This window comes from Halogeometricum rufum (assembly GCF_900112175.1).
In the GTDB taxonomy this organism is placed as follows: domain Archaea; phylum Halobacteriota; class Halobacteria; order Halobacteriales; family Haloferacaceae; genus Halogeometricum; species Halogeometricum rufum.
Genome location: NZ_FOYT01000001.1, coordinates 275,715 through 500,582 on the forward strand (window position 1 = coordinate 275,715; position 224,868 = coordinate 500,582).

Below are 224,868 nucleotides of genomic sequence, written 5' to 3' on the forward strand. Positions count from 1 at the left end.
TCCTCGGGGGCGGCGAGGACGAGGCGGCAGGAGCCGAACTCCAGGTCCACCAGTTCCTCGAGTTCGTGGCCCGACTCGCGCACCTGGTCGAGACCGGTGATGCCGACGGCGGCGGCGCCGTCGCGGACGTACTCGGGGATGTCGGCCGCGCGGGCGAACAGCACCGTCACGTCGGGGTCGACCGTGTCGGCGTACAGTTTGCGGTCGGCACCGCTCTCGATGTGGAGGCCGGCGCGTTCGAGGAGTTCGACGCTCGGGTCGTGCAGACGCCCCTTGTTGGGCACGGCGATGCGCATACGCGACTCTCTCGGCGGTGGAACCTACACCTTTCGCTCCCGGCGGGTCGAGGGGTCGGCGCAGACGGCCCCGGTCGGCCGCTCCGCGGAGTCCCTCACTCGGCCACGCGGACGACCTGCTTCCCGATGTTGTCGCCGGAGAACAGGCCGAGGAACGCGTCCGGTGCGTTCTCCAACCCCTCGACGACCGACTCGCGGTGGTCGACCTCTCCGCTCGCGACCCAACTCGCGAGCTGTTCGCTCGCCTCTCCGAATCGGGTCGCGTAGTCGCCGACGAGAAGCCCCTGAACTCGCGCGCGCGGCGCGATGAGAAGCGGCAGCTTTCGAGGCCCCGTCGGGACGCTCTCGTCGTTGTAGTGCGCTATCTGCCCGCAGACGGCCACGCGAGCGTCGAGGTTCAGTTTCGTGAACACCGCGTCCGTAATCGGCCCGCCGACGTTGTCGAAGTAGACGTCGACCCCGTCCGGTGCGACGTCGTCCAGCGCGGCCCCGTAGTCGTCGGTCTCCTGGTAGTTGACCGCGGCGTCGAATCCGAGTTCCTCCGTGAGCCAGCGCGTCTTCTCGTCCGTGCCAGCGAACCCGACGACGCGGCAGCCGTTCAGCTTCGCAATCTGCCCGACGACCGACCCGACTGCGCCCGCGGCCCCGGAGACGACGACGGTGTCGCCGGGCTTCGGGTCGCCGACGTCGAGCAGTCCGAAGTACGCCGTCCGGCCCGGCATCCCGAGGACGCCGAGATACGCTGGCAGGTCCGCGACGTCGGGGTCGACGGGGGCGGTGTCGTCCGCGTCGAGGACGCTGTAGTCGGCCCACGTCCCCTCACCGGTCACGAAGTCGCCCGCGTCGTACCGCTCGCTGTTGCTCTCGACGACTTCGCCGACGATTCCACCTCGCAGTACGTCGCCGACGTCCCACGGTTCCGCGTACGATTCGCTGTCTCGCATCCGGCCGCGCATGTACGGGTCGACGGAGAGATACTCGACGCGGACGAGCAGTTCTCCCGCGCCGGCCTCCGGGACGGCCTCTTCTCTGAGTTCGAAGCAGTCCGCGTCCGGTTCACCCGCTGGTCGCTCCGCGAAGTACCAACTACGGTTCGTATCTTCCACACACTCTCTCGACTCGTCGCGTCAAAGAGGCTTCGGGACCCGGTAGGCGTATCTCCATAATTCGCCCGCCTGAGGTTCCGAATCGTTTGAACTCGGTCTGGGTTCAACGACGTTGTCTCCCCGGCGTCGGAGAGGCTTCCGGGGCGGACGAGTGATGCCTACACGTCCGGACGGCCGCGTGGCGGCCAACAAAAGCCGTTCAGTCCGCGTCCGCGGCCGTCTCCGTCCCTCGGGAACGCTCTCCCTTCGGTTCCGCCGACCCCACCGCGTCGGCGTCGAGACGCGCGAGCACCGCCGCCGTCGCCGCCGGTCGTTCGAGCACCAGCGTCACCCGGTTCCGGATGTCGCGTTGCTTCTGCAGGACGCCCTGCTCCTCTAAGTGGCCGACGTGCCACTCCAGCGTGCTCCGAGCGACGCCGAGTTCCTCGGCGAGGGCGGCGGGGCGCGCCTCCCCGTCGTCGAGCAGTCGCGTGAGGATGGCGCGGGCGGTGTCGCGGTGGTAGAGGGCGACGGTCGCTCGCTCCCACTCGGTGAGTCCGGGCGGGTAGTAGTGCGTCCGGCCGTAGAACTCCTCGCGGACGAGGCGTTCGGCGTCGACGAGGCGACGGACGTGGTGTTGGACCTGACCGGGCGCGAGGTCGAGCGAACGGACGAGGCCGTTGAAGTGGACGCCCGGGTGCGAGTCGACGTACGTTCGAATCTGGGTTCGTGTGTCGGTCATCTATCGCTCCCACCGACGCGCCGATGCGTCGACGTGTTACCCTCCGTTCGGACTTCCGCGGGCGTAAGTTGGCCAGCCGATTCTCGGAATTCGGGAATCGCTCTCTCGGACGTGTCTCGGCCCTGATTTCGGCGAAATTTGAACCGTGTTCACTCGGGTCACGACGCGACTCGCGGTCCGCGCGCACGGTCGAACCCGATGGAGTGATACGCCCGCCGGCGGAACGGGCGTGCATGAACACGCTCTGTCTCGCGGGCGGTCGGGTTCTGCGCCCCGACTGCACCGTGGCCGCCGCCGACGTGGTCGTCGACAGCGACGCCGGCCGCGTCCGAGCGGTCGGCGAGGGTATCGCCGCCGACTACGACGCCGACGAGACGTTGGACGCCGAGGGCTGTCTGGTGACGCCCGGCCTCGTCAACGCCCACACGCACGCCGCCATGACGCTCCTCCGCGGGTACGCCGACGACAAACCGCTCGACTCGTGGCTCCGAGAGGACATCTGGCCCGCCGAGGCGGCCCTCGAACCCGAGGACGTGCGCGCCGGCACCGAACTCGGCATCCTCGAGATGATTCGCTCGGGCACGACGGCGTTCGCGGACATGTACTTCGAGGTGCCCGAGGTAGTCGCGGCAGTCGAGCGGTCGGGCGTGCGCGCCCGCCTCGGCCACGGCGTCGTCACCGTCGCGAAGGACGACGAGGACGCCGCCGCGGACGTGGAAGAGAGCCTCGCCGTCGCCCGCGAGTTCGACGGCGCGGCCGACGACCGCGTCCGCACCGCGTTCATGCCCCACTCGCTCACCACCGTCGGCGAGGCGTTCCTCCGCGAGGCGACGGCCGAGGCCCGCGAGGACGGCATCCCGCTCCACTTCCACGCCAACGAGACGACCGACGAGGTGGACCCCATCGTCGAGGAACGCGACCAGCGACCACTCGCGTACGCCGACGAACTCGGCATGCTCACCGACGAGGACTTCGTCGCCCACGGCGTCCACGTGACCGACGACGAGATTGCGCTCCTCGCGGAACGCGGCACCGGCGTGATTCACTGCCCCGCCTCGAACATGAAACTCGCCTCCGGCATCGCACCCGTCCAGCGCATGCTCGACGCGGGCGTGACCGTCGGCGTCGGCACCGACGGCGCCGCCTCGAACAACGACCTCGACCTGTTCGACGAACTGCGCGACGCCGCGATGCTCGGCAAACTCGGCGCCGAGGACGCCGCCGCCGTCCCCGCCGAAGCCGCGGTCACCGCCGCCACCGCCGGAAGCGCCGACGCCGTCGGCCTGCCCGGCGGCCGCATCGAGGAGGGGGCCGCCGCGGACTTCGCCGTCGTGGACCTCGACGCGCCCCACCTCGCTCCCGCCCACGACGAGGTGAGCCACCTCGCCTACGCCGTCCGCGGGTCCGACGTGCGCCACACCGTCTGCGACGGACAGGTGCTGATGCGGGACCGCGAGGTGCTGACGCTGGACGAGGAACGGGTGGTCGAGACGGCGCGGGAACGGGCGGCGTCGCTGGCCGAACGGGCGGAGTGAGGCTCGGTCCGCGACATCGCTCGACCCGTCGCACGTTCGACCAGTCACGGAACCCGAGTTGCACTCGCCGAAGATATTCTTTAGCTTGTCGATTAGATTAAACAACACTTCGTCTGAATCCAAGCCCGTCGCACGATGACAGACGGTCCCCCTCCCGAGTCGGACTCGGGCACGAACTTCGGTCGACGGACGGTACTACAAGGTCTCGGCGCTGCCGCGGGAACGACGCTCCTCGGTTCGGGCGTCGCCTCGGCGACAGAGAGCGACGACGGCGACGGTCCCCCGTACGAACTGCCGCCGTTGCCGTACGACTACGACGCCCTGGAACCGCACGTCGACGCGCGCATCATGGAACTCCACCACGACAGCCACCACCAGGGGTACGTCGACGGCGCGAACGCGGCCGTCGAGCGACTGGCCGAGATGCGTGCGTCCGGCGACTACGACCGCATCAAACACGTCGAGCGCGACCTGTCGTTCGACCTCTCGGGGCACGTCCTCCACTCGATATTCTGGGAGAACATGTCGCCCGACGGCGGCGGCCGACCGAGGGGGTCGCTCGGAGACCGGATTACGGCCGACTTCGGGTCGTTCGAGCGGATGCGCGAGCAGTTCTCGGCGGCCGCCTCGAGCGTCGAAGGATCGGGTTGGGGAGCGCTCCTCTACGACCACCGGTCGGACTCGCTCCTCGTCACGCAGGTCGAAGACCACAACGACCTCGCGGTGCAGGGCGGCACGCCGATTCTCGTCCTCGACGTCTGGGAGCACGCGTACTACCTCCAGTACGAGAACCGTCGCTCGGAGTACGTCGACGCGTTCTGGAACGTCGTCGACTGGGCCGACGTGAAAGAGCGGTACGAGGCGGCACGAGGGGCGACGCTCCTCGGCGAGAGCTGAATCGGCGAAGTTCGCGTACGTTTTGACGAGGGTTCCCGCAGGGCCGCCTTGCGGCCGGAGGAACCCCGAGTGTGGAAAAAGCTGGTTCGGTAGCGTTTTGCCTCGCCTCTCCGAACCGACGCCCATGAGTGACTACCCCCCCGTGAGCGAGCATCTCGACGACGTCGAGAGCGCTCGCGAAGAGGGACGACGCAAGATGGACTGGGCGCTGCAGCACATGCCCATCCTGAACGAACTGCGCGACCAGTTCGAGGCCGAGAAACCGCTCGACGGGCAGGTCATCGGCATGGCGATGCACGTCGAAGCGAAGACGGCCAACCTCGTGGAACTGCTGGCCCTCGGCGGCGCGGAAGTCGCCATCACCGGCTGTAACCCCCTCTCGACGCACGACGACGTGAGCGCTGCCCTCGACGCCAACGACGCCATCACCTCCTACGCCGTCCGCGGCGTGGACGAGGACGACTACTACGCCGCCATCGAGTCGGTCATCGACCACGAACCGACCGTCACCGTCGACGACGGGATGGACATGGTGTTCGCCATCCACGAGGACCACCCCGAACTCATCGACACCATCGTCGGCGGCGCCGAGGAGACGACGACGGGCGTCCACCGCCTCCGCGCGATGGACGACGACGGCGAACTGAACTACCCCGTCTTCGCCGTCAACGACACGCCGATGAAGCGCCTGTTCGACAACGTCCACGGCACGGGCGAGTCCTCGCTGGCCAACATCGCCATGACGACGAACGTCTCGTTCGCCTCCAAGAACGTCGTCGTCGCGGGCTACGGCTACTGCGGCAAGGGCGTCGCGAAGAAAGCGTCCGGGCAGAACGCCAACGTCGTCGTCACCGAAGTCGAACCCCGCCGCGCCCTCGAAGCCCACATGGAGGGCTACGAGGTGCTCCCGATGAAGGAAGCCGCGAAGAAGGGCGACATCTTCGTGACGACGACGGGCAACCGCGACATCATCACCGAGGAGGACTTCGAGGTGATGAAGGACGGCGCCATCCTCTCGAACGCCGGCCACTTCGACATCGAAATCGACCTCGACGCCCTCTCGGACCTCGCCGTCGAGGAGTACGAGGCGCGCGACGGCGTCCGCGCCTACGAGATGGACGACGGCCGCCGCCTGAACGTCCTCGCGGAGGGTCGCCTCGTCAACCTCGCCTCGCCCATCGCGCTGGGTCACCCCATCGAGGTGATGGACCAGTCGTTCGGCGTGCAGGCCGTCTGCGTCCGCGAACTCGTGGAGAACGGCGACGCCTACGACGCGGGCGTCCACGACGTGCCCGACGAGCTAGACAAGGAAGTCGCCGAGATAAAACTCGCCGCCGAGGGCGTCGAGATAGACGCGCTCACGGACGAACAGCGCGAGTACATGGGTAGCTGGAGTCACGGCACGTAAGCGTCCGCCGACGGGCGGAACGCCTAACCCGGAACCGCTTCATCACGGACGTAGATGAGCTACGAAGAACAGCCGATCGGCGCGTTCCTCGACGCCGTCGCTTCCGAACGGGTGGTCCCCGCGGGCGGGACGTCGGCCGCGGTGGTCGGCGCGACCGGGGCCGCCCTCTGCGAGATGGTGTGCATCCACACGCTGGCGAAGTCGGAGCGGTCGGGCGAGGGGTCGGCGCTGGCGTCCGCCGGCGAGGAACTGGCGGCACTGCGGCGCCAACTGCTGACGCTGGCCGACCGGGACGCCGACGCGGTCGAGGCGTTGCTCTCGGCCGACGACGGCGAGCGCACGACGGCGGCGAAGCGCGCGACCGGGGTCCCCCTCTCGACCGCGGAGGCGTGTCTCGCCGTCGTCGAGTCCGCGGCCGTCGTCGCGGCCGAGGGGACGCCGAACGCCGTCCCGGACGCGGGAACCGGCGTCTTCCTCGCCCACGCCGCCCTGCGAGCGTCGACGTTCACCGTCCGGTGTAACCTCGACGCGATAGACGACCCGTCGGTCGTCGACCGGATGCGACGGCGAGCGACCGAACTGGAGGCGGACGCCGACCGGGCGGTCGACGAGGCGATGGCGGCCGTCCGCGACGCGTCCTGAGCGCCGAGGACGCCCGCGGTCGGTCCGGTCGGTTACTCTATCTCGTCGAACGAGTCGAACACGTCCCAGCAGTCGCAGTCGAGGTCGTCCATCGACTCGACTTCGTCCGGGAGGCTGGAGATGGGCATCCCGCTTCCGACGGCGTCGCACTCGCGGGTGTGCACCGTGAAGTCGTCGCTCGACATCGTGAACATGGATACTGTTCAGAATCCGAACAACAAAAACTTCACTCTCGCCGCCGCGCCGTGCGACCCGTTCCGTCGATCTCGCGTCTCAGACGGCGCTACCGGCCCGTCTCGCGCTGTTCGGCCTGCTGTTCGACGTCGGCCAGCGCCGTCTCCTGTTCGCCCCGGGTCAGTCCGCCGGACTCGACGTGTCGGCCGTCGTACTGCCAGCGCGGAATCGCCTCCCACACGGAGTCTCCCTCGCCGCGGTCGGCGGTGAGGAACGCTCGAAGTCGTTCGACGAAGCGGTGGACCATGTGTGTCCGTAGCGCGCCCCGGAACATAACGCTACGGCCGGCCGCGGTCACTCGTCGTCCGGTCGGTAGGTGAGTTCGACGCGCCCCACGAACCGGTCGCGCCGGACGCGCCAGTTCGAGACGCGCGCGTCGGTCAGCACGTCGACCACGCTGTCGCCCGGCGTCGGCGGCGTCGCGGGCCGAAACGCGCTGCGAAACCCGGGGACGACCGTACTCGACGTGGGCGGCCGGACGCGGAACGTCCACCGACACGTCGCTGGGCCCGTCTCGACGCCCAGTCGGTACGGCGTCCGCCTCGTCTCGTCCGCGCGGACGAACGCCGAGTCGTGCGACGACAGGTCGGCGTCCCCGTCGCCGTCGCTCGGCGTCCAGTCGTGCGCGACGGTCACGCCCGCCGCCTTCCAGTCGGCGTCGAGTCGCGCCGAGACGAGGTGCGGTTCCGAGAACAGGAGGAGCGTGCCGTCGTCACGTTCGTACAGCACCGACCGCGCGACGGTCCGGCCTCTGTCGCCGAAGCCGAGTCGCGTCACGTCGTAGTCGACGGGCGTCGCCGCCGTTCGCCGCGGGTCGATTGTCCCGTCGCGCGGGACGACGGCCGGGAGCGAGTCGCCGCCGAGACAGCCCGCGAGTCCGGTCGCCGCGGCGACGCCGGCACCGGCGAGGAAGTCGCGCCTGGAGGGCATCGACTCCGCTTCTCACCAGCACGTGATAACTGTCCGTGACTCGCCGGCGCGTCCGCGCGCCAGCGACGCCTACAGGTCGGCGCTCGGCGTCGACCCGCCGCGGACGACGTGGCCGTACTTCAGTAGTGCGACGAAGACGGTGCCGCCGACGGCGTTGCCCAGCGTCGAGGTGACGAGGAACTCGCCGAACGTCGCCAGCCCCATCGAGGGGGAGACGAGGACGGCCGCGAGCACTTCGACGATGCCGGCGATGCAGTGCGGCAGGTGGGCGATGCCGATGGTCGTGGCGACGAGCCAGACGAACAGCGTCCGACTGACCGTCTCCTGCGCGGCGGAGACCAGCCACGACAGCAGTCCCATGAGCCACCCCGCGAGGATGGCGGCGGCGAACGTCACCTGCGGCGGATGGCCGACGAGTTGCCCGCCGATGTCCACGAACGCCTTGGGCTCGATGACGCCGAACGACGGACCGACGGTCACGACGATGACGGCGAACGCGACGGCGCCGACGGCGTTTCCGAGGTAGACGATTCCCCAGAGGCGACCGAGTTGCGTGAGCGAGGCGCGCCCGTCGAGGACGGGCAGGACGGCCAGCGCCGTGTGCTCGGTGAACAGTTCCGAGCGCCCGAGGACGACGAAGATGAACCCGACGGAGTAGAGGTTCGCGAGGACGATAGTGGTCGTCACCTCGCTCCAGATGCCCGCCGCGAGCGTCGCCACCGTCGCCATCAGGAGCGGGCCGAACCCGATGTCGAGTCCGGCCGAGAGCGCCGAGAGGAACAGACCGCCGGACGGCCGTTCCAACTCGTTCAGTCCGTCCTCTATCTCCGATTCGAGGATGGCGCTCTTCGGCGTCTGCTCGTCGGTCCGCGCCTTGCCGTTCCCGCCGTCGGTCTCGCTCATCCAGTCGTGTCGTGGGGCGGGGGGTTCATATGCGCTCTTGCCGATTCGACCCCGGCGACTCAGCGGTCCAGAAGCGCGAACACGGCGCCGAGCGTCGCGCCCCACACGAGGTGACCGACGAGACCAACCGCGGAGAGGTTCGGAAGCGGTGCGGGGACGCCGAGCGTGCGGAACCAGAGCGGCATCACGACGCCCGCCGCGACGAACGACAGCACCGCGCCGTACCCCGCGCCGACGAGGGTGACGACGCTCAGGCGGTCGCGGTAGCGCGCGAGGCGCGGCGTCCCGAGGAGGGCCGCGAAGCCGACGCCGAAGACGAGGCTGTGGAACTGGTGGGTCGTCCACCCGACCAGCGGCGTCGAGACGCCGTACAGCGACCCGATGACGGGAATCGCCCCCTGCAGGGACTCCAAGAGGAGTCCCATCGCGACGCCGGCCACGGTGGCCGCGACGCCCACGTCGCGAATCCGTCGCTTCGAGACGCCGGCGTCGACGGCGGGCGACCGACCGTCGGGGGTTCGGTGCCGCCGGAACGTGAGCGACACCGCCGTGCCCTCGCCGTCGACGCCGGCGCCGAGTCCGACCGTCGCCTCCGACTCCTCGGCGAGGAGGCGCACGACGGTGAGTCCGAACCCGGCGCTCGGGTCGTCGTACTCCGGGAGCGACCCGTCGAGCAGGATGCGACGCTGCGGGGCGGGCAGTCCGGGACCGTCGTCGGCGACGGTGACGCGGACCGTGCGCCACGTCGCTTCGACGCGCACGGTCACGCGCGGGGTTCCGGCCGGGTTGTGCTCGACGGCGTTGCGGAGCAGGTGGTCGAACAGGTCGGCGACCCGGTCGGTCGCGCAGACGTCGACGCCCGTCGCGTCGCCCTCGACGGTGAACTCGGCATCGGGGTGGCGTTCGACCGCGGCCGCGACGCGCCCGTCGAGGACGGACTGCACCGCGACGGGACTGGTCCGGTCGGGCCGCGAGAGCGCCGTCACCTCGCCGACGGCGTCGCCGATGCGGTCGGCGCTCCGTTCGATGACGCGCCCCGCGTCCGGCGACTGCCCGTCGTCGGACCCCTCGCCGACGAGGCCGGCGTAGCCGCGGACGACGTTGACGCCGTTCAGGACCTCGTGTCTGAGGATGCGGTTCAGGAGCGTCAGCCGCGCCGTTCGCTCCGTCAGGTCGCGTTCCTGCGCGTGCCGGCGCGACGCCTGCACGCCGGTGAGAGCGCCGCCGACGGCGCCGGTCAGGAGCAGGTCGAACCCGAGTGCCCGCGTGGCCGTACTCGTCTGCGTCCCGGCGAGTTCGGTCCCCAACAGCGAGGCACCGATTGCGACGCCCGTCGCCGCCGTCCCGAGCAGGCACCACCGCGCGACGGTCCACCCGTGCGTGCGCCCCCACCTGCTCACCGCGAGGACGACGCCGAACAGGCTGAGACTCAGGCCGACGACGAGAAACGGCAGTTTCCCGACGAGGAACGGCGCGGACGTCCCGCCGGCCGTCGACGCGGCCGTCGCCGACCGCGTGAGCAAGAACCCGATCCCGGCGACGACGAGGCCGCCGGACGCGACGGCCCCCCGACTTTCCCCGGACATATCAATAATAGAGACCCACGCGTGGTGGGATATGAATCCCCACGGTGTGTGCTGCGGACCCGCACGACCGGCCGACGACCGTCGGTCGGCCAATTTAAGAGCGGCCACGGCCGACAGTCGGCCATGTCCTCGAACCGAAAGGGCGACCGCAGGGAACGCGAACTCGTCAACAGACTCGACGAAGCCGGGTTCGCGGTCATGCGCGCCCCGGCGTCCGGAAGCGCGACGGAACGCGAACTGCCGGACGTCCTCGCGGGCAACGGCGACGTGTTCTACGCCATCGAGGCGAAGGCGAGTTCCGGGCAACCCATCTACCTCCAGGGCGAGGAGGTGGAGGCCCTCATCTACTTCGCGCAGAACTTCGGCGCGAAGTCCCGCATCGCGGTCCGGTTCGACCGGGAGGACTGGTACTTCTTCCACCCCGGCGACCTGTACGTGACCGACGGCGGCAACTACCGCGTGAAGAAGGAGACGGCGCTGGCGGAGGGGGAACCGTTCGACTCGTTCGTCGGCGGCCCGTCGCAGAGTCGACTGACCGACGTCGAGGAGGCGTAGCGCCCCCTGCCGGCCGTTCGCGGCCGCTCCGCCGTTCCTGTCGACCCGTAGTTATTTCCGCCGCTCACGCGTCGGTTCTGCCGTATGGTACACTGCCCTGACTGCGGGTCCTCCCTCGACGCGATAGACGACGTGACGTTCGAGGACGTCGATTCGAGTATCGGGTTCGTCAGAGCCGCCAAGCGCTTCTACAACGTCAGTTGCGCCGAGTGCGGCGTGACGCTCGGAAGCGGCGTCGCCGGCGCCAGAGGCAACGGCGGCGCGGCGGACGCCGGGGGTGCCTGAGATGGTCCACTGCCCGGAGTGCGACGCGACGCTGGCAGAACAGTCCGACGTGGAGTTCGTCGACCTGGGCGCCGAGACGGGCTTCTTCAAGGCGTCCAAGCGATTCTACATCGTCGGCTGCGGCGAGTGCGGTGCCGCCATCGGAAGCGGCGTCGCCGGCGCGCGGTAACAGAGAACCGGCCGACCGCGTCGCCTCCGAACCCCTTCGTTTCCACTGTACGATGACGCGCGTCTGACGCGCCGATGCACCTCGCCGCTCAGACGAGCGACGCCTGCATCGTCTCCGAGCGCTCCGACTCCGTCGCGCCGCGGACCGTCTCGCCGTCGGCGAACGCCGACTCGACCGGTCGGAGGCGCGAGGCCGGGAAGCGGTAGCGCTTCCGCCCCGAGAGGTCGGCGACGCCGCCCGAGAGCGGCACGGAGTCGACGTAGACGGCCTCGAACACCGGTTCGTGGCGGCCGTAGTTCGCGTTCGTCTCGTAGTCGGCGACGACGGTGCCGTCCGCCGTCACCGAGTCGTCGGCGCGTTCGCCCGTCGCGCGGACGACGACGAGGAGGCTCTGCGTCTCCCTGTCGCGCACCAGGTCGCCGGGGGCGCGGTCGTGTCGCGCACAGAGAGCGGGCGCGCGGTCGAACCGCGGGACGAACGTCCGGCGGCCGCAGACGGCGCAGACCCCGGCGCGTTCGCCGGGCGCGGGGACGAGGCGTTCGGTTATCTCGATGGCGACGCGGCGCAGGTGCTTACACTGCGCGCCCCGGATGGCGTTGTCCGGGCAGGTGCAGGTTCCCGTCTCCACGTCGGCGACGTACGTTCCGCCCTCCGTCTCGACGACGTACCGGCCGTCCCGCAGGGGCCGGACGGCCATCGGTTCCTCGCGGGCGCGGCGGGCGCGGCCCGTGTACCCCTCTGCGGGGAGGACCGTCTTCCGCCGTACCGGCCTGACGGTCGGGCTGGAACGTGCTTTCGACGCGGGTGTGTTTCGAGTGTGCGTCATGGGTAATTCGGCCGAGAGAGGTGGCTCTCTCGCTATCTTTCCGTACGCTCCCGACGAACCTAAACCCTCGTTTCGTCTGCAATTCGCGAACGTTCTTCGAAGCGCTTTTAGAACGGCCGCGGGAAGGCGGGAGCATGGCTATCGATGCGGAGATGCGTCAGAAGATACTCGTCTCCGTCGTCTCAGTCGGCTTCTTCATCGCACTCATCGTGGGGGTCGGCGTGGCGTACAACGAATCCGGACTCGCGGGGAACGGCGGGCTGATACTCGTCGGAACCATCGCACTGTTCGTGCTGGTGATGGGCGTCGTCGGCGTCTTGCTCGACCGGTAGGCTCCCCGCAGACTCGCTCCACTCGAAACGACGGTCTCTCACTCTCTTCGGTCCCGTTCGTCGTCGCGGACCCGCGCTACGTCCGGTCGTCCGCCGAGGTGCCCTCGGCGGCGGTCTCTCGCCAGTCGCGCACGTCGCCGGCGTCACGAACGGCACTCGTGTAGTACGACAGCGGGTGGGAGATGGTCTCGCAGCGTTCGTCCCTGTTCACGCAGTCGCCGTACGACTGCATGCTCGCGCAGGAGGGCGGCGCGAACTGCGCCCCGTCGGCGTCGGCGAGGTACTCGACGCGCGTGGCGATTCGCTCTGCCGTCTCGTCTTCGGCGTCCAGAAGCGTCGCCACCTCCGTCGCGTCCATGCCGAGGGCGACGAGGAAGGCGACCACGGAGAACTCGCTGTGCGACGGGAGCGACTCGCCGCCGCGCGCCCGTTGGACGAGCGCTTTCATGCAGGGCGGGAACAGGCCGGGGACGACGGCCTCGACCTCCATCCGGCCGGTCACGTCGTGGTCGTTCAACAGGTCCCGCAGCGACGCCACCTCGTCGTCGAGGGCGTCGGCAATCTCCTCGCCGGCGGCGCTCCCCCGAACCTCGAACGGGAGGCCGTCGGCGACGCGGCGGTGGACCGCCTCCTCCAGCAGGCGGTGGAGTTCGTCGGCCGTCACCCGCACCTCTCCGGTCGCGAGTTCGCGGTTGACGAGGCGCCAGCGCTCGCCCCAGTCGGCCGTCGAGAGCGTCAGGTACGCGCCGACGGCGACCCAGTAGTGCGTCGGGTCGCGCGACCCGCGGCGGCGGCCGTCGTCGGGCCGTTCGGGTCGAACCGCGCCCGAGAGGTCGAACTCGCGAAGCACGTCGTCCAGCGAGACGCTCCGCGCGGCCGTGCTCTGCAGACCGTCGTCGTCGCTCCGGAAGTCGGCGCGGAAGCGGTCGTGCGCCGTCGCGGCCTCCGCGGCGGCGTACTTGTCCACCGCGGCGGGCGTGTCCACGAGGGAGACGAGGATGCGGGCGATGGGGTACGACAGCAGTTCTTCGCGGTCGCTCCACCGCCGGGGCTCCTCGGCGGCGACGGTGCCCTCCATCAGGGCGCGTTCGACCCGCTCTAAGCCGCGTTCGACGGCGGGGGCGTCCTCGACGACCAGCGCCGCCGGGGAGATGTCCGCCTCGCCGACGGCGGCGCGTGCGCCGTCGAAGAACGGGTAGCGGGCGAAGTGCGGGTCCATCGGTCGCATCGTCGTAACCGGTGATACCGAATAAACACGGCGATTGTCGCAGGTGGGCCGTTCGTCCGCCGTGGTCGCGCGGTTCGCCGTCGGCGTGCAGTCCGCCGGTTCGGCCCTCCGCGGCCCCCGCGGCCGGACACCGTACCACCTAAGACGACCCATCTCGTGCACCACCACGTGCCGCAGTTCGACTACCCGTGTCCCGACTGCCGGGCCACCAACAGCCTCCACGACGTGGACTGCCGCTTCGAGGGGACGCCGTGGCCGGCGGTCGAGAAGGCCTACCTCGACGTCGTCGGCCGACTCACGACCGGTCCGGTCGCGGCGGACGACCTGCAGGAGGCGAGCCACGGCGACTGGGACAACCTCCACCGCGCCGCGCTCGAACGACTGAAGCGCGACGGCCGCGTGTCGGAGGCGAACGGGACGCTCAGACTCCTCACCGCCGAGGAGTTCCGCGAGGAGGTGTCCGAACCGACCAGAGAGCCGATGAAGACGCTCTACCGCCACGGGAGCGTGCCGGGCTGTCACGACAACGCCGTCTTCGCCATGGTCGCGTGGTACGAGATGGTCGGGCTCTCGTGGTCGGAGACGCGCGAGAAGGTCGTCTCGTGGCTGGAGGAGTCCGGCGCGTGGGACCGCGGCGGGTTCGAGGAGGCGACGCCCGCGCAACTGGTCGACAGCAAGCGCCACGTGTACGAGGCGGGCTACGGCTGGAAGGAGAAGGCCGAGTCCGCAAAGCGCGTCATCGACCGCCACCGCTGAGACGACGCTCTCCGCACCCTCATCCTTACCTCCCGTTCTACCCTCTCGACGATGTGAGCGTACCAGAGTCCGCTGGCGGTCCCGACCCCGTCCCGACGGCGCCCGAGGAGACGGTGGGCGCACCGCGACGCGCCCTCGCCATCGTCGTCGGCATCGTCTTCGTGGACCTCCTCGGTTTCGGCGTCGTCGTTCCCATCCTGCCGTTCTACGTCCGGAGCTTCGCGGTGACGGACCTGCTCATCGGCCTCCTCGCGGCGTCGTACTCGCTGATGCAGTTCCTGTCGGCGCCGGTGCTCGGCCGCCTCTCGGACGCGGGCGGCCGCCGCCCGGTCCTCATGCTCTCGCTGTTCGGGAGCGCCCTCGCGTGGACCGTCTTCGGCCTCGCCACCGAGGTGGGGGCGCTGTTCGGAACGGCCGCGGCGCTGACCACGCTGTTCGCCTCGCGGATGCTCGCGGGGGCGATGGGAGGCAACATCGCCACCGCGCAGGCCTACATCGCCGACGTGACGCCGGTCGAGGGGCGCGCCGCCGCACTCGGACTCGTCGGTGCGGCGTTCGGCCTCGGCTTCGTCTTCGGTCCGGCCATCGGCGGCATCGCCGCGAGTCCGACGGCCGTCTCGTCCGCCGACGCCGTCTTCCCGGCGTTCGTGCCGGCGACGCGGTTCTCCCTCCCGAGTTTCGTCGCCGCCGGCCTCAGCCTCGTCGCCTTCGTCGCCACGTGGGCGTTCCTCCCCGAACCCGACAGACAGCGCGGGACGGCGGACCGGGTCACTCTCGTGGGGCAGTTCGTCTCGGCCCTGCGCGACCCGGCGCTCCGCGGCCTCGTCGTCGCGTTCTTCCTCGTCTCCGTGGCGTTCTCGGGCGTACAGGTCATGTTCATCCCGTACGCCGCCGACCTGTTCGGGTACGACGAGACGCAGACGGCGCTGCTCATCACCTACATCGGCGTCCTCGGCGTCGTGAACCAGGGCGTCCTCGTCGGCCGCCTCGCCCGTCGCTACCCGGAGCGCCGAATCGCCGTCGTGGGCGCGGCGATACTCGTGGTCGCCCTCGCGACGTTGCCGTTCTCCCCTCAAATCGGCGGGCTCGTACCGCTCGCCGCCGGACCGACGTGGCTCACCGGCCCCGTCGCGGTCCTCCTCGTCGTCCTCGCCTGCCTCTCGCTCGGCAACAGCCTGCTGAACGTCTCGCTCTCGGCGCTGGTCTCCCGCGCCGTCCCCGCCGACAGGCAGGGCACCGCCTTCGGCGTCACGCAGGGTGCGGGCAGTCTCGGCCGGACCGTCGGCCCGCCGTCGATGGCGGCGCTGTACGTCTTCGCCTACTGGTCGCCGTTCGTGGCCGGTGCGCTGTTGGCGCTGCCGGTGGTCGCCGTCCTCGCCCGCCGGCGGTGAGGTCGGCCGCCGGCGACGGACACGGCCGTCGCGGCCGACGCTCAGCAGTCGTCGCTCCGGCGGCGGCCGATTTCGTCGCTCAGTCGTCGCTCAGTCGTCGGCCAGCGGTCGCGGGACGATGCGACCCGTGGCCGCGGCGACGGCCCACCAGAGAGCGACGAACTGTGCGACGACGACGGCGGCGAGGAGGACCGTCGCCTCGGCCGGGTGGACGCCCGTCGCGGCGGCGCCGACGGCACCCAGACCGACGACGGCGAACCCGACGGGGAGCCTCGCCGTCCGGTCGTCGTCGTCCCGGAGGGCGACGCCCGCGACGGCGAACAGGACGACGCCGAACGTGGCCAGCGCCTGCTTCAGCCAACGCACCGCCGTCGAGGGCGGCTCTCTGACCGTGGCGACGACGTACCGGCCGTCCCCCGTGGCCACGACCGCTCGCCCGACTTCGAACGCCGGGTCGGTCGTCCGTTCGACGACCGTGCCGTCGGCCGACTGCGCCGCGTCGAACGTCTGTCGCGCCCGCGCCGGCAGGTCGGCGTACGGGGTGGCGGTCGCCCCGCCGCCGTCCACCGGCTGAACGGTGTGGCGGTAGGCGGGACTCGACGCGTGCGGGAGGACGTAGAGGGGGGAGGTGACGAGGAGGACCGCGGCGACGAGCGAACACGCGAGCGGGAACCGGTCCATACCGTTCCGTGTGTACGTGCTCCCATGAATATTCGGGTGGCTGACATCACGCTCGGCCGCGAGCGGTCGCTACCGGGTCGGTAGAGAGAGAGACGGGGACTGGACGCGGATTGACGACGGCGTCCGGCTTACTCGCTCTGGATGCGCGGCGCGAGCATGTAGGTGACGTTCCCCTGCCCCTCGGCGAGGCGGTAGTGAAGCTTGACGGGGAACTCCTCGCCGAGTTCGACGGTGACCTCGGCGTCCTTCGGGATGGCCTTGTTCATGTCCTTCAGGTAGTCCAGCGAGAACAGCGAGTCGGCCGTCCCCGAGGTGAGGTCGATGAGGTCCGCGGCGTCGAGTTGGAAGTCCACGTCGTCGGTGTCGCCCTGCGCCTGGATGTGGAACGCCTCCTCGGCGTCGTCCACGCGGAGGCGGACGTGGTCGGAGACCATGTCCGCGGCCTTGATACCGCGGTCCAGTTGCGCGCCCTCGAGGACGATTTCGGCGGGGAGGTCGAGGTCCGGGATGTCGGGTTCCTGCCGGATGGAGTCGGGGTCGATGAGCGCGAGCGTCGAGGAGAGGCCGTCGATGCGGATGTTGAGTTTCCGCGTCTCCTCGTCGAGTTCGAGTTCGACGAGTTGGTCGGAGTTCGCCATGCCGACGAAGTCCTCGAGTTTCGAGAGATTGACGCCGATGACGCCGCCGTCGGCCTCGTAGGACTCGAACGCCGCCGCGTCGAGGGTCAGGTCGACCATCCCGACGTTGGCGGGGTCGACCGCTCGAATCGAGAGGTCGTCCTCGTTCAGTCGAATCTTGCACTCGTCGACGAGTACGCTCACCGAATCCAGCGCGTCCCGGAGCGTGGAGGCGCTCACGATGGCCTTGAACATGTGACCGGAGGTACGACAGCGGGCTTAAAAATACCCGTGATTTTCGCGCTCGCTAAGTGTGTTCCCGCACGTCGCGTGAGCGTGCGTGTGCCGGTCTGACTGCGCCGACCACCGGCCTCGCCCGACGCCGAAAGTATTATCTGAACAGTTGCTCATCTAATCAGACATGGAGACAGACACGACCAGACTTCGGCGTCTCGTCGCCGACGAGGCGGGCGAGTGCTGTGAGGACGAGGTGGCGGACCGACTCGCGCGTCTGGAGGCCCTCAGCGAGGGGATTCCGGACACCGTCGACCGCGACGTGGAGATACTGAAGACGCTCGGGAGCGAGACGCGCTACCGAATCGTCCGGCTCCTCGCCGCCGCGGAGGAGGAACTCTGCGTCTGTGAGATCACGCCGGTGTTCGAGGTGAGCGACAGCGCCGTCAGTCACGCGCTCTCGGACCTCACGGACGCGGGTCTGCTCTCGCGTCGGAAGGAGGGGACGTGGCGTTACTACGGCACCACCGACCGGGCCGACCGACTGCTCGCCGCACTGGACGCCACGCGAGGTGCGGACGAATGAGCGACGCCGACGACCGGGCCGCGGGGTCAGATTCGGTCCGCGTCGCGTTCGTCTGCGTCCAGAACGCCGGGCGCAGCCAGATGTCGACCGCGTTCGCCGAACGCGAGCGCGAACGCCGCGGACTCTCCGAGCGGGTGGAGATACTGACCGGCGGCACCCACCCCGCCGACCACGTCCACGACGTGGTCGTCCGCATCATGGGCGAGGAGGGGTTCGACCTCTCGGACCGGGTGCCGCGGGAGGTGTCGACGACCGAGTTGGAGGCCTGCGACTACGTGGCGACGATGGGCTGTTCGACGCTCGAACTCGACACCGCCGCCGGCGTCGACGTGCGCGACTGGGCGCTGGACGACCCCGACGGGGCCGACGACGAACGAGCGCGCGAGATTCGGGACGAAATCGAGGCGAACGTCGTCGAACTGTTCGACGAAGTCGAGGAGCGACTGTCATGAGCGACTCACCGACCGACGAGACCGGACGTATCGACCCCGACGAACAGCGACGCGCCGTCCGGAACCGGTACGCCCGCATCGCGACCGACTCGGACTCGGCGTCGAGCACCGCCGAGTCGAACTCGGACGGCGACTGCTGCGACGACGGCGACGGCTGCTGTGACGCCGACGCCGACGCGACCGACTCGACGGAACTCGGCTACACCGACGAGGACGTCGCCGCCGTCGCCGCGGGCGCGGACCTCGGCCTCGGGTGCGGCAACCCGACGGCCATCGCCTCGCTCGGCGAGGGCGAGACGGTCCTCGACCTGGGGTCGGGCGCGGGCTTCGACTGCTTCCTCGCCGCACAGGAGGTCGGCGAGGACGGCCGCGTCCTCGGCGTGGACATGACGCCGGCGATGGTCGAGAAGGCGCGCGACAACGTCCGGGAGAACGACGCGGAGAACGTCGAGTTCCGCCTCGGCGAGATAGAGCACCTCCCCGTCGCGGACGAGACGGTGGACGTGGTCATCTCCAACTGCGTCGTCAACCTCTCGCCGGACAAACCGCAGGTGTTCCGCGAGGCGTTCCGCGCCCTCCGGCCGGGCGGCCGACTCGCCATCTCCGACGTGGTGATGACGGCGCCCGTGCCCGAGTCGGTCCGCTCGGACCCCGAGTCCGTCGCCGCCTGCGTCGCCGGCGCCTCCACCGTGGACGAACTCGAAGCGATGCTGTCCGACGCGGGGTTCGTCGACGTGGCCATCGCGCCGAAAGAGGAGAGCGCCGAGTTCATCAGCGAGTGGGACGACTCGCTCGACCTGAGCGACTACATCGTCTCCGCGACCATCGAGGGCCGAAAGCCCGACGCCGACGCGTAGTCGGTGCTATCGCTCGGTGCGACCGAGCGGTGCCGCCGAGCGCTCGCATCCGATGTGCATTTCCGGGTCGACCCCGTCGCTTCGTGTATGAACGCGGCTTCGCCGGCGGTTCCCTCGCGGGACGCCTCGCTCAGTTCGACACCCAAGCCATGACCAGAAAAGACCACTACTACAACAAGGCCAAACAGGAGGGCTACCGGACCCGGTCGGCGTACAAGCTCAAGCAGTTGGACGAGGACGCCGGTCTGTTCGGGCCCGGCAACACCGTCGTTGACCTCGGCGCCGCCCCCGGCGGGTGGTTGCAGGTCGCCTCGGAGGCAGTGGGCGACCACGGCAAAGTCGTCGGCGTCGACCTCCAGCGCATCCGCGACCTGGACCTCGACAACGTCGAGACGGTCCGCGGCGACATGACCGACGAGGAGACGAAGGCGAGCCTGCGCGACCGAATCGGGGCCGAGGGAGCGGACGTCGTCATCTCCGACATGGCGCCGAACATGACCGGCGAGTACTCGCTCGACCACGCCCGGTCCATCCACCTCGCCCGGCAGGCGTTCGAAGTCGCCCTGGACCTCCTCCCCGCGGGCGGCGACTTCGCCGTGAAGGTGTTCGACGGGCAGGACCTCGCAGACTTCCGGGCCGACGTGGAGGAGGAGTTCCAGTACGTCCGCTCCATCCGACCCGACGCCTCGCGGAACGAATCCTCCGAGCAGTATCTGGTCGGCAAACACCGCATCACCGCGCCCGTCGCCACCGGTGACGAACTCGACGTGGTCATCGACGACGTGGGGAGCGAGGGCGACGGCATCGCCAAGGTGGACGGCTACACGCTGTTCGTCCCCGGGACCGAGGCGGGCGACGAGGTTCACGTGCGCGTCACCGACCTCAAGCCGAACTTCGGCTTCGCCGAACTGGTCGAACCGTAGCGACGCCACCGCGGTCGGACGCCGTCGCACCGGTCGGTTCGTCCACCGCGGGACTCACTCCTCGATGACCACGTCGACGTGGAGGTTGACGTCGCAGTTCCCTCGGCGACTGCCGTTTCGACACCGCCCCGTGGCGATGATGTCAGAGAGAGTCGTGTACGTCCCGCAGGACGGGCATCGAAGCCCGCGCTCCATGCTGTCTCCCTCGGTCAGACGGACGCGCCGCTCTGCTACCATGCGTGTCGTACGATACCACCCCTCATAAGGTCGTTAGTCAGTTTCGCGACGCGTCGGCGTTCACTCCAGCGCCCACGGGTCACGTTCGTCGCGGCCGCGGCCGCCGCCGAGGGCGGCGACGACGGCGTACACGAACGGCGTGTCGACCACCGCGATGAGCAGTTTCAGGAGGTACTGCCCGACGACGAGTGAGAGGACGACGCTCGGCGGGAACGCCTCGCCGATGCCGAGGAGTCGCGGAGCGACGTAGAACGCGACGGTGACGAAGATGACCGTATCTATCGCCTGACTCGTCGCCGTCGAGGCGACGTTGCGGAGCCACAGGTGGTCGCCGCCGGTCATCTCGCGGATGCGGTGAAATGCGAGTACGTCCCAGTTCTGGCTCACGACGTAGGCGAGGAGGCTGCCGGCGACGACGTTCGTCCCGGAGGCGAGGACGGTGCGGAACTGCCCGGCGAACTCGGGGTTCGCGGCGGGCATGAAGATGGTCCCCCAGACGAGGGCGAGGAGGACGAAGTTCATCGCGAAGCCCACGTTGACCATCACCGTCGCGGCGCGCCGGCCGTACAGTTCCGAGTAACAGTCCGAGGCGAAGAACGTGAGCGCGTACGCCAGCGCCGCCCCGGGCATCAGAACCGTCGCGCCGACGACGGGGAGGCTTCCGAGGGCGTCGGGTACCGGGATGGCGAGCAGTTTCGAGGCGGTGAGTTGCGCCGTCGTCAGCGCGGTGACGAACAGCGCGAGGATGGCCACCTGTCCCGTTCCCACTCGGGTCTCACTCATCGTCGAGTCTGTCGTGCCGGTTGTCTATCTCGTCGAGGAGGTCCAGCGTCTTCCGGATGGAGGCGCGAACCGCGTCGCTCCGGTTGACGAACTTCTTGTCGTCGCCGACGTGTTCGTCGAGGTCCGCGAGTAACTCGTCGGGAATCTCGACGCTAATCTTGGACATGATAGACACTATGCAATCCCGACGGGTATATGTGACTCGGTTCTTCACTCGATAAGCCGACGGGAATATCGAGGCGAGATGACTCCGCATCCGGGCGGCTCTGTCGCCGTCCGGCGCGTTCGCGTCGCGATGCCGGCGCTGGTCCGATACTCGCAGGAGAATACGCCGTCCCTCGGGCGCTCCGCCGCGTCTCGGTCCGATTCAGGCGGCGTCGCGGGCGGGCGCGAGGTTCCGTCGGCCGCCGAGGGTGACGACGAACAGGACGCCGAGGCCGACGCCGTAGGCGGCCATCAGCGGAATCGTGACGAGGAACATCGAGACGATGCCCGCGGGGGTGAACAGGGCGGCGAACGTCAGGATGCCGACGGTCACCTCGCGCCAGCGACCCCGGAGGGTCTGGTAGGTGACGCCCGCACCGTTGAGCAACAGCATCAGGATGGGGATGTCCGCGAGGATGCCGATGCCGCCCGTCGTGAAGAAGATGAGCCAGAAGAAGTCGGTGATGCGGTAGGAGATTATCATGTTCGCCTGCACCGCGTCGTTCACCAGCCACGAGATGACGCCGGGGGCGACGTAGAAGTACCCGAGGACGAACCCGCCGAGCAGTCCGAACACCAGCGACCCGGTCCAGAAGAAGACGGTGCGGCGGCGACGGCGGACGATCTGACGGTCCCGGAGGGCGGGCCACGCGTAGTACGCCACCACCGGGAGCGTGACGAGGACGGCGACGAGCGTCGAGAACTTCACCTGGAACAGCAGCGCCTCCATCGGGTGGAGGGCGACGACGTTCAGCACCTCCTCGGGTGTCACCGCGGCGGGGAGGCGGCCGAGGAACTGCTCGTACACCTCCTTGAAGCCGACGGTGTAGAGCCACGTGAACGTCCCCGCGAGGACGAGCATGAACAGCGCGACGATGCGGAACGCCTTCGACGTGACAGTCTCGAAGATGAACGCGAGGTCCTTGTAGTAGCCGCCGATGTCGTCCTCGTCCGTCTCGCCGTCGGTGAGTTCGTCGAGGAACGTCCCGCCGGCGCGCGTCGCTCTGTCTTCTAGTTCGCCCTGCTGGTCGGCGTCACCGGCGTCGGCGTCGCCGTCAGACGCCTCGCGTTCTTCCTCCGCCTCGTCGAACCGGTCGACGATGGCCTGCGCCTTCTCCTTGTCGCCGTCGTCGAGTGCGTCGCCCGCGATGCCCATCGCCTCCTCCTCGCTCAGGTCGGCGAACACCTCCGGCGGCGCGGCCCGGACGCCCGCCGCGTCGAGTTCGCGCACGTCTATCTTCGAGGGGTCGCCGACGCCGCGTTCGAGCGGTCCGACGGACTCCTCGATGTCCTTGTAGACGGCGTAGCCGAGACCGAGGAGCGCGAACGCGAGGGCACCGAGGACGGACCAGACGACGAGCGCCGTCTCCGGTGCGACGCCGAGGAGGCCCCCGAGTTCGGGGACGAAGTAGCTGCTCCCGACGCGGTCCAGGAGGGAGTTGACGGCCGCCGGCCCGCCGTAGGAGTAGTAGAGGTAGACGGCCGCGGCGCCGAGGGCGGTGCTCCCGGCGACGAGGTTCCACCGCTTCCCGACGGCGGTCCGGAGGTCGATCTGTTCGCTGCTGCGACGGGCCGTGACGACGACCTTCGAGATGTAGAGGCTGATACCGTACAGCGTCAGCACGGGGACGGCCCACAGAATCTGCGTGAACGGGTCCGGCGGCGTGAACATCGCGCCGGCGGCGAAGACGCCGAGCACCGCGTAGCGCCACTGGTCGCGGAACGTCTCGTACGGGACGATTTCGGCGTACGACAGCAGCGTCATGACGAGCGGCAGTTGGCTCGCCAGCCCGAACGAGACTGTCAGGAGGAACATGAACTGCGCCCACTTGACGATGGAGTACGTCGGCGCGAAGCCGATGTTCACCGTGTTCTGGGCGAGGAAGCGGAACGTGATGGGGAAGAAGAAGACGTAGCCGTAGGCGACGCCGAGGCCGAACAGCGTCACCATCCCGACGACGATTAGCGCGAGTTGCCACCGGGGGACCGGCGACGACGGCCACAGGCCGCGCTCTCTGAGGGCGTCGCGGGAGAAGAAGATGAACACCGGCGCGGCGAGGATGAGTCCGGTCACGAGGCCTATCTTCGCCTGCAACAGCACCACGTCGAACGGCGTCTGCGCGATAATCTCGACCTGCTCGTTGACGGCCGCGTTCATGTTCCGTCTGGTGATGGCCTCGAGGAAGTCCCAGATGTACAGACGGAGCGCGTAGAACGTGCCGAGGAAGCCGACGAGGAAGACGATGAACACCTTTTGGAGGTCCTTCTGCGCCGCGCGGAGCATCGCACCGGCGGTCTCGCGACCGTCGTCGATGGCGCGGCGGGTGTCCTCGTCGAGCGCGCTGGACATACCCGAGGAAAGCCATCTCGCGGTTATCAATCTTTTTCACCGCGTCGCCGCGCGCCCATCCGGAAAGGCCTATAAGAAGCGGGCAGAGAATCACTGATGAATGGCCGACGATTCGGAGTCCGACCGTCCGTCATCGGACGCCGACGAGTCCGAGCGCGTCCCCTCGGACGACGCCGAGACGACCGAATCGTCCGACACGCCGACCGAGGACGCGTCTGCGCCGTCGGACGACACCGACAGCGACGCCTCCGCGGTCGACGACGACGCGGACGATGGGGGCGACGCCGATGCGGACGATGGGGGCGACGCCGATGCGGACGATGGGGGCGACGCCGATGCGGACGACACCGACGCGGACGACACCGCCGACGGACCCGCGGACGAAGGCGATAGCGACGCCGGCACCGACGGCGACGATACTGGCGCAGACGGCGACGATACCGGCATAGACGAGGATACCGGCATAGACGAGGATACCGGCACAGACGACGATATTGAGACGGACGGCGACGACGATACCGAGACGACGCCGCCGGAGTCGGAGCCGGACTCGGCCGACGACCGGCCGGACGTCGCCGCCACCGCCGAGGGCCGCCCCGGCGCGGAGACCGACCCGGAGGACGTGGACGACCCCGTAGACGACGTGACGATGGAACGCGAGGGACTCGTCGAACCGCCGGACGAGTCGTCGACCGACGCCGACGCTGACGACGCCAGCGATTCCGACGACTCCGACGCGTCGACCGACGCCGACGACTCCGACGCGGAGGACCTCTGGCCCGAGGACCACGCACCGCCGGAACCGAAGACGGCGGACGAACTCCGGTACGGCGGGGACGAGAACGGCGAGGCCGTCGCCGACACCGACGGCGGCGCGCCCACCGTCACCGGCGGGCCGACACCCGACCTCGGGGACGACGAACTCGACGACGGGATGTTCGGGGACGGCCCGGAGACCGACCAGGAGATGCCGCTGGCCGACCACATCGAGGAGATGGTCAACCGGCTGGCGGTGGTGTTCCTCGTCGGCGGCCTCGTCACGCTGGTTCTGTACCCCGGCGCCGACCTGGCGAATCAGGCGATGAACCTGAACCTCGTCAGTTCGACGGACGTCATCAACTTCCTCTGGAACAAGCACATCCCCGGCGCGCCGGAGATTGCCGAACGTCGCCCGCGCGTCTACGGTCCGCTCGAACTCGTCCTGACGGAACTGAAGGTGGCCGGACTGGCGGGCCTCGTCGTCGGCCTCCCGGTGTTCGTCTACCAGACGTACCTGTTCATGCGCCCCGGTCTGTTCCCGCGGGAGCGACGCTACTACCTCGCCGCGGTGCCGACGAGCCTCGTCCTCGCGTTCGTCGGCATCGCCTTCGCGCACTTCGTCGTCCTCCCGGCCATCTTCGCGTACTTCACGTCCTACACGCAGGGGACGGCGGTCATCGCGTTCGGCCTGAAGGAGACGTTCAACCTCATCCTCATCCTGATGGGCTACAACGCCATCATCTTCCAGATTCCGCTGTTCATCATGCTCGCCATCATGATGAACCTCGTCACCCGCGAGTGGCTGGTGGCCCGCCGGCTCATCTTCTGGGCCTCCTTCCTCGGGCTTGCGTTCTTCGTCAGCCCCGACCCCACTGGGATGGCCCCCATCATCATCGCCGCGACGATGATAACGCTGTTCGAGGGGACGCTGTTCCTCCTGCGGTGGACCGGGAACTGACCCCTCGCAGTCTCACTCGCCTCGGCGACGTAGTCCGGCCGTCGACAGACGACCGATAGCGTTCGGAATCGCACGCCGACGAGTCCCCGACGGCGTCACCGCTCGACCGGAACGGTGGCCGCGACGCCCTCCACGAGCGAGTCGTTCGCGACGAGGAGGACCACCGCGACGGGTGCCAGTCCGAGGACGGCGGCGGCCGCTCCGAGCGTCGCCTCCGAGTACCGCAGGCCGTAGACGAACGGGGCCAGCGGTGCCCAGTGTCTGGGGTCGCCGTCGGTCATGAGGTACGAGAAGAAGAACTCGTTGTACACCTGCACGAACGTGAGGACGCCCGCGGCGGCGACACCCGGCCGGGCGAGGGGGAGGACGACGCGCCTGAGCGCTCCCAGTCTGGTCGCGCCCTCGACGCGCGCCGCGGCCTCCAACTCGTCGGGTATCTGCGCGAAGAACACCGTCAGCACGTAGATTGCCAGCGGGAGCGTCAGCATCGACGTGGGGAGGACGACGGCCCCCGGCGTGTTGTAGAGCGTCGGCGTCGTCAGCGTCACCGGTCCGAGCGGAACCGAGACGCCGGTGAACAGTCGGAACAGCGGCACCAGAAACGCCGCGGGCGGCGTGTACGCGACGACGAGGAAGACGAGGAGCAGGGGCCTGCGGCCGGGGAACGACAGGCGGCCGAACGCGTACCCCGCGAGCGACCCGACGACGAGGACGACGGCGGTGCTGAGCGTGGCGACGACGAGGCCGTTGAGCAGGTGACGGCCGAACGAGGTGAACGCGACGACGGCGACGAAGTTCGATGCGGTCACCGTCTCGGGGAACAGGCCGAGTCCGTCGACGGCCGCCGGCGGCGTCACCGCGAGGACGAGCAGCCAGTAGAGGGGGAAGCCGAACAGGAGGAGGACGAACGCGACGAGGACGGCGAACAGGAGGCGGTAGACGACGCGCGGATGCTCGATGGCGTTGCGGACGCCGCGTCGGAGGACGTTTCGGCTCACGGTCGACGCTCCGCGTGACGGGGATACACGGTTCGTCGTGTCCGCTCAGCCACACAAAAAATGTGCGGGAATCGGCCAGTCACTCCGCCGATAGGTTCGGTGCCGGGTCGGCCCCGGTTTCGGCGGACGCCTCCTCAGCGCGACGCTTCAGCGCCTCGTTCATGGCGACGAAGCCCGCCTCCGTGTCGTCGCCGACGAACCGGAACAGCAGTCCGGCGAGGACGCCCGTGAACGCCTCCGAGTGGACGAAGCGCGTTCCCGCCCCGCCGTCGAGGGGTTCCAGTTCGAACCGGTGGTCGCCGTCGAACAGACCGGGGACGAACAGGTGACCGCGCCAGCGGAACTCGCGGTTCGGGTCCGCGGCGGTCACTCTGGGCCGGAAGCTCATCCCGCGGCCGTTCGGCGGCGTCAGTCGCACGTGCGGGCGCGCCCCGACGTTCGGCTGGCCGGTGATGCGCGCGAACGGGTTCCACGCCCCGTAGTCCTCGAAGTCGGTGAGGACCTCCCACACGCGTTCGGGCGTCGCGTCGATGTCGATGGCCGTCCGAATCTCTCTCATCGAGAGTCAGACGCTGCAGAGGAGCATAACTCTCGCGTGCGACCGGGTCGCAGTTCGCTCGGCGCGCCCGAACTCGGGACCTACTTCGTCGGGTAGTCGGTGGCGAACACGTCCTCGACGACGGGTTCGTCGTCGGCCTCGTCGGCCGCCGGACTGACGCTGCCGGTCTGGTAGCCGTGCAGGTCGAGGGTGACGTGGTCGAAGCCGAGGTCGGACAGTTCCTCGCGGACGGCGGCGACGAAGTCGGGGTTCAGCGCCGTCTCCAACTCCTCGGCGGCGACTTCGATGCGGGCGAGTCCGTCGTGGTCGCGGACGCGGAACTGCGAGAACCCCCACTGGCGGACGACGCGTTCGGCCCTCTCGACGCGCGTCAGGCGTTCCTCGGTCACCTCGATGCCGGTCGGGATGCGCGAGGAGAGACAGGCCATCGACGGCTTGTCGGCGACCGAGAGTCCGTAGTCGTCGGCGATGGCGCGCACCTCCTCCTTGTCGATGTCGTGCGCGAGAAGCGGCGAGAGCACCTCTAGCTCCTCGACGGCGCGCAGTCCGGGCCGGTGGCCCTCGCCGGGGTCGGAGGCGTTCGTCCCGTCGCACACCGTCTCGATGCCGCGGTCGCGGGCGGCGTCGTACATCCGACCGAGGCGCATCGTCCGGCAGTGGTAACACCGGTCGCCGTCGTTCTCGACGAAGTCGGGGTTGTCGAGTTCGGAGAACTCCACGACTTCGTGACGGATGCCGATTTCGTCGGCGACGCGGCGAGCGTCGTCCAACTCCTCGGCGGGGAGCGTCTCTGACTTGGCCGTGCACGCGACGGCGTCGTCGCCGATGGCGTCGTGGGCGAGGGCGGCGACGACGGCGGAGTCGACGCCGCCGGAGAACGCGACGAGCACCCCGTCCCGCTCTCCGAGCGACGCGCGCGCCGCCGCGGCCTTCTCGGTGAGCGTCGGGTCGGTGTCGGCCGGCGTGTCCGCGTCGGGCATGGTTCCCGTTTCCCGCGGAGCGGCAAAAGCGCGTTGTCCCCGGCCCGGGCCGCCGGGTTCGCTCGCACCGCCGCGCCGTCCCGCGTCGGTGCGCCTCCCGCCGCGCCGGCGTCTCGGCCCGCGGCCGCGAGACGCCCCACGACCACGAGACGCGCCGTGGCCACAAGACACAGGAACGCCACGACCGGACCTCGACGGGAGAGGTCCGACGCTCGGCCGCACCCCGCCAGCACGGGCGTCCCGCCGTTCGGCACGCGCCGAGCGCCGTGTCTCCCCGCCGAACGGGGTTCGCGTCCGTGCTGACGGCGGCCCGCGTCGGGACACACGCACCATGACCCGAAGACAGCAGCCGACCGAACCGGACGAATCGCACGACGCGCCCGAGGGACTCGCCGGCGACTCCGCCGCGGCCGGCACCGCTGGCGCGCGAGGTGACCCGCGATGACGGACGCCGACGACTGGGACGAGACGCCGGGGTCGGCGCTCGAACCGTTCCCGAGCGTCCGCGGCACGAGTCGGTTGCTCGGCGTGAACACCGAGGGCCAACCCGTCTACTACGACGAGGAGGCGCACGCCCGACGCGACGCGCCCGCGGACGCCGACGCCGAGGACTGGCGCGACGACCGACCGCTGGACGAGGACGCGACGGTCGGTGACCTCCTCGACGACGTCGAGGAGTCCGTCGGGTGGGACGAACTCACGGACTACGCGAGGGACCACCTCCCCGGGATGGACGCCGACGACGGCGACGACGGGACGGGAGGTGACCGCACGTGAGCGAGGACGGTCTGCAGAAACTCGGCGTCGACGCCGAGGGGACGCCCGTCTACTACGACGCAGAACGACACAGTCGCGTCGACGGCCACGCCGGGTCCGAGAGCGTCGCCCGCGAGGACGGCGTCTCGCTGGAACAGTCCACCTCGGTCGGCCAACTGATTCGAGAGATAGAGGACGACGTCGGCTGGGACGAACTCTCCGACTACGCGCGGGACCACGCCCCCGAGGAGGGTCTCGACACCGAGGCCGACATCGGACGGAAGGGGTCGCCCGACGAGGACGGCGGCGCCGACTGACGCACCCGCCGCCAGCGTCAAAGCCGTCGCGGCCGAACCGGGGAGCGATGCCGACGGACCCTTCCATCGAGTCGGACGCCGAGGCGGCGGAGATAGAGAACCACGACGCCACCGTCGTCGACGTGACGACGATGGACGAGGACCGCACGGACGAGATAGAGGCGGCGGTCGACACCCACCGCGAGGCGATACGCGAGCGACTCGACATCGAGGAGACGCTCGGTCCTCTCGGCGAGAGCGGCGACGCGTGGGACCGCGTGACCGCCGAACTGTCGGCACAGGGCGAGGAGGAACTCAGCGGGAAGCTGGAGGCGCTGAAGAAACGGCTGGAGCGGCCGTACCCGTCGCTCGTGAGCATCAGATTCGAGATCGGGTCGGCGGCCGACGACCCCGACGACACCTCTTTCGAGTTCGTCCCCGGCCAGTACGTGCGAATCAGCTACCAGGACGAGGAACCGCGCGTCTACTCCATCGCCAGTTCCCCCAACCGCGACGGCGTCGAACTCTGCATCCGGCGGGTGCCGGGCGGCGAACTCACGCCGGACCTGTGCGAACGGGTCCAACCGGGCGACGACCTGTTCGTCCGCGGCCCGTACGGCGACGAACTCATGCTCTCGGAACCGTCCGACCGCGACCTGGTGTTCGTGGCGACGGGCACCGGCGTCGCGCCGTTCAAGAGCATGATAGACTACGTCTTCGAGGAGGGGATGGACGAGTGCGACGGCGAGCGCCGGGACGTCTGGCTGTTTCTGGGCTCCTCGTGGGAGGACCACCTCCCCTATCGGGAGGCGTTCCGCGCCCGCGACGACGAACGCGACAACTTCCACTTCGTCCCCACCCTGAGCCGCGAGAACTACCTCACCGACTGGACCGGCGAGACCGACTACGTGCAGTTCTGCCTCCTCAAGTACCTCGACAGCGAGGCGACGGACCTCGACGCCCTCCCCGACGAGTTCGCCGACTACGTGGACGAAGACCCCGTGGGCGACGTCGACGCCCGCATCGACCCCGACGCGATGGAGGTGTACGTCTGCGGCATCGGCGCGATGTGCGACCGGGTGACGAACGTCGTCGAGTCCGTCGGCGTCCGCGAGGAGTACCTCGACGTGGAGAGCTACGGCTAACCGCCCGACCCGTAACGTTTTGTCGGGGCGGGCGATACTCCACGCCGAATGGAGTTCGAGGCTATCCCGGGCGTCGGGGAGAAGACGGCCGAAGCGCTGTCCCAACTCGACGACGCCGAACGGGCGTTGGCCGACGGGGACGTGGCCGCTCTCGCCCGCGCCCCGGGCCTCACGGAGGGGCGCGCGGCCGCCATCGCGCGCGGGGCCATCCGCCGCAGGCACGACGACGACGGCGACTTCCTCGCCACGGACCGCGCCCGCGAGGTGTACCGCGACGTGCTCTCGTTGCTCCGCGAGCGAACCGTCACCGCCTACGCCGAGAAGCGACTGGAGACGTTCTACCCCACGGCCTCGGCGTCGCGCATCGAGGAGGTGCGCGCGTTCGCGGAGGCGGCCGTCGAACGCGACCCGGACCCGGCCGTCCTCGACGCACTCGACGGCGTGGCGTCGTTGGAACCCGCCGCGGGCATCCGCGTCCGCGAGCGCTGTCTCGCGACCGCCGACGCCGAACGCTACGCCGCCGCCAAGGAGGCGTTCCCCGAACTGTCGGTCGAAGTCGTCGAGGACGCCCGCGGCCTCTCGGAACTCGCTCGCTCGTACGCCACCGTCGTCGCCCTCGACGAGGCGTTCGCGGGCGTGGACGTGGAGGGCGACGTGCGCGTGCGCCCCGACGCCGCCGACCACCCCGACGAGATAGTGCCGGAGCGAGTGCTGGCGTTCTTCGCGCAGAACCGCGAGCGAATCCGCGCCGCCGCGGACGTGCACGAGGCCGCCGGACTGGACGCGCCGTGTGACCTCGACCACCTCCGCGACGCCCTCTCGCGACTGGACGACGACGGCACCATCGTCGGCGACGAGGAACTGGACCGCCTGACGAACGCCGTCGACGACGTCGACGCCGCCGTCTCGACGGCCGAATCCGTCGCCAACGACCACCTCCGCGACGCCATCCGCGAACGCGACGTGACCATCGAGGGGACGGACTTCCTCTCGCTGGTCGAACAGGGCGCCCGCGTGGACTCGCTGCTGTCGCGGGAACTCGAAGACCAGTACGCCGACGCCGTCGCCACCGCCCGAGAGCATCTGGTCGAGTCGCTGTCGCTCCGCCCCGAGGAGGCGGACGTCGCCACGCGCGTCTTCTCGGACGACCCGTCGTTCCCCGTCGACTACGACGAGGAACTCCTCTCGCGCCTCCGCGCGGAACTGAAAGCCGGGCGCGACCGACGCGCCGTCCGACTGAAGCGCGAACTGGCCGCGGACCTCTCCGCCCTCCGCGACCCGGTCGGCGAGATGGTCTCGGACGCCCTCGAACTGGACGTGGAACTTGCCGTCTCGCGGTTCGCCCGCGACTTCGACTGCTCGTTCCCGACGTTCGTCGCGGACGGCGGCGCGGCGACGACGGACGGCGGTGCGCGCGACGGCGATGGCGGTGCGCGCGGCGACGGCGCGGGCGGCGGGTTCGCCGTCGAGGCCGGGCGGTCCCCCCTGCTCGACGTGCCGTTCGAGGCGGCCGACCCGGTGGACTACGCCGTCTCGGGCGTCACCCTCCTCTCGGGCGTCAACTCCGGCGGGAAGACGTCGACGCTCGACCTGGTGGCTCTCGTCGTCGTCCTCGCGCAGATGGGCCTGCCCGTCCCCGCAGACCGCGTCGAACTCGAACGCTTCTCGGAACTGCACTACTACGCGAAGTCGCAAGGGACGCTGGACGCGGGGGCGTTCGAGAGCACCCTGCGGGACTTCCGCGAACTCGTCGACGGCGAGTCGAACCGTCTGGTCCTCGTGGACGAACTGGAGAGCATCACCGAACCCGGCGCGTCGGCGAAAATAATCGCCGGCATCCTCGAAGCCCTCGACGACCAGTCGGCGACGGCGGTGTTCGTCTCCCACCTCGCCAGCGAGATACGCGAGGCGGCCGGGTTCGACGTCGCCGTCGACGGCATCGAGGCGGTCGGACTGGCCGACGGCGAACTCGTCGTGAACCGCTCGCCCGTCAAGGACCACCTCGCGCGTTCGACGCCGGAACTCATCGTGGAGAAACTCGCGGGCGAGGACGGGTCGGGGTTCTACGACCGACTGCTGGAGAAGTTCTGAGCGACCCGACGGGGATTTATCACGTTCTCGGTCGGAGCGACGGGTATGGTCCCCGACGCAGACGCCGCCGACGCGAACGCCACGTCAGACGACGCGAACACTGCTTCCGACGACGCGAACACTGCTTCCGACGACGCGAACGTCACTCCCGACAGCGCCGAACCGCCCTTGACCGACGCGACAGTCCTCCCGGACGGCGGCACCGCCGCGGGTGGAGACGACGCCGCCGGACCGACTCCCGAGGCGGACCCGACGTACGACGTGGTGTATCGGGCGACCCGCGACGCGATGTGGGACGTGGTGGGGACGGCGACGCTCATCCTCTTCTACCTCGCTCTCGCGGCCGTCGGGTTCTCCGTCGCCGCGAGCGGACTGCTCGGCGGAATCGGACCGGCGACTATCGGTCTCGGTGCGGTCGGCTTGCTCGTCGGCCTGTTCAGCGCCTACCGGGTGTACGTCCTCGTGACCGAGTGAGGGGCCGCCGGACCCCCATCCGCGACCGCGCTCCCGACGAGTCGGATTTAGTGAACGTGTGGATACGGCGCTTGCAGCCGGTTTCCGGTCCACTTTCACTTTCACTCCGCCGCTGGGGAACGGTTAAGTAGACTGCTATTCGTAATCGAATCGATGAGGGACGACCCCGAGGAGGGGATGCTATCGTGGGACGAGACGGTGTTCCGCGACGAGCACGTCTTCGAGATAGACTACGTTCCGGAGACGTTCAACCACCGCGAGACGCAACTGCAGAGCCTCAAGTACGCTCTCAGACCCGCGGTCCGCGGCTCCCGGCCGCTCAACACCATCGTCCGCGGGCCGCCGGGGACGGGCAAGACGACGGCCGTCCAGAAACTGTACGGCGAACTCGGCGCGCAGTCGGGCGTCCGGACCGTCCGCGTCAACTGTCAGGTGGACTCGACGCGCTACGCCGTCTTCTCCCGCATCTTCGAGCACATCTTCGAGTACGAACCCCCCTCCTCGGGCATCTCGTTCAAGAAGCTGTTCGGCCAGATAACCGACCGCCTCGTCGAGGACGAGGAAGTTCTCGCCGTCGCCCTCGACGACGTGAACTACCTGTTCTACGAGAACGAGGCCTCCGACACCCTCTACTCGCTGCTCCGCGCCCACGAGACGCACTCGGGGGCGCGCATCGGCGTCATCATCGTCTCCTCGGACCTCGCCTTGGACGTCATCGAGGAACTCGACGGCCGCGTGCAGAGCGTCTTCCGCCCCGAGGAGGTGTACTTCCCCGTCTACGGCGTCGACGAGATAGTCAGCATCCTCCGCGGCCGCGCCGACCGAGGGTTCCACGACGGCGTCATCGGCGACCCGGAACTGGACCGGGTGGCCGAACTCACCGCCGAGAGCGGCGACCTGCGCGTCGGCATCGACTTGCTCCGCCGCGCCGGCCTCCACGCCGAGATGCGCGCCAGTCGGACGGTGACGCTCGACGACGTCGAGGCGGCGTACGACAAGTCGAAGTACGTCCATCTCTCGCGGTGTCTCCGCGGCCTCTCGGACTCAGAACGCGCACTGGTGCGCGTCATCGCCGAGTACGACGGCGAACAGGCCGGCACCGTCTACGAGGCGTTCCACGAGGAGACCGACCTCGGCTACACGCGCTACTCGGAGATAATCAACAAACTCGACCAACTCGGCATCATCGACACCGAGTACGCCGAGATAGAGGGTCGCGGTCGCTCCCGGTCGCTCTCCTTGGCCTACGAGGCCGACGCCGTGTTGGACCGCCTCTGAGTCGCCGCGTCGGTGCGGCTTCCGTCCGTCTCCACACCCCGAACCGACCCGAACGTACATTCGCGTTCCCCGCGAGTCCCGTCCATGGCGAGCGAAGACACCGACCGAGTCGCAATCGTGACGGCGGCGGGACGCGGAATCGGGGCGGCGTGCGCGCGACGACTGGCGGCGGACGGCTACGTGCCGGTCCTCCTCTCGAAGTCGGGGGCGGCCGTCGACGTGGCCGAGGAACTCGGCGGGGTGGGCTTCGAGGGGTCCGTCACCGACCCCGAGGACCTCGCGGCACTCGTGACGGCGGCCACCGAGCGATACGGACGCGTCGACGCCGTGGTGAACAACACCGGCCACCCCGCGACGGGTGACCTCCTCGACGTCGACGACGAGGCGTGGCACGAGGGACTGGACCTCGTCCTGTTGAACGCCGTCCGGACGGCCCGCCTCGTCACGCCGGTGATGCGTGAGGGCGACGGCGGCGCGTTCGTGAACGTCTCGACGTTCTCGGCGTACGAACCGAGCGCCGAGTTCCCCGTCTCGTCGGTGCTCCGCGCCGGTCTCGGCGCGTTCACGAAACTGTACGCCGACCGCTACGCCGCGGACGGCATCCGGATGAACGCGGTCCTGCCGGGGTTCGTCGATAGCTACGACGTGGACGCGGAGACGCGGGACCGGATTCCGATGGGTCGCCCCGCGCGGACCGAGGAGATAGCCGACACCGTCGCGTACCTCCTCTCGCCCGCGGCGAGTTACGTCACTGGGCAGAACGTCCGCGTGGACGGGGGGCTGACCCGGAGCGTCTGAGTTCGAGACCGACTCGGCGGACGGGGTGACGCGGGCCGCCTACACGAACTCGATGGGTTGCGTGCCGTTGGTGACGTGCACCTCGAACGACATCGTCTCGACCGACTGTTCGGCGAGGTGCCAGTACGTGTCGGCCACGTCGTCGGGGTCCAGATACGCCGACTCGTCCTCGACGTCTCCCTCCGGCGGGCGGACGCTCCCGTCGATGACGACGTGCGCGACGTGGACGCCCTCGGGGCCGAGTTCGCGCGCCATCGACTGCGCCATCCCGCGCACGCCGAACTTCGCCGCCGAGAAGGCCAGAGACCCCTCGCGCCCGCGGACGGCGGAGGTAGCGCCCGTGAACAGGATGGTGCCGCCGTCGCCGTCGGTCATGTCGGCGGCGGCCTCCTGCGAGCAGACGAACCCGCCGCGGACGCCGACGGCCAACGCGTCGTCGAGTTCGGCCACGGAGAGGTCGCGCAGGCCCTTCCACGCCGCGCCACTCGCGTGGTTGACCAGCGTGTCGACGGGGCCGAGGGCGTCGCGAATCTCCGCGAACGCGTCGCGGACCTCGGCGGGTCGCGTGAGGTCCGTCGGGACGGCGAGTCCCGCCCCCGGCCCCTCGTCCAGTTCGTCGGCGAGCGATTCGACGTACGACGCGGAGCGTGCCAGAAGCGCGACGGCACAGCCCTCCGCGGCGAATCGGCGGGCGATGGACGCTCCGAGTCCGGGTCCGACACCGGCGACGACGACGACGTGTGTCATGGCCGTCACGTGGGCCGCCGGGGGCAAAACGGTGACTGCGACCGACGCGGTGGTGACGAGAGCGACGGCGGCGACGAGAGCGACGGCGGCGACGAGAGCGACGGCGGCGACGAGAGCGACGGTCGGCCACCGGAGAGCGCAAGGTTTGTGCGCCCCTGTCGCGACGCCACGGGTATGAAGACGACGGGCGGCACGGACGACCAGAAGCGCCGTGCGGCCGAACGCGCCGCCGAACTCGTTTCCTCGGGCGCGACGGTCGGCCTCGGCACCGGAAGCACCGCCGCGTTCGCCATCCGCGCTCTCGGCCGGGCCGTCGCCGACGGCGCCGACGTGCGCGGCGTCGCCACCTCGTTCGCCTCGCGCGAACTCGCCCGCGAGGTGGGGATTCCGCTCGTCTCGCTGGACGAGGTGTCGACGGTGGACGTCGCCATCGACGGCGCGGACCAACTCGACGCCGACCTGAACCTGATAAAGGGTGGCGGCGCGGCCCACGCCCGCGAGAAGATAGTCGACGCGATGGCCGACCGGTTCGTCGTCGTCGCCGACCCTTCGAAGGTGACCGAGACGCTCGACCGGACGGTGCCGCTGGAAGTGCTCCCCGACGCCCGCACCGCCGTCGCCGCGCGCGTCGAGACGCTCGGCGGCGAGGCGACGCTTCGGCGGGCCGACCGGAAGGACGGCCCCGTCGTCACCGACAACGGCAACCTCGTCCTCGACTGCGCGTTCGGCGCCGTCGCCGACCCCGCGTCGCTGGCGACGGACCTCTCGGCGACGCCCGGCGTCGTCGAACACGGCCTGTTCGTCGGCGTCGCCGACGAGGCGTACGTCGGCACCGACGACGGCGTGGACGTGCGACGACCCTAATCGCGGAGCGCTCGGAGCGTCGCCACGAGGTCCTCGGCGTCGTCGACGCCGCCGACGAGGGAGAGGGCGAATCTGCGCGTGCGGGACACAGACGACGGTCGGCGTCGCGACTGGTAGACCTGCCGGTGGCGAGTCGTCGCGTCCAAAGAAAATTGGGTTGGGGTAACCGGCTTACAGGTCGCGGGGCTGGACCGTCTTCCGGTCGTTCTCTTCCGCACGGCGGGCGGCGTCTTCGAGCAGTTCCTTCACTTCCTCGTCGAGCGCGTCGTAGAAGTCAGAAGCGACGTTCTTGTCGTTGAGCGCTTCCTTGACGGCTGCCTTGACAATAAGGTCTGCCATACAGACACCCCTTCTAAGGCCTACTTAATAAGATTTCCCAAATCGGCCGCCTCTCCGCCCATATCGGTAGGATATGGCCTTTCGGTGGGGACGGATTTATATAGAGGGAGTTCACATACGTGGGGGCACATCGTTCGTGCCGTTCTCCGGCCCCGAGACGCCCGTGAGTCGCCGTTTCGGCGTCGTCGGCCCAAAGCGATAGGTAGGTGGGGAACCGGCGCGAACGCACGCCCATGCGAGATATTCTAGAGGCCGTCGCGGCGGGCGACCTCGACCCGGCCGTCGCGGAGGCGCGCCTCTCGGGCTACACGACGACCGGCGCCGGACGGTTCGACGCGGCGCGCGAGACGCGACGCGGCGTCCCCGAAGCCATCCTCGCGGAGGGGAAGACGGCGGAGGAGGCGGCGACGCTCGCGGTGGCGGCCGTGCGGTCCACCGGACGCGCCATCCTCACCCGCGCGGCGGACGACCACGTGAGCGCCGTCGTGGACGCCCTCGACGACGCCGTCGCGTTCGACAGAGACGACCGCGCGCGAACGCTCGTCGCGCACGCCCCCGACTTCGACCCGCCGGACCTCTCGGCGACGGTGGGCGTCGCCACCGGCGGCACCTCCGACGCCGAGGCGGCCGGCGAGGCGGCGGTCATCTTAGAAGAGATGGGTGCGACCGTCACCCGCGTCGAGGACGTGGGCGTGGCGCACCTCGGACGCGTCCTCGACCACCTCGACACCCTCCGCGACGCGGACGTACTGATCGTCGCCGCGGGCCGCGAGGGCGCACTCCCGACGGTGGTCGCGGGACTCGTGGACACGCCCGTCATCGGCCTTCCGGTGTCCACGGGGTACGGTCACGGCGGCGCGGGCGAGGCGGCCCTCGCGGGGATGCTCCAGTCGTGTACGGTCATCTCGACGGTCAACGTCGACGCCGGGTTCATCGCGGGCGCGCAGGCCGGTCTCGTCGCACGCGCGGTCAGCGACGCTCGGACCGAAACCGACGAGCCGACCGGCGCGGACGACGCCTGAGGCGGGGTGACGCTCCGGCGCGTCTGCACGACCGCTCGTGACCCCGCGTGCAACACGTACGTCCGGTTTCGAACCACATTTGTGGACGATTCGGTGTCCCTCGCGCACGCGCGCGAAGCCCTATATGGGTGGGATTCGTACACGTGTTACCGGCACATGTGGTGGCTGCCGGATTCAACCATGCCAACTTGCGACCACTGCGGGTCGCACGTGTCTGAACGCTTCGCGCGCGTGTTCACCGACGGTGAAGGGCGACTGCTCGCCTGCACCAACTGCTCGGCGAACGCGGGTATCGCGGAGGTCGCACGACAACGAACCCGCACTGCATGACCACTGAAGCGGACGAAGACCACCACGCGAAGCCGTATCCTTCGAACCGACCGGCGTGAGACCACGCGACCGGTCGTTTCTCCGCGAGACCAGAAACGCTACGTAGCACCCCGAGAACGCTCCGATATTCGATGAGCGACGGATACACCATCCTCCTGACGAACGACGACGGCATCGACGCTCCGGGAATCGCCACGCTCCGCGAGGAACTCACCTCCCTCGGCGACGTGACCGTCGTCGCGCCCGACGGCAACCAGAGCGGCGTCGGCCGCACCCGCAACCACACCGCCGTCGTCCGCGACCACCCGTGGGGGTACGCCCTCGCGGGGACGCCCGCCGACTGCGTCGCCTACGGCCTCCGCGGACTGGACGCGGACTTCGACGTGGTCGTCGCCGGCGTCAACGACGGACCGAACGCCGGCAACTACGTCGTCGGTCGGTCCGGCACCGTCGGCGCGGGCATCGAAGCCGCGTTCCTCGGGACGCCCGCACTCGCCATCTCCGCGTACCACTCGACGGACTTCTTCCTCTCGCCGCCCGAGGAGTACGACTTCGGCCGGCCCGCCCGCGTCGCCGTCGGCTTGGTCGAACGCGCCCTCTCGGCCGGCGTCTACGACGACGTGGACCTGTTGAACGTGAACGCGCCCGTCGACTCGCCGCACCCGCCGGTGATGCTGACCGAACCGCACCACGACTACGGCCAGCAGGTCGAACCCGTCGAGGACGACGAACTCGGGCCGGACGAACGCCGCGTCGAACTCAACGACCGGACGTGGCCCGACGCCGTCGGCTGGGAGAACCCGTTCCCCCTCGCGGAGACGCACCGCGACCGGTACCCCGTCGGCTCGGACCGCCGCGCGATGGTGGACGCCGCCGTCAGCGTCTCACCGTTGACCGTGAGCCACGGCGTCGCCGACAGCGCGCGCCTCGCGGACGTGGTGGAGACGTTCGAGGTGGAGTGAGGCCGCGGCGATGGGCGACCACTACGTCTACGTCCTCCGCTGTGCGGACGATACCCTCTACACCGGGTACACGACGGACGTGGCGCGGCGCGTCGAGGAACACGACGCGGGCGAGGGCGCGAAGTACACCCGCGGCCGGACGCCGGTCGAACTGGTGCACAGGGAGTCGTTCGACTCGCGGTCGGCGGCGATGTCGCGCGAGTACGAGATAAAGCAGTTGTCCCGGCGGGCGAAAGAGCGGTTGGTCGAGGGCTGACGCTCAGTCGTCCGCGCAGGCGGTCCGCGCCGTCTCCGGGTGGAGGCGTCGCGCCTCCTCGACGACGGACTCGGCCAACGAGACGAGGCGGCGGCGCACGTCCTCGTCGGTGAGTTCGTCGCCGTCGTAGACGTTGTACGCGCCGCGGACGCCGACCTGTTCGGGGACGACGCGGCCGTGGACGCCGCGGATGGTGCTCCGCATGTGTTCGAGCGTCGCGCCGTAGGACCCGCCGCCCGCGGTGGCCACCAGTCCGACGGCGGTGTCCTCGAACTCGTCCTTGGAACAGTAGTCGTGGAAGTTTCGCCACGTCGAGGAGTAGGACCCGTGATAGACGGGCGACCCGACGACGACGCCGTCCGCCTCGCGGACGAGTCGCGTCAGCCGCTCGGATTCGCCCTGTTCGTCTCTGTCCGGGTGGTAGAGGGGGAGGTCCACGTCGCCGAGGTCCAGCATCGTCGCCTCGGCGCCGGCGTCGCGGGCGGCGTCGAGCACGATTTCGAGCGACCGCTTGGTGTAACTCCCCTCGCGTCTGCTCCCGCAGACGGCGACGATTCGCGTCATCGTCCGGAGAGGGGGGACCGACGAGCAAAAGCCCGTTGGCTCGCGCCGAGCGGCCGGTTCCGCCGCCCCGTTCGCGGCGTACCTTTTTGACCGACGACGGCGCACGTCCCCGCATGGACGCTATCTCCTTCGGGACCGACGGCTGGCGCGCGACGCTGGACACGTTCACGGACGACCGGGTCCGAATCGTGGGACAGGCCGTCGCCGACTATCTCGCAGACGAGGGGTTCGACGCGCCCGTCTTCGTCGGCTACGACGCGCGGGACACCTCGCTCGGGTTCGCCGAGTCGCTGGCGGAGGTGCTGTCGGGCAACGGCTTCGACGTCCTCCTGCCGGACCGCGACCGACCGACGCCGCTCGTCGCCTACGCCATCGCCGACCGCGGCCTCTCGGGCGCGTTGATGGTGACGGCGTCGCACAACCCGCCGGAGTACAACGGCGTGAAGTTCATCCCCTCGGACGGCGCGCCCGCCCTCCCCGAGGTGACGGAGGCCATCGAGGAACGCCTCGCCGAACCCGACCTGCTCCCCGAGTCCGAACACGGGACCGTCGAGGAGGTGGACATCGTCACGCCGCACTTCGAGCACGCCCGCGAACTGGTGGACGCCGACCTCTCGGGACTCACCGTCGTCTACGACGCCATGCACGGGTCGGGGCGCGGCGTCACCGACGCCCTCCTCGAATCGGCGGGCGCCGAGGTCATCAGCATCCGCGGGGACCGCGACCCCGAGTTCGGCGGGTCGCCGCCGGAACCGAGCGCCGAGAACCTCGAACAGTTGGTCGAACGGGTCCGCGAGGAGGACGCGGACCTCGGCGTCGCCAACGACGGCGACTCCGACCGGGTGGCGTTCGTCACGCCCGAACGCGGCCACCTCGACGAGAACCTGTTCTTCGCCGCCGCGTACGACTACCTCCTCGCCGACGACAGCGGTCCGGCCATCCGCACCGTCTCGACGACGTTCCTCATCGACCGCATCGCCGAGGCGCACGGCGAGGAGGTGTTCGAGACGGCTGTCGGCTTCAAGTGGGTCGCCGACGCGATGAAGGAACACGACGCGCTGATGGGCGGCGAGGAGTCCGGCGGCTTCTCCATCCGCGGGCACGTCCGCGAGAAGGACGGCGTCCTGATGGGACTGCTCGGCGCGGCCGCGGCCGTCGCCGAACCGATGGACGAACGCGTGGACCGACTCCTCGACACCCACGGCGACATCGTCGCCGACAAGATTAGCCTCGACTGCCCCGACGCCGAGAAACAGCGCGTCATCGACGAACTGGACGACGAACTCCCCGAACAGGTCGCGGGACGGGACATCGAGAAAGTCGTCACCCTCGACGGCTTCAAACTCCTGCTGGAAGACGGGTCGTGGCTCCTCGCCCGCCCCTCGGGGACGGAGCCGAAGATGCGCGTCTACGCCGAGGCGTCCAGCGAGGAGGCCGTCCGCGAACTCCTCGACGCGGGCCGCGAACTGGTCGCGCCGCTCATCTGAGGACGCCGCGGAACCGGTCGCCGTCGGTCGGGGGGTCGTCGTCTCGGCCGTCGCCGCCGTTGCCCTCGCCACCACCGCCGCCGTCGACGTTCGCCCCCTCCGTAGCGGGCGCTATCTCGAACCCGAGCGACTCGTAGAACGGCCGGACCTGCCGCCGAAACGTGGCCGTCAGCGGTCCGTTCGTCTCCGTCGCGGCCGCCGCGACCAGTCGCCGGCCGATGCCCCGCGCCCGTCGAGAGCGATGCACCGCTATCTGGGCTATCTCCGTCGCCGCGCCCCGGTCGGCGAGGACGCAGACGCCGACGACGCGGCCGTCAGCCTCGGCGACGAGGACGCCCTCGCGGCCGATTCGGTCGCGGACGCGGTCGGCGTCGACTTCGAGCATCGCGGCGTCGAGCAGTTCGACGGCGCGTCCGTGGTCGTCGGGGCGGGCACGACGTATCTCGGTCACGCCGCCGCCTCACTCGGCGCCGCCCTTGATGAGGCGGAGAATCTTCACCCGGTCGGTCGCGACGGGTTGGTCCTCGGGGACGGGCGACCCGTCGACGAGGACGGACACCTCGTGGGGGCTGAGGTCCACCGCCCGAATCAGGTCGGCGTACGTGTCGTCGTCGCCGACGCTGACCTCGCGGGTGTCCTCGCCGACGACTTCGACGGTGACGTGCATGGCCGCCTCTCCGCCCGCCGCGGGTTTCTCGGTTTCGCTCCGGTCGGCGGCGCAACGCGGGTGCTTTATCACCCGCCGGGACCGTGTGCAGCGTATGAGCGAGGCCGCGGACGCGGAGGACGCCCCCACGGGTCGCGAGATATGGATCGAGAAGTACCGACCGCAGACGCTGGACGACGTGTACGGGCAGGAGGACATCGTCGACAGACTCCGCTCGTACATCGAACAGGACGACCTGCCGCACCTGCTGTTCGCGGGCCCGGCGGGCGTCGGCAAGACCACCTCCGCGACGGCCATCGCCCGCGCCATCTACGGCGACGACTGGCGCGGCAACTTCCTCGAACTCAACGCCTCGGACGAACGCGGCATCGACGTGGTGCGCGACCGAATCAAGAACTTCGCGCGCTCGTCGTTCGGCGGCTTCGACTACCGCGTCATCTTCCTCGACGAGGCGGACTCTCTCACCTCGGACGCGCAGTCGGCCCTGCGCCGGACGATGGAGCAGTTCTCCGACAACACGCGCTTCATCCTCTCGTGTAACTACTCCTCGAAGATAATCGACCCCATCCAGTCGCGGTGTGCGGTGTTCCGCTTCTCGCCCCTCGGCGACGACGCCGTGGCCGAACAGGTGCGCGACATCGCCGCGGCCGAGGACATCGAACTCACCGAGGACGGACTCGACGCCCTCGTCTACGCCGCCGGCGGCGACATGCGCCGCGCCATCAACTCCCTGCAGGCGGCGGCGACGACGGGCGAGGTGGTGGACGAAGAGGCCGTCTACCTCATCACCTCGACGGCCCGCCCCGAGGACATCGAGGCGATGGTCCAGTCGGCCATCGACGGCGACTTCCTCGCCGCCCGGTCGAAACTGGAGACGCTCCTCGTCGACACCGGGATGGCCGGCGGCGACATCATCGACCAACTGCACCGGTCGGTGTGGGACTTCGACCTGGACGAACGCACGACGGTCCGCCTGATGGAGCGCATCGGCGAGGCGGACTACCGCATCACCGAGGGGGCGAACGAGCAGGTGCAACTGGAGGCGTTGCTCGCGTCGTTGGCCGCCGCGACCGACGAGTAACGAGTCGGTTCAGTCGGCTCGGAACTCGAACCGCGCGCCGCCGTCGGCGCTCTCGGTCACCGACACGTCCCAGTCGTGCGCCTCCGCGATGCGCGAGACGATGGTGAGACCGTAGCCGATGCCGTCGCCGCCGGTGGTCTCGCCGGGGTCGAACACCGACTCGCGGCGGTCCTCGTCGATGCCGGGGCCGTCGTCTTCGACGTAGAACCCCCGCTCGCCGTCCAGCGGACCGACGCGAATCGTGACGCCGCCGCTCGTGTCGCCGTGTTCGACGGCGTCGTCGGCCGCCGGCCGACTGCTCGCGGAGCCATGCTCCACGCTGTCACCGGACGACGTCCGGTTGCTCGTGGAACTGTGTTCCACGGTGTCTCCGGGAGGGGAGCGACCGGAGGGACGTCGAGCGCCGTGCTCGACCGAGTTCCGAAACAGGTTCCCGAGCAGTTCGGCCAGACGCTCGTCGTCGGCCTCGACCGTCGCGGTGGCGCTCTCCAGCGTCGCGTCTTCGGTCTCGACGGTGTCCCACGCCCGACGGGCGACCGCCGCCACGTCCACGGGGGTCGTCTCGCCGACGACTTCGCCCTGCCGCGCCAGCGACAGCAGGTCGTCGATGAGCCGTTCCATCTTGTTCAACGCGTCCGCCACCGCTTCGAACGACTCCTCGCGGTCCGTCTCGCGTGCCAGTTCGAGGTGTCCCTGCGCCACCGCGAGGGGGTTCCGCAGGTCGTGGCTCACGATGTTGGCGAACTCCTCCAACCGCTGGTTCTGCCGTCTCAGCTCCGACTCGCGCTCTTTCCGCTCGGTGATGTCGGTGTAGAGCGCGTACCCCACGCCGTCGGCGGCGTCGGGGTCGAGTGGGACGACGTTGAGGATGAACTCGCGCCGGTCGCCGTTCGCGAGTCGCTGCACCTCGCAGCGCCGTCGCTCTCCCGCCGCGACGCTCAACTCCGGGGGGTCCGTCTCGTCGTCGGGGACGATTTCGGCGACGAGGTCCTCGCCGATGACGTCCACGCTGCACCGGCCGAACCGCTCCTCGAAGGCGTGATTGACGCTCTGGACGGACGCGACGCCCGCGCCCTCGTCCACCTGATAGGCGACGGCGGCGTCGGAGACGTGTTCGAACAGGGCGGTCGAGCGGTCGCGTTCCTCGCGGAGGTCCTCCTCGGCGCGGATTCGCTCGGCGGTCACGGCGACGTGCGCCATCAGGAGTTCGGTGAGTTCCGCGTCCGTCTCGTCGAACGCGTGCGGCGTGTACGCGGCGGCCTGAAACACCGCGAAGTCGCCGATTGGGACGCTCAGCCCCGACCGATAGGTGTCCTTCGCCGGTTCGGCGTCGTCGGCCTCGGCCATGTCCGTGACGAGACGCGTCTCCTGCGTTCGGTAGACGGCGGCGGCGACGCCGCCGTCTTCGAGCGACTTGACCTCCGCGCCGTCCTCGGGGAACCCCTCTGACATCGCGGCAGGGACGATGAAGCCGTCGTCGACGACGCCGACGTAGCTCAGGTCGAACGAGAGAATCTCGTCGGTGACCGCGACGGTTCGCTCGAACAGTTCGTCGATGTCGGTGACGGCGGCGAGTTCGACCGTGCCGCGGTGGAGCGCTTCGACGCGACTGCGACTCTCTCGAAGCGCCGCCTCGGACTCGATTCGGGCCGCCGTCTCGGCGACGTAGGAGACGAGCAGTTCCGCGAGGCGGCGGTCCGTCTCGTCGAACGCGTTCACGTCCGTCGAGATGGCCTGAAACACCCCGACGTCGCCGATGGGCACGCTGACGACCGACCGGAACCCCGGGTCGGCGGGGTCGGCCACGTCGCTGTCTCGGACGTCGTCGAGGCGGAACGATTCGCCCGTCCGGTACGTCTCACCGACGAGTCCCCTGTCGTAGTCGATGCGGTCGTCGTCGTCGAAGTCGTCGTCGGTGGCGCGGACGTGGAAGCCGTCGCCGGCGTCGGTGCAGACGACGGAGTTGTCGAACGCGAGGATGCGGTCGGCGATGTCGAGCGTCTGGTCCAACAGTTCGTCGGTCGTCTCGGCCGAGATGAGTCTCGAACTCCCCTCGTAGAGCCGTCTGAGCCTCGTCTCGTGGACCGCCACGCCGTCGGCCCGCGCCGCGAGCCAGCGGAGTTGCGTGCGGAGCGATTCCTCGTCGCCCCGTCGCACGAACGCGTCGAACCGCTCCGGTCGAGGCACCGACGCCGGGTCGCAGTCGGCGTAGCAGACGACCGGCACGTCGCGTTCGAAGTCGCTCGACGGGTCGGTGACGATGGCGACGTCTGCCGGTTCGCCGTCGCCGGCCGGCACGAAGGACGCCGAATCGGACACCAGCGTAAGATGCTCCATTGCCGCCGGGTCGTCCACGGCGAGTCGCAGTTGCTCCAGTCCTCGCACGTCAGTCTGGCTAGGGAACATTCAGGATTCACATAACTGTTGCGGCGCGTTCGTCCGGAACGCGGTGTGATACCTCACGATTTAGTTCAACACCCAGAACCGATAGTTGAGCGCCGTCGCGAACGCCACCCAGGCGAGGTACGGGAGCATGAGTGCCGCGGCCCGCCGGTCGATGCGGCCGAACAGGGCGGTGACGGCGACGATGGCGAGGAGGAGGGGGACGATGACGACGAGGCCGTACAGCGGCGACTGCAGGCCGAAGAACGCCAGGGACCACGCCACGTTGAGGACGAGGTGGCCGAGGAATGCGTACAGGGCGACGCGGGCCCGCGGGTGCGAGGACCGGGAGACGAGGAACGCCGCCGTCCCCATCAGGGCGTACAGCGTCGTCCACACCGGACCGAACACCCAGTTCGGCGGCGCGAACGCCGGTTGGACGAGCGTCTGATACCACGTCCCGATGGCCGACGCCGTCGCCACGCCGCCGACGACGCCCGCAAGTTCGGAGAGCAGTACCCACGCCACCCACTCGACCGCGGGGCGTCGCCGGAGGGACTCGCGTAGTTCCATGCGCGAGAGTAGTCGGGCGACGACGTTAGCGGTGTCGGCGGCGGCCGCGCGTCGGACGCTCGTTTCCCGCCCGCGAGTGCGGAAACGATACCGAAATCGTCGGTCCCCGTCCCGCACACCCGGAACTGTTTTACCCGGCCGTGGGTCAATCTGGGGTAATGAGCGAACTCGAAGAGGAGTACCGCCTCGACTATTTCGAGGAGGAGGGGTTCTACCGGAAACAGTGCCCGGTGACCGACGCGTACTTCTGGACGCGGGACCCCGACCGCGAGACGTGTGGGGAACCGCCGGCGGACGACTACTCGTTCATCGACAACCCCGGTTTCGACGAGGAGTACACCCTCGAAGAGATGCGAGAGGAGTTCCTCTCGTTCTTCGAGGAACACGGCCACGAACGCATCGAACCGTACCCGGTCGCGGCCAACCGCTGGCGTGACGACGTGCTCTTGACGCAGGCGTCTATCTACGACTTCCAACCGCTCGTCACCAGCGGACAGACGCCGCCGCCGGCGAACCCGCTCACCATCTCGCAGCCCTGCATCCGGATGCAGGACATCGACAACGTGGGGAAGACGGGCCGGCACACGATGGCGTTCGAGATGATGGCCCACCACGCGTTCAACGCCCGCGAGGAGGTCGGCGACGAGTACGCCTACTCCGGCGAAGTCTACTGGAAGGACGAGACGGTCGAACTCTGCGACGAGTTCTTCGAGCACATGGGCGCGGACCTCGAAGAGATAACGTACATCGAGGACCCGTGGGTCGGCGGCGGCAACGCCGGTCCCGCCTTCGAGGTACTGTACCGCGGCGCCGAGTTGGCGACGCTCGTCTTCATGTCGATGGAGCAGGACCCCGACGGCGAGTACGAGATGAAGGACGGCAACCGGTACTCGCCGATGGACACCTACATCGTCGACACCGGCTACGGCCTCGAACGCTGGGCGTGGGTGTCGCAGGGGACCGCCACCGTCTACGAGGCGGTGTACCCGGACATGATCGAGTTCCTGAAGGAGAACGCCAACCTCACCCTCACCGACGACGAGGAGGAACTCGTCCACCGCGCCGCGAAACTGTCGGGCTACCTCGACATCGACGAGGTGGACGACGTGTACGAGGCGCGCGTCGACATCGCCGACCAGTTGGGCGTCGACGCCGACGAACTGACGGCCCTGCTCCGCCCCCTCGAAGACATCTACGCCATCGCCGACCACTGCCGGACGCTCGCGTACATGTTCGGCGACGGCATCGTCCCCTCGAACGTCGGGACGGGCTACCTCGCGCGCATGGTCCTCCGTCGGACGAAGCGCCTCGTCGACAACGTGGGCGTCGACGCCCCTCTCGACGAACTCGTGGACATGCAGGCCGAACGCCTCGGCTACGAGAACCGCGACACCATCCGCGACATCGTGCGGACCGAGGAGCGGAAGTACCGCGAGACGCTCGAACGCGGGACGCGGAAGGTCGAGACGCTCGCCGACGACTACGCCGGCCGCGACGAGCCAATCCCGGTCGAGGAACTCATCGAACTGTACGACTCCCACGGCATCCAACCCGACATGGTCGAGGAGATAGCCGAAGAGCGCGGTGCGCGGGTGGACGTGCCGGACGACTTCTACTCGCTGGTCGCCGACCGACACGAGGGCGAAGGGGCCGCCGAGGCGGCCGAGGAACGCGAGGACCGCCTCTCTGACCTGCCCGACACGGAGAAGCTCTACTACGACGACCAGGAGCGGACCGAGTTCGAGGCCGTCGTCCTCGACGTCCTCGAACGCGAGGCGGGCTACGACGTCGTCCTCGACCAGACGATGTTCTACCCCGAGGGCGGCGGGCAACCGGCCGACCACGGGACGCTCTCGACGGACGACACGACGGTGCAGGTGACGGACGTGCAGATACGCGACGGCGTCGTCCTGCACCGGACTGACGAGGACCCCGGCAAGGGCGAGTTCGTCCGCGGGCAACTCGACGTGGAGCGTCGCCGCCGCCTGATGCGGCACCACACGGCGACGCACGTCGTCGGCTACGCGGCCCGACAGGTGCTCGGCGACCACGTGCGACAGGCCGGGGCACAGAAGGGCACCGACCGCGCCCGCTTCGACATCACCCACTACGAGCGAATCACGCGCGAGGAGGTCAAGCGGATAGAGCAGGTGGCCAACGACGTCGTGATGCGGAACGTCCCGGTGAAACAGGAGTGGCCGGACCGCCACGAAGCGGAGGAGCGGTACGGGTTCGACCTCTATCAGGGCGGCATCCCGCCGGGACAGAACATCCGCGTCATCTCCGTCGGCGACGACGTGCAGGCCTGCGGCGGGACGCACGTCAAGCGGACCGGCGACATCGGCGCCATCAAGGTGCTGACGACCGAACCGGTGCAGGACGGCATCGAACGCGTCGTCTTCGCCGCGGGCGACGCGGCCATCGAGGCGACGCAGCGCACCGAAGACGCCCTCTACGACGCGGCCGAGGTGCTCGACGTGAACCCCGAGGACGTGCCGGACACGGCCGAGCGGTTCTTCACCGAGTGGAAGGAACGCGGCAAGACCATCGACCGGCTGAAGTCCGAACTCGCGGAGGCGCGCGCCGCCGCGGAGACGGAGGAGACGGACGTGAACGGCACGCCCGCCGTCGTCCAACGACTCGACGGCGACGCCGACGAACTCCGCGCGACGGCCAACGCCATCGTCGGAGAGGGCAAAGTGGCCGTCCTCGGCTCCGCCGCGGGCGGCAGCGCCCAGTTCGTCGTCGGCGTCCCCGACGGCGTGGGCATCAACGCGGGCGAAGTCGTCGGCCAACTCGCCTCGCGCGTCGGCGGCGGCGGCGGCGGCCCGCCGGACTTCGCGCAGGGCGGCGGTCCGAACGTCGACGCTCTGGACGACGTGCTGGCGGAGGCGCCCGACGTGCTCCGGCAGGTTCTCGACGCCTGAGGCGTCCCCCGGGGGGACGCACTTCCGCGGCCGGCGCCCCGGAGGGACGCGCCTCGCCGGCCGACGCCCTCGCGCGGACCATCGATTCCTGACGTTCGTTGCGGACCGAACCTCACCGTTTGACGACAGAGCAAGAGTTAAGACTATCTGTTGGATTTCTAAAACAACTGTATGGAGCTCACAGAACGGGTGACGAACGAGACGCGGGACGCCGCCAACGTCCTCGTCCTTCGCCCGCAGTTGCAGTCCGGGTCGGACGCGACGTGCAAGCGACTCCTCGTCGGCGACGAACGCCCCGTTCACCTCCTCGGCATCAGTTTCTCGCGGCCGGCGACCCGGTGGTACGACCACTGGGTGGAAGTCCTCGGCGACGCGCCGGCGGCGGCCGCCGTCGTGACGACGCCGGACTCGTTCGCGGGGGACCCGCCGGACGGCGTCGCCGTCGAGACGGTGTCGAGTCCCGCGGACGCGACGGGCATCGGGATGCAGGTGACGAAGTACCTGAACGACTGGCAGGACGAGGACGCCGCCGTCGTCGTCTCCCTCGACTCGCTGACGCTCGTGCTCCAGTACGTCTCCGTCGAGACGCTCTACCGATTCCTGCACGTCCTCACGGGCCGTCTGGACGCCGTGGGGGCCACCGGCCTGTTCTTCCTCGACCCGACGACGCAGGACGAGACGACGGTGAACACGCTCAAGACGCTGTTCCACGGCGTCCTCGCGTACGACGCCGACGCGGACGACTGGCGACTGCAGACCCAGTAGCCCGTCGCGGGAGCGCTTGTCGAAGGTATAAGGTCGACCCTCGCCGATTGCCGCGCATGCCTCTGGCTTCGAACGCTGGCGTCTCCTGTTACTACGAACGCGACGGCGACGGCGACCCGGTGGTGTTCGTCGGCGACGCCGGCTACGGCGCGTGGCAGTGGGGGTGGCAACACGCCGCCGTCGCCGGCCCGTACGAGAGCGTCGTCACGGACGTCCGCGGCGCGGGACGGTCGGACGCGCCGGCGGGCCCCTACGCGATGTCGGACCTCGTCGCCGACCTGACGAGCGTCCTCTCAGACGCGGGACTCCGCTCTGCCACCGTCGTCGGCGCGGGACTCGGCGGCGTGGTCGGTCTGGCGGCGGCGCGCACCACCGCGCGCGTCGACCGTCTGGTCTGTCTCGGGTCCGCCGCCTCGGGCGCGGACCTCGCCCTCGAATCGCTCTACGCCTCGCCGAACGACCGCGAGGGACTCGAACGATCGCTCGCGGCGGCCCTGTCCGACCGGTTCGTCGAGCGCCACCCCGACGCGGTCCGGCAGATGGTCGAGTGGCGCGCCGAGGAGGACGCCGCGCCCGACGCGTGGGAGGCACAAGTTGCCGCTATCCGGGACTACGAACTCGACGCGCCGTACGAGGTGACGGCGCCCACACTGGTCGTCCACGGCACCGCCGACAGCGTCTGGCCCGTCGACCGCGGCCGCGAGTTGGCCGAGGCCCTCCCGCGCGGCGAGTTCGTCGCCGTCGAGGACGCGGGCCACCTCGCGCACGTCGAACGGTCCAAGCGCGTCAACGACGAACTGCTGGGTTTCCTCGCCGACGCCGACGACGAGTAGGCCGCGCGGCACCGGTCACCGAGGGAACGGCAATCCCTCGCACGAGCGCAAGTCATTTTTCGTCCCACGTCGTTGGCTCTCACGATGACTCAGGAAACCGGGACACTCCGTTTCGCCTTACTGGACGCCTCACACGGAGACACCAACACGCGACGGAACTTTCGACGGGAACTGGACGCCGACCTGGCGGAGTTCGACGCGACGGAGAGCGAACTGCCGTCGCACTTCGACTTCGACGGCGTGGTCGTCACCGGGTCGCGCGCGTCGGTCTACTGGGACGAGGAGTGGATTCCTCCCCTCGTCGACTACGTCGCCGACGCCGCCGACCGCGACGTGCCGATACTCGGCGTCTGCTACGGTCACCAGGTGGTCGCGGAGGCACTCGGCGGCCGCGTCGAGGACATGGGCGAGTACGAAATCGGCTACCGCGAGGTGTCGCGGACGACGGAGAGCGAACTGTTCGAGGGCATCGACGAGACGTTCACGGTCTTCACGACGCACTCGGACGCCGTCACCGAACTCCCGGCGGGCGCGGAACTCCTCGCGGAGAACGACTACGGCGTCCACGCCTTCCGGAAGGGCCACGCGTGGGGCGTGCAGTTCCACCCCGAGTACGACACCGACACCGCGGAGGCGGTGACGAAGGGCAAGGACCTGCCCGACGAACGAATCCAGTCCGTCCTCGACGGCATCACCGCCGAGAACTACGACGCGGCCTGCGAGGCCAAGCGCCTGTTCGACAACTTCGCCGCCTACGCCCGACGAGTCCGGATGGACGCGGCGGCCTGACCGTCTCGCGGCGGTCTCTCGCTCTCTTTTTTATCACTCTCCGATTCTCTCTCGGCCGTCTCCCGCTACCGACTCACGAGTTCGTACGGGTCGGCGCCGTCGGGGAGCGGACTCTCGTACTCGTGGCTGGCCGACTGTTCCTCGAACTCCGCGCGGGCGCGCCGGCGGAGTTCGTCGTCGGCGATGAGGTCAGCGAGCGTCGCCGCGATGGTCTTCGCCGCGAACTCCATCCCCGCCGTCCCCACCTCCTTGCCGGCCGCGACGGCCTGCCACGAGTGGGCGGGCGTCCCAACGGGCCACGTCGCGGCCGTGAACCGCCCGAGCGGGACGTTCCACGACACGTCGCCCGAGTCCGTCGAGTAGGACCCGGTCTCGTCCTCGTCCGGGGCGTCGATAGGCCGGGTGAACATCGCCGCCTCGCGGGCGGCTTCGCGCTCCGACTCGGGCAGTTCTCCGAGCGCGCCCTCCACGTCGCCGAGCGTCTCGCGGAGTTCCCCGGCGAATGCGCGCTGGTCGTCGTCCAGCGGGAACTCGGCACGCTCCATGTTCGCTCGGATGGCGTCGGCGATGGTGTGGTTCGGCAGGACGCCGTACATGCCGGCGGTCTTGGTGGCCTCGACTTCGGTCCGGGTCATCTTCGCGGCCGCCTCGGCGACGTCGCGGACCCACTCGGAGACGCGTTCGACCTCGTCGCGTTCCGGGGCGCGCACGAGGTACTCGACGCTGGCCTCGCCGGGGACGACGTTGGCCGCGGTGCCGCCGTTCCGGACGACGTAGTGGATGCGGACGGCGTCGGAGACGTGTTCGCGCATGTACTCGACGCCGGTGTTCATGAGTTGCACCGCGTCGAGCGCGGAGCGCCCCGACTCTGGCGCGGCGGCGGCGTGCGACGTCTCGCCGACGAAGGTGAAGTCGAACGCGTCGTTGGCGAGACACGAACCCTTGCTCGGCGCGTTGTACCAGCCGGGGTGCCAGGAGACGATGGCGTCCACGTCGTCGAAGGCGCCGTCGCGGACCATGTACACCTTGCCGCCGCCGGCCTCCTCGGCGGGCGTCCCGAAGAAGACGACGGAGCCCGAGAGGTCGCCGCGGTCGATGGCGCGCGCGACGGCGAGTGCGCCGCCGAGGCTTCCGACGCCGAACAGGTTGTGCCCGCAGCCGTGTCCCGGTCCGCCCGGGTCGACCGGGTCGCGTTCGGCCGTCGCTCGCTGACTCATCCCGGGGAGGGCGTCGAACTCGCCCATCGTGCCGACGACGGGGTCCTCGTCGCCGTAGCGAGCGACGAACGCCGTCTCGATGCCGCCGACGCCCGTCTCGATTTCGAACCCCTCCTCGCGCAGGACCGACTGGAGGCGTTCGCTCGACTCGGTCTCCCGCAGGGCGACTTCGGGACGCTCCCAGATGTCGCGGGCGACCGTCTTCAGTCGCTCGCGCTCGGACTCGATACTGTCGAACAGCGCCTGTTTCGGGGACTCGCGCTCGCGCTCACGTTCTCGCTCGGACATGTGTCACTCCTTCACAGGACGGCCCAAAAGGGTTCGCCCCCCGGCAGTCGGGTCGCTCGGCGACGAGTGCGGTGGGGTCGCCGTCCGAACCGACCGACGAGCGGTCGGGGGTCGGGGCGGCCCGCCGTCGCCGAGCGAACACCTTTTGTCACCGTCCCCCGCAGTACCATCATGCTCGATTATCTGGGTTTAGAAGAGGACCTCACGGCGGAGGAGCGGATGATTCGAGACGAGGCGCGGCGGTTCGTCGAGAGCGAGGTCAAACCCGACATCGGTGAGCACTTCGAGAAGGGGACGTTCCCGATGGACCTGATTCCGCAGATGGGCGAACTCGGCTTCTACGCCCCCACCATCGACGGCTACGGCCTCCCGGGCGTCGGTGACCGCGCGTACGGCATCCTGATGCAGGAGCTAGAGGCCGGCGACTCGGGCATTCGGTCGATGGCGAGCGTGCAGGGCGCACTCGTCATGTACCCCATCGACGCGTTCGGCTCCGAGGAGCAGAAAGAGCGGTGGCTCCCCGAACTCGGCACCGGCGAGGCCGTCGGCTGTTTCGGCCTGACCGAACCCGAACACGGGTCGAACCCCTCGGGGATGGAGACGCGCGCGGAACGGGACGACGACGGCTACGTGCTGAACGGGTCGAAGACGTGGATAACGAACTCGCCCATCGCCGACGTGGCCGTCGTCTGGGCGCGCGACACCTCCGCGGCGAACGCGCCGGTTCGAGGCTTCCTCGTGGAGACGGACCGCGACGGCGTGAGCACGAACAAGATAGACGACAAACTCTCGATGCGCGCGTCCGTCACGGGCGAAATCGGCCTCGACGACGTGTGGGTGCCCGAGGAGGACGTCCTCCCGAACGTCGAGGGGATGAAGGGGCCGCTGTCGTGTCTCACGCAGGCCCGCTACGGCATCTCGTGGGGCGCAGTCGGCGCGGCCCGCGACGCCTTCGAGGACGCCCTCGCCTACGCGAAGGACCGCGACCAGTTCGGCGGGCCCATCGCCCGCTTCCAGATGCAACAGGACAAACTCGCCGAGATGGCGACGCAGATAACGAACGGGCAACTGATGGCGCACCGCCTCGCCGAGATAAAAGAGCGCGGCGACTTGCGTCACCAGCAGGTGTCGATGGCGAAGCGACACAACGTGCGGATGGCGCGCGAGGTGACGCGGACGGCCCGCGAGATGCTCGGCGGCAACGGCATCACCACCGACTACTCGCCGATGCGACACATGGCCAACATCGAGACGGTGTACACCTACGAGGGCACCCACGACATCCACACCCTCGTCCTCGGGGCGGACCTGACTGGCATCCCGGCCTTCGAGTGACTCCGTTCACTCGATTCGGTGGGATGGCAGTCAGCAACCGGGATTTCGGCCTTCGAGTGACTCCGTTCACTCGATTCGGTGGGATGGCAGTCAGCAACCGGGATTTCGGCCTTCGAGTAAACGAGCGGAACGTTCACAGTTTCGAGTAACTCGCTCTAAGAATAACGTCCGGAAGCGCTTCGAGAGCCTCTCGACGCCGCTCTGCTCGACGAATTTCAGTCTTTGCCGGCCGTGCGCGGAGTGTGCTAATCATACACACAGTTTATAACCGCCGGCCCCTACCACAGACCGGAGGCACACAATGACCGCTTCGGCCCACGACAGTCCGACCGCACTCGACCTCACGAACGAAGAGGCGTGGGCACTCCACGCCGCCCTCCTGGCCAGCGTCGAAGACGCCGTCGAGGAGGGAGAGACCCCGGAACCCGCCGTCACACTCCTCGACCGGGTCGAGGAGGACGACGACTTCGAGCGTGACGAACTGGCGTTCTTCGCGGAGGTGCTCCGGGAGTACGTCGACGGACGGGCGCCGTCGCGGGACCGGCGGCCCGCGCGCAGCGTCATCGACGACATCGAGGCCGCACTCGCGTGACGGGGCCGCCGCCCCGCCGCGCACCCGCCCAGTCCCCACTCCGTCTCCCCGACGACGAACCCACACCACTCGTCCCCGAGGCACCTCAGGGCTCGTCGTCCCAGTAGTCCACCGTCTCGTCGCGTTCGAAGTACCCCGACACGACGCGTTCGTCCTCGCCGCCCGGCGGTGACCCCGCGTACACCCCTATCTTCTCCGAGTCGGGATAGACGGTCACGTCCGGGTCCCGCATCGTCGAGACCATCAGGTAGCGAAGCGGTTCGTCGCCGTCGTTGCGGAGTTTGTGCGCGCCCGAGGGGTCCGCGGGGAACGAGAGCAGGTCGCCGGCGCGTATCGACTCCTCGCCGTCGGGCGTTCGGAGCGTCCCCTCTCCGGCGAGGACGTACGCCATCTCCTCGTTGCCCGTGTGGAAGTGGTACGGCCACGACGACTTCCCCGGCGGGAGTTCGTACAGGCTCGCGCCCAGACGGGTCGCCCCGGCCGCGGAACCCAGTTTCTTCCGTCGAAACGCCGTCTCGCCCGTTTCCGTCTCGGTCCAGTCTACGTCGTCCTCGTTGACTCGCGGCATGCTCTCGACGTCGTCCTCGTCTGACAAGTCTCTGTCGAGAAGCTCAAAGTCCGCTATGAGCTTACGAACGGTTTACTCCCGACGCGGGCCACGTCGGAGACGCATGCAGCCCTCCACCAGAACACTCGCACTCGCCGCACTCGCCGTGACCGTCGCGGCGGCCGCCCCCGTCGCGGGGACGGCCGCGGCGGCGGGCGAGTCGCCGGCGTTCGAGAACGGCATCGTTCAGGTACCCGGCGGAGAGACGGCCGAAGTTCCGGTCTCGGTTCCCGAAGCGAACGGCACCGTCCGCGTCACGATCGGCTCCGAAGCGACCAACTTCGTCGCGCACGCAACGCTCGTGGACGCCGACGGCGACGGCAACGTGACCGTCGCGGTCGATACCGGCGCGGCCGGGACAACGGACGCCGCGTCGTATCTGAGCGTCTCCGACGGCGACGAACTGACGGACGCGACGCAGGAGACCGACCGCCTCTCGTCGCCGATCGCACCGGCCGAGTACGATCTGCGTCTCGGTCCCAGCGACGACCCCGCCGACGAGGCGGCACTCGTCGTCGAGAGCGCATCGTCGTCGCCGCCGACGAACGCCTCCGGTTCGACCGCCGGCGTCGACGGCGACGCGCTGACGTTCGTCGACCCCGTCGTGACCGCGGATAGCGGGGCGACGGCCGACGTGACGGTCGCGCTCCCCGGCAGCAACGAGTCGACTCGTCTCACCGTCGGGTCGCAGGAGGCCGGCTTCCTCGCGCACGCGACGGTGGTCGACGCCGACGGCGACGGCAACGTGACCGTCGCGGTCGATACCGGGACGGCCGGGACGACGGACGCCGCGTCGTATCTGAGCGTCTCCGACGGCGACGAACTCGAGAACGCGACGCAGGAGACCGACCGCCTCTCGTCGCCCCTCGACGCGGGCGACTACGACCTGCGTCTCGGCTCCGACGACGACACCACCGCCGTCGGAACGCTCGTCCTCGAGAGCGCGTCGACGCCCTCGGAGACGAACGCGTCCGAGTCGAACGCGTCCGAGTCGGCGACGCTCGACGAGGCAGTCGTGACCGCCGCCGGCGGAGAGACGGCCGCGATTCCGCTCGCGTTCCCCGACGGGACCGAGTCGGCGCGCGTCGCGGTCGGTTCCGAAGCGACCAACTTCGTCGTCCGCGCCACGGTGGTCGACGCCGACGGTGACGGCGACGCCACCCTCGAACTCGATACCGGCACGGCGGGCACGACCGACGCCGCGTCGTACCTGCGCGTCTCCGACGGTGACGAACTGACGGACGCGACGCAGGAGACCGACCGCCTCTCGTCGCCCCTCGACGCGGGCGAGTACGACGTGCGGGTCGGCCCCGCCGGCGACGCCTCGGACGTGGGAACGCTCGTCCTCGAGAGCGCGTCGACACCGGAGACGGACGACGGCGCGGAGACGACCGACGCCACGGAGACGACCGACGCCACGGAGACGACCGACGGCGCGACGACCACCGACGCGCCGGCCACCCCGACACTCGAGGCGACGGCGACGCCCGGTGACACGCAGACCGCTTCGCCCGGATTCGGCGTCCTCGCCGGCGTCCTCGCGCTTCTGGCCGTGGCCGGACTCGCGAGGCGGCGCTGACCCCGACCGACGACGCGGCCGAACGCGTCGCAACGGGAGACTGACACGATCCTCGAACGGCGGCCAACTATTTGACGCCGCCGAACCAAGGTCTCGGTGCAATGACAAACCAACAGGTCACGGACCTTCTGAAGAAGGCGTATCAGGACGAGTTGGAGACGGTGATGAACTATCTGACGAACTCTATCGTCCTCGAGGGCATCAGCGCCGAGGAGATAAAGGAGTCCCTGCAGGCGGACATCCAGGAGGAACTCAACCACGCGGAGATGCTCGGAAACCGCCTGAAGCAACTCGACGAGCAACCGCCGGGGTCGGCCGAGTTCGAGGCCAACCAGATGAGCCTCCAACCGCCCGAGGACAGCACCGACGTCATGTCGGTCGTCGAAGGTGTACTGGACGCCGAGGAGGACGCCATCTCGACGTACCGCGACCTCATCGACGCCGCCGAGGCGGCGAACGACCCCGTCACCGAGGACATCGCCGTGACGGTTCTGGCCGACGAGGAGGCCCACCGCACGGAGTTCCGCGGCTTCCGCAAAGAGTACAAGGGCGACTGAACGCCCCGACGGTCGCGTCCCCTCGTTCGTTCGGCATCGTTTTTCACGCACCGTGAACTGGCCCCGGTGACCGACTTCGACACCATCGGCATCCCGGTCTGCACGGAGTTCGGAACGTAAGCCGGCGCGGGCCCGGCCGCGGTCAGTCGGCCGTCGCGGGCGTCGTCCCGTCGTCGGCGCCGACCGCGGTCCCGCGCTTCGACTCCAGCGCCTCGACCAGTAGCTCCGCCACGTCGATTATCTCGATGTCGTCCTCGTAGTCGCCGGTCTTGCGCCCGTCCTCGTACATCGTCGCGCACATCGGGCAGGCGACGACGAACTTCTCCACCGCCGCGCCCGCCTCGGTGTCTTCGAGGGCCTCGCGCAGGCGTTCCTCGCTCGGTTTCTCCTCCTCCTCGTGTTCCATCCAGAGGCCGCCGCCGCCGCCGCCACAGCAGAACGAGTCCGAGCGGTTGCGCGGCATCTCGGCGAGTGTCGCGCCCGTCGCCCGGACGAGTTCCCGGGGCGCTTCGTACTCGTCGTTGAATCGGCCGAGGTGACACGGGTCGTGGTAGGTGACGGTGTAGCCTATCTCCGTCCCGTCGAGACCCACGCGACCGTCGCGGACGAGCGATTCGACCACCTGCGTGTAGTGGTAGACGGGGTAGTCGAAGTCGGGGTCCATCTCGGGGTACTCGTTCAGGAACGTGTTGTACGAGTGCGGGTCCGTGCAGACGATCTTGTCGAACTCGCAGTCGTGGACGGCGTCGGCGTTGTCCTCGACCAGCATCTCGTACAGGCCCTCCTCGCCGACGCGGCGCACGTCGTTGCCGTCGTGCTGTTCGTCCTCGTAGAGGATGCCGTAGGAGACGCCGGCGAGTTCGAACAGGCGGGCGAGCGAACGGGCGACGCGGCGGTTGCGTTCGTCGTAGGAGGGGTAGTCGCCGACGTACCAGAGGAACTCCACGTCCTCCTCGCGGGCGTCGGGCACCTCGAAGTCGAGGTCACGGGTCCAGTCCGGCCGCTTGCGGGCGGGGTCGCCGAAGGCGTTGCCGTTCTGGAAGATGTTCATCATCGCCTCCTGGACGGGTTCCTGCATCTGACCGGTCTCGGTGAGGCGGCGGTTCATCTCGGTGAAGTGACTCAGGTGCTCGATGTCCACGGGGCAGGCGTCCATGCAGGCCATGCAGGCCATGCAGGACTCCATCGTCGAGGAGTCCACGACCGAGGTGCCGCCGTCGGCGACGATGTCTATCTCCTCGGTCTCGCCGGCGTCGAGCGACTCGCGGTAGGACTTCAGGTCGAGGATGACGTCGCGGGGGTCGAGCGGTCGGCCCGACGCCTTCGCGGGGCAAACGGACGAACACCGACCGCACTTCGTGCAGGCGTCCGTGTCGAGCAGTTGCCGCCACGAGAGGTCCTCGATGGACGTGTAACCGATCTCCTCGGGCCCCTCGTCCGGCGGGACGCCCGGCAGGCGCTTGCCCGCCTTCTCGTCGGCGGTGACGACGTTGGCGAACGACGATATCATGTGGAACGGCTTGGCGTAGGGGACGAACGCGACGAAGCCGAGGGCGAGTATCGCGTGGGACCACCACCCCGGCCAGTAGAGGAGCGTCGCCGTCTCGGCGGACATCCCGGCGGCGTCGAACACGAGGGCGACGAAGTAGCCGACGAACGACACCGTCTCCCACTCGGGGAACTCGGTGCCGACGATGCGGAGGGCTTCGAGGACGTAGCCGCCGACGCCGAGGACGAACAGCGTCCAGACGAACGCGTCGTCCTCGAACCCCGTGTGCTTCCCCCAGAGGCGTTCCTCGCGGACGACGTAGCGGCGGTAGATTGCCATGCCGACGCCGACGACGAACAGGAAGCCGAGCGCGTCCATCACGAACGAGTACGAGAGGTAGAAGTCGCCCGTGAAGAACGAGGTTCCCGTCAGGGTCCGGTAGACGTCGATGTCGAAGCCGAGGATGGTCGTCCCGATGAGGAGCGTGAGGAAGCCCCAGAGGATGAACGCGTGCATCACGCCGCCGTACAGGTCGCGGTCGAACTGCTTCTCGTTCGAGAGGACGACGCGGGACGCGCGGCGCACTCGCCCCGGCAGGTCGTCCAGTCGCTCGAAGGCGTCCGCCTCGCCCCGCGCGTACCGCGCGAACCGCTCGTAGACCCCGTACAGGAAGACGAGGACGGCCATCGCGGCGAGGGCGTAGAACACCGCCTTGCCGACCGGACTGATGGTCCAGAACGTCTCCCGAGTCGGTTCCGACTGCAAGAGTATCATAGTTGTTTACGCGGAAACCGAGTGGTTAAATCTTGCCACCCGAGAGGGGGGCGGCGCGTCTCGGTCCGTCGATTCGACAGGTCGGAGGAACGCCGGGGTCGGCGGGTCAGAGGAACGCGGACGCGACGAGGAGGACGCCGACGGCGAGTGCGGGGTAGTCGCGCCGCCGGAAGCGGAGTTCCGGCAGGGTCGGGTTCCACGCGAAGCACCGCGCCCGGAGGGCGAGTGCGAGTCGGTCCGAGCGAGCGAACGCGCGGCGGACGCCCGCCGCCCCGACGGTTCGCATCCGCTCCCGCAGGGGACGCTGGTCGCCGAGGCGCGCCCTCGACGCCTCGCGCACGCGCCGGAGGTCAGCGAGGAGGACGGGCAAGAAGCGGAAGACGAGGGCGACGCCGACGCCGAGGAAGCGGCCGACGCGTCCCGGCAGGAGTCGCTCGACGGCGGCGCGGGAGTCCCGAACCGGCGTCGTCCGGAGGTAGACGCCGGAGACGACGAGGACGAGGAGGACGCGGTAACTCGCCAGCGCCGGTTCCACGGCCGCCGTCGGGTCGAGGCCGAGGGGCCACAGCGTCACCGTCGCCGCGAGGGGCGCGACGACGAGGAACGGGAGGGCGGGCGCGAACCCGCGAATCGGCACGGTCGGTGAGAGACGCCCCGCGGCGAGGACGCCGAGGGCGACGACGGTGAAGGCGGCCAGTCCGCGCGGCGTCGTGTGCGCGAAGGCGGCGAGGGCGAACGCCGCCTGCACGAACAGTTTCGCCCGCGGGTCCAGTCGGTGCGCCAGCGAGTCGCCGGGGCGGTACGTCAGCATCCTCGGTCGGGAGGGCGTACGTCGTACCGTTCGAGGGCGTCGCCGAGGGCGTCCGGGGTGCCGTCGGCCACCACGCGCCCGTCGGCCATCACGACCACCCGGTCCGCGAGGGCGCACACGTCGCGCAAGTCGTGCGTGACGACGACGACGCTCGTCCCCGCGTCGCGGAGGGCGGCCAACCGGTCCACCACCGCGTCGCGGGCGGGGGCGTCGAGGCCCGTGAACGGTTCGTCGAGGACGAGGTGGCTCGGCCGCATCGCGAGTGCGCCCGCGATGGCGACGCGTTCCTGTTCACCGCCCGATAGCTCGTCCACCCGGTCGTCGCCGCGCCCCGCCATGTTCACCGCGGCGAGGGCGTCCGCGACCCGTTCGGTTATCTCCGCGCGCGGCAGGCCGAGGTTCTCGGGGCCGAAGGCGACGTCCGCGCCGACCGTCGCGGCGACGAACTGGTCCCGCGGGTCCTGAAACACCATCCCCACCGCGCTCCGGGCGGCGACGAGGTTCTCGGGGACGGACAGGCCGTCGACGACTACCTCGCCCGCGTCGGGTTCCAGCAGGCCGTCGAAGTGGCGGACGAGCGTGGTCTTGCCGGACCCGTTCGCGCCCGCGAGGACGACGAACTCGCCGTCTTCGACGGTGAGCGTCACGTCGTCGACGGCGACGGCGTCGCCGTAGCGGTGGACCAGCGACTCGGTGCGGATGGTCATCGGCGCCGCCGCGTCACTCCGCCGCCGCGGCGTCGCTCCGGACGACACCGACCGCGGCGGCTATCTTCACGGCCTCGAACGGCACGAACGCGAGGGCGCTGACGACGAACGCGCGGGCGAGCGCCGAGGGGGCGAACGCGCCGACGAGACCGTTCTCGACGACGGCGTAGCCGACGGTGCCGAGGGCGTAGATGACGACGGTGCCGGCGACCATGCCGCCGACGAGGCGGGTCAGGCCGACGTCGCCGGGGTCGCGCAGGTCGGACGTGCCGTGGACGACGGCGCCGACGAGGGCCGCCGCGAGGGGGTACGACCAGAGGTAGCCCGCGGTGTAGCTTACGAACGAGCCGAGGCCGGCGGACCCGCCGGCGAAGACGGGCACGCCGGCGGCGCCGGCGACGAGGTACAGCGCTATCGACGCGCCGCCCCAGACGGGCCCGAGGAAGATGCCGGCGAGGAAGACGCCCAGCACCTGCAGGCTCACCGGGACGGGAGAGACCGGGTTCGGGAACGAGACGTACGCGAACGCGCCGGTCAACGCGGCGAACAGCGCCGCTCGCGCGACGTTGCCCACCACGTCGTCGCCGACGAGTTCGACCGATTCGGTGTTCGTGGACACGTCCGTCCGTGTCTCGTAAACCGTGATTAGTCGTTCGGTTTACGGCGGCGTCGCGGGCGGCGGTGGGTTCTCGCGGCCGTCGCCGGCCGGCGGCCCCCGGCGTGACTTTTTACCTCTGAGCGCGTACGCCCGGGCATGGACGAGAAGACGGCCGAACTCAGAGACATCTTCGTGGAGACGACCGGGTCGGAGACGGTGACCGAGTCCCAGGAGGAGTCTCCCGGGTCGCTGACGGACGGCCTCTCGGACGGGGAACGCAACGAACGCGTGTCGGCGCTCGTCGCGGAGATGCGCGACCGCTACGCGTTCGAGACGGCACTCTCGGAGGCCGACCTGTGCCGCGTCGTCCGCGGGTTCTTCGACGGCGACACCGACGCGGAACTGGCCGCCGCCCTCGACGCGGACGCCGACGAGTCGGACGTGTTCGTCGCGCGGATGGACCTCCACCTCGTCCGCGACTCGGACCGCGACGCCCCCTTCCCGTTCGAGCGACTCCGCTCGCTCGTCGGCGACGGCGCGGACGACGAGACGTGCGCGGCCGAACTCGGAACCGACGCCGAGACGGTGGCGCACTACCGCCGCGTCGCGGCGGCGGCGCGGGAGGCGACCCGCGCGAACGACCGGTTCTACTCCCTGTTCGACGAACTTCTGACCGACTCGGACCTCTCGGCGCGGTTGGCCGAGGACGCCCGCCGCGACGGCCTGCGGGAGGCCACCGAGGACATCGAGACGGACGTCTCGCTGTAGTCGCCCCCGGTCAGTCCTTCCCTTCGACGGGCCACTGCGGGAATATCGGCTCCTCCAACCGCGCCATCTCGTCGTCGGTCAGCGACACGTCGAGTGCGCCGAGGTTGTCCGCGAGGTGGTCCTCCCGGCGCGGGCCGACGATGGGCGCGTCCACGACGTCCTTGTGCAGCAACCACGCGAGACTGACCTGCGCGGGCGTCGCGTCCTTCTCCGCGGCGAGTTCGCGGACCACGTCCAGCACCCGCCAGTTCTCGTCGGTGAACCGCCGTTCGGTGTACTCGTCGTCCGCGGCGCGCGTCCCCTCGGGAATCGCCTCGCCGCGTTCGTACTTCCCGGCGAGGAACCCGCCGGCCAGCGGTGACCACGGCACCACGCCGACGCCCTGGTCGGCGCAGATGGGCAGGAGGTTCGCCTCCTCGTGTCGGTCCACGAGGTTGTACTCCGGTTGCATGCAGACGAACCGCTCGTAGTTCTCCACGTCGGCGACGTGCAGGGCCTTCGAGAACTGCCAGCCGGCCATCGTGCTCGCGCCGACGTACCGCACCAGTCCCTCCTCGACGAGGGCGTCGAGGGCCGACAGCGTCTCCTCGACGGGCGTGTGCTCGTCCCAGCGGTGTATCTGGTAGAGGTCGACGTAGCCGGTCCCCAGTCGGTCGAGGCTCCCTCGAATCTGGTCGAAGACGTGCTTCCGCGAGAGGCCGCCCTTGTTCGGGCCGTCGCCCATGTCGAAGTACACCTTCGTCGCGAGGACGAGTTCCTCGCGGTCGTAGCCCTCGATGGCCTCGCCGACGATGGACTCGCTCTCGCCGCGCGAGTAGGCGTTCGCCGTATCGAGGAAGTTGACGCCGGCGTCCAGCGCCGACCGGGCGAGTTCGACGCTCGCCTCGCGGTCGTTCATCATCCACGGCTGTCCGGACCCGAAGTTGAGGCACCCGAGCGCCAGTCGCGACACTTCCAGCCCCGTCTCGCCGAGTCGCGTGTACTCCATCTCCACGTCCGATTTCGATGCCATACCGCGACGACGCGCCGCGGGGAAAAATAGCTCACTGCGACGCCCCGACAACCCTCCACTTTCACTCTGTGCGAAGACTCTTACCGGATGGGGCGCTTACTCCGGTGCGATGGCGCAGGCCCCGCAGGACCCGGACGTGGACCTCACGGAACGGTTCATCCAGTTCTATCGAAAGTACTACAGCGACGACATCGGCCGACTCGCGCAGCGATACCCGAACGAACAGCGGTCGTTGTACGTCGACTACGACGACCTGTTCCGCTTCGACGAGGACCTGGCGGAGGACTACCGCAAGAAACCCGACCAGATACGCGAGTACGCCGAGGAGGCGCTCAGACTCTACGACCTGCCGGTGGACGTGAAACTCGGCCGCGCACACGTCCGCCTCCGCAACCTCCCGGACTCCGTCGACATCCGCAACATCCGCGTCCACGACGACCACATCGGACGGATGGTGTCCGTCCAGGGCATCGTGCGCAAGGCGACGGACGTGCGCCCGAAGATAACCGAGGCGGCGTTCGAGTGCCAGCGCTGCGGGACGATGACGTACATCCCGCAGACCGACAGCGGCTTTCAGGAACCGCACGAGTGTCAGGGCTGCGAGCGACAGGGACCGTTCCACGTCGACTTCGACCAGTCCGAGTTCGTCGACTCACAGAAACTGCGCGTCCAGGAGAGCCCCGAGGGCCTGCGGGGCGGCGAGACGCCGCAGAGCATCGACATCGACGTCGAGGACGACGTGACCGGGAAGGTGACGGCGGGCGACCACGTCACCGTCACGGGCGTCCTCCACATCGAACAGCAGACCTCGGGGCAGGAGAAGACGCCCATCTTCGACCTCTACATGGACGGCGTCGCCATCGAGATAGAGGACGAGGAGTTCGAGGACATGGACATCTCCGAGGAGGACGTGGCCGAAATCGTCGAACTCTCGAACGAACCCGACATCTACGAGAAGATGGTGGGGTCCGTCGCGCCCTCCATCTACGGCTACGAACAGGAGAAACTCGCGATGATTCTCCAACTGTTCTCCGGCGTCACCAAACACCTCCCCGACGGGTCGCGGATTCGCGGCGACCTGCACATGCTGCTGATAGGGGACCCCGGGACCGGTAAGTCGGCCATGCTCCAATACGTCCGAAACATCGCTCCCCGGTCCGTCTACACCTCCGGGAAGGGGTCGTCCTCCGCAGGCCTCACTGCGGCCGCCGTACGCGACGATTTCGGAGACGGACAGCAGTGGACGCTCGAAGCGGGTGCCCTCGTCCTCGCCGACAAGGGTATCGCCGCTGTCGACGAGCTAGACAAGATGCGTCCCGAAGACCGCTCGGCGATGCACGAGGGACTCGAACAGCAGTCTTACCACCCGGAATCGGAGATCCTCTTATCTGACGGCCGTCGTGCCCCCATCGGACCGTTCGTCGACTCACTGATGGACGACCGAGCCGAAGCTGTCGTCGACGGGGTCGACTGCGAAATACTCCCCGTCGACGACGTCGGCGTCCACTCAGTCGACTTGGAGTCGAACGAGACGGAGAAGATACCCGTCGACCGCGTCAGTAGACACGAAGCCCCGGACCGGTTCGTTCGCGTCACGTTCTCGAATGGCCGATCCGTACTCGTCACGCCCGAACATCCGATGTTCGTCGACGAGGACGGCGACGTCGAAACCGTCGCTGCGGAGGAGGTCACAGAAGGCGCCTTCGTCCCCGCACCACGGAAACTCCCGAACTCCGCGGAACCGCGCTCACTCGCACCGGAACCCCATCGAACTCGAGAGCGAGACGTCCGTCTCCCCGAGTCGATGTCGCCCGCGCTCGCGGAGCTACTCGGTCTATTGACTGCGGAAGGACACTCGTACGCCGGTAGTTCCCACGAGATCGGCTTCTCGAATCAGGACGAACGGCTCCTCGACCGGGTCGACCGATTGATGTCGAAACGCTTCGGTCTGGAGAGTACGGACGTCGTAGGCGACTGTGGGACGACGAAGCGATGGATTTCGACGAAGCTGTACCGGTGGTTCGAATCGAACTTCCCCGAGTTCATGCGGCCGTCGACGGAGAAACGGATACCAGAGGCGGTACTCGGTGCCTCCGAAGAGGAGATACGGCGGTTCCTCGTCGGTGCGTTCGCCGGTGACGGAAGCGTCGAGAGCGAGTCGATGGCGTTCGCTACCTCGTGTCGGGGGCTCGCAGAGGACTACGCTGACGCACTCTTAAAGATCGGCGTCGCTTCCCGTATTCACTACGACGAGGCCGAAGATTCGTGGAAGACGTACGTCATGGGCGACTCGACCGCTACCTTCGTCGACGCGGTCGTCGACCCGGCGGACGACCGATACGAGAGGGCCGAAGCGTTCGCCGACAGAAGCACCGAAACGAAGCGTCACCACGATGTCCTTCCCACGAGCGCCGCAGAGGAACTGCGTTCGATCAAGCGACTGCTCGGTGTCTCGTTGACCGGGCGTTTCCGAGAGACGATTGACGAGGGATACGGCGTCCGCGTCGAGACCGTTCGCTCGGAAGTCGAGGCGCTCCGTTCTCGTATCGAGACCGTCCGCGCTGATCTCTCCTCAGTAGCGACTCTCGCAGACGTCAGGAAAGCGGTCGGCTGGTCGGGTCGACAACTCGCCGAACGGCTCGACGGCGTAACGACCAGTACCGTCCACTACGCCGAGAGTGGCGGATACGACGACGAGAAGCGGCGTCGTCTGTACGATGCCGCCGTCGAGAGCGTTCGTCTGGCACTCGGGGAGGCGACTGACCGTCTCGACGAACTCGATGCTCGGTGCGACCTTCGTTACTATCGCGTCACCGACGTGGAGACGGTGCCGAACGACGGCGAGTACGAGTGTGACTGGGTGTACGACGTGACCGTCGAACCCACGAACACGTTCGTGAGTCAGGGTGTGGTACTACACAACTCCATCTCCATCTCCAAGGCCGGAATCAACGCCACCCTGAAGTCCAGATGTTCGCTCCTCGGCGCGGCCAACCCGAAGTACGGCCGGTTCGACCAGTACGAGTCCATCGGCGAGCAGATCGACCTCGAACCCGCGCTCATCTCGCGGTTCGACCTCATCTTCACGGTGACGGACAGTCCGGACCCCGAGACGGACGCCGAACTCGCCGAACACATCATCAACACGAACTACGCGGGCGAACTCCACACGCAGCGGACGAAGATAGCCAACTCCGAGTTCACCGAGGACGAGGTGAACTCCGTCACCGAGGAGGTGGCCCCCGAGATAGACGCCGAACTCCTGCGGAAGTACATCGCCTACGCCAAGCGCAACTGCTACCCGACGATGACCGACGAGGCCAAGGAGGTCATCCGCGACTTCTACGTCAACTTCCGCGCGAAGGGCTCCGACGAGGACTCGCCCGTCCCCGTGACGGCGCGGAAACTCGAGGCCCTCGTCCGTCTGGCGGAGGCGTCGGCCCGCGTCCGACTCTCGGACACGGTCACCGAGGACGACGCCGTCCGCGTCACCAACATCGTCGAGTCCTGCCTGCGCGACATCGGGATGGACCCCGAGACGGGCGAGTTCGACGCCGACATCGTCGAGACGGGCACCTCGAAGAACCAGCGCGACCGCATCAAGAACCTCAAGCAACTCATCAGCGACATCGAGAACGAGTACGAGGAGGGCGCCCCGGTCGACGAGGTGGTCTCGCGGGCGACGACCGAGTTGAACTTAGACGAGAGCAAGGCCGAACAGGAGATAGAGAACCTGCGGCGGAAGGGCGAGGTGTACGAACCGCGGACCGACCACCTGCGGACGACGTAGATGGACCGAATCTCCGCCCTTCGAAACGTCGAGGACGCCCTCCGCGACTTCGAGTCCGGCGAGTCTGACCTCGCGGCGACCGAACAGCGAGTCGTGACCGTCCTGCGGACGTACGCCACCGACTTCGAGAGCGAGGTCGGACGCGCGCCGTACCAGGCGACGGGCGAAGGCCGCGCTCACGGACTCGTCGTCGTCGCGGAGGGGCCAGACGACGCCCGCGAACGCATCCACGACCTGTTGGACGAGGAGCCCGGAACCCTCGAATTCGAGGTCGAGAGACTGTAGCTCGGGCGACACGAATTCAGTCGCTTCGGGAGACTTTTAGCGAATCACGAACGTCGTCGGGTAACCGTGTTGCTCGTCGTGACTTACTCGCGGGCGGCCCGCGAGACGCTCCGAAACGTCTGTCGAACGCACGAGGAGACGGTCGTCCGCCGGTTCGGCCGCGCGGCACTGCTCGCGGAGACGGAGTACGGGGCGTTCCTCGCGTGCCGACTGCGCGAGAAGCACGCGGGCGACGTGCAGGTCGAACGGACGGAACCGTTCAACGAGTACGCCGACGCGCCGGACGCGGTTCGGGAGGCCGCCGCGGCGTACGAGGCCCGCGAGGTGCCGAGCACGCCGTACGACAAGTTCGCCGTCGGCACCGACCACCCGCCGTCGTCGCGGATGCGCGACAGCGACCTGTGAAGCCGGTTCGCGTCCACCTGCCCGACGGGCGGACGCACGTCGGCCCCGTCGTCGACTTACGAGACGAGGCGGACGCCCCCGACGCCGACGCTCTCAGACGGGCGACGCTGTTCGGGTCGCCCGTGCCGGCCGACGCGCCGCGCGTGGTCGCCCCCCGACCGTCGCCCGTCGCGCCGTTCGTCGCGCATCTCGCGCCCGGGGCGTCGTTCGACCGCCGCGGTGCGCTGGCGACGCTTGCGCGCGTTCGCGGACACGTCGCGGCCGCGGAGCGAACGCTCGAACGCGTCGAACGCGAGGTAGCGGCCGCGACGCCGCCCGACCCGGCGAACCTCGCAGACGCGCGCCGCCGGGCGGCCGAGGCGGGCGCTGAGACCGACCGCCTGCGCGAACGCGCGGCGACGATTCGCGGCCGCGTCGAGGCGGTTCGGGAGGCCGACGGCGACGCCGAGAGCGCGGAGGCGGAACTCGCCGAGACGATGGCGCGCCTCTCGGAGGCGGCGACCGAACGCGTGGCCGCCCGGCAGCGACTCGAGATGCTGGAGGAACGGACGCGCGCCGCGCGCGACCGCCGCGAGGAGCGCATGCGACTCGAAGACCGCGCCGCGAACCTCCGCCGGACCGTCCGCCGGTCGCTGGCCGCGGCCGTCTACGACGACTTCGCCGACGCGGTGGCCGCCCTCCCCGACCCGTTCGCCGCCGCCGCGGGCGACGCGCCGGGCGAGTACGAGGGACCGCCCGTGGCCGCCGCACTCGCCGTCACCCGTGTGGCGACGCTCCGGACGCCCGTCGTCGCCGACGCCGCGCTCCTCGACTCGTTCGGCGGTCTCGCGTCGCTCGCACGGTATCTCGACGCGCCCGTCGTCGTGCGGTGAGTCGCCGCGGCCGTGCGGTGGTTCATATACCAAGGCGCGGCCACCCCGCGTATGGAGTACGACTGTGCGACGAGAACCGTCGCCGGAACGACGCTGGTGACGGTCACCGTTCGCAACGAGGCGGCCGTCCCGCGACGGGTCCGCGTCCGGAACGCCCTCCCCGGCCCGGTCCTCCCGCCCCGACGGGACGGCGTGCCCGAACGGGGGTGGGACGGTGACGGGTTCACCGGCGTCGTCCCCGCGAACGACGAGCGGTCGGTGGGGTACGCCTGTCCCGTCGTCAGCGACGCCGAGGCTCCCGTCGCCGTCGAATCGCTCGGCCGGGCCGACGGCGCGGACGCCGTCGACGCCGACCCGGAAGCCGAGGCGATTCGGACGCTCGGCAGGGCGCGCCCGCCCGCCGACGCGGTGCCGACGCCGGACGTGGCCGCTCGCGGCCCGGCCGACCGCTCCGCCGACGGCGAGTCGTCGCGGACGGAGGAGAGTCAGACGGCTTCCGATGAGCGTGCGGCGGCGGTGTCCCGTACCGCGGACCGGCGGTCAGTCGGTTCCCAGCCGTCTCGTGTCGGCTCGGACCCGCCCTCGGACGACATGGTCTCGTCTCCCGGCGGTGCGGACCCGACCGACCCCCCGGCCGCGGTCGAGTCGTGGCTCTCGGCCGTCGAGACGCGCGTCCGGCGCGCGGAGACGCTGACCGACGCGACGGCCGCGGAGGCGGCGACGGTGCTGGAGTCGACGGCGTGCGTCGCCGGTCTCCCGGCGGCCGTCGCGGCCGACGAGGCGGCGCTTCGGACGGTCGCCGACCGCGCGCGAACGCTCGCCGACCGGGCCGGACGCACGGACGCGGAACCGGTCGTCGAGGCGGTCGGGTCGCTGGCGGGCGGTGAGCGATGATTCTGGCCGTCACGGGCGGGAAGGGTGGCGTGGGCAAGTCCACGCTGGCGTTCGAACTCGGGGCCGCACTCGACGCCGTCGTCGTCGACGCCGACGTCGGGATGGCCGACCTGCCGACCGGACCTGGGCCGGACCTGCACGACGTGCTGGCGGGACGCGCCGACGCCGTCGAGGCCGTCCGAGAGGGCGGTCCGGTGCGCCTGCTGCCGTGCGGGCGGTCGCTCTCGGGGGCTCGCGCCGCGGACGTGCGCCGGTTGGGCGACGCCCTCCGCGCCGTCGAACGCGCTTACGGCGACGTCGTCGTGGACTGCCCCGCGGGGATGCGCGCCGACGCGGGCGTCCCACTCGCCGTCGCCGACGCCTGCGTCGTCGTCGCCTCGCCCCGGCCGTACGCTCTCGCCGACGCCGTCCGCACCCGCGAACTCGCGCGCGAACTCGACGCCGGACTCGTCGCCGTCGCGGTCAACCGCGCCGTCGCGGACCCGCCCGAGGCCGTCTTCGAGGAGGTCCTCGGCGCGCCCGCCGTCACCGTCCCCGCGGACCCCCGCGTCGCCCGCGCTATCGAGACGGGGCGTCCCGTCTGCCGCGTCGCCCCGTCGAGTCGCGCGGGGCGGGCCGTCTCGTCGCTCGCGCGAGCGGTCGAACGCAGCACGCGGGCGTAGCAGACAGCCTCACGGTTCTCGCCTCGCGCCTCGCGGCGTCGTCCGACCCCGACGCTGGCCGCGCGGGCCGACCGCTTCGCTGGCCGGGAAGCCGTCGAAGAACAGGTTCGTCGGTCGCTATCGGCCGGTCGCTACCGCATCGGTCCCTGCCGCGTCGGACGACGCCGTACGGCCGCCGCCCCGCGTTCGCCCTCCCTTCCCGGTCGGTCGCTCACTCGTCGTCCGATAGCGCCACGTACGTCTTCCGCAGGGTGACGGGCGTCACGTCGGCGACGGCCGCCGCGTCGGCCTGCGTCAGGTCCGCGCCGAGGTCACGGGCGGCGGTGTAGAGACAGCCGGCGGCGACGCCGCTCGGGTTGCGACCGCTCGCGACGCCCGACTCGACCGCTTCGGCGGCGTACTCGCGGGCGCGGCGTTCCACGTCGCGCGAGAGGTCGAGACGGGTGGCGAAGCGCGGGACGTACTCGACCGGGTCCACGGGGCCGACCGGGAGCCCGAGGTCGCGGTTCAGCGCATCGTACGCGGCGGTCTGTTCGCCCTCGGTGGCCTTCGCCTCGGCGACGACTTCGCCGACGGTGCGCGAGACGCCGGCGACCCGGCAGGCGGCGTAGACGCACGCGGCGGCGAACCCCTCCAGCGACCGGCCGCGCAGGAGGTCCTCGTTCTGCGCCGAGTCGAACAGCGAACACGCGTGGTCGCGGATGCGTTCGGGGAGCGACAGCGCGCTCGTCAGGCGGCGAATCTCGGTGAACGCGTACACCTGATTCCGCTCGCGCTTGGTGGAGATGCGAGCGCGGTTGTGCTGGCGGCGCATCCGGGCGAGGCGGCGGCGCTTGCGGCCCTTGACGCGCGTCGAGCGACCGATTTCGGTCGAGAGGCCGCGGTCGTGCCGGGACCGCGTGAGCGGTGCGCCCGTGCGCTTCGGGTTCCGGTCGTCGTCGGCGAACGACCGCCACTCGGGGCCGTGGTCGATGGCGTACTCGGCGACGACCAGACCGCAGTCGCCGCAGACCGTCTCCCGGCCGTCGGCGCGGAGGCGGCCGTCGCATTCGGGGCAGGCGTTCGTCGTCGCGTCGTCGGCGGAGCGTGCGTCACTCATCACAATTGAAACTCGGTCCCGATGGAGTATTTAAACACGGGAGAATTCGGCCGTTCGACGGGTGAAACGCGGCACAGTACCTACCGGTAACCGGTACGCTCTGGTTTCAGATACGAGAACGCTGGCGAAACGGTTTACTGGGCCGCCGATGTACGACGACGAGATGGGACTGGCGGACATCGCGGACGAGTTGGCGGTGACGACGACGACGCAGGACGAACGGGGCGTCGCGACGGTAGACGACACCGACGTGAACCTCGACGCACGCCTCCGCGAGTACGCGGCCGAGTTGCCGTGTACGCCGGAGGCGGCGGCTACCGTCCTCGAACGCCACTCGGCCGGCGACAGCGTCGGCGACGCGGCGGAGGCGGCCGTCGTCGCCCCGGTGACGGCGGCGAAAGTCCTCCACCGCGCGGGCGTGGAGGGCGTGACGCCGCTGGCGCCGACGGCCCGGCGCGTGCTTCGCGACTGGCTCGACGGCCGACTGTCGCGCGCGGACGCCCTCGAACTCACCGGGGCGGACGACGCCGAGTTCGCCCTCGCGGCGTACGTCGAGACGCACGACCCGATACCGGAACTCGCCGACGCGACGCGGCGCGACGCGGCGCGTTCGCTGGGCGGCGACGCACTCGTGCAGAAGCGCGAGGAACTCGCGGACACGATGTCCGCCTCGACGGACCTCTTCTAGTTCACGTAGCGTTCGACGCTCGACAGCAGTCCGCCGCCGTCGAACGCATCGCTCACGTCCCGGCCGACGGCCGCCGCCGCGAGTTCGACTATCGCCCCCGCGAACGCCCCGCCGTCGTCCAGACAGGCCGGCACGCCGTCCGGTTCGACGACGCCGGACTCTGGTACCTCGCAGTCGGCACCCTCGAACGTCCCCCGCGTGGCGACGACGAGGTCGGCCTCGGCGCCGACGTGCGTGAGGCGCGTCCGCATTCGCTGGACGGCGTCCGCCCCGCGCGTCGTCCCCGGCGCGACGACGACGGCGCGGTCGGCGGCGTTCACCGCCGCTATCGCCTGATTCGCGGCTATCGGCGGCACGTCCACCAGCACGTGGTCGAACCGTTCGGCCGCCGCCGTCAGTCGCGTCTCCAGACGCCGGGCGGCGTCCGGCGTCTTCGCCCGCGCGAACCGCTCGAACGGTGCGAACGCCGGGCAGACCGCGACTCGTCCCGGCACCGCCACGTCGAGCGTTGTCAGTCCGTCCGATAGCGGGGCGTCCGCCTCGTCGGTCAGCAGTGCCGTCAGGTCGGGCGCTATCTGCCCCTCGACGTGGGCCGCGAGTCCCTGCGTGGCGAACGCGGCGTCGAACACGCCGACGTCCGCACCGTCGGCGGCGAGGGCGGCGGCGACTTCCAGCGTACACCGCGTCGTCCCCGCCCCGCCCGTCGCCCCGACGAACGCGACGCAGTTCGCCGCTGTCGTTCGGGCTCCGTCGCCACTCGTGCCGCCGGTGTCGTCCATGCCTCGCGATGGCCGCGTACTCCACCTAAAACGTCCGGTCTGCGCGACAGTCTTTCACTCCGACGATACGTCCGTTCGCTGCGGAGACGACGGCACAGAGTCGCTTTCTCCAAACACTTATCCGCGGAGACTTTTTGTAGGCAGTATGATTCGCGATGCAGAGTCCGTCTCCGTACTCTGCGTTGACGACGAACCCGGGTTCGCCGACCTCACGGCGACGTACCTCGAACGGTACGACGACCAGTTCGCCGTCACCACGGCGACGTCCGGACCGGCCGGTCTCAGGACCCTGATGGAGACCGACTTCGACTGCATCGTCAGTGACTACGAGATGCCCGAGATGGACGGACTGGCGTTCCTCGAAGCCGTCCGCGCGGACCACCCGGACCTCCCGTTCGTCCTGTTCACGGGGGAGGGGTCGGAGTCGGTTGCCAGCGACGCGATTTCGGCGGGCGTCTCCGCGTACGTACAGAAGGGGGCGGGGACCAGTCACTACCGGACGCTCGCCCGCCGCGTCCGCAACGCCGTCGAACTGGTCCGGGCGAACGCGCGCGCCGAGGAGGCGCAGACGCGAGCGCGCGTGATACTCGAGAGTTCGCCGGACGCCATCAACGTGACCGTCGACGGCCGGTTCGTGTACGCCAACCCGGCCGCCGTCGACCTGTTGGGCGCTGATAGCGAGGCGGAGTTGCTGGGGCGGGACGCCTTCGAGTTCGTCGCTCCGGAGGACGAAGCGGGCACCGAGGAGGCGATATCGCGCCTCGAACGGGACGGCGCGGTCTCCCAGTCGCGTCGACTCGCCCGGACGCTGGACGGGGAGACGGTTCCGGTCGAGGGGACGGCACGCCCCATCGTCTGGGACGGCGAGGACGGCGTCGTCGCCATCTTCCGGCGTCGTTCCGAACGGGAGGAACGCGAGTACGAACGGACGCGGTACGCCGCCGCGTTCGCCGGCGCGATGGACGCCATCGTCGTCGCCGACGACGAGGGGCGGTACATCGACGCGAATCAGAGCGCCTGCGACCTGTTCGGCGTCTCCCGGGCGGAGTTGCTGGACAGACACATCGGCGACTTCGCGACCGAGGACTTCGCGTTCGGCGACGCGTGGTCGTCGTTCCACACCGCGGGCGAGGACCGCGGCGTCTTCTCTCTGGTCCGCCCGGACGGCGAGCGCCGAATCGTCGAGTACGCGGCGACGCAGGACGTCGTCCCGGGCGAGCACCTGTCGGTCCTGCGCGACGTGACCGAACGCGCCCGACTGGAGGAACGCCGGCAGGCCGACCACGAGGCGTTGGAACAGATGCACCGCATCGTCGCCGACAGGGACGAACCGCTCGACGCGAAGGTCGAGCAGTTGCTCGAACTCGGGACCGACTACCTGGGCGTGCCGTACGGCTTCCTGACGCGTATCACGGACGAGACGCAGACCGTCGTGGCGTCTGTCGGCGACCACGAACTGCTCCAACCGAACGAGTCCGGACCGCTCTCGAAGGCGTACTGTCGGAAGACCGTCGTGGACGACGAACTCGTCAGCGTGCAGCACGCGGCGGCCGAGGGCTGGGCGGACGACCCGGCGTACGAGCGGTTCGAACTCGGCTGTTACATCGGCGCGAAGGTCGTCGTCGAGGGCGACCTGTACGGGACGTTCTGCTTCGCGGGCACCGACCCGCGGGCGGAGTCGTTCTCCCACGGCGAGGAGGCGTTCGTCGAGTTGCTGGCGCGGTGGGTGGCGTACGAACTCGAACGCCGACGGAACACGGAGGCGCTCCAGAGCCAGACCGAGCGGTTGGCGGAGTTCGCCTCGGTGGTGAGTCACGACCTCAGAAATCCGCTCTCGGTCGCCACCGGCTACCTCGACCTCGCCCGCGAGGAGGGCGACCCCGAGCAGTTCGACCGCGTCGAGACCGCTCTCGACCGGATGGAGCGCATCATCGACGACCTGCTGTACCTCGCGCGGGAGAACGAGCAGATACGGGACACCGAACCCGTGGAGCTAGACGACGCGGTCGAGCAGACCTGGCAGACCGTCGTCGACGCCGACGCGGCGGCGACGCTCTCGACGGCGGGTGACCTCGGGACGGTCGTCGCCGACCGCAACCGACTGTACCAGCTTCTGGAGAACCTCTTTCGGAACGCGCTGGACCACGTCGGCGACGACGTTCACGTCCGGGTCGTCGCCACGGCCGACGGGTTCGCCGTCGAGGACGACGGTCCCGGCGTCCCCGCCGAGAAACGCGACGAGGTGTTCGAACAGGGGTACACGACCCATCAGGAGGGAACCGGCTTCGGCCTCTCCATCGTCGAGCAGATAGCCGACGGCCACGGCTGGTCGGTGGCCGTCACCGAGGCCGAGATGGGCGGGGCACGCTTCGAGGTGACGGGCGTCGCCAGACCCGAGTGACGCCTCACTCCCGGTTCGAGACGCCGTAGACGAGGAGGGCGGCGGCGCTCTCCGCGGCGTCGACGCGCGGGACGGGGGTCGCGGCTTCGTCTTCGTCGGTCGGTGTTCCGTCCGCGCCGGTCGACGCATCACTCTCGTCGGTCCGCGTCTCGTCCGGCGGTGCATCTCCCCCGGCGGTCGCCGAACCCCCCTCGACCGTCGACACGGTCGGTTCGCGCGTCGTCATCGGGCCTCGCGGCCGCCGAACCGGAGGTACGACGTCCCGTGCCGGAGGTTGTACAGTTCGACGCCGACGCCGACGGCGGCCAGTCCCGCGAGGGCCAGGAGGAAGACGCCCTCGTACAGCGCGACGTACAGGAGGACGAAGACGACCGCCGTGTGGACCGCCGACGCGAGTTCGTACAGCGGGTGTTCGCGGACGGCGTCGAAGACGCTCGCGGCGAAGATGCCGAGGACGACGACGGCCATCGCGACGAACTCGACCGTGAGCGGTTCGTTCGCCGGTCCCACGAGCGCCGCGAGGACGGCCGCCAACGCGAGGAAGACGGCGAGGCGGGACGCGCTGACTCGGTCCCGGAGGGTGGAGGGCACGGTTGCGCGTCGTTCGCCGTCGCGGCGGAAATGTATTCTGGTCGAAACGACGCGCCGGGGCCGCGGTGAACCGTCGGCAGGCCCCGGCTACACGCTCGTCCGCGCGGCGGCGGTGACGGTCACCGTCCGCCGGTCGCCGTCGCGGAGGACGGTCACCTCCACGTCGTCGCCCGGGCGGGTCTCGAACGCGAGGTGGGCGGCGAACGCCGCGACGGAGGTCACCGTCCGGCCGTCGAGGCCGACGACGACGTCGCCGCCGACGGGGACCTCGCGGCCGTCGACCGCGGCCGTCTCGGAACTCCCGCGGAGTATCCCCGCGGCGGGTCCGCCCGGCGCGACGCGCCTGACGAGCACGCCCGTCACGTCTGCCAAGTCGTTCGCTCGCGCGACTGCGGGCGTCACCTCGACGACCGATATTCGAAGCGTCGCGTAGCGGTAGTCCCGTCCCGCGGTGAGTTCGGGGACGACGGCTTCGACGAGGGGCACGGGGATGCCGAAGTTGACGGCGACGCCCGCCCCCGAGTTGAGGACGCCGATGACCTCGCCCGCCGTCGACAGAATCGGCCCGCCGCTGTTGCCCGGGTTCGCCGTCGCGTCCACCTGTATCGCGCCGGGGATGGACGACCCGGTCGGACTGTCGAGGAAGCGCCCCGTCGCGCTGACGACGCCGACCGAGAGGCTGCCGGGCAGGCCGAACGGCGCGCCGATGATGGCGATGTCCTCGCCCACCGACGGAGGGTCCGCGGCGAGCGAGAGTGGCGGCGCGTAGTCGGGCGGGTCCGACGGTTCGAGGACGGCCAGGTCGCCGATGGGGTCGGTGCCGAGCACCGCGGCCGTCCGCCACTCGTCGCGGTCGTAGCGGACGGACACCTCGCTCGCCGACCGGACGACGTGCTCGTTGGTGACGATTCGCCCCGCGTCGTCGACGACCCACCCGGACCCGGTTCTGGTCCCCGCGCTCACCAGCGTCACCGAGTCGCTGGTCCGCTCGTAGAGCCGTTCGAAGACCGACTTCGTCTCCGTCTCGGTCGGCGTGGGCGTCGGTTCCGCCGTTTCGGTCGGCGTCGGCGTCCGCTCGGTCGGCGTCCGTTCGGTCGAGGTCCCGGTCGCCGTCTCTCCGCGGAATCCCCCGGGACAGCCGGCCAGCGCGCTCAGGCCGCCGCACGCGCAGGCGGCGAGCAGTCGGCGTCGCGTCACGCGCTTCCGACCGTCCGCGGGCGGTCCGGCCTCGTCGCCGTCGTCGGCCTCGTCGCCGTCGTCGGCCTCGTCGCCGTCGTCGGCCTCGTCGCCGTCGTCGGCCTCGTCGCCGTCGTCGGTCGCGTCGGAGTCGCTCCCGGTCACAGCCCTCGTTTCGCACGGTCGGCTGATGGTCGTTTGGATGGCCGCGTCGCCGGCGCGGTCACGCGCGGCGGTCGGGGACACTCACTCCCTGCCCGCGGCCGTCCCGACGCGCCGCCACGCGACGGCGGTGACGACGAGCAGGCCGACGAGGGGGACGAACAGGAGGCGCATCGCCGCGGCGACGCCCGAGGCGTCGACGACGAACCCCATGACGGCCGGCACGCCGGCGATGCCGGCCGACGAGACGACCAGTCCGAGGGCGTTGACCGGCGCGCTGTGTTCGGGGGCGCTCTCCGTCGCGTACGCCAGCAGCGTCGGGTACAGGCCGGACAGGCCGAGACCGATGCCGAACACGCCGACCAGCAGACCGAGTCCCGACGCGAACGCGAACGTGTAGGCGGCCGAGAGCGTGCAGAGCACGCCCAGACCGAGGGCGAGGGGGACGTAGCCGAACCGCTCGGAGAGCGACCCCGCGAGGAACCGCCCCGGGACGTACGCGACCAGCAGGACGCTCAGCGACACGGTCTCCAGCGACTCGGCGACCCGTCCCTGCGCGTACGTGGTGAGCCACGTGAACAGTCCGCCCTCGACGCCGGTCGAGAAGAGGATGCCCGCCGCCATCACCAGCACCGCGGGGCTCCGACCGATTCGCCGGACGTCAGCGAGGGTCAGCGGGTCGTCCCCGCCCGCGACGGACGGCGACGGCAGGTACCAGACGAGCGCACCGACCGGCAGGAACGCCGCGCCGAGCGCGTAGTACGCCAGTCGCCAGTCTCCGACCCAGAGCGCGGCGGTGACGGCCAGCGGTCCGAGCGTCGCCCCGACGGCCCACATCATGTCGTAGTAGCCGAACAGGCGGCCGCGGCGGGTCGGGTAGAGGTGGCTCAACAGCGGTCTGTCGCCGCCGCGGCCGACGCCGGCGAACGCGCCGCGGACGACGAGGACGGCGAGAAAGACGACGAACGAGGGGGCGAGTCCCATCGCGAACACGCCGACGCCGGTGCCGACGACGCCGACAAGGAGGAGTCGCCGGGTGTCGACCCGTCCCGCGACGGCGCCGGCCGCGGCGACGAACACCACGAACCCGACCGTTCCCGCGGGGGCGACGAGCCCCAACAGCCACTCCGGCGCGCCGAAACTCTCCCGCAACGCCGGGAGCGCCGCGCCCTGTATCTGCAGCGTCGCGCCTTCGAGCGCGATGAACGCGAATATCGCGACCGTCCACCGACGACGGCTGTCGGCCCGCCGCGTCGCCTCGCCCTCCGTGGCCGTCTCCATGCGCCGACCACGGGACACCGACCGAACTACCTTTTGAAGACGGTCGGCGACGCGTCGCCGCCGGGGCCCAGCACACTAACCGCCGGGCCCCAGCACACTAACCGTCGGACCTCGACGCACCGACTGCCGGACCCCCGCACCGACCGCCGGGTACGGCCGCGCCCGCCCCGGCGTCACCGCGGAATCGGAATCTCGACCAGCGTCATCGCACCGCTCTCGACGGCGTCGTCCAGCGCCGTCGCCACCTCGTCCCACGTCTCCGGGCGGTACGCCTCGACGTCGAAGCTCTCGGCGAACGCCTCGAAGTCCGGGTTCGTCAGTTCCGTCCCGAAGTGCTCGCCCGTGTGCGCCTCCTGCTTCTCGGAGATGAGGCCGTAGTCGTCGTCGTTGAAGACGACGATGGTGAACCCGAGGTCCAGTCGCGTCGCCGTCTCTATCTCCGCGGCGTTCATCAGGAAGCCGCCGTCGCCGGTGGCGACGACGACGTTCGAGTCGACGGCCAGGTCGGCGGCGACGCCGCCGGGGACGGCGATGCCCATCGACGCCAGCCCGTTCGAGACGATGCAGGTGTTCGGTTCGTACGTCGGGTAGCCCTGCGCGATGGCCATCTTGTGACTGCCCACGTCGGAGACGAGCACGTCCTCGTCGGCCAGCGTCTCCCGGAGGTGCGGGAGGACGCCCGCGACGGAGAACGGTTCGTCGTCGTCGGGTTTCGCCGTCACGTGGTCGACGATGGTCTCGCGGTAGTCCGCACACCAGTCGGGTCCGGAGACGTCGTCGAGGCGCGCCGAGAGGGCCTCCAGCGTGGCCGAGATGTCGGCGACGACTTCCACGTCCGGGTTGTAGTGTTCGTACACCTCGGCGGGTTCGTGGTCCACGTGGACGACGCTCGTGTCGAGGTCCGGGTTCCACGACTTCGGGTCGTGTTCGGCGATGTCGTAGCCGACGGCGACGACGCAGTCGGCGCGTTCGACGGCGTCGCCCGCCTCGCCGTTCGGCCCCGAGTCCAGCGTCATGAGCGAGTTGTCGAGGCGGTCCGAGATGGCTCCCTTCCCCATGTAGGTGGCGACGACGGGCATCCCGGCCCGTTCGACGAGTTCGCGGAGGGCCTCGGCGGCGCGGGTTCGGACCGCGCCGTTGCCCGCCAGCACGAGGGGTTCCTCCGCGTCGGCGACGAGTTCGGCCGCCCGGTCCAGCGAGTGGTCGTCGGGGTCCGCGCGGCGGACGCGTTCGCGCGGCGGCAACGGGTCGGCGTCCACCGTCGCGGCCGCCACGTCCTCGGGGAACTCTAGATGGGTCGCGCCGGGCTTCTCGAACTCGGCGAGTTTGAACGCCTTCCGGACCGACTCGGCCACCGTCTCGGGTTCGGCGAGTTGGGTGTTCCACTTGACCACCTGCTCGAACGTGTCGACGATGTCGAGGGCCTGGTGGCTCTCCTTGTGGAGTCGCTCGCGGCCGCCCTGTCCGGTGATGGCGACCAGCGGGGACTTGTCGAGGTGGGCGTCGGCGACCCCCGTGAGGAGGTTGGTCGCGCCGGGACCGAGCGTCGAGAGACAGACGCCGGCGTCGCCCGTGAGGCGGCCGTGCACGTCGGCCATGAACGCCGCCCCCTGTTCGTGCCGCGTGGGAACGAACTGGACGTCAGACTCCCGGAGCGAGAACAGCAGGTCTTCGAGTTCCTCCCCCGGCAGGCCGAAGACGCGCTCGACGCCCTCGGTCTCCAGACACCGGACGAGCAGGTCCGACGCCTTCATCGTGACCGCCCGTGGGGTCCGGACTCGGTCGGCGTCGCTGTCGCGTCTCCGCCGGCGGCGTCGCGGGTTGGCTTCATGTGTCTCGGCAGGGACGGCGGCGCAAAGAACGTGTTCGCCGTTCGCTCTCAGCCCTCGATTCGTCCCGCGATGTCGTCCAGTTCCTCGTCGGAGAGGTCGGGACGACCGCCGGCGACGCCGTGGATGGGGCCGCCGCCGTCGCCGTCGAACCGCGGAATCAGTTCGACGTGCAGGTGCAACACGTCCTGCCCGGCCGCCTCGCCGTCGTCGATACCGACCGTGAGGGCGTCGGCGTCCACCGCGTCCTCGACGCGTCCCACGAGGGCGTGGACGGTGGCGAACAGGTCTCTCGTCTGGTCGTCCGGCAGGTCGTCCAACCGCGCGTAGTGGTCCTTCGGGGCGACGACCGTGTGACCGGGTGCGACCGGGTCCGGGTCGAGGAACGCGAGCGTCTCGCGCGTCTCGTGGATGATTCGACCGTGGACGTCTCTGGCGGCGACGTCACAGAGCACACATTCTCCCATGCCGTCGTCGTGGCGTTCCACGACGAAGAACGTACCTCGGCCGTGTGTCGTGGCCGCCAGTCAGTCCCGCTCGATTCGTCCCGCGATGTCGTCCAGTTCCCCGTCGGAGAGGTCGGGGCGACCGCCGGCGACGCCGTGGATGGGGCCGCCGCCGTCGCCGTCGAACCGGGGGACGAGGTGGACGTGGACGTGCGGCACCTCCTGGCCGGCGGCAGCGCCGTCGTTGACGCCGACGGTGAGTCCGTCCGCGTCCACGGCGTCTTCGACGCGCGGCGTGAGTTCGTCGACCGCGGCCCACAGGTCGGCGGCCGCCTCGTCCGGCAGGTCGCGGAGGCGTTCGTGCGCCTCCTTCGGGACGACCAGCGTGTGCCCCGGAGCGAGGGGGTTCGCGTCGAGGAACGCGATGGTCGTGTCCGTCTCGTAGACGACGCGCGCCGGGATGTCGCCGGCGACGATCTGCTCGAAGATGGTGGGTTCGCTCACGTCCGGGCGGTCGGCCGGATTCGGCAAGTAGGTTCGGGTCACCGCGTGGTCGGCGCCGTCCGTCTCGCCGGGGGAACACCCCTTTGTAGGAGCAGTCGAAACGACCGCCACCGTTCCATGTCGGTAGCGCTGGCCACCGCTGGCATCGTCGTCGCACTGTTCGTCGGATTCAACATCGGCGGTTCCTCGACGGGCGTCGCGTTCGGTCCCGCCGTCGGGAGCCGTCTCGTCCGAAAGGCGACGGCCGCGGCGCTGTTCACCACGTTCGCACTCCTCGGCGCGTGGACCGTCGGCCGAAACGTCATCGACACCATGAGCAACAGCATCGTCCCGGCGACTCAGTTCTCGCCGGTCGCGAGCGTCGGCGTCCTCTTCTTCACCGGTCTGTCGCTGCTCGTCTCGAACCTCTACGGCGTTCCCGCGTCGACGTCGATGACCGCCGTCGGGGCCATCGTGGGGCTGGGACTCGCGACGGGAACGCTCAACGAGGCGCTGATGTTCACCATCGTCTCGGCCTGGATCGTCGCACCGTTGGTCGGATTCGTCTGCGGCGCGGTCATCGGTCGGTACCTCTACCCGTATCTCGACCGCTGGTTCGCCTTCACCCGGTTCGAGTCGCACCTCTTCGAGGTGGACAACTCGGGGTCCGTCCCCCGACCGCAGTTCAACGACGACGCGTCGCCGCGCGACATCGTCGGCTCTCTCGTCGTCGTCTTCATCGCCTGTTACATGGGGTTCTCGGCGGGGGCGTCGAACGCGGCGAACGCCGTCGCGCCGCTGGTCGGCGCGCAGGGTCCACTGACCGTCGATCAGGGCGTCCTCTTGGCCGTCGCCGCCTTCGGACTCGGCGGATTCACCATCGCGCGCCGGACGCTCGATACCGTCGGCGACGACATCACCGAACTCCCGATACTGGCGGCACTCGTCGTCTCCGTCGTCGGCGGGACCATCATCACGGTGCTGTCGGCGCTCGGGATTCCCGCGAGTCTGGCCGTCAGCACCACCTGCTGCATCATCGGCCTCGGGTGGGGACGCGCGAGTCGGTCGGCGACGGTCGTCGACATCGCCACCCCGGCCGAGAACCGCGAACGGGACCTCGACGTCTCGACGGGCGCACTCGTCACCTCCCGCGACGAGGACGTCCCCACGAGTCCCACCGTCGGCGACTTGGCTCGGGGGGAGGCCCCGCCCGAACGGTCGGACGAGGAGGTCCCCGAGGTTCCGGACATCGGCGCGGCGGACGCGGCCGAACTGGACCGGAAGAGCCTGTTCGACCCGAGCGCGGTCAAGCGCATCGCGGCGCTGTGGGTCATCACCCCGTCGCTCGCCGTCGCGGGGTCGTACCCGCTGTTCCTGTTGGTGCTGTGAGCGCCGCCCCGCGCTCCCCTCCTCAGGGCAGGCGCGCCCGAATCGCCGCGCGGTACTCCGCGTCGGTGTAGCCGAGTCGCGAGAGCCACACGTCCTGATAGGAGGGGTGAAGCAGGGGCAGAAGCGTCACGTCGAACGCGTCGAGGGCGACCGGTTCCAGCACCGAGTCGAGGAAGCCGTCGAGTTCCCGGCCGTCGAACGCGAGCATCGTCGCCGTCGCGTGCTTTCCGGTCGAGACCACCACCTCGGGGTCGACTTCGGCCACCTCGGTTTCGAGGTGGCTCCGGCAGTTCGCGCGTTCGGCCGCCGTCGGTTCGCGGTTCGACCCCGCGCCGTCGCACGGGAAGCACTTCACCGGTTCGTGAAATTAATCACATCTATAATTTTTATATGTATTAGATAGACTGGAAGTACGGGTGTTAGTAGCACAATCCAGCAGAGCCAACACCAGTCGGCATTCCAGTTGAGACTTTCATAATTTGGTTGCCGTTCCAAAACTAGCCGCGAGTTCAGATAGATGTGTTCGTGAGAGTCCTCTCGGGACTCTAAGCGAGACTAGACGGCTGACTCTGTTCATATCGGTAAAGCGACTTTGGATAGTACGCAGAACGTACTAATCATATTGAATACTCTAATCTGTATACCGTCACAGAGGGAATACACCACCCTCCTCACTAGAACTTGTCATCGGTGTTCAAAGATAGATTTATGTTATTTTAATGGTTTTTCCGACTTATCGTGACCAACGTCCTTGAAGCAGACATAGACTGGACAGACCCGCAACAGCGAGTCATCCAACACCAAGACGGCCCTCTCCAAGTTGCCGCATGCGCTGGATCTGGCAAGACCCACACAATCTCCGCCAGAATCGCCCACATGGTATCTAATGGGGTTCCACGAGACAATATCGTTGCGTTCACCTTTACTGAAAATGCCGCAGATGAACTAAAGGTGAGAATTCGTTACTGGATGGAACAGGCTGGCCTTGACGACGAAGGTCTCGGCGATATGTTCATCGGCACTATCCATTCCTTCTGTCAGCAGTTACTACACGATCATCGAACAGAAACCCTCAGCTACGACATAATGGGAGAGAATGAACGACGAGCATTCATTCTCAACCACTTCTTTGACTTAGGACTTCACGAAATGAGTCCTTCCCACCCAGACAACACCTACAGGAAGGTGAAATGGTTCACTGAAGATCTCGATACTCTCCGTCGAGAGATGATTGTTGGAGAGGCAGATGCTTCTCAGGATAGTACTACCGAAGATCTCATGGAGGCTTATCACACCTATCAAGATATTCTTGACGAGTATCATTTCTTTGATCATCAGGAGCTCATCTATCGTGCCGTGCAAATGCTTTCTGAGGACGATGATGTACGAGAGAAAGTACAGGATCAATACCAGTATCTGATCGTTGATGAATATCAAGACGTGAACAACATACAGGAACAATTAGTTCAGCTTCTCACCGGAGAGGACCAGAACCTGTGTGTTGTCGGAGATGATGATCAATCCATCTATGGTTGGCGTGGAGCTCAACCCGCAAGCTTCATTAATTTCACAGAACGGTACGACGCAGAACAGGAAGTTCTAGCTGAAAACTTCCGGTCTACAGAACCAATAGTGGAACTCGCGCGGGAATTCATCGAGCAAAACGATAATCGTGTTGAAAAGCCGATGAATACCAATCATCCGGGGCAAGTAGGAGATATCTATCAACACTACTTCGACACTCAACAAGGTGAAATAGACTTCATCATGGATCGAATTGAAGAGGTAGTTGGAACTGTATATACTGATTCCGGAGGTAACGAACACACGGTTCGCTACGGCGATATTGGTATTCTGTTCCGTCGGAAGCGATTCATGGATGAGTTCCAAGACGCGATGAGAGACCGAGACATCCCCTATACTGTTCAGGGTGACAACGGGCTATTCGCACACCCTATCACTCACTTTGTACGTCTTGCATTCGGATATATTGCTAGAGGAGAAGATAACGGATTCGAGATAATAGATGGTGAACAGTCGAACGTTAACCAGGGAGACATCCAGACATTTGAGATAACTGAACGCCGGCTTCGAGGAGTCATTCGAAATACCGGGCCGCTACGAGACCGAGAAGACATCATTGTCGAGAAACTGAACGAAATCCAAGAATGGTACGCGGATCCCACGAGTAGGCGCATTGAACCTCAGGAGGAACTCCACAAAATCCTCCAAGCAATGGGCATTGCTAACGAAACAGAAGATAATGATGGAGTGAATGAAGGATTTGAGGAACCTGTGATGTACTCTCTCGGTCTCATCAGTGAACTCATCAAAGACTTCGAATCTGTCTACGAAATCATCTTCCCCGATCAGATTACTGACTTAGTTCAATTCCTTGACCACGCCTACTTTTATGGTCGATCCGAAGTCGATGACCCCACGCTTGTTGATGCAGTTGATCTCTCTACTATCCATAATTCAAAGGGGAAGCAATACGCCGCGGTGTTCGTTCCTACAATGTTCATCTACGGATTTGCAAATGAGAATCAAGGAGGAACTCGGGCATTTATGCGAGGTCAGGAGTGGATTGATGAAGACATATTCGATTACGAGAACTACCAAGATACCAACGAAGGACTCCGCCGTTTATTCTATGTTGCTCTCACCCGTGCTGAAAAATACCTCACAATCACTGGTGCATCTGATAATCCAGGCTACGAGAATAACTACTCTCCATCACAGTTCTACAACGAATTACTAAGTCTTGATCATCCTTCTGTTTTAACAGACACTGTCCCAGACCCTGCGCCACGAGAACGTCAGGAATTACAAGAAGCGGGGAGAGACATCGTCTACCCCACCTCGTTTAGTGATCTTCGGTACTATCAGAAGTGCCCGTACGACTACAAACTGCGTCAAGTCTACGGGTTCGCTCCACCAATTGACCAAGCATTCGGCTTTGGATTTGCAGTGCACGATCTCCTTCGAGAGATGCATCAGCGACATACTGAGGATAACAACGAATTTCCCATCTCTCCAGGAGAAATCCGAAACCGAGTCCAAGACTCCGACAGATTCCACCTACGGTATGCATCGGGGCAAATTGATGAAAATCTCCGTGAGGCCGCTGAAGAGATGCTTACCAACTACGCAGAGAACTATCGAGAAGACATGATAAGTGCATACCGTGCAGAAGTCCCATTCGAGATCTTGGTCGGGGATGAAAACGAACAAGGGGCAACAGCACTGGTCTCAGGCGAAATTGACCTATTGGAACACAAGAACCCTCACACCCAAGAAATCGAAGAAGTAGACATCATTGATTTCAAAACGAGTGAACGGCCCGAAGATAACAGCCCTGATGCCCGAGACAATGCGTTCCAAGTCCACCTATACGGTGTCGCTACCAGGAGCGACTTTAATCCTGATGCGACAGAGGGATACATTCACTATTTAAACCACGACCCAGAAGATGATGGGACCCTCGGTGAAAACAACGAAGAACGCGTCCCAGTTGATCTGTCCGAAACTGATCTTGACCGCGTTCAGATGTTGGTAGAGGATAGAGTTAATGAGATCGCTCAACGGCGATTCTTCCCGGACCCTGATGAAGAGAAATGTGAAACCTGCGACTTCAATGGAATTTGCCCCCACGCAGAAACCGAATAGATTGACCTAGAATCACGCCTTAGCTGGGCGTTTTACGTGATCTTCCAGCTCATCTTGAGCAACGCGTTCTGGCCACGCAAATGGATCGTCCTCTTCCTCAGCTTCAACCCGAAGGCCGCCTTCCAATCCCTGTAGATGTGCTTCAATCGCCCACCCTAGGTGATAAGCCAGCTTCGGTGGAACTGCGTTCCCAATCTGTTGGGCGACTCGCCACTGATGTTGTCGGCCCTGTATGGTGTAATCATCAGGTATTGTCTGGAGCCTCGCTCCCTCTCTGAGTGTTATCGCTCGGTTTTCAGAAGGATGCAAGTGACGTCCTTTCATCGGCTTATGAAAACCAGTTCGAATCGTAACCGCAGGTTCGTCCATCCAGAGACGCCCAAATAGATCCGTACCGCCGCTTTCGTACCCTTTCCAGCACTCTGGAAGCAATTCTTCGGGAATATCAAATCGGTTTCCACCCTCAGGAACTGCTTCCATTCTCTTGATAGTTTTTTCCGAAAAGTTCCGAGTATTATGCCAGTTCTCGTTGTTTGGTTTCGTGGGTAAGTCAGCAATTGCGTCTCTTACCGTCCGTACAGGTTCTGAAGTCGTCGCAGGAAACACAGGTGTCCCTAGCCTACTCCCAATAATGAATGCTCGATGCCGTCGCTGCGGTACCCCATATTTGTGTGCCCATAGTCGGTCAACTACGGTGTTGTACCCCATCTCTTCCGCCTGAGCCACTACTTCCGATCCTTCTTTTGAGTCTAGAAACCGCGGGACGTTCTCAATTAAGAATAGGTCTGGTTGTATATCATTTACTGTTCGCATAAACTCTTCCCAGAGCTGGTTCCGATCGTCATCTAACTCATCAGTCTTTGTACTGTTGAGGTTTGAAAATCCCTGACATGGAGGGCCTCCAACGACGACGTCGGCATCGCTCCATTCTGTGAACGACTCAATTTGGGTGATATCTTCGTTAATCACCTCTGCGTCTGGGAAGTGATGCTCTACAGTAGCAGCTGCGTCTTCATTATTATCAACGGCTAATACTGTACGGAATCCATTCCCAGGTGTCGTTAACCCCTCATATTTGAGGTCTCCTATTCCATTCAATCGATCAGGCTGCTCTAATCCAAGGGATAGTCCGCCAAGACCGCTAAATAAATCAACAAGACGATGAGCCTCACCACTCATGTCTTATATTGTTATATCGACTCAAGATTAAGTTTACGTATAGGAGTCATATTGGGGCTTAGATCCGTTGAGTAACCTGAAAACCACAGTTCAAACAGTGTAGTAGGCGTCCGGGTGCCCCACCGCGGCCAGGAGGCGGCGGACGCGTCTCCCCGAGTGCCGCGTCGTGTACGCCGCGCCCGTGTGGTTGCCGCCCCGCCACCGGTCGGCCCCCGGGTCGCCCGCGCCGGGCGCCTCGCCGACGACCATCACCGACGCGTCCCGCGGGCCGGTCCCCCACGAGATTTCGGTCCGACACGCGACGAGTTCGGGACACCGCGCGCAGTCGGCCTCGACGACGAACCGCTCTCCGAACGGCGTCTCCGCCTCGTCGCCGTCCGCGGAGCGACCCTGGGTGTTCTCGGTGTTCCGTTCGCTCATCGAACCACTGGCGCACCGTCGCGCACGAGGTGCCGTATAGCTGTCCGTGTCCTGACTGCCGCCGTCGTCAGCCGCGAGGACAGATTTATACTTTGTGGCCCACCTTCTTAGTAGTCACTCGCGCTGGTGTACACACCAACCGCAGGTCCCCCCTCGATGTATCTCTATCAGTTCGGCTCACTTCTCCACACGGAACGAATCGACGCCGAGGAGGGTCCGGTCGCGGCCCTGTTTCGCGCGTTCGAAGCGGTCGACGTCGACGTCGACGCCGACTCCACGGACGTCCTCCACGACTACATCGACCCCGGTGCGCTGGACCGCCTGTTCAGCGGACCGCAGTCGGGCCGGGACGGCGGGTTCGTCGTCTTCGAGATATGGGACGTTGTCGTGCAGGTGACGCGCTACGAAGTCGCCATCTACGACTCGCTCTCCGTGTCGGCGGCCGACGAGTCGAGGGACTGACTCACTCGGTCAGCGGCAGGAGGACGCCGAAGACGAACGGCGACAGGAGCGTGAGGACGACGCCGGCCGCCTCCGCGTCGAAGAAGAGCGTCTTCTCCCACGCCGGAAGCGGACCGACGACGGCGGGGGCGACGAGCGTCCCGAGTGCGCCGACGGTGAACAGGGCGAGTCCGAGGCCGACGCCGAGTTTGGTCAGTCGCGGGTAGTCGAAGCGTTCGTGTGCCATGTCTCGTGGACGACCGGTATCGAATACAAACGTTTCGTTCGGCCCGCGCCTCACTGCGTCACGGTTTCGACGGCGGCGGCGACGGCGGGGGCGACGCTGACGACGCTCACGTCGCGTTCGACGGTGTCGGTGCCGACGATTCGCTCGATGCCGGCGCGTTCGAGCTTCGTGCGGGCGTTGCGGACCAAGAGCGGGTGGACGCAGGCGGCGAAGACGCGGTGCGCGCCGTCCGAGTCGAGGTGGGTGACGGCCTCGCTCATCGTCGACCCGGTGGCGACGATGTCGTCGACGATGACGACGTCCCGGTCGGAGGCGTCCGCGTCGCTGGGCGTTATCTCCACCTCCGACCCCGAGTGGCGCACCTTCTCGAAGTAGTCGGTGTCGCCGCGGCCGTAGGCGTCGCAGACGTGTTCGGCGAGTTCGACGGCACCGGCGTCCGGCGACAGGAACAGCGGGTCGTTCAAATCGTCCGGGAGGGGTTCCGCGAGGCGGGCCGCGGCGTCGACGACGGTGACGTGGCCGTCGAAGAACGAGGCGACGGCCTCCTCGTGGGGGTTGACGAGGACGACGCGGTCGGTTCCGGCGGAGGCGGCCCGCGCCATCGCGCGCGCGGAGACGGGACCGCCGGCCTCGAACGCCTCGTCCTGCCGGGCGTAGCCCATGTAGGGCAGGACGGTGACGACTTCCGTCGCGCCCGCCTCGCGGACGGCGTCCTGCAGTTGGAACAGTTCGACCCACGCGTCGTTGGAGTCGGTCGTGGCCACGACCACCGCGCGGTCGGCGTCGAAGTCGGGGACGGCGGCGTACGTCTCGCCGTCCGGGAAGCGGTCGTACTCGACCGCCGCGAGCGGTTCGTCTATCGCCGCCGCCAACTCGGCGGCGAGCGCCTGCGAGGATGACCCGGGTACGATCATGATGGGAGAATCTCCGTCGCGCGTTAAACCCGTTTTCGTCTGTACGCGGACTCGTCACGCCGGAGACGCGTCGGATGCGGGAGAGCCGCGGGTCGGCGGGTCAGACGACCGCCGCGGCGGTGACGCCCTGCAGACCGAGAATCTGGTGTCGCCACTCCGACTCCGGGAGGCGGACGAGGAACGTCCCCGCGTCGGTCACGGCGTACGTCGCCGTCGGCCCGTAGGCGACGGCGGCCACGGTCTCGGCGACGGGGACGGGTTCGGGGGCCCACTCGCCGCCGTCGCCGCGGGCGAACAGGTCGCCGCCGCCGACGGCGTGCGCCCGGCCGTCCGCCGCCGCACTCGCCACGTCGAACGCTCCCGACAGCGCGTCCATCCAGCCGTTCCCGAGCCTGTAGAGCCCGGTGCCCGTCGCGGCGAGGGGGTCGCGCCCCGCCACGTCGCGCGCGTCGTCCAACCCGACCGACGTGAGGCCGTCCGCGTCGAGTCGGTGGACGCCGTCGGCGGCGGCGACGAGGGGGCCGTCGACGGCGCGGACCGCCCCCGTCTCGCCCACGGTGGTCCACGCCGCGCCGTCCGCGTTCGCATCGTCGCCGCCGTCGCTCCCGCCACCGCCCTCGAACCGGGCGACGCGGCCGTCGTCGTCGCCCGCGTGGAGCGTCTCGCCGTCGAAGCCGACGGCCGCGGCGGGTCCGAACCCGGTCGGCTCGAACCGCAGGTCGTCCGCGTCGTCGGTCTCGGTCAGGTCCGCCCGGAACACGTCCTCGGCGGCGGCGACGGCGAGGGTCCCCCCGCCGACGGCGACGTCCCGGGCGCGGCAGCGGTGCGCGATGCCGAACCCGCCCACGAGGTCGTCCGACACCGAGACGGCGACGACGCCCGCGTCGCTGGCGACGAACACCGTCTCGGTGCCGGTATTGTCGGTGTAGACACGCTTCTCGTCGATAGTGGGCATCTCGCTCGGACGTTCGTGTACCCGGCGGGAAAACGTTGCGGAGGGGGCGACTCGGCCGTCAGTCGTCAGGGCTCGCCGACGACGGACGCGACGAGGGCGGCGAGGACGAGGAGGTACGCGTGGAACGCGACGTCGAACGCCAGTCCGGTCAGCCCGGGAGCGAGCGGGTTCTGCAGGAGGTCGAACCCGACCAGCAACAGGTAGCCGGGCACCTGCGTCGGTTGGAACCGGAGGGCGAACGCGAGTCCGACGAGGCCGACGAGGACGAGGTAGGCGACGCCGACGGCACTGCTCGTCGGCCGTCGCGGTCGGTGGAGGGGAACGGGGACTGACACGTGGACCATGCGCCGCAGTACGACCCGACGCGACAAAAAACCGCGCGCACGCCCAGAACGAGGCGACGCGGGCGGCCGCTCAGAGGAACTCGCGAACGTCCGAGTACCACATGTCGTGGTGGTCGAGTTCGCCGATGCGTTCGGCGACGGCGGCGGCGAGGACGTGCCAGCAGCGCTGGTCGTCGTCCTCGGTGTCGAGGTTGTACGAACTGTCCTTGCACGTACAGCCGCCGTCCTCGACGACGTACTCGTCGGCGTAGCCGACCACGACGGTGAAGTCTCGGTAGCGCTTCACGCGCCCCTCCGAGACGGCCTCGATGGCGCGCGTCCCGCGGGTGCCGTGGATGGTGGCGACGGCGTCCACGACGCCCGGCGTCAGTTCCCCCGCCGCCGCGAGGTCACGCCGCCACGCCGTCTCCCGGTCGCTCTTCGTCTCGGTGGGCACGGCGAACGCGGCGTCGGTGACGGCGTCGGCGGCGTCCGGGGCGTCCGATTCGCCGGCGGCCTCGGCGTCTGCGGCCTCCGCGCCGGCGTCTGCGGCCTCTGTACCGTCGGCGTCGGCGGCTTCCCCGCCGCCGTCTGCGGCATCGGTATCGGCGGACCCGGATTCCGCGCCGGACTCGCCGGGGTCGGACGCTTCGGCCGTGGGCGTCGCTTCCGGGTCGGCGGCCGCCTCGTCGTCCCCGTCGTCGGGACCGTCGCCCACCTCTCGCACGCCCCGGAGTTGGCCGGTGGCGGACAAAACGGCACCGATGCGCTCGCCGTCCCGCCGGACGCATCGTATCGCTTTTCGCCGCGGGGACCGCTTCCCGGAACATGGACGTACGTGAGGGCGGCGTCGAGGTGTCGGTGCCGGGCGCCCGCGACGGCGCGTCGGAGGGGTCGGGCGACGACGTGTTCTACAACCCGACGCAGGAACTCAACCGCGACGTGACCGTCGCCACGCTCCGGGCGTACCGGGAGCGAGACGACCGCGCGGAGTCGTATCTGGACGCGATGGCCGCCAGCGGCATCCGCGGCGTCCGCGCCGCGGCCGAGGGGTTCGACGTGACCTGCGCGGACCTCGACGAGGAGGCGGTCGAACTCGCCCGCCGGAACCTCGCGCGCAACGACCTGTCGGGCGAGGCGGTCCACCGCGACGCGAACGCCCTCATGCACGACTCGGTGTTCGACGTCGTGGACCTCGACCCGTTCGGCACGCCCATCCCGTTCGCCGACGCGGCGTTCGCCAACACGCGCGATTTGGTCTGCGTCACCGCCACCGACACCGCACCGCTGTGCGGCGCACACCAGAAGTCGGGCATCCGCAAGTACAGCACGCTCCCGCAGAACACCGACTACCACCCCGAGATGGGGCTCCGCGTCCTCCTGTCGGCGCTGATTCGCACGGCGGCGCGCTACGACAAGGCGGCCGTCCCCGTCCTCTCGCACGTGACGCGCCACTACGCCCGCACGTACCTCGAACTCGACGGCCGGGCGACGAAGGCCGACGAACTCGTCGAGAAACTGGGCCACGTCTACCACTGCGAGGACTGCCTCGAACGCGACCACGAGTTCGGCCTCGTCGCGCACCCGCCGGACGACTGCCCGGCCTGCGGGAGTTCCCGGACGCTCGTCGCCGGCCCCATCTACCTCGGCCCCGTTTGCGACCCCGCGTTCGCTCGCTCGGTCCGCGAGCACGTCACCGAGGAGATGGGCGAGTGCAAGCGCGCCCGGTCGATGCTCGACACCGTCGCGGGCGAACTCGACCGACCCACGCACTACGACCAGCACCGACTGTGCAAGCTCTGGAACCGCTCTGCGACGAGCATGGACGACTTCGTCGCCGAACTCCGCGAGGCGGGCTACGAGGCGACGCGGGCGCACTACTCGGGGACGGCGTTCAAGACGGACGCGACCATCGCGGAGATGCGCGCGGCGACCACCGACGGCGACGGCTGAGAGGCGACTTCAGCACCTGTCAGCGGCAAGTATCTTCTTGTGCGTCTCCGACGAAGGCGGGACGTGAGCGTTCGGATTCGCAATCAGTTATCCGTGGGTCGGTCGGTGGTCAGTACCATCCAGGAGCGCGAGGTGACGTTCCTGGCGGCGAGCATCTCCTACTACACGCTCGTCTCCCTCGTTCCGCTTCTCACGCTCGCCCTCGTCGTCGCGTCGTTCGTCGGCGGCGACGCGTTCAGGGCGTACGTGCTCGACCTCGCCCAGCAGTACCTCCTGCCGTCGGGGTCGGACCTCGTCAGCGGCGCGCTCGAAGACCCGACGGGACAGGGCGCGCTGTCGGTGGTGAGTCTCGGCGTCACGCTGTGGGGGGCGCTGAAACTGTTCCGCGGCCTCGACATCGCCTTCTCGCGCATCTACGGGTCGGAGGCGAGCGGGCTCGTCGGGCAACTCAGAGACGGCATCGTCGTGCTGGCGTCGCTCGGCGCGGGGACGCTCGGCGTCGCCGCCGCCACCGTCGTCATCGGCCTCGTCGACCTCCCGTTCGCCGAGATTATCTCTCCCGTCCTGCTCCTCGTCCTCCTCGTCGTCGCGTTCTTCCCGTTCTACTATGTCCTGCCCGAAGCCGGCCTCTCTCCGCGGGAGGCGCTCCCGGGGACGCTGTTCGCGGCCGTCGGCTGGGCGATTCTCGGCGTCGTCTTCGGTATCTACACCGCGACGGCGGGCGCGTCCGTCGCGGGCGCTCTCGGGGCGATTCTGCTGCTCGTGACGTGGTTCTACTTCTCGGGCATCCTCGTGCTCACGGGCGCGGTGGTCAACGCCGTCCTCGCTGGGAAAGTGGTGGACGGACCGGGGGACGGCGTCTCGGGAGACCGGCAGGTACAACACAGACGCGCCCGACGAACAGACCGGACGATGAGCGTGGACGACGCACCCGGTAGCGACGACGCGGGCGAGACGGACGTGGAACCCCGCGGCGCGCCCGACATCGAGCAACTCGAAGACCGCGTCGAGGAACTCCGCGCGGACCTCGACGCGTTCGAGTCGGACGTACAGGAGCGCACCGTCGACCGCCCGGACGTGGAGTCGGAACTCAAACGCTACGTGCGCGGTCGGATGCGACAGGGGAAGGCCCGCGGGTGGGGGCCGTACCTCGTCCTCCTCTACGGGACGGCCGTCACCATCGCGGCGTTCTTCCTCATCCAGGACGACCTGCTCGCCGTCGTCGCCATGCTCGTCACGTACCTCTCGACGCTCGGCCTGTACGTCCTCTTCGTCGTCTTCGGCGTCGGACTGGGCGCCCTCGGCGTCCCCGGCCGCCTCGTCGACTGGGTCCGCGACCGGCGGTCCTGACGCGCCGGCCTCGCTTTCACCCGCGTCGCCGTCGGGCGCGACCCACCCGCCGACCCGACCACGCTCGCACGACGCTCCGTTCTCCGGCGGTTATATGTTCCTCCACTCGCCACTCCCGCAGTGATGCAGACGCTCGTCACCGCCCGCGGCGTCGGTGAACTCGCCGTCGCCGACTCGCTCCCGGACGCCGTCGTGTCCCTGTTCGCCGCGCTCACCTACCTCGGCGACCCGTGGCTCTGTCTGCTGGCCGTGAGCGCCGCCTACGTCGTCGGCGACCGACTCGGCATCGCGCGGCCGTCGTCGGCGTTCGTCCTCGCCCTCGGCCTCGGGGCCGTCGGCCTCACCGTCGGCCTGAAGGAACTGTTCGCCCTCCCGCGCCCGCCGGGTGCGGTCGAGTCGGGGTACGGCTTCCCCAGCGGTCACGCCCTCGGCGCGACGGTGTTCTGGGGCGGCGTCGCCCTCCTCGCCGACGCGGGCCGCCGCCGCGTCCGACTGGGTGTCGCCGCCGCCGTCGTCTTCGTCGTCGCCCTCTCCCGCGTCGTCATCGGCGTCCACTACCTCGCGGACGTGGTCGCGGGCGTCGCCGTCGCGACTGCCTTCCTCGCCGTCGTCTTCGCCGCCGGGCCGGGCCTCCGCCGGACCGCCGTCCCCTCTGACCGCGCCGTCGTCGCCTGCTTCCTCGGCGGCGGTGCCCTCACCGCTGCCGCCGCCGTCACGAACCCCATCGAGAGCGAGGTGCTCCTCGGACTCGGGACGGCCGCCGCCGGCGCAGTCGTCTGGTCGCGCCTCGGCGGCGCCCTCGACGGCGACGACGCCTCTCCCCGGTCGCTGGTCGTCGGCGCCGTCGCGGTTCCCCTCCCGTTGGCCGTGATGGTCGCCGTCGTCGAACTGTCGCTCGGGTCCGTCGCTCTCGTCACCGCGGGGGCCGGCGGCGGCGCCGCGTTGCTGTCGCTCCCCGCCGCGGTGTCGTCACTGCTCGATTGAGAACGGGAGACGAAGAGAGAGCGGAGGAGCGACCGACGGCGGCCCGGGGCCGCCTCAGAACTTCTCGAGGTACCGGTCGAGTTCCCACTGCGAGACGTCGATGCGGAACTCGTCGTACTCCTGCGTCTTCGCCTCGACGAACTTCTCGTAGACGTGTTCGCCGAGTGCGTCCTGCACGACTTCGTCCTCCTGCAGGGCGTCGACCGCTTCGCCGAGGTTCGACGGGAGCGTGGTGATGCCGTACTCCTCGCGCTTCTCCTCGTCGAACTCGTAGATGTTCTCGCGGACCGGGTCGGGCGCTTCGAGGTCCTGCTCGACGCCGTCGAGACCCGCGTGGATGAGCGCAGCGAAGGCGAGGTACGGGTTGCAGGACGGGTCGGGGAAGCGAGCCTCGATACGGCTGGCCGCGGGGACGCGCGCCGCCGGCTTCCGGATGAGGGCCGAGCGGTTGCGGTCGGACCACGCGACGTAGACGGGCGCTTCGTAGCCGGGGACCAGACGCTTGTAGGAGTTCACCGTCGGGTTCGTCACGGCCGAGAGCGCCGGGGCGTGTTCGAGGATGCCCGCGAGGAACGAGTGGGCCGTCTCCGAGAGGTTGAACTCGTCGTCCTCGTCGTGGAACGCGTTCTCGCCGTCCTCGGTGAACAGCGACAGGTGCGTGTGCATGCCGGACCCGTTGATGCGCGGGATGGGCTTGGGCATGAACGTCGCGTGCAGGTCGTGTTGCGCGGCGATGGCGCGGACGACGGTGCGGAACGTCCCCACGTTGTCGGCCGTCGTGAGGGCGTCGTCGTACTCGAAGTTGATCTCGTGTTGCCCCTGTGCGACCTCGTGGTGGCTGGCCTCTATCTCGAAGCCCATCCGTTCGAGGCCGTAGATGATGTCACGGCGCACGTCGGAGGCGAGGTCCTTCGGCGCGAGGTCGAAGTAGCCGCCGGCGTCGTTCGTCTTCGTCGTCGCGCGACCCTCCTCGTCCTCCTCGAACAGGAAGAACTCGGGTTCGGGCGCGGCGTTTATCTCGTAGCCCATCTCCTCGGCGCGGGCGATGGCCTGCTTCAGGATGTACCGCGGGTCGCCCTCGAACGGTTCGCCCGTCGTGGTGTTGATCACGTCGCAGATGAGGCGCGCGGACCGGCCGTCGCGCCACGGGAGAATCGCGAACGTCTCGGGGTCGGGCTTGAGGCGCATGTCGGACTCCTGGATGCGCACGAAGCCCTCGATGGAGGACCCGTCGAAGTAGATTCCTTCGGTAAATGCCTTCTCGGCCTGCGTCGCGGGAACGGCGACGTTCTTTACGGTGCCGAGAATGTCGGTGAACTGGAGGCGGAGGAAGTCGACTTCCTTCTCCTCGATTTCGTCGACGACGCGCTGTGCTTCCGCCGAGAGACCGCCATCGGCTACAACGTCAGAGTGAGCGTTTTCGTCCGTCATCTTCCTGGACAGGAGTTTCTGACAACAGCCACCATTAAGATGTTATCGCTTAGTGCAACTCGTGACTGTCTGTGGGAGAACTGGATATTCGTAAAATTCTAATGCCCCGAGTGAGTGGGTCGCTTTGATGACGTACGAAAACCTCGATGCAAAACTCATCAACGCACTCCTCGGCGACGGGCGCGCGAGTCTTCGAAGCCTCGCAGAGGAACTCGACGTGTCGGTCACGACAGTCTCGAACCACCTCCGCGACCTGGAAGACGAAGGCGTCATCGAGGGGTACACCCCGCGTGTGAACTACGACGCCCTCGGCTACGACGTCACCGCCGTCATCCAACTCAAGGTCGAGGGGAGCGCACTTCCCGAGATTACGGACCGACTCCGCGAACAGAAACAGATGATCTCCGTCTACGAGGTGACGGGCGACTACGACATCATCGCCATCGGCAAGTTCACCGACACCGACGGAATGAACGACCAGATAAAGCAACTGCTGACGGACGCGGACATCCGCGAGTCCAACACGAGCGTCGTCCTCAACGCCGTCGTGGAGAACCAGCAGTTCGACCTCGACATCGAAGAGTAGCCGAGCGATACGACTAGTCGGCCGACCCTTCTCTCGGAACACGACCCGCCGAGTGACGACGACGGCGAACGACCGTCGCCCCCCGGCGACGACGTTCCCACAGACGCCCCCCACGGGCGTCGACGTCGTGCCTCCTCAGACGAAGCGATTCGCCACGTCTTCGATGTCTGTTTGACAGTACGGGCACCGGTAACGCGTGTCGAATCCATCCCGCCGAGTCGTCGTCTTCGCCTCCAACTCGTGCATCCCCACGTCTCGACCGCACTCGGTACAGAGTACCTTCGGCATCGTCTGTTGGTACCCCAATCATCCGTGATAAATCACACGGTAGTTGTGAACGTCTCTCAATCTTAGATACTCGACGCTCCGGCCGCGAACGCGCCAGTTCCACCCGTCGCTCGCTTCGCCCACCCGAACGCACGCGAACGTCCGCCTCGTTACTCGAAGTCGTCTTCGAACACGAACGTCCCGTCTCGCTGGACGACTTCGCCGTCAACCTCGACGACGGAGTCCTCCGACATGTCCAGAATCATGTCCACGTGTTCCGCGCTGTCGTTCACCTCGTTCTCCTCGCCCACCGTCTCGGGGTACGCCGACCCGACGGCCATGTGGACGGTGTCGCCCATCTTCTCGTCGAACAGCATGTTGTAGGTGAACTGGTCGATGGCGCGGTTCATCCCGATGCCCAACTCGCCGAGGTAGCGCGCGCCCTCGTCGGTGTCGAACACGCCGTCCAGCACTTCCTCGTTGCGTTCGGCGCTGTAGGACTCGACGCGGCCGTCCTCGAACCGCACGCGGACGTCCGATATCTCCCGGCCCTGCCGGTAGAGGGGCATGTCGAAGTGAACCTCGCCCTCGACGCTGTCGCGCACGGGCGCGGTGAAGACTTCGCCGCCGGGGAGGTTCTTCTCGCCCTTGTCGTTCAGGGTGGTGTTGCCCGCGACGCTCATCGTCACGTCCGTCTCGTCGCCGGCGACGACGCGCACCTCGTCGGCGTCGTCGAGAATCTCGACCATCTGCTGTTGGAACTCGTACTGCTCGTCCCAGTCGAGGTTGACGGCGTCCCAGACGAAGTTCTGGTAGCCGTCGGTGCTCATGCCGGCGAGTTGGGCGTTGCCCGACGTGGGGAACTGCGTGAGACACCACTCCTTCGAGAGGCGTTCCTGCAGGACGGGTTGCATCGCCCGGCGGTAGGCGGCGTTCGTGTCCGGGTCCACGTCTGCCGTCTCCGAGGCGTTCACGTCGCCGCGAACCGCGACGAACACGTCCATCTCCTCGTACATCGCGAGGAGGTGGTCCGGCGTCTCGAACTCGCCGTCGTGGTTCCGGAGGAACGCGCGGGAGGCGCGGGAACTGCTGTTCAGATAGACGGGGTTCGCCCCGCGTTCCGCACACTCCTCGTGGAGGGCGACGACCAACTCCTCCGCCGCGGCGGGAGCGGTGACGACGACGTTGTCACCCTCGTCGATGTCGGTGGAGTGGTCCGCGACGACCTGCGCGTGTTCACGGATACGTGGGTCCATAGGCTACCCTCATCCGTCGGAACCAAACCCCTTTCGCACCGGTCGTCGGTCGTGCACGGCTCGCGCATCTCCAACGAACGAGGTTTCTGAGCCTCGTCCGTATCGTTTCTACCGGTTTGAGAACGACGCCCTCTTTATATCGTCTCTTCCTCCGACTGTCCAGATGTAAGAGGTAGTACGATAATGAGCACTCCCACCACCACCACGACTCGCAGCACCTACGACGAACTCCTCAACTTCGACCTGCAGGGGACCCTCGCCGGGTACTGGCTGGTCGCCCTTCGCCTGATAACCGGCTACTGGTTCCTGCACGCCGGATGGACCAAGTTCGGCTTCGTCTCGGGCGAAGCGTTCGACGCCACCGGCTACCTCCTCCACGGAACCGGCGGCAGCCCCATCCACGGCTTCTTCGCGTGGGCCGCGTCGATGCCGTGGCTGATGTCGTTCACGAACTTCATGATTCCCGCGGGCGAGTTCCTCATCGGACTCGGACTGATCGTCGGCGGTCTCGTCCGACTGGCCTCGTTCTTCGGGGCCGTCCTGATGGTGTTCTTCTACCTGGGGAACGCCGACTGGGCGCACGGACTGGTCAACGGTGACCTGTTCGGACTGGTCCTGTTCGTGACCCTCGCGACGTTCGGCGCGGGCCGCATCCTCGGCCTCGACGCCTACCTCGAGAAACTCGACTTCGCGAAGTCGCGGGCCGCGAAGTTCATCCTCGGTTGAACCGCCCCCGCTCGACTGTTTCCCTTTTCGCCGCTTCCTTCGCCCCGACACGGACCCGCTTCACCGACGCTTCGAGCGTTCGACGGCGGCGGCCGCGACCCGAGCGTCGACGGAGACGAGTCGCTCCGACGGGTCGACGTCTCCGAGAAGGTAGTGGGCGGAGCGGTCTCCATGCGCCCGCGCCCGCGAACGACAGTATGCCTACGACCGATCGCTCGGCCCACCGCACGTCGTGCGGTCGGTCGAGCGAAGACGCGCAGACGCTACTGTGCCGCTTCGAGAGTCGAGCCGGAGTGTGGGGCTCCTTCTCGATCCCCCGTATCTGCCTTGCACTCCATCCATGGGAGGCGTATCGACGTGTCACACACTCCTAATTAAGAATTTCCTTCTCGCTAACCATACCGCGCTCCCGCCGGTCGGGTCGGCACTGGACTCCGCACGGCGACGCGAGTCGACCGACTCGAACACGTAGTCATTGTCTCCCACGATAGTGTAATCGAAAAATGAAGTTCACAAAGTATTTAATGCGCTGAATGATAGTTCGCGGTCCCCCTACCCCACGACGACACATCGGTGAGTAAGCCCTCCCTCTCTCTCCACAACGAGGTGAGTCGGACCAAAGCCTCTGTCGTCACTACCCAACCAAATACATGACAAGCAACACGAAGCAACTCCGCGCAGTGTTCCTCGCGGCGCTGATGGTTCTGTCGGTCTTCGCCGGCACCGTCGCGTTCGCAGGATCTGCTGCTGCCGTCGATTCGGGGACGGTCGACAACTTCGACCCCGACAACCTCGACGAGGGCACGCAGGAGACACACACGTTCAACGTATCGTATGCGAACTACGACGGTGGTGACGGTACCGACACCGTCGACATCAACCTGCCGAGCTCCGTGACCGTCGACTCCTACGACGTCACGGTCTACAACGAGAGTAACAGCTCGAACATCGCGACGGCGTCCGGCTCTTCGCCCGGCACGACGGACCTCTCCGTCGACTTCGGTCAGGCGACGACCGGCTCCAACAACGCGACCATCTGGGTCAACGGCACGGTGACCATCACCGCGCCCTCGGTCGACAAGGACACCGACGCTAACGTCTGGTTCAACGTCTCTGACGCCACCGACGGTATGGTGAACAAGAGCCAGACGGTCACCATCAACGACCTCGGCGCGACGAGCGAGAACCCGCGCTACCTCGAGAGCGTCCACTGGGACAACTTCTCGTCCGACAACAACGCGCAGCTGGAAATCGCGTTCAGTGAGCCCGTCACTGGCGTGAACAACATCCAGTGGTACGTCGACGAGAAGCCGATGGGCACGCTCGGTTCCGCGGACGTCAGCGACAACGGTCGCTACGTCTGGAACCTGAGCGAGGTCTACACCGGTGACGTCGAAGTCAAGATTCCCGCGAGCGTCGAGGACCTGCAGTCCAACGACGTCTCGAACACGGGTAACAAGACGGTCGACGTCGCACCCGTGACGGTCAAGTCCGGTGACGTGAACGCCTACAAGGGCTCCAGCGTCGCCGTGGTCGCGGACGCGCCCGACACCGACATCGAAGTCGAAGCGGGCGACGACGAGGACTTCACCTACTTCCAGTCCGGTAGCACCGGCACGAACAGTCAGGTGTACGTCTTCGGTACGCAGAACCGCGACGTGGGCCAGTACAACGTCAGCGTCGCCGGGACTGCTGACGTCGCAGAGATCAACGTTCGTGACCTCGGTCTGGAAGTCAGCGTCGACGACCTGAACGTCACGAACGAGGACGTCATCGAGGGCACGGTCTCCGCGAACGCGGGCGAGCGTCCCATCGAGGTCGAACTGCTCGACTCCGACGAGGACACGGTCGCCACCATCGGCGCTGACCTCACGGGTCAGGCCGAGTACGACTACGAGTTCAACGCGTCCGAACTCGAACTCGACGAGGACAACTACACGGTGCTGGCGACGGACAACCAGTCCGGCGTCGACGCCGAGTCCTCCTCCATCGTCGTCAGCGACGCCGGTGAGGGCCGCGCCGACATCGGCGGCTCCGGCATCATCACCGACGAGCGCGGTGACGTCGTGAACATCACCATCACGCTGCAGAACACCGACTACGCGACCCTGACGCTCGGGTCCTCGGACGTCGGCTACCGCAGCAACGTGACGGTCGAAGACGAGAACGGTGACGGGCAGGTCAACCTCCTGTTCAACACGTGGGCGGCCACCAACGCCGGCAGCATCGGCAACGACGGTGGTAACGTCTACGACGTCCCCAACCTCGAGGACGACGACGACTCCATCACCAAGGCTAGCATCGAGGAGGGCGTCAACTCGCTCCTCGAATCCGGCGAGTACGACCTCGAAGTCCGCGCCGGTCAGGACTCCGACGACGACTCGCAGGGCGTCGGCACGCTGACGCTCGAAGAGCGCAACACGACCGCCGTCAACACGTGGACCGCACCGTCGGGCTCGACGCTCGAGGACACCGACGACGTCTACGAAGCCGTCGGTAACAACAACCTCACGCAGACCAACACGGTCGCCTACGGCGACCTCGCCGTCCACCAGGTCGAGGCGTCCGGTCTCGAGGGCCTCCTCGAGGCGCAGGGCACCGACGACGTGACGACCGCGTTCTACAACAACAACGGCAGCGAGTACACGCTCACGGTCGAGCAGGTCGACCCCGGTGCGAACCGCGACCCGTACGCGCTGGTCCTGAACGACACGAACTCCGACGTCTTCGCTGACTCGGAGAACGACACGTACTTCGTTGTCTACGACACGGACAGCAAGGACATCGACACGACCGAGCGTAGCATCGAGAACGACCACACGCTCGAAGCCAACTTCACGGTCGAGGAAGACGAGGACAACCTCGCTGACGACCGCCAGACGGTCACCGACGAGTACGACCTCGTCGAAGGTGAGCACATCCTCGACGACCCGTACAACGTCTCCGCCTCCGCGGAACAGACGATAGAGGGCGAGACGACCGTCGCGCCCGGTACGGAACTCAGCCTGCGCGTCCGCTCTAGCGGCGACACGCAGCCGAGCTTCCTGAAGACCGCGACCGTCTACGTCACCGAGAACCGGACGTTCTCGGGCACGTTCGACTTCAGCGAGCAGGAAGTCGGCGACACGTACGAGATCACGGTCCGCAACGGTCCCGCTGACTCCGAAACCGTCGACGGGACGGTTCTCGAGAGCGTCGAGACCGAGACGGAGATGACCGAGACGGACGCGCCGGACACGGCCACGGACGCGCCGGACACGGCCACGGACGCGCCGGACACGGCCACGGACGCGCCTGACACGGCTACCGAAGCGCCCGGTACGGACACCGAAGCGCCCGGTACCGACACGGGCACCTCCACCGGCACGCCCGGCTTCGGTGTCGTCGTCGCCGTGACGGCGCTGCTGGCCGCCGCGCTCCTCGCCGTCCGCCGCGACTAACGTCTGAACCACCGGCTCACGCCGGTCTCCACACTTCACCTTTCTTTCGACGCCACGACCCGAGAGCGGCGGCGCTGCCGCTTCCCGACGAGTCGAAAAGAATGACTGCGGCGTCGACCGGTCTCAGTCGTTCATGTGCGCCTGCTCGAACGGGTACGGCGGCAGGCGGAGTTCGTCGAGTCCGGGCAGGTGCTTGACGTTGAAGATGACCTTGATGTCGTCCGAGACGGGACCGCCCATGCAGGACAGGCGGATGTCCTGGTCGAGCATCGTCGAGGGGAGGATGTGGTCACCGGGCGTGTCCATCTCGCCCTCGACGACGGCGACGGCGCAGTTGGCGCACGCTCCACCGCGGCAGGCGTATGGCCACGCGAAGCCGCGGTTCTCGGCGGCTTCGAGGAGCGTCTCGTTCGGGTGCGCGAGGAACACGCCGAAGTCCTCGTGTGCGAGGTCGGCCTCGGCGGCCTTCTCGAACAGGTCCTCGTCGCCGAGGTCCCAGCCGTGGTCGTCCAGCACTTCGTAGTTCAGATACTCGACCCGCGACCCCTCCTCCTCTTCTTCTTCGTCCGCCTCGGGTTCCGAGTCGGCGTCCTCGGCGACGCGCGTCGACTCCGGCGCGTTCGCTGCGACTTCGCCGTTGGTGGACTCGGGCGAGTAGCCCGCTTTTATCTGCTCGTACGCCGTCCGAACGCGGTTGAACTCGGCGGCCGACCCGCCCTGGTCGGGGTGGACTTCGATGACCCGGCGCCTGTAGGCGCGGTCCACCTCCGCGTCGTCCGCGTCCGGTTCGACCCCGAGAATCTCGAACGGAGAATCCACGGCGAGCGCTAGGGAGTCGGAACGTAAATCTGCTCCCCTCTCGGTAACTCGTTCGAGGGGCGATACGCCCGAACGACCCGATTCGTCTGACGAACGTCTGACGTGCGTGCGCCGCTGCGGTCACGTGGTTCTCAGAATCGGGAATTACTGGATTAACTATAACTGTTTGCGTTGTAGATACGCCAACAGTAGCCGAGGTTCACACGTGTCACGAGAACCACCCTCCGGGGACGACTCCGGACTCGAAACCGTCGGCGACCAGAGCGGGGAGCGGTCCGAACAGCAGCAAGCCGAGGAGTCTGCGACCGGAACCGGCGCGTCCGAGGAACCCGTCGGCATCGTCGCCGACGACGAGGAGTCCGTCGAACCGACGGAGTTCGTCGACCGAGTCGTCGAGACGGCGCTCACGGACCCGATTACCGCGGGCGACGCCATCGGGGACCTGTTGGCCATCAGCCGCGAGTGCGACGAGGACGCGCGCACGGCGGCCGAGGAGGCGCTCGACCTCCTCGGACTGCTGCGACCCGTCGAGTTCGAGGTGTGGGTGGACGACGTGGTGGCGTTCGCGTCCGCCGACCGGGACCGTCTCGCGTTCGTCGGCCTCCGAGCGCTCGCCCAGTTGTCTGCGGTGCGCCCCGGCGTGGCGAAGACGGGGCTCGACGCCGCGATGCGTCGACTGGAGACGCCGCACGCCCCGACGCGCCGGGCGGCACTCGCCGTCGTCGGCGAAGTCGGCGAGGCGTTCCCCGACGCCGTCGCACAGGCCGACAGACAGGTGATGGCCGCGATGCGAGACGACGACCCGTCGGTCAGACTCGCCGGTACGATGACCGCCGGGAAACTGCTCGGGGCCGAACCGCAGCAGTTCCCCCGGACGGTGACGACGCTCCCGGACGTCCTCGAAGACGACGACGAGGAGGTGTGGGAGTACGCGCACGTCGCCCTCGTCCACTTCGTCCGCGAACACCCCTCGCAGGTGCCCGAGAAGCGTCACGTCGTCGAACGGCTGGCGAACGTCTCCGACGAGGAACTGGGCGTCCGCGAGGGGTCGACCAAGGACGCGATGACGAAACTGCTCGCCTACGAACCCGGCTTCGACCTGTAGGCCGAACCGACGAGCCTCGACCGACGACCGGCCCACGGGCCACCCGACCGGTGACCGACCGCCGCGAACGTTCAAGTGCGAAGCGGCGGCCAGCGCCCCCGTGTCACGACCCTCGACTCCCTTCTCGCATCTCGGGCGGGCGGCGTACTGTCCGCGTCAACTCCACTACGCGAAGCGACGCGACGACCACGAACCGCCGCCGGAGGTCGAAGCGGTCCGCGAACTGGCGTTCCGCTACGACGAGTTGCGGACGGCCGCCGACGAGGAATTCGCCGACCTCCCCCTCGCCGTCGGGCCGACGACGTACCGCGCGAACCTCGAACGCCTCACCGCGCGGGACGACTGGGCGGAGTTGGCGGACCCCTCGCGACGCGACGTGTTCCTGCGCGGCCGCGACTGCCACGGGACCGCGCACAAGATTCTGGCCGGGGACCCGCCGACGCCGACGGTGGTCTCGCCGGGGTCGCCGCCGGACCGCGGCGTCTGGGAACCGCAGCGCGTCCGGGCCGTCGCCGTCGCCAAGGCGGTGGCGTGGGAGCGAGAGCGCGAGATTCCGCGCGCGCTGGTCGAGTACCCCGCCCACGGCGTCGTCCGGACGGTCCGGCTGACGACCCGGAACGCGGGTGCCTACCGGCGGACGCTGTGGACCGTCCGGCAGATGGACGGCGTCCCGCCGCGCGTGCGCGACTCCGCGAAGTGCGCCGCCTGCGAGTACCGCGAGTCCTGCGGGACGAAGACGCGGTCGCTGAAGACGCTGCTGGGACTGTGACGCGGACGCGACGCGGCCGCGCGGTTCATCAGTCTTCGACCGTCGGTGCCGCGCCGACGCGGTCCGTCAACCACGACTCGATGGCGTCGGCCATCGCGCCGCGGCGGTGAATCACGTTCCGTTCCGGGTCCACGACCGTGCTCTCGACGCCGCCCGGCGCCTCGCCGGCGTCGAGGACGGCGCCGACGGCCGCCCGGAGCGTCGCGTCCAGGTGGTCCGGGTTCGTCACGCTCGGGGCACCGCTCCGGTTCGCACTCGTCGCGGTCACCGGCCGGCCGGCGCGGCGGTAGAAGTCGAGCGTCACCTCGTAGTCGGGGACGCGGAGGCCGACGCGGTCACGGCCCGCGGTGAGGACGTCCGGGAGGTCGGGGCCGCGTTCGACGACGACGGTGACGGGGCCGGGGAGGAACCGCGCCGCGAACCGTGCTTCGAGGTCGGTGAGTCGGACGTACTCCCGCGCGGTGGTCACGTCGGGCACGCCGACGGAGAGCGGTTTCTCGCGGGGGCGACCCTTCAGTTCGAACACGCGTTCGACTGCGTCGGCGTCCGTCGCGTCGGCGCCGAGACCGTAGACCGTCTCGGTCGGATAGACGACTGTCTCGCCCGCGCGGATGGCCGCGGCGGCGGCGTCGATGGCTTCGTCGAGGTCCGGCATCGCTCGTCGGAGGATGGTGGTGCGAGCCTAAGAGGGTGCCGAAGCGCCGACTCCGCGCGCCTGTCGACGGCCGGTGCGAGGACGCGCGGGCGACTACGCGTGTTCGGCGACGGCGTCCGCGACGTCGTCGTAGTCGGGGAACTCGGGCCACTCCTGTGCGACCCACGCGTACTGCACCGTCCGGTCGCCGTCGACGAGGAAGACGGCCGGCCGGTGTTCGGTGACGCCGGTCATCCCGTCGAGGGGGTTCTCGATGCCGTACGCCTCGGCGACGCCCGCGCCGGGGTCCGAGTAGAGGCGCGCGTCCACGTCGCGTTCCGCGAGGAGCGTCTTGTGCTCGTACGGCGAGGAGATGGAGACGCCGACGACCTGAATCTGCTCTGGCAGGCCGTGGTCGCGGACCGCGTTCCAGAGGTACGTCGCGGGGAACGCGCCGTCCATCGGGTGGAACAGGAGCAGCACCGGCCCCTCGTCGGTGAGGTCCGAGAGCGCCACGTCCTCCCAGTACTCCTCGTCGACGAGAGGGCGCGTGAAGTCCGGCGCGGTGTCGCCCACCGCGGGGTGGTCCGACGCCGGCAGGTCGACGACTTCGAAGTCGACCATCAGGCCGCACCTCCCTCGTCGACGCCCTCGCCGTAGGTGCGCTGCAGGTAGTCCACGATGTTGGCCGACTCGGACATCGTGACGCCCGTCTCGTCGTCGACGATGGCCGGGACGGTGCGCTTGCCCGAGATGCGCTTGACGACGTCGCGGTCCGAGTGCATCGGTTCGACGAACCGCGACTCGTAGGGGAGGTCCAGTTCCTGCAGGACGCGAACGACGCGCTCGCAGTAGGGGCACGCCTGGAGTCGATACAGCGTAATCGCCGGATTGTCGCCCGCCATGCGCTCCGGTACGTCCGTGCCGTCCCTAAGCGCTTCGCCCCCGGAATCGCCCGCCGCCAGCGGCCGAAACGCGAAAAAACCACGAGTCAGTTCGGACCCGGTAGGGTAACTCTTAATTCCGGGGCCGGACAATTGGACGTATTTACATGGGTTTGTCGTCGCTCGTACCATCTATCGCTGCTCAGAATCGCCCTCCCGGGACCGCCGATGGAGCAGTGACCACTCAGACAGTCGACGCCGCGCGTGACGTGACCACGTTCGTGACCGGGGCGCTCCAGGCGCTTCCCATCAACGACACCAACATCACCCTCGCCGGCGTCGTCGCCATCGCCGTCCTCATCGGACTGTCGGCGTTCTTCTCTTCGTCGGAGATAGCGATGTTCTCGCTGGCGAAACATCGCGTCGACTCGATGGTCGAACGCGGCGTGCCCGGCGCGGAAGTGGTGAGCGAGCTCAAATCCGACCCCCACCGACTGCTCGTCACCATCCTCGTCGGCAACAACATCGTCAACATCGCGATGTCCTCCATCGCCACGGCACTGGTCGGCATCTACTACGACCCCGGGCTGGCGGTGCTCATCTCGACGTTCGGCATCACCACCCTCGTCCTCCTGTTCGGCGAGAGCGCGCCGAAGTCGTACGCCGTCGAGAACACGGAGTCGTGGGCGCTCCGCATCGGTCGCCCGCTGAAGTACTCCGAGTACCTGCTGCTCCCGTTAGTCGTCTTCTTCGACTACCTGACGCGCGTCATCAACAAGGTGACCGGCGGCCGGTCGGCCATCGAGACGTCGTACATCACGCGCGACGAGATTCAGGACCTCATCGAGACGGGCGAACGCGAGGGCGTCATCGAGGAAGAGGAACGGGAGATGCTCGACCGCATCTTCCGGTTCAACAAGACAATCGCCAAGGAGGTGATGACGCCGCGTCTGGACGTGACCGCCGTCCCCAAGGACGCCCCCGTGGACGAGGCCATCGAGACGTGCGTCCAGTCGGACCACGAACGCGTCCCGGTGTACGAGGGCAACCTCGACAACATCATCGGCATCGTCAACCTCCGGGACCTGGTCCGCGCGAAGTACTACGGCGAGGGCGACAGCAAACTGGCCGACATCGTCCAGCCGACGCTGCACGTCCCCGAGTCGAAGAACGTGGACGAACTGCTGGCGGAGATACAGGACAACCGCCTCCAGATGGTCATCGTCATCGACGAGTTCGGGACCACCGAGGGCCTCATCACGCTCGAAGACATGGTCGAGGAGATCGTCGGCGACATCCTCGAAGACGACGAGGAGGAGGCGTTCGAGTTCGTCAACGACCGCGAGACGCTCGTCCGCGGCGAGGTCAACATCGACGAGGTGAACGAGGTGCTGGAACTCGACCTGCCCGAGGGCGAGGAGTTCGAGACGCTGGCCGGGTTCATCTTCAACCGCGCCGGCCGCCTCGTCGAAGAGGGCGAAGAGATAGCGTACGAGGGCGTCACCATCCGCATCGAGCAGGTGGACAACACGCGCATCATGAAGGCGCGCATCACCGTCGACGAGACGTACGAGGCGGAGACGGAGACCGAAGCCGAGATAGAGCCCGAGTAGACGCGGCGCGTCCTTCCGCCCGGTCCCCGCCCTCCGCGGGTGGGACGCGAACGGCCTCAGACGCCGAGCAGGAACGACACGGCACGGAAGCCGCCGTAGGAGACGACGAACGCGAGTGCGAGCGACCCGGCCCACGCGAGGACCGTCTTCACCATCTTCTCTCGACTGACGCCCGCACCGCCCGCGGCGTATCCGCTGCCGACGATGGCGCTGACGATTATCTCGTTGAACGAGACGGGGATGCCGAGCGCCACGGCCGTCTGCGCGATGGCGAACGAGGGAATCATCGCCGCGATGGACCGCCGCGGCCCGAGCGACGAGTAGTCCTGCGCGAGCGCCTTTATCATCCGCGGCGCGCCCGTCCACGACCCGACGAGCAGACCGAGGCCGCCGCCGGCGAGGAGAGCGGGTAGCGGGATGGTCACGGCGTCCAACAGCGGGACCAGCGGCCCGATGGCGAGGCCGACCTGACTCCCGCCCGCCGAGAACGCGACGAGGCCGCCGAGGACGAGGAGGAACCGGCGCTGTCCCCGCGCCTCGTCGCGGTACATCGACTGCCCGACGGCCCCGACGGCGAGGAGGGCGAGCGCCGCGGTGGCGAGCACGCGACCGAGGCCGGGGCCGACCAGTTCGGCCGACGGGAGCGACCGGACGACGAACTCGGCGATGGACCCGGCGGCGGCGTCGGCGGTGCCGAGGACGGCGAAGTCGACGTTGGCGACGATGACGCCGACGACGCCGCCGAGGAGGGGGACGGCGACGCGTTCGGGCACCCGGTCGCTGCGGAGGAGGCGCGCCGTCGCGTACGCCGTGCCGCCGCCGACGAACGGCGTGAGCACCCACAGCGACACGATCTGTTGGTACTTCGCCCACGCGGGCAGGCCGCCGTTGGCGAGTCCGACGCCGACGACGGCCCCGGTGACGGTGAACGCGGTGGCGATGGGGTAGCCCGCGAAGACGCCGAGGGCGACGAGGCCGGCGGCGACGATGAGGGCGACGGTGGCTGCCGTCGCCGTCAACACGTTGCCGACGACGAGTTCGTTGCCGACGGCCTGCGTGACGTTCGCCCCCTGCAGGAACGCGCCGGCGAAGCCGAGGAGGCCGACGACGAACCCCGCACGCATGACGGAGATGGCGTTGGCGCCGACCGCGGGCGCGAACGGCGTCGACCCCGACGACCCGGCGCCGATGGCCCACGCCATGAACAGACTCGCGAGTGCGGCGACGACGAACGTGGCGAGCGTCCCGGTGGCGACCATCGCTACTCCTTACCGTAGCCGTCGTCGTAGCCCTCGCGTAACCCGAGGAGCGTCCGACGGACGAACAGGTAGCCGAAGAAGACGAACAACAGCAGTAAGACGACGAACCCGACGAATATCGGGTTGGTCAGGACGAAGTCGACGGCGTCGCCGAGGAGGCCCTGGAGCGGACGGGCGGACATGCGCGGGCCTTTCTTGGGCGCGGGTAAAGCCGTTTCGCCGTCGGGCGACGCGACCGGTTCTCGCGAGGAGAAGACTCATCACCCCGGATGCGGAATCGGGGGACGAGATGGCCGACATCCTCCCCACTCGGCCCGACCCCCCCTCCGAGGAGGACAAGGAGCCTCGCGTCGTCGGCCTCGACAGCGACGAGGTGTCGGACCTGCTCTCCGCTATCTCCTCGGAGACGGCTCGGACGATGCTCTCAGCCCTCCACGACGAACCCGCGACGCCCTCCGAACTCGCAGACCGGGTGGATACCTCCATCCAGAACGCCCAGTACCACCTCGGAAAGCTCGAAGACGCCGACCTCATCGAACCCGGCGGCACCGCCTACTCCGAGAAGGGTCGCGAGATGACCGTCTACACGCCGGCCGACCGCGCACTCGTCGTCGTCGCCGGCGGCGAAGACGACACCAGCGGCCTCCAGTCGGTGCTCGCGCAACTGCTCGGCGGCCTCGGCGTCGTCGCACTCGGCAGCGTCGTCGTCGAGCGACTCACGCGGACCGGCGCGGGACCGGACGTCTCGCTGGCCGAGACGGGCGGCGACGGCGGTGCCGCGGGCGGCGCGGCGAACGCCACGGCGGCCACGGCGACGGCGGAGCCGACGGCCGAACCGACCGCGACGGCCGCGGAGACGCCGGCACCGACGGCCGAACCGACCGCGACGGCCGAACCCGCGGGAACGCCGACCGGGACGGGCGACGGCGGTGGCGGCGGGTTCAACATCGCCGAGGCGACGGAGACGGCGACGCCGCAGGCCACCGGAACGGAGGCGGCGGGCGACGCGACGGTGACGGAGTCCGCGCGGACGATTACCGAGTCGGCGGCGACGGAGACGCCGCAGGCGACGGGTGCGCCGACGGCGGAGCCGACGGTGACCGCCGCGGCGGAGGCGACTCGGACGGCGACCGAAGCGGTCCGGACGACTGCCGAGACGACGGTGCTCTCCGGCGGTGACCCCGGCGTGACGAGCGTGGCCGCGCTCTCGCCCGGGGAACTGTTCTTCCTCGGCGGCGTCGTCACGCTGGTCTTCACGACCGCGTACTGGTGGCTGAGAAGCTAAAAGCACCATTTGACTCTACGATGCGTATATGGACCGAGCGTCCCACGGTGCAACTGCGAGGTCTCACGGTGCTTCGGCCCTCCCCCCGAACCGAGCGTCGGGCGCGGTGACGCGGACGGGACACCCTCCCTCCCCCCACGTCCCGTTCGCCGACGACTGCCCCCCCTCACCGACCACCCCCTGCGCCCACGCCCGCTGACACGCCGTGAGGCCTGCACTCCCCCCTCCACACGGTGTCGCCTCCCCCGGCGCACCGACGTTTTCTGCACGGCGAGCGACCGCGTCAGACTACTCCGCCGGCGGAATCGTGAACGTCTCGAACGTGTCCCCTTCGACGGTGACGAGTCGACCCGTCACGCCGCCGTCCGTCATCTCCTCCAGTTCCGCGTGCGCCGCGCGGTGGCCGCGCGGTTGCGCGTGGCTGCCGGGGTTCAGCAGCGTCACCTCCCCCGAGGCGTCGAACGTCGGCCGGTGACTGTGCCCGAACAGGACCACGTCGGCGTCGCGTTCGCGTCCGAACATCGACAGCGGCATCCGACCGCCGCCGCGACGGGTGTGCGTCGCCGCGAACGTCAGTCCCGCGAAGGTGAACGTGCGCGCCTCCGGGAGTCTGTCGCGGACGTCGGCGTCGTCGTTGTTCCCGTACACCCCGAGTAGGCGCGACGACTCGTCCTCGAACGCGTCGAGGACCTCGCCCCGCATGAAGTCGCCGAGGTGGACGACGGACTCCGCCTCGCGGACGGCGTCCAGCGTCCGGCCGGTGAGGCGGTGCGAACTCGTACTGTGCGTGTCGGAGACGACGGTCAGCATCGCCCGAGGCTACGAACCGCAGGGTCAGGAACGTTCCGCTCCGCTCCGGGCGTCTCGTCGTCGAGTGCGTTCGGCTTCGACTCGACGGCAGTCGGTCTCGACTCGGTGCCGCCTCGCCCGCCGGGCCGGTGTGCGTCTGTGGAAACGCTCTTACGGGAGACGCAAGAGGTGTGAGTATGGCAGGTAGCAGAGGCGTCGTCATCGCAGCCCTCGTCGCGAACGGCGCCATCGCGGTTCTGAAGTTCCTCGGCTTCCTCCTCACCGGGAGTCCCTCGATGCTGTCGGAGACGTACCACTCCATCTCCGACACCGGGAACCAGGTGTTCCTCCTCGTCGGCATCCGGTACAGCGGGAAGGAAGCGAGCCGAGCGCACCCGTTCGGCTACGGGAAGGCACAGTTCTTCTACTCGTTTCTCGTCTCGGTGTTGCTGTTCGGCATCGCCGGGTGGGAGTCGCTGAAACACGGCTACGAGGCCATCGTCCACGGCGGCCACGCCCTCGGCGGACTGGTGTCGTTCGCGGGCTACACGTTCCCCGGGTGGTACGTCAACGTCGTCGTCCTCGTCGGCGCCATCGCCTTCGAGAGTTACGCGATGAAGAAGGCCGCGGCCGAACTCCGGCGACAGATACGCGAGTACGAGTGGGACGGCGTCGTCGACGCGTTCCGAAAGACGAGCGACGTGACGACGCTGACGGCGTTCACCGAGGACGGCATCGCCCTCCTCGGCGCCGGCATCGCCCTCGTGGGCGTCGTCCTCACCGAGGTGACGGGCAACTACATCTACGACGCCGTCAGCGCCGCGGTCATCGGCGTCCTCCTGATGGGGTTCGCGCTCGCCCTCGCGTGGGAGAACAAGCGGCTCCTCCTCGGTGAGAGCCTCCCGAACGACGTCGAGAAGCGACTCCGCGAGGTCGTTCTGGCTCACCCCGGCGTCGTCCACGTCGACAACTTCCGGACGGTCCACGTCGGCCCGGAGAAGGTGCTCGTCAACGCCGACATCAGCTTCGATTCAGGCCTCGACACCGCTGACTTGGACGACGACATCTCGGCGATAGAGCGGAAGATGAAGGCCGAGGACAAACGGGTGAAGTTCGTCTACATCGAGCCCGAACTGTAGCCGAGAGCGCTCGGCCTCAGCGCTCGGCCATCGCCGACTCGATTCGTTCTATCGCCGCGTCCACGTCGTCGGCAGACACGTCGAGGTGGGTACAGAACCGCGTGAGATAGTCGCCGTGCGCGCCGCCGAGGACCCCCGCGTCCTCGCAGACGTCGACGAACTCGTCGGCCGAGAGGCCCACCTCGTCCGTGAACACCTGCACGATGTTCGTGTCGGGGGCGGGGGCGCGCAGGCCGTCGACGGCGTCCAACCCCTCGGCGAGACGCGCGGCGTTGGCGTGGTCGTCGGCCAGTCGGTCGACGTTGTCGAGGGCCGCCAGTCCGGGGGCGGCGATTATCCCCGCCTGCCGCATCCCGCCGCCGAACAGTTTGCGGACGCGACGGGCGCGTTCGACGTACTCCTCGCTGCCGGCGAGCATCGACCCGACGGGCGCGCCGAGGCCCTTCGAGAGGCAGAACATCACCGAGTCCACCTCGCGCGTCATTCGCTCGGGGTCGACGTCGAGGGCGACGCAGGCGTTGAACAGGCGCGCCCCGTCGAGGTGGACCGGCACGCCGAGTTCGTGGGCGGCGTCGGCGGCGGCGTCGATGGTCTCGGGCGGGACGGCGACGCCGCCCCGGGCGTTGTGAGTGTTCTCCAGTGCGAGCAGACCGGTCCCGGCCTCGTGGAGACTCTCGGCGACGTAGCCCGCGCGGACCTGTTCGGGCGCGGGCGCGGCGGCGTCGCCGCCGTCGAACGAGCGGACCTGCAGTCCCGAGAGTTGCGCGAGGCCGCCGAGTTCCCACTTGTAGACGTGCGCCTGTTCGTCCAACAGCACCTCCTGCCCGCGGTCGGTGTGGACGCGGGCGGCTATCTGGTTGCCCATCGTCCCCGTCGGGACGTACAGGGCCGCCTCCATCCCGACTCGCTCGGCCGCGGTCGCTTCGAGTTCGTTCACCGTCGGGTCGTCGCCGTACACGTCGTCGCCGACGGGCGCGTCGCGCGCGGCGTCGCGCATCGCTTCGGACGGCCGCGTCACCGTGTCGCTGCGAAGGTCGATAGCCATGCAGAGAGCATCTCTGTCGGTCGTGTTATAGACGGTGGTCGCGGCGGTCCGGGCGGGTGAGACGACCGTCGAGCGTCGGCGTGCGGTGTCGTGGTCGCCCCACGTCGGGCGGCCGGCCGTCGTCTCTCGGCCCCGGTGGCGGCGACCGTTCTTCGGCGGTCGCTGTCGCTCTCGGGTCGGAGCGTCGAAAGAAAGGTGAAGCGCTGAGGCCGGCGTGAGCCGGTGGTTCGGACGTTAGTCGCGGCGGACGGCGACGAACGCCGCGGCGAGGAGCGCCGTCACGGCGACGACGACACCGAAGCCGGGCGTGCCGGTGGAGGTGCCGGTGCCCTCGGCGGGCGTACCGGTCTCGCCGTCAGTCGGCGCGGCGGTTTCGGTGCCCTCGGCGGGCGTACCGGTCTCGGTGCCCTCGGCGGGCGTGCCGGTCTCGGTCATCGTCTCCGTCTCGGTCACCGTTTCGTTGGTGTCCGTCTCGGTCTCGTTCGCGCCGCCCTCGCCGACGTTACCGTCGACGGTTTCGGAGTCGGCCACGCCGCCCCGGACGGTCACGTCGAAGGTGTCGCCGGCTTCCTGCTCGCTGAAGTCGAACGTGCTCGAGAACGTCTCGTTCTCGGAGACGTAGACGGTCGCGGTCTTCAGGAAGCTCGGCTGCGTGTCGCCGCTAGAGCGGACGCGCAGGCTGAGTTCCGTACCGGGTGCGACCGTCGTCTCGCCTTCTATCGTCTGGTTCGCGGCCGCGGAGACGTTCACGGGTTCGTCGAGCGTGTGCTCGGCGTCGACGATCTCGTACTCGTCCTCGACCGTCTGCTTCTCGTCGTCGGCCGTGAGGTTGCCCTCGTCGGCGGCGACGGTGAAGTTGGCCGTCAGGCCGTCGTCGGCTTCGATGTCGTCGCCGGTCGTGCCGACCTCGTCCGTGTCGTAGACGATGAAGTAGGTGTCGTTGTCGGCGTCGGCGACGACCGTCGTGTTACTCTGTGCCAGCTGGACCTCGTACGGGTCGCGGTTCGCACCGGCGTCCGTCTGCTCGACCGTGAGGTCCACCGCGCCGCTCTGTTCGAGCGACCAGAACTCGGACGTCGCGTCGTCGTCGTTCGCGTCGATCGCTCCTTCGAGGCCGGAGGCCTGAAGCTGGTGAACGGCGAGGTCACCGTACGCTATCTGGTCGTCCTGCGTGAGGTTGCTGTTCTGGACCGCTTCGTAGACCGCTTCGGTGTCCTCGAAGTCGGTGCCGGACGCGGCCGTCCAGCTGTCGAGCGCGCTCGTGTTGCGCTCTTCGAGGACGAGCGTGCCGACGCCCTCGGCGTCGACGGAGGCGTCGTCACCCGAGCGGACTTCGAGCGGGTACTCGCCCGCGTCGAGGAGCGAGTCGATCTGGTTCTGGCTGTCGGGTTCGACGTTCTCGATGGAGTCGTCGGAGTCGGCCACCTCGAAGGCGTTCTGCGCGTTCCCGATGGAGGCCTCGTAGGTGTTGAACTGGACCGTGACCTGACCGTCGTCGGAGCCGTCCTCGACGGTCACGTTCGTGCGGTAGCCGACGTCGTCGTCGCCGACGGTCAGCGTCGCGGTGTCGGTGTTCTGCAGGTCGACGGTGATGTTGGCGATGTCACCGCGCTGCTCGGTGACGACGCCCTCTGCGACGTCTGCGCGACCCTCACCGGCTTTCGAGACGGTGATGGACTCGGACTCGTTGGTGACGCCGGAGTCGAGGTCGGTCGCTTCGACCGTGTAGTCGCCCGTGTCGGAGACGTCGAAGCTGAAGTCGGCCTCGCCCTGCCCGCTGAGGGACACGGTGTCGGAGGCGACTTCGTCGTCGTCGCCGTCGAGGAGGACGACGTCGACGTCGCGGTTGCCCGCGTTTGCCGTCACGTTACCCTCGACGTCGTCGTCGGTCGTGATGTTCGTGTCGTCGATGTTGGCGCTGAGGCCGAGTTGACGGACCGTGACGGTCGCCGTCGAGCCGTTCTCGTAGGTGACCTCGTACTCGCCGAGCTGACGGTTCGACGTGTCGAAGATGTAGACTTCGCTGTTCGTGCCCGTGTTGCCCGAGCGGAAGTAGTTGTTGTCGTCGTCCGTCCCGACGATTTCGACGTCGGTCGAGCCGCTGTCGGCGACGACGGCGACTTTCGAGCCCTTGTAGGCGTTGACGTCGCCGTCCGCGCCCACGGTGACGGCCGCGAAGTCGACGTCGTAGGTGCCGTCGTTCGCGAGCGTCTCACCGGTCGCGTTGCGGATGTCGCCCGAGAGTTCGAGTTCGAGGTCGTTCGAACGGACGACCTCGTTCGTCTCGACGGTCACCGTACCGCCACTCGCGGAGATGTCGGTGATCGAGTCGGAGACGTTCTCGTCGTCGTCGGTCAGCGTGAAGTTCGCTGCCGTCAGACTGGCGCTATCGACGTTGCTGTTGAACGGTACTTCGACGACGGCCTGACCACCGGTCTGGTAGTGGGCCGCGCCACCTTCGTAGGTGAACTCGTGGTTGTCGGCGGCAGCCGACCCCGAGAACGCGATGGCTCCTGCGAATACGGAGCAGACCATCAGCGCCGCGAGGGTGACTGCGCGGAGTTTCGATGTTTCACTCATAGTTGGAGACTGCGACGGAACGCAAGCTTTGGTCTACGACCGCCCGCGCCCGACTGCTCGGAGGCGAACGGCGACGTACTCGGATTGCGTCCCTCGGGTAGGGGTATCTCGGATGCCTCGCCCTTGTTATAAGTGCCTTCTGGGTTGGAAAAAATACTGCCAGTCGTACATCAAATACATCGAAACTGTCTGTTCACCCGGCCATCACGCTCTTGTACTCGAAACTATCCTTCCCGGTCGTCGTCGTGGCTGCTGACACGACGTTCGACAGGAAGCTGACAGCTCCGGGCGATTCGCGCGCAGTCGGCGGCGACCGGACCCTCGCGCGCAGTCGGCGGCGACCGACCCGCCGACCGCCTCACTCGACCAGTTCGAACGTCTCGACCGCGGCGATGTCGTCGGCCGCGTGGCCGACCTGCACCTCGAACTCGCCGGGTTCCGCGGCGTACTCGTCGTCGGCCGTCCAGAACGCGAGGTCGGCCGCCGTCAGGTCGAACGAGACGGTCGCCGACGCGCCGGCGTCGAGGTCGACGTTCTCGAAGCGGACCAACTCTCTGACCGGCCGCGCGCGACTGCCGACCGGGTCTCTGAGGTACACCTGGACGACTTCGGTCCCGGCCCGGTCGCCGGTGTTCTCGACCGTCACGTCGACGGAGAGCGTCTCGTCGGCCGTCATCGTGGCCGCGTCGAGCGACACGTCGGTGTACGCGAACGTGGTGTAACTCTCGCCGTGGCCGAAGGCGTACAGCGGTTCGTTCGGAACGTCGAGATAGCGGGACAGGTACTTCTCGCCGGGGTCCGACGGCGGTTCGGTCAGGTCGGCGTCCTCGGCCGGTCGTCCGGTTCGCAGGCGGTTGTAGTAGACGGGTATCTGGCCTTCGGTGACGGGGAAACTCATCGGCAACCGACCCGACGGGTCGCACTCGCCGAGGAGCACGTCGGCGATGGCGGGACCCGCCTCGACGCCCGGGAACCAGGCTTCGAGAATCGCGGGCACGCGTTCGGCCGCCCAGTCGATCGCCAACGGCCGACCGTTGAACAGGACGGCGGCGACGGGCGTTCCCGTCTCGACGAGCGCTTCCAAGAGCGCTCGCTGGTCGCCGGGCAGGTCGACGTGCGCCCGACTCGCCGCCTCGCCGCTCTGACTGTAGCGCTCGCCGACGGCGACGACCGCGGCGTCCGCGGACGCGACGGTCTCGACTGCCGCCTCCAGTTGCTCGTCGCTGACGGCGCCGTCACGGTCGCAGCCCTCGACGTACGTCAGACCCTCGACGCGGTCCGCGAGCGTCGCTCTGAGCGTCGTCACGTCGTCCGGGTCGCCTTCGGCGCGCCAGGCTCCGAGCATGTCCGTCGCGCTGTCCGCGAGTCCGCCGACGAGTGCGACGTCCCCCCCGTCGTCGAGCGGTAACAGGCCGCCCTCGTTCTTCAACAGGACCTGCGACTCGCGCGCGACGTCGCGGGCGGCCTCGCGGTGGTCGTCGGTGAGGAGTCGCCGAGACCGACGCTCCTCGTCGAAGTAGCGGTAGGGGTCCTCGAACAGGCCGAGGGCGCCTTTGACGGTCAGCAGTCGTCGGACGGCCCGGTCGACGAGCGACTCGTCGACGACGCCGTCCTCGACCAGGTCGACCAGTTCGGTCGCGTAGGCCCCGCTGACCATGTCGACGTCTGACCCGGCCTCGATGCACGCCCGCGCCGCGTCGCGGAGGTCCCCGGCGACCCCGTGTTCGAGGAGTTCGCCGAACGAGTTCCAGTCGGACACGACGAGGTCGTCGAAGCCGAGTTCGCCGCGCAGCAACTCCCGCACGAGTTCCTCGTTGCTGCTGGCCGGGACGCGGTCGTAGAGGCTGAACGCGTTCATCACGCTGCCGACGCCCGCCTCCAGACAGGCCTCGAACGGCGGGAGGTGGACCTCGCGGAGTGCCGTCTCGGAGAGGTCGACCGTGTTGTACTCGCGACCGGCCTCGGACGCGCCGTAGCCGACGTAGTGCTTCGCGCACGCGAGGACGGTGTCGTCCGCGGCGAGGTCCTCGCCCTGGAACCCGCGGACGCGCGCCCTCGAAATCTCGGCGGAGAGGTACGGGTCCTCGCCCGCCGCTTCCATGACGCGTCCCCAGCGCGCGTCGCGACTGACGTCGACCGACGGCGCGAACGTCCAGTGGACCCCGCTGGCGGCGGCCTCGGTCGCGGCGACGCGAGCAGATAGCTCCGCCATCTCCGGGTTCCACGACGCCGCCTCGCCGAGCGGAATCGGGAAGATGGTCCGGTGGCCGTGGATGACGTCCAGCGCCAGTACGAGCGGAATCCCGTGGTCGGACTCCTCGACCGCGAGTTCCTGAAACGCCCGGGCCTCTTCGAGGTCCGCCACGTTCAGGACCGACCCGACGTCGCCGTCCAGAACCCCCTGTTCGACGTCCATGTCGCCGACGGCGGTTCCCGTCGCGAAGTCGGCGTTCAACTGGTTCAGCTGTCCCACTTTCTGTTCGAGCGTCAGTTCGGAGAGCAGCGTCTCGACGCGTTCCTCGACCTCGGCTCGTCGCTCGGGCGGAAGCTGGTCGAGCAACGACCGCGTCTGCGTTTCCATATACGGTACGTATCCGGGGCGCTCATAAAGTGCCACCTCCGCCGCACCGCTCTGGATGCGACCGGTTTCGGTGACCGTGCCGACTCGCCGGCCGACCGCTTACCGCGTCGTCTCGGTCGCCGCTTCGGACGCCCGGTCGTGAAGCTTCATCCTGACCTCCTCGTCCGGTCGCGAGGTTATCGTCGGGACCACCTCCAGATTCCGGTCGGAGACGAGTTCGAGGTGGTAGTCCTGGTAGACCGTCGCGAGGATGAGGCGGGCCTCGAGCATCGCGAAGCGGTCGCCGATACACCGCCGCGGCCCCGCCCCGAACGGGAAGTACGCCAGCGGCGGGAGCGAGCGTTCGAACTCCTCCGTCCAGCGCTCCGGTTCGAACGCCAGGGGGTCGTCGTACCAGCGCCCGTCCCGGTGGACGACCCACTGGTTCATGAACATCCTCGACCCCGCGGGAATCGTGTAGCCGCCGATTTCGTCCGTCGACTTCGCCTCGCGAACGATGCCCGGGACCGGCGGGAACAGCCGCATCGACTCCTTGACGACCTTCTCCGTGTAGGGGAGTTTCGGGAGGTCGGCCATCGTCGGCGGCTCGTCGCCGAGCACCGAGTCGAGTTCGGCCACCAGTTTCGACTCGACGGAGGGGTGCTGCGCGAGGAGGTACGTCGTGTACGTCAGCGAGACCGCCGTCGTCTCGTGGCCCGCGGTGATGAGCGTGATGGCCTCGTCGCGAATCTGCTTCTCGGAGAGCGAGTTCCCGTCGTCGTCGCTCGCGGCGAGCAGTTTCGAGACCACGTCGTGTTCGCCGGGGTCCCGTCGCTTGCGCTGGATGATCTCGTCGACGACGTCGTCGAGCGTGTCCCGAGCGTCGCTCATCCGCCGTCGGGACGGGAGCGGTACCTCCTCTGGGAGTAGGAAGTTCGGCAGGCTCGTCGTTGCCGGGAGGAAGTCGCCGACCGCGGTCTCGATGTCGTCGACGTACCGGTCGATGTCGACGCCGAACAGCGCTTCGGAGACGATTCTGAGGGTCAGCTCCATCATGTCGTCGTGGATCGAACGCGTCTGCCCGTCCGACCAGTCGTCGAGCATGTCCTCGGTCAAGTCGGTCATCATCCCGGCGTACCGCTGTATCTGATCGGGGTGGAAAGACGGCTGGACGAGGTGGCGGTTGCGCCGCCACGCCTCGCCCTCGCTGTTGAGGATGCCGTTGCCGAGTAGCGGGCCGAGCAGCCGCTGGAACTGTTCGCCTTTCACGTAGTTGGTGTTGTTGTGGACCAGCACGTGTCCGATGAACTCCGGGTCGTTGAGCTGGTAGACGTGATCCCGGTGGGTCTCCCAGTGGACGATGTCGCCGTACTCCTCCGCCATCCGTTCGCGGAAGTCCAGTCCGCCGAGGACGGAGTAGGGCATCGCGCCCACGACGGGGAGTCCCGTCGGACCCGGCGGGAACTCGTCGACCGCTGATTGGTCACTCATCTACTGTTTCGAGGGGCGCGCCACGGTTGAGCGTTCCTTCCAGCATGTGAGCGGTGTTTATATTCCCGCCTCTACTCACACCGTGACCACCGACATGCTTCGCTACGCCACGCTCTCGCTCTCGCTCCCCGACGGAGTGCGCGAACCGACGTTCGACCTGTTCGACGACTCTCCGGCCGTCTCGACGACGGCGACGCGGTACCTCGGCCCCACCGAGAACGGACGGCACGTCGGACTCTCCGACGTCTGCGGCGACCTCGCCGTCGCCCGCGACCTGCTGGAGTCCGACGACGACGTGCTCCAGTACAACGTCGCGGGGACGGACGGACGCGGCGTCGTCTACGCTCACCATCGGAGCGTCGGGCCGATCAAGGAGTTGCTCGACATCCTCTACCGCCACGATATCGTCCTCGAGTGGCCAATCGACCACCGGGGACGCGAACGCGACTCCGCCGTTCAGTTCACTATCGTCGGGACGGACGAGGGCATCCACCGGGCCACCACCGAGATTCCGGACGTCGTCGACGTCACCGTGGAGCGAGTCGGCGGCGTCGAATCGAAAGCCGAGGCGGAGCCCACGTTGACCGACCCGCAGGCCGCCCTGCTCGACCTGGCCGTCGAGAAGGGATACTACGAGGTGCCGCGACGGACGACCCAGCGCGCGCTGGCCGACCACCTCGACGTCGCGCCGGGGACGGTCGGCGACCGCCTCCAGCGCATCGAACGCCGGGTGATGACTGCGTACGCCGACCGCGGCGACGACTGGTGAGGGTGCTTGTCGCCGAGCGTCGCGAAGTATATGGAGGTATCTCACCGGAACCGGCGGGCGGTGATCGCTCTCGCGAAGTGTGTCGAGACGGGCCGCCTTCTGTCGTTCTCTCGTGTGTACGCGGTGGTGCCGCCCGGATTCGAACCTTGGTCGTTCCGCTTTGCTCCACTCTCTCTGATTCCGTGGTCGTCCACGCACCACGGATTTCGGGCGTCGCGCACCGTTTCCTGTTCGACCAATCAGTCGCTCCGAGAGACTTTCTTCGCCGCCATCATCGACTCCCGACGAGAGGGAAGGTAAAAACTCGAATCCGTGGATGGAGAGTGAAACTGAAGTTTCGTCCATCCGGGGGACGCACCTCCGATTTGGGCCGATTCAGCCGGTGAAACTAAACGGTTTTTCCGGGCGATACTGCCGCTTGGTCGGGGGATTGAAGCCCCCGCGTAGCTTTCGAATTCATGGCTTTCGTGGTGTGGTCACGGAAGCCCGTGCGGACTTGTGGTGCAACACGGGGTCCGCTTCTGTGGTGGACCCAATGGCGAACGAGAGGTCCGCGAAGGGATTCCGTTGGCCTGGCTCACGAAGTAGTGATTCATAAATTTTGCTCACTACTTAGTGAGGTATCTATCATCACTTAATGAGTGAAATCTAATAAGTAGATTTCCCCTGTATAGGGAATAGCCGTGAACAGTGCTCGCAGGCAACCGGGGAATTGGATGCAACTTCCGATTGATGACCGAATTTTAGAAGTTCTACATTCATCAGAGCTAGTACTTTCTCCAACGATAATAGCTGAAAACATTGATAAAAGTCGTGCAGAGGTAAGCCGTCGACTTCCAATCTTAGTTGAGAACGACTTAGTTAAAAAACAGATAGAGGGCGTTATCAAGTTGCTGAAAAGGGAAGTTTGTATCTCTCTGGGCAGCATCATCCTACAGAAGAGAACTAAGAAGAGTAACTCAATAATGATTGTAGAAGGTATTTCGACACAACAATACAAGAGCTTCGATAAATTTGACGCTAACATCGGCGATCTAAATATTGTTGTGGGGAGAAACAATTCTGGAAAATCTGGAATAATTGATGTATTCTCAAATTATCGAGAAGTAATCCTAGAAAATTTCAATTTGCAGTCTGTGACCAGCCTCATCTCTGGGAAATCATCTAAGGGACAGTTATCAATCAAAATTAACTACAAGCTGACCTCTGTAGAATATGAGGCCCTTTTCGATTATATGGCGGAAAAGAAAGGAACTACAAAATCTGATGTTGACCAGTTGAGGGAAAATAACAGCTTTCGCCACTTGACTCATACTATCGTGTTAGAAGATGGAAAATTATCCACCTCTTTACTTGCTGGAGAAATCAATGGTGAATTTGAAAAAATCACATACACGGATTCCAACGGTCGACGGAAGTATTTGAAGTTCGAGTCGTTACCAATGGCTCGTTACTCTTCAAGCACTACCTCGATGTATAATATCAGCTCTCCTTTTGAAAGAATGTTAAATCGACTGTAAGTGATTGGTCATTTATTAACGCGTTCCGGCTTCCCAATGACCTACCTGCATTCCGGAACACCACAGATCTTGAGCGCGATGGGGACAACCTCGCACAAGTACTAAAAACACTCCGTGACGAGCCTAATGACAAATTTGACCGGATAGAGAGGGCTTTCGTTAATATTATGGATGGTGTCTCTGGAATTCGGGTTCCTGGGAGGAAGGCTAAAAATATTACTGTAGTTGTTGATGAACCTGGATTCGGAACAGCGTTCGAACTTTCTGAGATCTCCTCTGGATCAAAAGAGATCCTGACTCTAATCACACAAATAATCCTCTCAGATGGTTCATCGAACCTACTACTGATTGAAGAGCCAGAGTTACATTTACATCCTATCGCTGAGAGAAAAATATTTGACTTACTTAAGAACATCTCAGAAAATGAGCTAACAAAGGTTATTGTGACGACTCATTCTGAAGTCTTTGTAGATCAGAGTAAAGTAGACAATATTCTTCATGTTCACAGAGATGGTGAAACTGGTGTCTCGGAGCTCTTCCGAGTCGAAGGATCTGCTGATGATGTCTTAGTGAACCTAGGATATAGCAATAGTAGCTTGTACCAATCTTCAGGGATTCTTTTTGTAGAGGGTCGCTCGGATCAGAGAATACTTGAAGAATTTTCTAGAACTATCTCTTCGTCAGATGATTCGTTGAAATCGTTCGATGAACTAAGGATTGAAGTGTTTAGTGGGGGTGGTGATACGCTTGTAAAGAATGCTCCAACATTGGCGAACATAACCAGCAGACTACGTTTACCATTTTTATTCGTATTTGACTTTGATGATCAAAATCCAGATGAAAAACACCAAGATCTAAAAGGTGAGATCGGTGAATACCGAGTTCACATCCTTGACAAATATTGTATTGAATCCTATTTGATAGACTCTCCCAGAGCAATTTCGGCGGCATTCAATTTCTCAGAGAGTAAAATAGAACAGTATCTTAACAACAATTCAGGTCAGAAAAATTCCAAGAACGTTTTGAAGGGCCTTTTTAAGGAGTTTGCAGACGGAGTCACATACGATGAAGAACAGCATGGGTGGTCTATTGCTCGACAGATGAATGCTTCAGAATTAGATGATGAGATGTACTTGATCGTTGAGCAAATAAATTCGATGCTCAGTTAGGTTGGTCTCAACGCGACCAAGACAGTCCATCTCTCTCATATCGGCGACGTTCAACATGGGACACTCAGATGGGAGACGAGATGCTATCGGAGGCTCTTAATGGTTCACCTGACGACTGCTGCTCACCCCCCCTTTCCTGAGTGCTTTACTCCGAAAATACTGAGATGATTCGTAGGCTGATCAATGCTGACCGGGATACTACGTAACCCCCGCGAATTAGCTCCGTCCAGACGCCCGAAGTTCTGCGCGAATATCTGCAAGTCGTCCCTTCGCGTCGTTCTCGATCTCCTCTAACTGTTCGTCTATCTCGTTGGCCGTCTTGACGAGTGACGTGGTCTTGCTCCGAATCGTAGAGAAGCGCCCGATTGCATCCTCTACCTCGCTGATGTTCGTCTGTACTACTTCGGCGTCGAAATCAGTATCCGAATCAGCGTACTGTTGGATGGCCCGCGTCTTCGCCCAACTGAACGCGATTCGCAAGTACCCCGGTTCAACCTCTTCGGCGTCTTCGTCCTCGCTCAGTGCGATCGACAGTCTGTCCCTCTCGAATTCCTGGAAGTAGCCGACCTTGTTCGGCACGTAGTCTTCGCACTCGAACACGATGATTCCGTAGTCGGCGTCACGGTTCTCGATCGCATCATCGAGTTCCTTCTTGATCTCCGGTTGCGAGTAGCTCTTGTCGCTCTTCGCCTCGATCACGATTCGTTGCCCCGTCTCTTCCAGCGTGAGAACGAAGTCTCCCACTTTCCGGTCGGTGAGTTCACCGATCGTATCGCCCGTGAACTCGTACTCGTGGCTGGTTCCTCGCACCAACTCAGCCAGCAGGTCGTCTACCGTCTCCTCGAACTCGTCTCCTTTCAACCGTGTCTGTTGCCGCATCTCCGATTCGGTTTCTGCGGCAGTGAACTCTTCTTCGATCTTCTCGCGAACAGAGCGAATCTCGTCTTTGAAGACGCTCTTCAGCCTGTTCGTCGGCGTTCCTTCTTTATCGGGATCCAGTGCTTCGGAGATTCGCTCACCGTCTTCTCCCAGTTCTTCGTCGAGGCGTTCGACGAACACTCCGTCCTCACCGAACGCGTCGTCGAGGCGTTCTCGAAGTGTCCCGTCATCGCCGAGGTGCTGATCGAGAACGTTCGGAACGTGGCCCTCCTCTCCGAACTTCTCCTCGATCTCCTCTTCGACTCGCTCTATTTCTCCCTCGAAGTCCCGACGCATCTCCTCGAATTTTCGTTCGACGTACTCCTGTTCACCGGAGGTCGTCGCGAGGTCCATCGTTGTAATTCCGATTCGGAGCGCCCGCCGAATCTCAGCGGCCCGCTCATCCTCGTCTACGCTCCGAATGTAGTCTACAATCTCGGTGTCTTCGATCTCTAAGTTAGAAACCTCCAGACGGCCGTCTTCAATCGTGACCGAGGTTCCTTGTTCTGTCGACATATCGAACTGTTCATGAAATAGATTGATAACTCTACTCACTCTCCGGTTCCTTCGCTCAGCTATTCTCTGCCGACAGACCACCGAGACTCGTATTCTACCGGAATCTCCCGTATATCGAGTATCTCGGTGATCTCCACCGCCGTTAAACTCCCCCGCTCTTCGGCCGCCTGAATCAACTCCTCGAACTTCCCGGTTGGATGAGCGACCGAGTTCCCGCGCATCTGCAAGGTGAACGCTATCGCCCGGTCGATAGCTTTCGACTTCGTTTTTCGTCGAGCGCGTCGGTCAGCGCGTCGAGGCGACGTTCCCGCTTGTCGGTCATTCTGAGGCGCATCGAATTGCACACGTCCCCCGAAACCTAGTTCTATGCGGTCGCTCGTTTCGACGGACTACCTAAAGAGAGGTGGATTCACCGCCTCGATAACCCCCGACGGACCGGGCGAACCCCCAGCGAGTTCGCCCCGGCCGGAGTCATTCTGCACACGTCGTCTCGGCGGCCGTATGCAGTTTCGGGGAAGCAACTTTCTCGACGCAAAATCGCCAGCAGTCGGGTCAGAAGGGGTTATCCGCGGTTTCCAACCGAGTTACCCAGTCGAGTGCGTCAAAATCGTCGTCGAACGAATAGAGATATTCGACGTCCGTCCGTTCCATGTAGGCGGCGATCGTCGCGTCGCCGAAGGCGAGACCGTCGTACGTCTCGAACAGTTCCATCGCCCGCCTGAAGTCCTTCTGCGGTGCGTGGTGAATCTCGAATCCAGACGAGGTGTTGAGCCGTTCGTACACCTCGGTCGCCTTGTCGTGCCGATTTCGCCCGTCAATCCAGTTGAGCGTCTCGAGGACGACGTAGTTCGTCACTCGCCCGGTCGGCAGGTCGCCCGCGTCGACGCCGCGGACGATGTCGAACCCGGCGGTGTGGCGGGCGTCGTCCGCGTCGAACCCTGCGATCAGAACGCTCGTATCGACGACGGCAGACGCCACTCAGTTCTGCTCCGTCGCCTCGCGTTCGTGTCCCACGAGGTCGTGTGTCTCCAGTCCGTCGCCACCCATCGAAGCGGGTTCGAAGTCGCCGAAGGCGCCGTACCGTTCGTGGACGACGCCGACGCTCAGCGAACCGTCGTCGGCGACTTCCCATCGAATCGTGTCGCCGGGTTCGATATCGAGGCGTCGGCGGATGGCGGCCGGAATCGTGACCATACCGCTCTCGCTCACCTTCGTCTCCTCGTAGCTATCCTCGGCGGCCATGCTCGTCTGTAGTCGGTAATGAATGATACATGTTGCGCCACATGTGGAGCAGGGAGGTCGTCGACGGGTCGGTGAACGACGGCTTCGGTAGCGCCCTCCGCGCTTGGACGGCGCGAGACTCACGCCGAGCACCTCCGCTGAGGGCGGTGAAAGAACCGGCAAAATGCGCTGGATCTTTTATATACGCGATGGGACCGCCCGGATGTCGAACCTCAGTCACTCACTTCGTTCGTTCCCTGCTTCGAATCCGGACGGTTGCCACTCTTGGCTCGTCACGTTCGTTTCTCGCACAAGAGTGGGACCGCCCGGACCGCAACCACCCGTAAATTCTTGACCGTACCGTACGTCTATCCGCTGAGTCAGTCGCATTGATAGTTGGTGCTGGCTCATGTTCATCAGCGAGCCAAACGGTAGGTTGTCTGGCTCAGATTGCTCGGCGAGCCTGCTGGTACAGGCTCAGTCGATCGTCAGCTTCTCCAGGTGAGGGCGACGGCGCAACTCCATCCGCTCTCGCTGGGAAGCCTTGTCGTAGTGCTTCTCGATGACGTCCTGAGACGCGTTCACACGTTCAGAAGTCACCTCCGCAGGGAAACCTCGGTCTCGATGCCACGTGATCGAACCCGTCCGAACGTGATGCGGTGCCCTCGAGGACGGACACTGACTCGCCGTCGAGTGCCGACGGAAGTCGCAGTCCTTCGGATCGTACTGGTGAGGACACGCACCCGCGACGCACGGTTGCGTCGCGCGGTACATCCACGCTCGAAACGCGTTCTCGCTGACGCGGTTCTCGTGAAACGTCACGAACAGCGGCGACCGGCCGAACTCGTCGTGGCCGGAGGGCCGGTGCCGGGCGATGTACGCGTCGACGGCGTCGCAGACCTCCGAGAGAAGCGACACCGACCGCTCACCACTCCGCTGGTTCTTCAACGGCGTGTTTGTCTCTGGTCGGTGAACGAACTCGACGAACTGCTCGTCGGAGTGGTAGTCGCGACGATCAAGGCCGCGCAGCGCTCCGAGTCGCGCACCCGTGTGAAACGCGAGTTCCAGAGCGACGTGGAACCGCGTGCCGTAGACGTGGTCGTGCGTCCGGTAGTACCGGATGAGTTCCTCCGCATCTTCGGGTCGGAGCATCGTGTCCCGCGACATCTCCGAATCAGGGACGTCCGGGACGTGGACCTTCTCGGCGAGGCCATCCTCGACGGCCTCGATCCGTTCCAGATACTCGATGTGTCCCTTCAGCGTCTCCATCTCACCGTGGAGTGTCGGCGACGCGATACCCTGTCCCGAGCGGAACGCCTCGAAGCGTTCGAAGGTCCAGCCCGAAAGCTCCTCCAGGGACTCGATGTTCTCGTCCTCGCACCACTCGACCCACAGCTTCAGCCGATAGCGGTACGAGCGGATCGACGACTCGGCGAGTTCGGTGCTGCGCCGATCGAGGTAGCGATCGACGGCGTCGCGAGGGGAGAGGTCTTCGGGCGCCCTCACTGTTTCACCTCAGACGTGTTGCACGGGTCCACGAGGTCGACTGTGGAGTAGCGCGAATCCAGCAGTTCCAGAACCTCCGACTCGCACGAGGAACAGACCCAACCAACCACGGGACCGTTGTGACAGTGGCCGTGGTCCGCGGCGTATCCGAGGTGATAGAGGTCTTCGACTGACACGCACGCGGGACACTCCGCGCGGGTCTTGTGCCGCGTGTCGACGGAGAAGCCGCCGACTGTCTCGCGGGTACTCACGGCGACCACCAGCCCTCGAAGGTCGCACGTGCGCATCGGTCGTGTAGTACGAACTCGTCCTGCTCGTCGCGGTCGTGCATCCGCTTCTTCTCGTCCGTCACGTAGTGGTGGTCCTCGTCGAGCGGGACCGACCCACCGCAGACGGCGCAGGTCAGCGAATCGACCATCTTACTCAGCCTCCATGTTTCGCAGCAGTCGGTCGGCCTCCGACAGCGGAATCATCAGCTTGCGAGCGAGGTACTGGACCTGCTCGTCTCGCGGCATCCCGCGCGTCTCGAAACCACCGACGGACGACTCGGCATCACTCATCGTCATCCTCCAGAGGCGCGTCCAGGTCGGCACCGGCCTGCCGGATCAGTCCGTAGACACCGGTCCCGTTGCGGATGCTCGTCTCCAACTGGAGCGCGTCACGAACGAGTTCGCGCGAGCGCGGGTGGGACACAGCGTCCGCGGCTTCCTCGAGCAGGTCGACAGCGTCGGCGTCGTTCTGGTTACCCCCGTTCTGAACGGCGCCGTCACTCATCGGTTACCCCCGAGAGCAGGGTCTTCTCCGCCTTCGTCACGCGCTTGAACTCCGAGACATCGCCTCCGTTGTCGGGGTGCGTCTCGGCCTTCTTCTGCCTCGCGGCGCGTCTCACCGTGCTGGCAGACGCGTTTGGAGGCACGCCGAGAACCACATGCGCGGGAGCAGCGGCGGCCGTCGGCTCATCGCCCGCGGGGAGACGCGCGGTCGCGAACTCCGAGTCGACTGTCGCGACGCCGTATCGGTCGAGAGCCCGCTTCGCGTTGAGGTACTTCGCGACCGCCTGCGCGTTGTCCCGAATCGTGTTCCAGCGGTCGCACGGCGCGGCGAACTGATCACCGTCCACAGTCCACCGAGCGACGACACCAGGGTCGTCGGGCTCGTTCGGTGCGTTCGCGTACGGGAGGTGTGGCTCGTCCGACCGGTGGTCGGTTCCCGACTCGACGCGCCACTCGTCGACGTCCATCCGCTTGAGTTCGGTCGCGATGTTCGCGAACGCCACCTGCATGTCGACGCGAAACCCGTGCGGGTAGCGCGTCCGTTCCTCCGCGGGCGTTCGCTCGTACCCGGTGGGCCACTCCAGACTACTCATCGTCGTCCACCTGCTGCTCGAGGTCGTCCTCGAACTCGACGGACTCCCAGAACTCCTCCATCTCACGCGTGCGCCGGCAGGTCTGACAGCGAAGCCCGCGCGCCGGCGACCCGCACTCCACGCACGCCATCAGTTCTCGCCTCCGTCGGTGACTGCGATACCGGACACCTCACCACCGAGGACGCGCGTGACAGCGTCTTCGGCCGCGCGCCGGACCAACTCTCGGCCCGCGGGCGTCGGCGCGTAGTAGTTCGAGCGACGGTCGACCTGACCCTTCTCGATCAGCCCGTACCCGACGAGCGTATCGAGGTTCGGATACAGACGGCCGTGGTTCGTCTCCGTCTCGTAGAACTCCGACGTCGCCTCCTTCAGGTCCAGACCGATCGGCGGCTCGTCGTGAGCGCGCTCGAACGCGATCGCCTCCTGGAGGCAGCGCTGCTGGAACTCCGTCAGGTCACCCCAGCGGACGCCACCGTCGGCGACGAGGCGCTTCGTCCCTTGCTCCGTTTCGTAGCGTTCGACCTTCCAGCGGACGACCGAGGAGTTCGTGTTGAACCGCTCGATGTGAACGTCGTCCTCCAGGTCGATCGGGTCGAAGCGCGGGTCGGCCCCCACGATTCGCGAGAACCAGTAGCCGGCCTCCTGGCCCGTGAGTTCGGTCTCCTTCGCGACGCGCTTCGCCGAGTAGACGCACCAGTCGCCCGCATCGACGTTGTCGCGGATGAACTCCTCGATGATTCCGACGGGCTCTGGACGGCCGCCGTCGGTGATGAGTCGGCACCCGGCGTTCGGGTTCTCCTCGTTTGATTCCACAGTCTCGCTGCTCTCGGTGTTCTGGAACATGAGTTCGCTCGCTGGTTGGAAGCCGAGTTCGTGGCCGCACGGATCGGCGGTCCGTCGTCCCGGGGCGCGGGCGCTGAACCCGTCGATGCGCGCACCGCAAACCGGGCAGTTCGTCATCAATTCCGCGGTCGTGTCGGGGGCTTGATTACCTCCGAAGTTCGTATCCAACATGGCTTTCGTGCCTGTTTCACGGAAGCCTATGCGGACCCGATGCCCATACATCGGGGTCCGCTCAGTTTTACAGACTGAACCACCGGTGTACCGGTGCGTCTGTAAGTTGCCTCCGTTGTTCCCGACGATACACTGTGGGGTCTTAACTGTTAGCGTATACAAGCTATTATCTAAGCTTATATGAGACAACAGAAATCCGGAACGGACACGACTATCCCAAATAGGATAGCTATGCTGAACGAATGCGACCACGCCCGGGGTGGATGTCTTTGAACGACTCGGTGGTTCTCGAGTTTCTCGATGAGCACGATATGGAACTTCCACCGAAGCCTCTATATCGAAATCTGAACCGCCACGGACACAAGATCGGATATTCGACTGTTCGCCTCCGAGTAAACAAGCTGGAGGAACACGGCCTACTGAGTAAAGACTCAGATGGGTACTACGAGCTAACTGACCTCGGGAAGCGGTGGCTTGACGGCGAGGCGGAGATGAACGAGGTTGAGTAATCGATAACGATTCACCCCGTTCGAGATCTCCTCGTAGTTGCAGATATTCTACCTTCATACAGAAATTCTCTACCCGGAGAATGAGTATGAAAGCGAGCCTTGGGTGCGGAGTGAAAGTGGTGGAAACGGCGGAAGTAGAGCTTGCGAAGGATTATTAGTCAAATAGAGTGAGTGTAGGCTATGCCCACGGGACCGGTAACGAAACTCGTGGCCGATAATCGAGTTGTCGGCCTGTCACTTACCTATTCGATACTGTATATCGTTGCTATATGGACTCTCGCGACGATCGCGGTCGCTCTCTTTTTCATCATCGGTCTGATTCTCGGCTTCCTGAACGCCTACGACGGTGCTCTCGGTATTCTGTTTAGCACAATCACTGACGATATCCTTCGCCTCGGTCTACCGTTCATGATGTATTCCTCCGAGATCGCGGTCGTAGTCGCAGTCGTCAGCGGTGGACTAATCGCCGTGACGAAATCTCTCGACTGGATTCTGAGAAAGAGTCCGCCGTGGGTACGCCGGACGATTAATCGAAGGGCTGGCGGTCTGCTGCGCTCGGATAGGTGAAGACGGCCCAGTTGAGCGCGAGGATCACGACGAGGCCGAGTTCGTGAATCGCTAAATGCGCGAGTGTCGAAGCCGTCGGAATACCGAACAGCGCGACGAGGACGAGCAGCAGGCCGAGGCCGACGAGCGTGGGCGCGAGGTGGGCGAGTCGGACGGCCCAGGTGGGCGTCGTCTCAGACCAGTCGAACTCGACGCGAGCGTTCTCTCCAGCGAGAGCTACCTCGACATCGGCCCAGGGGAGAGCGAACGCGGCGTGGGTCAACTCGTGGAGCGGGACGGAGGGCGTCAGGAGCCACGTGCGGAGGCTCACGATGTTTCCCCCAGTGCGAGTGCCGTGAGTAGTAGCGAGCAGTTCAGCGCGCCGTAGGCGACGATGGCGGCGGAGGAGATGGCGAACTCGATGTCGGCCGGGAGGAGTCCGGCGGTGTGCCCTGAGGCGGGGAAGACCATCGCGACCAGGAGGACGAACTCGGCCATCACGAGGAGGTGACCGAACACCTCGTTTCCGGAGAGGTCGTCCTTGGTGACGTGCGCACGGAGGTCCTCGACGAGCGCCATCACTGGATCACCGTCCTGTAGAGGGTCGTGAAGACGGCGACGGCGATGGTCATGAAGATGACCGTCCAGGCGATGCTGACGAGCACGCCGGGAAGGATGGGGATGGCGAGCGCGGACATCATGATGAGCAGGACGCTCGGGAGGATGTAGTCGCCCGTTTTCGCGTACATCGGGATGATGACGATGGCGACGACGAACATGGCGAAGACGGGCTCGTTGCCGCCGAAGGCGGATGCGAGGCCGTCGGTGAAGCAGGTGTGCGCGTCCTGATTTAGCCAGCAGTCGACGCTCATCGGATGTTGAACCCCCGGATGATCTGGTAGGCGCCGAGGTAGTTCACGAGTTGGATCGGGATGGCGATCGGGTAGGCGAACCAGTCGGGGAATCCGACGTTCGCAAGGACGACCGGGAGCATGAGGCTCCACTTGAACATCCCGATGACGGCGCCGACCGCGGTGGTGGTGAAGCCGAGGTACGACGAGGAGCCGCCGCCTCGGTCTGCGCGATACTCCGAGGTTTCGTCTTCGAGTTGGTCCACGTCGTCCTGGAGGCCGGTGGCGCGCTGGACGCCGACTTCTTCGGAGAAGCCGGAGCCGCCCATGATGGCGCCGGAGACGGCGAAGGACAGGACGAGGAGCATGGGAACTGTGACTTTCATATCGTGTCTCCGAATTCAGCAGCGAGCCCGAGCAGCGCGACCGCGCCCATGAGCCCGACGTAGGTCATCGGGAGGTAGATCCAGCCGAGCCAGGAGAGGCCAGTGGCGATGGCGACGACCGCGACGGCGCCGACGCGGGCGAGCGTCGAGGGGAAGAGCGCGCCGATGCAGACGAGCAGGAGCATCCCCGCGAGCGTCCCCCAGCGCTTGTCGATGGGGATGCCGGTCTCGATCGCGGCTGTCGAGGAGACGGGCTCAGTGATGGTGATCGTACGATTCCGTTCGACGGTCATCTCGACGACCCAGTCGGTCTCGTTCATCCCGCCGGTGAGCGGGTGGGTGTACTGGTAGGTGTTGACGGCGCCGAGGTTCCCGTCGAGGAGGATGTTCGAGTCGTTCCCGCGTTCGTGGATGACGATGTCGAACGAGGAGGTGTTGTCCTCGGGGTCCTCGTACGCGACGACGAGGTTGTTCGAGGACTCGTTGACGTAGGCGTCGTACTGGATGGTGTCGCCCTTAGGGCTGGTCCAGCGGATCTGCCCGACCTCAAGCGTAGCCGTTCCGTTGACTGCTGCAACATATGCGCCGAGATCGCGTCGGGCACCGTCGGTGTTCTCGATGATCAGGCGGTAGCGGACGCCCTCCTCGAGGTAGGTTTTGAAGACAGCATCCGAGCCGAGTGTGTCACCGGCGACAGCCTGCCACTCGAGCGTGCCGTTGTTCTCGATAGGGCGCTCGATGTAGAGCGTCGTCTCGGCGGGCTCGAACTCGCCGGTGAGGTCGTTGAGCGTGAGTTGTTGGTAGACTGCGGTCTCGCCTTCGGGCAGCAGGTAGACGCTCCCCTGGTCGAAGACCGAGCGGATGGCGACGGTACGCGATCGGTAGCCGTCGACGTTGACCTCGATGATGTAGCCGCGGTCGACGGGCACACCGGTGAGGTCGATCGTCCCGTCGGTGGTCTCCTTCTCGAAGATCAACTCGCCGCTGTAGAGCTTCGCGGTGACCGTCGCGGAGCCGTCGATGAGTTCACCAGAAGTGACGTTGACGATGCGGAGCGTCGATGGCGAGCGGATGGTGCGCGACTCGGATTCGACGGAGTTCCCGTACTCGTCGGAGACGTCGACGTGCCAGGACGCCGACCCGCCGTCCATCGTGTACGAGACGCTCGCGGTCCCGTTACTGTTCAGCGTGTCGGTGCCGACAACGTCGCCGTCGACGACAAAGTCCGCGGTCAGCGTGTCGCCGTCGAGGGCGAAGTCCGTGTCGGAGAGGTTCGCTGACAGGGTTATATCGCGCGTCGTGAGGGACGTGTTGTCGGCGGGATCGAGAGACTCGATAGACGGCGAGTAGTGCTGGACGTCGAACGACCAGGTCGAAGACGTCGTGGTGGACCCGAACGAGTCGGAAAGTTCGACGTGCCACGTCTTCGGACCGTCTTCTAACTCGGTCGCTTGGTACATGACGGTCCCATTCGAGGAGACGGAATCTGTGGCGACCTGCGTACCGTTGAGATACCAGATCAGGTCGACTGTGTCCCCGTTGGCACCGAAGTCAGCGTCTGCGACATCGACCGAGAGCGTGACGTTCTCCTGTGCGAGGGTCTCGGAGTTCGGGCTCGGGTTGGTGGCCGACGGAGAACGAGTCTCTGCGAGGATGCTCTCGTCGTCGAGGACGACGCTCGGCGTGCCGCCGTCCTGTTCGAAGTCGATCTGGACGTCGATGGTGTCGGAGTCCTGCTCGAGGAGCGAGAGCGTGTGATTCCCGGCAGAGGAAACCGTCGTCTGGGCTAAGGTCTTGCCGGAGACGTCGTCGGTGACGGTAATCGTCGCGGTCGCGTTAGTCAACTCGGCGATGTCGACGGCTGCCTGCGTCGCGCGTTCAGCCGTGTGCTGAGACTGATAGCTCCCGGACGTCGGGGTGAATCCAGAATCGTGGAACTCATCGAAGTAGCTGGTAGCACTCCCTGAGTTCGGAGCCTGTGCGTAGGGACCGTAGGACGTCCCATCGATACCAGACAGAGTCGCAGAGGTGGATGCGATCGGAGATTGGCGCGGAGATGAGTCGTCGTCGACGTAGTAGACGATGTCTCCGGTCGAGTGGTCGTAGTCGATCGCGAGACGGTAGTACGTGTTGTAGCTCAGGGATGCAGTCGTCTCGCTCTCGAAGTTGCCAGACGTCCAGTTGTAGATCCCGAGACGGCTCTGTCCGGGATGTATCGCGAGTTGGTATCCGTCGCTCGATGTCGTGTTGGAGATGGCGAAGCCGCCCTGACGGTCTCCGAGATAGATCCACGTTTCGAGGGTGAGGTCGTCGCTGATCTGTCCGGCGATGAGGTGGTTGTCGTTACCGTCGCTCGGGGATACCTCAGCGGCGTACTGCCCGGAGTAGGGATTGGTTGACGTCACGGACCAGCCGCCTGTAGACGAGTATTCGTCGAGGTTTCCGTCCTCGAATCCGTCGGTGGTCTGAGAGTCCCCGAGAACGACGCTCGCACCCGCCCCCGTCCCCTCGATACTCATGTTGGTGATGGTAGCGTCCTCGAAGTCCGAGTCGGTCGTGTGCTGGCTGACGACAGACACGTTCGCGGCAGCAACGGGTGTAGCGGTGACGACCAGGAGGACGGCGAAGACCGCGAAGGAGACGACTCTCGACCGCTTCATAGTCTCCCTCGCATACGTGCGACCTGTTGCTTCTCTCTCGTCACCGAGGAGACGACGAGGTAGACCAGCAGATCGATGAAGAAGATGGGGACGAGGAGGATGTAGACAGCGTACTCGATGTGCTGGAGCGGCTCCCAGACCCACGTGTTCTGAACGTACGGAAGCGACTCCGCGACGGCGAACGCCTCAGCGCCGGCCGTGTTCAAAAAGAGGATCAGGCCGACGACCTGAGCGACGCCGATCGCGACGAAGATGACGGTTCGAAGGTTCACGACGGCGACCCCCCGAGGAGAACAGCGCGGGAGAGTGCCGTCACGAACGCGCCGACGATGACGATGGAGAAGAACCACGTCACGACCTGCTGGCCGTATAGGCAGTTCTTCGCGCCCTCGACGACGGTCGGCCATTTCGGATCACAGGCGACCGCGAACATAGGATTAGTGAGCGATTCGAGGACGTCCTGGAGGAGGATCGAGACGAAGGCGGCGAGCCCGATCTGGAGGTAGGTGTAGAACGTCGCCATCAGCGACCACCGAACTCCTGATTCCAGAGGTCATCGATGTCGGCGATGCCCGTCTCCCACGTGTTCTCCCAGACGCTCGTGTCCCAGAACCGGTCTTGGAGGTTCTGGTCGGACGCGGCTTCCTCGAGGCGCTCGCGTTCGCGTTCCTGCTCGCGCTCCCACTCGCGTTCGAGTTCCGTCTCGCGCTCGTACTCCTGGGAAGCCTCGTACACCGGGTCGACGCGCGTCTCCGTCTGCATCTCTTGGAGGCGCTCCTGCTCGAGTTCCTGCATCCGTTCGAGTTCGGTGGTGAGGTCGAGTTCCGTCTCGCCGACGCCTTCGAGTTCGGTCGGTCGGACGCCGACGTCGCCCCGGTAGTCGGCCGGGGAGTCGGCCAGTTCGCGCTCTCGCGCACGGGTGTCGATGCCGACGTCCTCGATCTGACGCTGGGCTTCCTCGAGGCGCTGCCGTGCGTCCTCGGTGACGGAGGTCTCCATCCCGGTCGGGTTTCGGCGGGACCGCGCCCTGCGAGCGCTCCGTACGTCGTCGAGGCTCCGGCGTTCTGCGCGGCGGCGGAGTTTGGCGGCCTCGGCGGCCGGGTCGCTCCCGGTCTGCTTGGCGAGCTTCTGCCGGAGGTCGTCCTCGGGGATGCGGCGGAGCGAGGAATCCCACACTTCGCCCATCTGGTCGGGCTGGACCGACTGGGACTGGCTCTCGCGTTCCATCCTGCGAGCGCGGCGGCGCTCCTCCAGGACGTCGGCGTCGACGGTCGGTCCCTGCGCGGCCTCGACGTCTCGCTCGCGGGTGGCCTCGACGTCGTCCAACTGCTCGCGCCGGACGTCTTGCTCCTGTTCGGCGAACTCGCGGAGTTCGTACTGTGCCTGGTCGAGTTCCTGCTCGCCGACGAAGTCGCGGTCGAAGTCGTACTGTCGGTTCACGTCCGGGTCGACGTCGACGCGATCGACGTCGCGACGGCCGTCGGGACCGGTCAGGTCGAGTTGCCCGCGGTCGTTTCCGGCACCGGCGAACTCCCTGAGTTTCCGGCGTTCCGCGGCGGCGTACTTGTTGACGACGTCGTACTTCGCACGGCGGATGGTCCGTGAGAGCTTCGACGTCGCGGCCAGCGCGAGTTCCTCGTTGTCGATGCGACCGCCGGGGACGCGGTTGAGTACCTTCTGACCGACTCCTGTTGGTTCAGCGCGGGCGACGAACGTCGCGGTGTCGGATAGCAGTTCTTCACCGGGCTGAACAGCATAGCGAGGAACTTTCTCAACAGCACCTCCAGTGTACCGAGCAACACGGCTACTCTGACCGAATCGGGACGCTGCTGATGCTTTGGCGGCTTTCCCCGCTTTTGACGCAGCACCCAGGCCGCCTACAGATACTGCGAGAGATCCCACGAACTGTCCCGAGGTGCTCCCCGGGTTGGTCTCTAACTGAGATTCGAAGTCCCGGCGAACGGCTCTGGCGGCTTCAGTAGTCTGGTCGATGACTTTCTGGTTGTCCTCGTCCACTGCGAACTTCGCGTACTCCACTCCTTCGAGGACGCCCTTTGCGACCTGCGGGACGTTCCCGAGTTGGACGGCACCTTGGACGAGCCCGCTCTGGAACTCCTCGCTGCGGGTCCGTCCAGTCTCTTGGTTCTCGATGACGGCCGTCGCCCAGTCGGGGAGATAGTCGTCGACGGCGTCGTAGCTCTCGCGGGTGATGATCTGCGTTGGCCCGTACTTCTCGGAGGCGTCAACGACGTCTCTCGCGAAGTTGTCGTAGCCGGCGGACTGGTCCTCGAGGAACTGTTCGACCTCGTCCTCGTCGCCACCGAGCCCGAACGACCAGTCGATGTCGCCGAAGCGTTCTCGGTTCTTGCGCGCTTCGCTCTCGGAGAGGATGCGAGCCTGAACGTTGCCGCCCTCGGCACCCGTGATCACGACGCGGTCCGGACTGACGCCGGCCTGTTGGGCGAGTTGCTGTCGCTTCTCTCGGGCGACGCTCTCGGGGAGTTCGGAGTCGTTGTCCGTGGCACCGACGCGTTCGAGGAGTTCGTCCTCGGCCATCTGGCCCTGTCGAAGGAACTCTTCCTCGGTGCCGTCGGTGGCGATACCGCCGCCACTCACGCGACTCTCTCGTCGAGGCGAGAGCGTCTGGTCGGCCTGCGAGCCGGTGGAGGCGTTCCTGCGCTCCTCGGCGCGTTGGCGGAACTCGCGGGCGGCGTCCTCGTTGAAGACGAAGCGTCGGGTGACGGTGCGTCCGTCAGCGGTCTGGACGGTCGCGACGTAGCCGCCTTCGGTGGCTTCGCGGATGTCGGTCGACCGGACGTCGCCGTCGACGCTGTTTCGGACGCGCTCGTTGACGAGGTTCATCTCGGCCTGGTCGCGGAGCTTGTCGCGCCCGCTGTCGGTGAGTCGGACGTCGACGTTCCCCGATTCCTTGAGAACGAACTGGTAGTCGTCCTGGTCGAGGTCGTCGTACTGGTTCTCGAGCGCCCTGCGCTGTTGGTTGATCTGGTACTGGACGGCGGGGTTGGAGGGATCGATCTCCTCGTTCCGGTCGACGACGCGCGGGGGTTGTGAGGCGTCCGAACCGGGCTGGGTGCCGCCGGATTGCTGCCTCGAGGGGCGCTGGGGGGCGGGCGAACTGCCGACGTTCGGGTCGTCGGGAGCGCCGGGGATGCGACCGCCCGCGCGGGGCGTGGGTTCGTCGGGCTGCTGGTCGGGCGAGGACCGGCTGTCGGATGCGGCCCCGCCGCTACTCTTGGTGTCGGTGGGCTGGTCGGGCGAGTCGGGTGTGATGACGCGGTCGTCGTCGCCGCCTCCCGAGGACGATGATCCAGTTGAACCAGAGTCCGGGGAGGAGGTCCCACCGCTGCCTGTCGTGTCGGTGGGTTGATCGGGCGAGTCGGGAGTGAGGACGCGATCGTCGGAGCCGCCGCCCCCCGACGACGAGCCGCCCGACCGGTCTTGGCCTCCACCGCGGTTTCTTCCACCGCCACCTCCGCCGCCTCCTCCTCCACTCCTCCCGCCGCGACTACGACCATCGTTGTCGGCGCCGGACGAGGAGGACCCGCCGCTGCCTTTCGTGTTAGTCGGTTCGTCGGGATCGTCGGGAGTGAGGACGCGGTCGTCGGAGCCGCCGCCTCCCGACGACGAGCCCGAGTTTCCGCCGTCGTTGTCGTCGTCTTCGTCGGGGGACCCGGGTGCGCCGGGGATGTAGCCCGACATCAGGCCACCTCCTCGTCAGGAGTGCCGAAGCGACGTTCGAGGTACTCGCTGAGGCGCTGGAGTTCGGGCGTGTTCGAGAGTATCGGCGACATCGCGTAGAGGCCGAAGAAAGACCCGAACGCGAGTCTATCGACCACGGTCATGTCGACGGTCTCGAACGCGGAGAGCCCGATCGCGGCGAAGGCGGCGATACCGACGACGGTGAGAAGCGTGTTCCGCTCTCGAATCTCGATGCCGACGGAGAGCGAGGTCATGAACCCGCGGAAGACCCATGCGAGAAGCAGGATCATCAGCATCTCGAATGGGAAGACGAGAGTTTCGACGGTCTCTGCCTCGAGGGGGGTGGCCTCGACGAGCGAGTTCAGTTGGACCATGTGGAGCACGAGGAAGATGCCGAGGAAGCAGCCGATGACGAGGCGGTCGTGCGCCATCCGCGAGGTGAGCTTATCGAGGTTCATCAGAACGGCACCCCCAGGAACAGCGGGAGGGAGACGCCGATCCCGCCGCCGCCACCACCGCCGGCGATGGACTGTGCGAGGGCGGGTCCGAAGAGGCCGAGGGCGACGCCGCCGGCGAAGATGAGAACCATCATGACCTGCTGTCGAGTCGAGAAGTCGATTTCGGCGAGCTTGGCGCGCGTCGCCTGAAGGTTCATGTCCTCCTGCGAGACGTTGCTCCCGAACAGCCGGTAGGCGTCGCGGAAGGAGATGGCGCGTCCGTCGTAGCCTTCGGTTTCGGCGTGGATGGCGACGTCCTTCCCGGCGCCGTCGGTGCGGAGGTGTTGGTCGTAGTTCCCGCGCCGACGCTGGCCGGCGGTGTAGGCGGCGATGGGGTCCATGATCTCGGCGGCCTCGGCGAGGGTCCAGACGGTGGGGTACTTGCCGTTGACGAGGCGTGGAGCGGTCAACTGGTCGCTCTTGTAGGCCTTCCCGTCGTTGAGACGATACTCGTTCTCGGTGGTGTGCCACTCGGCGGCGCGTGGGATGACCATACCGTCGCCGTAGATGACGTTGATGATGGTGTCCGCGCTGGTGGTTTTGAGCTTGAGTTTGTAGCCGGCGTCGATGAACTTGTCACCGAGGACGCCGGACTTCGGGACGAAGCTGAGGATCTTGAAGAAGAGGGTGAGGGCGAAGACGGCCCAGCCGTCGAAGATCACGCGGGCAACGCGGGCGAGTCCGTCTGCGGCGCGCTTCGCGTTGGAGTCGTCGTACTCGAAGTCGATGTGTCGCTTGGCCTGCTCGAGGCGACTGGGGTGGTCAGTCTGTTCGTCCGGCTGTGCGTCGGTCGGTTCGAGTGGGTCGTCGTGAGGTTCGTCGTTCGTCATGGTGGATCACCAGGGGAGCAGCGACCGGAGGCCGCCGCTCTTGCTGCTGTTGGACTTGCTCTCGCCGAGGCGCTCGTGGGAGACGTGCATCTCGGTGAGTCCCTCGAAGAAGGTGCCGTCGCCGAGGGACTGTCGGTCGGTTCGGACGTCGGCGAGGACGGTTCGGATGGCTTCTTTCTCGGCGTCGGACCAGTCGTTTCGCACGCCGGGGAAGCTGTCGCCGTTGATGTCTTGGGCGATCTCGCGGAAGACGCCGTCACAGAGGTCGGGGTACTCGCGGCCGCGGACGACGCGGTCAGCGAGGTTCTCGTTGAGGAGTCGCCGGCTGCGATCGTCGTAGTAGTCCTCGTCGTGACTGGCGAGCATCTCGCTCGAGGAGAGGAACGGTTTGAGGATGGCGACGAGTTCGTCGTACTCCTCGGACTCGACGTCGGTCTTGGTGAGTCGGTCGAGGAGTTCCTCGGGTTCCATATCGCGCAGCACGTCGACGGCGGGTCCGTCGGAGACGCCGCGGTTGGTGACGGCGCGTTCGAGTTCCTGCTCGGCGCGTTCGTCGAGTTCCTGCTGCTGGAGTTCGCGCTGGGCGTCGGCGGGGTCTTTCCCACCGAGCATCAGGCTCTCACCCCGTTAGACGCGGCTTCTTTGCTGATGGCGCCGTAGACGGCGACGAGACTGACGAACGCGAAGGCGAGCGCGACGACCTGAAGAACGGGGCTGCCGATCGTGACGAGGCCGTCGGTCTGCGTGTTGACGGTGACGCTCCCGCCGCGAAGAGCGAGGACGCCCCACGCGATGAGGCTGAGGAGCGCCCACATGCCCTCGGACTGGTGCCCTTTCCAGACGGTCACGCAGAGAAGCGCGACGAGTCCGAGGAGCCCGAGTCCGAGTTGCTGGGCGACGAGGAGCGTCACGAGAGCCACCCCGCGATGACGAGGACGGCGGCGGCGAGGGCGATGAACGGGAGGGTCGCGCCCGTCGCCTCCATGCCCTTGTTGACGTCTTTGGTGGTGTCGTCAGGTGCGTTGAACTGGTAGTCGATGCTGACGGATGCGCCGTCGGGGACCGAGGACCCGTTCAGGCGTTCGATTTCTCCGGTCGATTCGTTCCAATGGTAGTCGACGCCCTCCTCGAGCGTCGATCCGTTGTAGGTGACTGTGACGTTCGCGCCGAAGTCGAAGGCGACGTCGCTCTTGTCGACGAGGTTGCCGGCGTCGGAGAGCGTGATCTGCTCGGCGGCGTCGAACTGCTCAGCGCTGGTGTTGTAACCGACGCTGAAGGCGCTGATGGCGAGTGCGCCGAGGACGACGACGACGGCGAACGTCGAGATGAATGATGAAGTCATGGCTCAGGGTGTGGTGTGAAACGGTAGGATGGTGGCAGGTTGTGCGAGGGGGTGCGGGGTTACCGACCGCCGCCGCCCATGCCGCCCATACCTCCGAAGTAGGAGAGGGCGACGCCCGCGCCGACGGCGATGAGGCCGACACCGATGAGGGTGAAGGCGGTGCTGCCGTAGTTGGCGAAGGTGTCGAACATCTGCGTCCAGGTGTTGTTGTACTGGGGGTTGGCGACGATTTCGGTGTTGTAGAGCGCACCGAGGACGATGAGGGCGACGACTGCGATGATCACCCCCTGCGCGACGACCATGATCGACCCGCCGATTCGGGCGGTTGTGCTCGCGTCGTCGGCGAGATGCTCGGTCTTCGGCTCGATGCCGAGACGCTGAGTCACTCCGAGAGCGTACTCGAGAGCGGGTCGCATCTCGCCGTCCGTACTCTCGATGAACTCCTCGATGGGGTTCGCGTTCTGGTTCGATTCGATTTCTTCGACGGTTTCCACCTCGAGGGAGGTGTCGTCGACTACGGTGGCACCCGGCCCCAGACGCGCACCCGGAGCGGGGTGATCTGCTACTATGGCAGACATATCTCAGACCATGTGATGCTACGTATTATATTTCCGGGTGTTTTTTGACGTAATATACGGATTACAGGGAGTAGAAGCCATATGACGAACCATATGGCCACCCGATAGTATAACACAAATCAGGAGAATCTGGTGATTGTATGTCAGTAGAGACTATACAAGATGACAGAATGTCTGACCGGGAGGAAGGGGAGTCCCGGTCGGTCGTGCAGATGGGCCAACGACAGTCGGTCTGCATCCAGCAACTGATTCGGGAGATGGTCGGCGACCTCGAGACGCAGGCGCTCCGCAGCGAGACGCGGAACGTCGTCGACTACGGCGGCGCGCTGTACATCAACCCGACGGCGTGGGGGCTGGACTGGCACGAACTCGAGGCCGGGTCGGAGGTCGTGGTCCGGACGTTCCCGGATGCGATTCTGATCACGCGGGAGGACGAGGATGTCTAAGCGAGCCGAGGAGGAGATGCGGAAGTCGACGCGAGAGAAGATCATCGACGACGCGCAGATCCAGTGCCACCAGGCGCGGTCGGATGTCATCGAGACGCGACTGCAAATCGATGCGGTTCCTCGACAGGTTCGGAAGGGGTTCCAGCAGTCGATTCTCGCGTACTACCACGCGCTGAGGCCGCTCCGGACCGAGGGGATCATCAACTCGTGGTGGAAGTCGGTGACGCTGTCGGAGGACTGGATTCGGGCGGTGATGTTCGAGACGGAGGATGGCGACGAACTCGCCGTTTCGCCGGAGAACGCACAGTCGAAGATGGCGTCGGACTCGTTCCAGTACGTCGGTGTCGAACTGCATCAGGGACTGGATACGCTGGAGTCACTGGACGACGCGACCGAGGAGACGACGACCGTGGTCGGCGGGATGCGTGGTCGGCGTGAGGAGACGACGACCCGGCCGCTCGTCCTGGAGACGGAGGTACTGGTCGACATCTCGCGCGTCCTCGACGAGGCGGCGACGAAACTCGGGTTCGCTCCCGACATCGACCTGCAAGACGCGGAGGCTGAGGTCGTATGAGCTCGACGGGTGAGACGGTAGACGTCAGCGACCGGATGGAGTCGCACGCTCCACCTGAGAATCTCGCGAGCCACATGAGCGAGATGCCGAAGCCGGTGATGGAGAACCTGATTCTCCGGCGGAAGGTGTGGCCGCGGATGAACGTGTGGAACGAGAACTGGATGTGCTTCTTCGCCGGCGGGACTGGCTCGGGGAAGTCGTACGCGACGCTCCGACTCGCGTCGGCCCTCGATCCGACGTTCCACGTCGGCCGTGTCGCGTACTCCGTCGAAGAGTTCCTGAAGCTGGCCGCGCAGGACCTGCCGGAGGGTGCGATCATCGTCCTCGAGGAGGCGGGCGTGGCGGCGGGGAACCGCGACTGGTACACGATCGCCAACAAGGTGCTGGACGCGCTGACGCAAACGTGGCGGCACCAGAACAACGGCGCGATCATGACGGCGCCGGACTTCGACTTGATCGACAACCACGTCCAGCGGCGTTTCCACCACCTGATGGTGATGGAGGGGAAGAACGAGGCCGAGGGGATCTCGAAGGCCCGCGTCAAGTACATCCAGACGAACCACGAGATCGGGAAGATGTACAAGAAGTACCACCGGATGATCGGAGACGACGGCGTCCTCCGGCGGTACAAGCACATCAAGTTCCGTCTGCCCGATCCAGAGGTGATCGAGGCGTACGAGAACACGAAAGACGACTACTCCGAGGGTCTCGTCGGAGACCTGCTGGAGCAGATCCAAGCGGAGCAGGCGAAGAACGAGAAAGAAGACCTCTCGCCGATGGAGGTGGCGCAGGAGATTCTCGACGAGGACCGAGTCGGAGATTACATCAGCGAGGCGTCTGGTGGCGAGTACTTCGATCGGGACCTGCTGAAGATGGACTGGAACGTTTCGGAATCGCAGTCGAAGCAGATCAAGAAGTATCTGGTCCGGGAGGCTGATCTCGATGTCATGTGAGGAGAGGTCCGAACGACACCCCCACACCCCCACACCCCTGTGTGTTTATACTAAGTTGAGATACGCGACTGGGGTCGAACCGAGTCGGTCGAATCGGTCGGTCTTCGGCGTTTCATCGCGTAGGCGGCGGGCGAGCGCGGCCTGCACGCGGTCCTCGTGGAGGTGTTCGTGATGCGCTTGTCCGATGTCGATGAGCACGGCAAGAGGACGGCCGCTCAGCAGCAGGAGTCTCGGGACTCGGCGTTCCGGTACGGGCTGGCGCTCGGCGCTGCTGTCGGCCTGTCGGGCGGGATGTTCGTGACTGTCGTCGCGCTGCTGGTGGTAGCATGACTCTGCTCGATCGATTCCACGAGGAGTACGAATCCGACGGCGCGCTCGTGCTGTTCCGCTGTGCCGAGTGTGGCTACACGTCGATGAGCCTCGGACTGTTCCACGCGCACTGCGAGAAGCATCGAGGCTACACTCGCTTCGGTATCCAGGTCCCGTTCACAAAGACGTCGCCGGGACGGTTCGAGGGCCTGATGGAACTGACCGAAGTACTGCGCGTCGAAGAGACGTCGACGATCTCCCTCGAGGACGTGGAGGGTCGACGATGATCGGCGGATCGGTCCCGCTGCTTCAGGCAGTCACGGCTCTCCACGTGGTGATCGTGGCGGGTATCTTCGTGTGGTCTGTCTGGCCGGGGATTCGCGAGGTTTCGTCGCGCTCTGCATCTGGTCAGTTCCGTTTCTGTCCGCACTGCGGCGCCGCGGCGGCTCACGCGTACCACGGTGGAGTCGCCCTCGAGTCGGTGCGGGTCTCGGAGAAGTCGAGTCAGCACATGCGGTGTCCTGACTGTAGTGTTACGTCGGTAGTCATCACGGAGGATGATCGATGACCTCTGTTCGAGGTCTCCTCGAGGAGGTCGTGCCGTGGCCGACGGTCCGGTTTGCGGGGGTTCGTGTTCCACGGCCTCCAGGTGGCCGCGTCCCGTGGCCGACAGTCGCGGACTCGAAGTCTCACTACGAGGCGGCTTTGCTCGATGCGATTCGGGAGACCGTCTCGATCGGCGACGACGTCGTCATCGCCGGCGGTGAGTACGGCGTCTCGTCAGTCGTCGCAGCGAATCAGGCGGGCCACTCTGGCACCGTCACGTGTTTCGAGGCGGCAAGAGATGTCGCCGAGAGAGCAGAGGAGACGGTGACGCTGAACGGCGTCGGTCACCGAGTGAACGTTCGGAATCGAGTCGTGGAGACTGAGGGACTGACACGAGGCGAGGACGTCGGCCGCCCGATCCGGCTGGATCGTGTCGACTCACCCGACGTGCTGGTTGTCGATGTCGACGGCGCCGAACTGGACCTCGTCCGAGCACTCTCGTCCTCGAGGCTCTCGCCCCGCGCCGTCGTGGTGGAGCATCACGCTGTCCCCGGAGGCTCGGACTACAATCCGGGGAGAGTCGTGTCGGCGGTCGAGGAGGCTGGCTATCAGATTGTGGCCGTTCACACGCGAAAGATACCGCCTCGATTCGGAGGGCAGGAGACCGTTCTGATCGGGAGGCAGAGCCGATGAGTGAGAACTTACCCGGTGTAGTCTTTCAGTTCGCCTCAATCGTTATCATAGTCGTCATCCTGGTCGTCGTGGCCTACGTGTGGCTGTTCCAGCCACTCGGGAGGATGAAACGATGAGATTCGGTCCAGGGTATTCAGAACCGCCGAGAGTATTCGTCTGGCTGTTTGTCGGCGCCATGGCCTTTGGACCGTGGATCTATGGATACCATCAGGGTGGGGCGGTCGGAGCCGTGCTTGCGGCAGGACTGGCCTACCTGCTGTACTGGGGCGTTTCTCTCACGCTCAGATATTAGATCTCGCTGAGACTCGGACTTCCGAGAATCACCTACCCCCGGAGATCGCTCTGCTGGTGTCACTATCTCTTGACAGATACTGCAAAGCGTGCTGAATACAGGGCGCAAATCGGTCACTCGCCCCTGCCGAGCTCGATGGGAGGTATAGCTGCTATACTTCGAGAGGCTCGCCAGAGTCGTTCCAGAGTAAAATAGCGCCGACAATTGCAACGACTGACCATGCGACTATCGTAAGCGTATTGTCCTCCACGTATCCGGCTATGGCGAGAGCGAGGCCGAGGAGAATCTGAATACCGTACAGAAGATGTCTGAGGTTCATACTATAGAGGCAGTACAATACAGTATATATCCTATGTCGAGTCACGCACCCAGCTATCTACGGCCGTGTCATCACTGATTAAGTAGAACGAACACCGATGGCTTGCTGAACTCACCCTCTGTATTCACCATGACGCTCTGACAGTCATTCGAGTAAATCTAGTCGGGAGATGCTTCCGAGAAGAGAGGTTCAGCGGACTTGCTAAGTACCTCACGTAGGTCTGTCACAGCTCCGCTTGAACACTACTCAATCAGTCCAGCGGTCAGTATCGCCAAACTCCTCATCTCCGTCGAAGGGTTCCGGCATATCGGTCTCGTTGTCAGCGTTGAGTAACAGATACCCCAGAGCAAGTGCCGTGTTGTAATCGATATACTTCGGATTTCGTTCGCCCACATATAGTGTCGAGTTCTCATACACCTCCGGGGAATCATCACTGTCAGTATTCAGTGCCCAGAACTGCCATCTCACCCCCTCTGTATCTTCTATTTTCACTACGATGTTGGACTCTGAGCGGCTGTCTACGAACTCGAAGGAAACGTCCTTGTTGAGATGATCTGTGTCTGTTGTCCAGTACTCCCATCCCTCACGGATTTCTTGGCGGTACCCGTCTTCTTCAACGCTTGAGACAGTCCCAGCCGTGTCGAAGTAGACGCGGAACGTAGTCGTATTCCAGCCGTATGAACGATTTTCGAGATTCGGTTTTGGGATAAGCAACGTATCAATCGTCGCGTTCATCTGAGGTATCGTGTAGCTGTTGGAGTGCTCAAGCCCTCGCGTGTGACCCAGTTCGTGAATGATGATGTCTCGGGTGGTTGATGCTGCATAGTCATCTTCAACTCGGACAGTCGTCGGGTCCTCGGCGGTATCGAACTTATCCAGAACTGGAGCACAACCGACTGTTGAATCGTCGTACCCGTCGCAGTAGCTAATCGTATCGACGAACTGAATCAGAATCTGCGCTTCGGACGGATCGGGTTCATAGGTATAGTTCACGCGATAGCTTCCCGCTGAGCGATTATTCCAGAAGGCCAGTGCATCAACGACAGGCTGCTTAAATGAGCGGTTCCGTGCATCATCCCCGATTCTGTACCCAACACGAACGGTATTGCTGGCAAACGGATTTGATGGCGGTTCGGGTGTGAGTGATTCTGAAGTGGGAGTCTCTGTAGAAACCGTCTTCACCGGCGTTGGTGTGTTCTCAGTCGGTGAATTTGTTTGCGACTCTGGTGTTATCGGCTGCGTAGCTGATTCGACGCTAGTGGATGGAGGAACAGCCTCTCCACTACAACCCGCAAACAGCACGAGGAAACAAACCAGAACTTGATACTTCCTCATGTAGTCAATTTATAGTATGCTGAAATATATCTTTCGACGCCAAAGAAACAGCTGAACAACTAGAGAACAGATGGCGCTATCGCCTCGAAGAAAGGTACGTCCACAGCCGATGACTCGAAACAGGAACGCTTGGCTCTGTTGAAATCCTCAGCCGCTGATGGTTTGCTGAGGCCGTGCTGAATACAGGGCGCGAATGCAGCACGAGATTCGGCTCAATCTACGAAAGTGGTGATTGCTCAGGGGGCGGTAACGTTGTTGTGGGCGCGGAACTCAGGACATCAATCATCTCTCAACAAGTGGCGCTTTCAGATTTCGGAAGGCTCGAATGCGTCACTGGGGTCGTGTGGAGGATCCTTATCCTTCAGTCTACTTCGCTAATAAAGGATAGCACCTCATCGGTATAGCGGTCCGGGGCAACGAGATGTACTGCATGTCCGTATCCCTCGAAGGTAGCGAGTTGACTGTTCGGCATCATTCCGTCGAGTCGCTCGGCCAAACCTTTGTGGGGGCTCTCACTGCCGACGAGCAGTAAGGTCGGGGTGGATAGCTCTTCGAATGGTTTGAGGTTCCACCAATCGAACTCCGCCGCAGCACCCAACTCGGGCAGGAGAGTCTGATGGAAGATATCCACGTGGGCGTCCCAAGCCGGTGATGAGCGAAGCTCGGTAAGTTCATCCGGTGTGAATTTCGCAAAGTCGCTGACGACCATCGATAGTGCCTGCTCGTTCTGCCCCTCTTCTATCAACGCAATCGTCTTCCCCATGGTTTCTTTCAGGACGGCTTTAATGTCCTCGTCGGGCGGGGCAGCAGGCTCGTGCGGGATTACGCTGGCGAGATTGTCGGTTCGCAGGGCTGCCCATAACGCGTAGTTGGCTCCTGAGGAATGACCAAGCAGGTGGACTGGTTCGTCGATCGACTCGACGACCGCGACCACGTCGGCAATCTGTGCGTCCGGACTTGCATCGTCAGAAGACGCGCTGTCGCCGTGGTTCCGTCTGTCCATGGCGTAGACTGTAGTCTGTTCCGCGAGCCTAGAGCGGACATTACCGATGTCCCATATCGACCGATCGATCATCGCCCCGTGGACGAGAACCAGCGGCGGCCCGCTTCCCGATCGCTCGTACCAAATCTCAGTTCCATCTGCGGACGTAACGGTTTCCATTTCTCCGCTGTTGTCTGATGGTGTTGCTTTGGCCATGCTTGGTCTACGGGACGCTGGCAAGTGAACTGGTAATATATTCACGCCCGGATTGTGTTAGGAGGTAATGAGTGAACTGGGACGGATGAGACGGAACGATACTGAATTCATGCTCTAAATGTTGCACGAGTGTTTTACCAGTTGGTGGATCGTTCGTAATTCTCCGCGTTACTTCGGTGGCCTATATTTCGTATCAAGACTTTCCTGAACGCGGCATCACGATTGAACGACGGATGACACCACGAGTGCAACTCAACGAGTGGGAGACACTGATTGATGAACTACGTCGATTCGGTCGCGCGGGTGATGTAACGGCTACTGATGATCGGATTCATATCGACTTCGGCTCTGCACGTGTCGAATTGTCGCGCGATGGGACGCTCCAGACTGGGATGCCATTGCACGATTTCACGCACGATGACACCGTCGTGGTTGTCGTGGATCACGACGCCGGCACCCTCACAGTTGACGCAGATACGGTAAGCTACACGTTCAGGCGGCCAAGTGGGTGATGACTACATCCTCTGTATTCAGCACGACGATCGTGACAGTCATTGGAGCAAATGTAGGTGGTACAGGTGCTTCCGAGAATCCCCCACTCCCGGAAATCCTCTGCTGGTGTCACTATCTCCTGATAGGGACTGCAAAGCGTGCTGAATAGAGGGTACGTATCGGTTACGTGATGAGGTGAAGGCTTCGATTCAGTCCGTTATAGACGCCGCCTTCTCCCCGAGACCGATACGCCGCCCATAGATGAACAACCAGAAGATCAGCAGGACTTCGCCGACGAACGTGAACGCGGCGACCTCGAACGAGTAGCCAGTGAGGAGTACCCGGCCGAAGCTATCGATTACGTAGCCAACTCCCGCGATGGCCAAGAGGACGCCCAGCACCTTCGGAACGTACCCGGACTTATACGACGGGACAGCCCCCGATCGGTACACAAGATACCCCAGTAGCACCAGGTGGAGACCGACGAGGATCAATGCGGCATCCCAGATGTCGTAGAAGGCGTTGACGCCAAGCAGCGCTTGGGCGTAGTGCTGCTCCGTGCTGAATGCCGAAACCGAGTTGGCAGTGGTCAATATCGAAAGCACGCCCGTGAGCTGACTGATTGCCACCATGAAGATCCCGGCGAAGACGATTCTAAACCACGCCATCAGCAATGCGATTCCGCGGCTAACCGGCTCGAACACCACATACAACGCCCACGCGACAGTCAGATCGAGCACAGCGACCACGAAGAGACTCGCGATGGCGAAACGGAACGTTCCTTCGGCGTTCAGAATAGCGCTCGCGGTTTGCGCGGCGTTTCCCGGCGTGACAAGGGCATCTAACACGGCGAAATTGGCAAACGCCGCTAACGGCGTCATCACGAGGAGTGCGAGTCCAGCGATCAGACTCCCCCGACGCACCGAGTGATCCGCGAGATTCACTTCGTCCGACTCTGGGACGTAGCCTTCATCGGACCTGATTGTCGTTTCAACCATCCCTCCCAATGGTCACGTAGCCGCATAACCATATCTCTCAAATCGGTCATATACCGATTCTCTGGTTCACAGATGCGGTTTAACACGAACCGGGCGGGGTTCACCCTGTTGGAGATTCAACGATGCTGCACTCACTCTCTGTATTCAGTACGACGCTCGTGACAGTCAGTGGAGCATGCAGTTAAGACGGGTACTTCCGAGAATTACCTACTCCCGGAGATCCTCTGCTGGTGTCACTATCTCTTGATAGATACTGCAAAGCGTGCTGAATACAGCGCGCGAGTCAGTCACGAGACACTCACAGGCTAAGCAGTACTGAGCGGATAGAGACAGAATGAATGCGACACGAGAGCGTCATTCACCCAACCACGTCGGTGCTTCGGGGATCTCCTGTGGAGAGTTATAGTGTAACTGTTTTAGACACTCTGTGATGAATCCGACAATATCTCGGCCTGCTTCCGGTTCAAGGGTGATTACAGTACCGAGCCTGTCTCCTTGTGTGAAATGGAATAGTATCGCGTCGTCGTAAAAATTCACAGTACAATGGTTATTTCCGAGTTCGAACGGCTCCTCAGAAGTCTGATACTGATTTTCCTTCCGGTAATACTGTACCAGCTCCTCCATCTTCTCGTTTGAGTATAGAGAATCTACGTCGTCTCGCAGATATAACACATAATACTCATCTTCAGAATAGTGGATTGCTCCGCGGAAATATGGGCCTGCTTGCTTTTCGAGATAATTTACCAGACGATTAGCAGATTCTTTTGGCATATTGAATTATCAACCCTCGAATGAGGCTATTCTCTTAAGACTAAATAACTCCATAGGAAGCGTCCGATATGAACGTGATACTTGATGGATAGTTCAGCGCTGACAGCTTGGGATAAACAAGGCCTCCGAGCGAGATCCACCCTTTGTATGTAGCACGATGTTCGTGTCAGTCAATGGAGCAAATCTAGTTGGGACAGGTGTTTCCGAGAATGGTCCATTCTCGTAACCGACTGGTCCTCGAGGACGCCAAACCCCCCCGATTCGGGTGGAGATCGAGGCGACCGAACTAGCTAAGGTTCCGGAAAATAGAGATAACTACGATTACCGGAACCATGCAAACCCGTCCATACCCGTCAAAGTCTGGTCGTCGTCTCTGGCTCTCGCGAGCCGAGCAGCAGCGGCTCCTCGACTGCGTCGACGAGGACTACCCGAGACGTCGCATCGCCCTCGACCTCGCGCTGACCGGACTCCGCAGCGACGAGGTTCGGAACGTCGAACCGAGACACTTCGAGCGCCTCGACGGCGGCGACGACAAGTGGCGCCTCACAGTCCCGGATGGAAAGACTGGGACGCGGTCGACGCCAGTCTCGCGCGACCTCCGAGAGCGAGTCAAGTATCTGAAGTCCGCTGCTCGGCTTCGCGCCGATGAACCCATCATCGATGTCTCCACCAGGTCACTCCGCGACTGGATCGGAGAAGCGCGGGACGAACTCGCCGACGTCCTCGAGGACGATCGCTGGCACGACCTCGGGATGCACGACCTCCGACGCACCTGGGCGACGGACACCTTCTACTCGCTGGCGTTCGAGGGCGTCCCGATCGCCGAGGAGCTGACGATGGCGTGGGGCGGCTGGGCGATGACCGACTCCGGCCGCGAAACGTTCCGTCGCAACTACCTTGGCCCGGTCCCAGATCATGTGACAGCGAGCGCGATGGACCACCTACCTATCTCATAATTAGAACCAGAAGCGCACAGTGTGTGCGTACACGGGCGTTCTCGCACAGAGGTGAAGCACGGTGCATCTACCGAAGTCTTCATTTTCGAATGAGTCAGAATCGAAATATATCCTCTGCTGAAACCTGCTTGATTAGAGTTCTCGAAGCTCATCCCTCTCTTGTATAGTTCTACTGGCATCCGGTGGTTCCGATAGCCGATAGTGTACTGTTATGCTTCAATAGCCGCCAAATCGGATAGAACGACCTTTCCGCTATCTCCTGAAGTTCCAATCGGTGATGCGGGAACTATTGATTTTCAGCCTCACGAATGCACTCTGGATACTTCCAAACAGAGGCTGATCCACCGACATGACGAACAAGACATTCGAATTCGGGATGTTCGTCAAAGTATACAAACAACCACTCTCGATCACCGATCACAGTATCTGGGATTTCTTCGACCGTCGCTCGTGAAGGCAACTGCCGATAGATCGCATCAGGCGACGTCCCATCAATTTTAACCGAGCCAGGAGACCCTGTGCTGTACCGACGATTTGGTGCAGAGTAGTATTTATCTCGAGAGATTATCCAGTCTACATCACTACGTGACTCATAGACGGCACGATTTAGAATCTTGAGGTGCCGCTCACCCAGCCAATGGAGAATCCAATCATATGCCTCGCGAGAAACAGATGACCACACACCATTTGACTTCGAGAAATCGATTTGCTCTAATCTTTCGCGGTTCTCCTCTACAAATCGCGCAGCCGCTGCACGGATATCTCCTTCTAAGTAATAGACTGCAGAAAATCGGCCTTTAGTATTCGATCTTGTAATACCGTTACACCCAGAGACATGGAGACGCCGTAACTCGGCCCGCTCTTCAGGAGATAATTGGGATCTATTGATGTCTGGCTGTGGACTCTCAATAAGTGCCTCGTATGGCTCAGTCATTATTATATCAACTAGTATTCCAGCAGCGATGTCGTTTACGGTGTCAGACGTCGTCGAAAGAAAGGTGAAGTGAGGTGACCGGCGTGAGCCGGTGGTTCGGACGTTAGTCGCGGCGGACGGCGAGGAGCGCGGCGGCGAGGAGTGCCGTCACGGCGACGACGACACCGAAGCCGGGCGTACCCGTGCTCGTCTCCGTGTCAGCCGGTTCCTCGGTGGCCGTGCTCGGTTCCTCGGTGGCCGTGCTCGGTTCCTCGGTGGCCGTGCTCGGTTCCTCGGTGGCCGTGCTCGGTTCCTCGGTGGCCGTGTCCGGTGCGTCCGTCTCGGTCATCTCGGTTTCGGTCTCGACACTCTCGAGAACCGTCCCGTCGACGGTGAGCGTGTCGCCACCGTTGCGGACCGTGATCTCGTACGTGTCGTCGACTTCCTGCTCGCTGAAGTCGAACGTGCCCGAGAACGTGTTGTTCTCGGTGACGTAGACGGTCGCGGTCTTCAGGAAGCTCGGCTGCGTGTCGCCGCTGGAGCGGACGCGCAGGTTGAGTTCCGTACCGGGTGCGACGTTCGTCTCACCGGAGATCGTCTGCTCGGCAGCGGCCGAGACGTTGTACGGGTCGTCGAGCGTGTGCTCGGGCGTGACGACTTCGTACTGGTCTTCGACCGTCTGCTGCTCTTCAGCGAGGTCCGTAGCCTCGTAGACCGTGAAGTTGGCCGTGAGGCCGTCACCGTCTTCGAGGTCACGGTTCGCATCGTTGGTGTTGACCGCACCCGTATCAACAACAACGAAGTAGGTGTCGTTGTCGCTGTCGGGGAGGACGGTCGCGCTGTTGTTGTTCAGGTTGAGCATGTACGGATCACGGTTCGCACCGGCGTCCGTCTGCTCGACCGTCAGGTTGACCGCACCGTTCGCGGCAAGGCCGAAGAACGCGGCCGTGTCGTTGCTGGCGGACTGGTCCTCGAGGGCGCCCTCGAGACCGGATGCCTGAAGCTGGTGGACAGCGTAATCGCCGATCGCGATCTCGTTATCCTGCGTCAGGTTGTTGGTGCTGATCGCCGTGTAGACGTCGTCAGAGTCGTCGAGCGTCGTATCGGTGTTCGCCGTCCAGCTGGTGAGCGCAGTCGTGTTGCGCTCTTCGAGGACGAGCGTCCCGACGTTCTGCACGTCGTCGGGGGTCGCCTCGGTTCCAGTCTGGACTTCGAGGTCGTACTCGCCCGCTTCGAGGAGCGAGTCGACGCTGTTTTCGGTGTCGACGTCAGCTTCGTCGAGCGTGTCGTCAGAGTCAGCGACAGCGAAGACGGACTCCGCCTTACTGTCCGACAGGCTGCCGGACAGACCGGTGACGGCGTAGGTGTTGAACAGGACGGAAACCTGGCCGTCGCCGCTGTCGTCGACGACAGTGACGTTGCTGCGGAAGCCGACATCGGAGGACCCGAGTGTCAGCGTCGCAGTATCCGTGTTCTGGAGATCGACCGTGATGTTCGCGATGTCGCCACGCTGGTCAGTGACGATGCCTTCCTGGAAGTCAGCACTGCCTTCGCCAGCTTTCGAGACCTCGATGGATGAGGACTCGGTTTCGACGCCGGACTGGTTGTCCGTCACCAGAACCGTGTAGTTACCCGCGTCGAGGCCGTCAGCGCTGAAGTTGTATTCGTACTCTGCCTGACCCGTGAGGTCAGCAGCGATCGTCGAGACGGTCTCCTCATCGGAGTCGAGGAGTTCGAGCGTGACCGGGCGACCACCAGAGCTGGCGGTGACCGTACCGGTGATACCGCTGTCGACAGCGTTCGTGACCGTCAGATCGTCAACAGAGACGTTGAGATCGAGGGACCGAACAGTAACGTTACCGTAGTTGTCAGGCGTTGCAGTACCGATCTTGACACGGTACGTGTCGAGCGCGCGGTTGGTCGTGTCAAAGACGAAAACCTGGCTGTTGACGCCCGTGGAGCCTTCGCGGTAGAAGGAACTGTCTTCGTCCGTACCTTCGACCTCGATGTTCGTGTTGACGCTACCAGCGAGGACTGCGACCTTCGACCCCTTGTACGCGTTGACCTTGGTGGTGTTCGTCACCGTGACAGGCGCGACGTCGACCGTCTTGTTGCCCGTGCTGGCGAGCGAATTGCCACTTCCGTCGATAACACTATCGGTGAGCTTGACCTCCACTTCACCGGTGTAGTAATCGTTCAGGTTGTAGACGACCTGACCGTTAGTGCCCGAATCGGGCTGGCCGAGGGTCATCACTTTCTTGTTGTCAACGTAGAGGCTAGCGTTGTTCTTGATCGTAACGTCCTCGTTGAACGAGATCTCGAGCTTCGCCTGGCTGCCGTCCTTGTAGTGGACACTCTCGAGGTAACTCGGCGTGTCGTCGGACACAGCGGTCAGCGTCGCCTTCTGATAGACGCCCTCACTCTGGTCCCAGTAGGCGGCCGTGATGGTCTCGCCATCGGCCGTCTGGAGGATACCGTCACCCGCGCTGGCGGAGCCGCCACCAAGCGTGTAAGCTACCGTAGTGGGGCTGCTGGACAGGTCCACAACCTTCGACTCGACAGCCGAGTCGTATTCGATGTGAACGTTGCCGGTGTCCGAAGCAGGCGCCGCACTAAGCGTCACTTCACCGGTGGTCGCGTTAACGCTCGAGATGGTCTGGGAACCACCGTCGACCGTAAGCGTGAGTTCGTCACCGATGAGGGTGCCGTCAAGATCCGAGTCAACGATGGGGGCATTGGCGACTGTGAAGGTCGTCTTCGAACCAGTGCCATCGAAGGTCTCGTTTTCGTTAGTTATCGTCTCAGTACCACTAAGGAAGACCACAGCGTCAGTTCCGGTACCGTCGGAATCAGATACTGTGAAACTCGCGTCTTCGCCTATCTGCACTTCCGACGAATCTGCGGAAATGCTACCGGCGACCGCAGCAGCAGATCCAGCGAACGCGATGGTGCCGGCGAAGACCGACATAACCATCAGCGCCGCGAGGAACACTGCGCGGAGTTGCTTCGTGTTGCTTGTCATGTTTTAGTTAGTTGGGTAGTGACGACAGGGGCTTTGATCCAGCTCGCCTCCAGCTTGAGGGAGAGCGAGGGCTTACTCACCGAAATGCCGTCGTGGGTAGGGGTATCTCCTGCTTTTGGCGTCTACATTAAATACTTTGTGAACTTCCCGTATTACTAACAATATCCAGTAAGAGGCAATTGAATAGTTGCTAAAGGTGCCGTAGAGCCTCTGTGTCTAATTCGTAGGAAGTAATTCTTCAACTGAGTACATAGGCTCGGAAAAATAAATAAAAAGAGAAACTCTTATTTGCAACATGCTCAGAAGTTGAAACTGCCTTGCATGTATTTGGAGTGCTTGGCAGACAGGAAATCCGTGCAGGTGCCCACACACCGGCAGGATTCCTGAATGGGTAGAAACCGGGCGCGAAATTAATTACGCGCCCGTTTACATTCAACAGAGTTACCCAATCAGATACTCTATTGACACGAATCTTGATGAGTCAAGCCGCGCCGAGTAGGCGCGGCGACCAACCTTCGTCTGTTTCATCTGAACCCTGAGCGCAGCGAAGGGTGAGGTAATCTGTAGGTGTGAGTCTTTACTCACACCCCTAACGGAGAAGTGGGGCACCCCCGGCGAACTTCGAACGCCGCCGCTCGTCGGCCTCGACATCGACGAACCGAACACCTCACTCAAGAATCAGGACCCGGGCGAAAAGGCGGAAACAGTTACCGGAAAATAGACGGGAGAGTAGTGTTGCCACTCACGAGACACCGCGTCAGCCGTACGACGGAGTCACCGAGTAGTTTCTCGGAAGGAGCTTCTTCAGCGCCCTCCAGTCGAGGTTGAAGCGCGAGTTGTCCGCGAGCGTCATCTCGATCTCGAACTCGCGGGCGAACCTGGGCATGTCCTCGCCGGCGACCTGCGCCCACTTCATCGCTCCCGCGCGGATGAGGCGCTTCGCGTCGTGTCGGTCGCTCGGCTTCCAGCCGAACTCGAGGACGTCGCGGTTCCCGCTGCCGTCGTGCTCGTGGACGTCGTCGACGTAGTGATCGAGCCAGCGACTCCACGGATCGTCGTCGCCGAACGTCTCCGCGCGCACCAGGTCGTCGGCCGCTTCCTCGAGCGTGTTCTCGACGACAGCGCGGGCGGAGTCGATGTGTTCGACGACTCCCTGCGCGATGTGCTTCGACGCGAGTTCGACGGAGCCGTAGTCGTGCTGGACGATGCTCCCGAGCCGCTTCAGCGACTTGTAGCAGGTACTGATGTGAACGCCGATCCGCTCGGCGAGGTCGGCGGGCGAGTGGTGACCGCCGTCGGTGAGGAGTTGGTCGACCAGGTCGACGTCGGTCTCCGTGAGGTTCCCGGCGACGGCGAACCGCCGAACCTCTTCGTCCTGCTGCTGGGCGATTCGCGGGAGCGGGTTCTCGATGATCTTCCGGAAGCGTCGACTACCCGTGACGGAGAAGTAGTCGTCCGCGACGAACACCTGATGGTCCGGCGTCGTCGGGAGGTCCGACCACCGAAGCAGGTTCAGGAGTCCCTCGTCGAGTTCGCGCTCGAGGCGGTCGAGGTCGTCCCAGTACATCGTATCGTCGTAGAGGCCGTGCTGGAACGAGACACCGAGCTTCGGATTCTCGAGCGCCGTTCCCGCGTTCGCGTCCGGCTTCCGCATGTGGTAGTGCTTGAACTCCTTCGGGAGTTCGTGACCGCCGACGAGAGCGGCCGCGCGCATCGCCCCGATCGTGGCGGTGTGGTAGTGGCCTGGGCACTCCCGGTCGTCCCGAACTGTCTTTGAGTATCCCGCCCGCTCGCGTCCGAGGAGCAGCGAGATACGGTGAAGCGTCCCGTCGAACGCGTAGACCTTCCCGGTCAGTTCCTTCGCGACGCGCACGTAGTATTCTGCGTCGGTGACGTTCGACGATTCGTGAGTCTGCTCGGGGTGGCACGCATCCGCGTCGATCGAGGTGTACGAGTTCCAGCCGAACTCCGTCTGGCGCTCGCGAAGGACGTTGAGCGCGTCGTGGAAGAGGTCAGCGTACTGATCGAACTCGAAGTAACTCCCTTTGACATCGACGTCGACGCCGAGCAGGTCGTGCGGGTTCGAGATCGGATTGTCGTTGACCGATTCTATGTTCGGCCACCGGGGTGATACGTTGAAGAAGGCCCGTTGCCGGTTCTCCTGTCCCGCAGCGGCGTAGCTCTCGTACGCGCTGGGGTAGACGTAGATCAGGAACTCGATCGGGTCCTCGAGTCTCCAGTCCCAGGGACCGAGGTCGGAGTCATCCTCTGGCGCTTTGATTCCGCAGTTCTTGAATCCGAACGAGATGTTCCAGTCCTGATCGTCGAACTCGAGGCCGGCGCGAAGGCGTCCGTACTCCTCGAAGTCGTGCATCTTGTAGAGCGAGACGAGGCCGAAGTAGGTGCTGAGAGCGTTGTCGTACTTGAGGTAGGCGCTGAACTCGTGAGGCTGACCGTCGATGAACTGACGCGTGTCGAGGCCACCACCAGAGTGCATCGTGCGGGCCCGCGAGTTCCGTACCTCCTTTTCTCGGTAGCGCTGATACTCGTCGCACGAGTAGAGGTGATCCTCGGGGTCGTCTCGGGAGGTGTGTTCTTCGCCACAGAATCGGCAGGCTGAGACGGGCTCTTTCGAGCAGTCCTCGTGCGAGCCCGCGTCTTCTTCGCTTTCGAAGCCGACGCGGCACCAGCGACACTCGGCGACGAACTTCGAGGCCGGTTCTTCGTGCTCGGACTCGTCGTCGCTCGCGTCCAGGTCGGCGCCATCGGTGCCGGCGCTCGAGCGGATTCGGTTTGCTTCGGTGTTTTCGACCTCGTTGGTGACGGAGTCCTGGTCGTCGGAGGTGACGGGTTCGGCGCCGCCGAGGAAGTCGAGCGGATCGTCGACGTCCTCAGACACGCCGATCACCTCCGCTGATGGACGAAAACGAAGAATCGGCAAAATACGCCGGGTCTTTTATATACGCGATGGGACCGCCCGGATTCGAACCGGGGTCACGGGCACCCAAGGCCCGAAGTATACCAGGCTAACCCACGGTCCCGCGTCTCCAACTCCGTCCGTGTAGCGGTAAAACGTTTCGTTCGGCGGTCACGCGGGCGGTGTGAGACCCCATATCGCGGCGATACCGACGGTGGTGACGGCGGCGAACAGCAGTTGCATGGGTGCGCCGACGCGCAGGTAGTCCGTGAACCGGTAGCCGCCGGGACCGTAGACGAACAGGTTCGTCTGGTAGCCGACGGGCGTCATGAACGCCGTCGAGGCGGCGAACGTGACCGCGAGGATGAACGCGAACGCGTTCGCGCCCAGCGTCTGCGCCGCCTCCACCGCGACGGGAATCATCAGCACGACGCTCGCGTTGTTCGAGACGACGTTCGTCAGCAGCGCGGTGACGAGGTAGAACACCCCGAGGACGCCGACCAGCGGGAGGTAGTCACCCGTCAGGACGACGAACTCCGCGAGGAGCGCCGCCGCGCCCGAGTTCTCCATGGCGATGCCGAGGGGGATGACGCCGGCGAGGAGGAAGACGACGTCCCACTGGACGGCGTCGTACAGTTCCGGCGGGCGGAGACAGTTCGTCGCCACCATCGCCAAGGAACCCGCGAGCGCCGAGACGACGATGGGGACGACGTCGAGTGCCGCGAGGGCGACGACGACGGCGACGATGCCGATGGCGACGGGAATCTTCTCCTCGCGGTAGTGGTGCTGCTCTATCTCCTGGGCGACGATGAAGTTCCGGTTGTCGTCGAGGCGTTCGATGCTCTCGGTCGTCGCCTGCACGAGGAGGGTGTCGCCGACGCGGAGGCTGATGTTGTCCATCCGGCGGCGGATGAGTTCCCCGCCGCGTCGGAGCGCGAGGACCGTCGCGTCGTACCGCTGGCGGAAACTCGACGACGCCAGCGACTCGCCGACGAGCGACGACCCCGGCGCGACGACGAGTTCGACGAGGTTCTGGCCGGACTGGCCCGCCTCCAGTTCCTCCTCGTCCACCGTGACGTTGGGGACGAGGTCCAGCCCCTCCACGTCGATGAGTTCGACCAGCGTGTCGCGGTCGGTTCTGAGCGCGAACACGTCGCCGGCCTGAATCTCCTTCGGCCCCAGCGGTTCGAGGAACACCTGCCCGTCGCGGATGAGTTGGATGAGGTCGAAGTCGAAGTCCGTCTCGCCGAGCGCGCGCTGAATCTGCTGGCCGACGAGCGGGGAGTCCGCGCGGACGGTCACCTCGGTGAGGTAGTCGGCCATCTCGAACTCCTCGGTCAGGTCGCGTTCGGGCTTGATGCGCTCGGGCGTGAGCCACCGCCCGACGGTGAGCAGGTACACCGTCCCGACGACGCCCACGACCAGACCGAGTTCGGTGAACTCGAACATCGTGAACGACCGGCCGATGAGGCGACCCGAGAGGTCAGACGCGAGGATGTTCGTCGAGGTGCCGATGAGCGTGAGCATCCCGCCGAACATCGAGGCGTACGAGAGCGGAAGGAGCAGTTTCGACGGCGAGGTACCCCCGCGTTCGGCCAGGTCGGTGACCATCGGCAGGAGGATGGCGACGGCGGCGGTGTTGTTGATGAACCCCGAGATGGGGGCGACGAGGCCGATGGTCGCCCCGAGCTGTCGGTTCTCGCTGTCGCCGGTGAACGACGAAATCTTCGCGCCGAGCATCTGCACGATGCCCGTGCGCTGGACGCCGTCGCTCAGGATGAACATCGCCAACACCGTCAGCGTCGCCGTGCTGGAGAACCCCGAGAGCGCCTGCTGGGGGTACTGCGCGGGGTCGAACAGGAGAATCGGCTCGGCGAGGAGCCCGGCCGACACCAGCCACCCCGAGGCCGGTTGTGCGAGCATCAGCGTCACCATCACGCCGAGTGCGGTGACGTCCACGGGCACCGGTTCGGTGGCGAAGAACACCAGCGCGAGGAGGATAATCGCGGAGACGACGACGATACTCGGCGTAATCGTTACCACGTCGTCATCGGACGGACCGGGGTCAGAAAAGGTTGTCTGGTCGCAGTCGCGCGCCGTGCGCCGATTCTGGCGCTTCCGCTCGGTGCAGTGCCCGGCCGCGCCCGCGGCCGGCCGGTCATTCCACGACTATCGCGCCCTTCATCCCGAGTGTCTGGTGCGGTCCACAGGCGTACAGGTACGTCCCGGGGTCCTCGAAGTCGTGTTCGAGGTGGACGCCCGGTTCCGAGAACACGCCGTCGGAGCGCACGTCGAGGTCACGGAACACGACGCTGTGCGGGCCGCCGTCCCACCGCCATCTGACGGTCGTCCCCGCCGATACCTTCAGCACCGGCGGGTCGAAGGCGAAGTTGCCGCCGTTGCCCGCCGCCCCGACGGTGACCGTCGTCGTCTCGCGCCCCGTCTCGTCGGCGACGCTGCCGTCGAAGTTGCTGCTGTCGACGACCCACGCGTCCACGGCGTCGTTGCCGGTCGACGGCGGTTCCCTGACGACGACGGCGCCCTTCATGCCGTCCTCGCGGTGCGGTTCGGAGACGAAGCGGTACACGCCGGGGTCGTCGAACACGTAGTGGTAGCCGGTCCCGGCCTGCGCGTTCGTGCGACCGCTGTCGAACGTGCCGTCGAGGGCGACGACGTTGTGCTGGCCGCCGTGGCCGGTCCAGTCCCAGCGCACGTTCGTCCCGGGAGGGACCGCTATCATCGGCGGGTCGAACGCCATCTCGTCGTCGACGGGTTCGCCGACGGCGATGGTGGGCTGTGACCCCGGGCCGTACCGTCTGCGGTCGCCGGTGTAGCCGTTGGCGTCCGCGAGCCAGTCGTCTAGCGACTCCGCGGGCGTCGATTCGGCCGTCTCCGTCGCCGTCGATTCGGTCGCGTCGGCCGTCGTCGCTGCCGGCGAATCCGTCGCCGTGCCGTCGCCGTCGGCGCCGATGGCCTGACTGCCGGGACCACCGGACAGACAGCCGGCGACCGCCGCGAGACTGGCGAGTGCGGTACTCTGGAGGAGTCGTCTTCGGGTGGGGGACCGTCTCATCGCACTTCCGGTGTCGTGTCGGGTGGATAACAGAACCGTGACGGTTCCCGGAATCTGAAAACTGGGGACGGCCGCTTTCCCCGTCGGGCTTCGAACGGGGCGTCGACGCCGACGGACCGCGCGGACGATGTCGGACGCTCGGTGCGGTTACATCTCCTCGTCGGCCAGTTCCATGTCGGCGACGAGTTCGTACGGGCTCTTGCCCGCTCGGATGCCGTCGAGGATGCGGAAGGCGTCCGACGGCGCGAGGAAGTGCCGACAGACGGCCCGGCCCAGCGGCGTCGGTTCGAAGCCGTCGATGAACTTCCACTCCAGCAGTTTCCCGACGGCGTGCTTCGTCGGCACGTCGCCGAGCATCCGGTCGTTCAGTCGCTTGGCCTTCTTGCCGGCGACGATGACGTTCGCAAGCGTCTCCTCGGCGGCGGCGCCCTCGTCGTACACCATCGTCACGTCCTCCATCTCGCCCTTCAGGAGCTTGAACGCCACCTCGTCCTCGGTCATCTCCATCGAGTTGTGGTACGAGGCGTCGGGTTCGACGAGGAGGTACACCGTCCCCTTGTCGTGGTAGTCCGGGCGGCCGGCCCGGCCGAGCATCTGCTCGAACTCCTGGACGGAGAGCCACTCGATGCCCATCGCCAGCGTGTCGAACACCACCTGCGAGGCGGGGAAGTCCACCCCGGCCGCCAGCGCCGCCGTGGTGACGACGGCGGCGAGGTCCTGGTTGCCGAACATCCGCTCGACCTTCTTCCGGCGGCCGTAGTCGAGGCCGGCGTGGTAGGGGGCGGCGTCGTACTCCAGTTTCCTCGCTATCTCGTGACACCGGCGTCTGGAGTTGGTGAAGACGATGGTCTGCCCGCGGTAGCCCTTCGAGGACTTCGTGTCGAACTCGCGCGTGACGAGTTTGTTGATGATGTCGGGTTTCTCGCGCCCGTCGGCGAACGTCACGTGCCGTTCGATGGGGACGGGTCGCTCCTCGAACTCGATGAGCGTCGCGCGCAACTTCCGCGCCAGCGTCTCGGGGTTGCCCACCGTCGCGGAGAGGTACACCCACTGCGCGCCGCCGTAGCCGTCGCGCCGCGTCTGGCGCGTCTCGCAGTAGTGTTTCAGCCGGGATATCATCCCGTCGAGACGGTGGCCGCGTTCGCCCTCCTTCAGCGTGTGCACCTCGTCGATGACGACGGTGGCGACGTCGCCGAGGTCCTTGCCCGTCCGGAGGGCGTGGTCGATGCCCTCGTAGGTGCCGACGATGATGTCGGCGTTCGGGTCGAAGCGGTTGCCGTCGTCGTTGATGCGGGAGGCGCCGACGCGGATGGTCACGTTCAGGTGGTCGCCGTAGCGGTCCTCGAAGTCCTCGTGCTTCTGGTTGGCGAGGGCGACCAGCGGCACCAGAAACAGCATCTTCCCGTCGCCCTTCAGCGCCCTGTCGACGCCCGCGAGTTCGCCGACGAGCGTCTTCCCCGTCGCCGTCGCACTCACGACCAGTTGGTCGCGGCCCTCGAACAGGCCGTTCTCGACGGAGAGCGACTGGACGGGCAGCAGGGTGTCGAACCGGTCTTCGACCATCGACTGTAGCGTCGGGTGGAGGTCCAGCGTCGACGTCGAGACGAGGTCGATGTCGTCCGTCGTCGCCGACACGGTGTCGAACTTCGTGAGGTCGGGGTCCAGTCCGCCCTTCAGGAGGTTCGAGATGCGGCCGAGGTCCTGCGTCTCCAGCAGGAGCGACTCCAGTCGCTCCTGGGCCGCCTGGGTCATCGTGCCGGTCCCCGAGAAGTCGAGTTCGCGTTCGAGTTCGCGCTTCGCGCAGTCCGGGCAGATGTACTCGCCGTCGGTCTTGATGGCCGTGTCTTCGGTGATGGGCGAGTAGCGGCCGTTCGAGGCGCAGTAGCGGCAGGTCCGGACGACGAGGGCGTCGAGTTGGTAGCCGTCGAGCATCTCGCGGAACTCGTCGCGACGGGCTTTGGAGGTCTGCTGCGAGATGCGGATGCGCTCGGCTCTGCGGGCGAGTTCGACGAACTGGCTCGGGTCGCGGGGGTCCTCCGAGGACCCGCGCTTCACGCGGAACTTCGCGGGGCGCGGGCCGGCGTTCGTCTCCTGCAGTTCGAGCACCGCGCGGAAGACACGCTCGCCGTCCCGTTGGACGACGACGAGGAAGTCGTCGTTCGTCTCGTGGACGAACAGCGTGTCGACGCGGCCGACCTGTTTGGACACGCCGTCCCGTACGAGGACGGGGTATTTCAGCGGTTCGTCTGCCCGTCGACAGTCGCTCTCACGAGACTCCCTCTCGCGGACGGACGGCCGAACGCCCTACTCTTCGAGCACCTGAATCTCGTCGTCGCCGTTCGGCACCGCACAGAGGAACGTCCCCTCCACCTCGGAGTCGTTGCGGTACCAGTGGACGGCGCCCGCCGGGATGAGAAGCGAGTCGCCCGCGGCCACCTCGTACTCCTCGCCCTCGATGCCGACGGTGTACTGCCCGGAGAGGACGTACTGCTCGTGTTCGACCTCGTTCGTGTGCTTCGGGACGCTCGCGCCCGGTTCGAGGACGAACCGCCGGATGGCGAAGTTCGGTGCGCCGTCCGAGGCGTCGACGAGGACGCCCTTCGACATCCCCTCGGCTGCTCCGACGGACTCGTACTCGATGGACTCGGCGCGCTTGACGACGGGTTCGGCGTCGCTCATACCGGCAGTAGTCCGACCGGCGGCCTAAACCTTCGCTCCGCGGCACCGTCGGCCCCCGCGCCGCCGTCGCGCTTGGACTTATTAACCGTCGCCGTCTACTGGTCACCATGCGAGGTATCCGTATCGGCCGCGTCTTCGGCATCCCGATTCAACTCAACCTCACGTTCCTTCTCGTGCTTCCGCTGTTCGCCTGGCTCATCGGCTCCGACGTGGGCGAACTCGTCGAACTCGTCAACCGACTGTTCGGCTCGGCCATCGACGGCGCGGCGCTCACCGTCGGGTCGATGCCGTGGATTCTCGGCACCGCCGCGGCGCTCGGACTGTTCCTGTGCGTCCTGCTCCACGAGTTCGGCCACTCGCTGGTCGCGATGCGCTACGGCTACGAGATAGAGTCCATCACGCTGTGGCTGTTCGGCGGCGTCGCCAACTTCGTCGAGATGCCCGAGGACTGGCGGCAGGAACTCGTCATCGCCGTCGCGGGTCCCGCCGTCAGCGTCGGTCTGGGCGTGGTCTCGTACCTCGGCTTCCTGGTGCTCTCAACCGCTCAGGGCCCGGTGAAGTTCGTCCTCGGCTACCTCGCGCTGACGAACGTCATGCTGGCGGTGTTCAACATGCTCCCGGGCTTCCCGATGGACGGCGGGCGCGTGCTCCGCGCCCTCCTCGCCCGGCGTCGGTCCCACGCGCGAGCGACGCAGATTGCCGCGGAGGTGGGCAAGGTGTTCGCGTTCCTCCTCGGCATCGTCGGCCTGTTCGTCAACCTGTTCCTCATCGCGCTGGCGTTCTTCATCTACATGGGCGCGTCGTCGGAGGCCCAGCAGACGGTGATGAAGGCGGCGTTCGAGGACGTGACCGTGCGCGACGTGATGACGCCGCGAGAGAAACTCGACGTGGTCGACGTGACGACCAGCGTCGCGGACCTTCTCGACCGGATGTTCCGCGAACGCCACACGGGCTACCCCGTCCTCCGGAACGGCAGTCTCGTCGGCATGGTGACGCTCAACGACGCCCGGTCGGTGAACGAAGTCGAACGCGACGCCTACCGCGTCGAGGACGTGATGTCCGGCGAACTCGCCACCATCTCGCCGGACGCGGGCGCCATGGACGCCATCACGACGATGCAGCAGAACGGCGTCGGCCGTCTCCCCGTCGTCGACGAGGCGGGCGAACTCGTCGGTCTCATCTCCCGGTCGGACCTCGTCACCGCCCTCAACATCATCCAGTCGCGCGGGTCCGCCGCGGTGATTCGCCGGCGCGACCCGACGGACGCCATCGAAACCCGGTAGTCGCCGCGTCTCACCCCGCGTCGGCACCGCCGGCGGTTCGGCTCTCGCCGTCGCCCCGCGTCTCGTCCTCGTCGTCGCCCTGCGCCTCGTCCTCGCCGTCGCTCCGCGCCTCGTCCTCGCCGCCGCCCCGCGCCTCGTCCAGTTCGTCCTCACTTTCGACCAACGCCGCGGCCGCGTTCGCCACCAGCCACGACGACGCATCCGCGAGAACCGCCGCGTCCGTCGCGGTGAGTTTGATTCGCGTCGGCCCCCCTCCCCGACTCGGGTAACTCCCGACCCGAACGCCGAACTGCGTCGCGACGGCGGCGAGGGGTTCGGCCATCGCCCCCTCGGGTTCGGGCGTGTGGAACGTCTTCGTCGCCACGGTACCGCCGAAGTCGTCGGCGACGTTGTCGAAGACGGCGCGCATCTCCTCTGGGATGCCCGGCAGGACGTAGACGTTGCCCGCGACGCACCCCGGCGCGAGTCCCTCGGGGTTGGGTATCGGCGTCGCACCCGCGGGCATCGACGCGTACCACTCCACCTTCAGGTCGAACTCGAGGTCCGGTCGCCGTTCGTATATCTCCTCGATGGTCGCCGCCACGTCCGCCTCGGCGACGGGGTTCACCTCCAACTCGCGGCCGAGTCCCGCCGCGACGCCCGGCATCGTCAGGTCGTCGGGCGTCCCGCCGAGGCCGCCGGTGACGACGACGGCGTCGAACGCCTCGGCCCACCCGCCGACCGTCTCGGCGATGACCGACTCCTCGTCGGGGACGGTGACGATGCGGACTACCTCCGCCCCCCGCCTCGTCAGTTCCCGCGCCAACCACGTCGCGTTCGTGTTCTCGATGTCGCCTGCGAGCAGTTCGTTGCCGACGGTCACGATGGCGACGTCCATGCCACCGGCTACGCCGCCCGGACGGATAGCCGTACCGCGACGTCGCGACGACCGACCCACGTTGCTCGTCCGCGCGCGTTACGCCCGCCGAAAACTATCGGGAGAGTGAGGTATTCCGTTCGTAATTAAGTAACTCCATCACGATTGTTCGTACATGTCAGACGGTGCGTCCGCAACCGACGGAATCGCCGACGTCCACTACGTCGCCTGCCGCGAGTGCGGTCGGTTGGTCGAATCGGTCGAAGAGCCTCACCTGACCGGCCGCGACTGCACCGGCGCGGTGACGACGCGCGAGGAGTACCGCCGGAAGTACCCCGCAGCACCCGTCGTGACGCAGTCGGTACACCACGAACGGTCGGAGCGGACGACGTGACTCCCCGATAGTGTGAGGCGCGCGAGCGGTCGTCGGCCCGCGTACGTTCTCGTCTCTCACTCGGTCACGAATCGGACACATTCGAAGTCGTCGTGGTAGGATAACTTATCAAAACACGAACATCTAACGGGCTCCTGACGCAACCGTCAGTCGATGGTCTACGCAATCGACCTCGATACGGCGAAGGAACTCGTCGAGGCGGCCGAGCAGCGAGCGGACGAAATCGGACAGCCGATGGTCGTCACCGTCGCCAACGGCGAGGGGAACCTCGTCGCGCAACACCGAATGGACGACGCGTGGTTGGCCTCCGTCTCCATCTCGAAGAACAAAGCCTACACGTCGGCCGCACTCGACACCCCCACGCACGAACTCGCCGAGTCCTCCGAACCGGGTAACTCGCTGTACGGACTGCAGACGACGGACGAGGGCCGAATCGTCGTTTTCGGCGGCGGCTATCCCCTGACGAGAGACGGCGACGTCGTCGGCGCCATCGGCGCCTCCGGCGGTGCCGTCGAACAGGACCGAACCGTCGCCGAAGCGGGCGTCGAGAGGTGGGAGGAACTGGTCGACGCGGGCGAGGCGTAAGTTCCCCCCGTCGCCTCGGTCGCTCCCCCGTCGTCGGACGGCGGGCGAACTCCCCGCGAACGACACACCCCTTCCGACTCTGTCGCAGTTCCCGAACGATACGTCGCTATCTCCCGTTCGTGGCCCCCCGGTCGCTCATCCTCGACCGGCGGACGGCGTCTCCCCCCGGAGACCCCTACGGTTCGACCGGAACGGAGACGGTGGACTGAAGCCACGCGCTCTCGTTCTGGCAGTCCTGAATGACTGACACCGTGTCGTCGTTCGACTCGTACTCGATGTAGTGGTACTCACGGTGCTCCCCCACGTCGTCCAGCGGATGTGTCGGCATCGTCATGATCTGTCGTTCTCCCAGGCGCCTCCCCGACGCCTCTCGACGTCTTTGTCTATGGGACCCCGTGACTAACCCCTACTGCGTAGATAGATAGTGATAGGCGAGCTGACACACTATACTGCGCAACTTGGCTCGTAGAACGACAAGATACACAGACAGTAACTAGTATTATAATGTTACGGTGATTAGCACTTTCGATCGTCACGCCGGCCGAACCGTCGGCGCACCTCTGCTACCTCGATAGTCGCGGCGAACGTATCTGATTGGAGAAATAAATATAAATATGAAAAAAATCTTATGATGCCGGGTTGTCAACATTCTAGATGCTATGTGGTACGGTAACACATAGCAGGATGGGTGTGAACGATGGTAAACGGTGAGGCGACAGGGACAGGAGAACAGACAGCAACAACAGTCGAGCGGAGCCCAGGAGCGTCGCGACGATGTGTATAATCGCCTTCTTCGGCTCGAGTTCGTCGGTCGACCCCGCGACGGAGATGAAGACGCTTCAGGTGGGAGCAGCCCGCCACCAGGCGGTCGCACGCACCTACCAGGCGGAGAGTCAGTACCAACTCGCGGCGGCCAAAGACATCGAGGGGAACACGCTCCCCCAGAGTATGGGCGACGGGAACGCGATGGAGAGCTTCGACCAGACGGTCGAGAACGCGAACCTGGCGCGGTCGAAGTGGAAGCAGGCCGAATACCGCCAGAGCGAACTCATCGCCCACTTCCGGTCCCAACCCGACGACAGCGGCATCCGGCCCGAAGTCCGGGACCAGATGGACCGGCTGGACCAGATGGATCAGGTGTTAGACCGGGCGTCCGATAGCCCCTACGGCGGGCGTCTCTGGGACATGATCGACGCCGACCCCGGCGCGGACGTCGTTGAAGTCTGTGCCGACATCCTCAAGATAGACGCAAAACGCGACGTCGGAAACAGCCTCAGAGACAGAACCGGCACCTGGGACGACATCATGGCGCTGTTGGAGATGGACCATCACCAGATGGGCCGGATGAAGAATTCGGTCGACCAACTCTGCAGGAGTCTCGAAGAGCACAGAGACGAGTTCGAACGCTCGAAGAACTTCGAGTCCCGGGCGGTGAACACCTTGATAGACGGTAAGACCCACCCGGTCGAGGAGACGTTCACGCAGAACACGGACCTGATCACGCGGTACTCGGTGTTCTTCGACGTCATGGCGACCAGCATCAACAGCGCGGTGAAAGGAGCCGGGAGCGACGTTCCCGAGGACCACCTGACCGCCTACCTCGACCACTGACAGCCCGACAGTCACCAGACCAATGAACGGCGTTCCGATCGATGCGATTCCGAGCGAGGGACGGGAGCGGCCGTCGCGTCCGCTGATACCCGAGAATCCGACGGCCGACCGGACGGGGCGACTCGTCTACGACGAGGGGGGAGCGCGGTCCGCCCGACCGGAGGAGTGCGAGTGCGCTTCCTCGAACACCGACCCGTCTATCGACCGGCCGTGTAGTCTGGAAGCCCTGGACGGCAGTTGGTACCTCCGGCTGTCCCCGGTCGGGGAGGCGTCGTCCGACGCGACGACGACGCACGGCGCGATGCGGGTCGAGTCTCGGACTGACGACCGCGTCCGGATTTCGGGCGACGTCTACGTCGAGGCCCCCGCGTGCGAGGACGGACGCGCCTCGAACACGCGCCCGGACGACTCGCTCACGATAGGGGACAACTGGTATCCCCAGTTCGAGAACTCGAAGTACAGCTGGTACTTTCGCAGTCTGGGCGCGTCGTACCGAGAGGGCCTCGTTCGATGCGACGTGCGACAGTACGTCTGGGACCCGGATGCGGAGGACTTCGGTGAGGAACGTAGCGACGGGAGCGTCGAGTTCGAGTGTTCGGCCGAACCCGTCACGCGCTCGTGGCTGCCACAGCCCACGCTCAGGCTGACCGGAACGGCGACGGTCGGTGGGACGGAGTTCGACCTCACGGCCTACAAGACTGCGCCGTACTACAGAGGCTGTCTGCTCGAAGTGGACGTGATGGAAGAACGCGCGTGGGTCGAGTCGGCCGACCGAAACACGAGACAGCCGCTGCGCTTTCGCGACGTGTACTCCGACACCGGAATCGAGTTCGCCGTCACCGTCGACGAGACGAGCGTCCCGAAGGAGCGGGACCTGACGCTGACCGAGATACGGGAACTGCTCGGGAGCCACCACAGCACCGTTCCGCCGGAGTCGAACAAGTGGCGACTCTGGCTGCTCGTCGGGTCCGAGATGAAACGCTACAGCACGCTCGGGATCATGTTCGACGATACGGAGCCGTACCGCGAAGGAGTGGCGCTCTTCTTCGACCCGGAACTCCCCGACGACCGACGGATACGCGAGTCGGCGCGCGGAAAGAAGCTGGGCGAAACCCCACTCGCGTTTCTCCGAACTGCCGTCCACGAGATCGGCCACGGCTTCAACCTCTACCATCCGAAGGCCGACGAACACGAGGTGCCCGTCGGGAAGACGATAATGAACCAGACCAGCGACGTGATCGGTGCGGCGAGTGCCGCGAACCCCTTCCCCGACGTCGCGAGTTTCGCCTTCCACGACCACAACAGGACGTCGCTGGTTCACTCGCCCGACCCGCAGGTCAAGCCGCGGTGGAAGCGATTCGGCTACGGCCACGGCGACGTCGGCTCCGGACCGGCGCCCCCGAGCGACCTGACGTACGACCGCGACGCGCCGGAGAGCGAAGAGCTCGTACTCGACCTGAACCTCCCCGAGACGGTGTTTCCCGGGGAATTGGTTATCGTGGACGTCACGGTGGAAAACCCCACCGACGAGCCTCGAGACGTGACGTCGGCGCTCAACATCACCGAGGACTATCTGAGCCTCCACGTGCGGTCACCGGACAGGACACGGACCACGCCCCGGAACGTCGTTCGCTTCTGTACGGACCGGCAGACGACCAGCCTGAGCCCCGGCGAGCGACTCACCGGCCGGGTACAGCTCCTGTACACGAATCAGGGATTCACCTTCGACCGGCCGGGTCCGTACACGCTGTGGGCGGAGCTAGACCTCGGAGACCGGACGCTGCGAAGCGCCTCGACCGACGTTCTCACTCACTCACCGCTCTCTGAGGACCACCTCGACCTCAGCACCCTCGGACTGAACGAGGGCGTCGGCCGAAGCATCGCGGTCGGAGATCTCGGAGTGGACGCCGGCGCGGAGGACAGGCTCAGGTCGCTCGCCGAGGACTTCACTACCACCGACCTCGGCACGGCGGCGTCCGTGGTCCTCTCGAACGCCTACTCGCGGGACGTTCGAGACGTCCGACGAGGGAGGGTCCTCAGAGACTCGGACCGAGACACTGCGAGCTACTTCCTCGAACTCGCCGTGCAGGACCGCTCCGCTTTCGAGACGATGCGCGTCGCAACCGCCGTAACACCGCCCGGCGAGACGGACGCCCCCGTCCTCGACAAGTTGATCGACCGCTTCGACGCACTAGACAGGTACGACGCAGCAGAGGTCGAGGACGCACGAGACGTACTGACGGACTTCCGAACGCGTCGCGACACCGAGACAGATGACGCCTGATATCAGCGCTCGTTTGACGAACGTTCCGCAGTCGAAAGCCCGCGGCGAGTTCGTCCTCCCTGCGTTACGGATCCGCAACGAGGGCTCCGAACCGGTGACGGTCAGCAATCGGCTGAACCTCGTCGAGGGCGACGTTCTGGTCGAGTGCACCGACCCGAGCGGGCAACGAAGCGAGCTACGGGGCGTCATCACCGTCGACAGCCTGCCCCGGACGGTCGAGTTGTCGGCGGGACAGTTTATCGAGTCCGGTCTGTTCCTGTTCTACGCGTCCGACGGGTTCACCTTCGACACCGTCGGCTCGTACGAACTGCGGGTCGGCTATCACCCCGACACCTCCGAATCGCCCGTGTTCACCGACTCCGTCGAACTCCGAATCACCGAACCGACGGACTCGGAGACGCAGGCGTTAGCGGAGCAGACGATGGTGGACGACGTCGCCCGAGCGATAGCGCTCTGTGGGCTGGAGACGGACCCGACGGTCGTCGCCGGCCTCTCGACGCTCGGCGAACGGTTCCCCGACCGACCAGAGGGCGCACTCGCGCGGTTCGTCCTGGCGGAACTGTCCGACAGCGATACGGTCGACCTGACCGACGTGTTCGACCGGTGGGGTCCGACCACCACGGCACGGTGGATAACCGCCCTCCTCTCGTCCGAGGGAGGCGACGAGCCGACGAAGCGGGCGTATCTCGATACCCTCGACCGGTCCGAACGAATGATCCGGGGCGAACCGGTGGACGACAGGCAGACGTAATCGACACGTCCGGAGTCTCGTACGGCCCTGTTCGGTTTCGCCGTCCGAACTCCGGTTCCGCCGCCGAACGGGCCGTCGGCACGAGCGCTCACTCGCCCCTCGACCAGTTCCGCTCCCCGACTCCAAGCGAGAACGAGACCCACTGCTCCGAGCGCGTCGCAAGACGGTCCGGGTGCGAGCATCGAACCCGGCGTGAGACTCACGCCCTTCGCCTCGCGTGGTTCAATCTCGCAGTACGAACTTTCGCCTGCTCACGTTGTTCGCAGCAGAAAGGTCCGGGTGCGAGAATTGAACCCGCGTCTCAGCCTCCACAAGGCTGAAGGATAGTCCACTACCCTAACCCGGACACGCACCCTCAGGTAACCACGAGCCACAGAAATACGTTACGACTCTCTCCGGGCGTGTGCCCGCCTCGCACGCCGAAACCCACCGGGACGCTTTTGCCGCCGACCGGACTAGAGCAGGCAACCGTGGCCATCACGGACAAGATATACCTCAAGAACCATCGCGAAATCGTCTCGCAGTTGGACGTGAACATCCCCAAGGGCGCGTTCAAGGGCGCGACGATGGACGTGCTCTACTCCGGAGAGGGCCTCTCGAAGGTCGACTCGGCGACGCGCGACAGACTGCTCGACTTCGCGAAGGACTTCCTCGACCCGGAGAACCCCGACGACCTGTACACCGGCTACCCCGAACGGCAGTTCGTGCAGTACCTCCTCGAACTCCGGGCGCAGGGACTCGGCCCGGAGGCCATCGTGGACGTCATGGGCGACGAGTACATGGTGTACGCCTATCCCGGCGACGTGCTCTCCTTCCTCGACGACGCGGTCCGGACGCTGGAAGCCGTCGAGACGCTCTCGGACGTGGAGGGCGACCAGGAGATGGCACAGAAGGCCCGCGAGGCGCGGCAGGCGCTCACGGGGTAGCGGCGAGACGGCACGAAAGCGCGGTCGGCGTCAGCCGAGGCGGAACGACGGTTCGTCCGCGTCGGCGTCGAGGTCCTCCAGTTGGATGACCTCCTCCTCCTCGTCTTCGACCTGCTCGCGGAGGTAGTTGACGTAGCGCTTGTGTTCTTCGAGCTGTTCGCGCAGGTGGTCCGCTTCGAGTTCGAGACGCTCGTGCTCCCGGATGAAACTCTTCGGCACCTGGACTTTCGGCGGGAACGACTTCGACTCCTCCCCGTCCATCTGTTCGAGTTCGTGCTCCGGAACGACTTGGACTTGGCCGTCGTGGGCAACGAGGGTGTCCACGTAGTCCCGGAAGACGGCCGACAGCGAGATGTCCCGCTCCTCGGCTATCTCCCGGAGCGTCTCGAACGCGTCCTCGTTGACGCGGAACGAGATTGTCTTGTTCTTGTTGCCCATGAATCGTCCCAACGTTGTCTCGCCGGCCTACTTAATGCTTCGTCAGACACGGGGTGGAAAAACGGGCGTTCGGGGGACGCAGCGTCGGTCCCGGCTCCGCTGGCGGCGCAGGAACCGACGGCGCCGTTACGGAGTCGCGTCGGCGGTCCGTCTACGCGCCGGGTTCGGGCGACGCGGTGTCGGCGTCGCCGCCGAGTTCGTCGCCGTCGGACTCGTCGAGGCTCTGCAACGCGGAGACGGCGGCGCTCTTGTAGCGGTCGGTGGGCAGGTCGTACTCCTCGCGGGCCATGCGGCCGTACTCGTTGCCCTCGTCGTCGAACCGCTCGATGCGTTCGAGCGTGCGTTCGGCCGTCTCGACGACCCAGCGGTCACGCGTCGCGGCGTCCACGACGTTGATGGACTCCGGCCGGACGGAGACGTTCACGTTGCCGTCGTCCGTCTCGTACGTCCGTGGCTTGCCGACGACGGCGACGTACGCGGGCGCTTCGAGGTCGCGGAGCGTGCTCGCGGCCTCGGGCTGGTACTGCCCGGCGTAGACGAAGAACGTGCCCGTCGGGTCCACGATGCGGCCCCGCCAGTACTCGTTGTCCTCGCCCACGTCCTCCTTCTCGGTGAGGGTGCCGACGAGGAAGATGCGGTTGGCCTTCTCTCCCGTCGGGAGCAGGAGGTACACCGGCGCGCGTTCGTCGTCGGACTCCTTGAACGTGTAACTCGCGTCGTTGAACTCTTCGGCGAACACTCGCCGGGCGACCTCTCGGGTGGGGACTTCGTTGGAACTCATTTAGATCGACCTCGCTTTGATGAGGACTGCTTCGGCGTCGGCCGGTTCGGTCAGTCGTTCGGTGTCGTCGGCGAGGACGTACCGACCCAGTTCGGGGCCGGAGACGCGGTAGTACGCGCCGACGAGGTCCGTGCGCATCTCGTCGACGACGACGGTGGTGTCGAGTGCGTCCATCGCCATCTCCTGGGCTTCCTCCAGCGAGATGCCGGTGAGTTCCTCGGTCATCTCGCGGCCGAAGATGACCTCGTGGACCTCGTCGCCGTCGTCGAGGACGCCCTTGATGCGCAGGTCGAACTCGCCCTCGACGTTGCCGTGTTCGTTACAGCGGCCGTTCTGGAGGACGCGCGTACAGCCCTCCTCGGGACAGCGCTTGATGAGGCCGCTCCCGGACTGGATGTCCACGAGTGCGCCCTCGACGGTGGTCGCGTCGTCGCCCACCTCGATGTCCTCGTCGAGTTGTTCGATGCTGGTCGTCCGGTTGAGTTTGACGGAGAAGTTGCCCTGGTACTCGTCGGTGACGACGTTCCCGAGGCGGTAGACCGCCCCCTCCTCCAACTCCGGCAGGTCGGAGGTGGTGAAGGAGACGAACTTCATCCGCCCGGACTCGTCGCCGAGGAGCCCCACCTGCGAGATGGACTCGCTTCGGGGTTCCCACAGTTCGACGACTTTCGCGGTGACGTCGACCCACTGTTCGTCTTGGTCGATGTCCGCGAGGTGGACCTCGTCGTTCCCGCCGCGACCCAGTTCGTCGCGTTCGAGGCCCGCCTCGTCGAGGTAGCTGTTGACGACGGAGCGACGCGCCTCGTCGACGGGTACCCGGTACTCGTCGACGAGGTTCTGCAGTCGCTCCTCGACGTCGTCGGCGTCGACCTCCAGATGGTCTGAAAACTGCTCGGCAATCTCCTCTGCGTGGGTTCGCAGGTCTGACATGGTTTCACTCGCCTCCACCTTGGTTTCCATTGGGAGGCATACGCCGGTTGGCTCGCGATGGTTAATAAGGTTACGTGCGCTCTGAAACTGAAATCGCGCGCCTGTGGGCTCCAAACCCGCGGATTCGGCACCCTCCAGCCCCCCCGTTTTCGGCCACCAACGGACCTATAGCCTCGGCGTTCCCACGGCCGAGTAGCGATGGACGACCGTCTCGAACGATTCGTACGGGAGCAGTTCCGCGCCGCCGGGCGGCAGTACGCCCGCGCGAAACGGGCGTACGACGACGGCAGGGGCGACGAGGACGCGGCCGACGCCGCCCTCCCGCGCGACGAGGAGGGCCGCGTCCGCCTCGTCTGCCGTCGGCACGCCGAACGACGCGCCGTCGCCGTCGACGCCGACGGCCGTCCCGCGTGCTTCGAGACCGGTCACCCCGACTGCGAGGGCTGTGCCGAGGACGTGCGAAGCGGGGTCGTCGAGACGTGGTAGTCGGAGAGACGGACCGGCCCGTCGTCGCACTCGTCCTCGCGGGCGGCACCGGGTCCCGACTGTACCCCGCCAGTCGCTCGGACCGCCCCAAGCAGTTCCTCTCGCTCGTCGGCGAGGACTCCCTCCTCGCTCGAACGGTCGACCGCGCCCGCGACGTGGCCGACGAGGTGTTCGTCTCCACCCGCCCGGCGTTCGCCGCGGACGTGCCCGACCACGCGCCCGACGCCGAGGTGGTGGTCGAACCCGCCGCGAAGGACACCGGTCCCGCACTCGTCTACGCCACGCACCGCATCCGCGACGCCGTCGGCGACTGCGTCGTCGTCGTCCTGCCCAGCGACCACCGCGTCGGCGGCGCGTTCGCCGACGTGATGCGCCGGGGCGCCCGCGTCGCGGCCGAGACGGACGCACTCGTCACGTTCGGCGTCGAACCCACCCGCCCGGACACGGGCTACGGCTACATCGAACCCGGCGCGTCGCGCGGCGACTACGCGCCCGTCGCGGCGTTCCACGAGAAACCCGACGCCGAGACGGCCCGGGCGTACGTCGACGCCGGCCACTACTGGAACGCGGGCATCTTCGCGTGGACGCCCGACGCCCTCCTCGCGGCGGCCCGCGACTCGCCGCTCTCGGACCTCGTCGCCGACCTCGCGGCTGGCGTCGACGCCGAACGCGCGTTCGAGGGCGTTCCGGCGGTGAGCGTCGACTACGGCGTGATGGAGCGAACGGCCAACGCCGTCGTCGTCCCGGCGTCGTTCGAGTGGGACGACCTCGGGTCGTGGGACGCGTTCGACCGGGTGCGAGACGGCGACGGCGGCGGCGAAACGACCGACGACGGCGAGAGCGCTGACGACGGCACCGTCTCGGTCGGCGACGTGACCGTCCGGACGCTGGACGCCGCCGACAACGTCGTCGCCGGCGACGACGTCCACGTCTCGCTGGTCGGCGTCTCGGACCTCGCCGTCGTCTCGTGGGACGACCGGGTGTTGGTCGTCCCGAAGGACCGCGCGCAGGACGTGCGAACGCTCGTCGACGAGTTGAAGCGCCGCGGCGAGTTCTAGGTCACTCCTCGGTCGACTGTCGGACCCGCACGTCGCCGCTACTGGTGACGCCGACGAGGAGCGACTCGCTGATCTCGCGGCCGTGGACGGCGTCCCCCGCGTCGTCGGCGACTATCTTCATCAGGTCCGGCGCGGTGTAGTTCACCTTCACCCCCGCCTCGTCGCAGGCGTCGTAGACCCGTTTCGGCACCTCGTACAGGTCCGTCCCCGCTTCGACGGCCACCTGGACGGGTGCGGTCAACGCCTCCGCGAACGCGATGGTCTCGCGCGCCTTCTCGACGTTCCGGCGCGCGCTCGACTCCACGCTGGAGACGTTCGCGCGCGACGTGCCGAGGAGGTCCGCGATGGTCGACTGCCGAACGCCGCGTTCGCGGAGGGCCAGCACCTCGGCCTGTCGGCGGGTCAGGACGCTGTCTTCGGGGTCGAACCCGGTCTCTGCGAGGATGTTCGCGGCGTCAACGTCGCCGCCGTCGCCTCGCACGTCCCGGCCGCTGTCCGCGTCGTGCATGACCGAGCGTACGCCTGCCGGTCGCAAAAAACTGTATCGTCGCGCTGGCGTCGAAATCGAGAGTCGAAGGATGTGACTGTCCGTCGCGCGGCGCGGCGAGGTATCGCCGTCTAGCTGCCCCAGAAGTTGTCTCGACTTCCGAGTGCAGTCGGGCGTTTGGGTCCGCTACTGTCGTCGCCGTCGTCGCCGCTCTCCTCGTCCGAATCGGTCGCCGCTCCGCCCTCGTCGCCGCTCTCCCCGTCGCTCGTCTCCTCGTCGGGGTCGAGGGGGAGGCGTTCGACGACCTTCTTCGAGCGGGCGTGGTTGGACTTCACCCGGTCGATGCGGACGACGGCGCGCGCCTCCGGGAGGAGGCCGTCGACGAGGACGATGAAGCCGTCCTCGGTCCGCCCGACGCCGGCACCGCTCTCGTGGATGTCGTCCACCGTGACGGTCACCTCCTCGCCGGGCTTGACCGGCTGCTGTTTCAGGTCTCGAATCGGCTGTTCGTAGCTGTTGCACCACTCAGAGCCCGCCCGGTCGCCGTAGTACTGACACCCCATCCCGTTGATTCGCTCCGAGTACCGTGGACAGTCGTCCGCCAGCGGACAGTCTGACATACGGGTGGATACTCTATCGCTCGTCTAAACCCTTCCGGGTCCGGGGTACCCCCGGTAGGGGCCGCAGACGCAACGCTTTCCCCCGCTTCGCCCCCAGTTCGCGTATGAGCCGTCGCGTCCCGGAGTTCGCCCTCGTCGTCGGCGTCTTCCTCGGCCTGTCGGCGCTGGTGTCCGGCGTCGTCCTCGGGTCCGGACTCCTGCCCACCGTCCTCTTCGCCGCCGTCGTGACGTACCCGTTCGTCGCCTTCGGCCTCGTCCGCGACGACGACCCGGCGGCCGTCGTCCCGCCCCGCTGGGTTCTCCTCGCCGGCGTCGTCTGGGCGTCGCTCGGCGTCGCCGGCGTCTTCGCCGCGGACGTCTCGCTGGCGGCGATAGCGACCGCCGGCCTCGTCGGCCTCGTCCTGTTCCTCCCGCCGGCCGCGTACGCCGCCCGCCACGGCGCCGGCGTGAACCCGCTCTCGGGCGTGCAGACGCTCGCCGTCGCCGCCGTCGCCGCGGCGGGCCTCCTCGTCGTCGGCCTCGTCGCCGGCCGACCGCTGACCGGCGTCGTCGCCGCCGTCCTCGCCGTCGTCTCCGCCGGACTGTACGCGACGGCCCTCGGCGTCGAGTTCGACGCGCGCACGCGCAGAGGTGCCGTGGCCGCCGGCGGCGCGTTCGCACTCGTCCTCGTCGCCGTCGGCGTCCTCTCCGGCGGCCGACTCGCCGACTGGCTCCTCGCGGGCGCGGCGGTGGCGTTCACGCCGAGCCTGTACGCCGTGCTGTCGCGAACCGACCGACGACGGTAGTTCGGCGTCCTTCGGCGTCCTCACTTCACGGCGCGGAGGACGGCCGGGCCGTCCCCGTCGACGACGTCGACGTCGCCGAACCCCGCCGCGCGGAAGGTCTCTCTCAGGCGGTCCGGGTCGTGGAACCGCCCCCGAAACACCGACCCCATCGTCGCCTCGGTGCCCTCGGCATCGTCGCGGAGGACGAACGCGTACGTCGTCGTGTAGTGGCCCGCCGCGGAGGTGAGCGCGGTGGTCGAGCGTCGCTCCACGGTGAAGCGCTCCGACTCGACGGTCCGACAGTCGGTGCTGCCGTTCGTCACGTCGTCGGACAGCGGTTGGAAGAACGTCACGAACGCGCCGCCGTCGCGGAGGCTCTCGTGGACGTTCTCGGCGAGCGATTCGACGTCGGCGTCGTCGGTGAGGTGGAGCATCCCGCCCAGCAACACCGCCACGTCGAACGTCCGTCCCTCGTCCGCCGCGGACCACGCCGTGAAGTCAGCCCGCTGGACCTCCGCGTCCGTCACTCGCTCTCTGGCCCGTCGGAGCATCCGCTCGTCGCTGTCCACGCCGAGCACCGTCTCGTACTCGTCCTCGATGCGAGTGAGGAGCGGACCGGTACCGCAGCCCAGTTCCAGCACCCGACTCGTCTCCTCGGGTTCGTACCGTCGCAACAGTCGCACCTGCGCGTCCCTGTTCAGGACGCGCGAGTGGTAGAACTCGTAGAGCGTGGGGTACTCGTAGAAGTCGCGTTCGCGGTGCGGGTCCTCGTCGACGTCCTCGATGACGTGGGCGAGACTCACGTGTGACCGCTCTTACCGACCGGACCGGGCAAATAGCGTTCGGTGGTTCGACACCGCTTGGCACGCGACGACACGGCCGGGACGACCGAAAAAGCGACGCGACCGAGGGGTCGCCCTACGCCAACGGCGTCCGTTCGACCACGGTGCCGTTCACGGTGGGGTACTGCTCGACGATTTCGCCCTTCGACACGTCGCCCTCGTCCACCATCTCCTCCAGCAGCCACCACGCGACTTCGACGTGGTCGGACTTCACCGTGTAGAACTCCTCGGGGACGCCGAGTGCCTGCAGGTCCGCCTCGGTCACCCACGTCTTCCCGTAGACGATGGTGCCGTCGTCGGTCACCTCGTCGAACGGGCGGCGGATGTTCTTCGCCATGCGCTTCAGGCGGTTGCGGTGCTGGGCGGCGTCCTTGAACACGGAGGTGCAGAAGTAGACGCGTTCGTGGTCGGCCATCTCTTCGAGGATGGCGTCCTTCGACCCGTCGACGGCCGACATGTGGCCGTCCTGCAGTTCGTAGCCCGCCTCCTGCATCCGGCGGTAGTTGCCGTCCGACATCTCGAACTCGTTGACGTTGCAGAACTCCGCGGCGCCCTCGTCGAGGAAGTCGAGGAACTCTTCTTCGGCCCGGATGCCCGGAATCTCGAACGCGGGCGTCAGACCCTCCTCGCGGGCGACGTAGAGGATGTCCTCCCACTCGGTGCCGTGCATGTCGCCCCACAGTTCGTACGGCGGGTGGAAGCGAATCTCGTCCAGTCCGGCCTCCGAGAGGCGGCGCATGTTCTCGCGGCCGCCCGTGATTCCCGTGTAGAGGTGTGTGTGGTGGTCCTCGCCGAACTCGTCTTTGAGGAGTTCGAGGTAGTGACACGTCTTGTCGAGGGCCTCCTGCGGTTCGCCGCCCGTGATGGACGTCCCGAGGGCGTCCATCCGCTTCGCCTCGGCGATGACGTCGTCGTCGGACTCCACCTGTCGCTCGTTGGCGTACACGTCGGTGACGTTCTTGCGGTTCTCGCCGAGCGGACAGTAGAAGCAATCGCGCTGGTCGCAGTAGCCGTAGACGAACAGCACCATCTTCCCTCCCATGGCGCACTGCTCACAGCCCTTCGAGATCATTCGTTGAACACACGCTACACGTCCCACGGGCAAAAACCGTGCGAAACGCAGTTCCCGGCGTGGGACGGACGCCCACGGCGTTCCGGCGAACGCCGGCCGTCGCCCGGGGAGCGTCCCCGAAAACAAATATAGCCCGACGGCATACGGTCGGACGATGCTGTTGGTCCTCTGTATCGACCTCGACGACGACCTCGGCCGGAAGACGCGGTTCGACACGCCCGTCGTCGGCCGGGACAGCGTCGAAGCCGTCGCGGTCGCTCTCGCCACCGCCGACCCGGAGGACTCAGACTCGAACGTCCTGTTTCAGGGCATCCACGAACACGACTTGCTCGTCGCCGACCCAGAGGTCGACGAGCAGGTGGAAGTCGCCGCCGTCACCGGGACGCAGGGCAGCGACGTGAAGGCCAACCGCGCCATCGGCGAGGAGATAGACCGCGTGCTCGCGGGCCTCTCGACCGGCGAGAACGTCAGCGCAATCGTCATCACCGACGGCGCGCAGGACGAGTCCGTCCTGCCGGTCATCCGCTCTCGCGTCCCCATCGACAGCGTCCGCCGCGTCGTCGTCCGACAGGCGCAGGACCTCGAATCCATCTACTACACGATGAAGCAGGTGCTGGCGGACCCCGAGACGCGCGGGACCATCCTCGTCCCCCTCGGCATCCTGCTTCTCATCTACCCGTTCCTCACCATCGCCAGCTTCTTCGACGTGCCCGGAGCGGCCGTGCTGGGCCTCGTCTCCGCGCTCCTCGGCCTCTACACCCTGTTCCGCGGCCTCGGACTGGAGACCGTCGTCGACGACGCCGTGAGTCGCGGGCGAGACATCCTCTACGAGGGCCGCGTCACACTCATCACCTACGTCGCCGCTCTCGCGTTGATGACCGTCGGCGGATTCCGCAGCGTCGCCCTCCTGGACGCCGTCCGCGCCAGTCTGGAGTCGGCACTCGCACCGTCGCTGATCCTCGCCGCCCTCGTCCACGGCGCGGTCCAGTGGTTCGCCGCCGCGGGCGTCACCTCCAGTCTCGGACAGGTGACCGACGAGTACCTCGCGGACCGATTCAAGTGGCGCTACCTCAACGCGCCGTTCTACGTCGTCGCCATCGCCATCGTCCTCTACGTCGTCTCCGGCTTCTTCCTCAACGTCAACGGCGTCGCCGGCCTCCCGGGCGTCCGGCCGTTCTCGCTGTCGGACCTCGCAATCGGCCTCACCGTCGGAACGCTGTTGGGCGTGTTCAGCACCCTCGCGTTCGCCATCGCGGAGTCGCGGTTCCCCACGAGCGTCGAACCGACGCGGGGGTGAGCGGACGGCGGGAGACCACGATACCGCTCGCCGGCGCCGGGACGCTCACCGACGACGGCGACGTGCGCGTCTACCGGACGAGCCTCGGACCGATACCGAGACACGGCCGGTATCAGGTCGTCGCCAGACGGTCGACGGACGAGTGGTTCACCGCCCCCGCGGTCGACAGACTCACCTTCGACTTCCACTGCACCGCGGAGAACTGACCGAGCGACTCAGCGCTCGCGGACGACGACGAACTCCGCGAGGTCCCGGAGGTAGCCGAGCGAGTCCGTCTCGGCCAACTGGGCGGCGTCGAGGGCGTCGAGCGCCTGGTCCGACTGGTCGCGCGCGCGCTGGTTCGCCTCCGCGGGGGTGAGGTCCGTCACCTGCACGACCGACGGGCGGTCCATCTGTTCGTCCTGTCCGGTCGGCTTGCCGAGTTCGTCGGCGTCGGCCGTCGCGTCCAGCACGTCGTCGCGTATCTGGAAGGCGACGCCCACCCGTTCTGCGTACTCGCCGAACGCCTCGACGGTGAACGGGTCGGCTTCGGCGGCGACGGCACCGAGCTCGGCCGCCGCGCGGAACAGCGCGCCGGTCTTCCGGCGTGCCAGTTCCATGTACTCCGCCTCGTTCGTCGGCCGGGCGACGAGTTCCGTCGCCTCCCCCTCGCCGAGTTCGACCATCGACTCTGCCACTATCTGCATCGCCTGGTCGTTGACTGACAGGAGGGCGAACGCCTCGCCGAGGAGGCCGTCGGAGGCGATGATGGCGGGGCCGTAGCCGTACTGCGCCCACGCGCTGGGCGTCCCGCGCCGGATGTCCGAGCGGTCGATGATGTCGTCGATGACCAGCGAGGCGTTGTGGACCAGTTCGATGGCGACGGCGAAGTCCACCGCCGCGTCGGGGTCGCCGCCGCAGGCCTCACAGGAGAGAATCGTCACCGCGGGGCGGACGCGCTTGCCGCCCGCCAGCGCAACGTGGGCGAGTTCGTCCGACAGTTCGGGCGGGTCGACCGCGTCGATGACCGTGCGGAGGCGGTCCTCGACCATCGACACCCGACGCTCCAGATACTCCATTACCGGTGGCTCAGGATGCAGCGACAAAAGAGGTTCCGGAACGGTGCGTTCTCGCCGTGCGTCGCCCGACGAGCGGTCGTCGGGTCGCTCGGCCACAACACTAGTCCGTCGCGGCACGCTCGTTCGAACGAGACCGAACGTGCGCGAACTACAGAACGTGGACGGCCTGCATCCTCGGGACCTCTCGCAGCGACAGCGACTGCTCGTGGTCTACGTGCTCGGCCTCGTCGCCGTCGTCCTGTCCTACACCGCCCTCTACAACTTCGGGATGCGAGCGTACGAGAGCCGACCGCAGTCGGTGTTCCGCTCCTTCCAGGCCGTTCTCGCGACGCTCACGACGACCGGATACGGAGCGGACGCGCCGTGGACGACGCCCGAGATGAACGTGTTCCTCGGACTCGTGCAGGTGACCGGCGTCGTCATCGGGTTCGTGACGCTGCGCGTGCTCATCATCCCCCTCTTCGAACGCGCGCCGCTCTCCCTCGACGACAGGCTCTCGAAGAAGGAGGGCCACGTCGTCGTCGCCGAGTACCGGCGCGATACGGACCTCCTCCTCGACGAACTGGAGGCGCGGGACGTCGGTTACGTCCTCCTCGAATCCGACCAGACGGAGGCGAAACGCCTCTCCGACGAGGGCTATCAGGCGATTCACGGCGACCCCGAGAATCCGTCTGACCTCGACCGGGCGTCCGTCGAGGAGGCGTCGCTCCTCGTCGCCGACGCGGGCGACCGGAACGCGAGCATCGTCCTGACCGCTATGGAGGCGAACGAGGGCCTCCGAACGGTCAGCTTCGCGACGTCGCCCCGCCGCAACCCGGCGTTCACCGAACTCGGCGTCGACCGAAGCGTCGCCCCGCACGCGCTCATCGGACGGCGACTGGCGGAGAAGGCGACGACCCCCGTCGCCGTCGACGTGGCGGGAGAGGGAGACGGAACGGAAGACGGGGGCGAAGACGCCGGCTCGGTCGAGGTCCGCGAACTCCTCGTCCGGCGCGGCAGTCCCCTGCACGGCGTCCGCGTCGGCGACTCACCGCTCGCGGACCGCTCCGACCTGACGGTCGTCGCCGGGTGGTTCGACGGCGAACTCAGACTGCCGCCGTCTCCCGACGACGAACTCTCCCCGAACACCGTGCTGATCGTCGCCGGGCCGGAGCGGGCGATAGCGGGGGCGACCGCCGACCTGTCGAACCTCCGAGCGCCGCGGGAGGAGCGGAACGAGCGGATCGTCGTCGCCGGTAACGGCGAGGGCGGACGGGCGGCCCGCGACGCGATTCCGGACGACGTCGCGGTCACGACCGTCGACAGCGACCCGGATACGCACCCGGACGTCGTCGGCGACGTCACCGAACCCAAGACGCTCCGTCAGGCGGGCGTCGGGGGGGCGTCGGCGCTCATCGTGACGGTCGACGACGACGCGACGGCCCTCCTGGCGGTTGCGACGGCCCGGTCGCTCTCCGCCGACGTGGAGATACTCGTCCGGGTGACCGACGCGGGGAAGGAGTCGCCGGCGTTCGGGGCCGGCGCGGACTACGTCCTCTCGATTCAACGGGCGTGCGCCCGGCTGGTCGCTGCGGAGGTCGGCGGGGACCCGGTCGTCGACCCCGTCAGCCGGATTCGACTCGTCCGCGCCGACGCGGACTCGTTCGTCGGCGAGTCACTCTCGTCGGCGCGCCGGGACGGCGGATGCGGGTGGACCGTCGTCGGCGTTGTCCGCGACGGGACCGTCGAGATGGACGAACGGACGACGGTCGAACCGGACGACGTGGTCGTCGTCGCGGGGAGCGACGACGCGGTGCGCGAGTTCGAGGGGACGGCGGAGGAGGGGTAAGTCCGCGTCCGACTTCGAACCGAGCGCCCTCGTCGCGGTGACGGGCCGGTCCGCGACGAGTCCCGGCGCACCTGCGACCACTCTCACCGGACGCTCACGGGTTCGCGTCCGGAACACTCTGTCTCGCTGAGCGAAGCGAGGCACGATGGACGCGCAGCGTCCATCGGGGGAACAAAAGAGGGGCTGGAAGCCGCTTACTGGAACTCCTCGATGAGTTCCGGCACCACCTCGAACAGGTCGCCGACGACGCCGTAGTCGGCGATGTCGAAGATGGGCGCGTTCGGGTCGGTGTTGATGGCGACGATGGTCTCCGCGCCCTTCATCCCGGCGACGTGCTGCACCGCGCCGGAGATGCCGATGGCGATGTACACCTCCGGCGTGACGACTTTGCCCGACTGGCCGACCTGCCGGTTCTTCGGCAGCCAGCCGCTGTCCACGATGGGCCGCGAGGACGACAGCGTCGCCCCGAGGGCGTCGGCGAGTCGTTCGACGAGTTCGATGTTCTCCTCCTCCTCGATACCGCGGCCGACGGAGACGAGGACGTCCGCCTCCGTGATGTCCACGTCGCCGCCGCCGACCTCCTCGAAGCCGGTGACGCGCGACTTGACGGCGGACTCGTCGGGCGTGAACTCGAACGGCATTATCTCGGCGTCGCCGCCGTTCGAGGCGGCGACCCACTCGCCGCCGCGGACGGTGACGGCCGCGCGTTCGGCGTCGACTTCGAGGGTCGTCTCGACCTTCGACCCGTACATCTCGCGGGTGACGGTCAGGCCGCCGTCGAACGCCACGTCGATGGCGTCGGTGACGAGGGGAAGCCCCAGACGGTTCGCCACCGCGGGGGCGTAGTCGAGGCCGTTGACCGAGTTCGGCATCAGCACGTACTGCGGGTCGTATTCGTCGGCGAGTGCGCACACCGCCTGCGTGTACACGTCGTGGTTGAACTCCTCGCCGTACTCGACGGTGTGGACCGTCGTGACGCCCTCGCGGTTCAGTTTCGTCGCGAACTCCTCGACCTCGCCGCTTATCACCGCGACGTGCAGGTCACCGCCCGTCTCGTCGGCGAGTTCGCGGCCCGCGGTCACGAGTTCGTAACTCACGTCGCGGAGTTCGCCGCGGCGGTGGTCGGCGACGGCCAGTACGGAACTCATTCCGCACCCACCCCCCTCTCTCGCAGGGCCGTCGCAAGTTTCGCGGCCTGTTCGTCGGCGTCACCGTCGAAGTACGTCGCGTCGGACACCGTCTCGGGTTCGTACATGTCGGTCAGGAACAGTTCGCTCGCGACGGCCCCGTGGTCCAGACCGAGGTCCGCGAGCGTCTTCGCCGCTATCTCCTTCGACTGGGCCTGCCGGATACCCCGCAGGCTGGCGTAGCGCGGTTCGTTGATACCGGTCTGGATGGTCAACACGGCGGGCAGGTCTATCTCGGTGAGTTCCTCGACGCCGCCCTCGAGTTCGCGGTGGACGCGGGCGACGCCGTCGTCGAGGACGCCCTCGGTGTCGAGTGCGTTGACGACCGCGCCCCACTCGTAGCCGATGGCGTCCGCGAGGGCGACGCCCGTCGCGCCGAACCCGGTGTCGTGCGCCTGCACGCCCGTCAGGACGATGTCGGGGTCCTCCTCGGCGACGACGGCTTCGAAGAGGCGCACCTTGGAGGCGACGTCGAGGAACTCCGCGGCCTCGACGTCCTCGTCCCAGACGCGCACCGCGCGGTCGACGCCCTTCGCGAGGGCCATCCGGATGGTCTCCTCGCTTCGCTCCGGGCCGATGGTCGCGGAGACGACTTCGACGTCTTCGTCGGCGGCTTCGGCGAGTTGGACGGCCGTCTCGACGGCGTACTCGTCCCACTCGTTCAGGTCGTACTCGACGTACCGCGAGTCCACGTCGAGGTCGGCTATCTCGAAGTCGTCCTCGACTTCGGCGACCTCTTTGACGGTCACGAGAACCTTCATCATCGACCACTACCCTCACGAGGCGGTAAATCCTTTCGGAAACCCCCTTCGAACCGCCTCGGGTTGTGCGTCTCGGCATCTCCCCCGCGCCGAACCGGCAGTCCGTTCAGTCGGAGCCGTCGTCGGGCAGCGAGATGAGGTTCTCGCGGCCGAGGCGCAGTTTGTTCACGCGCCCCTCGTCGGCCATCGCGGAGAGCAGTTGCGACACCTTGGCGTCGGACCAGCCCGTCTCCTTGACGATGTTCGCCTGCTTCATCCGCCCGCCGTTCCGTTCGAGCAGGTGTTCGACGCGTTCCTCGTCCGAGAGCAGCGAGAGGTCCACTTCCTCCTCGGCTTCGGACTCGTCGGCGTCGGGTTCCTCGTCGGCCCGTTCGACGGTCGGTTCGTCCGTCTGCGCGGGCGGCCCCGCGCCGACGCCGCCGTCCGACGCACCGCCGCCCGCGTCCGGCGTGGGACTCGGTTCGCCGGGCCGGCCGCCGCCCGCCCCGGTTCCGGTGCCGGACTGCCAGCGGAAGATGACCGCGGCGACGAGGAACAGGAGGGCGGCGACGACGCCGCCGCCGACGACGAGGTCCCACGGAATCTCCTGTGCGTCCTCGGTCGGCCGGTAGGTCACCACGAGGCTGTCTTCGCCCTCGAACTTCGAGGGGCCGTCGATGATGATGGCGTTGTTCTGCTGTTTCACGCGGATGCTCGTCGTGTTCGTCGCGTACCCCGGCGGCGTCTCGATGACGAGTCGCTGGTCCGCGCTCATCAGCGAGAGCCACGTCTGCGGCTCCTCGGACTCCGCGCTCGGGAGGACGAACACGTCCCCGAGTGCGAGTCCGCCGTTCTCCGTCTCGCGCAGGAAGTTCGTCCAGCCGAACTCGGCGGTCAGCGTCCCGGTCCCGGCCGACCGGTCGACGCTGTAGTCGTACGTCGCGTTCTGAATCCGCATCTCGCGCCCGGTCGACTCGCTCGCTCGCTCGGCGATTCGACGGAATAGCTCGGCGGTCACGCCGGTGTCGCTCTCACCGCTCTCGTACTCCTGTCCGATGCGCTCGAACGCCGCCGTCTCGTTCGGCTCGTCGAGTTCGTAGCGAACCTCGACGTGCCACCGCGCGTCGCCGTCGTCCTGCAGGAACACCCGCATCACGGTCCGCGGACTGTCGTCCAGCGTCCCGTCGACCTGTGCCTGTGGGGCGGCGGACTCGGCGCCGAGCGAACCGCTGCCGGCGGTCCCCGCGGCGACGGGAGCGACGCCGGAGAACACCAAGAGGAGGGCCACGACCAACGCGGGTATCCGCATTTGCTGAAGCTTGTACGTGGAGCGCTCAAAATGCTTTCCATCGGTACGCACGCGCCCGATTCTCGGCTTCCGTCCGAATAACGACGTTTTTTGTACTTGCCACCGTATGCACCGGCAATGAGAGCCCTCCCCGCGATGCTCGCGTTCGTCCTCGTGCTCTCCGCCGTCGCCGGGGCGACGGTTCCGGGGACGGCGTCTCTCCCCGACCGCGCGACGACGCCCGTCGACGCCGCGACCGTCGCCGCTCCCGCCCCCGACGACCGGTCGTTCGAGCACTCGACCTCCCGCTCCGACGTGTCGGTGGTGAACAACCACACCGCCCAGAACGCGTCCATCCACGTCCTCGGCATCCCGCAGGCGCAGGTCACCCAGAGTTCGCTGGCGACGCGAACCGTCGAGTTGGGGCCGGCGCTCGCGTTCGACCACAACCGGACGGAGATGCGGATGGAGACGCTCGCGGCCGTCGACCGCATCGACGCCGCCGACTCCGAAGACCGGAAACAGCAGCTGATACTGCAGGAACTGACGACTATCGAGCAGGCGGCCATCTCCCTGCGCGCGAGCCAGCAGGCGGCGATTCGAGCGTACGGCGAGGGCGACATCGACTCCCGGACGCTCCTCATCCGCCTCGCCGTCATCGACATCCACGCGCAGGCCCTGCAGGACCGCAACGAGCGAATCCAGCGCGTCGCTCGCTCGGTCCCGGACTTCTCCGTGGACGCGCGCACCGCCTCGCTCGGCCGCGAACTCGACACGTTCACCGGTCCGGTCCGCCAGCACTCGGTGGCCGTCCTCACCGGCGAGGCGGACCCGGCGCGGTTCTTCGTCCAGACGGGCACCGACAGCGTCGTCCTCAGCACGATACGCGACGACACCTACGTCCGGGAGGTGTACCGCGGCGACATCCGCCGTCGCGGGTCCGGCCTCCTCACCGACCTCGAGGCGCTGAACGCCACCTCGCAGGCGTACCCGAACGCCTTCGCGCTCCAGTTCCGGCAGAACGGCACCAACATCGTCGGCACGGAGGACAACAGCTTCCTCGTCCGCATCCAGCACGAACGCGGCCGCCTCTACTCGTTCGTCGACAGCGGCTCCCAGCAGGTGTTCAAGGAGTTCCAGTACCGGCCGCTGGAGACGATGGAGACCGACCCGACCGAGGGCGCGGTGAAGGACGGACTCGAACTCACGGCGTACCAGACGTACCCCGGCGGTCCCGTCAGAATCACCCTCAACACCACCGAGTCGGGCGACCCCGCGGACGCGCTGATAACCGTCGGCCCGCGCGGCGGGCGGAGCGTCGTCGTCGGCGAGACGGGGGCGGACGGGTCGCTGTGGACGATGGCGCCGGGGCAGGAGTACCAGGTGACGGCGATTCGCGGCAACTCGGTCGTGCTGCTCACCGTCGAACCGAACGCGCCGCCGCTGGTGAACGGGAACGCGACGCAGAGCGGCAACGCCACGGCCGTCCGCCCGCCGGCCGCGGCGACGGCGGGCGCGGCGTAACTCACGCCGACGGCCGCGGCCGTCCGAACCTTCTTGTCCGAGAGCGCGGCCAGCGCCGACCGTGACGGACCGCGGACTCTCGCCGGTCGTGGGAACGCTCCTGCTGGTCGGCGTCGTGCTGGCAGCGGCGACGACGCTCGCCGTGGTGAGCGGGGACGCCGTCCTCGGCGTCGCCGCGTTCGACGCACCCACCGCACCCGAGGGCTCCGCCGCGAGCCACGGCGTCGCCGCGTCCGACGGTCCCGCGGGGGCGTTCGTCTCGTCGCCGTCCGCCGGTTGGCGGGTGGCGTTCTCGCTGTCGGTGACCGGCGACCGAGTCGCGCTGGGGTACGAGCGCGGGCCGCCGATGCGCGTCGCGGACCTCAGACTCGACGTCTCGGTGGACGGCGAACCGCTCGCGCACCAGCCGCCGGTGCCGTTCTTCTCCGCCCGGGGGTTCCGGCCGGGGCCGACCGGCCCGTTCAACGTCGGCAGCGACGGCGTGTGGACCGCGGGCGAGACCGGTTCCGTCGTCGTCGCAGGCACGAACCACCCCCGACTCGGACCCGGGCGGACCGTGACGGTGCGGCTCTACGAGCGCGGGTCGTCGCGGCCGCTGGCGACGCTGACGGCGTCGGTCACGGACGGGTGAAGAGCGCGCGTCTGCTTACGCGTCGGTTTCGACGGGGACTTCGACCTCGGTGCCTTCGCTTGCGTCGGCCTCGTCGTCTTCGTCGGCGTCGGGGACCCGCGCGATGGTGGTGATGGCCTTCGGACTGCCCGGGTAGGCCTGCTGGATGTGGTGTTCGATGTCGACGAAGCCCGCCTCCTCGAACATCCGCTGGGCCTCGTTCTCGTCGTAGAACAGCATGATGGCGTCGGCGACGCGTTGGAACAGGCCGCTCTCGGGGTAGTCCGGTCCGACGACGAGCACGCGGTGGCCGGGTTTGACGACGCGTCTGAACTCCTCGAGGGCGTCGACCGGGTTCGGCCAGTACTCGATGGAGCCCGAGGACCAGAGGACGTCGAACGCGTCGTCTTTGAACGGCAGGCGCTCGGCGTCGCCGCGGTAGAACGTCACCTCGTCCTCGTCGAACTTCTCGAACGCCTTCTGCATCTGGTGGATGCTCTGGTCGAGTCCGTGGACGTCGTCGGAGTAGCGCAGGAGTCCCTCGGTGGCGAACCCGGTCCCGCAGCCCACGTCGAGGACGCGGTCGTCGGGCTGGATGCCGAGCAGTTCCAGCGCTTCGTCGCGCATCTCCTCGTTCCAGATGTAGGGGTTTATCCGGTCGTACACCTTCGAGAGGTACTTGTAGAACAGCCGGGCCCGTGACTTGTTCTCGAGGACTCCCATGGGCGCGAGGTTAGGACTGGGCGGTCATAACCGTGCGGATTTGGACCGCTACGACCGAACGCGGGGACGACGGCGCCACGAGAGGTTTCCGCAAACACCTTATACGCAGGTAGTGCAACGTTTCGATGATACGAGTATGCCGAGACCAGAGGTTCTCGAACGGATAAAGACGGCCGAATCCGACGCCGACGACATCGTCGCCGAAGCAGAAGCCGACCGCGAGGAGCGAATCGCGGAGGCGCGACGGGAGGCCGAAGAGATCCGTCAAGAAGCCGAAGAGGAGGCAAGTGAGTACGAGTCCGAGCGTCTCGCCGAAGCTCGCGAAGAGATAGAGGAGGAGCGAGAGGCGATACTCGAAGACGGCGAGCAGGCCCGGAACCGCCTCGTCAGCGACGCCGAAGCCAACACCGAGGAGGCGGTCGAGTACGCCATCGACCAGTTCGAGGAGGCGGTGCATGCTCAGACCTGAGCAAATGAGTAAGGTCTCGGTGACCGGGTCCAAGCGCGTGATGGACCCGGTGGTCGAGACGGTCCACGACCTGAACCTGCTTCACGTGACGGAGTACGACAACTCGTGGGAGGGGTTCTCCCCCGGCGACCCGGTCGAAGGGGCCGAGAGCGCCTCCGACAAGCTCGTCACCGTCCGTTCGCTCGAGAGCATCCTCGACGTCGACGAGGAAGACGCGGGTCCGACCCGAATCGTCACCGACGACGCGCTCGAAGCCGAACTGGAGGAGATTCGGACGGAGGTCAACGAACTCGACGACGAACGGCAACGGCTCCGCCAGCAGCTCCGTGACCTCGAAGAGCGCATCGGCACGATGGAGCCGTTCGAGGACCTCGGCATCGACCTCGACCTCCTGTCGGGGTACGACACGATCGACGTCGCCGTCGGCTACGGCAAGCGCGACGTCGTCGAACGCGCCGTCGTCGACGCCGACGACCTCGTCGACTACGAGATATACTCGGGCGACCAGACGATGGCCGTGTTCGCGCGGCCGACCGACGACGCCGACGACTCCGCACTCACCGACGCGCTCGTCAGCGCGGACTTCACCTCGCTGGAGGTGCCCGACGCCGAGGGCAGCCCGGAAGAGTACGTCCGCGAACTCGAACACGAGAAACAGCAGGTCCGCTCGGAACTGGAGTCCGTCGAGGACAAACTGGAGAACACGAAGCTCGACGCGGCGGGCTTCCTGCTCGCGGCCGAGGAGAAACTGTCCATCGACGTGCAGAAGACCGAAGCGCCGCTCTCCTTCGCCACGACGGAGAACGCGTTCATCGCCGAGGGGTGGATTCCCTCGGCGCGCTTCACCGAGTTCAAGAGCGCGCTCAAAGAGGACATCGGCGAGCACGTTCAGGTCGAAGAACTCGAACGCGCGACGTTCTCGAAGGACGGCACCGACCACGTCCGCGAGCAACCCGCCGGCGGCAACGGCGGCACGCCCGCCGCGGCGGACGGCGGCGAGGCGCGTGCCGACGGCGGAGCGGTCGTGATGGACGACGACGACCCGCCGACGATTCAGGACAACCCCGGCGCGGTCAAGCCGTTCGAGGTTCTCGTGCAGGCGGTCAGCCGACCGAGCTACTACGAGTTCGACCCGACGGTCATCCTGTTCCTCACGTTCCCGGCGTTCTTCGGGTTCATGATCGGTGACCTCGGCTACGGGCTCATCTACACCGCCATCGGCTACTTCCTCTACACGAGCTTCGACGACCGCCCGGCGTTCAAGAGCATGGGCGGCATCACCATCGCGGCCGGCCTGTTCACGACGCTGTTCGGCATCCTGTACGGCGAAATCTTCGGGCTGCACCTCATCGCCTCGTACTTCTGGGAGGGCGTCGTCGGCCTCTCGCACGCCCCCATCGAGAAGGGCCTGTCGCCGGCCACCTCCGAGTGGGCGCTGGGATGGCTCGTCGTGAGCGTCGTCCTCGGCATCATCCACCTGAATATCGGGTGGATATTCGACTTCTTCGAGAACCTCGAACTCCACGACGCCAAGCACGCCGTCTACGAGAGCGGTTCGTGGCTGCTGATGCTGAACGGCCTATGGGTCTGGATCTTCTCGGACGTCATCTCCGGGACCGCTCCCGAGTTCCTCTACACGACGTTTTCGGCGGAGGGCGTCCTGCCACTTGGGTTCGCGGGCTTCTCGGCCACCGTCGGCTGGGTCGGCTTCGGCGTGTTCGTCCTCGGCGTGGTTCTGCTCGCCATCGGCGAACCCATCGAAGTCGTCGAGTTCCTCAACGTCCTCGTGAACGTCCTGTCGTACACGCGTATCGCCGCGGTGCTGCTGGCGAAGGCGGGGATGGCCTTCACGGTCAACCTGCTGTTCTTCGGTGTGTACGTCGACTCCAAGGGCGGCTGGCACTTCGGTCTCGGCGGCATGCCGCAGGTCGGGGAGATGTACCACGGCTACGAAGTCGTCGACGTGCTGTTCGGCGGCCTCGTCCACGGCGGCGCGGCGACGGTCCTCGTCGGACTGCTCGTCCTCGTCATCGGTCACCTCCTCGTGCTCGCACTCGGCGTGACTAGCGCCGGCCTGCAGGCCGTGCGTCTCGAGTACGTCGAGTTCTTCAACAAGTTCTACGAGGGCGGCGGCCGCGACTACGAACCGTTCGGCTACGACCGGAAGTTCACCACCGAGGACTGAACGACCGGCCGCGGCCGCGGTTTCCGGCCCCGTTCGATGTCTCTGTCGCGCGCGCTTTCTCACACGACCGGTCTCCGCTCACGCACCACCTCGACATGGTGCGACCCGTAACGCGCCGGACGAAATGAGGCCGCGATGTTCGCCGCAACTCGGTTTCTTTTTATTCGTCCGGTGAGAAATCGTGAGGCGCAGGATTTTTGCCACAATCTCGGGGATAGGACCCCCCTTCTCGGCGTTTTTCCGAATCGGTTTGGGAAGCTTTATGAGATGCCCCCGGCCACATAGGCTTGTTCGGAGACGAATCCGGTACTAAGAGGACGTAAACACAACATGCTCGAAAACATCCTACTACAGTCCCAGTCGTCTGGCCCGGCAATCACCGCACCTGCGGCCGCCGCTCTCGCGGTCGGCCTCGCCGCCTTCGGCGCGGGGTACGCAGAGCGCGGTATCGGTGCTGCCGCGATGGGGGCCATCGCCGAGGACGAAAGCCTCTTCGTCAACGGTCTCATCCTGACCGTCCTGCCGGAGACTCTCGTCATCCTCGCGCTGGTCGTCGTGTTCATCGTCTAAAGCACCCTCTCCCTTTCAATCAATGAGTTTGGATAACGTCGTCGAAGACATCCGAGACGAAGCCCGCGCGCGTGCGGAGGAAATTCGAGAGGGCGGAGAGCAGCGCGCTCAGGAGATCATCGAGGAGGCGGAGTCCGACGCGGAGGACCTCCTCGAATCGCGCACGACCGACGTCGAACGTCAGGTCGAACAGGAGCGCGAACAGGCACTCTCCAGCGCAAAGCTCGAGGCGAAGCAGAAACGCCTCGAGGCCCGTCGCGACGTCCTCCAGGACGTGCGCGAACAGGTCGAGGAGGAACTCGCCTCCCTCTCCGGTGACCGACGCGAAACGCTCACCCGCTCGCTGCTCGAAGACGCGGCCGACGAGTTCGACGCCGACGCCGACGTCGTCGTCCACGGCCGCGCGGCAGACAAAGCGCTCATCGAGGACATCCTCGAGGAGTACGACGGCTACGAGTACGGAGACAGTTACGACTGCCTCGGCGGCGTCGTCGTCGAGAGCCAGCAGTCCCGCGTTCGGGTGAACAACACGTTCGACTCCGTCCTTGAGAGCGTCTGGGAGGACAATCTCAAGGAAGTGAGTTCCCGACTGTTCGACCAATGAGTGCTGAATCCGGCTCCAACCCCGAGTACGTGACCGCTCGCGTCAAAGCGCGTCGAAGCAAGCTGTTCAGCGACGACGACTACCGAAAGCTGGTGCGGATGGGGCCGGCCGAAATCGCCCGCTTCATGGAGGAGTCGGAGTACGAAGAGGAGATAAACGCGCTCGGCTCGCGGTACTCGGGCGTCGACCTCATCGAGTACTCCCTGAACCGAAACCTCGCGAAGCAGTTCAACGACATCCTCAGGTGGGCGGACGGTCGGCTGTACGACCTCATCGCCCGCTACCTGCGGAAGTTCGACGCGTGGAACGCGAAGACCGTCATCCGCGGCATCTACTCGGAGGCCGACCGCGAGGACGTCGACTCCGACCTCATCCGCGCGGGCGAGTTCGGCGACCGCTTCCTCGACCGGCTGCTCGACGCGACGAGCGTCGAGGAAGTCGTCGACAGGCTCGACGGCACGATGTTCGACGCGGGGCTCGAACAGGCGTACGAGGACTACGAGGAGACGGACGTGCTCGTTCCGCTCGAGAACGCCATCGACCGCGCCTACTACGAGAACCTGCTCGAAGGGCTCGTGGTCGACGAGGCGACCGAGCAGTACCGCGAGTACCTCGAAGCGGAGATCGACTTCCGGAACGCCCGGAACGCGCTCCGCCTCGCGCGCAGCGGCGCGGACATCGACCCCGCCGACTACTTCATCGAGGGCGGGTCGCTGTTCAACGCCTCGGAACTGGTGGCGCTCGCACAGAACACCGACGAACTCGTCACGAAGATTCGCGACTCGAAGTACGGCAACGAACTCTCGGCGGCGCTCGACGAACTCGAAGCGGTGAACAGCCTCATCGGGTTCGAGCGCGCGCTCGAAGCGGCGTTGCTGGAGTACGCGGACAGCCTCGGATACGTGTTCCCGCTGTCGGTGAGTCCGGTCATCTCGTACATCCTCGCAAAGGAGCAAGAGGTGGACAACATCCGGGCCATCGCCCGCGGCCGCGAAGCGGGGCTGACGGAAGACGAGATAGAGGAGGAGTTGGTCATCCAATGAGTCAGGAGATCGCCGTCATCGGCAGTCCGGACTTCACGACCGGCTTCCGCCTCGCGGGGGTTCGGAAGTTCGAGAACGTGCCCGACGAATCGAAGGACGAACAGCTCGACGAGGCCGTCACCCGGACGCTGGAGGACGAGGGCGTCGGCATCATCGTGATGCACGACGGTGACCTCGACCACCTCTCCCGGCAGGTCCGCGAGTCCGTCGAGACCAGCATCGAACCGACGCTGGTCACTCTCGGCGGCGGCGCGGGCGCTGGCGGCCTCAGAGACCAGATCAAACGTGCCATCGGTATCGACCTGATGGATGAGGACGAAGACTAACATGAGTCAGACACAAGAGTCCGTCCGCGAGGACGGCATTATCGCAAGCGTGAGTGGTCCCGTCGTGACCGCCCGTGACCTCGACGCCCGGATGAACGACGTCGTCTACGTCGGCGACGAAGGGCTGATGGGCGAAGTCATCGAGATAGAGGGCGACATCACGACGATTCAGGTGTACGAGGAGACGTCCGGCGTCGGTCCCGGCGAACCCGTCGAGAACACGGGCGACCCGCTGACCGTCGACCTCGGTCCCGGTCTGCTGGACACCATCTACGACGGCGTCCAGCGTCCGCTGGACGTCCTCGAAGAGAAGATGGGCAGTCCATACCTCGACCGCGGTGTCGACGCACCGGGTATCGAACTCGACAAGGAGTGGGGCTTCGAGCCCGAAGTCTCCGAGGGCGACGTCGTCGAACCCGGCGACGTCGTCGGCGTCGTCGAGGAGACGGTCACCATCGACCACAAGGTCATGGTGCCGCCGGACTTCGAGGGCGGCGAGGTGTCCGAGGCCCACTCGGGCGACTTCACCGTCACCGATACCGTCGTGACGCTCGACAACGGCGAGGAGATTCAGATGCGTCAGGAGTGGCCGGTCCGCGAGGCCCGTCCTTCCGAGACGAAGAAGACGCCCCGGACGCCGCTGGTGTCCGGTCAGCGCATCCTCGACGGCCTGTTCCCCATCGCGAAAGGCGGGACGGCCGCCATCCCCGGTCCGTTCGGGTCGGGCAAGACCGTCACGCAGCACCAACTCGCCAAGTACGCCGACGCGGACATCATCGTCTACGTCGGCTGTGGCGAACGCGGCAACGAGATGACGGAGGTCATCGACGACTTCCCGGAACTCGAAGACCCCTCGACGGGCAACCCGCTCATGGCCCGGACGTCGCTCATCGCGAACACGTCCAACATGCCCGTGGCGGCCCGCGAGTCCTGCGTGTACACGGGTATCACCATCGCGGAGTTCTACCGCGACATGGGGTACGACGTGGCGCTGATGGCCGACTCCACCTCCCGGTGGGCCGAGGCCATGCGCGAAATCTCCTCGCGACTGGAGGAGATGCCCGGTGAGGAGGGCTATCCGGCCTACCTCGCCGCGCGCCTCTCGCAGTTCTACGAGCGCGCCGGGTACTTCGAGAACATCAACGGCACGGAGGGGTCCGTCTCCGCCATCGGGGCCGTCTCCCCGCCGGGCGGCGACTTCTCCGAGCCGGTGACGCAGAACACCCTGCGCATCGTGAAGACGTTCTGGGCGCTGGACGCCGACCTCGCCGAACGTCGGCACTTCCCCTCGATCAACTGGAACGAGTCGTACTCGCTGTACACCGACCAGCTCGACCCGTGGTTCCAGGAGAACGTCGCCGACGACTGGCCCGAGGAGCGCCAGTGGGCCGTCGACGTGCTCGACGAGGAGTCCGAACTGCAGGAGATCGTTCAGCTCGTCGGGAAGGACGCCCTGCCGGAGGACCAGCAGTTGACGCTCGACGTGGCGAAGTACCTCCGCGAGGCGTACCTGCAGCAGAACGCGTTCCACCCGGTGGACACCTACTGTCCGCCGCAGAAGACGTACCTCATGCTCACGACCATCCACACCTACAACGACGAGGCGTTCAAGGCGCTGCAAGCCGGTGTGCCGGTCGAGGAGATCATCGACGTGGAGGCGCTCCCGCGCATCAACCGCATCGGTGTCCAAGAGGACTACGAGGAGTACGTCGCGGAACTCAAAGACGAAATAACCGAACAGCTCCGGGAGCTGTACTAAGATGAAAGAGTATCAGACCATCTCCGAGATCAGCGGTCCGCTGGTGTTCGCCGAAGTCGACGAGCCGATCGGTTACGACGAGATCGTCGAAATCGAGACGCCGGAGGGCGAGATCAAGCGGGGTCAGATTCTCGAATCCTCGGAGGGCGTCGTCGCCATCCAGGTGTTCGAGGGGACGACCGGTATCGACAAGAACGCGTCCGTCCGCTTCCTGGGCGAGACGATGAAGATGCCCGTCACCGAGGACCTCCTCGGACGGGTCCTCGACGGTTCGGGCCAGCCCATCGACGGCGGTCCCGAAATCGTCCCCGACGAGCGACACGACATCGTCGGCGCGGCCATCAACCCCTACTCCCGCGAGTATCCCGAGGAGTTCATCCAGACGGGCGTCTCCGCCGTGGACGGCATGAACACGCTCGTCCGCGGGCAGAAGCTGCCCATCTTCTCGGGGTCGGGGCTGCCGCACAACGACCTCGCGCTCCAGATCGCCCGTCAGGCGACGGTGCCCGAGGAGGCGGCCGAGGAGGGCGAGGACGCCTCGGAGTTCGCCGTCATCTTCGGCGCGATGGGGATCACGGCCGAGGAGGCCAACGAGTTCATGGACGACTTCGAGCGAACCGGTGCGCTGGAGCGCTCCGTGGTCTTCATGAACCTCGCGGACGACCCCGCCGTCGAGCGGACGGTCACGCCGCGGATGGCGCTCACGACGGCCGAGTACCTCGCGTTCGAGAAGGACTACCACGTGCTCGTCATCCTGACGGACATGACCAACTACTGCGAGGCGCTGCGCGAAATCGGCGCCGCGCGTGAGGAGGTCCCGGGTCGCCGTGGCTACCCCGGATACATGTACACCGACCTGGCGCAACTGTACGAGCGCGCCGGTCGAATCGAGGGTCGTGAGGGGTCCGTCACGCAGATTCCCATCCTCACGATGCCCGGCGACGACGACACCCACCCCATCCCGGACCTGACCGGGTACATCACCGAGGGGCAGATATACGTCGACCGCGACCTCAACAGTCAGGGCGTCCAGCCCCCGGTCAACGTGCTGCCAAGCCTCTCGCGCCTGATGGACGACGGTATCGGCGAGGGCCTGACCCGCGCCGACCACGCCGACGTCTCCGACCAGATGTACGCCGCGTACGCCGAGGGTGAGGACCTCCGCGACCTGGTGAACATCGTCGGTCGCGAGGCCCTGTCGGAACGCGACAACAAGTACCTCGACTTCGCCGACCGCTTCGAGGACGAGTTCGTCGATCAGGGCTTCAACACGAACCGCTCCATCGACGACACGCTCGAAATCGGCTGGGACCTCCTGTCGATGCTACCGAAAGAGGAACTCAACCGCGTGGACGAGGACCTCATCGAGGAGCACTACCGCGACGGCGAGTCCGCCGAAGAAGTCACCGCCGACTGAGACGGACGGCCGTCGTGCGACCGTCTCCCTTCTTCCGTTATTCGACCGCGAGCGGCGTCGCTGCGCGCAACCGATAACCGTTCTGCGGCCGTGCAGGCTGGTATGTCAGACGAACGCAGTCCGCGCCTCCTCGTCGCCGTGCACGAGGACGACCTGTTCGACCGAGTCGAACGGCGGCTTCGGTCGACGCTCGACGCCGACATCGCCCGGTGGAACGCCGGCGTCGACGCGACCGTCGTCGACTCGTTCGACTGCGTGGTGGTCGCCGACGACCTGCCCGACGCCGACCCCGGGGCCGTCGTCGCCGCCGCCGGCGACGTTCCCGTCGTCGCACTCCTCAGGCCCGACGGCGACCACTCCGCCGAGTCCGTTCTCGCGGCGGGCGCCGCCGACGTCGTCCTCGTCACCGAGACGAACCTGTTCGAACGGTTGGGTCGTCGGGTGGCGAGCGTCCTCGCGTGGCGCGAGGACCGCGCCGCGGCGGAGCGACGGGTGACGGAGGACCTCAAGGAACGGGCGATGGACGAGGCGCCCGTCGGCATCACCATCGCGGACGCCTCGCTCCCCGACGACCCCCTCGTGTACGTCAACGACGCCTTCGAGTCGCTGACCGGGTACGACGAGTCGGAGGCGCTGGGTCGCAACTGCCGGTACCTGCAGGGACCGGGGACGGACGCCGAACCGGTCGCCGAACTCCGCCGCGCGGTCGACGCCGAGGAGAGCGCGTCGGTCGAACTGCTGAACTACCGGCGCGACGGCGAGACGTTCTGGAACCGGGTCGACATCGCCCCCGTCTACGACGCCGACGGCGACCTGAGCCACTACGTCGGCTTTCAGACGGACGTCACCGACCGCGTCCGGGCCGAACGGGCCGCCGAACACTACGCCGCGGTGGCGGACCGCGAACGGACGCGCCTCCGGGGACTCGTCGACCAGGTGGAGAATCTCCTCGTCGACGTGACGGAGGTTCTCGTGCGCGCGGAGACGCGCGCGCAACTCGAACGTGAGGTGTGCGAACGGGTCGCCGCCTCGCCCTCGTACGCCTGCGCGTGGGTCGGCGACTGCGACCTCTCGCCGGACGCCGTGGTGCCGAAGGAGTGGGCTGGCGAGGCCGCCGCCGCCGTCGTCGGACTCCGCGTGGACCGACAGGCGGTCGACGACCCCGTCGCTCGCGCGGTGGCGACCCGGTCCGTGCAGACGCTGTCGGACCCCGAGGGGCGGTTCCACGGCGACGTCGTCCTCCCGTTCGGCAGCGTCGTCGCCGTGCCGTTAGTGCACTCGGACACGCTGTACGGCGTCCTCACGGTGTACCGCGAGGGCGAGGCCCCCGGGGAACCCGAACGGGTGGCGCTGGAGGCACTGGGAAGCGCCGTCGCCGCCGCCATCGACGCGTTCGAGAGTCGTCGGACGCTCGTCACGGACAGTCGCCTCGAACTTCGGATACAGGTCGCGGACGCGAGCGCCCCGCTGGCGCGCCTCGCGCAGGCGAACGAGTGTTCGCTGCGGTACCGGGGCTCCGTCGCCCGCGACGACGGGACGGTGCTGCTGTTCGTCTCGCCGACGCCGGCGGACGCCGAACTCGTCGCCGACGACGTTCCCGGCGTCCAGCGTGTCAGTCGCCTCGAACGCGGCGGCGGTGACGCCCTCGCTGAGGTCCACCTCGATTCGGGGTCGCTGCTGTCGCTGGTCGCCGAACGCGGCGCGCGCCTGACCGACCTCTCGGTCACCGAGGCCGGAACGGTCGAACTCGTCGTGACCGTCACCGACCGGTCGGCGGGGCGGACGCTCATCGACGAACTGTCGGCCGTCGCCGCCGGCGTCAGACTGGACGCGGTTCGGGAACGCGCGGGGCCGGCGGCGACGCCGCGGGAGTTCGTCTCGATGGTCGAGGACGAACTGACCGAGCGACAGCGGACGGCGCTCCAACTGGCACACCTCGGCGGGTTCTTCGAGTGGCCGCACGGCACCTCGGGCGACGAACTCGCGGCGTCGATGGACATCTCCCGGTCGACGTTCCACCAGCACCTCCGGGCGGCAGAACGGAAACTCGTCGCCGCATTTTACCGGGAAACACCCAACTAGTTGGGTACACTCGCCTTACTGTTCGATGCCCAACTATAGGACGTAGTATGGCAACACCAGGCAGCGAAGCGATATGGCTGTGGATAGGCACGGCGGGGATGTTCGCGGGGACGTTGTACTTCGTCGCCCGCGGGTGGGGCGTCACCGACCCGAAACAGCAGTTGTTCTATATCCTGAGTATCTTCATCACCACCATCGCGACCGTCTCGTACTTCATGATGGCGACGGGGTTCGGCCTGACGCAGGTCGAAGTGGGCGGCGTGATGCTGGACATCTACTGGGCGCGATACGCCGACTGGATGTTCACCACGCCGTTGCTGTTGCTCGACCTCGCCCTGTTGGCGGGGGCGAGCCGTAACACGATGTACACGCTCGTCGGCCTCGACGTGCTGATGATCGCGACCGGAGCCATCGCAGCATTCACCGCGTCGGCACCCATCCGCATCGTGTGGTGGGGCGTCAGCACCGCACTGCTGCTGTTCCTCCTCTACTTCCTCGTGAAGGCGCTGAACGACGCGGCCGACCAGCAGACCGAGTCGGTCCGCAGTCTGACCACGACGTTGCGCAACATGCTCATCGTGCTGTGGTTGGCCTACCCGGTCGTCTGGATACTGGGTACCGAGGGGACGCTCGGAATCCTCCCCCTGTACTACGAGACGGCCGCGTTCATGGTGCTGGACCTCGTGGCGAAGGTCGGATTCGGCTTCGTCCTCCTGCGGAGTCACAGCGTGCTCGACCAGGTCGGGCAGGCGACCCCCGCCGCCTCCCCGGCGGACGACTGAGTCGTCCGCGCGGGCGAACATTCAATAGTTATCGAGATTCAGAACAGCTAGTGACTCCCTTCATCTGATGACACCACCGTACCCCGCTCACCCTCGGAGGCCCTCGTGACGGCGAGACTGACGTACTTCGGCTTCCACGCCGTGTTCGTCCTCCCCGCACTCGCGATCCTCGGACTCGTCGTCTACCGCCGCCGCGACCGAATCGCCGCCCGCGACTGGCGGTTCCGCCTCGTCGGAACGGCCGTCCTCGCCGCCATCGCCCTCGTCTACACCACGCCGTGGGACAACTACCTCATCTCCCGCGGCGTCTGGTGGTACGGCGACGGCGCCGTCGCCGCGACGGTGTGGCTGGCACCGGTCGAGGAGTACGTGTTCATCCTCCTCCAACCGCTGGTCGTCGCGTGCTGGCTGTTCGTCCTCCCGACGCCGTCCACGGACCCCGTCGAGGTGACGAGGAGACAGCGTCTGTGGGGCGTCCTCGCGGGCGTCGCCGTCGGCGTCGTCGGCGGGGTACTCCTCGCCCTCGGCGGCGGGACGTACTACCTCGGAGCCATCCTCGCGTGGGCCGCCCCCGTGCTCGCCCTCCAGTGGGGGTTCGGGTGGCCCTACCTGTGGGCGGTGCGGCGGACGTTCGCACTCGCCGTCGCCGTCCCGACGCTGTACTTCTGGGTGGCCGACTGGTTCGCAATCTGGCTCGACATCTGGTACATCTCGCCGGCTCACACCACCGGCGTCTCCCTGCTGGGTCTGCCGGTGGAGGAGGCGACGTTCTTCCTCGTGACGAACCTGTTCGTGGTGCAGGGACTGCTCCTGTTCCTGTGGGTGGTGGACCGATGGCGGTGAGCGCCGCCGTCGGCGACGGCCGACTGCGGCGACGGCTCGCCCGCGCGGTGTTCCCGCTCCCCTGGGTCGTCCTCGCCGCCGCCGCCGCCGTCTCGCTCTTCGGCGTCGGCGTCGCCGGTCCGGCCCGGTACGTCCCCCTGTTGCTCTCCGTCGCCGTCCTCGGACTGCCGCACGGCGCACTCGACCACGTGACGCTCTCGCGCGCGCGAAACACGAGTCCAACGCTCCGGTCGCTCGCCGCCGTCGGCCTCCTGTACCTCGTCCTCGGCGGTCTGTACGCGGTGGGTTGGTTCGTCGCCCCGGCCGCCGCGTTCGTCGCCTTCCTCCTCCTCACGTGGATTCACTGGGGACAGGGCGACGTCTACCTCCTCGTCGCACTCGCCGAGGAGACGCACCTCAGGACGCGCGGCCAACGCCTCCTCGCCGCCGTCGTCCGCGGGGGGATTCCGATGGTCGTCCCCCTCGTCGGGTTCCCCGAGGTGTACCGACGCGTCGCGGCGACGACTGCCGGTCTGTTCGTCGCCGACGCGTCGTTCGCGTGGCTCGTCGCTCCGACGGTCCGCGCCGCCGTCGGCGGTACGCTCGCGGCGCTCACCGTCGCGTCGCTCCTCGTCGGGTGGCGCCGCGCGACGACCGCCGCCTCGCGCGACGCGTGGCGGCTGGACGCCTGCGAGTCCGTCCTCCTGTGGGCGTTCTTCCTCGTCGTCCCGCCACTCGTCGCCATCGGCCTGTACTTCTCGCTGTGGCACTCGGCGCGGCACCTCGCGCGACTCGCCGCCCTCGACTCGACGGCCGCGACGGCGCTCCGCCGCGGGCGGTACCGCACCGTCGTCGCCCGACTCGGCCGCGACGCCCTGCCGACGACGCTCGGCGCCGTCGTCGTCTTCGCGGCTCTCGCCCTCGCCGTCCCCGCGGGCGTCGGGAGCGTCGAAGCCGTCGCCTCGGTGTACCTCGTCCTCCTCGCCGTCCTGACGCTCCCGCACGTCGTCGTCGTCACGATGCTGGACCGGCTACAGGGCCTCTGGTGACGCGTCTCCGGCGACGGCGTCGGTTCCGGGGCCGGCGTCCGGTCGGAGAGACTGAAAAGGTTTACCCCCCTTCGTCCACAACCGTCCCGCAAGATGGCCGAAGACGTCAAACCGACTCGGAAGAACCTGATGGCGATAGAGGACCGCATCGAACTCTCCGAGCGAGGACACGACACGCTCGAACAGAAGCGTGACGGCCTCATCATGGAGTTCATGGACATCCTCGACCAGGCGCAGGACGTCCGCTCGGAACTCCACGAGGACTACGAGACGGCGCAGTCGAAGATAAACATGGCCCGCGCGATGGAGGGCGACGTGGCGGTTCGCGGCGCGGCCGCGGCCCTGAAGGAACACCCCGAGATTACGACGCAGTCGAAGAACATCATGGGCGTCGTCGTCCCGCAGATCGAGTCCTCGCGCGTGAGAAAGTCGCTCGACCAGCGCGGGTACGGCCTGCTCGGGTCCTCCGCGCGCATCGACGAGGCGGCCGACGCATACGAGGAACTGCTGGAGTCCATCATCCTCGCCGCCGAGGTGGAGACGGCGATGAAGAAGATGCTCAAGGAGATAGAGACGACGAAGCGCCGCGTCAACGCCCTGGAGTTCAAACTCCTGCCCGACCTCTACGAGAACAAGGAGTACATCGAGCAGAAACTCGAAGAGCAGGAACGCGAGGAGATATTCCGCCTGAAGAAGATCAAGGCGAAGAAGGAAGAAGAGGAGAAAGAAGAGCGCGAGGCCGAAGCGAAGGAGTCGGGCGCGGCCGAACGCGTGCCCGCCGACGACTGAGACCGACGCCGGTCCTCGCTCGCCTCGACGGCGACCACGTCTTCGGCCACCACGCGGACTCGCGCGCGCACCGGACGCCGTCCGTCTCTCTCCTGTTTCGCGCCCGCACGACTCGACTCGGTCCGACGCCGACGGCTACAGGTACGCGTCGTCGTAGCCCTCGTCGGGTTTCCGCGTGTTCCCGCAGTTCGCGCACCTGAGTCGCTCCATGCTGTCCATCGATACGTCCGTCGAGTCGCAGTTCCCGCAGTAGTAGCCGTACTCCTCGTTCAGGCCGTCGTCGAGGTAGGTGGGGACGAACGCGCCCTCGGTTCCCGACACGGGGTCGTCGCCGAGATAGACCGTCTCGCCGTCGGTTTCGACGGCGTCCGGGAACTCGTCGGTGTCTATCTCCGCGGCCGTCTCGCCCTCGCCGTCGTCCTCGCCGGCGGCCGTCCCGTCACCGTTCGCCGCATCGGCCTCTTCGGCGTAGACGTACTCGACCGTCTCGCGCCCGCCGACATCCAGCGTTCGCTCCTCGACCCGTTCGAGGCCGAACCGCTCGAAGAACGCGCCGGCGGTGTTGTTGGCGGCCATCGCGGCGGCCTGGTGGCCCGTCCCGTGACCGTGGTCCAGTTCCTCGACGGCGCGTTCGTACAGCGCCGTCCCGATGCCCATCCCGCGACGCTCGGGGTCCACGTGGAGTCGGCGGACGGTGTCGTCGTCGCCGTCCACGAGGACGACGCCCGAGACGACGCCGTCCTCGTCGGCCTCGGCGACGAAGGCGGCGTAGTCCTCGGAGTCACGACGGCGCCGTTGCTCCGCCTCGCCGAACTCGGCCTCGACTATCTGTTCGATGTCGCGCGGACTCAGCGCGTAGGAGGCGGTCATCGAACTCTCCGCCATCTCGTGAATCCGGCCCGCGTCGTCGCCCTCGGCGCGACGGATGGTGAACTGGTCGCTCACGCTCAGTCCTCCCGTTTCCGGTAGACCGCATCGGACCCGCAGTTCGGACACTCCGTCGGCAGACCGTCTTCGAGGTCACCGATTTCTCCGCAGTCGTCGCACCGCCACTGCAGGTAGCCCTCGCCGAACTCCTGTCCCGGCACCTGCTCTTGCTGTTCGGTCTCGCGTTCCTCGCGGTTCACCGACGTGACCTCCTCCTCGTCGATTTCCGGGTCGCTCACGTCCACCGCTCTGTCGCCGTCTTCGTCTTCGACTTCGGCGTCGATGTCCACCTCGAATCCGGCGGCGGTGAACCCGTCGACGACACCAAGCGCGGTTCCGTCGTCGTCGTAGACGACCATTCCTGCCTCTATCGGCGTGGCGTCCTCGCTCGTCGCTGGTTCGTCGCTCATGTGTTTGCCGTTCGGGGCACTGGCCGCTTGAGGCTGGTGGCTACCCACCTCGGACGGGTCGGTCCCGGCCCCACCGACGGACATTTGTCGGCGGCCCGCGTCGCCCCGACCGTGAACTGCGACCACTGCGACGGCGAACTCGTCGTCTTCGCCGTCCCCGCGGACCTGCGCGAGTTCGCCCCCGACGGCGGCGCGGCGGCGTCGCTGTGCGCGAACTGCCTCCGTCTGGACGCCGTCGAAGACGCCGCCGCGACTGCGGCATCCGCCGACCCGGACCCGGAGACTGCCGACGCCGCCGACGCGGACGCCGACTTCTCGGCGGTCAGCGACGCCTTCCCGTCGGGTCGCGGCGGCGTCGCCCTCGCCCTCCTCGTCGGGAAACTCGACTCGCTGGCGCTCCACCGCGCGGCCGTCGAGACGTTCGCCGACGAGGCCGAACGCGCCGGTGCCGACCCGTTCCTGACGCTCGATAGACTCGGCGGCGACGACGGCGTCGACCCGCACTTCGACTTCGAGCGCCGACGCCTGCAGTTCGAGTCGCTCGTGTCCTGACGCGGGCTAGGCGTCCTCGTCGTCGCCCGCGCCCGCGTCCCCGTCTCGACCGTCGAACGCCACCGGGTCGGCCCAGCGGTCCGCTTCGCCGACCGGTTCGACGGCGTGCGCGACTTCCGCGTCGTCGTACTCCACGTCCGACAGCGCCATGTTGAGCCGTTGCCACCGGGCGCTCCGGTCGTCCTCGCCCTCGGGGCCGACCCGCGCGCCGAACACCTTGAAGAAGCGGTCGCCCCGGTCGCGTCTGGAGCCCTCGGCGGTGTGCTTGTCGAACGCCACGTCGAACTCGCCGTCCGGGTCCAGGTCGCCGACGGGGAAGTCGGCGACGGGGTCCTCGTCGGTGCCGCGCACGTCGGCGCGGGCGGCCGCCGCGTTCCGGAAGAACTCGTCGGCGTTCGGCGACTCGCGGGACGACCGGGCGCGCGCGCACGCGAGGGCGGCGTGGACGGCGCAGATGCGACCCCGCCAGCCGTCCGGTTCCCAGCGCTCGGTCGCCAGCGTCTCGTATCGCTCGACGAGCAACGCGACGTCCTGTCCGGCCCGGAGGTCCTCGACCACGTAGAGGTGCAGGCGGTCCCAGAGGTTCCACGCGTAGCCGGACCGCGCGAGTTCCCACGCGGCCCACGCGGCGACTTCCTCGTCGGAGCGTCGGACGGCCTTCTGGAGCAGGCTCGACACGTCGTAGCGGTTGTAACCGCCGTCGGTCTCGCCGTCTCCCTTCGGTTCGCCCCAGTCGGTCGTTCCCTCGCGGGCCTCCGGCGGCGTCTCGGTGTCGAGACTGCCGTCGGCGCCGAACGTGGCTTGGCGGTCTTCGCCCATGGCGGGCGTGACGGCGCCGTCCGCAAAGTGTGGTCCGGTCTGTGGGTCCGGGGGTGCGCTACGACCGCCTCACCACGTTCCGACGGGCGACTCGTCGTCGCTCTCGACGAAGTAGACTCTGCTCCCCGGAATCCGCCGCCGCAGGTCGGCGTCCTCGCCGTCGGGCGCAACGACCCAGTAATCTCCCCGCTCGTCGTACGCGACGACGTTTTCGGACTCTTCGGTTCCCGTGTCGGTTTCGTAGACAATCTTGTGCATCGTCGGTCACTCGACAGACGGTTCCGTGACGTATCGAAGCCACGGGTCGTTCTCAGTTCTTGAGACAGCGGGGTGACACGAACCGGTCGCAGAATACGCGTTTAGACGCCCGTCGAGTAGCGCAGGATGCCGGCGACGCCGCCGAACGCGTCGTACAACTGCTCGCCCTTCTCGAAGTCCGTCGAGATGAACTTCGTCTCGGTGCCGCGCTGTTCGGCTATCGCCATCAGGTGTTCGATGACGTCCTCGCGGTCGGTCTTCTCGGCCTCCTCGCCGCACTCGGTGCACTGGTGGCCGGGGTCGCCGTGCCGCCGGTCCACGACTTCGTACTCCTCGTGGCCGTTGGGGCACTCGTAGACGACGACGTCCGAGCGCAGGTCCTCCGAGAGGAGGAGTCGGTCCACCGAGCCCATGATGAGGTTCTTGCGGGTGGGGCCGAAGCCGTAGGTGGCCTCCTCGCCCGTGTGGAGTTTCTCGAAGAACTCCTCCATCTGGGACTTGTCCTTCATCACCTCCTGGTCGGCCAGCACCTCCTGTGCGGCGTCGACGAGGTCGTACAGGCCGGACTCGTCGGTGTAGGAGACGTCGAACTTGCCGACGACGAGGTCACCGAGTTCGTGGTGGAGGTAGTCGCCGTCGAGGAACTCGTCCTTCGTCGGCGACGGGCCGCCGACCAGAATTCCGTCCATGTCGTGTCGCTTCGGGACGTACAGGTCGTTGGCCATCTCCGCCACCTCCTGATAGAAGTTGTCGATGGCTTCGAGACGCAGGCGGGCGAACCGCTGGGCGGACTGGCCACCTTTGCGCTGTTTGCCGGGCACCAGCGACGACGCCGACTTGACCGGTTCGACGCGCTTGCCCTTCAGCCACCCGACGTTCGCCTCGCGGCGGTCGAGGACGACGAGGCCGAACAGGCCCTTGTCGGTCAGCATGTCCTCTAGCGGTTGCGTGAGGAAGTTCGAGTCGCAGTGGTAGCGGAACGACTGGATGGGTTCGGGCGGGCTGTCGAGGACGCGCGTGACCATCTCCGTCTGGCCACCGCCGGAGTCGACGGCGCCGGAGAAGATGACGATGCCGTTGTCCGGGGGGAACGTGTCGTAGTAGCGCAGGCGGTCCTTGATGGAGGTGAGCGCGTCCTGCACGTTCGTCCGCGTCTGCTTGGACTTGATGTTGGACGCCTCGGAGTGCTCCTGCGTGACGTGCGCCACCACGTCGGAAATCTGCTTGTCGTCCGGGATGTAGATGGTGACGAGTTGCGTGCCGGAACCCTCGTAGTCGTCGAGTTCCTCGATGACCTTTCGGAACTCGTACTTCCTCCTGTCTGAGTTCTCCTCCGCGCTCGCCGTGTTCGTATCAGACATCGTTGTTGTGGGAAACAAGACGACCGAGACGGTTAAAGTACCGCGTTCGAAGCCGGGTCGGCGGCGCGAACGGGGTGAGATTCCGCGGTAGACGCGTTCAACCGCCTCGGACGGCCACCGACGACGCGAGGCGGGCGGACTCGCCGCCCGGTCGCACGGGCCGCTGAGCCGAGGCGGGGCGCACCCCCGCGTCGCTCCCGACGCGGTGTCCCGGCCGGTCACCCGTCCGGCTATCGACGCGTCGCCTCACTCGCAGCCCGTTCGGTCGGCTTCGTCGAGGTACTGGTGAATCCGCCGGCCCGTCTCGGTGATGGCCACCGTCCCCGCGTCGGCGTCGTGGCGAACCGCGTTCAGGTCGACGAGTTTCGGGAGGTGGACGTGGTACAGCGAGAGTTCGACGGCCTCGCTCGTCGCGCCCTCGGGGTCCTCCTCGGCGAGCGTCCGAGCGAGTTCGGCTCTCGTCGTCGCCCCCGACCGGTTCGCCAACAGTCGCACCGTCCGCCGCCGTCGCTCGCTTCGGAGTGCCGAACACACGTCGTCGAGGTCCAGACGTGGGCGAATCTTTGCCATGGTGAACGAGCGAACGACCTCATCATAACGGTTCGCCGTACTCGATTACTCTAAGAAATCGAACAGTTCCGGCCGACATCCCCGTCGGTCGCCACCGGTCAGTCGTCTCGCGTCACCGAGAGCACGTCGAGAGCGCCGTCCATGCGGACCGTCAGCGTCTCGTCGTCGACGACGACGGTCACCTCGAAGCGGTACGGGTCCGTCTCGACCGGCGTCGCGGTGACTCGACCGACGTACGCCGCGTTGTCCCACGTGAGTTTCCGGAAGGGAATCCGCTCGTCGAGGCCGTGGTCGTAGTAGAAGGCGACGACGGCCGGGTGGTTCAGCGCGGCGAACCACGTGACTGTCCGCCGACCGTACTGACAGCGCTGGCACTCGAACTCCGTCCACACCTCGTACCGACTGTCGCACTCGGGACACAGACCCGACTCGTCGGGGCGGTGGTTCGAACAGACGTCGTGCGACGCGTCGATTCGCCCCGCGCACTCCGGGCAGATTCCCTCCATCATCGGCGCGACTTTCGAGTCGTACAGGACGTGGGCGGCGTCGATGGTCTCCTCGGCGGTCCGACCGGCGAGGCCCGAGGGCGGATACTGGTAGTGCATGTACGTGCCGGGCGGGAAGTCGCCGCCGACGACGCCGCCGCACTCGGTGCAGCGGACCGATATCACCTCCTCCTCGTAGGCCATCTCGACGGTCCCGCCGCAGTAGACGCACCGCTCTTCGGTCTCGACGGGGGAGACCAACGGCGACGACGTTATGGTCCCGGTGAGCACCGCGCGCACCACCTGCTCGCCGGCGAACCGCAGGTCGTAGCCGTCGTCGGTCTTCCGGACGAAGTGGCCGACGAGTTTGTTCAGGTGGTAGCTGAAGTTCCCCTTGTCGTCGGGCGCCACCGCGTCGCGGAGTTCGGCGAACGAACGTGGTTCGGACGACTTCCAGAGTCGCTTCAGGACCTCCATCCGCGTCTCGTTTCCGAGGATGGCGAACGCCTCCGTCGCGGCGATTTCGTCGGTCTCCGTCTCGATTCCCGGTCTATCCATGCTCTCACCTCGCGGTTCGTGAGCAAATGTCTTGGGTAGTGACAGCACGCCCGCGAACGGAGGGACGGCGAGCGTCGCCCGGGACACACCTCGGAATACCTTTATATGTTCGACGTGGGAGAGTCCGAACGACTAGATATGGGATGGGTGTACGCAGTCGTCAGCGCGAAAGGGGGCGTCGGGAAGACGACGACGACGACGAACCTCGCGGCGGCCCTCGCCGCGTCGGGAGCGGACGTCGCCGTGGTCGACGGTGACCTCGGGATGGCGAACCTCGCGGGGTCGCTGGGCGTCGATTCGTCGGGGGCGACCCTCCACGACGTGCTGGCGGGGGAGGCAGAACTGGACGAGGCGACCCGAGAGGGGCCGCACGGCATGACCGTCGTTCCGGGGTCGCCCGACTTGGACGCCTTCGCCCGCGCGGACCCGGAGGGGCTCGAAGCGGTGCTGTCCGGACTCGGGGAGACCCACGACTACGTGTTGCTCGACACCGGTGCGGGACTCAGCAACGACACCGTCGTCCCGTTGACCTACGTGGACGAGGCGCTCCTCGTCTCGACCACCGGCCGCGACGCACTCGGGGACACCGAGAAGACGCGACAGGTCGCAGCGCGCCTCGACGTGCCCGTCGCCGGCGTCGTCGTGACTCGCGCGAACCCCGACGACCCGGGCACGGGAGCCGTCGAGTCGACGCTCGACGCCACCGTCCTCGCCGTCATCCCGCGCGCGGACGTGGTCCGCGACGCGGGCGACGCGGGCGAACCGCTCACGACGTTCGCCCCCGGAAGCACCGCCGCGTCGGCGTACCGCGCGCTGGCCGCCGACCTGACCGGCGAACCGCTTCCGGACGCGCACGCGCCGCCCGAGGCGGACCCGGCGGCCGGCGACGACGACGCCGAGTCGACGGGGGACGCGACGGCCGGCCACGAGGACATCATCGTCGCCGGCGACCACGAGGCGGACGGCGAACGAGCCGACGAGGCGGACCCGCCCGAGGCAGTCGCCGCCGCGACGGCGGACGGGGAGACGGCCGACGAGGAGGCGACGGGGGCCGACGACCCGCTGGCCGACCCGACGGCCGATTCGGACGCCGACGCCGGGTCGGCTCCCTCGCCCGAGGCGGACCCACTCGTCGAAGTCGGCGGCGTGTCGGGGGACGACCCCGGCCCGGCCCCGGACGCGGACGCCGCGGACGAACCCCTCGTCCAGACGGGCGCGGTGGGCGGCATCTCCGCCGACGGACCGGCCGCAGACGAACCGGCCGCGGACGAACCGACGGACGACGACCCCCTCATCGAGACGGCCGAACCGGGTGACGCCGACGGCGACGCGACTGACCCCGACGCCGAGGTGACCGACGCCGACGAAGACATGACCGACGCCGCCGCCGACGACGCCGACGGGGACGAGGCTGAGACGGACGACGCCGACGGGGAGCAGAACGACGGCGAGGAGGGCGTCTACACCACCTCGCTGGCGGACGCGCAGGACGAACCCGAGGAGAAGGAGGAGAAGAAGGGGCTGTTCGGCCGCTTCCTCGGCTGAGCGGTCGCACGACGCCGCGAAAGGAGAAGTTCTTTTACTCGTCTGTGAGGAGTCGTCGGTATGGCTGACTCTGGCTCGAACGTCCCGTTCTGGTGGATACTTCTGTTCGTCCTCCTCGCACTCGGTGCGGGCGCAGGAATCGTCTTGGCTGTCGGCGGGTCGCTCGTCTCCTCCGGCGCGGGCGCGTTGCTACCTCTCCTCTGAGACGGACGCGCGGCACCGCGCGGACGACTGGCGCGCGTGACCGCTGCCGTCTACATCGACTCGGGCGCTTCGATGCCGAGCGTGTAGAGCGCGTTCGCCACCGTGTGTCGGGCGGCCTCCACGAGTCCGAGGCGGGCGGCGGCGACGGCGTCGTCGTCGGCGTTGAGGACCGAACACTCGCGGTAGAACGTGTTGAACGTCTCCGCGAACTCCCGGACGTACGTCGCGACCACGTGCGGTTCCAGGTCGTCGGCGGCCCGTTCGACCGTCGCCGGGAAGCGGGCGACGACGCGAATCAGGTCCCGTTCGGCCTCGGTGTCGAGGAGTGAGACGTCTGTCGACGGTTCGATGCCCGCGGCCTCGGCTTCGCTCTGGATGCCGCAACAGCGCGCGTGGACGTACTGGACGTACGGCGCGGACTGCGCCTCGAAGTCGAGGGCGCGTTCCCACTCGAACGTGATACCCTTCGTCGGCTGTTTCGAGACGATGTCGTAGCGGACGGCCCCGATGCCGACCTGCCGGGCGATGCGGTCGATGTCCTCCTCGTCCAGTTCGTCGTCGCGGATGCGCGAGTCCAGACGGTCCTCGACCTCTTCGCGGGCGCGGGCGACGGACTCGTCCAGCAGGTCGTCCAAGTCCACGCCCGTCCCCTTCCGGGTGGACATCCCGCCCTCGGGGAGGTTGACCCACGAGTAGAACGTCTGCCGGAGTTGGTCGGTGTCGTTGCCCAGAATCTCCAGCGCCGCGTTCAACTGCTCGGCCTGCAGTTTGTGGTCCTCGCCGAGGACGGTGACGGCCTCGTCGTACTCCTCGAACTTCCACTCGTGGTGGGCCAAGTCGCGCGTCGTGTAGAGCGTCGTCCCGTCGGACCGGAGGAAGACGAGGTTCTTCTCGAAGCCGAACGCCGAGAGGTCGAGTTGCCATGCGTCCTCCTCGTAGACGGCGTGTTCGGTGTCCTGCAGGCGGTCGACCACGCTGTCGGCGTCACCGTTGCGGATGAACGTCGTCTCCTTGACGAACTCGTCGAACTCCGCCGGGAGGCGTTCCAGCGACTGCCGCATCCCGCCGAGCACCTGGTCGACGACGACGGCGACGCGTTCGTACGTCTCCTCGTCGCCGGCCTCCAGCCCCTGCATTATCTCGGCTATCTCCGCCTCGGCGGCGGCGAGGTCCTCGTCGTCGGCTTCTTCGAGGTACGCGTTGCCCTTGCGGTAGTAGCGGACGAGTTCGTAGTCCGAACGGTCGCGTTCCGGTTCCGGGAGGTCGGACTCCTCGAACGTCTCGTACGCCCACGTGAACACGGCGACCTGTCGGCCGGCGTCGTTGACGTAGTAGTGTCGCTCCACGTCGTTGCCGGCGAACTCCAACACGCGCGCGATGGCGTCGCCGAGGATTGGGTTGCGCGCCCGGCCGACGTGGACCGGTCCCGTCGGGTTCGCGGAGGTGTGCTCGACGACCACGTCCTTGCCGGTGTCCGGCAGGTGGCCGTACGCCTCCTCGCGGCCCGCTTCGAGGGTCTCGGCGTAGTAGGCGTCGCTCACGAAGAAGTTCACGTAGGGACCCTGCGGTTCGGCCGATTCGAGGTAGTCGTACGGCGTCGCGTCTATCTCCTCGGCGATGTCCACGGCCACCTTCGGCGGCGGCGCGCCCACCTCGCCGGCCAGACGGAAGGCGACGCTGGAGGCGAGTATCGCTGGCACGTCCTCCGGCGGTTCTTCGACGCCGAGGTCGTCGGTCGGCAGGTCGAGCGAAGAGAGCGCGGTTTCCACCGCGTCCTCGACCTCCGAACGGAGTGCTCTGAACATACCCGCCCTTCAGGAGGTGCGGCTAAAGGCCTTTCCGAACGCCGTCAGCGCCGTTCGGGCGGCGGTGCCGCGACCGACACAGTTACCCCGGAACCGTCCGAATTCCGAACCGAACCGAGGGTTTCGCTCGCTCCGCCGTCACCATCTCAATTATGGGATGCATCTCACATCCGGTACGCTTATCCGTGTTTACTCCGAACTGTGAGTGATGTCAGAATCGGCACAGGCCGCCGTCGGGTACGACGAACTGGCCGCGCTGAAGTTCGTCGCCCTGGAGGGCGGTCGAACCGGCCCCGTGAAAGTCTCCTGCTCCGGGCTCGCCGACCGTCTCGCGGCGTCGACGCAGACCGCCTCGCGCCGCCTCCAGCGACTGGACGAGGCGGGGTACGTGGAACGCGACGTGGTGTCGGACGGCCAGTGGGTCTCGCTCACCGAGAGCGGCGAGGCGGCACTCCACCGCGAGTACGCCGACTACCGCCGCATCTTCGAGTCGGAGAGCGCCGACAGCGTCGAACTCACCGGCACCGTCACCAGCGGGATGGGCGAGGGTCGTCACTACATCTCGCTGCCGGGGTACCAGGCGCAGTTCGAGGAACGCCTCGGCTACGAACCGTTCGCCGGCACGCTCAACGTCGAACTCACCGAGGAGAGCGTCCGCGCCCGCGCCGCGATGGCGTCGCTGGAGGCCGTCCCCATCGACGGCTGGGAGGACGAGGACCGGACGTTCGGTCCGGCGACGTGCTACGCCGCGACGGTCCGCCACGCGGGCGAGTCGTTCGAGACGGCGCACATCATCGTCCCCGAACGCACCCACCACGACGAGTCGCAGGTGGAGATAATCGCCCCCGAGAAACTCCGAGACGAACTGGGACTGGACGACGGCGACGACGTGACCGTCGTCGTGGAGGCGGTGTAGATGGCGCAGCGAACCGACGACGCCCTCTCGCGCGCCCTCGCGGCGTTCCGCGCCGGCGAACCCGTCCTCGTGCACGACTTCGACGACAGGGAGGGCGAGACGGACATCGTCTACCCCGCGGGCGCCGTCGGACCGGCGGACGTGGCCCGTCTCCGCAACGACGCGGGCGGCCTCGTCTGCGTCGCCCTCTCCGACGCGGTGAGCGACGCCCTCGACCTGCCGTTCCTCGACGACGTCATCGACCATCCGACGGCCGTCGACCACCAGTTGGCGTACGACGACCGGTCGTCGTTCTCCCTGCCGGTGAACCACCGCGACACGTTCACCGGAATCACGGACGAGGACCGCGCGCTCACCATCTCGGAACTGAGCACGGCCGCAGAACGGGCGCTCGCGGGCGACTACGGTGCCGACGACTTCGCCGCCGAGTTCCGCTCGCCCGGCCACGTCAACCTCCTCCGCGGCGCCCCCGAGTTGCTGGCCGACCGACAGGGCCACACCGAACTCGGCCTCGCTCTCGCCGCCGCGGTGGACCGTCCGCCCGCCGTCGTCGTCTGCGAGATGCTCGACGACGAGACGGGGGAGGCGCGTTCGCCCGCCGCCGCCCGCGACTACGCCCGCCGAAACGACCTCGTGTACGTCGAGGGCGAGGACGTGGTCGAGCGACTCGGCTGAGGGACTACCGCCAACTCCGCTCCGGCTCCCAATCGAGCATCCGCGACGCCTTCTCGGTCGAAATCAGCGCCTCGTGCCCCTCGAACTCCCGTCGCCGTTCTACCTCCGAGTACACTTCCTCGACCAACTCCGCCGTCGGCACGTCCGCGCTGGTGTCGCGCGCGGCGGCGAAGAACCGCTCGTGGCCCTCGAAGTCGGCGGCGACGGCCCGCCGGACCAGGTCGGCGGCGTCCTCCTGCGCGAGGTAGGAGAACAGCGTGTTGCGCGCCGTCTCGAAGTGCCCCGCCTCGCGGAGTCCCGCCGGGGTCCGGTCGGCGCGTTCGAACGTCTCGCGCATCTGCTCGTCGCTGGGCATCCACGGGAACCGAATCGAGGCGACGGTCTCGGGGCCGTCGGCCCGGTGGGCGAACCCGTCGGCGGTCACCTCCAGCACCTGCTTGCCCATCCCGTACGGGTTCGACGGCGACACCGGGTGCGACTCGTCGAGGGGGAGGTACGAGAGGCGAATCCCGTCGGGTTCGAAACTCGCGCCGACCGCCGACAGACTCGACGCGAGGACGACGGTGTCCACGTCGAGGGCCTCGGCGGCCTGCAGGACGTTGTACGTGCTCATCGCGTTGCTCTCGAAGACGACGTGTCCGGGGTCGTGGTCGGGCGTCGACAGCATCCCGAGGTGGACGATGGCGTCGGCGTCGGCGGTGGCGAACGCGCCGTACGCCTCGCCCGCGTCGGTCATGTCGGCGCGCAGGTCGGCGTCCGCTCTCGTGTCGCCGCCCGACCGCGAGACGTTGACCACGCGGTGGCCGGCGGACTGGAGCGTCTCGACGACGGTCGGACCGATTCGGCCGGTGCCGCCGGTGACCGCCACCGTCTCGGGCGCCGTCGACGTGCCGGGTGCGTCTGCCGTGTCGAACTCGGACTCTGACATTCGTCTGTCTCAGACGCACACCGGCCGAAAAAACCCAGCGGGCGGTTCCGACTCGCTCCGTCTCTCCCGCGTCGGACGACCGAACCGCGACACCCCCTCGCAGACTACAGATTCTTTTATATCCCGACGCGAAAAAGCACGGGACATGGGATTTGACGAGATGGACGTCGACACCATCTGGATGGACGGCGAATTCGTGGACTGGGACGACGCCCAGATTCACGTGCTCACACACGGACTCCACTACGGAACCGGCGTCTTCGAGGGCGTCCGCCTGTACGACACCGAGAAGGGCCCCGCGATATTCCGCTGGGAGGAACACCTCGAACGGTTCTACGAGTCCACGAAGCCGTACGAGATGGATATTCCCTTCGAACCGGCGGAACTCACCGAGGCGACGGTGGACCTCCTGCGCCGGCAGGACCTCGAGGCGGCCTACATCCGGCCCATCGCCTTCTACGGCTACGACACCCTCGGCGTCTCGCCCGGCGACTGCCCGACGAACGTCGCCATCGCGGCGTGGCCGTGGGGCGCGTACCTCGGCGAGGACGCCCTGGAGAACGGCATCGAGGTGATGGTCTCCTCGTGGCGCAAGCACTCCTCCAGCCAGATTCCGACGAACGCGAAGACGACGGGCCTGTACGTGAACTCCCTGCTCGCGGGCGAGGAGGCGCGCCGCAACGGCTACCGCGAGGCCATCGTCCTGAACAAGGAGGGCAACGTCGCAGAGGGTCCCGGCGAGAACATCTTCCTCGTGCGCGACGGCGAACTGTTCACGCCCGGTCTCTCCGAGAGCATCCTCGACGGCATCACCCGCAACACGCTCATCACGCTGGCCGAGGAACGCGGCTACGAGGTCCACGACAACGTCTCCATCAGTCGCGGCGAACTCAACACCGCCGACGAACTGTTCTTCACCGGCAGTGCGGCCGAAGTCACGCCCATCCGTCAGGTGGACAACGTGGAGATCGGGGACGGCTCCCGCGGCCCCGTCACCGAGGAACTCCAGCAGGCGTTCTTCGACCTGGTGGAACGCCGCACCGACGACCACGACGAGTGGTTCACCTACGTCTGAACTGACCCGCTCGGTCTCCGCTCTCCGCGCTCACTCCGCTTCGACTATCGCCGTCGCCTCGACTTCGACCAGCAACGCGGGGTCGATGAGACGGCTCACCTCCACCATGCTCGTCGCGGGCCGCACGTCGCCGAACGCCTCGGCGTGGGCGTCGCCGACGGCCTCCCAGTCGTCGATGTCGGTGACGTACATCCGCGTCCGAACCACGTCCGAGAGGGCGGCACCGGCCTCGGTCAGCGCCGACTCCACGTTGTGTAACGCCCGCCGCGTCTGTTCGCCCGCGTCGCCCTCGCCGACGATTTCGCCGTCCGCGTCCGTCGCCGTCGTCCCCGAGACGTGGACGTGCGGGCCGACGCGCACCGCTCGCGAGTAGCCGACGCGCGCTTCCCACTCGGTCCCCGAGGCGACGTGTCTCCGTTCCATGTGGCGTCCCCGCCCGGTCGCAGCAAAAGTCTGTCGCGGGGTCCGAATCGGCGCCGCCGTCGCTACCGCTTTCGCTCCTCGTCCACTTCGATGTCTATCGCGGCCGACGTCTCGTCCTCGGCGAACCCGGCCGAGAGGATGCGCGTCAGGGCCTCCTCGACGCGTTCGTTCGTCTCCGTCAGGTCCTCGGGTTCGACCTCCATCACGAACCCGGTGGTGATGTTCGGCGCCGTCGGCATGAAGACGACTTCCCGGCCGTCCTGCGTCGTCTTCCCCGTCTTGAACGCCGTCATCCGAATCCCGGGCCACACTTCGAGTCTGACGGGCTTCTGCAGGTCCTCGGTCCCCGTCAGCGCCGTCTCCACGGCGAGTTTCGAGGCGTTGTACAACACGCGGATCAGCGGCACCCTGTTCATCGTCGCGTCGATGCCGGACTCGAACAGTCGGCCGGCGGTCGTCCGCATCAGGTAGCCCACCGAGAGGACGAGCATGACGAAGACGACGATGGCGACGAAGAAGCCGTACGGTTCCTGCAGTTCCTTGATGACTGGCAGCCTGACGATACTGTTGTAGAGGATGCTGAGGACGTACAGAATGACGAGAATGGGGACGAGTACGACCAATCCGCTTGCGAAATCGCGTCTCCACGAAGACATCTATCGGTGAGTAGGTGAAGCCCGAGGGTTAAGAGGGCTTCTGTCCGGGTATCGCGGGCCGGCGCTCAGACGCCCGCGACGGCGCGCAGTGCGAACAGGAGGTTCTCCTTTCGCTCCCGGACGCGCCGGTAGAAGTACGACATCCACTTGTCGCCGTACGGCGCGTACTGCCACACCTCGCGGCCCTCGGCGGCGAGTTCGCGTTGCGCATCCTCGCGGACGCCCATCAGCATCTGCACCTCGAACGCCCGGTCGTACTCGGCGGCCAGTTCCTCGGCGGCCGCTATCATCTTCGGGTCGTGACTGCCGACGGCGATGCCGCCGACGTACTCCTCGAAGAGGAACTCCAGATACTCCTCGTACTTCTCGTTCACTCTCGACTTCTGTTTGTAGGAGATGTCGGGGTCCTCGTCGTACGCGCCCTTCACGAGTCGAATCTTCCCCGGCACGTCGGACAGACGCTCCAGGTCCTCCTCGGTCCGCTTCAGGTTCGCCTGCACGCACTGCCCCACGTCGCCGTCGTACTCGCGGGCCACCTCCTCGAACACGTCGAGGGTCACGTCGGTGGTGTCGGCGTCCTCCATGTCGCACCAGACGAACACGTCGTGGTCCGCACCCGCCTCGGCGATGCGGTGGTAGTTCTCGCGGAACGCCGCGTCGCTCACGTCGATGCCGATCTGCGAGGGCTTCACCGAGACGCAGGCGTCGAGTCCAGAGCCGTCGATGTCTGCTATCAAGCGCTCGTACGCCGCCGTGTCGGCGTCCGCGGGCGCCCGTTCGTCGTAGTGTTCCCCGAGGAGGTTCAGGATGACCTTCACGCCCTCCTCGTTCGTCCGTCGCGCGTGGTCTAAGGCCGCCGCGGCCGTCTCCCCGGCGACGAACCGACTGGCGATTGGAGGAATCATCGGTCCCGTCTTACGGTCGTCCAGTAATCAGGGTTTTCGTTCACCGTTTGGGAGGTGTCGGCGGCGCGACGGAATCACCGGGGCTTTTGTCCCGCGTGCCGACGCCCCCGTATGGTCATCGAACTCGTCGTCGGCGCGTTCTGGGCGATGCTCCCCGCCTACGTGCCGAACAACGCCGCCGTCCTCGCCGGCGGCGGCGCGCCAATCGACGGCGGACGGACGTGGGGCGGTCGTCGAATCCTCGGCGACGGCAAGACGTGGCGCGGGACGGCAGTCGGAACGCTCGTCGGGTTCGCCCTCGCGTTCCTCTGCAACGCCGCCGCCGACCCGGTGGGGTCCGCACTCGGCGTCACGCTCCCCCGTTTCTCGACGCTCGGCGCGTTCGGCCTCGCGTTCGGCGCAATGCTCGGCGACGTCGCCGCCTCGTTCCTCAAGCGTCGGACCGGCCGCGAACGCGGCGCGGCGTTCCCCGGACTCGACCAACTCGACTTCGTCGTCGGCGCACTCCTCCTCGCGGCCGCCCTCGACTTCGCGTGGTTCACGGGCACGTTCACGCTCCCCGTCCTCGGCGTCGTCCTCGTCGTCACCCCGATTCTCCACGTCACCACGAACGTCGGCGCGTACTATCTGGGACTGAAGGACGAACCCTGGTAACCCACCTTTTCGCAGGTTCGGCTCGCGCTTCGCGCGACCGCTCGTCGCAAAAAGCTGGACCAAAACCCTCCCGCGAGGCGGAGTCTCGCGGTACGGCATCGGTGTCCTCCCGCCACCGCACCACCTCCGCACTGCGTCGCCTTCGCCCCTGAACCAACCCGTTTAAGCGCCTCGGTGGTCCCTCTCGAAACGACATGGCGAACGACGAACTCATCGCGGCCCTTCGGGACGCCGACGCGGTCCGGTTCGGCGAGTTCGAGTTGTCCCACGGCGGCACCTCGAACTACTACGTGGACAAGTACCTGTTCGAGACGGACCCCCACTGCCTCCGTCTCATCGCCGAGGCGTTCGCGGAGAAACTCGCAGGCGCGGAGAAACTCGCGGGCGTCGCACTCGGCGCCGTCCCCCTCGTCGCCGTGACGGCCGCCGAGATGGACGTCCCCTACGTCATCGCCCGCAAGAAGGCCAAGGAGTACGGCACGGCCAAGCGCATCGAGGGGCGCCTGACGGAGGGCGAGGAAGTCGTCGTCCTCGAAGACATCGCCACCACCGGAAACAGCGCGCTCGACGCCGTCGAAGCGCTTCGCGAGGCGGGGGCCGTCGTGAACCGCGTCCTCGTCGTCGTCGACAGACAGGAGGGCGCCGCGGACCGACTCGCCGAGGCCGACGTGGAACTCGACGCCCTCGTCACCGCCGAGGACCTCCTCGCGGACGCCGACCGACCGGAGTAACCGCGTCCGCGACCCGCCGGTCCCGCGTCTCGCTTCACCGTCCCGCACCGTTTTCGCGCCGCTCCGGCCCCCGACGTAGTCGTTCTCCGCTGCGCCGTCACACCGCCGCGCGAACCGTCCGCGGCCGGAACGGTACTGATTCACGTACATGCTGATTCCCTCCTTCGAAACGTATCGAAGTATTCATACTTGCGTAATCACGAGTCACGGGGTATGAACAGAGCGGAGAAAGCGGCCCTCCAACTGCAGGCCGTCGCCGTCCTCCGGATGCTCAAGGAGACTCGGACGTACGACGAACTCGCCGACCTGACCGGACTCCCGGCGGGGGACCTCAACCGCTACGTCAACGGACACGTCCTCCCGGGCGTCGAACGCGCCCGCGACGTCGTGCAGGGCGTCGGCCGCGACGCACTCGCGACGGAGTTGGAGAGTCGCGTCGAGTTCGACGACGAGGGCTACGTGGACAACTCGGGCGTCGTCTTCGACCAGTCGTTCCTCGACCTCGTCGCGCCCGTCGCGGCGAACACGCTCGGCTTCGAACGCCCGGACGTGGTGCTCACGGCGGCGACGGACGGCATCACCCTCGGGGCCGCGATGGCGAGTTACTTCGACGCGCGCGTCGCCTACGCCAAGAAGTCAAAGGAGACGGCCGTCGAGGAGTTCATCGAGTCCCGACAGCGTCTCGCCTCCGGCATCGAACTGACGTACTACCTCCCCGCCCGCGCCATCTCGGCGGGCGAGAGCGTCCTCATCGTGGACGACCTCATCCGGTCGGGCGAGACGCAGGAACTCCTCCTCGACATCGCCCTCCAGTCGGAGGCGAACGTCACGGGCGTCTTCGCCCTCATCTCCGTCGGCACCGAGGGCATCGACCGGGCGCGCGACATCACGGAGGCGCCCGTCGGCGCACTCACCACGTTCGACGCCGACTGACCCGCCGGCCGCGCGGCGGGTCGCCGGATCCCCACTCGTTGCGAACACCACGAATTGCATATTCGTGGTTCGGTTTCGGCTCTCACACCGTCAGATGACGGGATTCTATACACGTACGTGCTCAAAAACCGCCGATTAGATGGTAACGCTTATGTTTGAAATCGTGATTATGCTCAGACGTGCATTATGGGGCTCACTGAGACGCTCGAAGACTACTTCGATGTGCAAGAACACGGGTCGTCCGTCGGGACCGAACTCGTCGCGGGGCTAACGACGTTCCTGACGATGTCCTACATCGTCGTCGTCAACCCGGATATCCTGGCGGCGATTCCGGACGTCAAGCCGGGCATCGCCATCGCGGGCTACTCGCCCGCGGAGGTGCAGTCGATGCTCGCCGTCGTGACCATCCTCGCCGGCGCCGTCGCCACGTTCGTGATGGCCGTCTACGCGAACCGGCCGTTCGCGCAGGCGCCCGGCCTCGGTCTGAACGCCTTCTTCGCCTTCACCGTCGTCGGCGCGTTGGGCGTCCCGTGGCAGACGGCCCTGGCCGCCGTCGTCGTGGAGGGTATCCTGTTCATCGTCCTCACCGTCGTCGGGGCGCGCGAGTACGTCATCAACCTCTTTCCCGAACCGGTGAAGTTCGCCGTCGGGACCGGTATCGGACTGTTCCTCGCCATCATCGGCCTGCAGGCGATGGGACTCGTCGTGGACGACCCCGCGACGCTCATCACGCTCGGGTCCGTCGCGTCGAGTCCGGTCGCCATCCTCTCGGTGGTCGGCCTGTTCGCCACGTTCGTCCTCTACGCCCGCGGGATTCCCGGGTCCATCATCATCGGCATCCTCGGCACCTCCGGGGCGGGGTGGCTCCTGACGACGCTCGGCGTCGTCGCGCCCGACGCCGGACTCGTCGCCGGGTCCGCGAGCACGACGTACGACATCACGCCGCTCGTCGGCGCGTTCGTCTCCGGCCTCGGAAACGTCGAGGCGTTCACGTTCGCGCTCATCGTCTTCACGTTCTTCTTCGTCGACTTCTTCGACACCGCGGGGACGCTCGTCGGCGTCTCACAGGTTGCCGGCTTCCTCGACGACGACGGCAACCTCCCCGACATCGACAGACCGCTGATGGCCGACGCCGTCGGCACCACCGTCGGCGGGATGCTCGGCACCTCGACGGTGACGACGTACATCGAGTCCGCCTCGGGCGTCGAGGAGGGCGGCCGGACGGGGCTGACGGCGCTGACCGTCTCCGCCCTGTTCCTCGTCTCCCTCGCGTTCGTCCCCGTCGCGGCCGCGATTCCGCAGTACGCCTCCCACATCGCGCTGGTCGTCATCGGCGTCGTGATGCTCGGGAACGTCGTCGACATCGACTGGAGCGACATCACGAACACCATCCCCGCCGGGATGACCATCCTCGTGATGCCGTTCACCTACTCCATCGCGTACGGCATCGCCGCCGGCATCGTCTCCTACCCCGTCGTGAAGGCGGCGGCCGGCGAACTCGACGAGGTGCGACTCGGCCACTGGGCGCTCGCAGTCGCCTTCGTCGTCTACTTCTTCGTCCGCACCAGCGGCTTCATCCAGGCGCAGGTCTGAGACGGCGCCGTTGGGACCGCTCGCTGCTCTCGTTCTCCGCTCGCCGCCGCGTCGTGTCTTCGAACTGTCGTCTCCCAT

The 224,868-nt window shown here is 66.6% G+C and carries 233 protein-coding genes, 2 tRNA genes and 2 pseudogenes (1 of these 237 cut by a window edge); 110 read left to right on the forward strand and 127 right to left on the reverse strand.

Annotated features, from left to right (window positions below; translation table 11 throughout):
- From hisG to BM310_RS01435, 3 genes are all read right to left on the reverse strand, one after another.
- On the reverse strand, positions 1–296 hold the 5' end (the start) of the coding sequence (gene hisG, locus BM310_RS01425; RefSeq protein WP_089803963.1) for an ATP phosphoribosyltransferase. It extends 550 nt beyond the left edge of the window; only the first 296 of its 846 coding nucleotides appear in the window; its start codon is at positions 294–296; its stop codon lies off the left edge, out of view.
- 95 nt (positions 297–391) lie between these two features.
- A complete protein-coding gene (locus BM310_RS01430) occupies positions 392–1,402 on the reverse strand; it encodes an NADP-dependent oxidoreductase (protein ID WP_089803964.1) in 1,011 nt (336 codons plus the stop codon).
- A 199-nt stretch (positions 1,403–1,601) separates the two neighbouring features.
- Entirely contained in the window at positions 1,602–2,123 is a 522-nt protein-coding gene (locus tag BM310_RS01435; protein ID WP_089803965.1) for a winged helix-turn-helix transcriptional regulator, read from the reverse strand.
- A gap of 233 nt (positions 2,124–2,356) precedes the next feature.
- Here BM310_RS01435 and BM310_RS01440 point away from each other — a divergent pair, with 233 nt between their 5' ends.
- The 4 genes from BM310_RS01440 to BM310_RS01455 all read left to right on the forward strand — a co-directional run bounded on the left by BM310_RS01440 (position 2,357) and on the right by BM310_RS01455 (position 6,605).
- Positions 2,357–3,658, forward strand: coding sequence for an amidohydrolase (locus BM310_RS01440; RefSeq protein WP_089803966.1), 1,302 nt, complete (start codon positions 2,357–2,359; stop codon positions 3,656–3,658).
- 135 nt (positions 3,659–3,793) lie between these two features.
- Entirely contained in the window at positions 3,794–4,555 is a 762-nt protein-coding gene (locus BM310_RS01445) for a superoxide dismutase (protein ID WP_089803967.1), read from the forward strand.
- 124 nt (positions 4,556–4,679) lie between these two features.
- Positions 4,680–5,963, forward strand: coding sequence for an adenosylhomocysteinase (locus BM310_RS01450; protein ID WP_089803968.1), 1,284 nt, complete (start codon positions 4,680–4,682; stop codon positions 5,961–5,963).
- Positions 5,964–6,017: 54 nt separating this feature from the next.
- Positions 6,018–6,605: a cyclodeaminase/cyclohydrolase family protein gene (locus tag BM310_RS01455; protein ID WP_089803969.1), complete on the forward strand. Its 588-nt coding sequence runs from the start codon at positions 6,018–6,020 to the stop codon at positions 6,603–6,605.
- 32 nt (positions 6,606–6,637) lie between these two features.
- On the opposite strand, the gene BM310_RS21150 is transcribed toward BM310_RS01455, so the two are convergent.
- From BM310_RS21150 to BM310_RS01475, 5 genes are all read right to left on the reverse strand, one after another.
- Entirely contained in the window at positions 6,638–6,799 is a 162-nt protein-coding gene (locus BM310_RS21150) for a hypothetical protein (protein ID WP_177232500.1), read from the reverse strand.
- Between the two features lie 89 nt (positions 6,800–6,888).
- A complete protein-coding gene (locus BM310_RS01460; RefSeq protein ID WP_089803970.1) occupies positions 6,889–7,086 on the reverse strand; it encodes a hypothetical protein in 198 nt (65 codons plus the stop codon).
- 47 nt (positions 7,087–7,133) lie between these two features.
- Complete coding sequence (locus BM310_RS01465; protein ID WP_089803971.1) at positions 7,134–7,769, reverse strand: twin-arginine translocation signal domain-containing protein; 636 nt, start codon at positions 7,767–7,769, stop codon at positions 7,134–7,136.
- Between the two features lie 69 nt (positions 7,770–7,838).
- Positions 7,839–8,672, reverse strand: a complete 834-nt coding sequence (locus tag BM310_RS01470) for a formate/nitrite transporter family protein (RefSeq protein WP_089803972.1) — start codon at positions 8,670–8,672, stop codon at positions 7,839–7,841.
- 59 nt (positions 8,673–8,731) lie between these two features.
- Positions 8,732–10,258 carry an ATP-binding protein gene (locus BM310_RS01475; protein ID WP_089803973.1) on the reverse strand — a complete coding sequence of 509 codons (1,527 nt, stop codon included), beginning with the start codon at positions 10,256–10,258 and terminating at the stop codon, positions 8,732–8,734.
- Positions 10,259–10,381: 123 nt separating this feature from the next.
- Between BM310_RS01475 and hjc the strand changes: the two genes are divergently transcribed.
- The 3 genes from hjc (at position 10,382) to BM310_RS21155 (ending at position 11,267) form a co-directional block, all read left to right on the forward strand.
- Positions 10,382–10,813, forward strand: a complete 432-nt coding sequence (gene hjc, locus BM310_RS01480) for a Holliday junction resolvase Hjc (protein ID WP_089803974.1) — start codon at positions 10,382–10,384, stop codon at positions 10,811–10,813.
- 84 nt (positions 10,814–10,897) lie between these two features.
- Positions 10,898–11,098 (forward strand): hypothetical protein, encoded by a 201-nt coding sequence (locus BM310_RS01485; RefSeq protein WP_089803975.1) that lies wholly within the window; start codon positions 10,898–10,900, stop codon positions 11,096–11,098.
- 1 nt (position 11,099) lies between these two features.
- The gene (locus BM310_RS21155) at positions 11,100–11,267 is read left to right on the forward strand and encodes a hypothetical protein (RefSeq protein ID WP_177232501.1); all 168 of its coding nucleotides are present in this window, start codon (positions 11,100–11,102) and stop codon (positions 11,265–11,267) included.
- An 88-nt stretch (positions 11,268–11,355) separates the two neighbouring features.
- Here BM310_RS21155 and BM310_RS01490 read toward each other — a convergent pair whose 3' ends face one another.
- Positions 11,356–12,093, reverse strand: a complete 738-nt coding sequence (locus tag BM310_RS01490) for an SWIM zinc finger family protein (RefSeq protein WP_089803976.1) — start codon at positions 12,091–12,093, stop codon at positions 11,356–11,358.
- A 134-nt stretch (positions 12,094–12,227) separates the two neighbouring features.
- Here BM310_RS01490 and BM310_RS01495 point away from each other — a divergent pair, with 134 nt between their 5' ends.
- Positions 12,228–12,425: a DUF7472 family protein gene (locus BM310_RS01495; protein ID WP_089803977.1), complete on the forward strand. Its 198-nt coding sequence runs from the start codon at positions 12,228–12,230 to the stop codon at positions 12,423–12,425.
- Positions 12,426–12,501: 76 nt separating this feature from the next.
- Here the strand turns inward: BM310_RS01495 and BM310_RS01500 are convergent, their stop codons facing one another.
- Positions 12,502–13,644, reverse strand: coding sequence for a DNA primase large subunit PriL (locus BM310_RS01500; protein WP_089803978.1), 1,143 nt, complete (start codon positions 13,642–13,644; stop codon positions 12,502–12,504).
- Between the two features lie 177 nt (positions 13,645–13,821).
- Between BM310_RS01500 and BM310_RS01505 the strand changes: the two genes are divergently transcribed.
- Together BM310_RS01505 and BM310_RS01510 are read left to right on the forward strand one after the other, a co-directional pair.
- Positions 13,822–14,409, forward strand: coding sequence for a DUF7474 family protein (locus BM310_RS01505; RefSeq protein ID WP_089806924.1), 588 nt, complete (start codon positions 13,822–13,824; stop codon positions 14,407–14,409).
- Positions 14,410–14,462: 53 nt separating this feature from the next.
- Positions 14,463–15,800 carry an MFS transporter gene (locus BM310_RS01510; protein WP_089803979.1) on the forward strand — a complete coding sequence of 446 codons (1,338 nt, stop codon included), beginning with the start codon at positions 14,463–14,465 and terminating at the stop codon, positions 15,798–15,800.
- A 90-nt stretch (positions 15,801–15,890) separates the two neighbouring features.
- Here BM310_RS01510 and BM310_RS01515 read toward each other — a convergent pair whose 3' ends face one another.
- Together BM310_RS01515 and BM310_RS01520 are read right to left on the reverse strand one after the other, a co-directional pair.
- Complete coding sequence (locus BM310_RS01515) at positions 15,891–16,481, reverse strand: hypothetical protein (protein WP_089803980.1); 591 nt, start codon at positions 16,479–16,481, stop codon at positions 15,891–15,893.
- 128 nt (positions 16,482–16,609) lie between these two features.
- Positions 16,610–17,353, reverse strand: coding sequence for a DNA polymerase sliding clamp (locus tag BM310_RS01520; RefSeq protein WP_089803981.1), 744 nt, complete (start codon positions 17,351–17,353; stop codon positions 16,610–16,612).
- Positions 17,354–17,519: 166 nt separating this feature from the next.
- On the opposite strand from BM310_RS01520, the gene BM310_RS01525 reads away from it, so the two are divergent.
- The 4 genes from BM310_RS01525 (at position 17,520) to BM310_RS01540 (ending at position 20,150) form a co-directional block, all read left to right on the forward strand.
- Entirely contained in the window at positions 17,520–17,918 is a 399-nt protein-coding gene (locus BM310_RS01525) for an ArsR/SmtB family transcription factor (RefSeq protein WP_089803982.1), read from the forward strand.
- Positions 17,915–18,370 carry a low molecular weight phosphatase family protein gene (locus tag BM310_RS01530; protein ID WP_089803983.1) on the forward strand — a complete coding sequence of 152 codons (456 nt, stop codon included), beginning with the start codon at positions 17,915–17,917 and terminating at the stop codon, positions 18,368–18,370. Before BM310_RS01525 ends, BM310_RS01530 begins: the two co-directional genes overlap by 4 nt.
- Positions 18,367–19,227: an arsenite methyltransferase gene (gene arsM, locus BM310_RS01535; protein WP_089803984.1), complete on the forward strand. Its 861-nt coding sequence runs from the start codon at positions 18,367–18,369 to the stop codon at positions 19,225–19,227. Before BM310_RS01530 ends, arsM begins: the two co-directional genes overlap by 4 nt.
- 149 nt (positions 19,228–19,376) lie before the next feature.
- On the forward strand, positions 19,377–20,150 hold the full coding sequence (locus BM310_RS01540; RefSeq protein ID WP_089806926.1) for a 23S rRNA (uridine(2552)-2'-O)-methyltransferase: 774 nt from the start codon (positions 19,377–19,379) through the stop codon (positions 20,148–20,150).
- 54 nt (positions 20,151–20,204) lie between these two features.
- On the opposite strand, the gene BM310_RS01545 is transcribed toward BM310_RS01540, so the two are convergent.
- From BM310_RS01545 to tatC (BM310_RS01560), 4 genes are all read right to left on the reverse strand, one after another.
- Positions 20,205–20,387, reverse strand: coding sequence for a hypothetical protein (locus tag BM310_RS01545; RefSeq protein WP_089803985.1), 183 nt, complete (start codon positions 20,385–20,387; stop codon positions 20,205–20,207).
- A 60-nt stretch (positions 20,388–20,447) separates the two neighbouring features.
- Entirely contained in the window at positions 20,448–21,170 is a 723-nt protein-coding gene (locus BM310_RS01550) for a queuosine precursor transporter (protein ID WP_089803986.1), read from the reverse strand.
- The gene (locus BM310_RS01555; RefSeq protein WP_089803987.1) at positions 21,163–21,336 is read right to left on the reverse strand and encodes a ribbon-helix-helix domain-containing protein; all 174 of its coding nucleotides are present in this window, start codon (positions 21,334–21,336) and stop codon (positions 21,163–21,165) included. Before BM310_RS01555 ends, BM310_RS01550 begins: the two co-directional genes overlap by 8 nt.
- 201 nt (positions 21,337–21,537) lie before the next feature.
- Positions 21,538–23,724 (reverse strand): twin-arginine translocase subunit TatC, encoded by a 2,187-nt coding sequence (gene tatC / locus BM310_RS01560; protein ID WP_089803988.1) that lies wholly within the window; start codon positions 23,722–23,724, stop codon positions 21,538–21,540.
- Between the two features lie 100 nt (positions 23,725–23,824).
- Between tatC (BM310_RS01560) and tatC (BM310_RS01565) the strand changes: the two genes are divergently transcribed.
- On the forward strand, positions 23,825–25,441 hold the full coding sequence (tatC, locus tag BM310_RS01565) for a twin-arginine translocase subunit TatC (protein ID WP_089803989.1): 1,617 nt from the start codon (positions 23,825–23,827) through the stop codon (positions 25,439–25,441).
- 95 nt (positions 25,442–25,536) lie between these two features.
- On the opposite strand, the gene BM310_RS01570 is transcribed toward tatC (BM310_RS01565), so the two are convergent.
- The 3 genes from BM310_RS01570 to larE form a co-directional block, all read right to left on the reverse strand.
- Positions 25,537–26,439, reverse strand: a complete 903-nt coding sequence (locus BM310_RS01570; RefSeq protein ID WP_089803990.1) for a carbohydrate ABC transporter permease — start codon at positions 26,437–26,439, stop codon at positions 25,537–25,539.
- Between the two features lie 79 nt (positions 26,440–26,518).
- A complete protein-coding gene (locus BM310_RS01575; protein WP_089803991.1) occupies positions 26,519–26,998 on the reverse strand; it encodes an SRPBCC domain-containing protein in 480 nt (159 codons plus the stop codon).
- A gap of 80 nt (positions 26,999–27,078) precedes the next feature.
- On the reverse strand, positions 27,079–27,978 hold the full coding sequence (gene larE / locus BM310_RS01580; protein ID WP_089803992.1) for an ATP-dependent sacrificial sulfur transferase LarE: 900 nt from the start codon (positions 27,976–27,978) through the stop codon (positions 27,079–27,081).
- 441 nt (positions 27,979–28,419) lie between these two features.
- Between larE and BM310_RS01585 the strand changes: the two genes are divergently transcribed.
- The 7 genes from BM310_RS01585 (at position 28,420) to BM310_RS01615 (ending at position 34,816) form a co-directional block, all read left to right on the forward strand.
- Positions 28,420–28,755, forward strand: coding sequence for a hypothetical protein (locus BM310_RS01585; RefSeq protein WP_089803993.1), 336 nt, complete (start codon positions 28,420–28,422; stop codon positions 28,753–28,755).
- Positions 28,752–29,051 (forward strand): hypothetical protein, encoded by a 300-nt coding sequence (locus BM310_RS01590; protein ID WP_089803994.1) that lies wholly within the window; start codon positions 28,752–28,754, stop codon positions 29,049–29,051. The genes BM310_RS01585 and BM310_RS01590 overlap by 4 nt, the downstream gene beginning before the upstream one ends.
- A gap of 47 nt (positions 29,052–29,098) precedes the next feature.
- Positions 29,099–30,175: a ferredoxin--NADP reductase gene (locus tag BM310_RS01595; protein WP_089803995.1), complete on the forward strand. Its 1,077-nt coding sequence runs from the start codon at positions 29,099–29,101 to the stop codon at positions 30,173–30,175.
- Positions 30,176–30,223: 48 nt separating this feature from the next.
- On the forward strand, positions 30,224–32,266 hold the full coding sequence (locus BM310_RS01600) for a MutS-related protein (RefSeq protein ID WP_089803996.1): 2,043 nt from the start codon (positions 30,224–30,226) through the stop codon (positions 32,264–32,266).
- 45 nt (positions 32,267–32,311) lie between these two features.
- Entirely contained in the window at positions 32,312–32,740 is a 429-nt protein-coding gene (locus BM310_RS01605; RefSeq protein ID WP_089803997.1) for a hypothetical protein, read from the forward strand.
- Between the two features lie 153 nt (positions 32,741–32,893).
- Positions 32,894–34,018: an ORC1-type DNA replication protein gene (locus BM310_RS01610; RefSeq protein ID WP_089803998.1), complete on the forward strand. Its 1,125-nt coding sequence runs from the start codon at positions 32,894–32,896 to the stop codon at positions 34,016–34,018.
- An 84-nt stretch (positions 34,019–34,102) separates the two neighbouring features.
- Positions 34,103–34,816, forward strand: coding sequence for an SDR family oxidoreductase (locus BM310_RS01615; RefSeq protein ID WP_089803999.1), 714 nt, complete (start codon positions 34,103–34,105; stop codon positions 34,814–34,816).
- A 39-nt stretch (positions 34,817–34,855) separates the two neighbouring features.
- Here BM310_RS01615 and BM310_RS01620 read toward each other — a convergent pair whose 3' ends face one another.
- Positions 34,856–35,563 carry an SDR family NAD(P)-dependent oxidoreductase gene (locus BM310_RS01620; RefSeq protein WP_089804000.1) on the reverse strand — a complete coding sequence of 236 codons (708 nt, stop codon included), beginning with the start codon at positions 35,561–35,563 and terminating at the stop codon, positions 34,856–34,858.
- A 174-nt stretch (positions 35,564–35,737) separates the two neighbouring features.
- Between BM310_RS01620 and rpiA the strand changes: the two genes are divergently transcribed.
- Positions 35,738–36,427 (forward strand): ribose-5-phosphate isomerase RpiA, encoded by a 690-nt coding sequence (gene rpiA / locus BM310_RS01625; protein WP_089806928.1) that lies wholly within the window; start codon positions 35,738–35,740, stop codon positions 36,425–36,427.
- A gap of 171 nt (positions 36,428–36,598) precedes the next feature.
- Here the strand turns inward: rpiA and BM310_RS01630 are convergent, their stop codons facing one another.
- Positions 36,599–36,766, reverse strand: a complete 168-nt coding sequence (locus BM310_RS01630; RefSeq protein ID WP_006055446.1) for a DUF1931 family protein — start codon at positions 36,764–36,766, stop codon at positions 36,599–36,601.
- Between the two features lie 233 nt (positions 36,767–36,999).
- Here BM310_RS01630 and larB point away from each other — a divergent pair, with 233 nt between their 5' ends.
- The 4 genes from larB to BM310_RS01645 all read left to right on the forward strand — a co-directional run bounded on the left by larB (position 37,000) and on the right by BM310_RS01645 (position 39,336).
- Positions 37,000–37,788, forward strand: coding sequence for a nickel pincer cofactor biosynthesis protein LarB (larB, locus tag BM310_RS01635; RefSeq protein WP_089806930.1), 789 nt, complete (start codon positions 37,000–37,002; stop codon positions 37,786–37,788).
- Between the two features lie 180 nt (positions 37,789–37,968).
- Positions 37,969–38,118 carry a DUF7563 family protein gene (locus BM310_RS21975; protein ID WP_449271700.1) on the forward strand — a complete coding sequence of 50 codons (150 nt, stop codon included), beginning with the start codon at positions 37,969–37,971 and terminating at the stop codon, positions 38,116–38,118.
- Positions 38,119–38,249: 131 nt separating this feature from the next.
- Entirely contained in the window at positions 38,250–39,080 is an 831-nt protein-coding gene (gene surE, locus BM310_RS01640; RefSeq protein ID WP_089804001.1) for a 5'/3'-nucleotidase SurE, read from the forward strand.
- A gap of 10 nt (positions 39,081–39,090) precedes the next feature.
- On the forward strand, positions 39,091–39,336 hold the full coding sequence (locus BM310_RS01645; RefSeq protein WP_089804002.1) for a GIY-YIG nuclease family protein: 246 nt from the start codon (positions 39,091–39,093) through the stop codon (positions 39,334–39,336).
- A gap of 3 nt (positions 39,337–39,339) precedes the next feature.
- On the opposite strand, the gene BM310_RS01650 is transcribed toward BM310_RS01645, so the two are convergent.
- Positions 39,340–39,900 carry an NADPH-dependent FMN reductase gene (locus BM310_RS01650; RefSeq protein ID WP_089804003.1) on the reverse strand — a complete coding sequence of 187 codons (561 nt, stop codon included), beginning with the start codon at positions 39,898–39,900 and terminating at the stop codon, positions 39,340–39,342.
- 113 nt (positions 39,901–40,013) lie between these two features.
- On the opposite strand from BM310_RS01650, the gene BM310_RS01655 reads away from it, so the two are divergent.
- Positions 40,014–41,387 (forward strand): phosphoglucomutase/phosphomannomutase family protein, encoded by a 1,374-nt coding sequence (locus BM310_RS01655; RefSeq protein WP_089804004.1) that lies wholly within the window; start codon positions 40,014–40,016, stop codon positions 41,385–41,387.
- Here BM310_RS01655 and BM310_RS01660 read toward each other — a convergent pair.
- Together BM310_RS01660 and samp2 are read right to left on the reverse strand one after the other, a co-directional pair.
- The gene (locus tag BM310_RS01660; protein ID WP_245778413.1) at positions 41,380–41,838 is read right to left on the reverse strand and encodes a GNAT family N-acetyltransferase; all 459 of its coding nucleotides are present in this window, start codon (positions 41,836–41,838) and stop codon (positions 41,380–41,382) included. The two genes, BM310_RS01655 and BM310_RS01660, sit on opposite strands and share 8 nt — an antisense overlap.
- Before the next feature lie 9 nt (positions 41,839–41,847).
- Complete coding sequence (gene samp2 / locus BM310_RS01665; RefSeq protein WP_089806935.1) at positions 41,848–42,054, reverse strand: ubiquitin-like small modifier protein SAMP2; 207 nt, start codon at positions 42,052–42,054, stop codon at positions 41,848–41,850.
- Between the two features lie 94 nt (positions 42,055–42,148).
- On the opposite strand from samp2, the gene BM310_RS01670 reads away from it, so the two are divergent.
- Positions 42,149–43,135 (forward strand): replication factor C small subunit, encoded by a 987-nt coding sequence (locus BM310_RS01670; RefSeq protein ID WP_089804005.1) that lies wholly within the window; start codon positions 42,149–42,151, stop codon positions 43,133–43,135.
- A 9-nt stretch (positions 43,136–43,144) separates the two neighbouring features.
- On the opposite strand, the gene BM310_RS01675 is transcribed toward BM310_RS01670, so the two are convergent.
- Together BM310_RS01675 and BM310_RS01680 are read right to left on the reverse strand one after the other, a co-directional pair.
- Entirely contained in the window at positions 43,145–45,541 is a 2,397-nt protein-coding gene (locus BM310_RS01675; RefSeq protein ID WP_394328036.1) for a GAF domain-containing protein, read from the reverse strand.
- 60 nt (positions 45,542–45,601) lie between these two features.
- Positions 45,602–46,090, reverse strand: a complete 489-nt coding sequence (locus tag BM310_RS01680) for a TspO/MBR family protein (protein WP_089804009.1) — start codon at positions 46,088–46,090, stop codon at positions 45,602–45,604.
- Between the two features lie 158 nt (positions 46,091–46,248).
- Between BM310_RS01680 and alaS the strand changes: the two genes are divergently transcribed.
- From alaS to BM310_RS01700, 4 genes are all read left to right on the forward strand, one after another.
- Positions 46,249–49,017 carry an alanine--tRNA ligase gene (gene alaS, locus BM310_RS01685; protein ID WP_089804011.1) on the forward strand — a complete coding sequence of 923 codons (2,769 nt, stop codon included), beginning with the start codon at positions 46,249–46,251 and terminating at the stop codon, positions 49,015–49,017.
- A gap of 171 nt (positions 49,018–49,188) precedes the next feature.
- Positions 49,189–49,782 (forward strand): DUF7504 family protein, encoded by a 594-nt coding sequence (locus BM310_RS01690; RefSeq protein ID WP_089804012.1) that lies wholly within the window; start codon positions 49,189–49,191, stop codon positions 49,780–49,782.
- Between the two features lie 56 nt (positions 49,783–49,838).
- Positions 49,839–50,615 (forward strand): alpha/beta fold hydrolase, encoded by a 777-nt coding sequence (locus BM310_RS01695; RefSeq protein WP_177232502.1) that lies wholly within the window; start codon positions 49,839–49,841, stop codon positions 50,613–50,615.
- Between the two features lie 84 nt (positions 50,616–50,699).
- The gene (locus tag BM310_RS01700; RefSeq protein ID WP_089804014.1) at positions 50,700–51,404 is read left to right on the forward strand and encodes a type 1 glutamine amidotransferase; all 705 of its coding nucleotides are present in this window, start codon (positions 50,700–50,702) and stop codon (positions 51,402–51,404) included.
- Between the two features lie 65 nt (positions 51,405–51,469).
- Here the strand turns inward: BM310_RS01700 and BM310_RS01705 are convergent, their stop codons facing one another.
- Positions 51,470–52,909: an amidohydrolase gene (locus tag BM310_RS01705; RefSeq protein WP_089804017.1), complete on the reverse strand. Its 1,440-nt coding sequence runs from the start codon at positions 52,907–52,909 to the stop codon at positions 51,470–51,472.
- A gap of 171 nt (positions 52,910–53,080) precedes the next feature.
- Between BM310_RS01705 and BM310_RS01710 the strand changes: the two genes are divergently transcribed.
- Complete coding sequence (locus BM310_RS01710) at positions 53,081–54,244, forward strand: acyl-CoA dehydrogenase family protein (RefSeq protein ID WP_089804020.1); 1,164 nt, start codon at positions 53,081–53,083, stop codon at positions 54,242–54,244.
- Positions 54,245–54,545: 301 nt separating this feature from the next.
- Positions 54,546–54,836, forward strand: coding sequence for a DUF7853 family protein (locus tag BM310_RS01715; protein WP_089804021.1), 291 nt, complete (start codon positions 54,546–54,548; stop codon positions 54,834–54,836).
- An 85-nt stretch (positions 54,837–54,921) separates the two neighbouring features.
- Here the strand turns inward: BM310_RS01715 and BM310_RS01720 are convergent, their stop codons facing one another.
- Entirely contained in the window at positions 54,922–55,404 is a 483-nt protein-coding gene (locus BM310_RS01720) for a cupin domain-containing protein (protein ID WP_089806940.1), read from the reverse strand.
- 103 nt (positions 55,405–55,507) lie between these two features.
- Here BM310_RS01720 and BM310_RS01725 point away from each other — a divergent pair, with 103 nt between their 5' ends.
- Both BM310_RS01725 and BM310_RS01730 read left to right on the forward strand, forming a co-directional pair.
- The gene (locus tag BM310_RS01725) at positions 55,508–57,022 is read left to right on the forward strand and encodes a DUF7827 domain-containing protein (RefSeq protein ID WP_089804023.1); all 1,515 of its coding nucleotides are present in this window, start codon (positions 55,508–55,510) and stop codon (positions 57,020–57,022) included.
- Positions 57,023–57,123: 101 nt separating this feature from the next.
- Complete coding sequence (locus BM310_RS01730) at positions 57,124–57,579, forward strand: ferritin-like domain-containing protein (RefSeq protein ID WP_089804025.1); 456 nt, start codon at positions 57,124–57,126, stop codon at positions 57,577–57,579.
- 142 nt (positions 57,580–57,721) lie between these two features.
- Here BM310_RS01730 and BM310_RS01735 read toward each other — a convergent pair whose 3' ends face one another.
- From BM310_RS01735 to BM310_RS01750, 4 genes are all read right to left on the reverse strand, one after another.
- A complete protein-coding gene (locus BM310_RS01735) occupies positions 57,722–59,842 on the reverse strand; it encodes a (Fe-S)-binding protein (protein WP_089804027.1) in 2,121 nt (706 codons plus the stop codon).
- Positions 59,843–59,948: 106 nt separating this feature from the next.
- Positions 59,949–60,653, reverse strand: coding sequence for an energy-coupling factor transporter transmembrane component T family protein (locus BM310_RS01740; RefSeq protein ID WP_089804029.1), 705 nt, complete (start codon positions 60,651–60,653; stop codon positions 59,949–59,951).
- Positions 60,647–61,360, reverse strand: coding sequence for an energy-coupling factor ABC transporter ATP-binding protein (locus BM310_RS01745; RefSeq protein WP_089806942.1), 714 nt, complete (start codon positions 61,358–61,360; stop codon positions 60,647–60,649). The genes BM310_RS01740 and BM310_RS01745 overlap by 7 nt, the downstream gene beginning before the upstream one ends.
- A 13-nt stretch (positions 61,361–61,373) precedes the next feature.
- A complete protein-coding gene (locus BM310_RS01750; protein WP_089804031.1) occupies positions 61,374–61,979 on the reverse strand; it encodes a biotin transporter BioY in 606 nt (201 codons plus the stop codon).
- Positions 61,980–62,114: 135 nt separating this feature from the next.
- Here BM310_RS01750 and BM310_RS01755 point away from each other — a divergent pair, with 135 nt between their 5' ends.
- Complete coding sequence (locus BM310_RS01755) at positions 62,115–62,726, forward strand: conditioned medium-induced protein 4 (protein ID WP_089804035.1); 612 nt, start codon at positions 62,115–62,117, stop codon at positions 62,724–62,726.
- Positions 62,727–62,736: 10 nt separating this feature from the next.
- Here the strand turns inward: BM310_RS01755 and BM310_RS01760 are convergent, their stop codons facing one another.
- Entirely contained in the window at positions 62,737–63,714 is a 978-nt protein-coding gene (locus tag BM310_RS01760; protein WP_089806944.1) for an aldo/keto reductase, read from the reverse strand.
- Positions 63,715–63,847: 133 nt separating this feature from the next.
- Here BM310_RS01760 and BM310_RS01765 point away from each other — a divergent pair, with 133 nt between their 5' ends.
- The 6 genes from BM310_RS01765 to BM310_RS01790 all read left to right on the forward strand — a co-directional run bounded on the left by BM310_RS01765 (position 63,848) and on the right by BM310_RS01790 (position 70,646).
- Positions 63,848–67,528 carry an LAGLIDADG family homing endonuclease gene (locus BM310_RS01765; RefSeq protein WP_089804037.1) on the forward strand — a complete coding sequence of 1,227 codons (3,681 nt, stop codon included), beginning with the start codon at positions 63,848–63,850 and terminating at the stop codon, positions 67,526–67,528.
- Positions 67,529–67,813 (forward strand): DUF7854 family protein, encoded by a 285-nt coding sequence (locus BM310_RS01770; RefSeq protein ID WP_089804039.1) that lies wholly within the window; start codon positions 67,529–67,531, stop codon positions 67,811–67,813.
- Positions 67,814–67,879: 66 nt separating this feature from the next.
- Positions 67,880–68,218, forward strand: a complete 339-nt coding sequence (locus BM310_RS01775; protein WP_089804041.1) for a DUF7855 family protein — start codon at positions 67,880–67,882, stop codon at positions 68,216–68,218.
- Positions 68,215–69,090, forward strand: coding sequence for a DUF7856 family protein (locus tag BM310_RS01780; RefSeq protein ID WP_089804043.1), 876 nt, complete (start codon positions 68,215–68,217; stop codon positions 69,088–69,090). The genes BM310_RS01775 and BM310_RS01780 overlap by 4 nt, the downstream gene beginning before the upstream one ends.
- A gap of 51 nt (positions 69,091–69,141) precedes the next feature.
- The gene (locus BM310_RS01785) at positions 69,142–69,984 is read left to right on the forward strand and encodes a DUF7857 domain-containing protein (protein WP_089804045.1); all 843 of its coding nucleotides are present in this window, start codon (positions 69,142–69,144) and stop codon (positions 69,982–69,984) included.
- Positions 69,981–70,646: a MinD/ParA family ATP-binding protein gene (locus BM310_RS01790; RefSeq protein WP_089804047.1), complete on the forward strand. Its 666-nt coding sequence runs from the start codon at positions 69,981–69,983 to the stop codon at positions 70,644–70,646. The genes BM310_RS01785 and BM310_RS01790 overlap by 4 nt, the downstream gene beginning before the upstream one ends.
- A gap of 211 nt (positions 70,647–70,857) precedes the next feature.
- Here BM310_RS01790 and BM310_RS01795 read toward each other — a convergent pair whose 3' ends face one another.
- On the reverse strand, positions 70,858–71,745 hold the full coding sequence (locus BM310_RS01795; RefSeq protein ID WP_089804048.1) for a transcription initiation factor IIB: 888 nt from the start codon (positions 71,743–71,745) through the stop codon (positions 70,858–70,860).
- 163 nt (positions 71,746–71,908) lie between these two features.
- Between BM310_RS01795 and BM310_RS01800 the strand changes: the two genes are divergently transcribed.
- Complete coding sequence (locus BM310_RS01800) at positions 71,909–72,433, forward strand: DUF7858 family protein (protein WP_089806946.1); 525 nt, start codon at positions 71,909–71,911, stop codon at positions 72,431–72,433.
- Here BM310_RS01800 and BM310_RS01805 read toward each other — a convergent pair.
- Positions 72,430–73,212 carry an AAA family ATPase gene (locus tag BM310_RS01805; protein ID WP_089804049.1) on the reverse strand — a complete coding sequence of 261 codons (783 nt, stop codon included), beginning with the start codon at positions 73,210–73,212 and terminating at the stop codon, positions 72,430–72,432. The genes BM310_RS01800 and BM310_RS01805 overlap by 4 nt on opposite strands.
- Positions 73,213–73,357: 145 nt before the next feature.
- Between BM310_RS01805 and BM310_RS01810 the strand changes: the two genes are divergently transcribed.
- The gene (locus tag BM310_RS01810; RefSeq protein ID WP_089804053.1) at positions 73,358–75,613 is read left to right on the forward strand and encodes a hybrid sensor histidine kinase/response regulator; all 2,256 of its coding nucleotides are present in this window, start codon (positions 73,358–73,360) and stop codon (positions 75,611–75,613) included.
- 4 nt (positions 75,614–75,617) lie between these two features.
- Here BM310_RS01810 and BM310_RS01815 read toward each other — a convergent pair whose 3' ends face one another.
- The 7 genes from BM310_RS01815 to BM310_RS01845 all read right to left on the reverse strand — a co-directional run bounded on the left by BM310_RS01815 (position 75,618) and on the right by BM310_RS01845 (position 81,602).
- A complete protein-coding gene (locus BM310_RS01815; RefSeq protein ID WP_089804054.1) occupies positions 75,618–75,839 on the reverse strand; it encodes a hypothetical protein in 222 nt (73 codons plus the stop codon).
- Complete coding sequence (locus BM310_RS01820; RefSeq protein WP_089804056.1) at positions 75,836–76,204, reverse strand: hypothetical protein; 369 nt, start codon at positions 76,202–76,204, stop codon at positions 75,836–75,838. Before BM310_RS01820 ends, BM310_RS01815 begins: the two co-directional genes overlap by 4 nt.
- Before the next feature lie 87 nt (positions 76,205–76,291).
- Entirely contained in the window at positions 76,292–77,545 is a 1,254-nt protein-coding gene (locus BM310_RS01825) for a S1C family serine protease (RefSeq protein ID WP_089804058.1), read from the reverse strand.
- 81 nt (positions 77,546–77,626) lie between these two features.
- On the reverse strand, positions 77,627–78,823 hold the full coding sequence (locus tag BM310_RS01830; RefSeq protein ID WP_089804059.1) for an MFS transporter: 1,197 nt from the start codon (positions 78,821–78,823) through the stop codon (positions 77,627–77,629).
- A 173-nt stretch (positions 78,824–78,996) separates the two neighbouring features.
- Positions 78,997–80,577 (reverse strand): acetolactate synthase large subunit, encoded by a 1,581-nt coding sequence (locus BM310_RS01835; RefSeq protein ID WP_089804061.1) that lies wholly within the window; start codon positions 80,575–80,577, stop codon positions 78,997–78,999.
- 125 nt (positions 80,578–80,702) lie between these two features.
- A complete protein-coding gene (locus BM310_RS01840) occupies positions 80,703–81,119 on the reverse strand; it encodes an HIT family protein (RefSeq protein ID WP_089806949.1) in 417 nt (138 codons plus the stop codon).
- 60 nt (positions 81,120–81,179) lie between these two features.
- A complete protein-coding gene (locus BM310_RS01845; RefSeq protein ID WP_089804063.1) occupies positions 81,180–81,602 on the reverse strand; it encodes an HIT family protein in 423 nt (140 codons plus the stop codon).
- A 117-nt stretch (positions 81,603–81,719) separates the two neighbouring features.
- Between BM310_RS01845 and BM310_RS01850 the strand changes: the two genes are divergently transcribed.
- Complete coding sequence (locus BM310_RS01850; RefSeq protein ID WP_089804065.1) at positions 81,720–82,970, forward strand: inorganic phosphate transporter; 1,251 nt, start codon at positions 81,720–81,722, stop codon at positions 82,968–82,970.
- Positions 82,971–82,992: 22 nt separating this feature from the next.
- On the opposite strand, the pseudogene BM310_RS01855 reads toward BM310_RS01850, so the two are convergent.
- Positions 82,993–83,325, reverse strand: a pseudogene (locus tag BM310_RS01855) (uracil-DNA glycosylase family protein); the annotation flags it as partial.
- Between the two features lie 383 nt (positions 83,326–83,708).
- Here BM310_RS01855 and BM310_RS01860 point away from each other — a divergent pair.
- Positions 83,709–86,639: an ATP-dependent helicase gene (locus BM310_RS01860; RefSeq protein WP_089804067.1), complete on the forward strand. Its 2,931-nt coding sequence runs from the start codon at positions 83,709–83,711 to the stop codon at positions 86,637–86,639.
- A 12-nt stretch (positions 86,640–86,651) separates the two neighbouring features.
- Here BM310_RS01860 and BM310_RS01865 read toward each other — a convergent pair whose 3' ends face one another.
- Both BM310_RS01865 and BM310_RS01870 read right to left on the reverse strand, forming a co-directional pair.
- Complete coding sequence (locus BM310_RS01865; protein ID WP_089804069.1) at positions 86,652–87,818, reverse strand: DNA cytosine methyltransferase; 1,167 nt, start codon at positions 87,816–87,818, stop codon at positions 86,652–86,654.
- Between the two features lie 96 nt (positions 87,819–87,914).
- A pseudogene (locus tag BM310_RS01870) lies at positions 87,915–88,238 on the reverse strand (uracil-DNA glycosylase); the annotation flags it as partial.
- A 156-nt stretch (positions 88,239–88,394) separates the two neighbouring features.
- Between BM310_RS01870 and BM310_RS01875 the strand changes: the two are divergent.
- Complete coding sequence (locus BM310_RS01875) at positions 88,395–88,700, forward strand: HalOD1 output domain-containing protein (protein WP_089804073.1); 306 nt, start codon at positions 88,395–88,397, stop codon at positions 88,698–88,700.
- A gap of 1 nt (position 88,701) precedes the next feature.
- On the opposite strand, the gene BM310_RS01880 is transcribed toward BM310_RS01875, so the two are convergent.
- The 5 genes from BM310_RS01880 to BM310_RS01900 all read right to left on the reverse strand — a co-directional run bounded on the left by BM310_RS01880 (position 88,702) and on the right by BM310_RS01900 (position 91,575).
- Positions 88,702–88,926, reverse strand: a complete 225-nt coding sequence (locus BM310_RS01880) for a DUF7860 family protein (RefSeq protein WP_089804075.1) — start codon at positions 88,924–88,926, stop codon at positions 88,702–88,704.
- A gap of 50 nt (positions 88,927–88,976) precedes the next feature.
- Entirely contained in the window at positions 88,977–89,840 is an 864-nt protein-coding gene (locus BM310_RS01885; protein WP_089804077.1) for a ribose-phosphate diphosphokinase, read from the reverse strand.
- Positions 89,841–89,940: 100 nt separating this feature from the next.
- The gene (locus BM310_RS01890; protein ID WP_089804079.1) at positions 89,941–90,795 is read right to left on the reverse strand and encodes an HVO_0234 family beta-propeller protein; all 855 of its coding nucleotides are present in this window, start codon (positions 90,793–90,795) and stop codon (positions 89,941–89,943) included.
- A gap of 65 nt (positions 90,796–90,860) precedes the next feature.
- Positions 90,861–91,139, reverse strand: a complete 279-nt coding sequence (locus BM310_RS01895) for a hypothetical protein (protein ID WP_089804081.1) — start codon at positions 91,137–91,139, stop codon at positions 90,861–90,863.
- A gap of 70 nt (positions 91,140–91,209) precedes the next feature.
- Positions 91,210–91,575 (reverse strand): hypothetical protein, encoded by a 366-nt coding sequence (locus BM310_RS01900; protein ID WP_089806951.1) that lies wholly within the window; start codon positions 91,573–91,575, stop codon positions 91,210–91,212.
- A 371-nt stretch (positions 91,576–91,946) separates the two neighbouring features.
- Between BM310_RS01900 and BM310_RS01905 the strand changes: the two genes are divergently transcribed.
- From BM310_RS01905 to BM310_RS01915, 3 genes are all read left to right on the forward strand, one after another.
- The gene (locus BM310_RS01905) at positions 91,947–93,071 is read left to right on the forward strand and encodes a tRNA (guanine(26)-N(2))-dimethyltransferase (RefSeq protein WP_089804083.1); all 1,125 of its coding nucleotides are present in this window, start codon (positions 91,947–91,949) and stop codon (positions 93,069–93,071) included.
- A 63-nt stretch (positions 93,072–93,134) separates the two neighbouring features.
- Entirely contained in the window at positions 93,135–94,421 is a 1,287-nt protein-coding gene (locus BM310_RS01910; RefSeq protein WP_089804085.1) for a YihY/virulence factor BrkB family protein, read from the forward strand.
- Positions 94,422–94,544: 123 nt separating this feature from the next.
- Positions 94,545–95,405, forward strand: coding sequence for a phosphatase PAP2 family protein (locus BM310_RS01915; protein ID WP_089804087.1), 861 nt, complete (start codon positions 94,545–94,547; stop codon positions 95,403–95,405).
- A gap of 54 nt (positions 95,406–95,459) precedes the next feature.
- Here BM310_RS01915 and glnA read toward each other — a convergent pair whose 3' ends face one another.
- Positions 95,460–96,836, reverse strand: coding sequence for a type I glutamate--ammonia ligase (glnA, locus tag BM310_RS01920; protein WP_089804089.1), 1,377 nt, complete (start codon positions 96,834–96,836; stop codon positions 95,460–95,462).
- Positions 96,837–96,963: 127 nt separating this feature from the next.
- On the opposite strand from glnA, the gene lrp reads away from it, so the two are divergent.
- Positions 96,964–97,422, forward strand: a complete 459-nt coding sequence (gene lrp / locus BM310_RS01925; RefSeq protein ID WP_089804091.1) for an HTH-type transcriptional regulator Lrp — start codon at positions 96,964–96,966, stop codon at positions 97,420–97,422.
- A 135-nt stretch (positions 97,423–97,557) separates the two neighbouring features.
- Here the strand turns inward: lrp and BM310_RS21160 are convergent, their stop codons facing one another.
- Together BM310_RS21160 and BM310_RS01930 are read right to left on the reverse strand one after the other, a co-directional pair.
- Positions 97,558–97,710 carry a hypothetical protein gene (locus tag BM310_RS21160; RefSeq protein ID WP_177232503.1) on the reverse strand — a complete coding sequence of 51 codons (153 nt, stop codon included), beginning with the start codon at positions 97,708–97,710 and terminating at the stop codon, positions 97,558–97,560.
- A 149-nt stretch (positions 97,711–97,859) separates the two neighbouring features.
- Positions 97,860–98,945: an aminopeptidase gene (locus tag BM310_RS01930; RefSeq protein ID WP_089804093.1), complete on the reverse strand. Its 1,086-nt coding sequence runs from the start codon at positions 98,943–98,945 to the stop codon at positions 97,860–97,862.
- Between the two features lie 183 nt (positions 98,946–99,128).
- On the opposite strand from BM310_RS01930, the gene BM310_RS01935 reads away from it, so the two are divergent.
- Positions 99,129–99,671 (forward strand): DoxX family protein, encoded by a 543-nt coding sequence (locus BM310_RS01935; RefSeq protein WP_089804095.1) that lies wholly within the window; start codon positions 99,129–99,131, stop codon positions 99,669–99,671.
- A 650-nt stretch (positions 99,672–100,321) separates the two neighbouring features.
- Entirely contained in the window at positions 100,322–103,111 is a 2,790-nt protein-coding gene (locus BM310_RS01940; RefSeq protein ID WP_089804097.1) for a BGTF surface domain-containing protein, read from the forward strand.
- 123 nt (positions 103,112–103,234) lie between these two features.
- Here the strand turns inward: BM310_RS01940 and fer are convergent, their stop codons facing one another.
- Positions 103,235–103,930 carry a ferredoxin Fer gene (gene fer / locus BM310_RS01945; protein ID WP_089804099.1) on the reverse strand — a complete coding sequence of 232 codons (696 nt, stop codon included), beginning with the start codon at positions 103,928–103,930 and terminating at the stop codon, positions 103,235–103,237.
- A gap of 205 nt (positions 103,931–104,135) precedes the next feature.
- Between fer and BM310_RS01950 the strand changes: the two genes are divergently transcribed.
- On the forward strand, positions 104,136–105,035 hold the full coding sequence (locus tag BM310_RS01950) for a HEAT repeat domain-containing protein (RefSeq protein ID WP_089804101.1): 900 nt from the start codon (positions 104,136–104,138) through the stop codon (positions 105,033–105,035).
- Between the two features lie 100 nt (positions 105,036–105,135).
- Positions 105,136–105,804 (forward strand): CRISPR-associated protein Cas4, encoded by a 669-nt coding sequence (locus BM310_RS01955; RefSeq protein ID WP_089804104.1) that lies wholly within the window; start codon positions 105,136–105,138, stop codon positions 105,802–105,804.
- Between the two features lie 28 nt (positions 105,805–105,832).
- Here BM310_RS01955 and BM310_RS01960 read toward each other — a convergent pair whose 3' ends face one another.
- The 3 genes from BM310_RS01960 to BM310_RS01970 form a co-directional block, all read right to left on the reverse strand.
- Positions 105,833–106,459, reverse strand: a complete 627-nt coding sequence (locus tag BM310_RS01960; RefSeq protein ID WP_089804106.1) for an L-threonylcarbamoyladenylate synthase — start codon at positions 106,457–106,459, stop codon at positions 105,833–105,835.
- 93 nt (positions 106,460–106,552) lie between these two features.
- Positions 106,553–107,062 carry a redoxin domain-containing protein gene (locus BM310_RS01965; RefSeq protein ID WP_089804108.1) on the reverse strand — a complete coding sequence of 170 codons (510 nt, stop codon included), beginning with the start codon at positions 107,060–107,062 and terminating at the stop codon, positions 106,553–106,555.
- A complete protein-coding gene (locus BM310_RS01970; protein WP_089804110.1) occupies positions 107,062–107,343 on the reverse strand; it encodes a glutathione S-transferase N-terminal domain-containing protein in 282 nt (93 codons plus the stop codon). The genes BM310_RS01965 and BM310_RS01970 overlap by 1 nt, the downstream gene beginning before the upstream one ends.
- Before the next feature lie 248 nt (positions 107,344–107,591).
- Here BM310_RS01970 and BM310_RS01975 point away from each other — a divergent pair, with 248 nt between their 5' ends.
- Positions 107,592–108,935 carry a hemolysin family protein gene (locus BM310_RS01975; protein ID WP_245778456.1) on the forward strand — a complete coding sequence of 448 codons (1,344 nt, stop codon included), beginning with the start codon at positions 107,592–107,594 and terminating at the stop codon, positions 108,933–108,935.
- A gap of 56 nt (positions 108,936–108,991) precedes the next feature.
- On the opposite strand, the gene BM310_RS01980 is transcribed toward BM310_RS01975, so the two are convergent.
- Positions 108,992–110,194: an inorganic phosphate transporter gene (locus BM310_RS01980; RefSeq protein WP_089804115.1), complete on the reverse strand. Its 1,203-nt coding sequence runs from the start codon at positions 110,192–110,194 to the stop codon at positions 108,992–108,994.
- A gap of 2 nt (positions 110,195–110,196) precedes the next feature.
- Complete coding sequence (locus BM310_RS01985) at positions 110,197–110,376, reverse strand: DUF7859 family protein (protein WP_089804117.1); 180 nt, start codon at positions 110,374–110,376, stop codon at positions 110,197–110,199.
- Between the two features lie 107 nt (positions 110,377–110,483).
- Between BM310_RS01985 and BM310_RS01990 the strand changes: the two genes are divergently transcribed.
- Entirely contained in the window at positions 110,484–111,479 is a 996-nt protein-coding gene (locus BM310_RS01990; protein ID WP_089804119.1) for an ArsR/SmtB family transcription factor, read from the forward strand.
- A 288-nt stretch (positions 111,480–111,767) separates the two neighbouring features.
- Here the strand turns inward: BM310_RS01990 and BM310_RS01995 are convergent, their stop codons facing one another.
- On the reverse strand, positions 111,768–112,289 hold the full coding sequence (locus tag BM310_RS01995; RefSeq protein WP_089804121.1) for a metallophosphoesterase: 522 nt from the start codon (positions 112,287–112,289) through the stop codon (positions 111,768–111,770).
- Between the two features lie 176 nt (positions 112,290–112,465).
- Between BM310_RS01995 and BM310_RS02000 the strand changes: the two genes are divergently transcribed.
- Positions 112,466–113,407 carry a cation diffusion facilitator family transporter gene (locus BM310_RS02000; RefSeq protein WP_089804122.1) on the forward strand — a complete coding sequence of 314 codons (942 nt, stop codon included), beginning with the start codon at positions 112,466–112,468 and terminating at the stop codon, positions 113,405–113,407.
- A 16-nt stretch (positions 113,408–113,423) separates the two neighbouring features.
- Here BM310_RS02000 and BM310_RS02005 read toward each other — a convergent pair whose 3' ends face one another.
- The 4 genes from BM310_RS02005 to BM310_RS02020 all read right to left on the reverse strand — a co-directional run bounded on the left by BM310_RS02005 (position 113,424) and on the right by BM310_RS02020 (position 121,083).
- Entirely contained in the window at positions 113,424–114,452 is a 1,029-nt protein-coding gene (locus BM310_RS02005; protein WP_089804124.1) for a threonine aldolase family protein, read from the reverse strand.
- Between the two features lie 234 nt (positions 114,453–114,686).
- On the reverse strand, positions 114,687–117,032 hold the full coding sequence (locus BM310_RS02010) for a DUF7827 domain-containing protein (RefSeq protein WP_089804126.1): 2,346 nt from the start codon (positions 117,030–117,032) through the stop codon (positions 114,687–114,689).
- A 358-nt stretch (positions 117,033–117,390) separates the two neighbouring features.
- Entirely contained in the window at positions 117,391–119,613 is a 2,223-nt protein-coding gene (bglX, locus tag BM310_RS02015; RefSeq protein WP_089804128.1) for a beta-glucosidase BglX, read from the reverse strand.
- Between the two features lie 99 nt (positions 119,614–119,712).
- Positions 119,713–121,083, reverse strand: coding sequence for a cytochrome P450 (locus tag BM310_RS02020; protein ID WP_089804130.1), 1,371 nt, complete (start codon positions 121,081–121,083; stop codon positions 119,713–119,715).
- Between the two features lie 82 nt (positions 121,084–121,165).
- On the opposite strand from BM310_RS02020, the gene BM310_RS02025 reads away from it, so the two are divergent.
- The 3 genes from BM310_RS02025 (at position 121,166) to BM310_RS02035 (ending at position 124,541) form a co-directional block, all read left to right on the forward strand.
- Complete coding sequence (locus BM310_RS02025; RefSeq protein ID WP_089804132.1) at positions 121,166–121,852, forward strand: helix-turn-helix domain-containing protein; 687 nt, start codon at positions 121,166–121,168, stop codon at positions 121,850–121,852.
- A gap of 716 nt (positions 121,853–122,568) precedes the next feature.
- On the forward strand, positions 122,569–123,372 hold the full coding sequence (locus BM310_RS20815; RefSeq protein WP_245778414.1) for a hypothetical protein: 804 nt from the start codon (positions 122,569–122,571) through the stop codon (positions 123,370–123,372).
- Between the two features lie 14 nt (positions 123,373–123,386).
- Complete coding sequence (locus tag BM310_RS02035) at positions 123,387–124,541, forward strand: ATP-dependent nuclease (protein WP_089804133.1); 1,155 nt, start codon at positions 123,387–123,389, stop codon at positions 124,539–124,541.
- 216 nt (positions 124,542–124,757) lie between these two features.
- Here the strand turns inward: BM310_RS02035 and BM310_RS02040 are convergent, their stop codons facing one another.
- From BM310_RS02040 to BM310_RS21815, 11 genes are all read right to left on the reverse strand, one after another.
- Positions 124,758–125,975, reverse strand: coding sequence for a hypothetical protein (locus BM310_RS02040; RefSeq protein ID WP_143105089.1), 1,218 nt, complete (start codon positions 125,973–125,975; stop codon positions 124,758–124,760).
- Positions 125,976–126,527: 552 nt separating this feature from the next.
- Positions 126,528–126,953, reverse strand: coding sequence for a type II toxin-antitoxin system VapC family toxin (locus BM310_RS02045; protein WP_089804138.1), 426 nt, complete (start codon positions 126,951–126,953; stop codon positions 126,528–126,530).
- Complete coding sequence (locus BM310_RS02050) at positions 126,954–127,217, reverse strand: AbrB/MazE/SpoVT family DNA-binding domain-containing protein (RefSeq protein WP_089804140.1); 264 nt, start codon at positions 127,215–127,217, stop codon at positions 126,954–126,956.
- 456 nt (positions 127,218–127,673) lie between these two features.
- Entirely contained in the window at positions 127,674–128,702 is a 1,029-nt protein-coding gene (locus BM310_RS02055; protein WP_089804142.1) for a tyrosine-type recombinase/integrase, read from the reverse strand.
- The gene (locus BM310_RS02060) at positions 128,699–128,953 is read right to left on the reverse strand and encodes a hypothetical protein (RefSeq protein ID WP_177232504.1); all 255 of its coding nucleotides are present in this window, start codon (positions 128,951–128,953) and stop codon (positions 128,699–128,701) included. The genes BM310_RS02055 and BM310_RS02060 overlap by 4 nt, the downstream gene beginning before the upstream one ends.
- Complete coding sequence (locus BM310_RS21165; RefSeq protein ID WP_177232505.1) at positions 128,950–129,120, reverse strand: hypothetical protein; 171 nt, start codon at positions 129,118–129,120, stop codon at positions 128,950–128,952. The genes BM310_RS02060 and BM310_RS21165 overlap by 4 nt, the downstream gene beginning before the upstream one ends.
- 1 nt (position 129,121) lies before the next feature.
- Positions 129,122–129,262 (reverse strand): hypothetical protein, encoded by a 141-nt coding sequence (locus BM310_RS21170; protein ID WP_177232506.1) that lies wholly within the window; start codon positions 129,260–129,262, stop codon positions 129,122–129,124.
- The gene (locus BM310_RS02065; RefSeq protein ID WP_089804146.1) at positions 129,255–129,476 is read right to left on the reverse strand and encodes a hypothetical protein; all 222 of its coding nucleotides are present in this window, start codon (positions 129,474–129,476) and stop codon (positions 129,255–129,257) included. The genes BM310_RS21170 and BM310_RS02065 overlap by 8 nt, the downstream gene beginning before the upstream one ends.
- Entirely contained in the window at positions 129,469–129,984 is a 516-nt protein-coding gene (locus tag BM310_RS02070) for a J domain-containing protein (RefSeq protein ID WP_245778415.1), read from the reverse strand. Before BM310_RS02070 ends, BM310_RS02065 begins: the two co-directional genes overlap by 8 nt.
- 76 nt (positions 129,985–130,060) lie before the next feature.
- A complete protein-coding gene (locus tag BM310_RS21175; protein WP_177232507.1) occupies positions 130,061–130,198 on the reverse strand; it encodes a hypothetical protein in 138 nt (45 codons plus the stop codon).
- Positions 130,198–131,028, reverse strand: a complete 831-nt coding sequence (locus BM310_RS21815) for a helix-turn-helix transcriptional regulator (protein WP_394328037.1) — start codon at positions 131,026–131,028, stop codon at positions 130,198–130,200. Before BM310_RS21815 ends, BM310_RS21175 begins: the two co-directional genes overlap by 1 nt.
- Positions 131,029–131,345: 317 nt before the next feature.
- Between BM310_RS21815 and BM310_RS02080 the strand changes: the two genes are divergently transcribed.
- Together BM310_RS02080 and BM310_RS02085 are read left to right on the forward strand one after the other, a co-directional pair.
- Complete coding sequence (locus tag BM310_RS02080; protein WP_089804150.1) at positions 131,346–131,591, forward strand: winged-helix domain-containing protein; 246 nt, start codon at positions 131,346–131,348, stop codon at positions 131,589–131,591.
- 180 nt (positions 131,592–131,771) lie between these two features.
- Positions 131,772–132,158 (forward strand): hypothetical protein, encoded by a 387-nt coding sequence (locus BM310_RS02085; RefSeq protein WP_089804152.1) that lies wholly within the window; start codon positions 131,772–131,774, stop codon positions 132,156–132,158.
- Here the strand turns inward: BM310_RS02085 and BM310_RS02090 are convergent.
- From BM310_RS02090 to BM310_RS21690, 13 genes are all read right to left on the reverse strand, one after another.
- Positions 132,118–132,468, reverse strand: a complete 351-nt coding sequence (locus tag BM310_RS02090; RefSeq protein WP_089804154.1) for a hypothetical protein — start codon at positions 132,466–132,468, stop codon at positions 132,118–132,120. The genes BM310_RS02085 and BM310_RS02090 overlap by 41 nt on opposite strands.
- Positions 132,465–132,716 (reverse strand): hypothetical protein, encoded by a 252-nt coding sequence (locus BM310_RS02095; RefSeq protein ID WP_089804156.1) that lies wholly within the window; start codon positions 132,714–132,716, stop codon positions 132,465–132,467. The genes BM310_RS02090 and BM310_RS02095 overlap by 4 nt, the downstream gene beginning before the upstream one ends.
- Positions 132,716–133,009 carry a hypothetical protein gene (locus BM310_RS02100; RefSeq protein WP_089804158.1) on the reverse strand — a complete coding sequence of 98 codons (294 nt, stop codon included), beginning with the start codon at positions 133,007–133,009 and terminating at the stop codon, positions 132,716–132,718. Before BM310_RS02100 ends, BM310_RS02095 begins: the two co-directional genes overlap by 1 nt.
- Entirely contained in the window at positions 133,006–133,374 is a 369-nt protein-coding gene (locus tag BM310_RS02105; protein WP_231751401.1) for a hypothetical protein, read from the reverse strand. The genes BM310_RS02100 and BM310_RS02105 overlap by 4 nt, the downstream gene beginning before the upstream one ends.
- 2,656 nt (positions 133,375–136,030) lie before the next feature.
- Positions 136,031–136,306: a hypothetical protein gene (locus BM310_RS02115; RefSeq protein ID WP_089804162.1), complete on the reverse strand. Its 276-nt coding sequence runs from the start codon at positions 136,304–136,306 to the stop codon at positions 136,031–136,033.
- Positions 136,303–136,557 (reverse strand): hypothetical protein, encoded by a 255-nt coding sequence (locus BM310_RS02120; protein WP_089804164.1) that lies wholly within the window; start codon positions 136,555–136,557, stop codon positions 136,303–136,305. Before BM310_RS02120 ends, BM310_RS02115 begins: the two co-directional genes overlap by 4 nt.
- Positions 136,557–139,754, reverse strand: a complete 3,198-nt coding sequence (locus tag BM310_RS02125; protein WP_177232508.1) for a hypothetical protein — start codon at positions 139,752–139,754, stop codon at positions 136,557–136,559. Before BM310_RS02125 ends, BM310_RS02120 begins: the two co-directional genes overlap by 1 nt.
- Complete coding sequence (locus BM310_RS02135; protein ID WP_089804168.1) at positions 139,754–140,212, reverse strand: hypothetical protein; 459 nt, start codon at positions 140,210–140,212, stop codon at positions 139,754–139,756. Before BM310_RS02135 ends, BM310_RS02125 begins: the two co-directional genes overlap by 1 nt.
- Positions 140,212–141,081 carry a hypothetical protein gene (locus BM310_RS02140; RefSeq protein WP_089804170.1) on the reverse strand — a complete coding sequence of 290 codons (870 nt, stop codon included), beginning with the start codon at positions 141,079–141,081 and terminating at the stop codon, positions 140,212–140,214. The genes BM310_RS02135 and BM310_RS02140 overlap by 1 nt, the downstream gene beginning before the upstream one ends.
- Positions 141,082–141,087: 6 nt before the next feature.
- On the reverse strand, positions 141,088–141,693 hold the full coding sequence (locus tag BM310_RS02145; RefSeq protein WP_089804172.1) for a hypothetical protein: 606 nt from the start codon (positions 141,691–141,693) through the stop codon (positions 141,088–141,090).
- A complete protein-coding gene (locus BM310_RS02150; RefSeq protein ID WP_143105093.1) occupies positions 141,693–141,992 on the reverse strand; it encodes a hypothetical protein in 300 nt (99 codons plus the stop codon). Before BM310_RS02150 ends, BM310_RS02145 begins: the two co-directional genes overlap by 1 nt.
- Entirely contained in the window at positions 141,989–142,423 is a 435-nt protein-coding gene (locus tag BM310_RS02155; RefSeq protein ID WP_089804176.1) for a hypothetical protein, read from the reverse strand. Before BM310_RS02155 ends, BM310_RS02150 begins: the two co-directional genes overlap by 4 nt.
- A gap of 59 nt (positions 142,424–142,482) precedes the next feature.
- A complete protein-coding gene (locus tag BM310_RS21690; protein WP_245778416.1) occupies positions 142,483–143,001 on the reverse strand; it encodes a hypothetical protein in 519 nt (172 codons plus the stop codon).
- 170 nt (positions 143,002–143,171) lie between these two features.
- Between BM310_RS21690 and BM310_RS02165 the strand changes: the two genes are divergently transcribed.
- From BM310_RS02165 to BM310_RS02185, 6 genes are all read left to right on the forward strand, one after another.
- Entirely contained in the window at positions 143,172–143,447 is a 276-nt protein-coding gene (locus BM310_RS02165) for a hypothetical protein (protein WP_089804178.1), read from the forward strand.
- On the forward strand, positions 143,440–144,021 hold the full coding sequence (locus BM310_RS02170) for a hypothetical protein (protein WP_177232509.1): 582 nt from the start codon (positions 143,440–143,442) through the stop codon (positions 144,019–144,021). The genes BM310_RS02165 and BM310_RS02170 overlap by 8 nt, the downstream gene beginning before the upstream one ends.
- The gene (locus tag BM310_RS02175) at positions 144,018–144,974 is read left to right on the forward strand and encodes a zonular occludens toxin domain-containing protein (protein ID WP_089804183.1); all 957 of its coding nucleotides are present in this window, start codon (positions 144,018–144,020) and stop codon (positions 144,972–144,974) included. The genes BM310_RS02170 and BM310_RS02175 overlap by 4 nt, the downstream gene beginning before the upstream one ends.
- A 156-nt stretch (positions 144,975–145,130) precedes the next feature.
- Positions 145,131–145,304, forward strand: coding sequence for a hypothetical protein (locus BM310_RS21180; protein ID WP_177232510.1), 174 nt, complete (start codon positions 145,131–145,133; stop codon positions 145,302–145,304).
- Complete coding sequence (locus tag BM310_RS02180; protein ID WP_089804185.1) at positions 145,301–145,570, forward strand: hypothetical protein; 270 nt, start codon at positions 145,301–145,303, stop codon at positions 145,568–145,570. The genes BM310_RS21180 and BM310_RS02180 overlap by 4 nt, the downstream gene beginning before the upstream one ends.
- 277 nt (positions 145,571–145,847) lie before the next feature.
- Positions 145,848–146,522: a class I SAM-dependent methyltransferase gene (locus tag BM310_RS02185; protein ID WP_089804187.1), complete on the forward strand. Its 675-nt coding sequence runs from the start codon at positions 145,848–145,850 to the stop codon at positions 146,520–146,522.
- A 443-nt stretch (positions 146,523–146,965) separates the two neighbouring features.
- Here BM310_RS02185 and BM310_RS21185 read toward each other — a convergent pair whose 3' ends face one another.
- The 5 genes from BM310_RS21185 to BM310_RS02210 all read right to left on the reverse strand — a co-directional run bounded on the left by BM310_RS21185 (position 146,966) and on the right by BM310_RS02210 (position 151,927).
- The gene (locus tag BM310_RS21185) at positions 146,966–147,133 is read right to left on the reverse strand and encodes a hypothetical protein (RefSeq protein ID WP_177232511.1); all 168 of its coding nucleotides are present in this window, start codon (positions 147,131–147,133) and stop codon (positions 146,966–146,968) included.
- A 246-nt stretch (positions 147,134–147,379) separates the two neighbouring features.
- Positions 147,380–148,468: a hypothetical protein gene (locus tag BM310_RS02190; protein ID WP_245778417.1), complete on the reverse strand. Its 1,089-nt coding sequence runs from the start codon at positions 148,466–148,468 to the stop codon at positions 147,380–147,382.
- Between the two features lie 361 nt (positions 148,469–148,829).
- Positions 148,830–149,666 carry an alpha/beta fold hydrolase gene (locus BM310_RS02195; protein WP_089804189.1) on the reverse strand — a complete coding sequence of 279 codons (837 nt, stop codon included), beginning with the start codon at positions 149,664–149,666 and terminating at the stop codon, positions 148,830–148,832.
- A gap of 701 nt (positions 149,667–150,367) precedes the next feature.
- A complete protein-coding gene (locus BM310_RS02205) occupies positions 150,368–151,156 on the reverse strand; it encodes a DUF4386 domain-containing protein (protein WP_089804193.1) in 789 nt (262 codons plus the stop codon).
- 354 nt (positions 151,157–151,510) lie between these two features.
- Positions 151,511–151,927 carry a DUF7522 family protein gene (locus BM310_RS02210; protein WP_089804198.1) on the reverse strand — a complete coding sequence of 139 codons (417 nt, stop codon included), beginning with the start codon at positions 151,925–151,927 and terminating at the stop codon, positions 151,511–151,513.
- 332 nt (positions 151,928–152,259) lie between these two features.
- Between BM310_RS02210 and BM310_RS02215 the strand changes: the two genes are divergently transcribed.
- Positions 152,260–152,883: a site-specific integrase gene (locus BM310_RS02215; RefSeq protein WP_089804200.1), complete on the forward strand. Its 624-nt coding sequence runs from the start codon at positions 152,260–152,262 to the stop codon at positions 152,881–152,883.
- Between the two features lie 1,037 nt (positions 152,884–153,920).
- On the opposite strand, the gene BM310_RS02220 is transcribed toward BM310_RS02215, so the two are convergent.
- The 7 genes from BM310_RS02220 to BM310_RS02250 form a co-directional block, all read right to left on the reverse strand.
- Positions 153,921–156,818 (reverse strand): DUF7827 domain-containing protein, encoded by a 2,898-nt coding sequence (locus tag BM310_RS02220; protein ID WP_089804202.1) that lies wholly within the window; start codon positions 156,816–156,818, stop codon positions 153,921–153,923.
- A 757-nt stretch (positions 156,819–157,575) separates the two neighbouring features.
- A complete protein-coding gene (locus tag BM310_RS02225; protein ID WP_089806959.1) occupies positions 157,576–159,717 on the reverse strand; it encodes a DUF7845 domain-containing protein in 2,142 nt (713 codons plus the stop codon).
- 69 nt (positions 159,718–159,786) lie between these two features.
- Positions 159,787–159,859: transfer RNA gene (locus BM310_RS02230), tRNA-Pro, on the reverse strand.
- 47 nt (positions 159,860–159,906) lie between these two features.
- Entirely contained in the window at positions 159,907–161,778 is a 1,872-nt protein-coding gene (locus BM310_RS02235; protein ID WP_089804204.1) for an SLC13 family permease, read from the reverse strand.
- Between the two features lie 115 nt (positions 161,779–161,893).
- Complete coding sequence (locus BM310_RS02240; RefSeq protein ID WP_089804206.1) at positions 161,894–162,808, reverse strand: halocyanin domain-containing protein; 915 nt, start codon at positions 162,806–162,808, stop codon at positions 161,894–161,896.
- 147 nt (positions 162,809–162,955) lie between these two features.
- Positions 162,956–165,016 carry a DEAD/DEAH box helicase gene (locus BM310_RS02245; protein ID WP_089804208.1) on the reverse strand — a complete coding sequence of 687 codons (2,061 nt, stop codon included), beginning with the start codon at positions 165,014–165,016 and terminating at the stop codon, positions 162,956–162,958.
- Between the two features lie 96 nt (positions 165,017–165,112).
- A complete protein-coding gene (locus tag BM310_RS02250) occupies positions 165,113–165,487 on the reverse strand; it encodes a cupin domain-containing protein (protein WP_089804210.1) in 375 nt (124 codons plus the stop codon).
- A gap of 107 nt (positions 165,488–165,594) precedes the next feature.
- On the opposite strand from BM310_RS02250, the gene BM310_RS02255 reads away from it, so the two are divergent.
- Entirely contained in the window at positions 165,595–166,770 is a 1,176-nt protein-coding gene (locus tag BM310_RS02255) for a CBS domain-containing protein (protein ID WP_089804212.1), read from the forward strand.
- Positions 166,771–166,780: 10 nt separating this feature from the next.
- Here BM310_RS02255 and BM310_RS02260 read toward each other — a convergent pair whose 3' ends face one another.
- Complete coding sequence (locus BM310_RS02260) at positions 166,781–167,647, reverse strand: competence/damage-inducible protein A (protein WP_089804214.1); 867 nt, start codon at positions 167,645–167,647, stop codon at positions 166,781–166,783.
- Positions 167,648–167,801: 154 nt separating this feature from the next.
- On the opposite strand from BM310_RS02260, the gene BM310_RS02265 reads away from it, so the two are divergent.
- A complete protein-coding gene (locus tag BM310_RS02265) occupies positions 167,802–168,020 on the forward strand; it encodes a hypothetical protein (RefSeq protein WP_089804215.1) in 219 nt (72 codons plus the stop codon).
- A gap of 153 nt (positions 168,021–168,173) precedes the next feature.
- On the forward strand, positions 168,174–168,605 hold the full coding sequence (locus BM310_RS02270) for a GlcG/HbpS family heme-binding protein (RefSeq protein WP_089804217.1): 432 nt from the start codon (positions 168,174–168,176) through the stop codon (positions 168,603–168,605).
- Positions 168,606–168,780: 175 nt separating this feature from the next.
- Here the strand turns inward: BM310_RS02270 and BM310_RS21190 are convergent, their stop codons facing one another.
- Entirely contained in the window at positions 168,781–168,939 is a 159-nt protein-coding gene (locus tag BM310_RS21190; protein ID WP_177232512.1) for a hypothetical protein, read from the reverse strand.
- A gap of 440 nt (positions 168,940–169,379) precedes the next feature.
- Here BM310_RS21190 and BM310_RS02275 point away from each other — a divergent pair, with 440 nt between their 5' ends.
- The 3 genes from BM310_RS02275 to BM310_RS02285 are packed head-to-tail and all read left to right on the forward strand — an operon-like array spanning position 169,380 to position 173,251.
- Positions 169,380–170,216 carry a hypothetical protein gene (locus BM310_RS02275; protein WP_089804219.1) on the forward strand — a complete coding sequence of 279 codons (837 nt, stop codon included), beginning with the start codon at positions 169,380–169,382 and terminating at the stop codon, positions 170,214–170,216.
- A 22-nt stretch (positions 170,217–170,238) separates the two neighbouring features.
- Positions 170,239–172,500 (forward strand): hypothetical protein, encoded by a 2,262-nt coding sequence (locus tag BM310_RS02280; protein WP_089804221.1) that lies wholly within the window; start codon positions 170,239–170,241, stop codon positions 172,498–172,500.
- A complete protein-coding gene (locus tag BM310_RS02285; RefSeq protein WP_143105094.1) occupies positions 172,490–173,251 on the forward strand; it encodes a hypothetical protein in 762 nt (253 codons plus the stop codon). Before BM310_RS02280 ends, BM310_RS02285 begins: the two co-directional genes overlap by 11 nt.
- A gap of 273 nt (positions 173,252–173,524) precedes the next feature.
- Here BM310_RS02285 and BM310_RS02290 read toward each other — a convergent pair.
- A tRNA-His gene (locus tag BM310_RS02290) sits at positions 173,525–173,597 on the reverse strand.
- 124 nt (positions 173,598–173,721) lie between these two features.
- Between BM310_RS02290 and BM310_RS02295 the strand changes: the two genes are divergently transcribed.
- Positions 173,722–174,177 (forward strand): DUF5814 domain-containing protein, encoded by a 456-nt coding sequence (locus BM310_RS02295; RefSeq protein ID WP_089804225.1) that lies wholly within the window; start codon positions 173,722–173,724, stop codon positions 174,175–174,177.
- Positions 174,178–174,207: 30 nt separating this feature from the next.
- Here the strand turns inward: BM310_RS02295 and BM310_RS02300 are convergent, their stop codons facing one another.
- The 3 genes from BM310_RS02300 to BM310_RS02310 all read right to left on the reverse strand — a co-directional run bounded on the left by BM310_RS02300 (position 174,208) and on the right by BM310_RS02310 (position 176,326).
- Positions 174,208–174,615 (reverse strand): ribbon-helix-helix protein, CopG family, encoded by a 408-nt coding sequence (locus tag BM310_RS02300; protein ID WP_089804227.1) that lies wholly within the window; start codon positions 174,613–174,615, stop codon positions 174,208–174,210.
- 151 nt (positions 174,616–174,766) lie between these two features.
- The gene (locus tag BM310_RS02305; protein WP_089804229.1) at positions 174,767–175,396 is read right to left on the reverse strand and encodes an RPA family protein; all 630 of its coding nucleotides are present in this window, start codon (positions 175,394–175,396) and stop codon (positions 174,767–174,769) included.
- Positions 175,397–176,326 carry a replication factor A gene (locus BM310_RS02310; RefSeq protein WP_089806961.1) on the reverse strand — a complete coding sequence of 310 codons (930 nt, stop codon included), beginning with the start codon at positions 176,324–176,326 and terminating at the stop codon, positions 175,397–175,399. It lies immediately after the preceding gene.
- A gap of 198 nt (positions 176,327–176,524) precedes the next feature.
- On the opposite strand from BM310_RS02310, the gene BM310_RS02315 reads away from it, so the two are divergent.
- Together BM310_RS02315 and BM310_RS02320 are read left to right on the forward strand one after the other, a co-directional pair.
- Positions 176,525–176,812, forward strand: coding sequence for a DUF7091 family protein (locus BM310_RS02315; RefSeq protein WP_089804231.1), 288 nt, complete (start codon positions 176,525–176,527; stop codon positions 176,810–176,812).
- The gene (locus BM310_RS02320) at positions 176,806–177,870 is read left to right on the forward strand and encodes a mannose-1-phosphate guanylyltransferase (RefSeq protein ID WP_089804232.1); all 1,065 of its coding nucleotides are present in this window, start codon (positions 176,806–176,808) and stop codon (positions 177,868–177,870) included. Before BM310_RS02315 ends, BM310_RS02320 begins: the two co-directional genes overlap by 7 nt.
- A gap of 1 nt (position 177,871) precedes the next feature.
- Here BM310_RS02320 and BM310_RS02325 read toward each other — a convergent pair whose 3' ends face one another.
- Both BM310_RS02325 and BM310_RS02330 read right to left on the reverse strand, forming a co-directional pair.
- Positions 177,872–178,378, reverse strand: coding sequence for a Tfx family DNA-binding protein (locus BM310_RS02325; RefSeq protein WP_089804235.1), 507 nt, complete (start codon positions 178,376–178,378; stop codon positions 177,872–177,874).
- Between the two features lie 110 nt (positions 178,379–178,488).
- Positions 178,489–178,977: a TRAM domain-containing protein gene (locus BM310_RS02330; RefSeq protein ID WP_089804237.1), complete on the reverse strand. Its 489-nt coding sequence runs from the start codon at positions 178,975–178,977 to the stop codon at positions 178,489–178,491.
- A gap of 104 nt (positions 178,978–179,081) precedes the next feature.
- Between BM310_RS02330 and BM310_RS02335 the strand changes: the two genes are divergently transcribed.
- Positions 179,082–179,762: a hypothetical protein gene (locus BM310_RS02335; RefSeq protein ID WP_089804238.1), complete on the forward strand. Its 681-nt coding sequence runs from the start codon at positions 179,082–179,084 to the stop codon at positions 179,760–179,762.
- 20 nt (positions 179,763–179,782) lie between these two features.
- Here BM310_RS02335 and BM310_RS02340 read toward each other — a convergent pair whose 3' ends face one another.
- Entirely contained in the window at positions 179,783–180,544 is a 762-nt protein-coding gene (locus tag BM310_RS02340; protein WP_089804240.1) for a class I SAM-dependent DNA methyltransferase, read from the reverse strand.
- 115 nt (positions 180,545–180,659) lie between these two features.
- A complete protein-coding gene (locus BM310_RS02345; RefSeq protein ID WP_089804241.1) occupies positions 180,660–181,655 on the reverse strand; it encodes a radical SAM protein in 996 nt (331 codons plus the stop codon).
- A 154-nt stretch (positions 181,656–181,809) separates the two neighbouring features.
- On the opposite strand from BM310_RS02345, the gene BM310_RS02350 reads away from it, so the two are divergent.
- Both BM310_RS02350 and BM310_RS02355 read left to right on the forward strand, forming a co-directional pair.
- Positions 181,810–182,952, forward strand: a complete 1,143-nt coding sequence (locus BM310_RS02350) for a DUF373 family protein (RefSeq protein WP_089804243.1) — start codon at positions 181,810–181,812, stop codon at positions 182,950–182,952.
- The gene (locus tag BM310_RS02355; RefSeq protein WP_089804245.1) at positions 182,949–183,158 is read left to right on the forward strand and encodes a hypothetical protein; all 210 of its coding nucleotides are present in this window, start codon (positions 182,949–182,951) and stop codon (positions 183,156–183,158) included. Before BM310_RS02350 ends, BM310_RS02355 begins: the two co-directional genes overlap by 4 nt.
- A gap of 9 nt (positions 183,159–183,167) precedes the next feature.
- Here BM310_RS02355 and BM310_RS02360 read toward each other — a convergent pair whose 3' ends face one another.
- Positions 183,168–184,010, reverse strand: coding sequence for a polyprenyl synthetase family protein (locus BM310_RS02360; RefSeq protein WP_089804247.1), 843 nt, complete (start codon positions 184,008–184,010; stop codon positions 183,168–183,170).
- Between the two features lie 139 nt (positions 184,011–184,149).
- On the opposite strand from BM310_RS02360, the gene BM310_RS02365 reads away from it, so the two are divergent.
- The gene (locus BM310_RS02365) at positions 184,150–185,838 is read left to right on the forward strand and encodes a potassium channel family protein (protein ID WP_089804249.1); all 1,689 of its coding nucleotides are present in this window, start codon (positions 184,150–184,152) and stop codon (positions 185,836–185,838) included.
- A 194-nt stretch (positions 185,839–186,032) separates the two neighbouring features.
- Here the strand turns inward: BM310_RS02365 and BM310_RS02370 are convergent, their stop codons facing one another.
- The 3 genes from BM310_RS02370 to BM310_RS02380 form a co-directional block, all read right to left on the reverse strand.
- Positions 186,033–186,986: an electron transfer flavoprotein subunit alpha/FixB family protein gene (locus tag BM310_RS02370; RefSeq protein WP_089804251.1), complete on the reverse strand. Its 954-nt coding sequence runs from the start codon at positions 186,984–186,986 to the stop codon at positions 186,033–186,035.
- A complete protein-coding gene (locus tag BM310_RS02375; RefSeq protein ID WP_089806963.1) occupies positions 186,983–187,786 on the reverse strand; it encodes an electron transfer flavoprotein subunit beta/FixA family protein in 804 nt (267 codons plus the stop codon). Before BM310_RS02375 ends, BM310_RS02370 begins: the two co-directional genes overlap by 4 nt.
- A 106-nt stretch (positions 187,787–187,892) precedes the next feature.
- On the reverse strand, positions 187,893–189,074 hold the full coding sequence (locus BM310_RS02380) for a helix-turn-helix transcriptional regulator (protein WP_089804253.1): 1,182 nt from the start codon (positions 189,072–189,074) through the stop codon (positions 187,893–187,895).
- Positions 189,075–189,191: 117 nt separating this feature from the next.
- Between BM310_RS02380 and BM310_RS02385 the strand changes: the two genes are divergently transcribed.
- Both BM310_RS02385 and BM310_RS02390 read left to right on the forward strand, forming a co-directional pair.
- Complete coding sequence (locus BM310_RS02385; RefSeq protein ID WP_231751539.1) at positions 189,192–190,577, forward strand: DUF7094 domain-containing protein; 1,386 nt, start codon at positions 189,192–189,194, stop codon at positions 190,575–190,577.
- A 61-nt stretch (positions 190,578–190,638) separates the two neighbouring features.
- Complete coding sequence (locus tag BM310_RS02390; protein WP_089804254.1) at positions 190,639–191,208, forward strand: archaellin/type IV pilin N-terminal domain-containing protein; 570 nt, start codon at positions 190,639–190,641, stop codon at positions 191,206–191,208.
- A gap of 15 nt (positions 191,209–191,223) precedes the next feature.
- Here the strand turns inward: BM310_RS02390 and BM310_RS02395 are convergent, their stop codons facing one another.
- A complete protein-coding gene (locus tag BM310_RS02395) occupies positions 191,224–191,910 on the reverse strand; it encodes a methyltransferase domain-containing protein (RefSeq protein WP_089804256.1) in 687 nt (228 codons plus the stop codon).
- A gap of 136 nt (positions 191,911–192,046) precedes the next feature.
- On the opposite strand from BM310_RS02395, the gene ahaH reads away from it, so the two are divergent.
- From ahaH to BM310_RS02460, 13 genes are all read left to right on the forward strand, one after another.
- Positions 192,047–192,379 (forward strand): ATP synthase archaeal subunit H, encoded by a 333-nt coding sequence (gene ahaH / locus BM310_RS02400; RefSeq protein ID WP_089804258.1) that lies wholly within the window; start codon positions 192,047–192,049, stop codon positions 192,377–192,379.
- Positions 192,366–194,564, forward strand: coding sequence for a V-type ATP synthase subunit I (locus BM310_RS02405; RefSeq protein WP_089804261.1), 2,199 nt, complete (start codon positions 192,366–192,368; stop codon positions 194,562–194,564). The genes ahaH and BM310_RS02405 overlap by 14 nt, the downstream gene beginning before the upstream one ends.
- Positions 194,565–194,894: 330 nt before the next feature.
- Entirely contained in the window at positions 194,895–195,134 is a 240-nt protein-coding gene (locus tag BM310_RS02410) for a hypothetical protein (RefSeq protein ID WP_089804263.1), read from the forward strand.
- 22 nt (positions 195,135–195,156) lie between these two features.
- Positions 195,157–195,738: a V-type ATP synthase subunit E gene (locus BM310_RS02415; protein ID WP_089804265.1), complete on the forward strand. Its 582-nt coding sequence runs from the start codon at positions 195,157–195,159 to the stop codon at positions 195,736–195,738.
- Positions 195,735–196,781 (forward strand): V-type ATP synthase subunit C, encoded by a 1,047-nt coding sequence (locus BM310_RS02420; protein ID WP_089804267.1) that lies wholly within the window; start codon positions 195,735–195,737, stop codon positions 196,779–196,781. The genes BM310_RS02415 and BM310_RS02420 overlap by 4 nt, the downstream gene beginning before the upstream one ends.
- A complete protein-coding gene (locus BM310_RS02425) occupies positions 196,778–197,107 on the forward strand; it encodes a V-type ATP synthase subunit F (protein WP_089804269.1) in 330 nt (109 codons plus the stop codon). The genes BM310_RS02420 and BM310_RS02425 overlap by 4 nt, the downstream gene beginning before the upstream one ends.
- Before the next feature lies 1 nt (position 197,108).
- Positions 197,109–198,866: an ATP synthase subunit A gene (locus tag BM310_RS02430; protein ID WP_089804271.1), complete on the forward strand. Its 1,758-nt coding sequence runs from the start codon at positions 197,109–197,111 to the stop codon at positions 198,864–198,866.
- 1 nt (position 198,867) lies between these two features.
- Entirely contained in the window at positions 198,868–200,283 is a 1,416-nt protein-coding gene (locus BM310_RS02435) for an ATP synthase subunit B (RefSeq protein ID WP_089804273.1), read from the forward strand.
- 102 nt (positions 200,284–200,385) lie between these two features.
- Entirely contained in the window at positions 200,386–202,365 is a 1,980-nt protein-coding gene (locus BM310_RS02440) for a bacterio-opsin activator domain-containing protein (protein ID WP_089804275.1), read from the forward strand.
- A gap of 47 nt (positions 202,366–202,412) precedes the next feature.
- Positions 202,413–203,147, forward strand: coding sequence for a bacteriorhodopsin (locus BM310_RS02445; RefSeq protein ID WP_089804277.1), 735 nt, complete (start codon positions 202,413–202,415; stop codon positions 203,145–203,147).
- A 105-nt stretch (positions 203,148–203,252) separates the two neighbouring features.
- Positions 203,253–203,990, forward strand: a complete 738-nt coding sequence (locus tag BM310_RS02450) for a lycopene cyclase domain-containing protein (RefSeq protein ID WP_089804279.1) — start codon at positions 203,253–203,255, stop codon at positions 203,988–203,990.
- Entirely contained in the window at positions 203,981–205,018 is a 1,038-nt protein-coding gene (locus tag BM310_RS02455; RefSeq protein ID WP_089804282.1) for a Brp/Blh family beta-carotene 15,15'-dioxygenase, read from the forward strand. Before BM310_RS02450 ends, BM310_RS02455 begins: the two co-directional genes overlap by 10 nt.
- A gap of 93 nt (positions 205,019–205,111) precedes the next feature.
- A complete protein-coding gene (locus tag BM310_RS02460) occupies positions 205,112–205,807 on the forward strand; it encodes a V-type ATP synthase subunit D (protein ID WP_089804284.1) in 696 nt (231 codons plus the stop codon).
- A 135-nt stretch (positions 205,808–205,942) separates the two neighbouring features.
- Here the strand turns inward: BM310_RS02460 and BM310_RS02465 are convergent, their stop codons facing one another.
- Together BM310_RS02465 and BM310_RS02470 are read right to left on the reverse strand one after the other, a co-directional pair.
- Positions 205,943–206,752 (reverse strand): GNAT family N-acetyltransferase, encoded by an 810-nt coding sequence (locus tag BM310_RS02465; RefSeq protein ID WP_089804286.1) that lies wholly within the window; start codon positions 206,750–206,752, stop codon positions 205,943–205,945.
- Between the two features lie 2 nt (positions 206,753–206,754).
- Entirely contained in the window at positions 206,755–207,144 is a 390-nt protein-coding gene (locus tag BM310_RS02470) for a DUF7130 family rubredoxin-like protein (protein ID WP_089804288.1), read from the reverse strand.
- A 111-nt stretch (positions 207,145–207,255) separates the two neighbouring features.
- Between BM310_RS02470 and BM310_RS02475 the strand changes: the two genes are divergently transcribed.
- A complete protein-coding gene (locus tag BM310_RS02475; protein WP_089804290.1) occupies positions 207,256–207,696 on the forward strand; it encodes a DUF6276 family protein in 441 nt (146 codons plus the stop codon).
- A 6-nt stretch (positions 207,697–207,702) separates the two neighbouring features.
- Here the strand turns inward: BM310_RS02475 and BM310_RS02480 are convergent, their stop codons facing one another.
- From BM310_RS02480 to BM310_RS02500, 5 genes are all read right to left on the reverse strand, one after another.
- Entirely contained in the window at positions 207,703–208,515 is an 813-nt protein-coding gene (locus BM310_RS02480; protein WP_089804292.1) for a hypothetical protein, read from the reverse strand.
- A 69-nt stretch (positions 208,516–208,584) separates the two neighbouring features.
- On the reverse strand, positions 208,585–208,773 hold the full coding sequence (locus BM310_RS02485; protein ID WP_089804294.1) for a hypothetical protein: 189 nt from the start codon (positions 208,771–208,773) through the stop codon (positions 208,585–208,587).
- Positions 208,774–208,874: 101 nt separating this feature from the next.
- On the reverse strand, positions 208,875–210,134 hold the full coding sequence (gene prf1 / locus BM310_RS02490; protein ID WP_089804296.1) for a peptide chain release factor aRF-1: 1,260 nt from the start codon (positions 210,132–210,134) through the stop codon (positions 208,875–208,877).
- Positions 210,135–210,380: 246 nt separating this feature from the next.
- Positions 210,381–210,704, reverse strand: coding sequence for a DUF7344 domain-containing protein (locus BM310_RS02495; RefSeq protein ID WP_089804298.1), 324 nt, complete (start codon positions 210,702–210,704; stop codon positions 210,381–210,383).
- A 98-nt stretch (positions 210,705–210,802) separates the two neighbouring features.
- Positions 210,803–211,747 (reverse strand): winged helix-turn-helix domain-containing protein, encoded by a 945-nt coding sequence (locus BM310_RS02500; protein ID WP_089804300.1) that lies wholly within the window; start codon positions 211,745–211,747, stop codon positions 210,803–210,805.
- 138 nt (positions 211,748–211,885) lie between these two features.
- On the opposite strand from BM310_RS02500, the gene BM310_RS02505 reads away from it, so the two are divergent.
- Positions 211,886–213,292 carry a nucleotide-binding protein gene (locus BM310_RS02505; protein WP_245778418.1) on the forward strand — a complete coding sequence of 469 codons (1,407 nt, stop codon included), beginning with the start codon at positions 211,886–211,888 and terminating at the stop codon, positions 213,290–213,292.
- A 60-nt stretch (positions 213,293–213,352) separates the two neighbouring features.
- The gene (locus BM310_RS21195) at positions 213,353–213,496 is read left to right on the forward strand and encodes a hypothetical protein (protein WP_177232513.1); all 144 of its coding nucleotides are present in this window, start codon (positions 213,353–213,355) and stop codon (positions 213,494–213,496) included.
- Between the two features lie 50 nt (positions 213,497–213,546).
- Here BM310_RS21195 and argS read toward each other — a convergent pair whose 3' ends face one another.
- Positions 213,547–215,301: an arginine--tRNA ligase gene (gene argS / locus BM310_RS02510; protein WP_089804305.1), complete on the reverse strand. Its 1,755-nt coding sequence runs from the start codon at positions 215,299–215,301 to the stop codon at positions 213,547–213,549.
- 208 nt (positions 215,302–215,509) lie between these two features.
- On the opposite strand from argS, the gene BM310_RS02515 reads away from it, so the two are divergent.
- Positions 215,510–216,217 carry a DUF120 domain-containing protein gene (locus tag BM310_RS02515; RefSeq protein ID WP_089804307.1) on the forward strand — a complete coding sequence of 236 codons (708 nt, stop codon included), beginning with the start codon at positions 215,510–215,512 and terminating at the stop codon, positions 216,215–216,217.
- The gene (gene ribB, locus BM310_RS02520) at positions 216,218–216,892 is read left to right on the forward strand and encodes a 3,4-dihydroxy-2-butanone-4-phosphate synthase (RefSeq protein WP_089804309.1); all 675 of its coding nucleotides are present in this window, start codon (positions 216,218–216,220) and stop codon (positions 216,890–216,892) included.
- A gap of 4 nt (positions 216,893–216,896) precedes the next feature.
- Here the strand turns inward: ribB and BM310_RS02525 are convergent, their stop codons facing one another.
- A complete protein-coding gene (locus tag BM310_RS02525) occupies positions 216,897–217,820 on the reverse strand; it encodes an NAD-dependent epimerase/dehydratase family protein (RefSeq protein ID WP_089804311.1) in 924 nt (307 codons plus the stop codon).
- Between the two features lie 145 nt (positions 217,821–217,965).
- Here BM310_RS02525 and BM310_RS02530 point away from each other — a divergent pair, with 145 nt between their 5' ends.
- Positions 217,966–218,895, forward strand: coding sequence for a branched-chain amino acid transaminase (locus BM310_RS02530; RefSeq protein WP_089804313.1), 930 nt, complete (start codon positions 217,966–217,968; stop codon positions 218,893–218,895).
- Positions 218,896–218,925: 30 nt separating this feature from the next.
- Here BM310_RS02530 and BM310_RS02535 read toward each other — a convergent pair whose 3' ends face one another.
- The 3 genes from BM310_RS02535 to BM310_RS02545 all read right to left on the reverse strand — a co-directional run bounded on the left by BM310_RS02535 (position 218,926) and on the right by BM310_RS02545 (position 220,879).
- Positions 218,926–219,318 carry a RidA family protein gene (locus tag BM310_RS02535; protein WP_089804315.1) on the reverse strand — a complete coding sequence of 131 codons (393 nt, stop codon included), beginning with the start codon at positions 219,316–219,318 and terminating at the stop codon, positions 218,926–218,928.
- Positions 219,319–219,380: 62 nt separating this feature from the next.
- The gene (locus BM310_RS02540; RefSeq protein ID WP_089804317.1) at positions 219,381–219,974 is read right to left on the reverse strand and encodes a DUF502 domain-containing protein; all 594 of its coding nucleotides are present in this window, start codon (positions 219,972–219,974) and stop codon (positions 219,381–219,383) included.
- Between the two features lie 65 nt (positions 219,975–220,039).
- Positions 220,040–220,879, reverse strand: a complete 840-nt coding sequence (locus BM310_RS02545; RefSeq protein WP_089804319.1) for a proline dehydrogenase family protein — start codon at positions 220,877–220,879, stop codon at positions 220,040–220,042.
- 111 nt (positions 220,880–220,990) lie between these two features.
- Between BM310_RS02545 and BM310_RS02550 the strand changes: the two genes are divergently transcribed.
- The 4 genes from BM310_RS02550 (at position 220,991) to BM310_RS02565 (ending at position 224,790) form a co-directional block, all read left to right on the forward strand.
- Entirely contained in the window at positions 220,991–221,533 is a 543-nt protein-coding gene (locus BM310_RS02550; protein ID WP_089804321.1) for a CDP-2,3-bis-(O-geranylgeranyl)-sn-glycerol synthase, read from the forward strand.
- Positions 221,534–221,727: 194 nt separating this feature from the next.
- Positions 221,728–222,264: an orotate phosphoribosyltransferase gene (pyrE, locus tag BM310_RS02555; RefSeq protein ID WP_089804322.1), complete on the forward strand. Its 537-nt coding sequence runs from the start codon at positions 221,728–221,730 to the stop codon at positions 222,262–222,264.
- Between the two features lie 213 nt (positions 222,265–222,477).
- Positions 222,478–223,197, forward strand: coding sequence for a phosphoribosyltransferase family protein (locus BM310_RS02560; protein WP_089804325.1), 720 nt, complete (start codon positions 222,478–222,480; stop codon positions 223,195–223,197).
- Positions 223,198–223,383: 186 nt separating this feature from the next.
- Positions 223,384–224,790 (forward strand): NCS2 family permease, encoded by a 1,407-nt coding sequence (locus BM310_RS02565; protein WP_089804327.1) that lies wholly within the window; start codon positions 223,384–223,386, stop codon positions 224,788–224,790.
- Positions 224,791–224,868 lie beyond the last annotated feature (78 nt).

Coding starts and splice junctions, on each gene's coding strand:
- BM310_RS01435 (WP_089803965.1), bottom strand. CDS start 2,123: ATGACCGACACACGAACCCAGATTCGAACGTACGTCGACTCGCACCCG.
- BM310_RS01440 (WP_089803966.1), top strand. CDS start 2,357: ATGAACACGCTCTGTCTCGCGGGCGGTCGGGTTCTGCGCCCCGACTGC.
- BM310_RS01445 (WP_089803967.1), top strand. CDS start 3,794: ATGACAGACGGTCCCCCTCCCGAGTCGGACTCGGGCACGAACTTCGGT.
- BM310_RS01450 (WP_089803968.1), top strand. CDS start 4,680: ATGAGTGACTACCCCCCCGTGAGCGAGCATCTCGACGACGTCGAGAGC.
- BM310_RS01455 (WP_089803969.1), top strand. CDS start 6,018: ATGAGCTACGAAGAACAGCCGATCGGCGCGTTCCTCGACGCCGTCGCT.
- BM310_RS21150 (WP_177232500.1), bottom strand. CDS start 6,799: ATGTTCACGATGTCGAGCGACGACTTCACGGTGCACACCCGCGAGTGC.
- BM310_RS01460 (WP_089803970.1), bottom strand. CDS start 7,086: ATGGTCCACCGCTTCGTCGAACGACTTCGAGCGTTCCTCACCGCCGAC.
- BM310_RS01465 (WP_089803971.1), bottom strand. CDS start 7,769: ATGCCCTCCAGGCGCGACTTCCTCGCCGGTGCCGGCGTCGCCGCGGCG.
- BM310_RS01470 (WP_089803972.1), bottom strand. CDS start 8,672: ATGAGCGAGACCGACGGCGGGAACGGCAAGGCGCGGACCGACGAGCAG.
- BM310_RS01475 (WP_089803973.1), bottom strand. CDS start 10,258: ATGTCCGGGGAAAGTCGGGGGGCCGTCGCGTCCGGCGGCCTCGTCGTC.
- hjc (WP_089803974.1), top strand. CDS start 10,382: ATGTCCTCGAACCGAAAGGGCGACCGCAGGGAACGCGAACTCGTCAAC.
- BM310_RS01485 (WP_089803975.1), top strand. CDS start 10,898: ATGGTACACTGCCCTGACTGCGGGTCCTCCCTCGACGCGATAGACGAC.
- BM310_RS21155 (WP_177232501.1), top strand. CDS start 11,100: ATGGTCCACTGCCCGGAGTGCGACGCGACGCTGGCAGAACAGTCCGAC.
- BM310_RS01490 (WP_089803976.1), bottom strand. CDS start 12,093: ATGACGCACACTCGAAACACACCCGCGTCGAAAGCACGTTCCAGCCCG.
- BM310_RS01495 (WP_089803977.1), top strand. CDS start 12,228: ATGGCTATCGATGCGGAGATGCGTCAGAAGATACTCGTCTCCGTCGTC.
- BM310_RS01500 (WP_089803978.1), bottom strand. CDS start 13,644: ATGGACCCGCACTTCGCCCGCTACCCGTTCTTCGACGGCGCACGCGCC.
- BM310_RS01515 (WP_089803980.1), bottom strand. CDS start 16,481: ATGGACCGGTTCCCGCTCGCGTGTTCGCTCGTCGCCGCGGTCCTCCTC.
- BM310_RS01520 (WP_089803981.1), bottom strand. CDS start 17,353: ATGTTCAAGGCCATCGTGAGCGCCTCCACGCTCCGGGACGCGCTGGAT.
- BM310_RS01525 (WP_089803982.1), top strand. CDS start 17,520: ATGGAGACAGACACGACCAGACTTCGGCGTCTCGTCGCCGACGAGGCG.
- BM310_RS01530 (WP_089803983.1), top strand. CDS start 17,915: ATGAGCGACGCCGACGACCGGGCCGCGGGGTCAGATTCGGTCCGCGTC.
- arsM (WP_089803984.1), top strand. CDS start 18,367: ATGAGCGACTCACCGACCGACGAGACCGGACGTATCGACCCCGACGAA.
- BM310_RS01540 (WP_089806926.1), top strand. CDS start 19,377: ATGACCAGAAAAGACCACTACTACAACAAGGCCAAACAGGAGGGCTAC.
- BM310_RS01545 (WP_089803985.1), bottom strand. CDS start 20,387: ATGGTAGCAGAGCGGCGCGTCCGTCTGACCGAGGGAGACAGCATGGAG.
- BM310_RS01550 (WP_089803986.1), bottom strand. CDS start 21,170: ATGAGTGAGACCCGAGTGGGAACGGGACAGGTGGCCATCCTCGCGCTG.
- BM310_RS01555 (WP_089803987.1), bottom strand. CDS start 21,336: ATGTCCAAGATTAGCGTCGAGATTCCCGACGAGTTACTCGCGGACCTC.
- tatC (WP_089803988.1), bottom strand. CDS start 23,724: ATGTCCAGCGCGCTCGACGAGGACACCCGCCGCGCCATCGACGACGGT.
- tatC (WP_089803989.1), top strand. CDS start 23,825: ATGGCCGACGATTCGGAGTCCGACCGTCCGTCATCGGACGCCGACGAG.
- BM310_RS01575 (WP_089803991.1), bottom strand. CDS start 26,998: ATGAGAGAGATTCGGACGGCCATCGACATCGACGCGACGCCCGAACGC.
- larE (WP_089803992.1), bottom strand. CDS start 27,978: ATGCCCGACGCGGACACGCCGGCCGACACCGACCCGACGCTCACCGAG.
- BM310_RS01585 (WP_089803993.1), top strand. CDS start 28,420: ATGACGGACGCCGACGACTGGGACGAGACGCCGGGGTCGGCGCTCGAA.
- BM310_RS01595 (WP_089803995.1), top strand. CDS start 29,099: ATGCCGACGGACCCTTCCATCGAGTCGGACGCCGAGGCGGCGGAGATA.
- BM310_RS01600 (WP_089803996.1), top strand. CDS start 30,224: ATGGAGTTCGAGGCTATCCCGGGCGTCGGGGAGAAGACGGCCGAAGCG.
- BM310_RS01605 (WP_089803997.1), top strand. CDS start 32,312: ATGGTCCCCGACGCAGACGCCGCCGACGCGAACGCCACGTCAGACGAC.
- BM310_RS01610 (WP_089803998.1), top strand. CDS start 32,894: ATGAGGGACGACCCCGAGGAGGGGATGCTATCGTGGGACGAGACGGTG.
- BM310_RS01615 (WP_089803999.1), top strand. CDS start 34,103: ATGGCGAGCGAAGACACCGACCGAGTCGCAATCGTGACGGCGGCGGGA.
- BM310_RS01620 (WP_089804000.1), bottom strand. CDS start 35,563: ATGACACACGTCGTCGTCGTCGCCGGTGTCGGACCCGGACTCGGAGCG.
- rpiA (WP_089806928.1), top strand. CDS start 35,738: ATGAAGACGACGGGCGGCACGGACGACCAGAAGCGCCGTGCGGCCGAA.
- BM310_RS01630 (WP_006055446.1), bottom strand. CDS start 36,766: ATGGCAGACCTTATTGTCAAGGCAGCCGTCAAGGAAGCGCTCAACGAC.
- larB (WP_089806930.1), top strand. CDS start 37,000: ATGCGAGATATTCTAGAGGCCGTCGCGGCGGGCGACCTCGACCCGGCC.
- BM310_RS21975 (WP_449271700.1), top strand. CDS start 37,969: ATGCCAACTTGCGACCACTGCGGGTCGCACGTGTCTGAACGCTTCGCG.
- surE (WP_089804001.1), top strand. CDS start 38,250: ATGAGCGACGGATACACCATCCTCCTGACGAACGACGACGGCATCGAC.
- BM310_RS01645 (WP_089804002.1), top strand. CDS start 39,091: ATGGGCGACCACTACGTCTACGTCCTCCGCTGTGCGGACGATACCCTC.
- BM310_RS01650 (WP_089804003.1), bottom strand. CDS start 39,900: ATGACGCGAATCGTCGCCGTCTGCGGGAGCAGACGCGAGGGGAGTTAC.
- BM310_RS01655 (WP_089804004.1), top strand. CDS start 40,014: ATGGACGCTATCTCCTTCGGGACCGACGGCTGGCGCGCGACGCTGGAC.
- samp2 (WP_089806935.1), bottom strand. CDS start 42,054: ATGCACGTCACCGTCGAAGTCGTCGGCGAGGACACCCGCGAGGTCAGC.
- BM310_RS01670 (WP_089804005.1), top strand. CDS start 42,149: ATGAGCGAGGCCGCGGACGCGGAGGACGCCCCCACGGGTCGCGAGATA.
- BM310_RS01675 (WP_394328036.1), bottom strand. CDS start 45,541: ATGTTCCCTAGCCAGACTGACGTGCGAGGACTGGAGCAACTGCGACTC.
- BM310_RS01680 (WP_089804009.1), bottom strand. CDS start 46,090: ATGGAACTACGCGAGTCCCTCCGGCGACGCCCCGCGGTCGAGTGGGTG.
- alaS (WP_089804011.1), top strand. CDS start 46,249: ATGAGCGAACTCGAAGAGGAGTACCGCCTCGACTATTTCGAGGAGGAG.
- BM310_RS01690 (WP_089804012.1), top strand. CDS start 49,189: ATGGAGCTCACAGAACGGGTGACGAACGAGACGCGGGACGCCGCCAAC.
- BM310_RS01695 (WP_177232502.1), top strand. CDS start 49,839: ATGCCTCTGGCTTCGAACGCTGGCGTCTCCTGTTACTACGAACGCGAC.
- BM310_RS01700 (WP_089804014.1), top strand. CDS start 50,700: ATGACTCAGGAAACCGGGACACTCCGTTTCGCCTTACTGGACGCCTCA.
- BM310_RS01705 (WP_089804017.1), bottom strand. CDS start 52,909: ATGTCCGAGCGAGAACGTGAGCGCGAGCGCGAGTCCCCGAAACAGGCG.
- BM310_RS01710 (WP_089804020.1), top strand. CDS start 53,081: ATGCTCGATTATCTGGGTTTAGAAGAGGACCTCACGGCGGAGGAGCGG.
- BM310_RS01715 (WP_089804021.1), top strand. CDS start 54,546: ATGACCGCTTCGGCCCACGACAGTCCGACCGCACTCGACCTCACGAAC.
- BM310_RS01720 (WP_089806940.1), bottom strand. CDS start 55,404: ATGCCGCGAGTCAACGAGGACGACGTAGACTGGACCGAGACGGAAACG.
- BM310_RS01725 (WP_089804023.1), top strand. CDS start 55,508: ATGCAGCCCTCCACCAGAACACTCGCACTCGCCGCACTCGCCGTGACC.
- BM310_RS01730 (WP_089804025.1), top strand. CDS start 57,124: ATGACAAACCAACAGGTCACGGACCTTCTGAAGAAGGCGTATCAGGAC.
- BM310_RS01735 (WP_089804027.1), bottom strand. CDS start 59,842: ATGATACTCTTGCAGTCGGAACCGACTCGGGAGACGTTCTGGACCATC.
- BM310_RS01740 (WP_089804029.1), bottom strand. CDS start 60,653: ATGCTGACGTACCGCCCCGGCGACTCGCTGGCGCACCGACTGGACCCG.
- BM310_RS01745 (WP_089806942.1), bottom strand. CDS start 61,360: ATGACCATCCGCACCGAGTCGCTGGTCCACCGCTACGGCGACGCCGTC.
- BM310_RS01755 (WP_089804035.1), top strand. CDS start 62,115: ATGGACGAGAAGACGGCCGAACTCAGAGACATCTTCGTGGAGACGACC.
- BM310_RS01760 (WP_089806944.1), bottom strand. CDS start 63,714: ATGGAGTACACGCGACTCGGCGAGACGGGGCTGGAAGTGTCGCGACTG.
- BM310_RS01765 (WP_089804037.1), top strand. CDS start 63,848: ATGGCGCAGGCCCCGCAGGACCCGGACGTGGACCTCACGGAACGGTTC.
- BM310_RS01770 (WP_089804039.1), top strand. CDS start 67,529: ATGGACCGAATCTCCGCCCTTCGAAACGTCGAGGACGCCCTCCGCGAC.
- BM310_RS01785 (WP_089804045.1), top strand. CDS start 69,142: ATGGAGTACGACTGTGCGACGAGAACCGTCGCCGGAACGACGCTGGTG.
- BM310_RS01790 (WP_089804047.1), top strand. CDS start 69,981: ATGATTCTGGCCGTCACGGGCGGGAAGGGTGGCGTGGGCAAGTCCACG.
- BM310_RS01795 (WP_089804048.1), bottom strand. CDS start 71,745: ATGAGTGACGCACGCTCCGCCGACGACGCGACGACGAACGCCTGCCCC.
- BM310_RS01800 (WP_089806946.1), top strand. CDS start 71,909: ATGGGACTGGCGGACATCGCGGACGAGTTGGCGGTGACGACGACGACG.
- BM310_RS01805 (WP_089804049.1), bottom strand. CDS start 73,212: ATGGACGACACCGGCGGCACGAGTGGCGACGGAGCCCGAACGACAGCG.
- BM310_RS01810 (WP_089804053.1), top strand. CDS start 73,358: ATGATTCGCGATGCAGAGTCCGTCTCCGTACTCTGCGTTGACGACGAA.
- BM310_RS01815 (WP_089804054.1), bottom strand. CDS start 75,839: ATGACGACGCGCGAACCGACCGTGTCGACGGTCGAGGGGGGTTCGGCG.
- BM310_RS01830 (WP_089804059.1), bottom strand. CDS start 78,823: ATGGAGACGGCCACGGAGGGCGAGGCGACGCGGCGGGCCGACAGCCGT.
- BM310_RS01835 (WP_089804061.1), bottom strand. CDS start 80,577: ATGAAGGCGTCGGACCTGCTCGTCCGGTGTCTGGAGACCGAGGGCGTC.
- BM310_RS01840 (WP_089806949.1), bottom strand. CDS start 81,119: ATGGGAGAATGTGTGCTCTGTGACGTCGCCGCCAGAGACGTCCACGGT.
- BM310_RS01850 (WP_089804065.1), top strand. CDS start 81,720: ATGTCGGTAGCGCTGGCCACCGCTGGCATCGTCGTCGCACTGTTCGTC.
- BM310_RS01865 (WP_089804069.1), bottom strand. CDS start 87,818: ATGAGTGGTGAGGCTCATCGTCTTGTTGATTTATTTAGCGGTCTTGGC.
- BM310_RS01875 (WP_089804073.1), top strand. CDS start 88,395: ATGTATCTCTATCAGTTCGGCTCACTTCTCCACACGGAACGAATCGAC.
- BM310_RS01880 (WP_089804075.1), bottom strand. CDS start 88,926: ATGGCACACGAACGCTTCGACTACCCGCGACTGACCAAACTCGGCGTC.
- BM310_RS01885 (WP_089804077.1), bottom strand. CDS start 89,840: ATGATCGTACCCGGGTCATCCTCGCAGGCGCTCGCCGCCGAGTTGGCG.
- BM310_RS01890 (WP_089804079.1), bottom strand. CDS start 90,795: ATGCCCACTATCGACGAGAAGCGTGTCTACACCGACAATACCGGCACC.
- BM310_RS01895 (WP_089804081.1), bottom strand. CDS start 91,139: ATGGTCCACGTGTCAGTCCCCGTTCCCCTCCACCGACCGCGACGGCCG.
- BM310_RS01905 (WP_089804083.1), top strand. CDS start 91,947: ATGGACGTACGTGAGGGCGGCGTCGAGGTGTCGGTGCCGGGCGCCCGC.
- BM310_RS01915 (WP_089804087.1), top strand. CDS start 94,545: ATGCAGACGCTCGTCACCGCCCGCGGCGTCGGTGAACTCGCCGTCGCC.
- glnA (WP_089804089.1), bottom strand. CDS start 96,836: ATGACGGACGAAAACGCTCACTCTGACGTTGTAGCCGATGGCGGTCTC.
- lrp (WP_089804091.1), top strand. CDS start 96,964: ATGACGTACGAAAACCTCGATGCAAAACTCATCAACGCACTCCTCGGC.
- BM310_RS21160 (WP_177232503.1), bottom strand. CDS start 97,710: ATGCCGAAGGTACTCTGTACCGAGTGCGGTCGAGACGTGGGGATGCAC.
- BM310_RS01930 (WP_089804093.1), bottom strand. CDS start 98,945: ATGGACCCACGTATCCGTGAACACGCGCAGGTCGTCGCGGACCACTCC.
- BM310_RS01935 (WP_089804095.1), top strand. CDS start 99,129: ATGAGCACTCCCACCACCACCACGACTCGCAGCACCTACGACGAACTC.
- BM310_RS01940 (WP_089804097.1), top strand. CDS start 100,322: ATGACAAGCAACACGAAGCAACTCCGCGCAGTGTTCCTCGCGGCGCTG.
- BM310_RS01960 (WP_089804106.1), bottom strand. CDS start 106,459: ATGCCGGACCTCGACGAAGCCATCGACGCCGCCGCCGCGGCCATCCGC.
- BM310_RS01965 (WP_089804108.1), bottom strand. CDS start 107,062: ATGGTCGACTTCGAAGTCGTCGACCTGCCGGCGTCGGACCACCCCGCG.
- BM310_RS01970 (WP_089804110.1), bottom strand. CDS start 107,343: ATGGCGGGCGACAATCCGGCGATTACGCTGTATCGACTCCAGGCGTGC.
- BM310_RS01980 (WP_089804115.1), bottom strand. CDS start 110,194: ATGGTCGCCACCGGGACGCTCGCCACGTTCGTCGTCGCCGCACTCGCG.
- BM310_RS01985 (WP_089804117.1), bottom strand. CDS start 110,376: ATGTCCGCCCGTCCGCTCCAGGGCCTCCTCGGCGACGCCGTCGACTTC.
- BM310_RS01990 (WP_089804119.1), top strand. CDS start 110,484: ATGGCCGACATCCTCCCCACTCGGCCCGACCCCCCCTCCGAGGAGGAC.
- BM310_RS01995 (WP_089804121.1), bottom strand. CDS start 112,289: ATGCTGACCGTCGTCTCCGACACGCACAGTACGAGTTCGCACCGCCTC.
- BM310_RS02000 (WP_089804122.1), top strand. CDS start 112,466: ATGGCAGGTAGCAGAGGCGTCGTCATCGCAGCCCTCGTCGCGAACGGC.
- BM310_RS02005 (WP_089804124.1), bottom strand. CDS start 114,452: ATGGCTATCGACCTTCGCAGCGACACGGTGACGCGGCCGTCCGAAGCG.
- BM310_RS02010 (WP_089804126.1), bottom strand. CDS start 117,032: ATGAGTGAAACATCGAAACTCCGCGCAGTCACCCTCGCGGCGCTGATG.
- bglX (WP_089804128.1), bottom strand. CDS start 119,613: ATGGAAACGCAGACGCGGTCGTTGCTCGACCAGCTTCCGCCCGAGCGA.
- BM310_RS02020 (WP_089804130.1), bottom strand. CDS start 121,083: ATGAGTGACCAATCAGCGGTCGACGAGTTCCCGCCGGGTCCGACGGGA.
- BM310_RS20815 (WP_245778414.1), top strand. CDS start 122,569: ATGCAACTTCCGATTGATGACCGAATTTTAGAAGTTCTACATTCATCA.
- BM310_RS02040 (WP_143105089.1), bottom strand. CDS start 125,975: ATGTCGACAGAACAAGGAACCTCGGTCACGATTGAAGACGGCCGTCTG.
- BM310_RS02050 (WP_089804140.1), bottom strand. CDS start 127,217: ATGGCCGCCGAGGATAGCTACGAGGAGACGAAGGTGAGCGAGAGCGGT.
- BM310_RS21165 (WP_177232505.1), bottom strand. CDS start 129,120: ATGGTCGATTCGCTGACCTGCGCCGTCTGCGGTGGGTCGGTCCCGCTC.
- BM310_RS21170 (WP_177232506.1), bottom strand. CDS start 129,262: ATGAGTGATGCCGAGTCGTCCGTCGGTGGTTTCGAGACGCGCGGGATG.
- BM310_RS02065 (WP_089804146.1), bottom strand. CDS start 129,476: ATGAGTGACGGCGCCGTTCAGAACGGGGGTAACCAGAACGACGCCGAC.
- BM310_RS02070 (WP_245778415.1), bottom strand. CDS start 129,984: ATGCAGGTGGCGTTCGCGAACATCGCGACCGAACTCAAGCGGATGGAC.
- BM310_RS21175 (WP_177232507.1), bottom strand. CDS start 130,198: ATGGCGTGCGTGGAGTGCGGGTCGCCGGCGCGCGGGCTTCGCTGTCAG.
- BM310_RS21815 (WP_394328037.1), bottom strand. CDS start 131,028: ATGACGAACTGCCCGGTTTGCGGTGCGCGCATCGACGGGTTCAGCGCC.
- BM310_RS02080 (WP_089804150.1), top strand. CDS start 131,346: ATGTCTTTGAACGACTCGGTGGTTCTCGAGTTTCTCGATGAGCACGAT.
- BM310_RS02085 (WP_089804152.1), top strand. CDS start 131,772: ATGCCCACGGGACCGGTAACGAAACTCGTGGCCGATAATCGAGTTGTC.
- BM310_RS02095 (WP_089804156.1), bottom strand. CDS start 132,716: ATGGCGCTCGTCGAGGACCTCCGTGCGCACGTCACCAAGGACGACCTC.
- BM310_RS02100 (WP_089804158.1), bottom strand. CDS start 133,009: ATGAGCGTCGACTGCTGGCTAAATCAGGACGCGCACACCTGCTTCACC.
- BM310_RS02105 (WP_231751401.1), bottom strand. CDS start 133,374: ATGAAAGTCACAGTTCCCATGCTCCTCGTCCTGTCCTTCGCCGTCTCC.
- BM310_RS02120 (WP_089804164.1), bottom strand. CDS start 136,557: ATGGCGACGTTCTACACCTACCTCCAGATCGGGCTCGCCGCCTTCGTC.
- BM310_RS02125 (WP_177232508.1), bottom strand. CDS start 139,754: ATGTCGGGCTACATCCCCGGCGCACCCGGGTCCCCCGACGAAGACGAC.
- BM310_RS02135 (WP_089804168.1), bottom strand. CDS start 140,212: ATGAACCTCGATAAGCTCACCTCGCGGATGGCGCACGACCGCCTCGTC.
- BM310_RS02140 (WP_089804170.1), bottom strand. CDS start 141,081: ATGACGAACGACGAACCTCACGACGACCCACTCGAACCGACCGACGCA.
- BM310_RS02145 (WP_089804172.1), bottom strand. CDS start 141,693: ATGCTCGGTGGGAAAGACCCCGCCGACGCCCAGCGCGAACTCCAGCAG.
- BM310_RS02155 (WP_089804176.1), bottom strand. CDS start 142,423: ATGACTTCATCATTCATCTCGACGTTCGCCGTCGTCGTCGTCCTCGGC.
- BM310_RS21690 (WP_245778416.1), bottom strand. CDS start 143,001: ATGTCTGCCATAGTAGCAGATCACCCCGCTCCGGGTGCGCGTCTGGGG.
- BM310_RS02165 (WP_089804178.1), top strand. CDS start 143,172: ATGTCTGACCGGGAGGAAGGGGAGTCCCGGTCGGTCGTGCAGATGGGC.
- BM310_RS02170 (WP_177232509.1), top strand. CDS start 143,440: ATGTCTAAGCGAGCCGAGGAGGAGATGCGGAAGTCGACGCGAGAGAAG.
- BM310_RS02175 (WP_089804183.1), top strand. CDS start 144,018: ATGAGCTCGACGGGTGAGACGGTAGACGTCAGCGACCGGATGGAGTCG.
- BM310_RS02180 (WP_089804185.1), top strand. CDS start 145,301: ATGACTCTGCTCGATCGATTCCACGAGGAGTACGAATCCGACGGCGCG.
- BM310_RS02185 (WP_089804187.1), top strand. CDS start 145,848: ATGACCTCTGTTCGAGGTCTCCTCGAGGAGGTCGTGCCGTGGCCGACG.
- BM310_RS21185 (WP_177232511.1), bottom strand. CDS start 147,133: ATGAACCTCAGACATCTTCTGTACGGTATTCAGATTCTCCTCGGCCTC.
- BM310_RS02190 (WP_245778417.1), bottom strand. CDS start 148,468: ATGAGGAAGTATCAAGTTCTGGTTTGTTTCCTCGTGCTGTTTGCGGGT.
- BM310_RS02195 (WP_089804189.1), bottom strand. CDS start 149,666: ATGGCCAAAGCAACACCATCAGACAACAGCGGAGAAATGGAAACCGTT.
- BM310_RS02205 (WP_089804193.1), bottom strand. CDS start 151,156: ATGGTTGAAACGACAATCAGGTCCGATGAAGGCTACGTCCCAGAGTCG.
- BM310_RS02210 (WP_089804198.1), bottom strand. CDS start 151,927: ATGCCAAAAGAATCTGCTAATCGTCTGGTAAATTATCTCGAAAAGCAA.
- BM310_RS02215 (WP_089804200.1), top strand. CDS start 152,260: ATGCAAACCCGTCCATACCCGTCAAAGTCTGGTCGTCGTCTCTGGCTC.
- BM310_RS02220 (WP_089804202.1), bottom strand. CDS start 156,818: ATGACAAGCAACACGAAGCAACTCCGCGCAGTGTTCCTCGCGGCGCTG.
- BM310_RS02240 (WP_089804206.1), bottom strand. CDS start 162,808: ATGAGACGGTCCCCCACCCGAAGACGACTCCTCCAGAGTACCGCACTC.
- BM310_RS02250 (WP_089804210.1), bottom strand. CDS start 165,487: ATGAGCGACGCCGAACCCGTCGTCAAGCGCGCCGAGTCCATCGAGTAC.
- BM310_RS02255 (WP_089804212.1), top strand. CDS start 165,595: ATGCGAGGTATCCGTATCGGCCGCGTCTTCGGCATCCCGATTCAACTC.
- BM310_RS02260 (WP_089804214.1), bottom strand. CDS start 167,647: ATGGACGTCGCCATCGTGACCGTCGGCAACGAACTGCTCGCAGGCGAC.
- BM310_RS02265 (WP_089804215.1), top strand. CDS start 167,802: ATGTCAGACGGTGCGTCCGCAACCGACGGAATCGCCGACGTCCACTAC.
- BM310_RS02270 (WP_089804217.1), top strand. CDS start 168,174: ATGGTCTACGCAATCGACCTCGATACGGCGAAGGAACTCGTCGAGGCG.
- BM310_RS21190 (WP_177232512.1), bottom strand. CDS start 168,939: ATGACGATGCCGACACATCCGCTGGACGACGTGGGGGAGCACCGTGAG.
- BM310_RS02275 (WP_089804219.1), top strand. CDS start 169,380: ATGTGTATAATCGCCTTCTTCGGCTCGAGTTCGTCGGTCGACCCCGCG.
- BM310_RS02280 (WP_089804221.1), top strand. CDS start 170,239: ATGAACGGCGTTCCGATCGATGCGATTCCGAGCGAGGGACGGGAGCGG.
- BM310_RS02285 (WP_143105094.1), top strand. CDS start 172,490: ATGACGCCTGATATCAGCGCTCGTTTGACGAACGTTCCGCAGTCGAAA.
- BM310_RS02300 (WP_089804227.1), bottom strand. CDS start 174,615: ATGGGCAACAAGAACAAGACAATCTCGTTCCGCGTCAACGAGGACGCG.
- BM310_RS02305 (WP_089804229.1), bottom strand. CDS start 175,396: ATGAGTTCCAACGAAGTCCCCACCCGAGAGGTCGCCCGGCGAGTGTTC.
- BM310_RS02310 (WP_089806961.1), bottom strand. CDS start 176,326: ATGTCAGACCTGCGAACCCACGCAGAGGAGATTGCCGAGCAGTTTTCA.
- BM310_RS02315 (WP_089804231.1), top strand. CDS start 176,525: ATGGACGACCGTCTCGAACGATTCGTACGGGAGCAGTTCCGCGCCGCC.
- BM310_RS02325 (WP_089804235.1), bottom strand. CDS start 178,378: ATGCACGACGCGGACAGCGGCCGGGACGTGCGAGGCGACGGCGGCGAC.
- BM310_RS02330 (WP_089804237.1), bottom strand. CDS start 178,977: ATGTCAGACTGTCCGCTGGCGGACGACTGTCCACGGTACTCGGAGCGA.
- BM310_RS02335 (WP_089804238.1), top strand. CDS start 179,082: ATGAGCCGTCGCGTCCCGGAGTTCGCCCTCGTCGTCGGCGTCTTCCTC.
- BM310_RS02345 (WP_089804241.1), bottom strand. CDS start 181,655: ATGATCTCGAAGGGCTGTGAGCAGTGCGCCATGGGAGGGAAGATGGTG.
- BM310_RS02350 (WP_089804243.1), top strand. CDS start 181,810: ATGCTGTTGGTCCTCTGTATCGACCTCGACGACGACCTCGGCCGGAAG.
- BM310_RS02360 (WP_089804247.1), bottom strand. CDS start 184,010: ATGGAGTATCTGGAGCGTCGGGTGTCGATGGTCGAGGACCGCCTCCGC.
- BM310_RS02370 (WP_089804251.1), bottom strand. CDS start 186,986: ATGAGTTCCGTACTGGCCGTCGCCGACCACCGCCGCGGCGAACTCCGC.
- BM310_RS02375 (WP_089806963.1), bottom strand. CDS start 187,786: ATGAAGGTTCTCGTGACCGTCAAAGAGGTCGCCGAAGTCGAGGACGAC.
- BM310_RS02380 (WP_089804253.1), bottom strand. CDS start 189,074: ATGCGGATACCCGCGTTGGTCGTGGCCCTCCTCTTGGTGTTCTCCGGC.
- BM310_RS02385 (WP_231751539.1), top strand. CDS start 189,192: ATGAGAGCCCTCCCCGCGATGCTCGCGTTCGTCCTCGTGCTCTCCGCC.
- BM310_RS02395 (WP_089804256.1), bottom strand. CDS start 191,910: ATGGGAGTCCTCGAGAACAAGTCACGGGCCCGGCTGTTCTACAAGTAC.
- ahaH (WP_089804258.1), top strand. CDS start 192,047: ATGCCGAGACCAGAGGTTCTCGAACGGATAAAGACGGCCGAATCCGAC.
- BM310_RS02405 (WP_089804261.1), top strand. CDS start 192,366: ATGCTCAGACCTGAGCAAATGAGTAAGGTCTCGGTGACCGGGTCCAAG.
- BM310_RS02410 (WP_089804263.1), top strand. CDS start 194,895: ATGCTCGAAAACATCCTACTACAGTCCCAGTCGTCTGGCCCGGCAATC.
- BM310_RS02415 (WP_089804265.1), top strand. CDS start 195,157: ATGAGTTTGGATAACGTCGTCGAAGACATCCGAGACGAAGCCCGCGCG.
- BM310_RS02420 (WP_089804267.1), top strand. CDS start 195,735: ATGAGTGCTGAATCCGGCTCCAACCCCGAGTACGTGACCGCTCGCGTC.
- BM310_RS02425 (WP_089804269.1), top strand. CDS start 196,778: ATGAGTCAGGAGATCGCCGTCATCGGCAGTCCGGACTTCACGACCGGC.
- BM310_RS02430 (WP_089804271.1), top strand. CDS start 197,109: ATGAGTCAGACACAAGAGTCCGTCCGCGAGGACGGCATTATCGCAAGC.
- BM310_RS02435 (WP_089804273.1), top strand. CDS start 198,868: ATGAAAGAGTATCAGACCATCTCCGAGATCAGCGGTCCGCTGGTGTTC.
- BM310_RS02440 (WP_089804275.1), top strand. CDS start 200,386: ATGTCAGACGAACGCAGTCCGCGCCTCCTCGTCGCCGTGCACGAGGAC.
- BM310_RS02445 (WP_089804277.1), top strand. CDS start 202,413: ATGGCAACACCAGGCAGCGAAGCGATATGGCTGTGGATAGGCACGGCG.
- BM310_RS02455 (WP_089804282.1), top strand. CDS start 203,981: ATGGCGGTGAGCGCCGCCGTCGGCGACGGCCGACTGCGGCGACGGCTC.
- BM310_RS02460 (WP_089804284.1), top strand. CDS start 205,112: ATGGCCGAAGACGTCAAACCGACTCGGAAGAACCTGATGGCGATAGAG.
- BM310_RS02470 (WP_089804288.1), bottom strand. CDS start 207,144: ATGAGCGACGAACCAGCGACGAGCGAGGACGCCACGCCGATAGAGGCA.
- BM310_RS02480 (WP_089804292.1), bottom strand. CDS start 208,515: ATGGGCGAAGACCGCCAAGCCACGTTCGGCGCCGACGGCAGTCTCGAC.
- BM310_RS02485 (WP_089804294.1), bottom strand. CDS start 208,773: ATGCACAAGATTGTCTACGAAACCGACACGGGAACCGAAGAGTCCGAA.
- prf1 (WP_089804296.1), bottom strand. CDS start 210,134: ATGTCTGATACGAACACGGCGAGCGCGGAGGAGAACTCAGACAGGAGG.
- BM310_RS02495 (WP_089804298.1), bottom strand. CDS start 210,704: ATGGCAAAGATTCGCCCACGTCTGGACCTCGACGACGTGTGTTCGGCA.
- BM310_RS02500 (WP_089804300.1), bottom strand. CDS start 211,747: ATGGATAGACCGGGAATCGAGACGGAGACCGACGAAATCGCCGCGACG.
- BM310_RS02505 (WP_245778418.1), top strand. CDS start 211,886: ATGGGATGGGTGTACGCAGTCGTCAGCGCGAAAGGGGGCGTCGGGAAG.
- BM310_RS21195 (WP_177232513.1), top strand. CDS start 213,353: ATGGCTGACTCTGGCTCGAACGTCCCGTTCTGGTGGATACTTCTGTTC.
- argS (WP_089804305.1), bottom strand. CDS start 215,301: ATGTTCAGAGCACTCCGTTCGGAGGTCGAGGACGCGGTGGAAACCGCG.
- BM310_RS02515 (WP_089804307.1), top strand. CDS start 215,510: ATGTCAGAATCGGCACAGGCCGCCGTCGGGTACGACGAACTGGCCGCG.
- ribB (WP_089804309.1), top strand. CDS start 216,218: ATGGCGCAGCGAACCGACGACGCCCTCTCGCGCGCCCTCGCGGCGTTC.
- BM310_RS02525 (WP_089804311.1), bottom strand. CDS start 217,820: ATGTCAGAGTCCGAGTTCGACACGGCAGACGCACCCGGCACGTCGACG.
- BM310_RS02530 (WP_089804313.1), top strand. CDS start 217,966: ATGGGATTTGACGAGATGGACGTCGACACCATCTGGATGGACGGCGAA.
- BM310_RS02535 (WP_089804315.1), bottom strand. CDS start 219,318: ATGGAACGGAGACACGTCGCCTCGGGGACCGAGTGGGAAGCGCGCGTC.
- BM310_RS02540 (WP_089804317.1), bottom strand. CDS start 219,974: ATGTCTTCGTGGAGACGCGATTTCGCAAGCGGATTGGTCGTACTCGTC.
- BM310_RS02545 (WP_089804319.1), bottom strand. CDS start 220,879: ATGATTCCTCCAATCGCCAGTCGGTTCGTCGCCGGGGAGACGGCCGCG.
- BM310_RS02550 (WP_089804321.1), top strand. CDS start 220,991: ATGGTCATCGAACTCGTCGTCGGCGCGTTCTGGGCGATGCTCCCCGCC.
- pyrE (WP_089804322.1), top strand. CDS start 221,728: ATGGCGAACGACGAACTCATCGCGGCCCTTCGGGACGCCGACGCGGTC.
- BM310_RS02560 (WP_089804325.1), top strand. CDS start 222,478: ATGAACAGAGCGGAGAAAGCGGCCCTCCAACTGCAGGCCGTCGCCGTC.
- BM310_RS02565 (WP_089804327.1), top strand. CDS start 223,384: ATGGGGCTCACTGAGACGCTCGAAGACTACTTCGATGTGCAAGAACAC.